Source organism: Nocardia paucivorans NBRC 100373, assembly GCF_000308675.1.
Classification (GTDB): Bacteria; Actinomycetota; Actinomycetes; order Mycobacteriales; family Mycobacteriaceae; genus Nocardia; species Nocardia paucivorans.
Genome location: NZ_BAGE01000053.1, coordinates 1 through 230,686 on the forward strand (window position 1 = coordinate 1; position 230,686 = coordinate 230,686).

202 protein-coding genes, 7 pseudogenes and 1 riboswitch (1 of these 210 cut by a window edge) are annotated in these 230,686 nt (G+C 66.5%); of the genes and pseudogenes, 102 read left to right on the forward strand and 107 right to left on the reverse strand.

The window, feature by feature from the left end; translation table 11 throughout:
• Window positions 1-627: 627 nt before the first annotated feature.
• The 3 genes from ON32_RS19270 (at window position 628) to ON32_RS19280 (ending at window position 3,802) form a co-directional block, all read left to right on the forward strand.
• Window positions 628-1,533, forward strand: a complete 906-nt coding sequence (locus ON32_RS19270) for a Sco1979 family transcriptional regulator (protein WP_051133464.1) — start codon at window positions 628-630, stop codon at window positions 1,531-1,533.
• A gap of 357 nt (window positions 1,534-1,890) precedes the next feature.
• On the forward strand, window positions 1,891-3,252 hold the full coding sequence (locus tag ON32_RS19275) for a M20/M25/M40 family metallo-hydrolase (RefSeq protein WP_051133465.1): 1,362 nt from the start codon (window positions 1,891-1,893) through the stop codon (window positions 3,250-3,252).
• 22 nt (window positions 3,253-3,274) lie between these two features.
• The gene (locus tag ON32_RS19280; protein ID WP_040792386.1) at window positions 3,275-3,802 is read left to right on the forward strand and encodes a YbhB/YbcL family Raf kinase inhibitor-like protein; all 528 of its coding nucleotides are present in this window, start codon (window positions 3,275-3,277) and stop codon (window positions 3,800-3,802) included.
• Between the two features lie 110 nt (window positions 3,803-3,912).
• Here the strand turns inward: ON32_RS19280 and ON32_RS19285 are convergent, their stop codons facing one another.
• Both ON32_RS19285 and ON32_RS19290 read right to left on the reverse strand, forming a co-directional pair.
• Window positions 3,913-4,572, reverse strand: coding sequence for a GTP cyclohydrolase II (locus tag ON32_RS19285; protein ID WP_040792387.1), 660 nt, complete (start codon window positions 4,570-4,572; stop codon window positions 3,913-3,915).
• 83 nt (window positions 4,573-4,655) lie between these two features.
• Entirely contained in the window at window positions 4,656-6,209 is a 1,554-nt protein-coding gene (locus ON32_RS19290) for a PfkB family carbohydrate kinase (protein ID WP_245551154.1), read from the reverse strand.
• 293 nt (window positions 6,210-6,502) lie between these two features.
• On the opposite strand from ON32_RS19290, the gene ON32_RS19295 reads away from it, so the two are divergent.
• Entirely contained in the window at window positions 6,503-6,838 is a 336-nt protein-coding gene (locus ON32_RS19295; RefSeq protein WP_174361653.1) for a hypothetical protein, read from the forward strand.
• A 27-nt stretch (window positions 6,839-6,865) separates the two neighbouring features.
• On the opposite strand, the gene ON32_RS19300 is transcribed toward ON32_RS19295, so the two are convergent.
• Genes ON32_RS19300 through ON32_RS19310 form a run of 3 tightly spaced genes read right to left on the reverse strand, consistent with a single transcriptional unit; the run spans window position 6,866 to window position 9,233 of the window.
• The gene (locus tag ON32_RS19300) at window positions 6,866-7,960 is read right to left on the reverse strand and encodes a quinone-dependent dihydroorotate dehydrogenase (RefSeq protein WP_040792579.1); all 1,095 of its coding nucleotides are present in this window, start codon (window positions 7,958-7,960) and stop codon (window positions 6,866-6,868) included.
• A 2-nt stretch (window positions 7,961-7,962) separates the two neighbouring features.
• Window positions 7,963-8,214, reverse strand: coding sequence for a DUF5703 family protein (locus ON32_RS19305; RefSeq protein WP_040792389.1), 252 nt, complete (start codon window positions 8,212-8,214; stop codon window positions 7,963-7,965).
• A complete protein-coding gene (locus tag ON32_RS19310; protein ID WP_040792580.1) occupies window positions 8,214-9,233 on the reverse strand; it encodes an SMP-30/gluconolactonase/LRE family protein in 1,020 nt (339 codons plus the stop codon). The genes ON32_RS19305 and ON32_RS19310 overlap by 1 nt, the downstream gene beginning before the upstream one ends.
• Before the next feature lie 158 nt (window positions 9,234-9,391).
• On the opposite strand from ON32_RS19310, the gene ON32_RS19315 reads away from it, so the two are divergent.
• Genes ON32_RS19315 through ON32_RS19325 form a run of 3 tightly spaced genes read left to right on the forward strand, consistent with a single transcriptional unit; the run spans window position 9,392 to window position 12,432 of the window.
• A complete protein-coding gene (locus ON32_RS19315) occupies window positions 9,392-9,739 on the forward strand; it encodes a hypothetical protein (protein ID WP_040792390.1) in 348 nt (115 codons plus the stop codon).
• Between the two features lie 15 nt (window positions 9,740-9,754).
• Complete coding sequence (locus ON32_RS19320) at window positions 9,755-10,309, forward strand: WKL family lipoprotein (protein WP_040792391.1); 555 nt, start codon at window positions 9,755-9,757, stop codon at window positions 10,307-10,309.
• Between the two features lie 53 nt (window positions 10,310-10,362).
• Complete coding sequence (locus tag ON32_RS19325; protein ID WP_245551187.1) at window positions 10,363-12,432, forward strand: MMPL family transporter; 2,070 nt, start codon at window positions 10,363-10,365, stop codon at window positions 12,430-12,432.
• 63 nt (window positions 12,433-12,495) lie between these two features.
• Here the strand turns inward: ON32_RS19325 and ON32_RS30875 are convergent.
• Window positions 12,496-12,951, reverse strand: a pseudogene (locus ON32_RS30875) (SDR family oxidoreductase); the annotation flags it as partial.
• A gap of 319 nt (window positions 12,952-13,270) precedes the next feature.
• Here ON32_RS30875 and ON32_RS19335 point away from each other — a divergent pair.
• From ON32_RS19335 to ON32_RS19345, 3 genes are read left to right on the forward strand one after another with little or no spacing between them, the layout of a single operon-like run.
• Complete coding sequence (locus ON32_RS19335) at window positions 13,271-14,395, forward strand: ABC transporter permease (protein WP_040792394.1); 1,125 nt, start codon at window positions 13,271-13,273, stop codon at window positions 14,393-14,395.
• Entirely contained in the window at window positions 14,392-15,090 is a 699-nt protein-coding gene (locus ON32_RS19340) for an ABC transporter ATP-binding protein (protein WP_040792395.1), read from the forward strand. The genes ON32_RS19335 and ON32_RS19340 overlap by 4 nt, the downstream gene beginning before the upstream one ends.
• Before the next feature lie 36 nt (window positions 15,091-15,126).
• Entirely contained in the window at window positions 15,127-15,705 is a 579-nt protein-coding gene (locus tag ON32_RS19345) for a TetR/AcrR family transcriptional regulator (RefSeq protein WP_040792396.1), read from the forward strand.
• 98 nt (window positions 15,706-15,803) lie between these two features.
• On the opposite strand, the gene ON32_RS19350 is transcribed toward ON32_RS19345, so the two are convergent.
• The 4 genes from ON32_RS19350 to ON32_RS19365 are packed head-to-tail and all read right to left on the reverse strand — an operon-like array spanning window position 15,804 to window position 19,848.
• Window positions 15,804-16,721, reverse strand: a complete 918-nt coding sequence (locus ON32_RS19350; protein WP_083874658.1) for a heme ABC transporter ATP-binding protein — start codon at window positions 16,719-16,721, stop codon at window positions 15,804-15,806.
• Window positions 16,718-17,797 carry a FecCD family ABC transporter permease gene (locus tag ON32_RS19355; protein ID WP_040792397.1) on the reverse strand — a complete coding sequence of 360 codons (1,080 nt, stop codon included), beginning with the start codon at window positions 17,795-17,797 and terminating at the stop codon, window positions 16,718-16,720. The genes ON32_RS19350 and ON32_RS19355 overlap by 4 nt, the downstream gene beginning before the upstream one ends.
• Window positions 17,794-18,831, reverse strand: a complete 1,038-nt coding sequence (locus ON32_RS19360; protein ID WP_040792398.1) for a heme/hemin ABC transporter substrate-binding protein — start codon at window positions 18,829-18,831, stop codon at window positions 17,794-17,796. Before ON32_RS19360 ends, ON32_RS19355 begins: the two co-directional genes overlap by 4 nt.
• Before the next feature lie 45 nt (window positions 18,832-18,876).
• Window positions 18,877-19,848: an aldo/keto reductase gene (locus ON32_RS19365; RefSeq protein ID WP_040792582.1), complete on the reverse strand. Its 972-nt coding sequence runs from the start codon at window positions 19,846-19,848 to the stop codon at window positions 18,877-18,879.
• 279 nt (window positions 19,849-20,127) lie between these two features.
• Between ON32_RS19365 and ON32_RS19370 the strand changes: the two genes are divergently transcribed.
• The 7 genes from ON32_RS19370 (at window position 20,128) to ON32_RS19400 (ending at window position 26,608) form a co-directional block, all read left to right on the forward strand.
• On the forward strand, window positions 20,128-21,063 hold the full coding sequence (locus tag ON32_RS19370; RefSeq protein WP_040792399.1) for an undecaprenyl-diphosphate phosphatase: 936 nt from the start codon (window positions 20,128-20,130) through the stop codon (window positions 21,061-21,063).
• A 16-nt stretch (window positions 21,064-21,079) separates the two neighbouring features.
• Complete coding sequence (locus ON32_RS19375; RefSeq protein WP_040792400.1) at window positions 21,080-21,781, forward strand: histidine phosphatase family protein; 702 nt, start codon at window positions 21,080-21,082, stop codon at window positions 21,779-21,781.
• Window positions 21,782-21,934: 153 nt separating this feature from the next.
• Window positions 21,935-22,519 carry a DUF3090 domain-containing protein gene (locus ON32_RS19380; protein WP_040792583.1) on the forward strand — a complete coding sequence of 195 codons (585 nt, stop codon included), beginning with the start codon at window positions 21,935-21,937 and terminating at the stop codon, window positions 22,517-22,519.
• Between the two features lie 3 nt (window positions 22,520-22,522).
• The gene (locus tag ON32_RS19385; RefSeq protein ID WP_040792401.1) at window positions 22,523-23,326 is read left to right on the forward strand and encodes an SCO1664 family protein; all 804 of its coding nucleotides are present in this window, start codon (window positions 22,523-22,525) and stop codon (window positions 23,324-23,326) included.
• Between the two features lie 157 nt (window positions 23,327-23,483).
• A complete protein-coding gene (gene mshC, locus ON32_RS19390; protein WP_040792402.1) occupies window positions 23,484-24,725 on the forward strand; it encodes a cysteine--1-D-myo-inosityl 2-amino-2-deoxy-alpha-D-glucopyranoside ligase in 1,242 nt (413 codons plus the stop codon).
• Window positions 24,726-24,799: 74 nt separating this feature from the next.
• On the forward strand, window positions 24,800-25,888 hold the full coding sequence (locus tag ON32_RS19395) for an MBL fold metallo-hydrolase (RefSeq protein ID WP_051133467.1): 1,089 nt from the start codon (window positions 24,800-24,802) through the stop codon (window positions 25,886-25,888).
• Between the two features lie 165 nt (window positions 25,889-26,053).
• The gene (locus ON32_RS19400; protein ID WP_245551156.1) at window positions 26,054-26,608 is read left to right on the forward strand and encodes a TetR/AcrR family transcriptional regulator; all 555 of its coding nucleotides are present in this window, start codon (window positions 26,054-26,056) and stop codon (window positions 26,606-26,608) included.
• A 61-nt stretch (window positions 26,609-26,669) separates the two neighbouring features.
• On the opposite strand, the gene ON32_RS19405 is transcribed toward ON32_RS19400, so the two are convergent.
• Window positions 26,670-27,248, reverse strand: a complete 579-nt coding sequence (locus ON32_RS19405; RefSeq protein WP_040792403.1) for a TetR/AcrR family transcriptional regulator — start codon at window positions 27,246-27,248, stop codon at window positions 26,670-26,672.
• Between the two features lie 113 nt (window positions 27,249-27,361).
• On the opposite strand from ON32_RS19405, the gene ON32_RS19410 reads away from it, so the two are divergent.
• Window positions 27,362-28,039 carry a class I SAM-dependent methyltransferase gene (locus ON32_RS19410; RefSeq protein ID WP_040792586.1) on the forward strand — a complete coding sequence of 226 codons (678 nt, stop codon included), beginning with the start codon at window positions 27,362-27,364 and terminating at the stop codon, window positions 28,037-28,039.
• Window positions 28,036-28,347: a thioesterase II family protein gene (locus tag ON32_RS19415; protein WP_157224247.1), complete on the forward strand. Its 312-nt coding sequence runs from the start codon at window positions 28,036-28,038 to the stop codon at window positions 28,345-28,347. Before ON32_RS19410 ends, ON32_RS19415 begins: the two co-directional genes overlap by 4 nt.
• Here ON32_RS19415 and ON32_RS19420 read toward each other — a convergent pair.
• The gene (locus ON32_RS19420; protein WP_040792404.1) at window positions 28,341-28,610 is read right to left on the reverse strand and encodes a hypothetical protein; all 270 of its coding nucleotides are present in this window, start codon (window positions 28,608-28,610) and stop codon (window positions 28,341-28,343) included. The genes ON32_RS19415 and ON32_RS19420 overlap by 7 nt on opposite strands.
• A gap of 242 nt (window positions 28,611-28,852) precedes the next feature.
• Window positions 28,853-30,322 carry a carboxylesterase/lipase family protein gene (locus ON32_RS19425; protein ID WP_245551157.1) on the reverse strand — a complete coding sequence of 490 codons (1,470 nt, stop codon included), beginning with the start codon at window positions 30,320-30,322 and terminating at the stop codon, window positions 28,853-28,855.
• 294 nt (window positions 30,323-30,616) lie between these two features.
• Here ON32_RS19425 and ON32_RS19430 point away from each other — a divergent pair, with 294 nt between their 5' ends.
• Window positions 30,617-31,264 carry a TetR/AcrR family transcriptional regulator gene (locus tag ON32_RS19430; protein WP_040792405.1) on the forward strand — a complete coding sequence of 216 codons (648 nt, stop codon included), beginning with the start codon at window positions 30,617-30,619 and terminating at the stop codon, window positions 31,262-31,264.
• 206 nt (window positions 31,265-31,470) lie between these two features.
• On the opposite strand, the gene ON32_RS19435 is transcribed toward ON32_RS19430, so the two are convergent.
• Genes ON32_RS19435 through ON32_RS30880 form a run of 4 tightly spaced genes read right to left on the reverse strand, consistent with a single transcriptional unit; the run spans window position 31,471 to window position 35,533 of the window.
• Window positions 31,471-33,078: an acyl-CoA synthetase gene (locus ON32_RS19435; protein WP_040792406.1), complete on the reverse strand. Its 1,608-nt coding sequence runs from the start codon at window positions 33,076-33,078 to the stop codon at window positions 31,471-31,473.
• A 2-nt stretch (window positions 33,079-33,080) separates the two neighbouring features.
• A complete protein-coding gene (locus ON32_RS19440; RefSeq protein WP_051133505.1) occupies window positions 33,081-34,361 on the reverse strand; it encodes a hypothetical protein in 1,281 nt (426 codons plus the stop codon).
• Window positions 34,362-34,366: 5 nt separating this feature from the next.
• Window positions 34,367-34,918, reverse strand: a complete 552-nt coding sequence (locus ON32_RS19445) for a nuclear transport factor 2-like protein (RefSeq protein ID WP_040792407.1) — start codon at window positions 34,916-34,918, stop codon at window positions 34,367-34,369.
• A 48-nt stretch (window positions 34,919-34,966) separates the two neighbouring features.
• Window positions 34,967-35,533, reverse strand: a complete 567-nt coding sequence (locus tag ON32_RS30880) for a ferredoxin (RefSeq protein WP_373284329.1) — start codon at window positions 35,531-35,533, stop codon at window positions 34,967-34,969.
• Window positions 35,534-35,622: 89 nt separating this feature from the next.
• On the opposite strand from ON32_RS30880, the gene ON32_RS19455 reads away from it, so the two are divergent.
• The 7 genes from ON32_RS19455 to ON32_RS29370 all read left to right on the forward strand — a co-directional run bounded on the left by ON32_RS19455 (window position 35,623) and on the right by ON32_RS29370 (window position 41,075).
• Window positions 35,623-36,033: a carboxymuconolactone decarboxylase family protein gene (locus ON32_RS19455; RefSeq protein WP_040792409.1), complete on the forward strand. Its 411-nt coding sequence runs from the start codon at window positions 35,623-35,625 to the stop codon at window positions 36,031-36,033.
• A 70-nt stretch (window positions 36,034-36,103) separates the two neighbouring features.
• Window positions 36,104-36,979 (forward strand): LLM class F420-dependent oxidoreductase, encoded by an 876-nt coding sequence (locus tag ON32_RS19460; protein WP_040792410.1) that lies wholly within the window; start codon window positions 36,104-36,106, stop codon window positions 36,977-36,979.
• Between the two features lie 2 nt (window positions 36,980-36,981).
• Entirely contained in the window at window positions 36,982-38,268 is a 1,287-nt protein-coding gene (locus tag ON32_RS19465) for a glycosyltransferase family 4 protein (protein WP_051133469.1), read from the forward strand.
• Window positions 38,262-38,993 (forward strand): class I SAM-dependent methyltransferase, encoded by a 732-nt coding sequence (locus ON32_RS19470; protein WP_040792411.1) that lies wholly within the window; start codon window positions 38,262-38,264, stop codon window positions 38,991-38,993. The genes ON32_RS19465 and ON32_RS19470 overlap by 7 nt, the downstream gene beginning before the upstream one ends.
• Complete coding sequence (locus tag ON32_RS19475) at window positions 38,980-40,041, forward strand: glucosidase family protein (protein WP_040792412.1); 1,062 nt, start codon at window positions 38,980-38,982, stop codon at window positions 40,039-40,041. The genes ON32_RS19470 and ON32_RS19475 overlap by 14 nt, the downstream gene beginning before the upstream one ends.
• A 666-nt stretch (window positions 40,042-40,707) precedes the next feature.
• Complete coding sequence (locus ON32_RS28065; RefSeq protein ID WP_306307661.1) at window positions 40,708-40,920, forward strand: MerR family DNA-binding transcriptional regulator; 213 nt, start codon at window positions 40,708-40,710, stop codon at window positions 40,918-40,920.
• On the forward strand, window positions 40,917-41,075 hold the full coding sequence (locus tag ON32_RS29370) for a hypothetical protein (protein ID WP_169331648.1): 159 nt from the start codon (window positions 40,917-40,919) through the stop codon (window positions 41,073-41,075). The genes ON32_RS28065 and ON32_RS29370 overlap by 4 nt, the downstream gene beginning before the upstream one ends.
• A 19-nt stretch (window positions 41,076-41,094) precedes the next feature.
• On the opposite strand, the gene ON32_RS19485 is transcribed toward ON32_RS29370, so the two are convergent.
• The 3 genes from ON32_RS19485 to cyp51 all read right to left on the reverse strand — a co-directional run bounded on the left by ON32_RS19485 (window position 41,095) and on the right by cyp51 (window position 44,746).
• Complete coding sequence (locus ON32_RS19485) at window positions 41,095-41,961, reverse strand: LLM class F420-dependent oxidoreductase (protein WP_040792413.1); 867 nt, start codon at window positions 41,959-41,961, stop codon at window positions 41,095-41,097.
• Window positions 41,962-42,149: 188 nt separating this feature from the next.
• Complete coding sequence (locus tag ON32_RS19490) at window positions 42,150-43,115, reverse strand: GNAT family protein (protein WP_157224248.1); 966 nt, start codon at window positions 43,113-43,115, stop codon at window positions 42,150-42,152.
• Between the two features lie 275 nt (window positions 43,116-43,390).
• Entirely contained in the window at window positions 43,391-44,746 is a 1,356-nt protein-coding gene (gene cyp51 / locus ON32_RS19495) for a lanosterol 14-alpha demethylase (RefSeq protein WP_040792415.1), read from the reverse strand.
• 74 nt (window positions 44,747-44,820) lie between these two features.
• Here cyp51 and ON32_RS19500 point away from each other — a divergent pair, with 74 nt between their 5' ends.
• The 3 genes from ON32_RS19500 to ON32_RS19510 are packed head-to-tail and all read left to right on the forward strand — an operon-like array spanning window position 44,821 to window position 47,251.
• Window positions 44,821-45,126 carry a hypothetical protein gene (locus ON32_RS19500; protein WP_040792416.1) on the forward strand — a complete coding sequence of 102 codons (306 nt, stop codon included), beginning with the start codon at window positions 44,821-44,823 and terminating at the stop codon, window positions 45,124-45,126.
• Complete coding sequence (locus ON32_RS19505; RefSeq protein WP_040792417.1) at window positions 45,123-46,208, forward strand: TIGR03857 family LLM class F420-dependent oxidoreductase; 1,086 nt, start codon at window positions 45,123-45,125, stop codon at window positions 46,206-46,208. Before ON32_RS19500 ends, ON32_RS19505 begins: the two co-directional genes overlap by 4 nt.
• Window positions 46,205-47,251, forward strand: a complete 1,047-nt coding sequence (locus ON32_RS19510) for a phosphotransferase (protein WP_040792418.1) — start codon at window positions 46,205-46,207, stop codon at window positions 47,249-47,251. The genes ON32_RS19505 and ON32_RS19510 overlap by 4 nt, the downstream gene beginning before the upstream one ends.
• 133 nt (window positions 47,252-47,384) lie before the next feature.
• Here ON32_RS19510 and ON32_RS19515 read toward each other — a convergent pair.
• A pseudogene (locus ON32_RS19515) lies at window positions 47,385-48,282 on the reverse strand (sulfurtransferase).
• 289 nt (window positions 48,283-48,571) lie between these two features.
• On the opposite strand from ON32_RS19515, the gene ON32_RS19520 reads away from it, so the two are divergent.
• From ON32_RS19520 to ON32_RS19535, 4 genes are all read left to right on the forward strand, one after another.
• The gene (locus tag ON32_RS19520) at window positions 48,572-49,015 is read left to right on the forward strand and encodes a helix-turn-helix transcriptional regulator (RefSeq protein ID WP_040792419.1); all 444 of its coding nucleotides are present in this window, start codon (window positions 48,572-48,574) and stop codon (window positions 49,013-49,015) included.
• A 10-nt stretch (window positions 49,016-49,025) separates the two neighbouring features.
• Window positions 49,026-49,436, forward strand: coding sequence for a VOC family protein (locus ON32_RS19525; protein WP_083874682.1), 411 nt, complete (start codon window positions 49,026-49,028; stop codon window positions 49,434-49,436).
• Window positions 49,437-49,485: 49 nt separating this feature from the next.
• Complete coding sequence (locus tag ON32_RS19530; RefSeq protein ID WP_040792421.1) at window positions 49,486-51,882, forward strand: ATP-binding cassette domain-containing protein; 2,397 nt, start codon at window positions 49,486-49,488, stop codon at window positions 51,880-51,882.
• A 192-nt stretch (window positions 51,883-52,074) separates the two neighbouring features.
• Entirely contained in the window at window positions 52,075-52,545 is a 471-nt protein-coding gene (locus tag ON32_RS19535) for a DoxX family protein (protein WP_051133470.1), read from the forward strand.
• Between the two features lie 16 nt (window positions 52,546-52,561).
• Here ON32_RS19535 and ON32_RS19540 read toward each other — a convergent pair whose 3' ends face one another.
• From ON32_RS19540 to ON32_RS19565, 5 genes are all read right to left on the reverse strand, one after another.
• Window positions 52,562-54,919, reverse strand: coding sequence for a heavy metal translocating P-type ATPase (locus tag ON32_RS19540; protein ID WP_040792422.1), 2,358 nt, complete (start codon window positions 54,917-54,919; stop codon window positions 52,562-52,564).
• A 794-nt stretch (window positions 54,920-55,713) separates the two neighbouring features.
• A complete protein-coding gene (locus tag ON32_RS19545) occupies window positions 55,714-56,082 on the reverse strand; it encodes an Imm8 family immunity protein (protein ID WP_040792423.1) in 369 nt (122 codons plus the stop codon).
• Window positions 56,079-56,666, reverse strand: a complete 588-nt coding sequence (locus tag ON32_RS19550; protein ID WP_040792424.1) for a hypothetical protein — start codon at window positions 56,664-56,666, stop codon at window positions 56,079-56,081. The genes ON32_RS19545 and ON32_RS19550 overlap by 4 nt, the downstream gene beginning before the upstream one ends.
• Window positions 56,667-56,861: 195 nt before the next feature.
• Window positions 56,862-75,056 (reverse strand): non-ribosomal peptide synthetase, encoded by an 18,195-nt coding sequence (locus ON32_RS19555; RefSeq protein ID WP_040792425.1) that lies wholly within the window; start codon window positions 75,054-75,056, stop codon window positions 56,862-56,864.
• A gap of 1,137 nt (window positions 75,057-76,193) precedes the next feature.
• Complete coding sequence (locus ON32_RS19565; protein WP_040792427.1) at window positions 76,194-77,303, reverse strand: alkene reductase; 1,110 nt, start codon at window positions 77,301-77,303, stop codon at window positions 76,194-76,196.
• Window positions 77,304-77,352: 49 nt separating this feature from the next.
• Between ON32_RS19565 and ON32_RS19570 the strand changes: the two genes are divergently transcribed.
• From ON32_RS19570 to ON32_RS19580, 3 genes are all read left to right on the forward strand, one after another.
• Entirely contained in the window at window positions 77,353-77,733 is a 381-nt protein-coding gene (locus ON32_RS19570; protein ID WP_040792428.1) for a MerR family transcriptional regulator, read from the forward strand.
• Window positions 77,734-78,151: 418 nt separating this feature from the next.
• The gene (locus ON32_RS19575) at window positions 78,152-78,592 is read left to right on the forward strand and encodes a Fur family transcriptional regulator (RefSeq protein ID WP_083874659.1); all 441 of its coding nucleotides are present in this window, start codon (window positions 78,152-78,154) and stop codon (window positions 78,590-78,592) included.
• Between the two features lie 103 nt (window positions 78,593-78,695).
• Window positions 78,696-79,235, forward strand: coding sequence for a hypothetical protein (locus ON32_RS19580; protein WP_040792430.1), 540 nt, complete (start codon window positions 78,696-78,698; stop codon window positions 79,233-79,235).
• Window positions 79,236-79,301: 66 nt separating this feature from the next.
• On the opposite strand, the gene ON32_RS27250 is transcribed toward ON32_RS19580, so the two are convergent.
• Window positions 79,302-79,844, reverse strand: a complete 543-nt coding sequence (locus ON32_RS27250; RefSeq protein WP_051133471.1) for a CAP family protein — start codon at window positions 79,842-79,844, stop codon at window positions 79,302-79,304.
• A gap of 567 nt (window positions 79,845-80,411) precedes the next feature.
• Here ON32_RS27250 and ON32_RS19595 point away from each other — a divergent pair.
• Window positions 80,412-82,205 carry a molybdopterin-dependent oxidoreductase gene (locus ON32_RS19595; RefSeq protein WP_083874660.1) on the forward strand — a complete coding sequence of 598 codons (1,794 nt, stop codon included), beginning with the start codon at window positions 80,412-80,414 and terminating at the stop codon, window positions 82,203-82,205.
• Window positions 82,206-82,686: 481 nt separating this feature from the next.
• Here ON32_RS19595 and ON32_RS19600 read toward each other — a convergent pair whose 3' ends face one another.
• Both ON32_RS19600 and ON32_RS19605 read right to left on the reverse strand, forming a co-directional pair.
• Entirely contained in the window at window positions 82,687-83,166 is a 480-nt protein-coding gene (locus ON32_RS19600) for a hypothetical protein (RefSeq protein ID WP_040792433.1), read from the reverse strand.
• Window positions 83,163-85,306: pseudogene (locus ON32_RS19605) on the reverse strand (molybdopterin-dependent oxidoreductase). Before ON32_RS19605 ends, ON32_RS19600 begins: the two are co-directional and overlap by 4 nt.
• Window positions 85,307-85,675: 369 nt before the next feature.
• Here ON32_RS19605 and ON32_RS29645 point away from each other — a divergent pair.
• The 4 genes from ON32_RS29645 (at window position 85,676) to ON32_RS19625 (ending at window position 88,280) form a co-directional block, all read left to right on the forward strand.
• Complete coding sequence (locus ON32_RS29645) at window positions 85,676-86,086, forward strand: hypothetical protein (protein WP_040792434.1); 411 nt, start codon at window positions 85,676-85,678, stop codon at window positions 86,084-86,086.
• Window positions 86,087-86,479: 393 nt separating this feature from the next.
• Window positions 86,480-87,367, forward strand: a complete 888-nt coding sequence (locus ON32_RS19615) for a LysR family transcriptional regulator (RefSeq protein WP_040792435.1) — start codon at window positions 86,480-86,482, stop codon at window positions 87,365-87,367.
• A gap of 45 nt (window positions 87,368-87,412) precedes the next feature.
• Window positions 87,413-87,904, forward strand: coding sequence for an OsmC family protein (locus tag ON32_RS19620; protein ID WP_051133472.1), 492 nt, complete (start codon window positions 87,413-87,415; stop codon window positions 87,902-87,904).
• A gap of 52 nt (window positions 87,905-87,956) precedes the next feature.
• A complete protein-coding gene (locus ON32_RS19625) occupies window positions 87,957-88,280 on the forward strand; it encodes a hypothetical protein (protein ID WP_040792436.1) in 324 nt (107 codons plus the stop codon).
• Window positions 88,281-88,354: 74 nt separating this feature from the next.
• Here ON32_RS19625 and ON32_RS19630 read toward each other — a convergent pair whose 3' ends face one another.
• The 4 genes from ON32_RS19630 to ON32_RS19645 all read right to left on the reverse strand — a co-directional run bounded on the left by ON32_RS19630 (window position 88,355) and on the right by ON32_RS19645 (window position 92,261).
• The gene (locus ON32_RS19630) at window positions 88,355-89,335 is read right to left on the reverse strand and encodes a site-specific integrase (protein ID WP_040792437.1); all 981 of its coding nucleotides are present in this window, start codon (window positions 89,333-89,335) and stop codon (window positions 88,355-88,357) included.
• Between the two features lie 155 nt (window positions 89,336-89,490).
• The gene (locus tag ON32_RS19635; protein ID WP_040792438.1) at window positions 89,491-90,270 is read right to left on the reverse strand and encodes a DUF72 domain-containing protein; all 780 of its coding nucleotides are present in this window, start codon (window positions 90,268-90,270) and stop codon (window positions 89,491-89,493) included.
• A gap of 150 nt (window positions 90,271-90,420) precedes the next feature.
• Window positions 90,421-91,038, reverse strand: a complete 618-nt coding sequence (locus tag ON32_RS19640; protein ID WP_051133473.1) for an HdeD family acid-resistance protein — start codon at window positions 91,036-91,038, stop codon at window positions 90,421-90,423.
• Between the two features lie 110 nt (window positions 91,039-91,148).
• Window positions 91,149-92,261 carry a coiled-coil domain-containing protein gene (locus ON32_RS19645; RefSeq protein WP_040792439.1) on the reverse strand — a complete coding sequence of 371 codons (1,113 nt, stop codon included), beginning with the start codon at window positions 92,259-92,261 and terminating at the stop codon, window positions 91,149-91,151.
• A 265-nt stretch (window positions 92,262-92,526) separates the two neighbouring features.
• On the opposite strand from ON32_RS19645, the gene ON32_RS19650 reads away from it, so the two are divergent.
• Window positions 92,527-92,835, forward strand: coding sequence for a hypothetical protein (locus tag ON32_RS19650; RefSeq protein ID WP_157224249.1), 309 nt, complete (start codon window positions 92,527-92,529; stop codon window positions 92,833-92,835).
• Between the two features lie 142 nt (window positions 92,836-92,977).
• Here the strand turns inward: ON32_RS19650 and ON32_RS19655 are convergent, their stop codons facing one another.
• Complete coding sequence (locus ON32_RS19655) at window positions 92,978-93,490, reverse strand: GNAT family N-acetyltransferase (RefSeq protein WP_051133474.1); 513 nt, start codon at window positions 93,488-93,490, stop codon at window positions 92,978-92,980.
• A gap of 77 nt (window positions 93,491-93,567) precedes the next feature.
• Here ON32_RS19655 and ON32_RS19660 point away from each other — a divergent pair, with 77 nt between their 5' ends.
• From ON32_RS19660 to ON32_RS30220, 3 genes and pseudogenes are all read left to right on the forward strand, one after another.
• Window positions 93,568-94,167 (forward strand): TetR/AcrR family transcriptional regulator, encoded by a 600-nt coding sequence (locus tag ON32_RS19660; RefSeq protein WP_040792441.1) that lies wholly within the window; start codon window positions 93,568-93,570, stop codon window positions 94,165-94,167.
• 159 nt (window positions 94,168-94,326) lie between these two features.
• Window positions 94,327-94,425, forward strand: a pseudogene (locus tag ON32_RS30885) (hypothetical protein); the annotation flags it as partial.
• Window positions 94,409-95,053, forward strand: coding sequence for a VOC family protein (locus tag ON32_RS30220; protein ID WP_051133475.1), 645 nt, complete (start codon window positions 94,409-94,411; stop codon window positions 95,051-95,053). The pseudogene ON32_RS30885 and the gene ON32_RS30220, both read left to right, overlap by 17 nt.
• Here ON32_RS30220 and ON32_RS19670 read toward each other — a convergent pair.
• Complete coding sequence (locus ON32_RS19670; RefSeq protein WP_040792442.1) at window positions 95,037-95,735, reverse strand: NAD(P)-dependent oxidoreductase; 699 nt, start codon at window positions 95,733-95,735, stop codon at window positions 95,037-95,039. The two genes, ON32_RS30220 and ON32_RS19670, sit on opposite strands and share 17 nt — an antisense overlap.
• Before the next feature lie 97 nt (window positions 95,736-95,832).
• On the opposite strand from ON32_RS19670, the gene ON32_RS19675 reads away from it, so the two are divergent.
• On the forward strand, window positions 95,833-96,567 hold the full coding sequence (locus tag ON32_RS19675) for a TetR/AcrR family transcriptional regulator (RefSeq protein ID WP_040792443.1): 735 nt from the start codon (window positions 95,833-95,835) through the stop codon (window positions 96,565-96,567).
• A 178-nt stretch (window positions 96,568-96,745) separates the two neighbouring features.
• Window positions 96,746-96,889: a hypothetical protein gene (locus ON32_RS28080; protein ID WP_245551159.1), complete on the forward strand. Its 144-nt coding sequence runs from the start codon at window positions 96,746-96,748 to the stop codon at window positions 96,887-96,889.
• Window positions 96,890-97,126: 237 nt separating this feature from the next.
• On the opposite strand, the gene ON32_RS28990 is transcribed toward ON32_RS28080, so the two are convergent.
• A complete protein-coding gene (locus tag ON32_RS28990) occupies window positions 97,127-97,441 on the reverse strand; it encodes a hypothetical protein (protein ID WP_157224250.1) in 315 nt (104 codons plus the stop codon).
• 270 nt (window positions 97,442-97,711) lie between these two features.
• Here ON32_RS28990 and ON32_RS28995 point away from each other — a divergent pair, with 270 nt between their 5' ends.
• Entirely contained in the window at window positions 97,712-97,903 is a 192-nt protein-coding gene (locus ON32_RS28995; protein WP_157224251.1) for a hypothetical protein, read from the forward strand.
• A gap of 437 nt (window positions 97,904-98,340) precedes the next feature.
• Here the strand turns inward: ON32_RS28995 and ON32_RS28085 are convergent, their stop codons facing one another.
• A complete protein-coding gene (locus ON32_RS28085; RefSeq protein WP_083874661.1) occupies window positions 98,341-98,790 on the reverse strand; it encodes a Tn3 family transposase in 450 nt (149 codons plus the stop codon).
• 518 nt (window positions 98,791-99,308) lie between these two features.
• On the opposite strand from ON32_RS28085, the gene ON32_RS19695 reads away from it, so the two are divergent.
• The 3 genes from ON32_RS19695 to ON32_RS19705 all read left to right on the forward strand — a co-directional run bounded on the left by ON32_RS19695 (window position 99,309) and on the right by ON32_RS19705 (window position 102,322).
• Window positions 99,309-100,529: a site-specific integrase gene (locus ON32_RS19695; RefSeq protein WP_373284336.1), complete on the forward strand. Its 1,221-nt coding sequence runs from the start codon at window positions 99,309-99,311 to the stop codon at window positions 100,527-100,529.
• Between the two features lie 366 nt (window positions 100,530-100,895).
• Window positions 100,896-101,123, forward strand: coding sequence for a ferredoxin (locus tag ON32_RS19700; RefSeq protein ID WP_040792447.1), 228 nt, complete (start codon window positions 100,896-100,898; stop codon window positions 101,121-101,123).
• The gene (locus ON32_RS19705; protein ID WP_040792448.1) at window positions 101,123-102,322 is read left to right on the forward strand and encodes a cytochrome P450; all 1,200 of its coding nucleotides are present in this window, start codon (window positions 101,123-101,125) and stop codon (window positions 102,320-102,322) included. The genes ON32_RS19700 and ON32_RS19705 overlap by 1 nt, the downstream gene beginning before the upstream one ends.
• Before the next feature lie 70 nt (window positions 102,323-102,392).
• Here ON32_RS19705 and ON32_RS30225 read toward each other — a convergent pair whose 3' ends face one another.
• From ON32_RS30225 to ON32_RS19720, 4 genes are all read right to left on the reverse strand, one after another.
• The gene (locus ON32_RS30225; RefSeq protein ID WP_245551161.1) at window positions 102,393-103,016 is read right to left on the reverse strand and encodes a DUF6596 domain-containing protein; all 624 of its coding nucleotides are present in this window, start codon (window positions 103,014-103,016) and stop codon (window positions 102,393-102,395) included.
• A 410-nt stretch (window positions 103,017-103,426) separates the two neighbouring features.
• Window positions 103,427-103,567, reverse strand: coding sequence for a YciI family protein (locus tag ON32_RS30230; protein ID WP_245551163.1), 141 nt, complete (start codon window positions 103,565-103,567; stop codon window positions 103,427-103,429).
• 74 nt (window positions 103,568-103,641) lie between these two features.
• Window positions 103,642-103,869 carry a hypothetical protein gene (locus ON32_RS29000; RefSeq protein ID WP_051133477.1) on the reverse strand — a complete coding sequence of 76 codons (228 nt, stop codon included), beginning with the start codon at window positions 103,867-103,869 and terminating at the stop codon, window positions 103,642-103,644.
• 199 nt (window positions 103,870-104,068) lie between these two features.
• The gene (locus tag ON32_RS19720) at window positions 104,069-105,055 is read right to left on the reverse strand and encodes a GlxA family transcriptional regulator (RefSeq protein ID WP_040792449.1); all 987 of its coding nucleotides are present in this window, start codon (window positions 105,053-105,055) and stop codon (window positions 104,069-104,071) included.
• Window positions 105,056-105,129: 74 nt separating this feature from the next.
• Here ON32_RS19720 and ON32_RS19725 point away from each other — a divergent pair, with 74 nt between their 5' ends.
• A complete protein-coding gene (locus tag ON32_RS19725) occupies window positions 105,130-105,957 on the forward strand; it encodes a dienelactone hydrolase family protein (RefSeq protein ID WP_040792450.1) in 828 nt (275 codons plus the stop codon).
• 513 nt (window positions 105,958-106,470) lie between these two features.
• On the opposite strand, the gene ON32_RS19730 is transcribed toward ON32_RS19725, so the two are convergent.
• From ON32_RS19730 to ON32_RS19755, 6 genes and pseudogenes are all read right to left on the reverse strand, one after another.
• A complete protein-coding gene (locus ON32_RS19730) occupies window positions 106,471-107,208 on the reverse strand; it encodes a DUF6796 family protein (RefSeq protein ID WP_040792451.1) in 738 nt (245 codons plus the stop codon).
• A 94-nt stretch (window positions 107,209-107,302) separates the two neighbouring features.
• Window positions 107,303-107,621, reverse strand: a pseudogene (locus ON32_RS19735) (DUF3703 domain-containing protein).
• Between the two features lie 31 nt (window positions 107,622-107,652).
• Window positions 107,653-107,967, reverse strand: a complete 315-nt coding sequence (locus ON32_RS19740; protein WP_157224252.1) for an HXXEE domain-containing protein — start codon at window positions 107,965-107,967, stop codon at window positions 107,653-107,655.
• 555 nt (window positions 107,968-108,522) lie between these two features.
• A complete protein-coding gene (locus ON32_RS30240; protein ID WP_245551165.1) occupies window positions 108,523-109,107 on the reverse strand; it encodes an acyl-CoA-like ligand-binding transcription factor in 585 nt (194 codons plus the stop codon).
• Window positions 109,104-110,078, reverse strand: coding sequence for an amidohydrolase family protein (locus ON32_RS19750; protein ID WP_040792454.1), 975 nt, complete (start codon window positions 110,076-110,078; stop codon window positions 109,104-109,106). Before ON32_RS19750 ends, ON32_RS30240 begins: the two co-directional genes overlap by 4 nt.
• Before the next feature lie 89 nt (window positions 110,079-110,167).
• Window positions 110,168-110,509 carry a TetR/AcrR family transcriptional regulator C-terminal domain-containing protein gene (locus ON32_RS19755; RefSeq protein ID WP_040792455.1) on the reverse strand — a complete coding sequence of 114 codons (342 nt, stop codon included), beginning with the start codon at window positions 110,507-110,509 and terminating at the stop codon, window positions 110,168-110,170.
• Between the two features lie 859 nt (window positions 110,510-111,368).
• Here ON32_RS19755 and ON32_RS28095 point away from each other — a divergent pair.
• A protein-coding gene (locus ON32_RS28095; protein ID WP_245551167.1) for an IS5 family transposase occupies window positions 111,369-112,216 on the forward strand; the annotation gives its coding sequence in 2 pieces (ribosomal slippage) (window positions 111,369-111,704 and window positions 111,707-112,216; 846 coding nt in all).
• Window positions 112,217-112,380: 164 nt separating this feature from the next.
• On the opposite strand, the gene ON32_RS19770 is transcribed toward ON32_RS28095, so the two are convergent.
• The 3 genes from ON32_RS19770 to ON32_RS30250 form a co-directional block, all read right to left on the reverse strand.
• The gene (locus tag ON32_RS19770; RefSeq protein ID WP_040792457.1) at window positions 112,381-112,848 is read right to left on the reverse strand and encodes an NUDIX hydrolase; all 468 of its coding nucleotides are present in this window, start codon (window positions 112,846-112,848) and stop codon (window positions 112,381-112,383) included.
• Between the two features lie 61 nt (window positions 112,849-112,909).
• Entirely contained in the window at window positions 112,910-113,485 is a 576-nt protein-coding gene (locus ON32_RS30245) for an IS5 family transposase (RefSeq protein WP_245551169.1), read from the reverse strand.
• Complete coding sequence (locus tag ON32_RS30250; protein WP_245551196.1) at window positions 113,403-113,669, reverse strand: hypothetical protein; 267 nt, start codon at window positions 113,667-113,669, stop codon at window positions 113,403-113,405. Before ON32_RS30250 ends, ON32_RS30245 begins: the two co-directional genes overlap by 83 nt.
• Window positions 113,670-114,317: 648 nt before the next feature.
• Here ON32_RS30250 and ON32_RS29660 point away from each other — a divergent pair.
• The 3 genes from ON32_RS29660 (at window position 114,318) to ON32_RS29665 (ending at window position 115,846) form a co-directional block, all read left to right on the forward strand.
• Window positions 114,318-114,506 carry a hypothetical protein gene (locus tag ON32_RS29660; protein WP_157224253.1) on the forward strand — a complete coding sequence of 63 codons (189 nt, stop codon included), beginning with the start codon at window positions 114,318-114,320 and terminating at the stop codon, window positions 114,504-114,506.
• An 11-nt stretch (window positions 114,507-114,517) separates the two neighbouring features.
• The gene (locus ON32_RS19785; RefSeq protein WP_157224254.1) at window positions 114,518-115,486 is read left to right on the forward strand and encodes a patatin-like phospholipase family protein; all 969 of its coding nucleotides are present in this window, start codon (window positions 114,518-114,520) and stop codon (window positions 115,484-115,486) included.
• 201 nt (window positions 115,487-115,687) lie between these two features.
• On the forward strand, window positions 115,688-115,846 hold the full coding sequence (locus ON32_RS29665; RefSeq protein WP_157224255.1) for a hypothetical protein: 159 nt from the start codon (window positions 115,688-115,690) through the stop codon (window positions 115,844-115,846).
• A 143-nt stretch (window positions 115,847-115,989) separates the two neighbouring features.
• On the opposite strand, the gene ON32_RS29015 is transcribed toward ON32_RS29665, so the two are convergent.
• A complete protein-coding gene (locus tag ON32_RS29015; RefSeq protein ID WP_157224256.1) occupies window positions 115,990-116,196 on the reverse strand; it encodes a hypothetical protein in 207 nt (68 codons plus the stop codon).
• 313 nt (window positions 116,197-116,509) lie between these two features.
• On the opposite strand from ON32_RS29015, the gene ON32_RS19795 reads away from it, so the two are divergent.
• Together ON32_RS19795 and ON32_RS19800 are read left to right on the forward strand one after the other, a co-directional pair.
• Window positions 116,510-117,835, forward strand: coding sequence for a family 1 glycosylhydrolase (locus ON32_RS19795; protein WP_040792460.1), 1,326 nt, complete (start codon window positions 116,510-116,512; stop codon window positions 117,833-117,835).
• Window positions 117,836-117,967: 132 nt separating this feature from the next.
• Window positions 117,968-119,146: an AI-2E family transporter gene (locus ON32_RS19800; protein ID WP_083874665.1), complete on the forward strand. Its 1,179-nt coding sequence runs from the start codon at window positions 117,968-117,970 to the stop codon at window positions 119,144-119,146.
• On the opposite strand, the gene ON32_RS19805 is transcribed toward ON32_RS19800, so the two are convergent.
• Both ON32_RS19805 and ON32_RS19810 read right to left on the reverse strand, forming a co-directional pair.
• The gene (locus ON32_RS19805) at window positions 119,111-119,812 is read right to left on the reverse strand and encodes a TetR/AcrR family transcriptional regulator (RefSeq protein ID WP_040792461.1); all 702 of its coding nucleotides are present in this window, start codon (window positions 119,810-119,812) and stop codon (window positions 119,111-119,113) included. The two genes, ON32_RS19800 and ON32_RS19805, sit on opposite strands and share 36 nt — an antisense overlap.
• Before the next feature lie 129 nt (window positions 119,813-119,941).
• Entirely contained in the window at window positions 119,942-120,679 is a 738-nt protein-coding gene (locus ON32_RS19810) for a MerR family transcriptional regulator (protein ID WP_051133479.1), read from the reverse strand.
• 103 nt (window positions 120,680-120,782) lie between these two features.
• Here ON32_RS19810 and ON32_RS19815 point away from each other — a divergent pair, with 103 nt between their 5' ends.
• Window positions 120,783-122,519, forward strand: a complete 1,737-nt coding sequence (locus tag ON32_RS19815; RefSeq protein ID WP_040792462.1) for a GMC family oxidoreductase N-terminal domain-containing protein — start codon at window positions 120,783-120,785, stop codon at window positions 122,517-122,519.
• 71 nt (window positions 122,520-122,590) lie between these two features.
• On the opposite strand, the gene ON32_RS19820 is transcribed toward ON32_RS19815, so the two are convergent.
• Entirely contained in the window at window positions 122,591-123,412 is an 822-nt protein-coding gene (locus ON32_RS19820; protein ID WP_040792601.1) for an acyl-CoA thioesterase, read from the reverse strand.
• Between the two features lie 80 nt (window positions 123,413-123,492).
• On the opposite strand from ON32_RS19820, the gene ON32_RS19825 reads away from it, so the two are divergent.
• The gene (locus tag ON32_RS19825; protein WP_040792463.1) at window positions 123,493-124,092 is read left to right on the forward strand and encodes a TetR/AcrR family transcriptional regulator; all 600 of its coding nucleotides are present in this window, start codon (window positions 123,493-123,495) and stop codon (window positions 124,090-124,092) included.
• Between the two features lie 13 nt (window positions 124,093-124,105).
• Here the strand turns inward: ON32_RS19825 and ON32_RS19830 are convergent, their stop codons facing one another.
• Complete coding sequence (locus ON32_RS19830; RefSeq protein WP_040792464.1) at window positions 124,106-124,744, reverse strand: hypothetical protein; 639 nt, start codon at window positions 124,742-124,744, stop codon at window positions 124,106-124,108.
• Window positions 124,745-124,876: 132 nt separating this feature from the next.
• On the opposite strand from ON32_RS19830, the gene ON32_RS19835 reads away from it, so the two are divergent.
• Window positions 124,877-126,460 (forward strand): GMC family oxidoreductase, encoded by a 1,584-nt coding sequence (locus ON32_RS19835; RefSeq protein WP_040792465.1) that lies wholly within the window; start codon window positions 124,877-124,879, stop codon window positions 126,458-126,460.
• 246 nt (window positions 126,461-126,706) lie between these two features.
• Here the strand turns inward: ON32_RS19835 and ON32_RS19840 are convergent, their stop codons facing one another.
• A complete protein-coding gene (locus ON32_RS19840; RefSeq protein ID WP_040792466.1) occupies window positions 126,707-127,717 on the reverse strand; it encodes an alpha/beta hydrolase in 1,011 nt (336 codons plus the stop codon).
• A gap of 330 nt (window positions 127,718-128,047) precedes the next feature.
• The gene (locus ON32_RS19845) at window positions 128,048-129,016 is read right to left on the reverse strand and encodes a Sco1979 family transcriptional regulator (protein WP_505775518.1); all 969 of its coding nucleotides are present in this window, start codon (window positions 129,014-129,016) and stop codon (window positions 128,048-128,050) included.
• 446 nt (window positions 129,017-129,462) lie between these two features.
• Here ON32_RS19845 and ON32_RS19850 point away from each other — a divergent pair, with 446 nt between their 5' ends.
• Entirely contained in the window at window positions 129,463-129,720 is a 258-nt protein-coding gene (locus ON32_RS19850; RefSeq protein ID WP_040792467.1) for a hypothetical protein, read from the forward strand.
• Window positions 129,721-129,726: 6 nt separating this feature from the next.
• Here the strand turns inward: ON32_RS19850 and ON32_RS19855 are convergent, their stop codons facing one another.
• Entirely contained in the window at window positions 129,727-130,845 is a 1,119-nt protein-coding gene (locus ON32_RS19855; RefSeq protein ID WP_051133482.1) for a lipase family protein, read from the reverse strand.
• A 170-nt stretch (window positions 130,846-131,015) separates the two neighbouring features.
• On the opposite strand from ON32_RS19855, the gene ON32_RS19860 reads away from it, so the two are divergent.
• The 3 genes from ON32_RS19860 (at window position 131,016) to ON32_RS30255 (ending at window position 132,704) form a co-directional block, all read left to right on the forward strand.
• Window positions 131,016-131,537 (forward strand): DUF2599 domain-containing protein, encoded by a 522-nt coding sequence (locus tag ON32_RS19860; RefSeq protein ID WP_040792469.1) that lies wholly within the window; start codon window positions 131,016-131,018, stop codon window positions 131,535-131,537.
• Window positions 131,538-131,557: 20 nt separating this feature from the next.
• On the forward strand, window positions 131,558-132,217 hold the full coding sequence (locus ON32_RS19865; protein WP_040792470.1) for an SDR family oxidoreductase: 660 nt from the start codon (window positions 131,558-131,560) through the stop codon (window positions 132,215-132,217).
• 133 nt (window positions 132,218-132,350) lie between these two features.
• On the forward strand, window positions 132,351-132,704 hold the full coding sequence (locus ON32_RS30255) for a hypothetical protein (protein WP_245551170.1): 354 nt from the start codon (window positions 132,351-132,353) through the stop codon (window positions 132,702-132,704).
• 200 nt (window positions 132,705-132,904) lie between these two features.
• Here the strand turns inward: ON32_RS30255 and ON32_RS19875 are convergent, their stop codons facing one another.
• Together ON32_RS19875 and ON32_RS19880 are read right to left on the reverse strand one after the other, a co-directional pair.
• The gene (locus tag ON32_RS19875; protein ID WP_040792471.1) at window positions 132,905-133,792 is read right to left on the reverse strand and encodes a Sco1979 family transcriptional regulator; all 888 of its coding nucleotides are present in this window, start codon (window positions 133,790-133,792) and stop codon (window positions 132,905-132,907) included.
• A gap of 85 nt (window positions 133,793-133,877) precedes the next feature.
• Window positions 133,878-134,099, reverse strand: a complete 222-nt coding sequence (locus tag ON32_RS19880) for a DUF397 domain-containing protein (protein ID WP_040792604.1) — start codon at window positions 134,097-134,099, stop codon at window positions 133,878-133,880.
• Between the two features lie 749 nt (window positions 134,100-134,848).
• Between ON32_RS19880 and ON32_RS19885 the strand changes: the two genes are divergently transcribed.
• A complete protein-coding gene (locus tag ON32_RS19885; RefSeq protein ID WP_040792472.1) occupies window positions 134,849-135,106 on the forward strand; it encodes a hypothetical protein in 258 nt (85 codons plus the stop codon).
• A gap of 109 nt (window positions 135,107-135,215) precedes the next feature.
• A complete protein-coding gene (locus ON32_RS19890; RefSeq protein ID WP_040792473.1) occupies window positions 135,216-135,650 on the forward strand; it encodes a CBS domain-containing protein in 435 nt (144 codons plus the stop codon).
• 24 nt (window positions 135,651-135,674) lie between these two features.
• On the opposite strand, the gene ON32_RS19895 is transcribed toward ON32_RS19890, so the two are convergent.
• On the reverse strand, window positions 135,675-136,106 hold the full coding sequence (locus ON32_RS19895) for a pyridoxamine 5'-phosphate oxidase family protein (protein ID WP_040792605.1): 432 nt from the start codon (window positions 136,104-136,106) through the stop codon (window positions 135,675-135,677).
• A gap of 181 nt (window positions 136,107-136,287) precedes the next feature.
• Between ON32_RS19895 and ON32_RS19900 the strand changes: the two genes are divergently transcribed.
• From ON32_RS19900 to ON32_RS19915, 4 genes are read left to right on the forward strand one after another with little or no spacing between them, the layout of a single operon-like run.
• A complete protein-coding gene (locus ON32_RS19900) occupies window positions 136,288-137,553 on the forward strand; it encodes an aminotransferase class V-fold PLP-dependent enzyme (protein ID WP_083874666.1) in 1,266 nt (421 codons plus the stop codon).
• Entirely contained in the window at window positions 137,550-138,839 is a 1,290-nt protein-coding gene (locus tag ON32_RS27265) for a heavy-metal-associated domain-containing protein (RefSeq protein ID WP_051133483.1), read from the forward strand. The genes ON32_RS19900 and ON32_RS27265 overlap by 4 nt, the downstream gene beginning before the upstream one ends.
• Window positions 138,836-140,353: a type III PLP-dependent enzyme domain-containing protein gene (locus ON32_RS19910; protein WP_245551171.1), complete on the forward strand. Its 1,518-nt coding sequence runs from the start codon at window positions 138,836-138,838 to the stop codon at window positions 140,351-140,353. Before ON32_RS27265 ends, ON32_RS19910 begins: the two co-directional genes overlap by 4 nt.
• Window positions 140,350-141,678 carry a pyridoxal-phosphate dependent enzyme gene (locus tag ON32_RS19915; RefSeq protein WP_245551173.1) on the forward strand — a complete coding sequence of 443 codons (1,329 nt, stop codon included), beginning with the start codon at window positions 140,350-140,352 and terminating at the stop codon, window positions 141,676-141,678. The genes ON32_RS19910 and ON32_RS19915 overlap by 4 nt, the downstream gene beginning before the upstream one ends.
• Before the next feature lie 95 nt (window positions 141,679-141,773).
• On the opposite strand, the gene ON32_RS19920 is transcribed toward ON32_RS19915, so the two are convergent.
• Entirely contained in the window at window positions 141,774-142,463 is a 690-nt protein-coding gene (locus tag ON32_RS19920; RefSeq protein ID WP_051133485.1) for a phosphatase PAP2 family protein, read from the reverse strand.
• 208 nt (window positions 142,464-142,671) lie between these two features.
• Between ON32_RS19920 and ON32_RS19925 the strand changes: the two genes are divergently transcribed.
• From ON32_RS19925 to ligD, 4 genes are all read left to right on the forward strand, one after another.
• On the forward strand, window positions 142,672-143,298 hold the full coding sequence (locus tag ON32_RS19925) for a TetR/AcrR family transcriptional regulator (RefSeq protein ID WP_051133486.1): 627 nt from the start codon (window positions 142,672-142,674) through the stop codon (window positions 143,296-143,298).
• Window positions 143,299-143,451: 153 nt separating this feature from the next.
• Window positions 143,452-143,829 carry a cold-shock protein gene (locus ON32_RS19930; RefSeq protein ID WP_373284338.1) on the forward strand — a complete coding sequence of 126 codons (378 nt, stop codon included), beginning with the start codon at window positions 143,452-143,454 and terminating at the stop codon, window positions 143,827-143,829.
• A gap of 123 nt (window positions 143,830-143,952) precedes the next feature.
• Window positions 143,953-145,038: an ATP-dependent DNA ligase gene (locus tag ON32_RS19935; RefSeq protein WP_217998084.1), complete on the forward strand. Its 1,086-nt coding sequence runs from the start codon at window positions 143,953-143,955 to the stop codon at window positions 145,036-145,038.
• A complete protein-coding gene (ligD, locus tag ON32_RS19940; RefSeq protein ID WP_040792476.1) occupies window positions 145,035-146,045 on the forward strand; it encodes a non-homologous end-joining DNA ligase in 1,011 nt (336 codons plus the stop codon). Before ON32_RS19935 ends, ligD begins: the two co-directional genes overlap by 4 nt.
• 6 nt (window positions 146,046-146,051) lie before the next feature.
• Here the strand turns inward: ligD and ON32_RS19945 are convergent, their stop codons facing one another.
• From ON32_RS19945 to ON32_RS19955, 3 genes are all read right to left on the reverse strand, one after another.
• A complete protein-coding gene (locus ON32_RS19945; RefSeq protein ID WP_040792477.1) occupies window positions 146,052-146,888 on the reverse strand; it encodes a hypothetical protein in 837 nt (278 codons plus the stop codon).
• Between the two features lie 177 nt (window positions 146,889-147,065).
• The gene (locus tag ON32_RS19950) at window positions 147,066-147,767 is read right to left on the reverse strand and encodes a TetR/AcrR family transcriptional regulator (protein WP_083874668.1); all 702 of its coding nucleotides are present in this window, start codon (window positions 147,765-147,767) and stop codon (window positions 147,066-147,068) included.
• Complete coding sequence (locus ON32_RS19955) at window positions 147,751-148,896, reverse strand: acyl-CoA dehydrogenase family protein (RefSeq protein WP_040792479.1); 1,146 nt, start codon at window positions 148,894-148,896, stop codon at window positions 147,751-147,753. Before ON32_RS19955 ends, ON32_RS19950 begins: the two co-directional genes overlap by 17 nt.
• Before the next feature lie 214 nt (window positions 148,897-149,110).
• On the opposite strand from ON32_RS19955, the gene ON32_RS19960 reads away from it, so the two are divergent.
• From ON32_RS19960 to ON32_RS19970, 3 genes are read left to right on the forward strand one after another with little or no spacing between them, the layout of a single operon-like run.
• Window positions 149,111-150,541, forward strand: coding sequence for an SDR family NAD(P)-dependent oxidoreductase (locus ON32_RS19960; RefSeq protein WP_040792480.1), 1,431 nt, complete (start codon window positions 149,111-149,113; stop codon window positions 150,539-150,541).
• Between the two features lie 55 nt (window positions 150,542-150,596).
• A complete protein-coding gene (locus ON32_RS19965) occupies window positions 150,597-150,977 on the forward strand; it encodes a DUF2784 domain-containing protein (RefSeq protein ID WP_040792481.1) in 381 nt (126 codons plus the stop codon).
• Window positions 150,977-152,335: a CoA transferase gene (locus ON32_RS19970; protein WP_083874669.1), complete on the forward strand. Its 1,359-nt coding sequence runs from the start codon at window positions 150,977-150,979 to the stop codon at window positions 152,333-152,335. The genes ON32_RS19965 and ON32_RS19970 overlap by 1 nt, the downstream gene beginning before the upstream one ends.
• Here the strand turns inward: ON32_RS19970 and ON32_RS19975 are convergent.
• The gene (locus ON32_RS19975; RefSeq protein WP_157224257.1) at window positions 152,320-152,991 is read right to left on the reverse strand and encodes an EthD domain-containing protein; all 672 of its coding nucleotides are present in this window, start codon (window positions 152,989-152,991) and stop codon (window positions 152,320-152,322) included. The two genes, ON32_RS19970 and ON32_RS19975, sit on opposite strands and share 16 nt — an antisense overlap.
• Window positions 152,992-153,091: 100 nt before the next feature.
• Complete coding sequence (locus tag ON32_RS19980) at window positions 153,092-153,424, reverse strand: hypothetical protein (protein WP_040792483.1); 333 nt, start codon at window positions 153,422-153,424, stop codon at window positions 153,092-153,094.
• Window positions 153,425-153,957: 533 nt separating this feature from the next.
• Between ON32_RS19980 and ON32_RS19985 the strand changes: the two genes are divergently transcribed.
• The 5 genes from ON32_RS19985 to ON32_RS20010 all read left to right on the forward strand — a co-directional run bounded on the left by ON32_RS19985 (window position 153,958) and on the right by ON32_RS20010 (window position 169,967).
• Window positions 153,958-163,128 carry a non-ribosomal peptide synthetase gene (locus ON32_RS19985; RefSeq protein WP_157224258.1) on the forward strand — a complete coding sequence of 3,057 codons (9,171 nt, stop codon included), beginning with the start codon at window positions 153,958-153,960 and terminating at the stop codon, window positions 163,126-163,128.
• Window positions 163,129-163,382: 254 nt separating this feature from the next.
• Entirely contained in the window at window positions 163,383-166,139 is a 2,757-nt protein-coding gene (locus ON32_RS19990; protein WP_051133488.1) for an amino acid adenylation domain-containing protein, read from the forward strand.
• Window positions 166,140-166,461: 322 nt separating this feature from the next.
• A complete protein-coding gene (locus tag ON32_RS19995; RefSeq protein WP_157224259.1) occupies window positions 166,462-167,091 on the forward strand; it encodes an Rv0361 family membrane protein in 630 nt (209 codons plus the stop codon).
• 288 nt (window positions 167,092-167,379) lie between these two features.
• The gene (locus tag ON32_RS20000) at window positions 167,380-168,063 is read left to right on the forward strand and encodes a hypothetical protein (RefSeq protein WP_040792485.1); all 684 of its coding nucleotides are present in this window, start codon (window positions 167,380-167,382) and stop codon (window positions 168,061-168,063) included.
• A gap of 407 nt (window positions 168,064-168,470) precedes the next feature.
• Entirely contained in the window at window positions 168,471-169,967 is a 1,497-nt protein-coding gene (locus ON32_RS20010) for an amidase (protein WP_040792487.1), read from the forward strand.
• Between the two features lie 28 nt (window positions 169,968-169,995).
• On the opposite strand, the gene ON32_RS20015 is transcribed toward ON32_RS20010, so the two are convergent.
• The 4 genes from ON32_RS20015 to ON32_RS20030 form a co-directional block, all read right to left on the reverse strand.
• The gene (locus ON32_RS20015) at window positions 169,996-170,508 is read right to left on the reverse strand and encodes a flavin reductase family protein (protein WP_040792488.1); all 513 of its coding nucleotides are present in this window, start codon (window positions 170,506-170,508) and stop codon (window positions 169,996-169,998) included.
• Between the two features lie 38 nt (window positions 170,509-170,546).
• The gene (locus ON32_RS20020; protein ID WP_040792489.1) at window positions 170,547-171,758 is read right to left on the reverse strand and encodes an SfnB family sulfur acquisition oxidoreductase; all 1,212 of its coding nucleotides are present in this window, start codon (window positions 171,756-171,758) and stop codon (window positions 170,547-170,549) included.
• Window positions 171,755-172,873 (reverse strand): dimethylsulfone monooxygenase SfnG, encoded by a 1,119-nt coding sequence (sfnG, locus tag ON32_RS20025; RefSeq protein ID WP_040792490.1) that lies wholly within the window; start codon window positions 172,871-172,873, stop codon window positions 171,755-171,757. The genes ON32_RS20020 and sfnG overlap by 4 nt, the downstream gene beginning before the upstream one ends.
• 150 nt (window positions 172,874-173,023) lie before the next feature.
• The gene (locus tag ON32_RS20030) at window positions 173,024-174,403 is read right to left on the reverse strand and encodes a styrene monooxygenase/indole monooxygenase family protein (RefSeq protein WP_040792491.1); all 1,380 of its coding nucleotides are present in this window, start codon (window positions 174,401-174,403) and stop codon (window positions 173,024-173,026) included.
• A gap of 148 nt (window positions 174,404-174,551) precedes the next feature.
• On the opposite strand from ON32_RS20030, the gene msrC reads away from it, so the two are divergent.
• Entirely contained in the window at window positions 174,552-175,043 is a 492-nt protein-coding gene (gene msrC, locus ON32_RS20035; protein ID WP_040792492.1) for a free L-methionine (R)-S-oxide reductase MsrC, read from the forward strand.
• 12 nt (window positions 175,044-175,055) lie between these two features.
• On the opposite strand, the gene ON32_RS20040 is transcribed toward msrC, so the two are convergent.
• Window positions 175,056-176,270 (reverse strand): acyl-CoA dehydrogenase family protein, encoded by a 1,215-nt coding sequence (locus tag ON32_RS20040; protein WP_040792615.1) that lies wholly within the window; start codon window positions 176,268-176,270, stop codon window positions 175,056-175,058.
• 219 nt (window positions 176,271-176,489) lie between these two features.
• On the opposite strand from ON32_RS20040, the gene ON32_RS20045 reads away from it, so the two are divergent.
• Together ON32_RS20045 and ON32_RS20050 are read left to right on the forward strand one after the other, a co-directional pair.
• Window positions 176,490-177,635 (forward strand): LLM class flavin-dependent oxidoreductase, encoded by a 1,146-nt coding sequence (locus ON32_RS20045; protein ID WP_040792616.1) that lies wholly within the window; start codon window positions 176,490-176,492, stop codon window positions 177,633-177,635.
• Between the two features lie 165 nt (window positions 177,636-177,800).
• Window positions 177,801-178,250 (forward strand): ABC transporter permease, encoded by a 450-nt coding sequence (locus ON32_RS20050; RefSeq protein WP_051133489.1) that lies wholly within the window; start codon window positions 177,801-177,803, stop codon window positions 178,248-178,250.
• Between the two features lie 82 nt (window positions 178,251-178,332).
• Here the strand turns inward: ON32_RS20050 and ON32_RS20055 are convergent, their stop codons facing one another.
• The 6 genes from ON32_RS20055 to ON32_RS20080 all read right to left on the reverse strand — a co-directional run bounded on the left by ON32_RS20055 (window position 178,333) and on the right by ON32_RS20080 (window position 184,960).
• A complete protein-coding gene (locus ON32_RS20055; protein ID WP_040792493.1) occupies window positions 178,333-179,529 on the reverse strand; it encodes a GNAT family N-acetyltransferase in 1,197 nt (398 codons plus the stop codon).
• A 111-nt stretch (window positions 179,530-179,640) separates the two neighbouring features.
• Window positions 179,641-180,867 carry an MFS transporter gene (locus tag ON32_RS20060; RefSeq protein WP_040792494.1) on the reverse strand — a complete coding sequence of 409 codons (1,227 nt, stop codon included), beginning with the start codon at window positions 180,865-180,867 and terminating at the stop codon, window positions 179,641-179,643.
• Window positions 180,864-182,201, reverse strand: a complete 1,338-nt coding sequence (locus ON32_RS20065; protein WP_040792495.1) for an LLM class flavin-dependent oxidoreductase — start codon at window positions 182,199-182,201, stop codon at window positions 180,864-180,866. Before ON32_RS20065 ends, ON32_RS20060 begins: the two co-directional genes overlap by 4 nt.
• 11 nt (window positions 182,202-182,212) lie before the next feature.
• Complete coding sequence (locus ON32_RS20070) at window positions 182,213-183,103, reverse strand: ABC transporter permease (protein ID WP_040792496.1); 891 nt, start codon at window positions 183,101-183,103, stop codon at window positions 182,213-182,215.
• Window positions 183,096-183,932 carry an ABC transporter ATP-binding protein gene (locus tag ON32_RS20075; RefSeq protein ID WP_040792497.1) on the reverse strand — a complete coding sequence of 279 codons (837 nt, stop codon included), beginning with the start codon at window positions 183,930-183,932 and terminating at the stop codon, window positions 183,096-183,098. Before ON32_RS20075 ends, ON32_RS20070 begins: the two co-directional genes overlap by 8 nt.
• Window positions 183,929-184,960 (reverse strand): ABC transporter substrate-binding protein, encoded by a 1,032-nt coding sequence (locus tag ON32_RS20080; protein ID WP_051133507.1) that lies wholly within the window; start codon window positions 184,958-184,960, stop codon window positions 183,929-183,931. The genes ON32_RS20075 and ON32_RS20080 overlap by 4 nt, the downstream gene beginning before the upstream one ends.
• Before the next feature lie 844 nt (window positions 184,961-185,804).
• Here ON32_RS20080 and ON32_RS20090 point away from each other — a divergent pair.
• Together ON32_RS20090 and ON32_RS20095 are read left to right on the forward strand one after the other, a co-directional pair.
• Complete coding sequence (locus tag ON32_RS20090) at window positions 185,805-186,143, forward strand: DUF4231 domain-containing protein (RefSeq protein ID WP_040792500.1); 339 nt, start codon at window positions 185,805-185,807, stop codon at window positions 186,141-186,143.
• 251 nt (window positions 186,144-186,394) lie between these two features.
• Window positions 186,395-187,297 (forward strand): AMP-binding protein, encoded by a 903-nt coding sequence (locus tag ON32_RS20095; RefSeq protein ID WP_040792618.1) that lies wholly within the window; start codon window positions 186,395-186,397, stop codon window positions 187,295-187,297.
• 33 nt (window positions 187,298-187,330) lie between these two features.
• Here the strand turns inward: ON32_RS20095 and ON32_RS30260 are convergent, their stop codons facing one another.
• The gene (locus tag ON32_RS30260) at window positions 187,331-187,534 is read right to left on the reverse strand and encodes a helix-turn-helix domain-containing protein (RefSeq protein ID WP_245551175.1); all 204 of its coding nucleotides are present in this window, start codon (window positions 187,532-187,534) and stop codon (window positions 187,331-187,333) included.
• Complete coding sequence (locus tag ON32_RS20100) at window positions 187,459-188,613, reverse strand: RsbRD N-terminal domain-containing protein (protein ID WP_245551177.1); 1,155 nt, start codon at window positions 188,611-188,613, stop codon at window positions 187,459-187,461. The genes ON32_RS30260 and ON32_RS20100 overlap by 76 nt, the downstream gene beginning before the upstream one ends.
• Before the next feature lie 349 nt (window positions 188,614-188,962).
• On the opposite strand from ON32_RS20100, the gene ON32_RS20105 reads away from it, so the two are divergent.
• The 8 genes from ON32_RS20105 (at window position 188,963) to ON32_RS20145 (ending at window position 198,204) form a co-directional block, all read left to right on the forward strand.
• On the forward strand, window positions 188,963-189,745 hold the full coding sequence (locus tag ON32_RS20105; protein WP_051133508.1) for a GntR family transcriptional regulator: 783 nt from the start codon (window positions 188,963-188,965) through the stop codon (window positions 189,743-189,745).
• On the forward strand, window positions 189,746-189,973 hold the full coding sequence (locus tag ON32_RS20110; RefSeq protein ID WP_040792501.1) for a 4Fe-4S dicluster domain-containing protein: 228 nt from the start codon (window positions 189,746-189,748) through the stop codon (window positions 189,971-189,973). It begins immediately after the preceding gene.
• A gap of 7 nt (window positions 189,974-189,980) precedes the next feature.
• The gene (locus tag ON32_RS20115) at window positions 189,981-191,357 is read left to right on the forward strand and encodes an ABC transporter substrate-binding protein (RefSeq protein WP_040792502.1); all 1,377 of its coding nucleotides are present in this window, start codon (window positions 189,981-189,983) and stop codon (window positions 191,355-191,357) included.
• Window positions 191,354-192,217, forward strand: a complete 864-nt coding sequence (locus ON32_RS20120; RefSeq protein ID WP_040792503.1) for an ABC transporter permease — start codon at window positions 191,354-191,356, stop codon at window positions 192,215-192,217. Before ON32_RS20115 ends, ON32_RS20120 begins: the two co-directional genes overlap by 4 nt.
• Complete coding sequence (locus ON32_RS20125; RefSeq protein WP_040792504.1) at window positions 192,214-192,963, forward strand: ABC transporter ATP-binding protein; 750 nt, start codon at window positions 192,214-192,216, stop codon at window positions 192,961-192,963. The genes ON32_RS20120 and ON32_RS20125 overlap by 4 nt, the downstream gene beginning before the upstream one ends.
• Before the next feature lie 11 nt (window positions 192,964-192,974).
• Complete coding sequence (locus ON32_RS20130; RefSeq protein ID WP_040792620.1) at window positions 192,975-195,653, forward strand: fumarate reductase/succinate dehydrogenase flavoprotein subunit; 2,679 nt, start codon at window positions 192,975-192,977, stop codon at window positions 195,651-195,653.
• A gap of 145 nt (window positions 195,654-195,798) precedes the next feature.
• Window positions 195,799-196,818, forward strand: a complete 1,020-nt coding sequence (locus tag ON32_RS20135; RefSeq protein ID WP_083874671.1) for a sulfite exporter TauE/SafE family protein — start codon at window positions 195,799-195,801, stop codon at window positions 196,816-196,818.
• A 342-nt stretch (window positions 196,819-197,160) separates the two neighbouring features.
• Entirely contained in the window at window positions 197,161-198,204 is a 1,044-nt protein-coding gene (locus ON32_RS20145) for an alpha/beta hydrolase (protein WP_157224260.1), read from the forward strand.
• Between the two features lie 63 nt (window positions 198,205-198,267).
• Here the strand turns inward: ON32_RS20145 and ON32_RS20150 are convergent, their stop codons facing one another.
• The 9 genes from ON32_RS20150 to ON32_RS20185 all read right to left on the reverse strand — a co-directional run bounded on the left by ON32_RS20150 (window position 198,268) and on the right by ON32_RS20185 (window position 206,739).
• Window positions 198,268-199,581 carry an aminotransferase class V-fold PLP-dependent enzyme gene (locus ON32_RS20150; RefSeq protein WP_040792507.1) on the reverse strand — a complete coding sequence of 438 codons (1,314 nt, stop codon included), beginning with the start codon at window positions 199,579-199,581 and terminating at the stop codon, window positions 198,268-198,270.
• A gap of 47 nt (window positions 199,582-199,628) precedes the next feature.
• Window positions 199,629-199,742, reverse strand: a riboswitch (SAM riboswitch).
• Between the two features lie 105 nt (window positions 199,743-199,847).
• Window positions 199,848-200,510 carry a methionine ABC transporter permease gene (locus ON32_RS20155; RefSeq protein WP_040792508.1) on the reverse strand — a complete coding sequence of 221 codons (663 nt, stop codon included), beginning with the start codon at window positions 200,508-200,510 and terminating at the stop codon, window positions 199,848-199,850.
• Between the two features lie 9 nt (window positions 200,511-200,519).
• The gene (locus ON32_RS20160) at window positions 200,520-201,524 is read right to left on the reverse strand and encodes a methionine ABC transporter ATP-binding protein (protein WP_040792622.1); all 1,005 of its coding nucleotides are present in this window, start codon (window positions 201,522-201,524) and stop codon (window positions 200,520-200,522) included.
• Window positions 201,525-201,544: 20 nt separating this feature from the next.
• Window positions 201,545-202,369, reverse strand: a complete 825-nt coding sequence (locus ON32_RS20165) for a MetQ/NlpA family ABC transporter substrate-binding protein (protein ID WP_051133510.1) — start codon at window positions 202,367-202,369, stop codon at window positions 201,545-201,547.
• A 175-nt stretch (window positions 202,370-202,544) separates the two neighbouring features.
• Complete coding sequence (locus ON32_RS20170) at window positions 202,545-203,360, reverse strand: energy-coupling factor transporter transmembrane component T family protein (RefSeq protein ID WP_040792510.1); 816 nt, start codon at window positions 203,358-203,360, stop codon at window positions 202,545-202,547.
• Window positions 203,360-203,920 (reverse strand): ECF transporter S component, encoded by a 561-nt coding sequence (locus ON32_RS29020; RefSeq protein WP_051133491.1) that lies wholly within the window; start codon window positions 203,918-203,920, stop codon window positions 203,360-203,362. The genes ON32_RS20170 and ON32_RS29020 overlap by 1 nt, the downstream gene beginning before the upstream one ends.
• On the reverse strand, window positions 203,917-205,617 hold the full coding sequence (locus ON32_RS20180) for an ABC transporter ATP-binding protein (RefSeq protein ID WP_040792511.1): 1,701 nt from the start codon (window positions 205,615-205,617) through the stop codon (window positions 203,917-203,919). The genes ON32_RS29020 and ON32_RS20180 overlap by 4 nt, the downstream gene beginning before the upstream one ends.
• Window positions 205,614-205,784: a hypothetical protein gene (locus ON32_RS29025; RefSeq protein WP_157224261.1), complete on the reverse strand. Its 171-nt coding sequence runs from the start codon at window positions 205,782-205,784 to the stop codon at window positions 205,614-205,616. The genes ON32_RS20180 and ON32_RS29025 overlap by 4 nt, the downstream gene beginning before the upstream one ends.
• A gap of 289 nt (window positions 205,785-206,073) precedes the next feature.
• Window positions 206,074-206,739: a hypothetical protein gene (locus ON32_RS20185; protein ID WP_245551179.1), complete on the reverse strand. Its 666-nt coding sequence runs from the start codon at window positions 206,737-206,739 to the stop codon at window positions 206,074-206,076.
• Between the two features lie 816 nt (window positions 206,740-207,555).
• Between ON32_RS20185 and ON32_RS20195 the strand changes: the two genes are divergently transcribed.
• The 4 genes from ON32_RS20195 to ON32_RS20210 all read left to right on the forward strand — a co-directional run bounded on the left by ON32_RS20195 (window position 207,556) and on the right by ON32_RS20210 (window position 211,795).
• Complete coding sequence (locus ON32_RS20195; protein ID WP_040792513.1) at window positions 207,556-208,548, forward strand: isopenicillin N synthase family dioxygenase; 993 nt, start codon at window positions 207,556-207,558, stop codon at window positions 208,546-208,548.
• 281 nt (window positions 208,549-208,829) lie between these two features.
• On the forward strand, window positions 208,830-210,065 hold the full coding sequence (locus tag ON32_RS20200; RefSeq protein WP_040792514.1) for an acyl-CoA dehydrogenase family protein: 1,236 nt from the start codon (window positions 208,830-208,832) through the stop codon (window positions 210,063-210,065).
• Between the two features lie 10 nt (window positions 210,066-210,075).
• The gene (locus tag ON32_RS20205) at window positions 210,076-211,104 is read left to right on the forward strand and encodes a hypothetical protein (RefSeq protein WP_040792515.1); all 1,029 of its coding nucleotides are present in this window, start codon (window positions 210,076-210,078) and stop codon (window positions 211,102-211,104) included.
• A gap of 76 nt (window positions 211,105-211,180) precedes the next feature.
• On the forward strand, window positions 211,181-211,795 hold the full coding sequence (locus tag ON32_RS20210) for an SDR family NAD(P)-dependent oxidoreductase (RefSeq protein WP_083874673.1): 615 nt from the start codon (window positions 211,181-211,183) through the stop codon (window positions 211,793-211,795).
• 98 nt (window positions 211,796-211,893) lie between these two features.
• Here ON32_RS20210 and ON32_RS20215 read toward each other — a convergent pair whose 3' ends face one another.
• The 13 genes and pseudogenes from ON32_RS20215 to ON32_RS20275 all read right to left on the reverse strand — a co-directional run bounded on the left by ON32_RS20215 (window position 211,894) and on the right by ON32_RS20275 (window position 224,962).
• Window positions 211,894-212,232 (reverse strand): 4Fe-4S dicluster domain-containing protein, encoded by a 339-nt coding sequence (locus tag ON32_RS20215; protein WP_040792516.1) that lies wholly within the window; start codon window positions 212,230-212,232, stop codon window positions 211,894-211,896.
• Window positions 212,232-213,818: an FAD-dependent oxidoreductase gene (locus ON32_RS20220; RefSeq protein WP_040792517.1), complete on the reverse strand. Its 1,587-nt coding sequence runs from the start codon at window positions 213,816-213,818 to the stop codon at window positions 212,232-212,234. Before ON32_RS20220 ends, ON32_RS20215 begins: the two co-directional genes overlap by 1 nt.
• 317 nt (window positions 213,819-214,135) lie before the next feature.
• The gene (locus ON32_RS20225) at window positions 214,136-215,497 is read right to left on the reverse strand and encodes an LLM class flavin-dependent oxidoreductase (RefSeq protein WP_040792518.1); all 1,362 of its coding nucleotides are present in this window, start codon (window positions 215,495-215,497) and stop codon (window positions 214,136-214,138) included.
• A gap of 454 nt (window positions 215,498-215,951) precedes the next feature.
• On the reverse strand, window positions 215,952-216,398 hold the full coding sequence (locus ON32_RS20230) for a GNAT family N-acetyltransferase (protein ID WP_306307662.1): 447 nt from the start codon (window positions 216,396-216,398) through the stop codon (window positions 215,952-215,954).
• A gap of 95 nt (window positions 216,399-216,493) precedes the next feature.
• On the reverse strand, window positions 216,494-217,624 hold the full coding sequence (locus ON32_RS20235; RefSeq protein WP_040792519.1) for an LLM class flavin-dependent oxidoreductase: 1,131 nt from the start codon (window positions 217,622-217,624) through the stop codon (window positions 216,494-216,496).
• Window positions 217,621-218,985 carry an NtaA/DmoA family FMN-dependent monooxygenase gene (locus ON32_RS20240; RefSeq protein ID WP_040792520.1) on the reverse strand — a complete coding sequence of 455 codons (1,365 nt, stop codon included), beginning with the start codon at window positions 218,983-218,985 and terminating at the stop codon, window positions 217,621-217,623. Before ON32_RS20240 ends, ON32_RS20235 begins: the two co-directional genes overlap by 4 nt.
• A 2-nt stretch (window positions 218,986-218,987) precedes the next feature.
• Window positions 218,988-220,076, reverse strand: coding sequence for an LLM class flavin-dependent oxidoreductase (locus ON32_RS20245; protein ID WP_040792521.1), 1,089 nt, complete (start codon window positions 220,074-220,076; stop codon window positions 218,988-218,990).
• 40 nt (window positions 220,077-220,116) lie between these two features.
• Window positions 220,117-220,893: pseudogene (locus tag ON32_RS28110) on the reverse strand (ATP-binding cassette domain-containing protein); the annotation flags it as partial.
• Window positions 220,894-220,910: 17 nt separating this feature from the next.
• Window positions 220,911-221,105 (reverse strand): hypothetical protein, encoded by a 195-nt coding sequence (locus tag ON32_RS20255; RefSeq protein ID WP_040792523.1) that lies wholly within the window; start codon window positions 221,103-221,105, stop codon window positions 220,911-220,913.
• Window positions 221,102-221,759, reverse strand: a pseudogene (locus ON32_RS20260) (ABC transporter permease). The gene ON32_RS20255 and the pseudogene ON32_RS20260 overlap by 4 nt, the downstream one beginning before the upstream one ends.
• 166 nt (window positions 221,760-221,925) lie before the next feature.
• The gene (locus tag ON32_RS20265) at window positions 221,926-222,444 is read right to left on the reverse strand and encodes an NADPH-dependent FMN reductase (RefSeq protein ID WP_040792524.1); all 519 of its coding nucleotides are present in this window, start codon (window positions 222,442-222,444) and stop codon (window positions 221,926-221,928) included.
• A gap of 95 nt (window positions 222,445-222,539) precedes the next feature.
• A complete protein-coding gene (locus ON32_RS20270; protein WP_040792525.1) occupies window positions 222,540-223,976 on the reverse strand; it encodes an LLM class flavin-dependent oxidoreductase in 1,437 nt (478 codons plus the stop codon).
• A 260-nt stretch (window positions 223,977-224,236) separates the two neighbouring features.
• Entirely contained in the window at window positions 224,237-224,962 is a 726-nt protein-coding gene (locus ON32_RS20275; RefSeq protein WP_040792626.1) for a DUF8020 domain-containing protein, read from the reverse strand.
• Between the two features lie 686 nt (window positions 224,963-225,648).
• Between ON32_RS20275 and ON32_RS20280 the strand changes: the two genes are divergently transcribed.
• Window positions 225,649-226,572 (forward strand): TauD/TfdA dioxygenase family protein, encoded by a 924-nt coding sequence (locus ON32_RS20280; RefSeq protein WP_083874674.1) that lies wholly within the window; start codon window positions 225,649-225,651, stop codon window positions 226,570-226,572.
• Window positions 226,573-226,916: 344 nt separating this feature from the next.
• Here the strand turns inward: ON32_RS20280 and ON32_RS20285 are convergent, their stop codons facing one another.
• From ON32_RS20285 to ON32_RS20305, 5 genes are all read right to left on the reverse strand, one after another.
• Window positions 226,917-228,188: an MFS transporter gene (locus ON32_RS20285; protein WP_040792526.1), complete on the reverse strand. Its 1,272-nt coding sequence runs from the start codon at window positions 228,186-228,188 to the stop codon at window positions 226,917-226,919.
• Entirely contained in the window at window positions 228,185-229,303 is a 1,119-nt protein-coding gene (locus ON32_RS20290; RefSeq protein ID WP_040792527.1) for a PLP-dependent cysteine synthase family protein, read from the reverse strand. Before ON32_RS20290 ends, ON32_RS20285 begins: the two co-directional genes overlap by 4 nt.
• A 99-nt stretch (window positions 229,304-229,402) precedes the next feature.
• On the reverse strand, window positions 229,403-229,867 hold the full coding sequence (lpqS, locus tag ON32_RS20295) for a putative copper homeostasis (lipo)protein LpqS (RefSeq protein WP_040792528.1): 465 nt from the start codon (window positions 229,865-229,867) through the stop codon (window positions 229,403-229,405).
• Between the two features lie 172 nt (window positions 229,868-230,039).
• A complete protein-coding gene (locus ON32_RS20300) occupies window positions 230,040-230,549 on the reverse strand; it encodes an SRPBCC family protein (RefSeq protein WP_040792529.1) in 510 nt (169 codons plus the stop codon).
• Window positions 230,550-230,666: 117 nt separating this feature from the next.
• Window positions 230,667-230,686, reverse strand: the end of a protein-coding gene (locus ON32_RS20305; protein ID WP_040792628.1) for an LLM class flavin-dependent oxidoreductase. It continues 1,030 nt past the right edge of the window; 20 of the gene's 1,050 nt are visible here — the last part of the coding sequence; the start codon falls outside the window, past its right edge; the stop codon is at window positions 230,667-230,669.

A 230,686-nucleotide genomic window follows, 5' to 3' on the forward strand; every position in this document is an offset into this window, starting at 1 on the left:
TGCGTTGGATTCTCTACCTGTGCCTTTGTCGCGCGGCTCAGAAGTAGGAACCGGTTCCGGCGACGGGTGAGCTATCCGTTGGGTCACACTGTGTTTCGGTCGGAAAGCCGGAACACGACCGCGGGGTACCCACGCCGACTACCGAATGAACCGGTGTCTTCGCGGATACCCCGATGAAGGTCGTAGCCCGAGGATACTCAGGAGTCGGATATGTGCCGGAGGGTCCGGGCGGTTCCATGGGCCACCGGCCGCCCGGTCGCGGTCGGCGCCGGAGACCATCGGATCCGACCCGCGGCTGCGATGCGCTCGTCCGGGATCGCGCCCGACCGTTTCCGCTGTTCGGCCCCGCCGTCCGCGCCGTGTCCACGGCTCTCGATGCAGGGAAGCTTCCTCCTGAGAGGCAATTCACGCGCGTGAACTGAAAGAGGATGGATATAAGTGGCACTGTATGATTCGGGGCGGATATTCGCGGTGAAGGGGTCTCGCGTACCTCGTGTCCCGATACCCACGAGTCCGGCTTGCCGGTTTTCGTCGGGGTGGACGAGTAGGATCCCAGCCGGCGCAGCGCGGTCCGTCACGAGCGAGCACCGCGCCGTGTAGCACAGCCCGAACTGGCAGAGGCGGTCCATGACCACAGAGCACGACCCCAACAACCCTTCGGACCTGGAGGCGGCCGAACGCGGCCCCACGGTTCTGCGTATCGCTCTCGGTAGCAGGTTGCGGCGGCTCCGGGAGAGCTGCGGTATCACCCGCGAGGCCGCCGGTGAGCATATCCGCGGGTCGCACGCGAAGATCAGTCGTCTCGAACTCGGTCGGACCGGTTTCAAGGAGCGTGATCTGTGCGACCTGTTGGACCTGTACGGGGTCAGGGACGAGGACAAACGCGCGGTCTACCTGGAATTGATGCGGCAGGCCAACGACCCGGGGTGGTGGCAGCCGTTCAACGATCTGCTGCCCTCCTGGTTCGAGACCTATCTCGGTCTCGAACAGGCCGCCACCACGATCCGCACCTACGAGGCGCAGTTCATCCCCGGCCTGCTGCAAACCCGGGAGTACGCCCGATCGGTGATCGAGCTCGGCAACGAGGGCGAAACCGAGCGTCGGGTACAGATGCGTATGCGACGACAGGAAATCCTCACCCGAACCGCGGCGCCCACCCTGTGGGCGGTGGTGGATGAGAACGCCCTGCACCGGCCGGTGGGTGGATGGGATGTCATGGCCGACCAGATCGAGCATCTTCTCCAGGTGTCGGAGCGGCCCAATGTGAAGATTCAGGTGCTGCCGTATGACGTCGGCGGGCATCCCGCCGCCGGTGGTTCGTTCAGCATTCTCCGCTTTCCGGAGCCGGAGTTGTCCGACATGGTCTATATGGAGCAGCTGACCAGCTCGCTGTACCTGGAAAAGAAGCACGAGGTCGAGCTGTACATGACCGTGATGAACAAACTCAGCGTGACGGCTCTGACGCCGGTGGAGAGTCGCGACTTCCTGCGCAGGTGTCTGGCGAGGATACGCAGTGGCGACAGCGGCAACTGAGTGGCCGCAACGGTGTCGGTCCGGGCACCGAACGGGGAGTGATGTGTGAGCGCCGCTTCGCTCGACCGCCCACGAAAGTTCCACCGACCAGGGGAGCGGCCCCAAGGGCGCTGTCCGTGCTCACGGGGTAGGGGAGAGTGCCGGTGGCCCGGTGCCTCATCGGCACAAGGAGAGAGAGTGGGCAGTCGTTTCCGGGGATCATCCGGTCGACATACCAAAACACCGAGATGGCCGAATCGCCACCGTTTAAATGTAACTACGTAGATATGCGAATCTAAATATAAGATCCCCCTCCCAAAAGAACTCACCTCCACAACCAAATCGGCAAAAAACAACAAGGATGGTAGGAAGGGGGGCGTGTCCGATACTGGTGATATTTCCGGCTCGAGTAGACGTTCTCGCGCGGTCTCCGAAGTAGTCGACCTGGTCAGCACGCTGATTCGGTTCGATACCTCCAATACCGGTGAACTGGCCACCACCAAGGGGGAACGAGAGTGTGCCGAATGGGTTGCGCAGCAGTTGGAGGATGCCGGGTACCGCACCGAGTATGTGGAATCGGGTGCTCCGGGACGCGGTAACGTCTTCGCCCGCCTTCCGGGTGCGGATCCCACTCGTGGGGCATTGATGATGCATGGGCACCTGGATGTCGTGCCGGCACAAGCCCAGGACTGGAGTGTGCACCCGTTCTCGGGTGCGGTACGCGACGGTTATGTCTGGGGGCGCGGTGCGATCGATATGAAGGACATGGTGGGGATGATGCTGGCGCTGGCGCGCCAGTTCAAGATCGAGGACACAGTGCCGCCCCGGGACCTGGTGTTCGCGTTTCTGGCCGATGAGGAGAACGGCGGGAAGTGGGGATCGCACTGGTTGGTGGACAATCGGCCGGATCTCTTCGAGGGCGTCGCTGAGGCGGTGGGGGAGGTGGGTGGTTTCTCGCTCACGGTGCCGCGTCGGGATGGCGGGGAGCGGCGGTTGTATCTGGTGGAGACCGCGGAGAAGGGGCTGGGTTGGATGCGGTTGCGGGCCAAGGCCCGCGCGGGGCACGGGTCCTTTCTGCACGAGGACAATGCGGTAACCATTCTGGCGAGTGCGGTGGCTCGTTTGGGGACCCATACCTTCCCGTTGGTGGTGTCGGATTCGGTGGGGGAGTTCTTGGCGGCGGTGGCCGAGGAGACCGGATTGGCGTTCGATCCCGGTGCTCCCGATATCGATGGGGCGTTGGCGAAATTGGGTTCCATCTCCCGGATCGTCGGGGCCACCCTCCGGGATACGGCCAATCCCACCATGTTGAATGCCGGGTACAAGGCGAATGTGATTCCGCAGACCGCGGAGGCGGTGGTGGACTGTCGGATACTTCCGGGGCGGCAGGCGGCGTTCGAGCGGGAGGTGGACGAGCTCATCGGCCCTGATGTGGAGCGGGAGTGGATCACCAAGCTCGATTCGTATGAGACGACGTTCGATGGGCATCTGGTGGATGCGATGAACGAGGCGATTCTGGCCCATGACCCGCAGGGCCGCACGGTGCCCTACATGTTGTCCGGTGGTACGGATGCGAAGGCCTTCGCGCGGTTGGGGATCCGTTGTTTCGGGTTCGCGCCGTTGCGGCTGCCGCCGGATCTGGACTTCGCGGCGCTGTTTCACGGTGTCGATGAGCGGGTGCCGGTGGCGGCGCTCGAATTCGGCACGAATGTCATGGAACATTTCTTGTTGCACAGCTGATCCGATTCGAAACGAGGAGTTCATGAGCTATAACCCGTACGACGCTTTGCCGCAGCTGCCGTCGTTCACCCTCACCTCCGAGGATGTGACCGATGGTCAACCATTGGGTAATGATCAGGTCAGCGGCATTTTCGGGGCGGGTGGTAAGGATATCTCGCCGCAGCTGAGTTGGTCGGGTTTCCCGGCGGAGACGAAGAGCTTCGCGGTGACGGTGTACGACCCGGATGCGCCGACGGCGTCGGGTTTCTGGCATTGGGCGGTGGCCGATATTCCGGTTTCGGTGACGTCGTTGCCGGCGGGTGCGGGTAGCGAGGGTGGCTCGTTGCCGGCAGGTGCGGTGACATTGCGCAATGATGCGGGTCGGACTGGGTACATCGGGGCGGCGCCGCCGGCGGGTCATGGTCCGCATCGGTATTTCTTCGTGGTGCATGCGGTGGATGTGGAGTCGTTGGGTCTTTCCTCCGATGCCACGCCGGCGTTCCTCGGTTTCAACCTGTTCCAGCATGCCGTGGCGCGGGCGACGTTGGTGGGCACCTACGAGCAGAAGTAGCGGTCTTCGTCGGTACGGAGATGGTGTGGCCCCTGGAGTGTGATGGCTTCAGGGGCCACGGCTTTTCGGTCGCTGGGTTCGGTTGGGAGAAAATCGCCTACCGTGCGGTTTCAGTTGTGTTGTCCGGGTTGTGTGGCCGTTTCTGTTCGGTGGGGTGTGTGGTCCATGGTGTCGATGGTGGGGAGGAGGTGGCCGCGGCGTAGGCGTTTGGCGGTGAGGTATTCGGCGGCGCGAACGCTGAGGGGTGGGGTGAGTAGGGGGATTCGGGTGACGGTGAGGCCGGCGTGTTCGAGTTGTGCGATTTTGTCCGGGTTGTTGGTGAGTAGTCGGACGGCGGTGAGGCCGAGGTCGCGCAGGCTGGCGGCGGCGTGTTTGTAGGTGCGGTCGTCGGCGGGGTAGCCGAGGTGTTCGTAGCTGCGGAAGGTGTCGGCGCCGGTGCGTTCGCTTTCGTGGTAGCCCAGTGCTTTGACGAGGAGGCCGGCGCCGCGGCCTTCTTGTTCGAGGTAGACCAGGATTCCGGCGCCGGCGTCCTGGATGAGGTCGAGTGAGGTGGTGAGTTCGGGTCCGCAGTCGCAGTCCTGGGAGCCGAGTGCTTCGCCGTAGAGGCAGCGGGAGTGGACGCGGACCAGGCAGTTGTTTTCGGGTTCGCCGAAGACGAGGACGTGGCCGTATTGGGGGCCGCCGTGGACTTCCAGGACGCGGACCTGGATGTCATGGCCGTTGCGGGTGAGTCGGTGCACGGTGTCGCCATGAGACGCCGGTGTGCTCAATGCTCCTCCGGGGGAGTATGTGATCGGGCTGGGTCACTGGTCTGTGGTGTCCGGTTTCGGATAGCCGGGGGTGAGTGTCGCGTTTATGGGGAGTCTTTCGAGGCGAGCCTGATGATTCGGTCGATGTCGCCGGCCTGTGGCATGGCGCCGGGGACGTCTCCGAAGGATTGTGTCGCGACCATTGCGGCTGTTGCCCAGGCGAAGTCTTTTTCGTCGGCGGGGCGGCGTGATGAGAGGAGACGATACGCCAGGGCGGCGGAGAATGCGGCTCGGGCGCCGGGTGAGTCGGTCAGGACGGCGGGGAAGCGGGGGATGTCGAGGTCGAGTCGGTCGGAGCGGACTGTGCAGGCGAAATCGTCGGTGACGCAGACGGTTTTGACGCCGAGGGTGCGGAGTTGTCGGGCGATGTGTGCGCCGGAGGTGGCAGCGACCTCGGGGACCATGGCGTCAAGTTCCCAGGTGGAGCCGGTGAGGTAGTCGACGGCGCCGAGGTAGCGGTAGAGGGTTTGGGGTGCGGTGATGGGGGGTGCGGGGTGGACGATGAGCAGTGGGGGGTCGGGGAGGGCGCGCACGGTGGCCATGATGTGTTCGATCACGGGTAGGGGGTGTTCGAAGGTGAGGAGTACGGCGTCGGTGTCGGTGATGGCGGAGTGGGCGTCGGGGCCGGTGAGGTCGTGTTCGCCGAGTTGGATGCGGTCGTCGGTGCAGCCGATGGCGCTGGTGACGCCGGTGGGGGTGATCATGAGGGCGGTGATGGGTGTGGTGGCGTGGGGGACGACTTTGACGAGGTCGGTGTCGATGTTTTCGGTGTGGAGGTAGTCGAGGATGCGGTGGCCGGCTTCGTCGTCGCCGACGGCGGTGATGAGGCGGACGTGGAGGCCGAGGCGGGCGGCGGCGACGGCGCGGTTGAGTCCTTTGCCGCCGGGGTGGGCGGTGAAGCCGCCGCGGGTGGAGGTTCCGGGGGTGGGGATGCGGTCGACGCGGTAGATGTGGTCGATGACGGCGTGACCGATGACGGTGAGGGTGCCGGGGGTGGGTGTGGTGTCGGTGGTTGGTGGGGTGCGGGGGTGGGTGTGGTGTTCGTGGGTGTGGTGGGGGGTGTCGGAGGCGAGGAGGGCGGCGAGTGCGGTGAAGGCGCGGCGTTCGGGGGTGGCGCGTAGGGAGCGGACGGTGGGTGCGGGTGGGATGAGTTCGGCGCCGGCGATTTCGTGTAGTCGTCGCCAGTGGGTGGTGAGGTATTCGCGTCGTTCGCCGAGGTCTTGGGCGTAGAGGCGGTTGAGGTCGATGTCGGCGGGGGCGTTGTCGCGGAGGAGTCCGAGGGCGAGTTCGGCGTCGGTGACGATGCGGTGGGTGGTGGGGAGGTGGCGGGCGAGTTGGGTGATGACGGTGGGGACGGCGTCGTGGGGGTCGATGCCGGTGCGGCGGGCGTGGTTGCGGACGGCGGGGAGGTCGAGGAGGGGGCCGATGTCGATTTCGGTGGTGCGGAGGCGTTCGGGGCTGAGGCCGGAGCGTTTGCACAGTCGGGTGAGGATGTTGCGGACGGCGATGGTGGCTGCCGTGTCCTGGTGGGGGGCCATCTCACCTGCTTTCTGCGCGGGTTGGGTGGGAATGTGGTTTACGCCCGGTGGTTTTGGCAATTACCATAGTGTAGTGGCAAATGACATTCGGCATCCCGGCAAATGACACGCGGGATGGCGTTTACCGCTCAGTCGGATGACCGGGAGGGGCCTGTGATGATCTTCGAGTCGATGTTTCGCGGTCACTGTGTCTATGCCTCCGCCGATCGACCCGTAAGTGATCCGGATGCGTCCCGAATGGGGGCGCTGTAGAAGCGCCTTCGAAGCTCCCATTCCGCTCCGCACGAGGGCAGCGATGCCGTGTCGGCCGGTTTCGGCTCGGTCTCGGTGCCGGTGTTCGTCAGGAGGCAGCTGTGACCATCTACATCACCGACTGGTTCATGACCAGCGATATCACCCCCGAAACGGCAGGTCGTTCGTTCACCGATTCGAGTGAGTGGCGGCTGAGTTGGTTGCCGGAGCGAAGCGTGTCGTTCGCGCAGGCCCGCGCCGGTATGGAATTGGACGAGATCGTCAGCGATCCGGCTTCGGTTCACGACCGGGTGGCGTTGGCCCGCGCTGTGCAATGCGCGGATGTCCTCGGCATTCTGTGGGAGCAGGCCGTGGTGCGGCTCTACAAGCGGATGATGGGCCGGAACCCGGTCGAGGCGGGTTCCGGCCGTTCGGTGCCGCCGTATGTGGCGGGTTGAGTGGCGTACGAGCCGAAGCTCGGGGCGTTATGTTCCCGAGCTCGGTTGCCGTTTGGGGTGTGCTGCGCCGACGGCGTCGGCGAGGGTGCGGTAGCCGCCGGCGCGTAGTCGTTCGGCGATGCCGCGGTGGAGACGTTTGGTCCAGAACGGGCCGCCGTAGATGAAGCCGGTGTAGCCCTGGAGCAGGGAAGCGCCGGCCAGGATTCGTTCCCAGGCCTGGTCTGCGGTTTCGATTCCGCCGACGGAGACCAGTGTCAGTCGGTCACCGACTCGGGCGTACAGTCGGCGCAGCACTTCGAGGGATCGTTGGGCGACCGGGGGTCCGGACAGTCCTCCGGCGCCGATCTCGGTGACGGTGGTCGGGTCGGTGCGCAGGCCGTCGCGGCCGATGGTGGTGTTGGTGGCGACGATGCCGGCCAGTCCCATGTCGACGGCGAGGTCGGCGACGGCGTCGATGTCCTCGTCGGACAGGTCGGGTGCGATTTTCACCAGGACGGGCACGTCGACGCTGTCGAGTACGGCCTGCAGGACCGGCCGCAGTGCCTGTACCGCCTGTAGGTCGCGCAGTCCGGGGGTGTTGGGGGAGCTGACGTTGACGACGACGAAATCGGCGAGCGGTCCGAGTTCTCGGGCGCTGGCGGAGTAGTCGTCGGCGGCCGCGGCGGCGTCGACGATCTTGGTTTTGCCGATATTGGCGCCGATGGGGATGGTGTGGGTGCGGCGGGCCCGCAGTCGGTCGGCGGCCGTGGCGGCACCGTCGTTGTTGAAGCCCATCCGGTTGATCAGGGCCCGGTCGGCGGGTAGGCGGAACAATCGTGGGGCCGGGTTGCCGGGTTGGGCCTGTGCGGTGACGGTGCCGATTTCGGCGAATCCGAATCCGAGGGCGCCCCAGGCGTCGACGCCGGCGGCGTTCTTGTCGAATCCGGCGGCCAGGCCGAAGGGGGCGGGGAATTCGACTCCGAAGACGGTGGTGCGCAGGATGTCGTCGTCGGTGGCGAGGATGCGTCGGATCACGGCGCGTAGGGGGGCGACGGCGGTGACGGCGCGGATGAGGGTGAAGATGAGGTGGTGGATGCGTTCCGGTGGGATCGCAAACATTACCCGCAGGAGGAGCCGGTACAGCATCATAGCTCCGTGGCGTGCCCGTTCGGGCTGGTCAAGCTGTTTTTGCGGCGGCGCAGCAGGACTCTGCGGCTGCCGTCGGTGTAGGCGCGGACCCGGGAGAGTTCCCACCCGCCGAATTCGGCCTGGATGGCCAGCCGCATGGAGGCGGTGACCCGGGTGACGTCCGGGGGCAGCCGCAGCGGTATGTATTCGTAGTCGTCGCTACTGGTGTCCCAGCCGGCCGGAAGTGCCGTCCGCGAACTCGCTGCCATCACTGCCCTCTCTTCCGCTCGTCCGCGCGGATCCGTTGCAGGCCGTCTCCGGCCGCGGATCCGACGAACAGATCGCCGGTGGTGTCGTCGACGGTCACCGAGGTCGGTTGTCCGACGGTGGGGAAACGCCCCACTTGTTCCGGTATACCCGTCGACAGGTCGTAGCCGACGACTTCATTGCTCTGCGTGCACGTCACCCACACGGTGTCCGACCGTTGGTCGTAGGCGAGCGCATAAGGCGAAGATCCTACCGGGTATCGCTGACGGAGGACGAGTGGCTCGGTGGTGAAGACCAAGAGTTGGCCGCCGTCGGGGTCGGTGACGACGACCCGGCCGAACGGGTCGTCGAGGATCTGTGCGGCGCCGTCGTCGGCGCGCAGCATCAGCCCGGGGCGTTGTTGGGTGGGATCGATTTCGGTGACGGCGCTCTGGTGGCGGTCGAGTACGGCCAGGGTGTCGCCGGTGACGGCGATGCCGTCGGCGGAGACCAGGCCGCGGATGGTGTGTCGGATCCGGCCGTCGGGTTCGAGGACGTGGACGGTGCCGTCGGCGAGGCCGGTGACGAGGCTTCCGTCGGGGCGGGAGCGCACGGAGCGGAGGTCGCCGTCGACGGGGATCTCGGTGACGGTGTGGGCGGCGGCGTCGATGCGCAGGATTCGTCCGGGGGCGGCGGCGAGGATTTCGCCGGGCTGTCCCGGTGTGATGGAGGCGGCGGGGGCGGGGAGGTGGATCGGATGGTTGGTCGGAGGGTCGGTGGCGGGGTTCAGGAGGGTCAGGGTGGTGCCGGTGGGGTCGAGAGCGGCCAGGGTCGCGGTGCCGGGTTCGCTGATCAATGCGGTGATCGGGGTGGCGGTCGGGGTGATGTGTCCGGCCGGGGGGACGGTAGCGGGGGCGAGTGCGGGTGTGGCCGGTTCCCGGGTGGGTACGTCGGGACCGGTATCGCCGGCGGAGCAGCCGGTGAGTACGACGATGGCGGCGGTGACCGCCAGATGGGCCGCAATCCCGCCCCGTGGCCGCATATGTCGTTCCTTCCGTCGACGACCTCCGTTGTGTTCGTTCATCTGACCATGTCGCCGGTGGCGGGTGGTCGGGGGGTGGTATGGGCGTGGCGGGGTGGCGGTCTCGGGTGAGGGCGTTACGGTACGAATCGGACAGTGTCGAGGGTCAGGAGTTCCGGATGCGCGCAGACCATGGTTCGGGATTTTCCGTCGATGATGTGACCACCGGTCCGTTCGCGCACGGGTTCGGCAGGACCGAGGACGGGTGTTCGTTCGCGTTTCGTACGGTGCGGTCGACGCTGTTGTTGGAGGTTTATCGCGCGGATCTGGGCACCGATGTTCCGGCTCCGGAGGATGTGGTGGCGGTGGCCGAGGCGCGGGTGACCGATATCGATCTCGATGATGCGCGCAGTGTGGTGGCGTTGGTGCGGGATCTGGTGGCGGTCGCGGCGCCGGTGTCGCGGGGTCACAATGTGCCCACGGTGCGGGCTCTGTTGGCCCGGATCGGGTCGGCCTACCGTAAGTGATGGAATGTGGTTGTGATGCGCAACATATCTGTTCTCCGTCCGTCGCGTGGCGGTCGGGTGGTGGCCGCTGTGCTTGCCGCCGTGGTCGGTGCGGCCGTGGCGGGGTGTGGCTCCGGGGTGGACGAGGAGGCGGTGGCCGCGGCTCGTTCGTCGGCGCGGGCGGCGTTGTCGTCGTCGGCGGCGGCGACGTCCAGTGCGTTGGCTGCGCGGGTGGTGCCGTCGGCGGCCGAGTTGGATGCGCAGATCAAACGGGCTCTGGATCCTGCGTTGCCGGATGATGAGCGCACCGCGTTGATCGAGGACGGTGAGGCGTTTCGGGATGCGATCCCGGATATGTACAAGGCGTTGCGGGACAATCCGCGTGCCGTGTACGGGGTGACCGAGCCGGTGTTCGACAATCACGACGGCACGTTGACCGCGACGTTGCGGTTGGACAAGGACGGTACCGGGACGGCGGTGCGTACGACGGTGGTGCATTTCGTGTATGTCGACGGGCGGTGGAAGTTGTCGCGTACGGATCTGTGCGGGATTCTGCGGTCGGCCGACTATCGCACGGCCGCGTGCGGTTAGATCCCGGATAGTCGCTCGTGTTCGCGTCGTTGTCGTATCGGTGGGGTTGTTTGGTGTACCGGCACCGGGTTGCGGTGTTGGTGGTGTTCGTGATCGCGGTGGCCTGTTCGGGGTTGTTCGGTCGCGATCTGTCGGGTCGGATGAGCCAGGAGGGGTGGTTCGACGAGTCGAGTGAGTCGGTGGCGGCGTCGAAGTTGGCCGACGCCACCTTCGGGCGGGACACCGATAGCGATGTGGTGTTGCTCTACACCGCTCCGCCGGGGCGTACCGTCGACGATCCGCAGGTGCGGGAGGCGGTGACCGCGCAGTTGCGGGGGTTGTTGCAGCGGTATCCCGACCGGGTGCTCAAGATCGATAGCTACTGGGACAGTGGGTTGGCCGGGCAGTTCGCCGACGAGTCGCGCACCCATGCGTTCGCCAGTGTGGGGTTGCGCGGTGACGGTGGTGCCATCGTCGAGAACTATCTGGCGATAAAACCGGAGCTCGCCGCGCACGGTCCGGGTAGCGGTCCGGGTGGGACGACGGTGCAGTTGGCGGGATTGCAGCCGGTGGCGGAGGGCATCAACATCGGGATGCAGCAGGATATCCGGCGCGCCGAGATGATCGCGTTGCCGCTGGTGGCGATCCTGTTGTATTTCGTTTTCGGGGGGGTGATCGCGGCGCTGTTGCCGGTGGTGGTCGGTGGGATGACGATCCTGGGCAGTCAGGGCATCATGCGGGTGCTCGCCGACCATATCGAGGTCAATGTGTTCGCCAGTGCCGTGGTGACGTTGGTGAGTTTGGGGTTGGCGATCGATTACGGGTTGTTCACGGTGACCCGGTTCCGGGAGGAGTTGGCGGCGGGTCGTGGGGTGGGGGAGGCGACCGCTCGTACCGTGGCCACGTCCGGGCGGACGGTGTTGTTCTCGGCGGCGATCATCGTGGTCAGTCTCGGTGCGTTGTTGATCTACCCGAACGGGGTGTTGCGGTCGGTGCCCTACGGGGGGATCAGTTCGGTGTTGTTGGCGGCGTTGTTGTCGGTGTCGGCGTTGCCGGCGATGTTGGGGATCGTCGGGGACCGGATCGATCTGTGGGGGTGGCGACGGTTCACCCGGATGAAGACCGTCGCCGAGATCGATCGTGGGTTCTTTTCCCGGTTGGCGGTGCGGGCGATGGCGCGGCCGTGGGTGACGATCGTACCGATCGTGGTGGGGTTGGCGGTGTTGATCGTGCCGTTTCGGCAGATCGAGTTCGGGGGGTTGAGCGAGCGTTATCTGGCGGCGGACAATCCGGCTCGGGTGGCGCAGGAACGGTTCGACGAGCTGTTTCCGGGTTTCCGTACCGAGCCGTTGAAGTTGGTGGTGGTGGGTGCGGATGCGGCGCAGTTGGGGGAGATCCGGTTGCAGGCCAATCATGCGCCCGGTTTGACCGGTCCGTTCGAGGCGGCCGCTCCCACGCGGGACGGGATCAATGTGTTGGCGGCGGGGTTGGTGGACGAGCGGGCGGCCGATACCGCGATCGCGGTGTTGCGGTCGATCGAGGAGCCGGAGGGGGTGCAGATCATGGTGGCGGGGGTGCCGGCGTTGGAGCGGGACAGTATTCACGGTCTCATCGAGGGTTTGCCGGTGTTGGCGGCGATCCTGTTGGCGGCGGCGTTGGGGTTGTTGTATGCGGCGTTTCGGTCGTGGGTGTTGGCGGTGAAGGCGATTGTCATGTCGGTGTTGAGTTTGGCTTCTACGCTCGGCATCCTGACCTGGGTTTTCGTCGAGGGGCACGGGGCGGGGGTGTTCGAGTTCACGCCTGGTCCGTTGATGTTCGCGGTGTTGGTGTTGATCGTGACGGTGTTGTTCGGGCTGTCCACCGACTATGAGGTGTTCTTGTTGTCTCGGGTGGTGGAGGCGCGGGCTGCCGGTGCGGATCCGCCGGAGGCGATCCGATACGGGATCGCGCACACCGGTGGGGTGATCACATCGGCGGCGGCGATTCTGATCGTGGTGACGGGCGCGTTCGGGTTTTCCGATCTGGTGTTGATGAAGTACATCGCCTACGGCATGATCGCGGCGCTGGTGCTGGATGCCACCGTGATCCGGATGTTGCTCACCCCGGCGGTGTTGCGGCTGGTGTGGCGTCCAGTTCGGCGGTGAGGGTTGGCCTGTGATGTGGCGGGCGTGGGGGGCCAGGAATTCGATGAGGCCGGCCACGTCTTCGGGGCGGCCCGGGCGTTTGTCGTGGGTGGTTGCGATCAACTGTGCGCGGCGTTCGTCGGTGAGTGTGCCCTGGAAGAAGTCGGTGTCTTCGATGTAGGCGGGTGAAACGACGTTGACCGTCGTTCCTTTCGGCGCCAGTTCGGCCGAAAGACCCGCCGATCGGGCGGCCAGGGCGGCTTTGGCCGCGCCGTAGGAGGGTGAGGCGTATTCGGCGCCGATCGAGCCGGCATTGATCACCGCACTGCCGGGGCGGAGGCGGTCGCGTAGGGCCGAGGTGATCGGTACCGCGGTGAGCAGATTCGCCGATAGGTTGGTGTTCCATTGCGCCGCGAGGTCTTTCAACGATTTCGGTGGGGCCGGTGAGGTCGGTGTTCGCGCCGGCCATGTTGACCAGGACGTCCGCGCCGTCGCCGAGTTGTGCGGCGAAGGCCTCGACGCTCGCGGGTGCGCTCGCATCGCATTCGATGCCGATGATCCCCAGGTCGGTTGCGGTTTTTCGGACGCGGTTCGAGCGTCCGGTGATCACCATGTGCTCTTCGGCTTCGGCGAAGCGCCGCAGCACCCGATCTGGAGCCTCGCCCGATTGTCGCCGCGGGGTCGCGGACGGCGACACCGGTGGGGTATCGCTGCGTGGATGGTCGAGGACCCCCGCCGGATACCGCATGTTCGTGACAACGGCTCTGCGGACCGTCGAGGTGGTGCGCCCGATTTTGGAAACGCAGCGTTGCTATCATGCGGACATGATGTTTCCAAACTTTTGTGAAGGGCGGTCGGAATGTTCCTAGCCCTTCGGGAACTGCGCTTCGCCTGGGTCAGATTCACCCTGGTCGGCGCGGTGATCTCGTTGATAGCCGTTCTGATGGTCATGCTGTCCGGCTTCTCTCAGGGACTGGTCCGTGACGGCGTGTCCGGACTGCAACAGCTGCCGGTCACCTCCTTCGCGTTCGCGCCGGGAATACACACCGATTCGGCGTTTTCCCGCAGCGTTGTCGACAAGGACGCGGTGGACGAGTGGGCCGCGCAGCCCGGAGTCGAGCACGCCGCACCCTTCGGTAACACGTTGATCAACGCGCACAGTGATGCCGGTGTCGACATCGATCTCGCGCTGTTCGGTGTGCAACCGGATTCATTCCTCGCCCCCGACGTGGCCGTCGGAGAGCGGTTGGGTGCCGCGGACGGCATCGTGGTCAGCGAAACCGCGATCGAGAAGGGACTCGAGATCGGCGACGTCGTCACCGTCGACCGGGTCGGTACGCGACTGACGGTGGTGGGCGCACTCGCCGGCCAACACACCTACGGCCACGTGGACGTCGCCTATGTGCCGCTGCCCATATGGCAGGAGATCCGATCCGGAGTCAAGCCCGGCGATCCCGTGCCCGCACACGTCCACCGCGAGATCACCGCTGTCGCCGTGCAGGCGACGAACCCCGATCTGGACCTCGGCGCCGGTGACGAGGCGGCCGGTACGAAAAGCCTCACACTGGCGAAGTCGTTCGACGCCTCGCCCGGCTACAGCGCGGAAACGCTGACCCTCACCATGATCCAGGTCTTCCTGTACGCCATCTCGGCATTGGTCGTCGGCGCGTTCTTCACGGTGTGGACCATCCAGCGACGGCAAGAACTCGCCGTATTGCGTGCGATGGGCGCACCCACCGGATACCTCCTGCGTGACGGACTCACCCAGGCGCTGATCATCCTGGTGCTCGCGGTGCTGGTGGGGGTGGGGGTGGGCGTCGGTCTGGGCGGCCTGATGGTCTCCGCCGTCCCGTTCGCGCTGACCTTCTCCGCCGTCGGGTCGGCCGCCGCGCTACTCGTCGTCCTCGGCCTGGTCGGGTCGGCCGCCGCCATCATCCGGATCGCCGCCGTCGATCCGCTCATCGCTTTGGGAGGTAGCCGATGACCGGCACAACTGTCGACGACCCCGACCAGGGTGGTCTGGTGATGCGCGAGGTCACCCTGCGGTTCGGTGACGGTGACGAGACCGTGGTGGCACTCGACAATGTTTCGCTGACGGTCGCTCCCGGCGAATTCGTGGCGGTTGTCGGCCCGTCCGGGTCCGGGAAGTCGAGCATGCTGGCCGTGGCCGGCGCGCTGACCCGGCCCGATTCCGGAACGGTCACCGTGGCCGGCCGGGATATGACCGTCCCCTCCCGCAGAGCGCGGGCCCGCCTGCGCCGGGATCTGGTCGGCTTCGTCTTCCAGTCCGGCAACCTCATCCCCGCCCTGACCGCCGTCGACCAGCTGCGACTGCCCACGAGGTTCGGCCCGAAGACGACCGTTCGGGACCCGCACCGGCTACTGGCCGAAGTGGGACTGGAGCAGAAGGCGAACCGGCGACCACACCAGCTTTCCGGCGGTGAGCGGCAACGTGTGGGCATCGCCCGTGCCCTGATCACCGCGCCGACACTGCTTCTGGTGGACGAGCCGACCGCCGCACTGGATCGGACCCGCAGCCAGGAAGTGGTGGAACTGCTCGCGAAGGAGACCCGTACACACAATGCCGCGACCGTCATGGTCACCCACGACCACGACGTGTTGAGTCATTGCGACAGTGTGTACGAGATGATCGACGGGAAGCTGACGCGGATCGACTGACCCGCCACACCGACCGAAAGAGGGGAGTTCTCGTCGATGCCGAAGATTCAGGCGGCCACCGTCGCCGAGCATCGCGCCGCACAGCGCCGGGCCATCCTGGATGCGGCACGGGAACTTCTCGCCGAAGGGGGAACCGAAGCGCCGAGCCTGGCCACCGTAGCGGAGCGGACAGGCCTGGCGCGCCCCAGCGTGTACCGGTACTTCCGTTCCCGCGACGACCTACTGGAGGCCGTGATCGCCGACAGCTTCCCCCGCTGGTCGGCCTCCGTTACCGAGAAGATGGCGGGGCTGGACGATCCCGGAGCGCGCGTACTCGCCTATGTCGACGCGAACCTGCATCTGGTCGCCACGGGCGAGCACGCCGTGGTGCGGGGCCTCGCCGCGGTCGTTCCCGGCGAGCGACTGGCCGAGGACAGTCGAATTCTGCACGAACAACTGCGCGTGCCGCTGACCGAAGCGCTCGCGGCCCATGGAGCCGCCGACCCGGAAGGAATGTCCGATCTGATCCAGTCGATCGTCCTCGCCGCCGGGCGCATGATCGAAAGCGGCGCGCACGAGGCGCACGTCCGCACCCTCACCCACCAACTGCTCGAACCGTATCTGCGGGCCGGATAGACGCAGAACCCCTGCTCTGCGTCCTCGTCGGGACGCGGTATACACCGAGTGGTGGCAATCACATCGTTGTCGTTGCGGTGGCCGGCGGACGGCTGCGCTCACCGTTCACGGGCGGGTAGGACCAGTTGGGCGCCGGTGCGCGGATGGTCGAGAACTTCCACCGGATACCGGTACACCCGCGACAACAGCTCGCCGGTGAGCACGGTGCGCGGGGGGCCGTCCGCGACGAGACGGCCCGCGTCGAGGACGGCGACCCGGTCGGCGTAGGCGGCGGCCAGACCGAGGTCGTGCAGGACGACGACCACGGCGGCACCGGCGGCGGCCCGTTCGGCGGCCAGGCCGAGCACCGCCTCCTGGTGTCCGAGATCGAGGGCGGCGGTGGGTTCGTCCAACAGCAGGGTGGTGGTGTCCTGGGCAAGGACCCGCGCCAACGCCACCCGGGCACGTTCCCCGCCGGACAGGCCGGTGAACGGGCGGTCGGCGAGGTGGGTGACGTCGGTGGCGGTCATGGCGGCGGCGATCAGTTCGGCGTCGCGATCGCGGCGGGGGGTGCGCTGCCAGGGGGCGCGGCCCATGGTGACCACCTCGGCGGCGGTGAACGGGAAGCCGACCGTGTGGTTTTGCGGCAGTACCGCGCGTCGGCGCGCCATATCGACCGGGGTCCATCCGGTGATCGGCCGACCGTCGAGTTCCACGACCCCGGTGGTGGGTTCCAGCTCGCCCGCCAACACCGCCAGCAGGGTCGATTTACCGGCGCCGTTGGGGCCGACCAACGCGACCACGTCACCGGCGCGGATATCGATATCGATGTCGTCGAGGACTCGTCGGGTGCCCGCGCCGCCGCGCCGGTCCAGACTCACCGCCCGGGCCCGCATCGTCACCGTGCCGCGGTCCGGGGTGCCCGGCAGGTCGTGGGCGCGGGCGAGCAGTCCGACGATCCGGTCGCGCACGGTTTTCCCGCGGAACGTGCGCGGGTGGTCGGGCACGGGGAGGGTTTCCGGGTGGGAGAGGTTCATGCCCAGCCTCCGGCGCGGGCGCGGGTGCGGCGCAGCAACCAGAAGAAGAACGGGCCGCCGACGAGGGAGGTGAGCATGCCCAACGGCAGGTCGGCGTTGTCGACGAGGGAGCGGGCGGCGACGTCGGCGGCGAGCAGCACCACCGCGCCGACGACGGCGCTGATCGGGATCAGCACCCGATGCCCGGGGCCGACCAGCATGCGCACCACGTGGGGGACGATCAACCCCACGAACAGGATGATCCCGGTGAACGCCACCCCGGCGGTGGTGAGGATCGCGACGATCACGATGACGGTGCGGCGCAGCCGTTCCACGTCCACCCCCAGATGTCGGGCGGCGGATTCGCCGAGCGCCAGCAGATCCAGACGCGGTGCGACCGCGACGGCGGCGGTGACCGCGCAGACGGTGAGGCCGGCGACCACCGCGACCGCGTCCCAGTTCGCGCCGTTGAGGCTGCCGAGCTGCCAGAACACGATCTGGTCGCGGGCAGCGGGGGTGGCGATGAACAGCAGGAACGCGATCAGTCCGCCGGCGAACGCATTGATCGCGACACCGGTCAACACCAGGGTCACCACTTCGGTGCGGCCGCCGGAGCGGGACAGCAGATACACCAGGGCGGTGGTGGCGAGGCCGGCGACGAACGCGGCCGCGGCAACCGACCAGGCGGCGACGAACGCGCCACCGACCACGATGACGGTGCCCGCGCCGACCGCCGCCCCGGACGACACCCCGATCACACCCGGTTCGGCGAGCGGGTTGGCGAACACCCCTTGTAGGAGGGCGCCCGCGGTGGCGAGGGCGGCGCCGACCAGGATCGCCAGCAGCACCCGCGGGAACCGCACTTCCCACAGGGTGACCTCCCCGGACGGGTGGGCGGGAAGCGGACCCCAGCCCAGCCCGAGGCGGTGGGCGACGCTGCCGGCGACCTCGGCGGGGGTGGTCGGCACCTGTCCGATCGCCGCCGACGCCACCGCCAACGCGATCAGGGCGGTGACCGCGACGGTGAAGGTGATCGTGGCGCGGGAGCGGCGCCGCGACGGCCGGGTGGGGGTGGGTGCGGGTTCGGTGACGGTCATGCGCCGGGGTTGCCGTAGACGGCGTCGGCGAGCGCGGAGATCACCCGGCCGGTGTTGGGGCCGAAGCTGAGCAGGACCGCATCGGACATGTCGACGATGCGGTGGTTCTTCCCGGCGGGGGTCTGGGCGATACCGGGGATGCGGGTGATCCCTTCGACGCCGCCGACGGATTTCAGTCCGTCGGTCATCACCAGCAGCACATCGGGGGCGGCGGAGATCATCGCTTCGCTGGTGATGGCGGTGAACGGTTCGGTGAGTCCGGCGGCGGTGCCGGCGTCGCGGGCGCCGAGCGCGGCGATGAGCGCGTCGGCGCCGGAACCGGGGCCGGCGAGCATGGTGATCGCCGTGGACCGCAGGTAGAGGAACGCGATGGTCGGCGGTGGGTCCTGGGCCGGGACGGCGGCGGAGGCGGCGGTGATCTCGGCGCGGGTGCGGTCGGCGAGTTGTTTGCCGCGGTCGGGGACGCCGAGGGCGGCGGCGACGGCCTCGATCTGCGGGATCACCCCGTCGAGGGTGCGTTCGGGGTCGAAGTAGACGACGGTGATGCCGGTGGCGCGTAATTGTTCCCGGACGGCGGGGGCGGCACTGGTGGTGTCGGTGAGGAACACGGTGGGGCGCAGCGCGAGGATGGATTCCACGTTCAGTGAGCCGTTGCCGCCGGTGACGTTCGGCAGGTCCCGCACAGCGGGGAAGGAGGCGGAGGTGCTGCGACCCACCAGGTTCTCGCCCAGGCCCAGCGCCCACACGGTTTGAGCGAGGGTGCCGTAGCGGTCGGCGGCAATGATGCGGGTGGTGTCGGTGACGGTGACGTCGGTGCCGTCGAAGGACCGCACCGTCGCCGGCAGCGCCGGGGTGGGCGGCGGGACGATCGGGACCGGGTCGAGGTCGGCGATGCGGGCGGTGGTTGGGCCATATCGTCCGGTGGTGGCGGTCGGTTCGCCACCACCGCAGCCGGTGGCGACCAGCAGTACACCGCAGACGAGAGTCACCAGTATCGCCCGTGCCCATCCGGATCGGGCACCGTCACACCTCATGGTGGCAAGGCTAACCAATGATCGGCGGTGGTTTCGGTGGGCGGGTCACAGGGTGGAGCTCACATCGTCGAGGGCGGCGGCGATGGCGCGCGGTAGTTCCAGGGTTTCGGCGGCGAGGATCCCGGTCAGTTGACCCATGTCGCGGGCGCCGACGAACATGCTCGCCACCCCAGGACGGTCCCGCACCCAGGCGAGCGCGACGGCCAGCGGGGAAGTGGCCAGTCCGTCGGCGGCGGTGACGAGCGCGTCGACCACCCGGGCGGCGCGCTCGTCGTGGAGGCGGCCGTGGATTTCGTCGGCGCCGGCGTCGGCGCCGAGGGAGTCGGCGGGCACACCGTCGCGGTATTTGCCGGTGAGGATTCCGCCGGCCAAGGGAGCGGTGGCGATCACCCCGACCCCGTGGTGGGCGGCGGCGGGCACCACATCGTCCTCGGCGCCGCGCACCAGCAGCGAGTAGGGGGTGTGCACGGTGGCGAGGGTGGTGGTGGCGGCGAGGCCGGCCATCTGCCAGGCGGTGTATCCGCGCACCCCGGCGTAGCGGGTGCGGCCGGTGCGTATCGCGTGTTCGAGGGTGGCGGCGATCTCGTCGTCGGGGGTGTGCGGGTCCCAGGCGGCGACATGCCAGATATCGAGGTGGTCGGTGCCCAGCTCCCGCAGGGTGTGGTCCAGTTGCCGTAGCAGGGTGCGGCGGGAGGTGTCCACGGTCGGCCGGGCCCGCGTCGGGCCGAGGGGTTCTGCGGTGCGGCCGAGGAGGGTCTGGTGCGGGATCAGCCCGGCGTTACCGGACAGGACGAGTTCGTCGCGGGAGACGAGGTCGCCGAGGAGGTCGGCGAGGATTTTCTGGGCGGCGCCGTCGCAGTAGGCGGGGGAGGTGTCGACCAGGGTTCCGCCGGCCTCGGCGAACGCCACCAACTGTTCGGCTGCGGATTCGGCGTCGGTGCGGCCGCCCCAGGTATGGGTGGCCAAACCGATCCGCGAGACCCGTAGCCCGCTGCGGCCGACGGTTCGCTGCTCCATCACCGTGTCCCCGTGTTCGGTTCGCTCCACCCGTTCGTCACGGCGACCAGACTAGAACGTGCCGGGGCCGGCGCCGACGCGTTGCGTACCGCGCGCGTCGTGTCTGCGTGTGATGGGCGTTCGGGCGGCCCCTGCCCGGGGCTGCCGAAGCGGGGGCGACACGGTACTGTCGCTGCGATATTCGCGGTGTGCCCGCCGCTGTCCGGTTCCCGGCGCCGGAATCCAAGGCGAAGGCGGGTTTTCGGTGTCCGGTCAGGAGGATGTGTGGTAGGCGAGTCGATGACCTGGGTGCAGGCTCTGGTACTCGGATTGGTGCAGGGGCTCACGGAGTTCTTGCCGGTGTCGTCGTCGGGTCATCTGCGGATCGTGTCGGAGTTGTTCTTCGGCGCCGACGCGGGCGCGTCGTTCACCGCGGTCACCCAGTTGGGCACCGAGGCCGCGGTGCTGGTGTTCTTCGCCAAGGACATCGCCCGGATCGTGCGGGTGTGGTGCACCACGGTGTATCAGCGGGTGTCGGCCCGGTTCCGGGAGCCGGTGCCGATCACCGATCAGGTCACCACCAAATTGCCCGTCGTCACCGGGGATCCCTGGTACGCGGACGGCCCGGATTCGGATGCGGCGCGGGAACTCGACTACCGCATCGGCTGGTATGTGATCATTGCCACAATCCCGATCGGGGTTTTGGGTTTGTTGTTCAAGGATCAGATCCGCACGGGGGCGCGGAATCTGTGGGTGGTGGCGATCGTGTTGATCGTGTTCGCGGTGGTGATCGCCGCCGCGGAGTATTTCGGCCCTCAGCGGCGTCCGCTCGAGCAGCTGACCGGACGGGACGGTCTGATCATGGGCGCGGCGCAGTGTCTGGCGTTGATCCCGGGGGTGTCCCGATCGGGGGCCACGTCCTCGGCGGGGCTGTTCTGTGGTCTGACCAGGGAGGCGGCGGTGCGTTTCTCGTTCCTGCTGGCCATTCCGGCGGTCACCGCGTCGGGGTTGTTCAGTGTGCCGGACGCCTTCGAACCGGCGGGGTCGGGATTGAACGCGTCCGGTCCTCAACTGTTGGTCGCCACGGTGGTGTCGTTCGCCGTCGGGTACGCGTCGGTGGCGTGGCTGCTGCGGTTCGTGGCCCAGCATTCGCTGTACTGGTTCGTCGGCTACCGCATCGTACTGGGTTTCATACTGATCGGTCTTCTTTCCGGCGGGGTCATCAGCGCCACATGATCGCTACGCTGGCGCCATGACGGTCATCCTGCTGCGCCACGGCCTGTCCACGTCGAACACCGCCCGCACCCTGGCCGGCCGCAGTCAAGGGGTGGAACTCACCGACCGCGGCCGGGAACAGGCACAGGCGGTGGCCGACCGGTTGGCGGGGCTGCCGATCATCCGGATCGTGTCGTCGCCGCTGTTGCGCTGCCTGCGCACGGTGTCGCCGCTGGCGGCCGAACTCGGAACGGAGCCGGTGGTCGACGACCGACTCGCCGAGGTCGACTACGGGGACTGGACCGGTCGACCGTTGACGGAACTGGTGAACGAACCGCTGTGGAAGGTGGTGCAGCGACACGCGTCGGGGGCGGTGTTCCCGGGCGGTGAGGGATTGGCGCAGGTGCAGGCGCGGGCGGTGGCCGCGATCCGGGAACACGATCGGGCGTTGGCCGAGTTGCACGAGGGGGACCGGCTGTGGGTGGCGTGCACCCACGGTGATGTCATCAAGGCGGTGCTGGCCGACGCGCTCGGTATCCACCTCGACGGTTTCCAGCGGATCGTGGTCGAACCCGCCTCGCTCAGCGTCGTCCGCTACACCCCGACCACCCCGTATGTGGCGCGGATGAACGACACGGGTGCGGACCTGTCGGCGTTGGTGCCGCCGGAACCGTCCGGGGACGGTTCGGCGGGCCCGGTACCCGGTGGGGAGATCGGGGCGGGAAGGAAAGACGGATAATGGGATCGCCCCATACCGGGAATACTGCGTTACGAATGGTCGGTGGTAGACGCCGGCGCTCGGCGACGTCGAACGAACCGGCATCGGGCTCGGGGTGCGCCCCGCCGGCGCGGATGTTCCGCCGCCGAACAGGTCACGTATCAGGAGGTGCATGTGTCACGAGCAATCCATGTATTCCGCACCCCCGAACGTTTCGTCGCCGGAACCGTCGGTGAGCCGGGCGATCGCGCGTTCTATCTGCAGGCGGTGGAAGAACCCCGGGTGGTGACCGTGTTGTTGGAGAAACAACAGGTCAAGGTGCTCGCCGACCGGATGGGTCTGTTGTTGGACGAGGTGGCGCGCCGATTCGGCGCGCAGGTGCCGCCGCAGGCCGAGCAGGTCAGCGACAACGCGCCGCTGCTCACCCCGATCGATGCCGAGTTCCGGGTCGGCACCATGGGCCTGGGGTGGGACGCCGACGCGGGCGCGGTGGTGGTGGAGCTGTTGGCGATCACCGACACCGAGGTCGACGAATCGGTGGTACTCGACGACACCGAGGAAGGCCCGGACGCGGTGCGGGTGTTCCTCACCCCGACACAGGCGCGGGAGTTCGCGCTGCGTTCGTCGCGGGTGATCGCGGCAGGCCGGCCGCCGTGCCCACTGTGCGGGGAGCCGCTGTCGGCGAAGGGGCACATGTGTGTGCGCACCAACGGCTACAAACGTGGTGAACTGTTCGGCGCCACCGACCTGGAGGAATGATCGGTGGCGGCGGCCGGGGACGCGTTGCGCGCCGGTGAACTGACGGTACTGGGTCGGGTCGGGACGGCCAGCAATCTCACCCTCGTCTGCGATCTGCCGGCACCGGACGGCGACGAGACCACACCGCTGCGGGTGGTGTACAAACCGGTCCGGGGCGAGCAGCCGCTGTGGGATTTCCCGCACGGCACCCTGGCCGGGCGGGAGGTCGCGTCCTACCTGATCTCCGAGGCGTTGGGGTGGTCGGTGATCCCGGAGACGATTCTGCGTGACGGTCCGCTCGGACCGGGGATGGTGCAACGCTGGATCACCACCGTCGAACCACGTCGGGACCGACCGGACCTGGTGGATCTGTGCCCCCCGGACGCGGTGCCCGACGGGTTCCGGGAGGTGCTGCGTGTCGTGGACGGCGCCGGTGACGAGGTGTCGTTGGTGCACGCCGACGACCCCCGACTGCATCGGATGGCGGTGCTGGACGTGCTGCTCAACAACGCCGACCGCAAGGGCGGACACGCCCTGGAAGGAGTGGACGGCGGCGTCTACGGCGTCGACCACGGGATCTGTCTGCACCACGAACACAAACTGCGCACCGTGTTGTGGGGGTGGGCCGGGGAACCGATCCCCGCAGACCTGATCGCCGATATCACCACCTTCACCGACACCCTGCCCGGTGAGTTGGCCGACCGGCTCGCCGAACACGTCACCGACCGAGAAATCGATGCTCTGCTGCGGCGGGCGAAACGTCTGCTCGACGAGCCGGTGATGCCGATGCCCACCGCCGTGCGTCCGATCCCCTGGCCGGCGTTCTGACGGTCCGCGCCCGAGGTCGGGTTCAGCGCGACCGAAACCGTTGACACCCGCTCCGCCGCCGATCCGCCCAGGTCCACACCCCTGCCCGCCGGGTCGGGAGCACACCGACGGCGGGCCGGGAACCGGACACCTCGACCTGCCCTCTACCCTCGAAGGCATGCAGTCCTGGTCCGACACCCCGATCCCCACGATCCCCGGAACAGGGCCCCCGTTGCGGTTGTACGACACCGCCGACAAACAGGTCCGTCCCGTCGCTCCCGCAGCGACGGCCACCATGTACGTGTGCGGGATCACCCCCTACGACGCCACCCATCTCGGTCACGCCGCCACCTATCTGACCTTCGATCTGGTGCATCGGGTGCTGCGCGACACCGGCCACGGCGTCCACTACGTGCAGAACGTCACCGATGTCGACGATCCGCTGTTCGAACGCGCCGCCCGCGACGGCGTCGACTGGCGTGAACTCGGCACCGGAGAGATCGCGCTGTTCCGGGAGGACATGACCGCACTGCGTATCCTGCCGCCCCGCGACTACGTCGGCGCCGTCGAATCCGTGGACGAAGTGGTGGAACTGGTGCGCAAACTGCTCGCCTCCGGAGCCGCCTACACCGTCGACGACCCCGACCATCCCGACATCTATTTCCGCATCGACGCCACCGAGCAATTCGGGTACGAATCCGGTTACGACCGGCCCACCATGGAACGGTTGTTCGCCGAACGCGGCGGCGACCCCGACCGACCCGGTAAACACGATCCGTTGGACGCGTTGCTGTGGCGGGCCGCGCGCCCCGACGAACCGTCCTGGCCGGCGCCGTTCGGGGCGGGCCGCCCCGGCTGGCACATCGAATGCGCGGCCATCGCCATGAACCGTCTCGGCACCGCCATCGATATCCAGGGCGGCGGCAGCGACCTCATCTACCCGCACCACGAATACTCCGCCGCCCACGCCGAAGCGCTCGCCGCGGGTCGCCGGTTCGCCCGACACTACGTGCACACCGGCATGATCGGCCTGGACGGGGAGAAGATGTCGAAATCGCGCGGGAACCTGGTGAAGGTGTCGCAGCTGCGCAGCGCCGGGGTGGACCCCGCCGCCATCCGGCTCGGGCTGCTCGCCGGTCACTACCGCACCGACCGGATGTGGTCCGACACCGTCCTCGACACGGCCCGCGCTCGCCTGGACCGGTGGCGGCGTGCCGCCGCACTGCCGTCGGCGGGTTCGGCCGACGACACCATTGCCCGGCTGCGCCAACACCTCGCCGACGATCTCGACACCCCCAAGGCCCTCGCCGCGCTCGACAACTGGGTCGACGAGGCGCTCACCTACGGCGGGTCCGACACCGACGCCCCCACCCTGATCACCGACGCCGTCGACGCCCTGCTCGGTATCCGGTTGCGGTGACACCGACGGACCGACCGGATAGCGGTCGGGCCGATACCGTTGTCCGCATCGGCCCGATGTGATTCGGTACCACCGTGGGTAACGCGAGGCGGTGGGGCGGACACGGTGTGGTGCGCAAACTGGTGGACGGTCTGTCGGCGGCGGTGACCGTACCGGCGTTGGCCGAGGTCGACGAGCAGCGGACGATCACCGCCCGGCGGCGCTTCTTCGGCGTCGACGCCGTCGACCCCGTCACAGCGGCGGTGCACCCGGACCGGGTGGTGTTGTCGTGGGTCGGATGCACCACCTACGCGCTCGCTTTCGGCGGCACCGTCCTACTGCTCGACGCCTGGGTTCCCCGGCTCACCGTCTCCGGTTACGTCCCCGCCACCGCACAGGACCTGGCGGACCTGAAACCGGCCGCGATCCTGTTGGGGCACACCCATTTCGATCACGCCGGGGACGCGGGCCGAATCGCGGCCGCGAGCGGCGCCGTCGTATACGGGACCGCCGACCACTGCGCCACCGTCCGTGCGCAGGTCCCCGGGTCCCCGTTGCATACGGTCGCGCTCGGCGACGCGGCGACCCCGCCCGGGCACACGCACGAATTCGCCATCGGTGGGGTCGAAGTGACCGCGGTGCGACATATCCACTCCGCGCCGGTGCGGCCGGACCCGTTCACCGGTTCGGCGCCGTTCTTCCCGCGCCCGAATCCGAAAGCGATCGTGGACCATCCACCGACATCGGCGGATCTGCGGGAGGTGCTGCCGCGACTGGCGGACCCGGAAGGTGGCTGCCTGCTCTACCGGCTGCGGATACCGAGTTTCACCCTGGTGTGGCACGATTCGACCGGACCGGTTACCGAGAAGGCGCCGCAGGTGCCGGATGCACTGTCCGGGCTCGGGTCCGTCGATGTGCAGATCGGCGCCATCCAGGGATACAACCAGATCACCAACGGCCTGCGTGATCCCCGCATCTACATCGAGTCGCTGCGGCCGCGTATCTTCGTCCCCACGCACCACGACAACTGGTTACCCGGTCTCACCGCCCCCGCGGCGGCCTACGACCGGGTATGGCACAAGGAGATGGCGCGGATCTCCGCCGCACACCGCCCACAGGTGCGGTCGCTGCACGACCCGGGTGACTATGTCGACCCGACCCGGTTGACCTTCCCGCTCTTCTGACACCGCGGCGCACTGTTGCCTTCCGGCAGTGGCTATTTCGGGTCGTATCCGGTTCCGCGCCGCGGTGTGGTGATATTCGCTACTCCCGGCTGCATCACCGGCATCGGCGCGATACTGTTCCGCCACTTCGTCTCACACCCGACAGAACGGCGCCGTATGTCCCGAATGGTCACCAAGGAACAGTATTTCGACACCGGTCTGGCGGTATTGGCCGAAATAGGCTTCCGCCACATCAATATCGGGGTGCTGTGTCGACGGCTCGGTGTCACCAGCGGTTCCTTCTACCATCATTTCGGCAACTGGCAGAGTTTCGTCGACGCGTTGCTCGAGTACTGGGAGAACCGGCAGGTGCTGATCCTGCGCGGCCACGAATTCGACCGCTGCACACCGGATGAGGCGATCACCACCCTCGTCGATCTCACCCTCGGCCTGCATCACGCCGCCGAGGCCGCCATCCGGGCGTGGGCGGGCAACGACGAAGCGGTGGCGGTGGCGGTGAAACGGGTCGACGAATCCCGTCGCCGCACCGTGCACAAAGCGGTCCGAAGCGTGGTGGGTGACGACGAAACAGCCACCGTGGTCACCGCTGTCGGTATGGCTCTGCTGGTCGGCTACCAGCAGATCGGCGCCGATGGGTCCCCGGCACCGCTGGATCGGTTGCTCGCCGAATACACGCGACTCATCTACTCGCATGCTCCCGAACCCGACGCGCTGCGGTGATACCACAACGGCCACACGCGCGATACCGCGGTGGCGGCCGGACGACGACGCGGTGCGGTCGTTATTGCAACACCAGCAACGCCGATCTCTCCAAACGATCGGCGATATCGGCATACGATTCGTAGCCCATTCCGGCCCGGACGAGCGCCCCCGCATACAGCAGCTCCAGCGATTCCACGATCCCCGCGTCGGGGTCGGGTCCCAGCGCGCGGGTGATCCGTTGCCGGATCTCGACGCCTATTCGCATGCGCAGATGTTGGACATCGGGGTCGCGGCCCAGCAGCGCGCTGGTCACCGCTCCGGACAGTTCGGGTTCGTCGGCCACCAGCAGCGCGATCCCGCGTAGTTCCGCGATCACCCGCACGATGGGATCGGGGTCGTCGCCGGCAGGTGCGGTGCAGGAGCGAAGCCGCCGCCAGAATATCTCCGCGACCAGGTGTTCCTTCGACGAAAAATAGGTGTAGGCGGTGGCCGTGCCCACCCCGGCCGCGGCGGCGACCATCCGGATGGTGAGACCGGTGAATCCTTCGCGGGACAGTACCTCCATCGCCGCCCGGGTGAGCTTGTCGACGGTGTCGGCCTGTTTGCCGGTCAGGCGCCGACGGGTCGCCTCGAGGATTCTGGAATCGCCTTCGGACATTTGTCTGGATACTAGTGCCGGTCAAGTGTCGGATCAACTTTCCGCCCGGTGGTCGGGGGCGGGTAATGTCGGTGTCGTTGTCCGCGTTTCCCGACAGAGAGCCGCCCACCTCCATGACTTCCCTCGACGCCGAGACACCACTCACCGACGAGCAGTTGTTCGACCATGCCCGCCGGGCCACCGGCTTCATGCCCGAGGACGAAGGACGCGCCCTCTACGAGGCGGCGAAACACTACTGCCGCGGCGGCGTCGTCATCGAGATCGGCACCTACTGCGGAAAATCGGCGATCCTGCTCGGCGCGGCCGCCCGCGCCCGCGGCGGCCTGGTCTTCACCGTCGACCACCACCACGGCTCCGAAGAACACCAACCCGGCTGGGAATACCACGACACCACCCTCGTCGACCCGGAAACCGGACGATTCGACACCCTGCCCCGGTTCCGGCGCACCATCGACGACGCCCGCCTGGGAGACACCGTGATCGCCGTGGTGGGCGCCTCGGGCCGGGTGGCCCGGGCCTGGCGCACCCCGATCGAGTTCCTGTTCATCGACGGCGGACACACCGAGGAAGCCGCCCGCCGCGACTACGACGGTTGGGCTCCCTGGGTGGTGGTCGGTGGCGGGCTCGCCATCCACGACGTGTTCCCCGACCCCCGCGACGGCGGACAGGCCCCCTACGGCATCTACCGCAAAGCCCTCGACAGCGGCGAATTCCGCGAGGTATCGGCCACCGCCTCACTACGCGTCCTGGAACGGGTTACCGCGGCGGCGAACCCGAACTCGCGGCAATGATGCCGCCCACCGTGCGCAACGACCACCGGGCCGTGGAAACCTACCGCTATCGCGGCACCGGCACACTCACCTGCGATATCGTCACGCTGCCCGGCCGCGCGGACCCGACGACCACACCGGCGCAGATCCAGGCGTGGCGCGAGCACACGAGCGGCTCTTTCGACGCCCGGTACTTTCCCGGGCGGCATTTCTGTCTCGACGAACATCCCCATGAGGTCGCCGACGCGGTGCGGGAGAAAATCGGTGGCGCCGAGTGGCGGGCGGTCCCACCGTTATGCCGGGGCCGCCCGCCGGAGCCCGATCAGTAGCCGGGAGTGAGATCGGTGGGGCCGCCCGGGGTGAGATCGGCCCCGTCACCAGGCGTCAGGTCGGTCTGGTCGCCGGGGGTCAGATCGGTCTGCGGACCGCACACCAGGTTGGGCCAGGAACAGGTCGGCAGGTCGGGATCCTGCTCGGCCTGGGCCGCGCCGGCCGTCACCAGACCCACGCTCAGCAGGACGGGCGCCGCGGCGATCATCAGGGCGCGGGTGAACCGGTTGGTGGGACGGGTCGAGCGCCGGATGGTGGTCATGGGGGTGCTCCTTCGTGGTCGCGAGGCGGGCCGGTCCCGCTGTCGTGGTGACATCGACCAGCTTTCCCGGCATACGACCACACCGATAGGACACCCAGGGTTGGCGATAACCCACCCTGTCGGTGCTTCGATCCCATCGAGGGGCACACGCCGTCGATCTCGTACACCGGAAACCATCCCCCCGTATCCGCTCGCCCGTCCCGGATGACGGTGGCGATCGCCTGCCGACGGGACGGTCGACGTCAGTACAGGTCGACTCCGTCCCACAGTTCACGGACCGGGTGCGGATCGTCGACCACGCCGGGCTCGAGGTCCAGCCGCATGGTCGCCCTGCGGTCGGGTTCGTAACGCGGCCAGTCCACCCGGCCGGTATGGGCGAACCGCACCCAGATGCCGTGTACGAGGTCGGCCAGCCGTTGCGGCGGGTTCGGGCCGGTGATCCATCGCATCCGCCGGTCGTGGAGTCGGTCGAAGACGAACGGGACCTCCAGGAAGTGACACGCTCCGAGTTGACCGTCGAACTGTGGGGAGCGCCAGGTGAACTCGTACATGTAGGTGGCCGCCGGTGCGGTGGCGCGTGCCTCGGCGAACCTGATGCCGGGAACGGCGTAGAACCAGTCCCCTTGCAGAATCGCCAGCAGGGCCCCGGAATCGGCGTCGGGATAGGCGGCGCGGTAGGCCGGTAACGCCCGATCGACGGGCAACCGGTACAGGCGCATCGCGGTGGTCAGTTGCTCCTCGGTGACCGAGTCGAGGCCGCCGAACGGCACCAGCGACAGCCGTCCTTCCTCGCTGTTGTGGCCGAGCAACACATCCACCTCGGCACCGACCCCGGCGGTCACGGCATCGATGGGTTTGGCGGGTAGGGTGTCGCCGTCGAGCGTGGGCCGCCACATATTGACCCGGCATCCCGGTTCACCACCCCAGCGCTGCGGATCCGGTTGTCGCGCCAGGTCGCTCATGACCGCGGACTGGGCCGCGAGCACTCGCTCGACACCGGCGTCCGCGACCGCGGCCCGGGTGGGCGCCACACCGAGTTTCGCCGTCAGGCGCTGCCCTATCTCGCGGGCGGTATCGGGGGAGTAACACAGATTGCCGGCGCCGCTTTCCATGATGGCGCGGCGGAACAACCCTCGGGCCCGGGGCATCGCGAGCAGTGCGCCGACGGCCATTGCGCCCGCGGACTGGCCGAAGACGGTGACGTTCGCGGGGTCGCCGCCGAAAGCCGCGATATTGTCACGCACCCATTCCAGTGCCGCGATCTGGTCGAGCAGCGCGATATTGGCCACGCCGTCGTCGAGGAACAGGAATCCCTCGGCGCCCAATCGGTAGTTGATCGCGACGAAAACCACCCCGTCGCGGGCGAAAGCGCTGCCGTCGTAGAGGACGCTGCTTCCGGTGTCGAAACCACCTCCGTGGATCCACACCATCACCGGCAGGCGTGTCGAACCCGGTTCGGGGGTCCAGATGTTCAGGTTGAGATACTCCGCGCCGGGCACCGGCGGCGCGAAGGACTCCAACGGTGGTGGGGTCGGCGGCTGCGGTGCCGTCGGACCGAAGGCGAGCGCGTCGCGCAACCCGGTCCAGGGGCGGGCCGGGCGTGGCGGAAGGTATCGGTTCTCCCCCTGAGGGGGTGCGGCGTAGGGCACGCCCTTGAACGCGTGCACGCCTTCGACCACGCTGCCCCGCACCCGGCCCGATCGCGTCGTCACGATCGAGTCGCCGGGCTCGTCGACAACGCACCCGGCCGCGGTGCCGAGGAGCGCGGAAGTCGCTGCGGTGGTACGGAGAAATCTTCTGCGGTTCAACACTTTCGGGCTTTCTCGTTCAATGTGCGTATCGCTGCGGCGGAGCGTCGAGTCACCGACCGTGGGGTGTTTTGTGACGGCGCTTCCGCTGTCGTTCCTCCCGGTCGGACGGTCCCGCCGTTCCGGAAACCTACGATGTAGGTTTCGCGGGAGACGGTATATCCTACGGTGTAGGTTTTGCAAGGGAAGGGAGTATCGGTGGGCAGGCGCGCGCAAGGCACCTCGGCGGGACTCACCCGCGAACGCATCGCGGCCGCCGCCGTCGCGCTCGTCGACCGCGACGGCCTCGAGCGCTTCGGCGTACGGCGGCTCGCCGATGAACTCGGGGTCGACCCGATGTCGATCTACAACCACGTCAAAGGCAAAGCAGCACTGCTGGACGTGATCTCCGAAGCCGTGCTCGCCGAGATCGAGGGCGCCGTGAACGACGCATCCCACGGGTGGGAGGAGACCGCCCGCCGGTTGGCGCACGGCTACCGGGAGACCGCCTATCGACACCCCCATGTCGTCCCGCTGCTGGTCACCCGCCCCCAGACCTCACCGGTGGCCCTGGCCGCCCTGGAACGACTGGTCACCGCCATGCGCGCGGATGGTCTGCCCGATCGGGTGGTCGCGGACGCACCGCAGATACTGTTCGGTTTCCTCAACGGATACCTGTCGGCGGTCCTCGGCAGCGGGTCCGACAAAAACGGCGAGATCCCCGCGATCGATGCCACGCGGTATCCGACGATGGCCGCCCTCACGCCCCTGATGGCCGATTTCGGGTCCGTGGCGGAATTCGATCGGCTGCTCGACTCCGTGCTCGGCGGGATCCGGGATCGGGTCGCCCGGCAGAATCTCCGCTGAACATACCGGTCATCGCGATGCGCGCTTCGCCCGGTGGGGCCGTTGCCGTTCACGGCGCCGGCCGGCCCCCGTACCGGCTCGGGCCGGCGTTCCCGACAAGGACCGGTCGAGATCATCCTCGGGTACGCCCGGCGGCCGGGCCCCGATGGCGATGCGAGTCCGGTGCGCCCACACCGCCGGGGGCCCATTGGATGACCCGCATGCGATCAGTCCATTTTGTGGTCGGGTTCGCGGGCGGCGGCGTATTTCGCGGCCCACGTGTAGTCGGGTTTGCCGCTGGGGGAGCGGGTGATCGTGTCGGCGATCCACACCCTGCGCGGCACCTTGTATCCCGCAAGGTGCCGGCGCACATGATCTTGCAGGTCGGCCGGATCCAGTCCGACGGTGGGAGTGGCGAGACTGATCACGGCGGCGACCTGCCGGCCCCACCGCTTGTGATCCACACCGATCACGGTGGCGTCGTAGACGGCGGGATGGGATTTCACCACCCCCTCCACCTCTTCGGCGAACACCTTCTCCCCGCCGGTGTTGATGACCATATTGCCGCGTCCGATGAGGCTGATGGTGCCGTCGTCTTCGAGGATGGCCCGGTCGTCGGTGAGGACGATCCGATTGCCGTCGACAGTTTTGAACAGTTTCTCCGTTCGCTCCGGGTCCTTGTAGTAGCCGAGCGGGACGGAACCGGTTTTGGCCAGCCACCCCTCGCAACCGGGGCGCACCGGCCGGCCGGCGTCGTCGACGACGATCGCGCCGCGCCCGATCGAAACCCGCGATTTCCGCGCTGGGTTCTCATCTTTCCGGGCGAAACCGATACCACCGAAACCGGTTTCGGACGAGCCGATGGAGTCGGAGACCAACAGATTCGGGATGAGGTCGAGCAGATCGTTCTTCGTCGACTGGGTGAACAGCGCCGCACCGGAAGCGATCATGAACAGTCCGGTGGTGTCGATTGGGTGGGCACGATAGGAATCGATGAGCGGACGAGCCATGGCGTCACCGGTGATCACCAGCACCCCGGGATGTTCGGCGGCGACGGTCCGCCACACCACGTCGGCGTCGAACCGCGGCAGATAGATGACGGCGTTACCGGACCACAGCGCCACGAAACTCGGCATCATCGCCGACAGGTGCATCAGCGGCGGCAGGATCATCCAGGTAATGGGATCGGCCGCGGCGCCGGTGCGGGACTGCTGGTATTCATCGGCGACGGGTTCGTTGCTGTAGAAATCGATCCCGCCGCCGAGTACCCGCCACATGTCCTCCTGTCGCCACATGACGCCCTTCGGCATACCGGTGGTGCCGCCGGTGTACATGAGGAACAGATCGTCGGGTGTGCGCCGCACCTCGGGGCGGGTGCCGTCCGCGGCGGCGGTCACCTCGGTCAGACAGTCCACACCCGGGTCGGCGGGGGTGGTGTCGTCGGCCGCGCACAGCAGGTACTTCGGACGGAGACGCCGCTGCCGCGCCGCACGGACGGCGTCACCGTAACAGGCGTGGTAGACGAGGTGTTCGAGATCGGCGTTGTCGTACAGGTAGGCCAATTCCTCCGGGCCGTACCGATAGTTGATGTTGACCGGTACAGCGGCCAGTTTGAAGCAGGCGAGGAGCGTCTGCACGGTCTCGATACCGTTGTGCATCTGGAACCCGACGTGGGTGCCGCGTCCGACCCCCGTGGACGCGAGGTGATGGGCGAGCCGGTTGGCGCGGTCCTCCAGTTCCCGGTAGGTGACGCGCTGCCCGTCCTGGATGATCGCCACCCGGTCGGGCATGGCGTCGACGGCGTGTTCGAACAGGTCGGCGAAGTTGTTGGCCATGGCTATCCTGCTGTGTGGGTTGGGTGCTCCGGTCGGCGAACGGTGAGGGGCAGCGGTATCCCGCGGTCGGCGAAGGTGAAATCGGCGCCGGTGCTGAACCGGGTGATCTGCACCTCGGGCGCCTCGGGGAACGGTTCGTCGGCGCGCGTGAGCTCGACCGTCCACCCATCGGCGGTGCGATCGACGACCCGGCCGTGGTAGCGGGCGTCGACACCGCGTGCCATGGCGTTCAGGGGGCCGAGATGATCGGGGGCGAGCATCGCCGGCCAGGTGCGGTCGGTGAGCGCGCCGGCGGTGGTGGGGAACCGAACCCGTACCACATCGGTGTCGGACTCGATCTCGACACCGGTGTAGTGGTGCGGGTTCAGCGCCGGATGCGCCCGCAGCACCTGGGCCAGCGCGGCAGCGTCGGTGCCCAGGCCCAGGCGGCGGCGGATCCGTTCGGAGGCGATCCCGGCGACCCCGGTGAACTGTTTGCGTCCGATATCGCAGGCGGTGTCGGTATCGGCGCGGTCGTGGACGGCGATCACGAAGCCGAGGGTGAGCAGATGCTGTTGCAGACACACCTCTTCGGCGATCCGTACCAGCGCCGAATGCGAGAAATCGGAAAACCGTAGCTCGCTGAGCAGCGGACCGCTGTAGTCGGCGGCGCCCGTGTCGTCGCGGTCGATGTCGTTCAGCGGTAGCCGGGCCGCCACCGATCCGGCGACCCGTTCCGCATGGGGTGGAACCGGTGGTGGTGTGTGGGATTCGTCGATGATCACCGTCCATGCGCAGACCGGGGTACGGTCGGCGGGTTCCCGGGGTGGACGGTGGAGGGGCCGCACCCGAGCGTGCGGATTGGTGGCCAGGGCGGTGGCATCGAAGGTGGGATCCTCGATGTCGTGGCACATGGATTTCACATAGTGCACGCCCATCGGTTCGACATCGGCGAGAGCGCCGCAGTGGTCGAGCCAGAACTCGCCGTGATGCGGGTCGTCGACCCGGAAACGGAAATCCATGAACTGCGGTGGGGCGCCGATATCCAGTTGCAGGCCTTTGAAGATGGTGATGACATCGTCGCCGACATAGTTCAGGGCCAGCTGCATGCGTCGGGTGTAGATCGGACTGGCCAGCCGCCATTCCTCGATCGCCACCTGCGTCATACCTTCCCGGCCGAACGCGGAGATGCAGTGCGCCATCCCGGAGCGATCGATCAGCTGTCCACACAGCAGCAGTTCCGGGACCAGGGCGGCCAGGTCCCGGCGGCTCAGGGCGTGAAACCGGCTGACGGGTACGGTCATCGGGATCACCACAGCGGAACCGGTGCGGTGCCGATCTTGTACCGGCCGGGCAGCCGGCCGGAGGTCGCCTTGGCGATCCGTTCGTTCATCCCCTCGGACATGGCGTTGTTCGTGATCATCTCCATGAACAGCGCCGAGACGTTGCCGTAGTCGAAGAAGTCCCGCTGCCACGACCACCGATAGTCGCCGCCGTAACGGAACCAGCTGCCGCCGATCCCGTTCACGGTGTAGTGGCTGCCGTCGGGGCGGGGTGTGGTGCGGTAGATCTGTTTCCAGAAACCGATCACGTCACCGCTGCGTTCGTCGATGACGAAGCGCTGATAGGGGTACACCCAGCCTTCCAGGCCTTCCATTTCCTGGCCGAGGGCCAACTCACGGATCTCGTCGCGCCCGACGGCCATGAATTCCTCGGTGGGTCCGTAGTTCCAACCGTAGGTGGCGTCTTCGGTGTACATCTCGGCGAGCGGTTTCCAGTCGCCGGCCTGCTCGCAGCGTTCGTTCTCCGCCACCCAGCGGCGCACCATCTCGTCGAGTTCGGCGCGGTCGAAACCTGTCATCGGTGTCGTATCCCTTTCGGAGAGGTGAATACCGGTCGGTGCGGTGGATCAGCCGATCGAGTCGTCGGCGACGAGCAGCAGCGCCCGGGTCGGGCAGTATCGGATGGCGTTGTCGACCTCGGCCTTCACGTCCGCCCCCGGATTCGGTCGGAGAATGTGCACCCGGCCGCGTTTCGGCACGGAGAACACGGTCGGCGCCTCGGTCGCGCAGACGGCGTGTCCTTGGCACAGATCCAGATCGGCCACGATTTTCATGGTGTGCTCCCGATACTCACTGGGTGGTCGGATGAGGTGGTGCCCGCGACACGCACCCGGGTGACGTGCTCGGGGCGCGGGTGCCGAACGGGCAGGGCGGAGTGAGTGGTCACAGCGGTGGTTCGGGCGTCGATCGGTCGGGGTGCGATATCGCGCTCCGAGAACGAGTTCTCCCCACGAGAGATCGATACCCCTCCACGGAGAGACACATACCTGGACATGTGTCTGGACGCTACCATTGCTGCTTCGGTCCGACAACGATTCAGCAATTTTTCCCGGAACTCCACCGGGGAGTGGGGGTGAGCGGGCTCGCTTCACGCCGGTGCCACCGTTGTCGTTATAGACCCAAAACAGGAACATGTTCTTGCGCGTCGTCGACCGATCGACCTATATTCCGTACACCTGTCCAGACACTTCGGACGGCCGAGTTCTCCAGACAAGGAGCCCCGATGAGCGACAACCCCACGCCGCAGCCCACCGTGCGCGAGCGCGGGCTGGCCAAAATGTCGGAAGTGTATGGCTGGGAATTCCGGGACGGCCCCGGTGAGCATTTCGCCGTCACCGCCGACCACCTGTTCGCCGATATCTGGTCCCGCCCCGCACTCACCAACCGCGACCGGCGACTGCTGCTGCTGGGTGCGCTCACCGCCCAGGGACTGTTCGACGTCGCCGGAATCCAGATCGGCTCGGCCTTACACAACGAGGAACTGACCGAGGAACAGTTACGCGAGATCGCCCTGTTCCTCTGTCACTATGTGGGCTGGCCCGCCGGCACCACCCTCGACCGGGTGATCGGTACCCAACTGGAGCAACGTCGCAAGAAAACCGTGCAGAAAGAGACCACCGGCAGCGGTCACTGACACCGCGCCCACCGCCATCAGCCGGGACGCCGCGGCGACCCGCCGATCCGACCACAGACAAGGCACAGGTATGCGTTTCGGCATCGTACTGTTCACCAGCGATCGCGGAATCACCCCCGCCGCCGCGGCCCGAGCCGTCGAGGACACCGGATTCCATTCGTTCTACGTCCCCGAACACACCCACATACCCGTCAAACGCGAGGCCGCGCACCCACAGACCGGTGACGCCACCCTGCCCGACGACCGATACATGCGTACCCTCGACCCGTGGGTTGCGCTCGGCACCGCCGCCGCCGTCACCGAACGCATCGAACTGGCCACCGCCGTCGCGCTACCCGTCGAACACGACCCCATCACCCTCGCCAAGACCATCGCCACCCTCGACCACCTCTCCGGCGGCCGGGTGGTCCTCGGCGCCGGATTCGGCTGGAACACCGACGAACTCGCCGATCACCACGTGCCTGCGAACAAACGCCGCACCGTTCTGCGTGAATACCTCGAGGCCATGCGTGCGCTGTGGAGCCGGGACGAGGCCTCCTACGCGGGTACCTACGTCGAGTTCGGTCCCAGCTGGGCCTGGCCGAAACCGGTGAACCGCACCGTTCCCGTCCTCATCGGCGCCGCCGGCACCGAACGCACCTTCGGCTGGATCGCCGCCCACGCCGACGGCTGGATCACCACCCCCGGCGAAACCGACATCACCGATCGGCTCTCGCTGCTGACCAAGATCTGGACCGACGCCGGTCGTGACGGTGCACCCCGCGTGGTTGCCCTCGACATCAAACCCGACGCCGACCGGCTCGCCGAATGGGCCGCGGCCGGGGTCACCGACGTGCTCTACGGGCTGCCGGACAAACCCGAACCGGAGGTGCGTGCCTATCTCGAACGGTTGGCCGGCAAACTGCGGAACATGGAATTGATCACCGCGACGGGCGAGGACGACTAGCCGTGCGTATCGCCTTGTTGTCCTACCGCAGCAAGCCGCACTGCGGTGGGCAGGGGATCTACGTGCGTCGGCTCAGCACCGGACTGGCCGAACTCGGCCACGAGGTGGAAGTGTTCTCCGGCCAGCCCTACCCCATCGACCTCGACCCCCGGGTGAGGCTCACCGAGGTACCCAGCCTGGACCTGTACCGGGAGGACGACCCCTTCCGCACCCCGCACCCCAGCGAGATCCGCGACCACATCGACCTGTTGGAGCTGGCCACCATGTGGACTGCCGGCTTCCCCGAACCACGCACCTTCAGCCTGCGGGTGGCGCGACTGTTACGTGAGCGCGTGGGCGATTTCGACGTCGTCCACGACAACCAGTGCCTCGGCAGCGGACTGCTCGACATCGCCCGACACTTCCCGCTGGTCGCCACCGTGCACCACCCGATCACCAAGGACCGCGAGGTCGACCTGGCGGCCGCGATCTGGCGCCGCAAACCCCTGGTGCGCCGTTGGTACGGCTTCCTCGGAATGCAGCAGCGGGTCGCCCGGCGAATCCCCGACCTGCTGACCGTGTCCTCGTCGTCGGCCACCGATATCGCCGCGGACTTCGGTGTCCGTCCCGACCGGCTGAACGTGGTGCCGCTGGGCGTGGACACCGATCTGTTCGCCCCCCGCGGGCCCCGGGCGCCCGGCCGGATCGTCGCCGTCGCCAGCGCCGACAAGCCCCTCAAGGGCATCGCCCACCTGCTGCGCGCACTGACCACGCTGCGGGCCACCCGCCCGGTGGAACTCCAGCTGGTGGCGAAACTGGAACCCAACGGCCCCACCGAGAAACTGATCGCCGAACTCGGCCTGTCCGATATCGTCACCGTCCGCTCCGGTCTGACCGACATCGAACTGGCCGAGGTGCTGGCCTCCGCGGAGATCGCGTGCATCCCCTCCCTGTACGAGGGATTCTCGCTGCCCGCGGTGGAGGCCATGGCATCCGGAACACCCCTGGTGGTCAGCCGCACCGGCGCGCTACCCGAAGTGGTGGGTGAGCCGGGGGTGTGTGCGGAACTGACCGAACCCGGCGACTCCGCCGAACTCGCCCACACCATCGAACGCCTGCTCGACTCCCCACAGACCCGGCAGCGGATGCAGACCGCCTGCCGGGATCGCGCGGTCTCGGTGTTCTCCTGGGAATCGGTGGCCGCCCAGACCGTGCAGGTGTACGAGCGTGCCATCGCCCGGCACGCCGGTCGGCGCCCTGGCCGGCCAACCCCCGAGGAACTCGCTACCACAGGAGGCGCACAGTGCTGACCGTCGACTTCGACCGCGTCGGGATCCGCCCCGGCATCCGAGTGATCGACGTGGGATGCGGGGCCGGTCGACACGCGTTCGAAGCCTACCGGCGCGGTGCCGACGTCGTCGCGTTGGACCAGAACGCCGCCGACCTCGCCGATGTGGAAACCATGTTCCGGGCCATGGCCGAGGCCGGGGAGGTGCCCCCTGGCGGAACGGCCGTCACGGTACACGGCGACGCGCTCGCCCTGCCCTACGGCGACAACGAATTCGACGTCGTCATCGCCTCGGAAATCCTCGAGCACGTCCCCGCCGACGACACCGCCATCGCCGAACTGGTGCGTGTGCTCAAACCCGGCGGACAACTGGTGGTGACGGTGCCGCGCCGGCTTCCGGAACGGGTGTGCTGGGCGTTGTCGGACGAATACCACGCCAACGAAGGCGGCCACATTCGCATCTACAAGGCCGACGAACTACGGGACAAGATCACCGCCCGCGGGATGCGGTTCATCCACCGCACCCATGTACACGCCCTGCACTCGCCGTACTGGTGGATCAAATGCGCGGTCGGAGTGAACAACGACGACCACCCGCTGGTCCGCGCCTACCACCGGATGCTGGTGTGGGACATGATGCGCCGCCCCCTGCTCACCCGCGCCCTGGAAAAGGCGCTGGACCCGGTGCTCGGCAAAAGCGTCGCCCTGTACTTCGCGAAACCGGCGGTGGACCGTGCCGGCGTGTGAGCTACCGTCGATCCCGACCGTCCTCACCCGCCGCCAATGTCTACATACCGCCGAATCCATCGCCGCCGCCCAGGAACCCTCCGGGGCGATCCCGTGGTTCCCCGGCGGCCACACCGACCCGTGGGACCACATCGAATCGGCCATGGCCCTGACCGTGGCCGGACTGTGGGACGAGGCCGTCGCCGCCTACACCTGGTCGGCGAACACCCAACGCCCCGACGGGTCGTGGCCGATGCAACTGCGCGCCGGTGAGATCGAGAACGCCGCCACCGACGTCAACTTCTGCGCCTATATCGCCACCGGCGTCTGGCACCACCTCGCGGTCACCGGCGACACCGCATTCGCCGCCGACATGTGGCCGGTGGTCGCCGCCGCCATCGACCTGGTGATCGACAGCCAGGGGCCACAGGGACAGATCTTCTGGCTGCGCGACGGCGACAATATCACCGACGAAGCGCTGGTGACCGGCTCGTCCAGCATGTACCACAGCATCGGCTGCGCCCTGAAACTGGCCGAACGGCTCGGAGAACAGCGCCCCGAGTGGGAACGGGCCCGCGCCCGACTCGGGGCAGCGTTGCGGGAACACCCGGAGGTGTTCACGCCCAAGGACCGATACTCGATGGACTGGTACTACCCGGTCCTCGGCGGTGTACTGCGCGGCGCCGAGGGACACGACCGCATCACACAACGCTGGGACACGTTCGTGGTCGGCAATATCGGTATCCGCTGCGTCGCCGACCGGCCGTGGGTGACGGGCGCCGAAACCTGCGAACTGGTGCTGGCGCTGGACGCCCTGGGCGATCACGACCGCGCTCACCGACTGCTGGCCAGTATGCAGCACCTACGGGAAACCGACGGCTCCTACTGGACGGGACTGGTGTACGCGGACGGGAAACGCTGGCCGGTGGAACGCACCACCTGGACCGGCGCCGCCGTCATCCTCGCCGCCGACGCCCTGTCCCGCACCAGCCCCGGCAACGGGATCTTCCGGGACCTCGCCGCCGACGCCGTCGCCGGCGCACCCGTACCGGTACGCGTCTACGGGTGAGGGCCGGTAGCGCGGTCCCGGCAGACCCGCGGGGGAGGAGGGCGCCGATTGGAGGCTGCCCAGAAGTTTCCCCAGGTTCCCGCCGAGCACCAGGTCACGTACCTCGCCGGGGGTGGTGACCCGTTCGATGGTGGCGCGGGCGAGCACGGGATCACCGTAAGGGGCGTCCGAGCCGAACAACGTGCGCTCGGGGATTTCCCGGATCGCCGGTCGCACCGCGAAGACGATGGCAGCCGCGGACAGCTCCGGATACATACTCGACCAGGGTCGCGATCTCCGCACGGGCAGGCCCAGCGGTACCGAACCGAACCCGAGGAACCGGTTCGGGTGCGCGACCAGAGTTCGGTGCAGCTCCGCCCATGCGGTGCGATAGCCTTCGACGCTGTTGGCGCGACCTGCCAACGCATGGTCGAGGATGTTCATCTCGCGGCGCAGTGTTGCCAGGTCGACGGCACGTTCCGGGTGCGGTCGGGTCGCGAAGAGCACCGCGCGATCCACTCCCGCCTCGTCCAGGGCGGTGAGGTGGCTTCTACCGGGTCGTGGACATGGCTGTGGGCATCGATGATCAATGGCTCCTCCCATCGAGAGCGGGCCGCCGGAATGCGGCAGGTCCGTCCACTGTTGCTGCCTGACACTGTTGGAAGGTCAAGCACGAGAGGAAAGACGGTGCTCATCGGGGAACTGGCCGAGCGCACCGGAACCAGCGAACGCCTTCTGCGCTACTACGACCGGGTGGGGCTGCTCCGACCCGAACGCCGACCCAACGGATACCGGTTCTACGACGAAGACCCCCGCGACGGTCCTGCGGATTCGGGCGCTGCTCGCGGCCGGGCTACCGACCCGGATCATCCGTCGGATCTTGCCCTGCACCACCGATGAGGCCGCCGTGCTGCCCTGCCCCGGCCTGCCCCGGTGTCCTGGACGCGCTTCGCACCCGGCTGCATGAACTCGACCGGCGATCCGCCGAGATCGACGCGGCCAGGGACGTTCTGCGGCAGATCATCACCACCACCGAAACCGCCACCACGTCCTGAACTTCGGTGGCGCAACAGATCAGAGTTCGGCGAGCCGGGGGACGACCGGCGCCATACCGTCGATCCAGGCCGCCGGTGACCCGCCGGGCGGCATGACGATGGTGGTGTGCACACCGAGCTCGGCGTAACCGGCCATGTCGCGGACGAATTCGTCGTGTTCGTCGGGGCTCGGGGTGCCGGCGATGATGGTTTTGCGGATCGTATCGTAGTCGCGGCCCACCTCGTCGCAGTGCCGCCGCAACACGTCGAGCTTGTGGGCGATCTCCTCCGTCGAGGAGGCGAACAGATTGCACGCGTCACCGTACTGCGCGACCAGTCGCAGCGTCCGCCGTTCCCCACCACCGCCGATGAGCACCGTGGGACGATGCAGCGGCTGCGGCGAACACAACGTCTCGGCCAACCGGTAATGGGTGCCCTCGAACGGCCCGTTGTCGTCGGGGTCCCACATCTGCGCGCAGATGCGCAGCGTCTCCTCCAACCGTTCGAATCGTTCCCGCACCGGCGGGTACGGCACACCGAGTCCCAGGTGTTCGCGTTCGTGCCATGCGGCCCCGATTCCCAGTGCGGCCCGGCCACCGGACAGCACGTCCAGCGTGGTGACGATCTTGGCCAGCAGACCCGGATGCCGGTAGGTCACGCCGGTCACCAGCAGTCCGAGTTCGATGGTGGAGGTGTGCGCGGCCAGGTAGCCGAGCGTGGTGTAGCCCTCCAGCATGTTCGCCTCCGCGGGAAGCCCGGTCTGCTCGATCTGGAAGAAATGGTCCATGAACGACAGCCATGTCGCACCGACCTGTTCTGCCGAGGCGCCCACCCGGGCCAATTCGCCCGCGATAGCGGTGGTTCCACCATCGATATCGAAAATCGGGACGTGAAAACCGAGCTCCATACAGCTCTCCTTTGTCGTGTCGGCAACCCTGTGACAGCACGCTACGACCTGGAGGACGCTCCAGGTCAAATTTGGTGCGACCGTGTCGGAAAACGGATCGCGCTGGGGCAGTTCCTCACCGACGCGTGCGTCGGAATGCTCGCCGCGCCGTCACCCGCCCCGATGTGGTCGGCCTCTGGACATCGGAGTCACAGCTTCTTCATCCCGTGCCAGTACGATCCCCTCATCAGTTCCTCGCCGAGTTTCGGATTGTCGCCGGCGAGCATGACCAGTTCCCGAGGGGAGGGGAACTCCACGGTGCGCCCACCGAATCGTGCGCGCATCTCCTGGAGAAGTTCGGTATCCCGTCGGCTCAACGGACCGTTGCCGCCGGCGAGGAGATCATCGATACGGGATTTCATATTGTTGACGGACTCGCCCAGTTTCGCGGGTGTGAGGTCCCAGTCGTAGCCGGCCTTGGCCCAGGTGACGCCGCCGTCCTCGAGAGATGCGGTCACCAGCATCCTGTCCACACCCGAGCGGCGGAAGTAGTCCTCGGTCGCCGCGGAGAACGCGGTGGAGAAACCTTTACCGGTGAATCCTTTTCGGAGTTCGGTGTGTTCGTTGGTGACCACCAGCTTTCCGTCATCGTCACGTGTGAAGCTGTAGATGAGTTCCCCGACGTCGGCGCCGTTGTCGTCGCGGATATCGCCGAGGAAGTTCACCTTCGGTGGGCAGATGCTTCCATCGTCGTCGACCCAGGATTGTTCGTACCAGGCGCTGATGTTCTCGACCCGGTAGGGGCCGTATCTCTGTTGCAGCCCTCCCAGTTCCCGGGTCAGTTCGTGGATGTCGAGTTCCTCGCGGCGAGCTCTGTCGTAGAGGTCGCCGAGTGGTGGCATATGCGACAGATCGGTGAACGGTGTCCGTGTGGTGTTCGGGACGGAAGGGGTCGCACTCGGGGGAGCTCCGGCCGGATGTTGTGCGGCCACGACCCGCTCATATCCGCCATTGTCGGCACTGTCATGAACGCGCGGAACCGCCTTGGCCTCGGCGGCCAGATCGCCCAGCGGGGCATTCAGATGGTTACGGGTATAGCGACCGATCAGATCGACCAGGTCCTCCTGCAGGCGCCGCAATAGAGCATCGGGCCCCTCATCGGGCAAATGCCTCATCGGCGAGGTCCGCCATACGGTGGGCTCGCCGGCGGCTCGACAGGGTGTGCTTTGCGATCGACACATCGATCGCCGGTGTCGAGGACCGACACGTCCGGCATCAATACTTCCTCCGTGCGAACCGAGGACTCGCGAAGAAGATGCTAGGACATCCACTCATATGGCAGTACATCCGCCCGGGATCACCGAAAACGCGTGCGTGTCGGAGATGATCCGGGCCCCGGGCGAATCCGCGGGCCGTGCCCGCACCGCGGCGTCGCGTGGTGAGGCGATCCTCAAGGACGCTTGCGTCGGCGGTAGCGCACCGCACACGGCTGTTGCAGCTGCACCACCATCTTCGAATGATCGTTGCGATAGGTGTCCGACGGCTGTGCCATCTCGAACTCCCAGTCCCGCAGCAGGATCGAGAAGATCGCCTTGAGCTGCATGAGAGCGAACGCCGCTCCCACGCAGCGGTGGCGGCCGGCGCCGAACGGGATCCAGGTCCAGCGATTGACGAGGTCGGCCTGGTTGGGGTCGATGTAGCGACCTGGGTCGAAGGTGTTGGGGTCGGGGAAGTCCTCGGGGATCCGGTTGGAAATGGCGGGGGTGGCGGCCACATGGTCACCGGGGGAGATGGTGTGGCCGCACACCTCGAATTCGCCGCGGGCGACCCGCATCAGGATGATCAGCGGCGGATGCAGGCGCAGAGTTTCCTTCAGGACGGCCTCCAGCCGCGGGATCTGTCGCAGCGCGTGGAAACTCACCTCTTGGCCGTCGGCGTAGAGTTCGTCGAGTTCGGCGACCACGTCGGACAGGATCTGCGGATGCCGCAGTAGTTCGATCACCGTCCACGCCGCCGTCCCGGAGGTGGTGTGGTGGCCGGCGAACATCATGGAGATGAAGATGCCGGTGATCTCACCGGCGCTGAACTGGGGGCTGCCGTCGTCCTTGGTGACCGAGACCAGCACATCCAGCAGGTCTCGGTCCTGTTTGCCCTTCGGCGGATTCGCGATTCGCCCGTTCATGATCTGCTGCACCAGTTCCACCAGCGCGGCCCGGGATTCGTCGCGTCGCCGGAAACTGTCGATCGGCAGGTACGGGTCCACATACGCCAGCGCGTCGGTGCCGCGTTCCAGGTCGTGATACAGGCGCGCGAAGCGGCTGTCGAGTTCGTTGCGGAACTTCGCCCCGATCAGACACGCCGAGGACGTGTAGATGGTGAGTTCGGCGAAGAAGTCGAGCAGATCGATCTCGCCCTCGTCGCCCCAGGAGGCCAGCATTCGATTCACCTCGTTCTCGATGGTGCCGGCGTGGCCGCGCATCTGTTCGGCGCGCAAGGCGGAGTTGTGCAGCATCTCCTTACGCCGTTCGGGACCGGCGTCGAAGACCACGCCCTCCCCGAAGATCGGTTTCATGAACGGGTATGCCGCGGCCTGGTCGAGGTCTTCGTCGGGGGCTCGGAAGAAGAATTCGTTCGCCTCGGCGCCCGAGAGCAGGATGACCTGGCGTCCGGCGAGTTCGAACATGCCCACATCACCGCATTCCTGGCGGACCCGGCGCATGAGCGCGATCGGATCGGTGCGGAACTCCTCCAGGTGACCGTGTTCGTGTTCGCCTCCGGACACCCGCGGTGGTTTCACCAGAGTCATGTGGAAATCCTTCCCCAGAGTACTGTCCAGGATCTGTGTCGGACACCTGTCCGGACAGTACTATGGAGTGTTGTGTGCAGGCAACCCGTCGTTTACGTGGTCAACCTCGCGAAGCGCCGACATCACCCGAAGCGGAATGCCATAATTCTTGGACACTTGTATGGAATAGTGCTCGATGCCCCCTCTGCCTGTACCCGGCAGATGCCGCCACCTCGATCACCGGACAGGTCTTCATCGCCGCCGGCGGTTTCGTCGCCCGCTACGACCGCCCCCAACCCACCGTCCTCGGCTTCCGCGACCGCACCACCGCCCCACCGTGGTCCCATACCGACCTGCACCGCATGATCACCGGCACCGACACCGAAACACCCACCCCATGAACGACTTCCCCGAACTCGGCTGCTACGGCCTCCCCGGCCACACCACCGACCCACACACCCTGCTCACCGAGGCCCGCGACGCCGAACGCCTCGGCTTCGGCGCCCTGTTCCTGTCCGAACGCTTCACCACCAAAGAAGCCATCGCCGTCGCCGCCGCCGCGGGCGCCGTCACCACCCGCCTCGGAATCTGCACCGCCGCCACCAACCCCAACACCCGCCACCCCCTGATCACCGCGGGCGCCGCCGTCACCCTGCACCGCCTCACCCGCGGCCGCTACACCCTCGGCCTCGGCCGCGGTTTCGACGCCCTCTTCCACCTCATGGGCCTTCCCCGCATCACCACCGCCCAACTCCGCGACGCCATCGGCCTCTACCGAGCCCTGTGGCGCGGCGACACCGTCCTCGACCACACCGGCCCCACCGGAAACCACCCCCTGCTGCGCCTGGACATCGACCACCCCCAAGACATCCCGATCGCCCTCGTCGCCATCGGCCCCAACACCCTGCGCCTGGCCGGGCAGATCGCCGACTCCGTCGTCCTGCACACCTTCCTCACCGACATCGCCACCCGCCGCGCCGTCGACACCGTCCGCGCCGCTGCCGAAACCGCCGGCCGCGACCCCACCACCATCCGCATCTGGTCGGTCCTGGCCACCGTCGACGACACCCAGGGCGAACCCGCCCGACTCCGCAAACTCGTCGGCCGCCTCGGCACCTACCTGCAGGGATACGGCGATATCCTCGTCGAGGTCAACGGCTGGGACCACACCGTCCTCGACGAATTCCGCGCCCACCCCCTCGTCACCGGCGCAACCGGCGCCCTCGACACCGTCGCCGACCTCCATACCCTCACCGAAGTGGAAGAACTCCTACCCGCCGACTGGCTCGCCGCCTCCGCCACCGGAACCCCCACCGCCTGCGCCGCCCGCATCGCCGACCAGTTCACCGCCGGCGTCGACGGCGTCATCCTGCACGGCAACACCCCCACCGAACTGATCCCCGTCCTCGAGGCATGGCGCACCCACCGCGACCCCGGCCGGTTCACCCACCTACCGGCCAACCCCGGCAGGAGCCACCGATGACCCCCGAACCCGTCACCACCGTCGACGAACTCACCCCCACCTGGCTCACCGCCGCCCTCGGCGCCCCCATCCACGACGTCACCGCCGAACCCATCGGCACCGGCCAGATCGGTTCCGTCCACCGCCTACACCTCACCGGCGACCACAACACCCCCCGCACCCTGCTCGCCAAACTCCCCGCCCCCGACCCCGCCGCCCGCGACATGCTCGCCGGCGCCTACCGACAAGAAATCCGCTTCTACACCGACATAGCCCACACCGTCGCCGTCCGCACCCCCCACTGCCACTATGCCGCCGCCCGCGGCACCGGCAGTGAATTCACCCTCCTGCTGGAAGACCTCGCACCCGCCCGACAAGGCGACCAACTCACCGGATGCACCATCGCCCAAGCCCACGCCGCCGTCGCCAACCTCGCCGGACTCCACGCCCCCCGCTGGTGCGACCCCACCCTGCTCGATATCGACGGCTTCACCCGCAACGGCCCCGCCGAAGCCGAAATACTCGCCGAACTCTACGGCCCCACCACCGAAATCTTCCTCGATCGTCTCGGCGACCGACTCCACCCCGACGACCACGCCACCCTCCGCGCCTGCGTCCCCGCCATCGCCGACTGGCTGGTGGCCCGCCCCGAACGCTTCACCCTCATCCACGGCGACTACCGACTCGACAACCTCCTGTTCACCGACACCCGACCCCCCACCGTCACCGCCGTCGACTGGCAAACCGTCAACCTGGGCCTACCCGCCCGCGACCTCGCCTACTTCATCACCACCGCCCTCGACACCCCCACCCGCCGCACCGGCGAAGACGCACTCATCACCACCTACCATCGGCGACTCACCGAACTCGGCGTCACCGACCACCCCCTCGACGACTGCCGCCAGGACCACCGCTTCGCCGCCCTCCAAGGCCCCCTCATCACCATCCTCGGCGCCGCCTACAGCACTCCCGGCGACCGCGGCGACGCCATGTTCGCCACCATGGCCCGACGCAGCTGCGCAGCCATCCGCGACCACCACTCACTCGAACAAAAACCCGCCTGAACCCCCACCCGAACACCGGCGAAAACGCTGTCCCACCCGGAAATCCCCGACACCGCGACACAGTTGCCGGCACCTGCCCGAAGCCCCGGACAACGAGACGACATCGACGGCGGGCACCCGAGAAACCCACCGCTCAGCGGTCATCACCCGCCTCATCACCGTCCCCGACGGCAACCGGACCCGACGGATGCGCACTCCACTGCGACCACGACCCCGGATACAGTGCCGCATCGACCCCCACCAACTTCAACGCCGCCACCCCCACCGCCGCAGTCACCCCCGACCCGCAATACACCCCCACCGTGGCCGCATCCCCAACCCCGATCTCGGCGAACAACGCGGCCAACTCCGCCGAGGAACGGAAAAACCCCCGCTCGTCGAGCAACGCCGCCCCCGGCACATTACGAGCCCCGGGAATATGCCCCGCCACCGGATCCACCGGCTCCACCTCACCCCGGAAACGCTCCGGCGACCGCATATCGACCAACACCCCCCGCTCGGGCACCGCCGCCGTCTCGATCGTGGTCAACGTCGCCAACGCCCCCTCGTACAGATCGTCGAACACAACCCGGATATCACCGGCAACCGGATGCTCGACACCATCGACGAGCTCATACCCCGCCGCCACCCACGCCCCCAACCCACCATCCAGAATCCGCACATCATGAATCCCCGCCGCCCGCAACACCCACCATGCCCGCGCCGACCCCGCCCGATTCCAGTCGTCGTACACCACGATCGGCACCCCGGCACACGCCCCCCCACCGCCGCGCCGCCGCCTGCACCGCCACCCCCTTCGGCAACGGATGCCGACCATGACCGGTCACCGAACGATCCGACAACTCGGTCTCCAGATCCGCATACACGGCACCCGGAATATGCCCCAACACATAATCGGCGCGCCCATCGGGCCGATCCAACCGCCACCGGACATCGACAACGGTCACCGGGTCGGCGGCCGCGATCCGCTCGGCCAACTCCGCGACCGTGATCAACGTATCGGTGCGGAACGTCTCCGCGCGATAAGCCATATCGCGACCCCTCTCGTCCGAACGACAAGAACCCTCGGCTCGGGCCGCCCCACCGGCCCACGCGAACACCGACCGGCGAAGCGACCACAAAACGTGACGAACCCGCGAACGGGGAAACCCTCGTAGTCAAACAACAGGCCCCGAACGAGAAAAGAGTTGCACCACACCTGATTCGAATACTGGCGCCGCACCGAACAACCACCCACCCGGCGCACCGAACCCACCGACGACGACACCGGCCACCCGCCCACAGTGGGCAACACCCCCACAACATGGCACCATCTGGCAGATGACCGGCACATCCGACGCGACACAACGGCTACGCGACCTCGCACGACTACGTCGCGTCCGCGACCGGATCGACCGCGAATACGCCCAACCCCTCGACGTCGAAGCGCTCGCCCGCGACGCCCACATGTCCGCCGGACACCTCAGCCGCGAATTCCGCCGCGCCTACGGCGAATCACCGTACTCGTACCTGATGACCCGCCGCATCGAACGCGCCATGACCCTCCTGCGCCGCGGCGACCTCAGCGTCACCGAAGTCTGCTTCGCCGTCGGCTGCTCCTCCCTCGGCACCTTCAGCACCCGCTTCACCGAACTGGTCGGAGTACCCCCCAGCGTCTACCGCCGTCAAGCCATGAACGCCACCGCCGGCATGCCACCATGTGTGGCCAAACAGGTCACCAGACCGATCAGGAATCGAGAAGCACCGTCACGCAAGACCACCTAGCGTGACAGCCGTGAACATCACCATCCACCAGACCTACCTCCCACACGACGACGCCGAAGCCGCCCTCACCTTCTACCGCGACACCCTCGGCTTCGAAGTCCGCAACGACGTCGGCTACAACGGGATGCGCTGGATCACCGTCGGACCCACCAACCAACCCGACGTCTCCATCGTCCTACACCCACCGGCCGCCGACCCCGGCATCACCGACGACGAACGCCGCACCATCACCGAAATGATGGCCAAAGGCACCTACGCCGCCATCAACCTGGCCACCACCGACCTCGACGGCACCTTCGAACGACTCCAGGCCGCCGACGCCGAAGTCGTCCAAGAACCGATCGACCAACCCTACGGCGTCCGCGACTGCGCCTTCCGCGACCCCGCCGGCAACCTGATCCGCATCCAAGAACGACGCTGAACACCCACCCCACCCGACGCGGACAGCCCGCCCCACACAGGAAGACACGATGACCACGGCCACCACGACCGACACCCCATCACCCGTCCTGCACCCCGCCGACAGCCACGACCTCATCCGCGTCCACGGCGCACGCGTGAACAACCTCCGCGACATCGACATCGCCATCCCCAAACGCCGACTCACGGTCTTCACCGGCGTCTCCGGCTCCGGCAAGAGCTCCCTGGTATTCGGCACCATCGCCGCCGAATCGCAACGACTGATCAACGAAACCTACAGCGCCTTCGTCCAAGGCTTCATGCCCACCCTCGCCCGCCCCGAGGTCGACGTCCTCGACGGACTCACCACCACCATCATCGTCGACCAACAACGCCTGGGCTCCGACCCCCGCTCCACCGTCGGCACCGTCACCGACGCCAACGCCATGCTGCGCATCCTGTTCAGCCGACTCGGCGACCCCCACATCGGCCCACCCAGCGCCTACTCCTTCAACACCGCCTCGGTCCGCGCCGCCGGCGCCATCACCGTGGAACGCGGCCCCGGCAAAGCCAAACCCGTCAAAGCGACCTTCTCCCGCACCGGCGGCATGTGCACCCGCTGCGAAGGCCGCGGCACCATCAACGATATCGACCTCACCCAGCTCTACGACGACACCAAATCACTGGCCGAAGGCGCATTCACCATCCCCGGCTGGAAATCCGACAGCTTCTGGACCGTCCGCGTCTACGCCGAATCCGGCTTCGTCGACCCCCACAAACCCATCCGCGACTACACCGAAAAAGAACTCCACGATTTCCTCTACAAAGAACCGGTCAAAGTCAAGATCGACGGCGTCAATCTCACCTACGAAGGCCTGATCCCCAAAATCCGCAAATCCTTCCTCGCCAAAAACCCCGAATCGATGCAACCGCACATCCGGGCATTCGTGGAACGAGCGGTCACCTTCACCACCTGCCCCGACTGCGCCGGCACCCGCCTCAGCGAACAGGCCCGCTCCTCCCGCATCCGCGGCATCAATATCGCCGACGCCTGCGCCATGGAAATCACAGACCTCGCCGAATGGGTCCGCGACCTCGACGAACCCACGGTCGCGCCCCTGCTGGCCGCACTACGCCAAACCCTCGACTCGTTCGTGGAAATCGGCCTCGGCTACCTCAGCCTCGACCGTCCCGCCGGCACCCTCTCCGGCGGCGAGGCCCAACGCGTCAAAGTGATTCGCCACCTCGGCTCCGCCCTCACCGACATCACCTACGTCTTCGACGAACCCACCGCCGGCCTGCACCCCCACGACATCCAACGCATGAACAACCTGCTGCTACGGCTACGGGACAAAGGCAACACCGTCCTGGTTGTGGAACACAAACCGGAAACCATCGCCATCGCCGACCACATCGTCGACCTCGGCCCCGGCGCAGGCAGCGCCGGCGGCACCATCTGCTACGAAGGCACCCTCGAAGGACTACGCCGCAGCAACACCATCACCGGCCGCCACTTCGACGACCGCGCCACCCTCAAAACCACCCTCCGCACCCCCACCGGCACCCTGAAAATCCGCGGAGCCACCACCAACAACCTCCGCAACATCGACGTCGACATCCCCCTCGGCGTGCTCTGCGTCGTCACCGGCGTCGCCGGCTCCGGCAAAAGCTCCCTCATCCACGGCTCCATCCCCACTTCCGCCGGCGTGATCACCGTCGACCAAACACCCATCCGCGGCTCACGCCGCAGCAACCCCGCCACCTACACCGGACTACTCGACCCCATCCGCAAGGCCTTCGCCAAAGCCAACAGCGTCAAACCCGCACTGTTCAGCGCCAACTCCGAAGGCGCCTGCCCCACCTGCAACGGCATCGGCGTCATCTACACCGACCTGGCCATGATGGCCGGCGTCGCCACCCCCTGCGAAGAGTGCGAAGGAAAACGCTTCCAACCGGCCGTCCTGGAATACCGCCTCGCCGGCCGCGACATCAGCGAAGTACTCGCCATGTCGGTGACCGAAGCCGAACAGTTCTTCGCCACCGAAGAAGCACGTACACCGGCCGCGCACGCCATCCTGAAACGACTCGACGACGTCGGACTCGGATACCTCACCCTCGGCCAACCCCTCACCACCCTCTCCGGCGGCGAACGGCAACGCCTCAAACTGGCCGGCCACATGGCCGACAAAGGCGGCATCTACGTCCTCGACGAACCCACATCCGGCCTCCACCTCGCCGACGTCGAACACCTCCTCGGCCTCCTCGACCGACTGGTCGACGCCGGGAAATCGGTCATCGTCATCGAACACCACCAAGCGGTCATGGCACACGCCGACTGGATCATCGACCTCGGTCCCGGCGCCGGCCACGACGGCGGACAAATCGTCTTCGAAGGCACCCCCGCCGACCTCGTCGCCGCCCGCTCCACCCTCACCGGCGAACACCTCGCCACCTACATCGGCGCCTGACCCTCACCGCCTACGCTCGACACACCACCATCCGATATCGGACACCGGCGGTGTCGTGACAGCGAAGACCACGCCGACACGACACCGCCGAGCACACCCGAAACAGGCCACCCCGGCGACTCGGGCCGACCGGGCGCACGGCCACCGGCCCGCACCCTCCCGAAAACCCGGCCAACCGGAAAGGAGCCCCGTGTGTCCGACCATCGCACCCGACTCACCGCCACCACCGCGCCGGCCGCCACCATCTGGATCCGCCTCTACGTGGGCGTGGTGTTCCTCTGCGAAGGCATCCAAAAATTCCTCTACCCCGACCACCTCGGCACCGGCAGATTCGACAAGGCCGGAATCCCGGCACCCCAGTTCTTCGCCCCCCTCGACGGAGTATTCGAAATACTCTGCGGCGCCCTGATACTGGCCGGACTGCTCACCCGCGCAGCCGCCATACCCATGATCGTGAACATGCTCGGCGCCCTGCTCATCACGAAACTACCCATCCTGTGGGGAGAAGCGGCCCTGTTCGCCGGCAAATCCGGCTGGTGGGACCTCATCCACGAATCCCGCACCGACCTCGCCCAACTATGCGGCAGCATCTTCCTACTGATCGTCGGAGCCGGAAGATGGTCGATGGACGCCCACCTGTCCCGCACCCACACCCCCACATGAGCCCCGACCGCAACCGTTACCGACGCGCCCCCGACGCCGAAACATCACCGGACTCATCGTCGGCGAGGGCGAAATAATTCTCCTCCTCCTGGAGGAAATGCAATTGCAACAAGGTGTGCAGACCATACAGGCAAGCGAGCAGATCATCGACCTGGTCACCCGCGATGGCGCCCGCGGCATGGGCGCGATCCAGATGAGCACCGATGCGAGTGGTGAGCCGTTGAATCTCCGCATGAGCCCGGCTCATCGTCGCGGTGGCCTCGGCGCTGCCGAGCGGACCCGCCAACGCCGGATAGAGCAGAGCCTCCTCGGCCTGCTCGTGGGGGAGTAGGTCGGTGACGAGAAAACGGTAGGCCTCATCGACCGCGGCCATGGCCGTGGACGCATCGGCGACCAACCGATCGGCGGCGGTGCGCAACAACGCAAGCATCTCACGCAAGGTGTCGTGTTCACCCGCGAAACGATGCAAAAGCTCCTCCGTCACCGGAGCAATCTCGGTCCGAGCGGCCGGATCACCCCGCAGAGCACGCAACGCGTTGAGAATAACGGCCACATCAATACCCTCTTGCAGCAACGCCCCCGCCGCCGGGGGAAGCAACCCGACCGCGGCCACCACCATGGCCGACAACGACAAACCCATCCCGACCACGGCACTTTGCACAGCAATACGCCGCGACCACCGAGCGATATCCATGGCATCGGCGAGTCGATCGAGCCGATCGGTAGTCAACACGACATCGGCGGCCTGTGACGAGGCAGTGGACCCCCGAGCACCCATCGCCACACCAACCGTCGCCGCAGCCAGGGCAGGAGCATCGTTGACACCATCTCCCACCATCACCGTCACCGCATGTTCCCGCTCACCACGGACAGCGGCGACCTTGTCGGCCGGGCTCTGCCCCGCACACACCTCGTCGAGACCGAGCACAACGGCAACCTCACGAGCCGGTTCGAGACGATCACCGGTGAGCATCACCAACCGATTCAACCCCGCCCGCCGCAACCTCCGTATCGTGCGCGGCGCCTGCCGCCGCAGCGGATCACGCAACAAAACCGCCCCCACGAGTTCACCGTCGACAACGATCCACGCGATCGCCGCGGAGTCCAGCCGAGCTCGCTCGGCCACACTCCGCCCCCAACCGGACCCGATCACCTCACCGGGCGGCCTGCCCACCTCGACACGATGCCCGTCGACGACACCGGACACACCGCGACCGGGCCGTTCGACCACCCCCGTGGGCAGCGACAACGCCAACCCACGCGCCAACGCCTCCGTTACGATCGCCTCGGCCAACACATGCGGCGACAACCGGTCCACCGACGCCGCCAACCGCAACACCTCGGCCGCATCACGACCGGGAACGGCGATCACCTCCACCACCGCGGGCCGACCCGCGGTGAGCGTTCCGGTCTTGTCCATCACCAAAGTGGTCGCACGACCCAAATTCTCCAGCGCGCCGCCGCCCCGGACCACCACCCCGTACCGAGAGGCCCGCGACAACCCCGACACAATGGCCACCGGCGCGGCCAACAGTAGCGGACACGGGGTGGCGACCACGAGCACCGCAACCGCCCGCACCGCCGCCCCGCTCCACAACCACGCCGCCCCGGCCACGGCCAAGGCCACCGGCAGAAACCAGGCCGCATACCGATCGGCCAACCGAACCACGGGCGCGTTCTCGGCGCCGGTCTCCTGAGCCAACCGCACAATCCCGGCATAGGTGCTCTCGGCCGCGGTTGCGGTCGCACACATCTGAAACGAGGCGCCCGCGTTGACGACACCGCTGCGCACCGGCTCCCCGATACCGCGTTCGACCTGCACCGGCTCCCCGGTGAGCGCCGACTCGTCCAATACCGCCACCGTATCGGTGATCCGCCCGTCGACCGGCACCACCTCACCCGGTGCCACCACCAGCACATCGCCCACGGCGACCTGCTCCAACGGGACAACGCTCACCTCGGCGCCGACCCGGCGACGAGCCGTGCGCGGCGCATGCTCGAGCAGGACCCGCAGGTCACGAGAAGCACGTCGTGCCGCCGCCGCATCGAGTGCGCGACCGGTCGCCAACATCACCGCGATCAGCGCACCGGCAAGGTATTCGCCCACCCACAACGAACCCACCAGCGACAACACCGCGATCAGATCGACCCCCGCCTTACCCCGTAGCAGTGTGGCCACCATCCACCACACCGCCGGCGCGATCGCCACCACCGTCGCCGCGATCCAGCATGCGTCGGCGGCCTCGCGCAGGTTGAGCAACCACAGCACCGCCCCGAGCGCAGCCGCGGTTACGGTCACCACCGCCAGCCCCGGCGCCACCCACCTGGAGGCTTGCCGCAGCCACCGTCCGATCGTCGAATCCGTTTCGGTCATACTCCGACCCGATCCCTGTCGATGAGCGGCCTCACCACCCCATGAGACCCGAGGAGCGTCATCTCCGACCAGGGCCGCAATTCCCGAACCCAGGTGTCATTGGCCTCGGTGATACGTATTCGTCCGGAGATACGGTAATCCCCCCCCCTCAGCAACCCCGTAAATCGTCACAGTGACGAATCATGATCGAAGGCCGAGGGGAGGGGAGGGAATGCGGCACGGGGGAGTGATGGGCGAAGGTCGGCCACCCGACGATGCGAGCTCGGGTCGCGAGGCGAGGGTATGACGGGAGGTGTGTATGCCGTCATGACCGCGTCTCATGGCAACCCGCCGTGCCGAACCGGCGGCTGCGGTGTGTTGCCGTCACGCCTGGCGAGACCCGATGCTCGGACGATGTCACACTCATGATTGACATAATCCGCAGACGCGATCCGATCGACGCAACCCGACAACGGTCGACCTCGGGATTCCATTCGTTCCGAATGACCAAGGCCGGGTCTTGACCGTTTTGCCCGGAAAGCGTCGAAAGCCGCGCGACGCCCGTCTCGTGCGGCGAGCGCCCGGAGTCCGATCGGCCACTTCCGAAAAATGCCGATAATCTACATTATGTAAAGTAAAGCGCACGGTAGCCTCGGGCGATGCCGAGATGACGACCACCTCGCGCGAAGGCTGGAGAGGGGTTCGCCCAGTCGTTTCGGGAAGGGTTGCTGTGCAACTCCCCTGCCGAGTACGCGGGAATCGGATATGCAGCGTCACCCGTGGCGCTTTGCGCAACCTTCACCCGGGATCGATGACTACGCACTCTCATCCGGATCGGGATGGTAGTCCCGGAATTCCCACCTGCCGATGCGTCCGATCTCCGCAACGAGTTCTTCCCAGGTGGGACGTTCGAGATCCCGTAGGAAGTTCTCGACGTGCCGGCGGATCAGGTCGGTATCGATCCGGTCGAGTACCAGGGTGAATTCGTCGGGTGCGAGCTCGCTCGAGCCGCCGGATCGTGCGCGTCCTTCGGGTGTGCAGACGAGGAGATCGAATGCCTCTGCCTCTGGTGTGTTCTCGGGTCCGATCATCAGCTGCACCAATATGGTGTCCACTGTCTGTTCGGCACCGTTGTCGGTGAGATCGGTATCCGGGCTGTGTATTCCTTTGAGTTCGGCCTTCATCGCCGCTCCTCGATTATCAGATGCGCGTTGGCTTCCCAGTGTCGGCTGGTCTCGGATCGCTGCTCGTAATTGGCCTCCACTCCCCTGCCGGATGGTTTCTGCTGCGGCGGGCGGAATTGACGCAACCCGTCTTTGCTGACCAATCGGTAGGTGTCGCCGTATGGCAGCCTGCGGGCCCCGAGGCCGACCCAGGCCAGGCCGGCGGCCTCTGCTTCGGCGCGATCGGCGCGGCCGATTCCGAAATTTCCGCTTCGTGCGCAAGCGCTGCGCACGATTTCCACGACTTTCCGCCTGTCGGGAAAAATCGACCGTTTTTCCTTGGGTGATCGGGGGGTCGATGTCTCAGGGTGGGTGCACTGCTCCGAGGCGGCCGTATTGCTGGGGGTGGCCCTCCCCTCGGTTTGGAGGGCGTCCCGAATTCGTCGGCCGTTCGTGGCGTCGTTCGTGCTCAGCTCTCGTGTCGTGGCCCGTATTCCGGAATCGACCAGGCCTTCCGCCTCGGCGCGGATTTCTTGGACGTATTTCCGAAGATGGGTGGCCAAACGGTTGGCGAACTCGGCGTACTGGGCGGAAACGTACGACACCGACAGCCCCCTCCGGAAGACGCTCAATAAAATACTGGTCAGTCTATTCATAAGGGGTGGACGCTGCGAACTCGCTCCACATGCCGCAACCACGTGGGGATCGCCACGGCACCGTGCCGCGCTGCCGTGCGCGGCACGACGCCGTCGACAGCGGCGGCCGTCCCGGATCCAGGGCGGATACCGCCGGGTGTCGGGTCACCGCTCGAGGTGTTCATCGAGGACTCGGGCGATCTGGGCGATCGCTGCGGGTTCGGTCATGGCGAGGTGGGTGGTGTCGATATCGAAGTTCGCGATCTGCCCGCGGACGACGGGCGCCCATCCTCGATGTCCTGCCGCATCGGCTCGCCTTTCTCGTGTCGCGGTGAAATACAGCAGGTCACCGTCCAGGACCGGGGGGCGCCATTCGCCGGCGGCCCGGATGGACAGGTTGTAGGCGTCGGTCATGCGTTGGATCCTGGCGGCGTCGATATCGAGGCCGTCGCCCAATCGTTGTCGGATCAGGTCGGCGGCTTCTTCGGCCGTGGCGTCGACGTCCACGAAGTCGATGCCCACGACCGGGCCGAGGTTGCTGATCAGTTCCCCGGCTGTGACCGTGGAGACGCTCGAGGCGTCGACACCATCGGCTTCGGAGTCCAGTAGTGCCAGTAGTGCGACCTGCTCGCCGGCTGCGCGCATCTCGACGGCGACGGCGTGGGCGATCAGCCCGCCCAACGACCAGCCGAGGAGGTGGTACGGTCCGTGCGGTTGGACCGTACGGATCTCGTCGACGTAGCGGCGGGCGATTTCGCCGATCGATGTCGGTCCGGGGTTTTCCCCGCTGATCTGGGGGGCCTGGATGCCGTATATCGGTCGGTCGGCGGACAGGTGTTCGTCGAGGGGGCGGTAGCACCAGGCCAGGCCCGAGGCGGGATGGATGCAGAACAGGGGTTCTCGTTGTCCGCCGGTGCGGATCGGGAGTAGGACGTCGAACCCGAAGGCGGTCGTGTCGGCGGGGGTGTGACCGGCAGGTATCCCGGATTCGATGCGTTTGGCGAGGTCGGCCGGGCGTGGATCCGACAGTATCCAGCCGATCGGGATCTCGTAGTCGAGTTCTTTCTTCAATTCGTTCACCACTTGGACCGAGCGCAGCGAGTTGCCGCCCAGTGCGTAGAAGTCGTCGTCGGCGCCGACTCGTTCCACACCGAGTACGTGTTCGAAGGCGTGGGCGATCTCGGCTTCCAGTGGTGACGAGGGTTTGCGGTACTCCCCTACCGTGAGGGTGGGTTCCGGTAGCCGGTTGCGGTCCAGTTTGCCGGAGGGGGTGAAGGGCGCCGTGTCGAGCACCATCACCGTGGTGGGCACCATGTAGCCGGGTAGTTCGGCGGCGGCGTGGGCCAGAACGGCATCGGTGTCGATGGTGGCGCCGGCGGTGGGAACGAGGTAGCCGACGAGGTGTTCGGTGGTGCCGATGGTGCGCACCGTGACGATTGCGCGGGACACGGTGGGGTGTTCGGCGAGGACCGTCTCGATTTCTCCGAGTTCGATGCGCAGACCACGGAGTTTCACCTGGAAGTCGGTGCGTCCCAGGTATTCCAGGTCACCGGTGCGGTGTCGGCGGGCCAGGTCGCCGGTGCGGTACATGCGGTCGCCGACGGTGTAGGGGTCGGGGATGAACCGTTCCGCGGTCAGGCCCGGTCGCGCCTGGTAGCCGCGTGCGATCTGGGCGCCTGCCAGGTATAGCTCTCCGGCCACGCCGGGCGGTACCGGTTGTAGGCGTGGGTCGAGGATGTAGGCGCGGACGTTCCATACCGGTGCGCCCATGGGGATGTTGCCGGTGTCGGTTTCGTGTACGGGGTGGGCGGTGGCGTGGAGGGTGAATTCGGTCGGCCCGTACAGGTTGTGCAGGTCGATGTCGGGCATGACCTGTCGTGCGGCGGCCACCACGTCGGCGCCGAGGGCTTCACCGCCGACGAGGAGCGCCCGCAGGGATCGCAGGGTGTGTGCGGGGGCGGTGTCGGCGAATGCCGCCAGCATCGATGGGACGAAGGAGGTGATGGTGACCTGGTGGTCGGCGATGGTTCGGGCGAGGTAGGCGGGGTCGGTATGTCCGTCGGGTCGGGCGATCACCATTCGTGCGCCGACCGCCAGGGTCGCGAACAGTTCCCATACCGAGACGTCGAAGGTGGCGGGGGTTTTCTGTAGGACGACGTCGGTGGGTGTCAGGTGGTAGGTGCCGATTATCCAGTGCAGTTGGTTCAGTACCGCTCGATGGGGTACGGCCACGCCTTTGGGGCGGCCGGTGGATCCGGAGGTGAACAGCACGTAGGCGGTGTTGTGGGGTCGTAGTGGTGTGTGTCGGTCGTGGTCGGTGACGGGTGTGTCGTCGAATTCGGACAGGTCCAGGTCGTCGAGGGAGGTCAGGACCACCACGGGGGCGGCGGTTTCCAGCATGTATTCGACGCGTTCGGTGGGGTGGTCCGGGTCGATCGGTACGTATCCGCCGCCGGCGGCGTGGGTGGCGTACATGGCGGTGACCTGGTCCAGGGAGCGCGGCATTCGCAGCGCCACCAGGGTTTCGGGGCCCACGCCGCGGGAGATCAGCCATCGGGCGAGTCGGTTGACGCGGGCGGAGAACTCCGCGTAGGTCAGGGTTCGGTCGCCGAAGGTCACGGCGGGTCGGTGCGCGTGTCGGTGTGCGGCGTGGGTGAATACCGAGGCCAGTGTTTCGTCGGGGGGAAGGGGGTGTTCGGTGGAGTTCCACCGCACCAGGGCGGCCTGTCGTTCGGCGGGGTCGAGCAGGTCCACGTCGTGGACGGATTGGGTCGGGTTGTCCGCGAGTGCGGTGAGTATCCGCAGGAGTCGGTCGACGATGGTGGTTGCGGTGGTGGGGTCGAACAGGTCGGTGGCGTAGGTGAGCTCACCGGTGAGGCCGGCGGGGGCGCCGGTGGGGTCGTAGGAGTCGGATACGGTGACCTGGAGGTCGAACAGTGAGATGCCGGTGTCGGCTTCGACGGCGGATACGGACAGTTCGGGTAGTTCGAAGTCGGTGGTGGTGAGGTTCTGGAAGGCGAGCATCACCTGGAACAGGGGGTGGTGTGCGTGGGTGCGTACGGGGTTGAGTTCCTGCACCAGGCGTTCGAACGGCACGTCGGCGTGTCCGAATGCGGCCAGGTCGGTGTTTCGCACGTGGTCGAGCAGTTGGGTGAACGACATGCCCGGGGTGATGTGGGTGCGTAGGACGAGGGTGTTGACGAACATGCCGATCAGGTCGTCGAGTTCGGGTTCGCCGCGTCCGGCGTAGGGTGTGCCGATCGCGATGTCGTCGGTGTTGGCCAGTCGGGCCAGGGTGGCCGCCAGTGCGGCGTGGAACACCATGAACAGGGTGGTGTTGTGTGCTCGTGCGACCTGTTCCAGTCGGGTGTGGAGTTCGGCGTCGATGGTGATGGGGGTGTTGGCGCCGGCGTAGGACTGGACGGGTGGGCGTGGCCGGTCGGTGGGCAGCTCCAGTCGTGCCGGGAGGTCGGCCAGTTGGTGGGTCCAGTAGTCGATCTGGGTGCGCAGCAGCGAGTGGGGGTTGTCTTCGCTGCCCAGCACGGTGTGTTGCCAGACGGCGTAGTCCGCGTATTGGATCTGTAGCGGCGACCAGGATGGTGGTTCGCCGTGTAGTCGTGCTTCGTAGGCGGTCATCATGTCCCTGGCGAGGGGGGTGAGGGACGATCCGTCGCCGGAGATGTGGTGGATGGCCACGGCCAGAACCCATTTGGTGTGGCCGAGTTCGAACAGTCGTACCCGGAACGGGACTTCGGCGGTCACATCGAACACCGTTGTCATGAATTCGGTGATGGTGGTGTCCAGTTCCGGTTCGTCGATCGAGGTGACGATCATCGGGGGCAGTGTGTCACCGGCGGGCAGGACCACCTGGGTCGGTTCGCCGTCCACCTGGGGGTAGATCGTGCGCAGTATTTCGTGGCGGGCCATGACGTCGCCGATCGCCGTGTACAGCGCGTCGAGGTCGAGGTGTCCGGTCAGGCGGATCACGATGGGGATGGTGTAGGCGGGTGAGTCGGGTTCGAACCGGTTGAGGAACCACATGCGTTGTTGCGCGTACGACAGTGGGATGTGGTCCGGGCGGGGTTGGGGGGTGAGGGCCACTCGACCGGTGTCGGTGTGGGTTTCGACTCGGGCGGCCAGTTTCGCGACGGTGGGTGCCTCGAAGATCATCGGCACCGGGATGGACCGGTCGAGTGCGGCGCCGATGCGGGCGGCCACTCGGGTGGCCATCAGGCTGTTGCCGCCCAGTTCGAAGAAGTCGTCGTCGGCGCCGATGCTGCGGTGGATGTCGAGTACTTCGGCGAATACGCCGGCCACGATCTCTTCCACCGGTGATTGTGGTGCCCGGAATCGTTTGGTTTGGAAGACGGGCGCCGGTAGTGCTGTGCGGTCGAGTTTTCCGTTGGGTGTCAGTGGGATCTCGTCGAGGATCATCACCGCGGCGGGCACCATGTAGGCGGGCAGGACTTCGGCCAGGGCCGCGGTCAGTTCTTCACCGGTGGGGTCGGTGTGTGCTGCCGGTACCACATAGGACACCAGTCGTGTGGGTCCTTCGCCGTCGCGGCGGGGTATCGTCACGGCGAACGATATGTCCGGGCGGGAGCCGAGTACGGTGTCGATTTCGTCGAGTTCGACGCGGAAGCCGCGTATTTTCACCTGGAAGTCGTTGCGGCCGAGGAATTCCAGGTCGCCGTCGGTGTTCCAGCGCACCATGTCGCCGGTGCGGTACATGCGGTGGCCGGGTTTGGTGAACGGGCAGGCGACGAAGCGGGCGGCGTTGGTGGCCGCTCGGTTCTGGTAGCCGCGGGCCAGTGCGGGTCCGGCCAGGTACAGTTCACCGGCCACTCCCACCGGTACGGGTTGGAGTCGGGTGTCCAGTACCAGTGTTTGTATTCCGGGTAGTGGTGTGCCGATGGTGGGGCGGTCGCCGTGGTGGATCGGTGCTGTCGAGGTGGCGACCATGGTGGTTTCGGTCGGCCCGTACAGGATGCGGAATTCGCGGGTTCCGGTGGGGTCGGTGCCGGCCCATCGGGTGATCAGGTCAGGAGGAACCACGTCGCCGCCGGACATCACCACGCGCAGGTCGTCCAGGTTGGTGGGGTCGACCGAGGCCAGTGCGGCCGGGGTGATGAAGGCGTGGGTGACGCGGTGGGTGCGCAGCAATTCGGTCAGTTCGTTTCCGCCGTAGATCCCGGTCGGGGCGACGACCAGGGTGGCGGCCCGACCGACCGCCATGAGGATTTCCAGCAGGGAGGCGTCGAAGGAGGGGGACGCGAAGTGCAGGACGCGGGATGCGGGTCCGAGGTCGTGGTGGGCGCGTTGGGCGGTGAGGAAGTCGGCGATACCGGAGTGGGTGACGGTGACGCCTTTGGGGACACCGGTGGATCCGGAGGTGAAGACCATGTAGGCCGCGTTTGTGGGTCGCAGTGGCCGTGGTCGTTCGTCGTCGCCGATGGGGCCGGCGTCGAGTGTGTCGAGCTGTGTGGTGACGGTGTCGTCGTCGAGCGCGATCCAGTGCACGGACTCGGGTAGTCGGGGTTGCGCCGGTGATACGGTCACCCCCAGGTCGGCGCCCGAGTCGGAGACCATGTGTTCGATTCGGTTCGTGGGATAGGTGGGATCGACCGGTACGTAGATCGCGCCGGTTTTCACCACCGCCCACCATGCGACGATCGATTCCAGTGATCGTGTGATCGCCGTGATCACCGGTTTTTCGGGTTCGGCGCCGTGGTCGATCAACAGTCGCGCCAGTTGGTTGGAGCGTCGGTCCAGTTCGGTGTAGGTCAGCACGGTATCACCTGCCACCACGGCCGGCCCGTCGCCGTTGCGGCGGACGGCGGCGGAGAACGCCTCCGGCAGCAGCTCGGCGGCCGCCGCGGTGCGTGCGCCCACCCGGGAGACCAGGTCGGAGCGTTCGCTCGCGTCCAACCAGTCGATATCCCCGACCGTTACCGACGGGTTGTCGACGACCGTTTCCACTATCCGCACCAGTCGTTGGACGAACCCCGCCACCGTCGCCTCGTCGAACAGGTCTCGTGCATACATCACCATTCCGGATATTCCTTGTGGTTCACCTCCTTGTCCGTAGGTGTCGGAGATCATCAGTTGCAGATCGAACTGGCACATACCGGTGTCCACGTCGGCCTGGGATACCGTGACGTCGGGTAGTTCGATCTGCGTGTTCGGCAGGTTCTGGAATGCCAGTGCCACTTGGAACAGGGGATGTCGGTCGGCCGACCGTTCCGGGTTGAGCTCTTCCACGACCCGTTCGAACGGCACATCCGCGTGTTCGAAGGCCTGCAGGTCGGTTTCGCGGGTGCGGGTCAGCAGGGTGGTGAACGGTTCTGCCGGGTCGATTCGGGTGCGCAGGACCAGGGTGTTGACGAACATGCCGACCAGGTCGTCGAGGCCGGGTTCACCGCGGCCCGCGATGGGGGTGCCGATGACCACGTCCTCGCTGTTGCTCAGTCGGCCCAGGAGGGTCGCCAACGCCGCGTGCAGCACCATGAACAGTGACGATCCGCGGGAGCGCGCCAGTTCCGTGAGCCGGGCGTGCAGGTGCGGGGCGATCTGTATCGGCACGCGACCGCCCGACAGGGAGGCCACCGCCGGGCGTGGCCGGTCCGTGGGCAGGTCGAGCAGGGCCGGCGCTCCGCGCAGGGTGGAGCGCCAGTATTCCAGCTGGGTGGCCATCAGTGAGGTGGGGTCGTCCGCGTCGCCCAACACCTGCCGCTGCCACAGCGCGAAGTCCGCGTATTGCACCGGCAGGGGTTCCCACCTCGGTGCCGTTCCGGTGACCCGCGCCGCGTATGCGGCCATCACGTCGCGGGCCAGCGGCGCCATGGATTGTCCGTCGCCGGCGATGTGGTGGACCACCAGGACCAGGAGGAATTCACCGGTGGGAGTGTCGGTTGCGGAATCGATGCAAAACAGTCCCACACGCATCGGCACCTGGGTGGTCACATCGAATCCGCGGCGCACGAATTCGCCTATGGTGTCGGGGACTGCGTCGACGGGCACCGACACCGGTTCCACCGGGGTGGGGGTGTCGTCCAACACGAGCTGGTGGGGTTCGCCGGCCGTCTCGGGATAGACGGTGCGTAGCACCTCGTGTCGGGCGACCACGTCCTGTAGTGCCGCTTGGAGGGCTGTGACGTTCAAGCGTCCCGACAGTCGCAGCATGACCGGGATGTTGAATGCCGCCGAGTCGGGTTCGAACCGGTTGAGGAACCACATGCGCTGCTGCGCCAGCGACAGCGGAATGGGGTCAGGGCGTTCGACCGCGGTCAGGGGTGGGCGGTGTCGGCCGCCGAGGGATCCGACGAGCCGTGCCAACCCGGCGACGGTGGGCGCTTCGAAGATCGACCGCACCGGTATGTGGATGTCCAGGGTCGATCCGACGCGCGCCGCGACCAGTGACGCGCTGAGCGAGTCACCACCGAGAGTGAAGAAGTCGTCGTCGGCACCGACGCGGCCCACGCCGAGTACCTGTTCGAAGGCCTGTGCGACCACTCCTTCCATCCAGGTCGACGGTGCCCGGAACTCGCGGGCGGCGAACACCGGTTTCGGTAGTCGATCGCGGTCGAGTTTCCCGTTCGTGGTCATCGGCACGTCGTCGAGCACCATCACCGCGGCGGGCACCATGTAGGTGGGCAGTACCTCGGTCAGGGCGGTGCGCAGTTCGTCGCCGGAGATGGTCGCGCCCGTCGCCGGCGTCACATAGGACACCAGCGTCACCGGTCGTTCGTCGTCGCTGTAGGGCACGGTGACCGCGAACGCCACGTCTGCGTGGGCCGCCAGCGCCGCGTCGATTTCGCTCAACTCGATTCGGGTGCCGCGCACTTTGACCTGGAAGTCGTTGCGGCCGAGGAATTCCAGGTCGCCGTCGGTGTTCCACCGCACCATGTCGCCGGTGCGGTACATGCGGTGGCCCGGTTGCCCGAACGGGCAGGCGACGAAGCGTGCCGCGCTCGGTCCGGGGCGGTCGATGTAGCCGTCGGCCAGTCCGGGGCCGAACAGGTACAGTTCACCGGCGATACCGGCCGGTACCGGCCGTAGCCAGGTGTCGAGGACGGCGACCGCGACGGGGCCGACCGGTGTGCCGATCGTGATCGGCGCGCCGGGGGCCAACGCTTTCGCGGTGGCCCAGATGGTGCATTCGGTGGGGCCGTAGAGGTTGATCAGGGCGCGGCCCGGTGCCCAGCGGTCGACGAGTTCGGGGCCGATCGGTTCACCGGCGGTGGCCAGTACCCGCAGTTCGTCGAGACCGGTGTGTGGGATCGTCGCCAACGCCGAGGGGGTCAGGATGGCGTGGGAGATGTGTTCGCGGCGAATGAGTTCGGCCAGTTCGTGGCCGCCGTAGATGTCCGGTGGCGAGATGACCAGCCGGCCCCCTCGGCCGTGCGCCATCAGCAGTTCGAACACCGAGGCGTCGAAGCCGGGTGAGGCGACCTGCAGGGCGGTTGTCGTGTGGTCGACGCCGAGCATGTGGTGTTGCGCCGCCACGATGTCGGTCAGGCCGCGGTGGGTGATCACCACGCCTTTGGGGGTCCCCGTCGATCCGGAGGTGTAGATCACATACGCCGGTCGGTCGGCCCGCAGCGGCGTGCCGCGTTCGCTGTCGGTGATCGGTGTGTCGGGTGCGGTGTCCAGGGTGTGGACGGTGTCCCGGTCGTCGAGGATCAGCAGCCGGTCGACAGTGTCGGGGAGGTGTTCGCGGACGGTGGTGGTGGTGACCGCGAGCCGGGCGTGGGAGTCCGACAGCAGGAATTCGATGCGGTCGGTCGGTAGGTTCGGGTCGATCGGTACGAACGCCAGACCGGCTTTCGCGGCGGCCCACAGGGTGAGCGTCGCGTCCGCGGATCGTGGCAGCGCGACGGCGACGATGTCGCCCGTGCTGTCGGTGTGGCGCAGCAGGAGTCGGGCCAATCGGTTGGATCGTTCGTCGAGCTGTCGGTAGGTGAGGGTGGTGTCGCCGTCTTTCACTGCGATCGTGTCGGGGTGGGCGGCGGCGGTGGCGGTGAGGATATCGGCCAGGGTGTCGGGGTGATGGTGGTCGTCCTCGAGGGCGGGCCTGGCCGGGCCGAGGGTGTCGGCCGGGGTGATGTCGGTGGGTCGGATGTCGGGGTTGTCGGCGATCGCGCCCAATGTTTCGATGAACCGGTCGAGGATCCGGCGGGCGTGGGCGGTGTCGAATTCGGTGTCGAGGAATCGGAGGGTGATCTGCAGTCCCTGTGTGTCGCCGTGGTCGTCGTGTTTCGGGGCGACGATCAGGCTCAGCGGGTAGGGGGTGGCGTCGATGCCGGTGATGTCGTCGACGCGCAGACCCGCCGAGTCGACGAGGTGTTGCAGTGTCGACCGGTCGAGGGGGAACGACTGGTAGGCGATTGCGGTGTCGAACAGTTCGGTCACGCCGATGCTGCGGTGGATTTCGGGCAGGCCGATGTGGTGGTGGTCGAGCAGGTGGGCGTGCCGGTCCTGGATTCGGGTGAGTAGTTGCCGTATCGGGGTTGTGGGATCGAGGTGGACGCGGACGGGGACGGTGTTCAAGAACATGCCGAGTGTCCGGTCCACCATCGGCAGCTCCGGTGGCCGCCCGGAGACGGCGGAGCCGAAGATCACATCGGTTTCACCGGTCAGTACCCGCAGGTTCAGTGCCCATGCCGCGGCGAGGGCGGTGTTGACGGTGACGGCCGTGTCCGAGACCACGCGACGGAGTCGGTCGAAACGGTCTGCGGTCAGTTCCGCGCTCACTTCGGTCGCCGAGGTGTGTCCGTCCGCACCGGCGCCGCGGGCCACCCGGGTGGGTGAGTCGACGTCGGCGAAGGCCTGGGCCCACGCGCGTTTGGCCGTGTCGGTGTCCTGTCGCTGCAACCAGGCCAGGTAGTCGCGGTAGGAGGGGGCGGGTTCGGCGGTGTCGATACGTGTCGGCGACCCGTAGTAGTCGAGCAGTTCACGCATCAGCAGCGGCATCGACCAGCCGTCCAGGATCACATGGTGGTTGGTGACGAGCAGCCGGAAACGGTTCGCGGCGACGCGGATCAGGGTGAAGCGGATCAGCGGCGGCTCCGACAGGTCGAAGCCGGCGGCCGCGTCGGCCGCGGCGATTTCGGCGACGTCGGGTGGGGTTTGCGGGTCGTCGGTGGTGAGATCGATTTCCCGGAACCGGACCTCCACCGGGTTCATCACGATCTGGCACGGACCGGTGTCGGTTTCCACGAATGCGGCGCGCAGGATGTCGTGCCGGTCGATCACGGCCTGCGCGGCGCGCCGCAGCCGGTCGGCGTCGACCGCGCCGGAGAACGCGATCGCCGTCTGGACGGTGTAGGTGTCGTCGGTGTCGGGGTTGTAGATCGAGTGGAAGCGGATACCGGATTGCATCGGGGCCAGCGGCCACACATCGACCAGCCCCGGGTATTGCCGGTGGAGTCGCTCGAGATCCGCCGGCGGCAGTGTGAGGAGCGGCTGGTCGTCGGGGCGCTGTCCCGTGGGTGGCCGGTCGGTGGTTTCGCCGGGCTGTTCGTTGCGGGCCAGGGCGGCCAGGGCGGCGACCGTTTTCCCTTCGAACACGTCTCGCGGGGTGATGGTGAGTCCGGCGTTCTTGGCCGCCGCCACCAGCTTCATCGACACGATGCTGTCGCCGCCGAGGGCGAAGAAGTTGCTGTCGGCCGACACGGTGTCCAGTTGCAGCACTTCGGCGAACAGGTTCGCCATGGTCTGTTCGGCGGGGGTGGACGGTGATCGACCGCCGGTGCCGACGGGTGTGAAACCGCGTTCCCGCAAGGCGTTCCGGTCGATTTTGCCGCCGGGGGTGAGCGGCATCGCGTCCAGTTCCACGATCGCCGCGGGATTCATGTAGGGCGGCAGGGTGTGCTCGATGTCATGGCGCAGCGCGGCCACGTCCACGGTCGCGCCCGGTGCGGGGGCCACATAGGTGACCAGGACCGGTTCCCCGGTGGGGCCGCGCTGGGTGACGGTGGCGACGCTCGCCACCGCGGCGTGCCGCGCCACATGGGCGTCGATCTCGCCCGGTTCGATCCGCAGACCGTGGATTTTGACCTGTTGGTCGGTGCGGCCCAGATACTCCAGGACCGGCCCGGTGTGGCCCTGCACCCACCGGACCGCGTCACCGGTGCGGTAGAGGCGTTCCCCGTGGTCGGACCACGGGTCGGCGACGAAACGAGACGCGGTCAGTCCCGGACGGTCGAAGTATCCGCGGGCCAGTCCGGGCCCGCCGAGGTAGAGCTCACCGGCGACCCCGAGCGGCACCGGTCGCAGCCACATGTCGAGAACGGCCACCGTGACACCGCGGATCGGGCCGCCGATGGTCACCGGCTCGTCGGGGGCGAGCAGGTCCGAACCCGTGGCCCAGATGGTGCATTCGGTGGGGCCGTAGTGGTTCATCAGTCGACGTCCGGGAGCCCACCGGTTCACGATGTCGGGTCCGGTTGCTTCACCGACGACCGCGACCGTTTCCAGCGACGGCAGCCGGGACGGATCCATCGTGCTCAGCGTGGAGGGGGTGATGATCGCGTGGGTGATCTTCTCCGACCTCAGCAGCTCCTCCAGGTCGGGTCCGCCGTACACCTGCGGTGGCGCCACCACGAGGCAGGCGCCGCTGCCGTGTGCCAGCAGCAGTTCCGATACGCAGGCGTCGAACCCGGGGGACGCGACGTGCAGCACCACCGAGGACGTGTCCACCCTGAAGGCTTCGGTTTGGGCGGCGACGACATCGGCGAGACCGCGATGGGTCAGGTGCACCGCTTTCGGTTTGCCGGTCGAGCCGGAGGTGTAGATCACGTAGGCGGCGTTGTCGATCAGGGCGGGGGTGGTGTCGGGTGCGTCGGCCGACAACGGCTGATCGTGGTCGGTGTCGAGGACCAGCCAGTCGACCGTATCGGGCAGGTCGGGGGCGACGGACTCGACCGTCACACCCAGCCTGCTGCGGGAATCCGACAGCAGGTCCGCGAGCCGTTCGGGTGGGTTGGCGGGATCCAACGGGACGAACGCGGCCCCGGTCGCGGCGACGGCCCAGATGGCCACGACCAATTCGATCGATCGGGGGACGGCCAGGGCGACGAACGTTTCGGGGCCGGCGCCGCGAGCGGCCAACAGATGCGCGAGCCTGTTGGCGCGAAGCTCGAGCTCCCGATAGGTCACGGCGGTGTCACCGGATCGCACCGCCACCGCATGAGGATAGGTGCGCGCGGTGGTCGACAGGATCTCGCGCAGGGTGCGTTCGGTGGTGGGCGGTTCGCCGCGAACCGGCAGCGGTTGCGTGTGTTCGGTATCGCCGGTCGCCGATATCGCGGCGACCTTCGCGGTGGGGTCGGTGACGAGCCGACGCAGGATCAGTGCGAACCGTTCGAGCAGTGTGCGGGCCTGTGCCGCGTCGAACCGGTCGGTGGAGAACCGCAGCGCCACCGTGTGGGTGTCGGGTCGGTCGGGGTCCGGTTGTTCGTCGCGGGTCGGTCGCGGCGGGGTCACCTGCAGACTCAACGGATACGGGGTGGCGTCGTGGGCCTGGATGTCGACGAGCCGCAAACCGGCGTCGCCGAGCTCGCGGGTCAGTTCGTCACGGTCGAGCGGATACGACTCGAGCACCGTCACGGTGTCGAACATGTCGGCGATGCCGGTCGCCCGCTGTAGTTCGGCCAAACCGATATGCCGGTGATCCAGCATGGCAGCCTGCTCGGATTGCACCCGCGCGAGCAGATCGGCAACGGTTTCGTGGGGGTCGAGCCGCACCCGCACGGGCAGGGTGTTGATGAACAGGCCGATCATCTGTTCGACCCCGGGGATCTGCGGGGGACGGTGGGACACCGTATTGCCGAACACCACATCCGACCGGCCGGTCAGGGTGGTGAGCAGCAATGCCCACGCCACCTGCACGGCCGTGTTGGCGGTGACTCCGTGGGAGCGGCCGAGGCCGGTGAGCGCGGCGGCGGTGGCAGCGTCCAGGTTCAGGTCGACGTCGTCGCTGTGCGCGGTGACCGTCCGGTCCGGATCACCCGTGACCCGGGTGGGGCTTTCGATCCCGGCCAGCATCCGCTGCCAGGCGGCGGTGGCGGCGTCTCGGTCCTGGGTGTGCGACCACTGCAGATAGTCCCGGTACGAGCGTGGGGGCGCCAGTCGGCTCATGTCACCGTCGGCCGTGTACACCGACAGCAGTTCGTGGACCAGCAACGGCATCGACCACCCGTCGAGCACGATGTGGTGGTTGGTGATGATCAGCCGATGCTCGTCGCTTCCGGTACGCACGAGGTGGAACCGCACCAGCGGCGGGTGCGCCGGGTCGAACGGCGCCGACGCCTCGGCGGCGAGCCGCCGAAGTTCGTGGTCACGGTCGGCGGGATCGGTGATGTCGCCGATATCGGTGTAGCGCCAGTCGACGTCGACGTCGCCGACCACGATCTGGCGTGGCCCCTCGGCGCTTTCGACGAACGCGGTCCGCAGACTGTCGTGCCGGTCGACGAACACCTGCGCGGCCTGCCGCATCCGTTGCGCGTCCACCTGACCGGCGAGTGTCAACACCACCTGCACGGTGTAGCCGTCGGCGCCGTCGTGGTCGTAGAGCGCATGGAACAGCAACCCGGTCTGCAGGGCGGTGAGCGGCCACATATCGGTCATCGCCGGATAGTGCCGCTGCAGGTGGTCGATCTCGTCCTGGGACACCGTGACCAGCGGGAAGTCCGAGGGGGTGTGGCCGCCGGCGGTTTCGGAGCGGATATGGCCGGCGAACGCCCGCAACGCCCGTACCCACAGTCCGGCGAGTTCGTCGACGTCGGCGGCGTCCAATACCAGGGAGGCGAATTCCCAGGTGGTGTCGAGTTCGAGTCCGTGGGGTCCCTGCTCGGCGATCGCGTTGATATCGAGCACGGCGGGCAACGCCATCCGCGGATCGGTCGTGGCGGTCAGCGCACCGAATTCGGTGGTGGGCGCCCAGGCCCCGCTGTGGTCACCGGCCCCCACTCGTCCCAGATAGTTGAAACTGATCTGCGGTTCCGGCAGGTTCGCCAGCGTTTCGGCGCCGCGGGAATCGAGACACCGCAGCATTCCGTAGCCGATGCCGTTGTCCGGCACCGCCCGCAGTTGTTCCTTGACCTGTTTGATCGCCCGTCCCGCGGCCGCTCCACCGGCGAACGCTTCCTCGTGGTCGATATCGCCCAGGTCGATACGGACCGGGAATCGGGTGGTGAACCAGCCGACGGTGGTGTGCAGGTCGGCTCCGGGCACGGCGCGTTCCTCGCGACCGTGACCTTCCAGCGTGATCAGTTCCTCGTCGGCGGGGGCGCCGCGTCTGCGCCGCCATTCCCCCAACGCCAGCACCAGCGCCGCCAGCAGCGGATCATTGGCGTTGCCGTGGAACCGGGCCGGGACGGTCGTGAGCACCGCCTCGGCGACATCCGCCGGGATGCGCAACCGTATGCGGCCCGCCGTGGCCGCGACGTCACGATCGGGGTCCAGCCGCCGCTCCCCGAGCAGCCGATCTCCCCGCTCGAGCGCGTTCTTCCACCGATGCAGCTCCGCCCGTCGGGCCGGTGCCTGCTCGACCAGCCCGTGGACCCAGCGCCGCACCGAGGTGGTGGTGGGGCCGAAGTGCGGGTCGCCGCCCGCTCGGATCTGCTCCCAGGCCTGCGCCAGGTCGGTGAGGATGATCCGCCACGACACCGCGTCGACGGCGAGGTGGTGGATCACCAGCCACATCAGATCGGGACCCGCGCCGCTGCGGTCCTGCATCCAGACGGCCCGAACGAGCTGCCCACTGCGCGGGTCCAACCGGTCCGCGGCCGCCTGCAGGTGCCGATCGATCTCGGGGGCGTCGCGTCGCTCGAGCCGAACCCGGGTGAGCGCCGCGTCGGCGTCGACGGTCCCCCGGTCGAGGACGTCGACGAACCGGTCGACCGATTCGGCGCCGCGCAGCACGGCCCGCAGCATGTCGTGGCGGTCCATCACGGCTTGTAGGGCACGCACCAGCCCCGCCCGATCGACCCCATCGGGGAGTTGCACGAGGGCGGCCTGCGCGAACCGGTCGAAGTGCCCGCGCGCGAGCATGGCGTGCATGATCGGCGACAGCGGCATCGGTCCCACCCCGCCGCCGGGTAGCTCGTCCAACCGGGGACCGCTGTCGGTTTCCGTCGCCACGGCGGCCACCCCGGCGACGGTCTTGTGGTCGAACACGTCCTGGGTGGAGAAGTTCACCCCGGCGGCCTTGGCCCGTGCCACCAACTGAATCGACAGAATGCTGTCACCGCCGAGGGCGAAGAAACTGTCGTCGGCCGCGACCTGCGACACACCCAGCACCTCGGCGAACAGCCTGGCCACCAGGGTCTCCCGCGGGCCGGTGGGGGGTCGACCGTGCGACGCGGTCTCGAAAACGGGCTCGGGCAACGCATTGCGGTCGAGTTTGCCGAACGCGTTCACCGGCAGAGCGTCCAGCGGCATGATCACCGCCGGAACCATATGCGGCGGTAGCGATTCCCGGGCGAAACGCTGCAGGGCGTCCGGGTCGATATGGCGACCGTGGACCGCGACGACATAGGAGGCCAAAACGGTCGCGCCGGCCTTGTTGCGCACCGGCACCGTCACCGACAGGTCCACGTCCTCGTGTCCGGTGAGCGCGGTATCGATTTCACCGGGTTCGATCCGGTAGCCGCGGATCTTGACCTGGAAATCGCTGCGCCCCATCACCTCGAGGGACATATCGGGGCCGTCGCCGATCCAGCGCGCGATATCACCGGTGCGGTACATCCGTTCTCCCGGCCCGCCATAGGGGTCGGCGACGAACCGGGCCGCGGTTTCACCGAGTCGGTGACTGTAGCCGCGGGCCAGTCCCGGCCCGGCCAGGTACAGCTCCCCCGCCGTGCCTTTCGGCACCGGCTGCAGGGCACGGTCCAACACCATGGCCGACACCCCGCGGATGGGGCCGCCGACGGTGAGGTCACGGTCGGGATGGATGGGGGCGCCGGCGGCGGTCACGGTGGTTTCGGTGGGACCGTATTCGTTGTACAGGCACCAGTGCCGGGTCCACCGTTGGACGACGTGCGGTGGGCACACGTCTCCCCCGACCACCACTACCCGCAGATCGGTCAGTGGCTGCGGGTCCACGGTGGCCAGCATCGCGGGGGTGAGCGTCAGGTGGGTGACGTGTTCGTCGGCCAGCAGGTGGGTGAGCCGGTCACCACCGATCACGTCGGGGGGGACGAGCACCAGCGTGGACCCGTTCGCGAAGCAGGTCAGGAACTGTTCCATGGACGCGTCGAAACTGGGTGAAAGCGCGTAGGACACCCGCGAGTCGGCGTCGATACCGTAGGTTTCGCTGCGGTCGGCGATGAGGTTCGCCAGCCCGGTGTGGGTGACCTGCACCCCTTTCGGTAGCCCGGTGGAGCCGGATGTGTAGGTCATGTAGGCCAGGTTGGCCGGCCGCAACGGGCGGATCCGTTCGGTGTCGCAGATCGGTCCACCGGCGGCCTCGCCCCATTCGCGGAGGGTCGTCGGATCGTCGAGGATCACGGGCCGCACCGTGCGGGGAAGCCGTTGTCGATGGGCTTCGACGGTGATCGCCACCTGCGCCCCGCTGTCGTCGATCATGTGCTCGATACGTTTGGGCGGATACTCCGGGTCCACCACGACGATCGCGGCACCGGATTTCGCTACCGCCCATGCCGCGGTGATCGATTCGATCGAGCGGCGCAGCACGATCGCCACCGCGGTGTCCGGCCCGCAGCCCAGTGCGATCAGATGCCGGGCCAGCCGGGAGGACATGGTGTCCAGTTCCCCGTAGGTCACCGTCCGGTCGGGTGCGGTGATCGCGGTGGCGTCCCGGTGGCGGCGGACGCTGTCGGTGAGGATATCGGGCAGCAGTCGGGGTGCGACGCCGTCGGCTCCCCGCACGGGCAGCAGCGCGGCCCGTTCCTGCGGTCGCAGCAGGGGCAGCCGGCTCACCGGCCGGTCCGTGCCCGCGGCGAGGAACTCGTGCAGGAACATGAGGAACCGTTCGTGGTGGTCGGCGAGCTCGGCCGGACTGTAGATGTTCGGGTTCCCCTGGAAGTCGATATGGGTGCTGTCCTTACCCGCTCCGGGGTAGATGTTGACGAACAGGTCGGCGGTGGGGCCGGAGGTCAAAACATTCAGCCGTCCGGTCGTGGTGCCGAATACGACCTCGTTCTCGACCATCATGAGGTTGACGGCCGGGCCGAAGGACGCCGTCTCGTCGCGCGCGATCCCCATATCGTGGAATATGTCCTCTTGCCGGTAGCGCTGGCGGCGCAGGGCGCTGGTCAGTTCGCTCTGGGTGGCGTCGATCAGGTCGCCGACACTGTGGGAGGCGACCGGTATCCGCAGCGGAACCACATTGGCCACCATTCCGCCCGAGCGGCGCAGCACCGCGGAGTGCCGGCCCGACACGGGCAGGCTCAGCAGCACCTCGTCGCTTCCGGTCATCCGCGCCAGATAGGCGGCGAACGCCGCGACGATGATCGGGGTGACACTCGTGCCGTGTTGCCGTACGACGCTGTCCAGCAGGTGCGCGGTGTCCTGCGGGAGGGGTTCGCTGACGAGTGTGGGGTGAATGGTGGGTTTACCCACCCGACCGGCCAGACTGACGACCGGCGGCGCCCCTGCCAGATGCTCCGTCCAGTAGCGGCGGTCGTTTTCGAAACGTTCCGAATCCCGGTACGTCAGGTCCTGTTCGACGATGTCCCGGAGGTTTTTCGCCGTCGCCGGTGGGGGTTCTTCCCCGTTTATCCACGCGTTGTACAGCTCGGTTATTCGACGCACCATCGTTACCGCGGCGAATCCGTCCAGCGCTATATGGTGTGCACGCTGATACCACAGGTAGTGCTCCGGGCCGACCCGGTACACCACGCTTTTCATCAGGTCGTCGTGCAGCAGGTCCAGCGGAGCGGAATAGTCCTCGACCATCAGTCGATGCGCGGTGGCGACGGGGTCGGCATGGCCGCGCAGGTCCACGACCGGGACCGGGGAGACGTGCGTTTCGTCAACGAACTGGCGTGGTTCCCCATCGACCTCGACCAAGCGCACATAGGCCGCCCCGAACTCGCGGTCGACGGTCTTGCACGCCTCGACGAGCAATTCCGTATTCAATTCACCAACGATCTCGACGTATTGGGCCACGGAAATCGGTGACTCACCCGCAAGATGCTGAGCGAACCAAATTCCACGTTGCGCCGCGGTCAACGGAAGAACTTCGGGAACCGGTGGATTTCCCGGCCCTTCGCCGTTGAAATGTGCTATCGAACCGTTACTCGGAACCAGGCCTCCGGAAAATGCGGATCGTCCTGCCTTCGATGAACTCGACCGCTCTCGACCACTCTCGAGGTTGCGCTTGGATTGAGTCATCTGATCTCCGTTTGTTTCGTCATTCAGGAGCCGCTCGGCACGGCGTCTGTCGATACCTCGGGCCGCCCCTGAAATCCCAAGGGTCCGTGCATAACTCCGAAGAACACGCAGTGGGTTCCATGGAATGGCAATACGTGCCGGTCGGGTGGGATATTTCGCCTTTTGCCGCAGTGGGCGGCACAGTGCGATATTCCGCACCGACCCGAAATTTAATCACCTGCGGGAACAACGAGACCCAATGGTGATGAATACCGCTGTTGCGGCCGCCGGAGAATTCGGCGAGCTACGAGCGGGAACCGTCGCGAGATGTCAGGCGTCCTGGTGTCTGCGACGGGACGCGTTGCCCCGCAGCGGCCGTGCGGCGGGTCCGGGACACTGACGCGTATCGAGATAGGCGCCCGCGTCGCCGCCGTCCCCGGGACGAAGGATGCGCAGGTCGCCGAAGCGACCCGGACCCGAGTCGGGTTCGGAGAGCGGGAAGCGAACAAAGGTGGTATTCATCGGCATCGGCTGCATAGGATCGCCTTCTGGACGTGGCGTACCTCTGTACCAGTTTATCCCGTCGCGAATTCGACGACCTCGTTGTGGTCGAATTCGCGCTTCGTATTCCCCACATCCCCGACAAATGGGGGAATTCGTTTGTATGCCGGTCCGGCTCGATGGGTCCGGGCCGACAGCGGGTTACGCGTATTCATGATCTACACCCGCCTGAGAAGGCCATGATAAACGAGTTTCGGTGAGCTGTGCAACGGGGCCTCGAGAGGCGGGATTCCCTTGATGACGCCGAGGTCGCACACCGGATTCCGCGTACCGAAATCGGGGATAATAGGCCATCGATTGTCGTCGATTGATCGAATTTCTATTTCGAAAGGGATTCGGTATGCGGTCGGACATCGTCGAGCGTTCACATCCGACCCCGCGGCCATCGCGTCACCGACGTCTCGACGGACCGACCGTATCCGGGGCGCAGGGGGTCGGTTCCCCGCGCGGAAGTCGACCACCACCGCCCTGTGCGGGAATTCGTCCGTGCGCGGCGGAGTGATCCCGTGGGCCCGACCGAGGGACCGCCCTCTCCGCGCCGGTCGTGTGGTTCGATGCGGAAAACCCGACCCCGCCGGCGTATTCGCCGATGATCGGTTACCCGATCACCTGCTCCCCGGCCGGAACGGAGACCGGGGAACCGTTCCACCGGGGATAGTCGCTGTAGCCCTGGGCGGATCGGCCGTAGAGCAACTCCTCGCGGATCGAGGCCAAGGGTAGGTCGTGCCGGATCCGCTCCACCAGGTCGGGATTCGCGATGAAGGGCCGTCCGAACGATACCAGGTCGGCGTGCCCCTCGGACAGGACGCGTTCGGCCGCGGCCGCCGTTGTCGGCGCGCGGTTTTCACCGATGTTCCCGATCAGTGTGCCGTTCCAGCGTAACCGCAGGTCGGCCAACGCCGGATATCGGTCGTTGTCGGTGAGGTGCAGATACGCCAACCCGCGACGGTCCAGTTCGGTGACGAGCCGCCGATACAGGGGCGCCGGATCGTCTTCGCGCATGGCGAATTGAGGGTTGCCCGGTGACAGTCGGATCGCCGTCCGATCCGCGCCGATGGCGTCGGCCACCGCATCGGTGACCTCCAGGGCGAACCGCATGCGGTTGACGAGGGTGCCGCCGTAGTCGTCGGTACGCAGATTGGTGTTGTCGGCCAGGAACTGGTGGACCAGATAACTGTTGGCGCCGTGTATTTCGACTCCGTCGAAACCGGCGGCCAGTGCGCGGCGGGCGGCGGCCGCGTAGTGCTCGATCGCCGCCGCGATATCGGCGCGGCTCATCTGCCGAGGAATCGGCGACGGCGCCTTGCCGCCATCGAGCAGATGCAGGACATCACCGTCGGATACGGCGGACGGTCCGGCGGGCAGCGATCCGTCGATCCGGGCACGCGGATGTCCCTTGCGGCCGCCGTGCATGAGTTGGGCGAAGATCCGCCCACCCGCGGTATGCACGGCATCGGTAACACGCCCCCAGGCGTTCACATGCGCCTCGGTGTGCAGTCCCGGCACCCATGCTTCGCTCTGCCCGCTCGGATGTGGCCAGATTCCTTCGCTCACGATCAATCCCGCCGAGGCCCGTTGGGCATAGTAGTCGGCGACGTCGGGGGTGGGGGAACCGTCCGGGCGGGAACGCAGTCGGGTCATGGGCGCCATCACCACCCGGTTCGGCAGGCGCAGAGTGCGGTCGTGATATTCACTCAACAGTCTCATGCGGCGTACCGTAAAACCTGACATCAATGTCAGGTGCAAGGATGGTGTCATGCGAATCGGTGAACTGGCCGAACGGGCCGGGGTCAGCGTGCGGTCCCTGCGCTACTACGAGCAGCAGGGCCTGCTCACCTCCACCCGAACCCCCGGTGGGCAGCGGGAATACACCGAATCGGCGGTCGATCGGGTCATTCGCATCCAGGAGATGTTCGCCGCGGGACTTTCCAGCCGCATCATCGCCGAACTGTTGCCCTGCATCCACGACAGCGACGGCACCCCGAACGAGACCGCCACCCCGTGGCTCGCCGAAACCCTGGCCGCCGAACGTGACCGCATCGATGCCTGCATCAAGGACCTGCACCGCACCCGTGAAGTCCTCGACGGTGTCATCCGCGCCGCCACGACCACCCCGAGCCACGATATCGGCGAGTGACGGGACCGGGCGATTCGTGCGTGCGGAGCCGACCGTGTAAGGCTTGCGTATCGTCTTCGGGAAAGGATCGATCGTGACACTCGGTATGGTTCTCGGTGATCACCGCTCCCATGCCTCGACGCGGGAGCGGTAGACCGGACCCTCTCATCTGTCACCCCCGCCCGGCGCCGGTCGGGTGTTTCCGCACGCTCCTCGTCGAAGCGCGCCCATGCCCTCTGCACGTTCGATCACGAGGAGTATCCGGCCCCTGCACCTCGCTCGTATCGGGGAGATCACATCGTTGTGGCGGTTGACCCGGCGGTGAACGGTTGCCCGACCACGAGATTCCGCCTCGCGGCCGGGAACTCGATTTGCCGGAAGTTCACCCCGCTCGACGATGGATATTTGAGCGGTTCCAGAATGCCGGTAGACTGCGATCGTGCCAACAACCTCGGACTACGAGAACATGCTGCGCCGGGCCGCGTTGCGTGTCACGGCGCCGCGGTTGGCGGTGCTGAACGTGGTGCACGACCATCCACACTCCGATACCGACTCGATCATCGGTCGCGTCCGCGAAGCCCTCGGCGGAGTGTCCCATCAGGCCGTGTACGACGTGCTACGAGCACTGACAACCGCGGGTTTGCTGCGGCGTATCCAGCCCACGGGTTCGGTGGCGCGGTACGAGACCCGGGTCGGTGACAACCACCATCATCTCGTCTGCCGCTCGTGCGGTCTCATCGCCGACGTCGACTGCGCCACCGGTTCCGCCCCCTGCCTGACCGCCTCCGACGACCACGGTTTCACCATCGACGAAGCCGAGGTCATCTACTGGGGTCTGTGTCCCGACTGCGCAAAGAGCCGGACCGAGCACAGCCGCTGATCCCGGAAGGATTCCGACGGCCGGCCGCCGCACCGGAAATCATCGGGTCGGAACCATCGAGCCCGCGCGACCGGCGGCCGTGGTGACGTTATCCTTGCCATCCATGGCGATCAGTGCGAGCCTCCGTATCAACCGCCTACGCGCTCTCATCGACCACCCCAACACCGGCGCCGAGGAACGCGCGACCGCCCAGCGGATGCTGGACCGGATCCTCGCCAACGGCGGCCACCGCATCATCGGTGACCGTACCTATGGCAACCGGCACCATCGGGTGGGAAAACACGCCGATCTGAAGGCCGTCGCCGAGATGATCCGCGCCGATATCGCCTTGGCCCGCACCGCATTCGCCGCACCGACCCGTCCGGGTGAACCGGCGCTGCGCGACCCGCTGGGCGATGCGCCGCTCGAGATCGTCATCACCGTCGACATCCCTCACCCCGACTGCATCGACATCACCATCGACAACGTCCCCCACGACTGGGGGTGGACCAATGACGACGGTATCGAGGTCATCAGCCCGGCCCTGCAGGAACTGGCCACCGAACTGGCCGACATCATGAACGGCTACAACCGCGACGGCAGTGATATCGCCAAACGATTCTTCGGCCGCGTCCGCATCCCGAACCTCACCCTCGTCTGGTGACCCGCCCGGTGGGTCACCCCCGAACGAACGAGGGCGACCCACCACCGGGACGAGGCCGTGACACCGTCACCGGAACGCCGCGGGACCGGATACGTTCTCCCGGAACCGGTCCGGGAAGTTACCGGGCGGGGTGTATCGGGCCACGATATAGGTGGCGTTTCCGGAGTAGCCGGGGATAACGGTGTTGGGTGGGCAGGTCATGACGGCCGCCGCGACCTGGGTGGTGGATTTCCACACCAGCTGGGTGAACCGGCCGGTCGCGGGTGAGAAACCGGGGTTGGCGTAGTCGTATCGGCCCATCTCCTGCATCCAGGACGCCACCGCCTCGGCGATACCGGCGCTGGGGTGTCTGGTGGCGAAGAGGTTCTCGCCGTACCGCACCGGCCACTGCGCGTCCGGGAACCGGCAGCTGCGGGCCTGCCGCAGCACCCCGGGGTACAGATCGGAGCTCCAGGTCAGCGGAGCCGCACCGTATTGCGCGCGGACCGCGTTGTGGGCGGCCAGCACCTGCTCGCTCCACGTATCGGCCCGCGTCGGAGCGGCGCCCGCGGTCACCCCGGCGACCACAGCCGCCACGATACCGGCGGTCGCTGCGCAGGAATTCTTCATCGAGTTCCTTCCCGGTAGCGGCCCGGGCTCCTCAGTGCGGTTCCGACCTGCATGAACTCACTCGTGGGAGACGGGCCGGATGGTCACCGGGTCGTATTCTGCTCGATCTCGCGACCGATCGGTCGCCGCCACGCTGAGGTGGCGCCGACCGGACCGAATCTCGATGGACTGCGGTGAGCAGGCGTGTTGCCGGTCATCCGCGCGGCGGCACCGGACACGTTCGTGATCGCCGACGGCATCTCCTGCAAAACCCGGATTCAGGACTCCGACACCGGCGCCACACCACTGCACCTCGCCCGACTGATGCGCAGGGCACGCGAGCACGCCCGCGGCGCGGCACCCTCGGCGGGCACCGGCGGTGCACGACCCCCTGCCCCGCTGACACGTACTGTCCTGCGGACCGGCGCTGACCGGCATGGCCGGCCCGGCCGGGGCAGTGTGGGCGCGCACGGTGGCACGCCGGTAGGGAACAAGCCGCGAAATTAAACTTGACCAGCAGTTTCGGTGATGCCGGTGGCCGATCGTAAATAATGGGACGATTGTGCAACTCGCGAGTAGCCTCGGGGTATGGGGACCGTCGATGGACACGACCCACGGCCGAATTCTCCGGTGAAAGTCGACACCGGTGCCGCCTCGAACCCGGGCTATCGATCGCAGTTGAAGCCCGGCGAGGATGTCCTGAACCCTCGGACCTGGGCGGGCGGATTACCCGATACGGGCGCCATCGCGCCCCGGCTGCGCGTGGGCCGCAGCAAGTGGTTCAACGTCCTGTGGTTGCTTCCCCTCGGCTTCGTCGTGCTGGTCACTTCGGTGGCGGTCGCCAAGGGACTGCACAACATGCCGGCGGTGCAGGACTTCATGTCCCGATATCCGGGAATCCAGGTTTCCGAGGGCATGCGGGCCGACCCCGGTATTCCGGCGTGGGTGGGATGGCAACATTTCTTCAATCTCTTTCTGATGATGTTCATCATCAGATCCGGTCTCCAGATCCTGGTCGACCATCCGCGGCTGTATTTCACCCGTGACTGCACGCCGGGAAAGGAATGGCTGCGGGTTCAGAAGCCGGTGCCGTCGGACCCGATGTGGACCGCCAAGGACGATTCGGTGGGCCTGCCCCGCCACGTCGGCCTCCCGGGTATCCGTCACTCCATCGGACTGGCCCGGTGGTGGCATCTGGGCATGGACATGTTGTGGTTGCTCAACGGCGCCGTCTTCTACGTGCTGTTGTTCACCACCGGTCAGTGGCGGCATCTGGTGCCGACGAGCTGGGAGGTGTTTCCCAATGCCGCGACCGTGCTCATAAAGTATTTATCGCTGGACTGGCCGACCGGCGACAGCTGGGTGGCCTACAACAGCCTGCAGATGCTGGCCTACTTCACGGTGGTGTTCATCGCTGCGCCACTGGCGGTGCTGTCGGGCCTGGGATTGTCACCGGCCCTGTCCAACCGTTTCACCTGGATCGCGCGGCCGCTGAATATCCAGTTCGCGCGGTCGGTCCACTTCCTGGTGATGGTGTTCTTCCTGCTGTTCATCGTCACGCATGTGACCTTCGTGGTGGCCACTGACGCGCTGCGCAACTTCAACCACATGTTCGCCGCCCGCGATGACGACAGCTGGGCCGGTTTCTGGGTGTTCGCGGCCGCGATGACGGTCACGGCGGTGGCGTGGGTGGCGGCCACCCCACTCACCTTCCGGCATCCGCGGCTGGTGCAGCGTGTCGGTTACGCGCTGATCGGCCCCCTGCAGCGGTTGTTCGAATACTCCGATGCGCGCCCGGGCGGCTATCGCGAAAAAGATATCTCCCCGTTCCTGTGGCACAACGGGACCTATCCCGACAGCGCCGAGTACAAGCAGTTGTTCGACAACGATTTCAAGGATTACCGGCTGCGGATCTACGGTCTGGTCGAGCATCCTGTCGAACTATCGCTCGACGACTTGCGTGCGCTGCCGCACCACGAGCAGATCACCCAGCATTTCTGTATTCAGGGCTGGTCCGGTGTGGCGAAATGGGGTGGTGTCTCCATGCGCACGATCACAGACCTCGTCACACCGGTCGCGGACGCGAAATGGGTGGCATTCTACTCCTTCGGTGAGGGAGCCGACGGCGGGACCTATTACGATGTGCATCCGATCGAGCAGATGGGCCATCACCTGACCATGCTCGCTTACGAGATGAACGGCGAACCACTCACCTACGGCCACGGCGCACCCCTGCGGCTCCGCAACGAGCTACAACACGGGTTCAAACATGTGAAGTGGGTCAAGGGCATCGAATTCGTCGCACACTTCAGCGAACTCGGCAGCGGGTACGGTGGCTACAACGAAGATCACGAGTACTACGGGTACCGCCAAACCCTCTGATCCATCCGAAGACCCCGACGGTCGGCGTCACGACGGTGACAGTGGCGATCCGGCGATGGTGCGACGCCCACAGTTGCGCGCTGCACCGGTGGGCACGCTCGTCGCGGTCAGAGGGTGGGAGGCACTGCACAGGTCGTTACGAAGCCGGGTACGGTGATCGCGCTGGTGGACACCGCGCCACCAGGGCGGCGGGTCGCTTCCAGCACCAGCACATCCCAGCCGTGGGGGCCAGTGTGTTCGCGGCTACCAGCCCGTTCGGTCCGGAGCCGATGACCACCGCATCCCCCTCATCGGAGCCAACCACGCGCCGAACCGCCGGCCGCAGCCCGATCACGTTGCGGGCTCCGTTCGGAGGTGCCCACATGTCCTGTCCACAAACCTGCCGTACCCGGTCTTTCCAGCGACAAACAGGCACGCCTCGAAGACGGGCGATGAGCGATCCCCGACTCGATCTTCCGGGTACCCGCAGCCTCCTGTGAGGTCAGCTTGCAAGTATTTGGGGAGCGAGTCTTTTCAGCATGGAGTTGGCCCATCGCATCTGGCGCAGGGTCTCGGGATGGCAGCGTTCGGCGAGTTCGAGCAGGTCGGTGTCCTTGATGGCCTGCGCGCCTTGCGCGAGCAGTTCCCAGTCGAGTGAGACGCCGGCGGCGACTCGGTGCAGGTGACGCAGGTCGATGAGCAGGAGCAGCGCCGGTTCGCTGCGGCCGCCCAACAGGGTGCTGAGGCGTTCCTGGACGTGGGCGATGCGCGGTTCGGTGCGCGGTTCGCTGTCGAGGTCGAGTCCGTAGCGGTGGCCGGCCCGGGCCGGTCGTTGGACGTGCTCGATGGACCAACCGGCGATATCGCGCGCCACGTAATACACCTCGTGGTCGGCTTTGTGGCGGGCGGCCAGGGTGGTGAGATCGAGCGCGAGTTTCCGTTCGGAGCGGTGCAGCTCCCGGATCGCGAGGTCGAGTTTCACGGCTTCTCTTCCAGGGCTTCGACGGTTTCGGTGGCGAAAGCCGTCCGGCCGCCGGTGGTTTCCGGCAGGGAGACGCCGACGGGGCGTGAGGCCGTCGTAGTGGGCGCCGGCGCTGGTTCGCGGGTGCCGGTGGTGAGCACGGTGATGCGGGCGGCCGCGGTTTTGAAGATCGGCTGTTTGGAGACGGGATCCCAGTCGGTGACGGTGAGTTCGTTGGCGGCGCGATCGTGCCCGGTGCTTGCTGTGGTGGCGTCCCAGTAACCGTAATGGAAAGGCACGAACAGCTTGCCGGACGGGTTCATCGCCCGGTATTCGATGGGTTCGACAGGCGCTCCGGTGACCATATCTTTTCCGTAGGTTTCGCAGTAGTCCGGTGCGGCGAAGAACTCGCCACCGGTGTACAGGCGTTCGGTCCCGTCGGGATGCTCACTGTTACAAGGCCATTGGATTCCGCTTCCGCCGCGGAGTTTGCCGTAGTCGATGCCGGTGTAGTCGCACGGGCGTCCGGCGCTGCATTTCTTCCACGCCTCGAACGCGGACTCCGGATCGTGCCACGGAGGCAGCGGGTTGCCGTCGCGGTCGCGGAAGTCCATGCGGCGCGCGTAATCGAGGAAGATGTCGAGATCGGCGCGCGCCTCACCCGGGGGGTCGATCGCCTTGTCGGAGATATGCACGGTGCGGTCGGCGTTGGTGAAGGTCCCGGTCTTCTCACCCCAGGCCGCCGCCGGTAGTACGACATCGGCGAGCGCGGTGGTCTCGGTGTGGAAGATGTCCTGGACGACGACGAACAGGCGTTGCTGGGCCAGGATCGAGCGGATCCGGCCGAGTTCGGGCATGGACACCGCCGGGTTGGTGGCGCTGATCCACAGCATGCGCAGCGATCCCTGTTCGGCATACCGCAGCATCTGCATGGCATGGGTGGGCGGAGCATAGTGCGGGATCTGGTCGATATCGATATTCCACAGTTGTGCCAGCTCGGCGATATGGGCGTTGTTGTTCCAGTTCCGGAAGCCGGCGAGATCGCCGTCGGCGCCGCATTCGCGGGTGTTCTGTGTGGTGGGCTGACCGTTCATCTGCAGCACCCCGCATCCGGGTTCGCCCAGCATCCCGCGGATCAGGTGCAGGTTGTTGACCTGCACCGCCGCCGCGGTGGCCTGGTGTGATTGGTAGAAGCCCTGCAGGACCGTCGACAGCAACGCTTCGGCCGTACCCAGCACCCGAGCGGCGTGCCGGATAGCGTCGGCGGGTACCCCGCACAATTCGGCGGCTTTCTCGGGTGGGTATTCGGCGACGCGGTCACGTAATTCGTCGAAGCCCACGGTGTGCCGGTCGATGTAGTCGTGATCGATCCAGTTGTTGGCGATGATCTCGTGCAGGAGCCCGTTCATCAGCGCGACATTCGTGCCCGGTAGCGGTGCCAGCCGGACGGTGGCGTATTCGGCGACCTTGGTCGATCGGGGATCGACGCAGACGATCTCCGCCGGGCCCACAGCATGGGCTGGGTTTCCGCCATATTGTGCCCGAACAGCGCTATCACATCGGCATGGTCGATATCGGTGTAGGAACCGGGCTGCCCATCGCAGGCGAACGATTCTTTCAACGCTTCGGCCGCGGTCGCGGTGCACAGCCGGGTATTACCGTCGACGTGGTCGGTGCCGATGGCGCCGTGCGCGATCACCCCCAGGGTGTAGTACTCCTCGAGAAACAACTGGCCGCTGGTGTAGAAACCGATGGCGCTCGGCCCCTGCTCGGACAACAGGTGTTTGCTGTGTTCGACAATGCGGTTCATCGCGGTGTCCCAGTCGGTGGCGACCAGTTCACCGTTCTCCCGGATCAGCGGCCGGGTGAGACGTTCCGGGGAGGAGTTCGCCTGCCGGCCGAACAGGTCCTTGGGCCCCAGCCGCCCCCGATTGACCCGGTCCACGTCCCGTCCCCGCACCCCGACCATGCGGCCGTTCTTGACCGCGATATCGAAGGCGTCGCCGTTGGAGTGCAGAACCGAAGCCGTCTGCACCCATTTCTCGACGTCCTCGGCGGCGAGGCCCTCATCCAAGTGCATATCCACCCGCGGCGGCCGCTGTCGGCCCGCCCCGTAGGGGGTACGGATCCCCCAGGGGTCGGCAATTCGATCCTCGGCCACCATGCCCGCCGCGTACCCGCCGTCTCCACCCGGCAAACAGACCGGCACCGGGGAGCAACGACCGGCCCCGTAGTGGCTTGCCGGTGGTTTCTCGTCACGTTGCTCATTCGCTCGGGCCTCGAGGTTTGTCCCCGATACGGACCGGTCGACGACCACCACCTCTCGCATGACACCCTGAGTTTGCTCGGAGCCGGTTCGCTGACCTGGTGTCCTTCGGATGGGCAGCCAGACGTGCGATGCGCGACTCCGGTTCCACCGGATCTCCGCGTGGCCGCCGCGGGTCGCCCCCCGCGACCATTGTCGTCTACCTGCGGTGATAGATACGATCGATCAGATCATCCGGGGGACGAGACAGAACGGAAACGAATCATGAGTTCACGAGCACGTAGCCCGAGCCCCCGACCACTCGGCACGCTCATCGGGGCCCTCGCTCTCTTCTTCGCAGTCGCTGCACCGTCGACCGCGGCCTGGACCGTCTCGCTCGCCGACGGCCCGAACCCCCAGGTAGGGTCGAGCGGTCGCTGCGCAGAGCTCGGCGAGACCGGGTATCTCACCGACAGAACCATCATCAACTGCGCCGCGACCTCGAATTCCAACGCCTTCGCGTACTACTCGGAGCCCCTGACGAACGCTCCCGACACCCCCGACTACAACTGCGACACCACTGGTTGCGAGAATCCGGACGGAACCACCCCGCCGAATGAGGATCGCTGCGGAATACAGTGCACCGCACCCCCTGCTCCCGGCCTCATCGTCCCTCATCTCGCCTCGCGCCTCTGAACCGGTTCGAAGGTTTCGCTCCCTGCCCTATCGAGGGCAGCCCGAAGTCCACCGGCCGCACCACCGATGGAGTGGAACTGCCGATCGGCTTCGATCGGACTGACGGCGTGGCCTGGGGTCCGCCCCGGGTAGCGTTGCTCCACAAGGAACCCGTCCGCGTGGAGCGGGTATTGCGCGCTTCCGGTACGCGGTGACGGATCGGAAGCGGGTTCTTGTCTACCCCCTCGCCGCGGTGGCAGGAAGTGGGCTTCGCCCCACTCCAGGTGGCCGCGCCCCGGTGGCTGGGTACGCCTTCTCTGTGACCGTTTCTCGTATCGACGCCCGCACCCACCCACGCCGACCGGTATCCATCCATACAGCGGATGGGTTCACCGGAAATCATCACCAGTAGTTATGGAAATACATCAGTTGCGTTACCTGGCCGCCGTGGTGGACGAAGGGTCGTTCACCGATGCGGCGGCACGGTTGCACGTCAGCCAATCCGGTGTCAGCACCCAGATCGCCAAACTCGAACGTGAACTCGGGCATCGTCTGCTGCACCGTTCCGGCCGCCGAGTGCGGCTCACCCCTGTCGGTGAGGCCGTGCTGCCGCTCGCGCGGGCAGCCCTCGAATCGCTCGGCGCCATCGCTCATACGGCCGTCGAGTTCGCCGAAGCGGTGCGCGGTAGTGTCCGGCTCGGCATGATCATGGGCTGTTCTCTTCCCGGTTTCCTCGATGCGATAGCCGAAACCGCTCGTACCCATCCCGGGGTCACTGTCGGCCTGACCGAGGACCATTCCTCCGTCCTTCAGGCGCAGGTGTTGTCCCGGTCGCTGGATCTGGCGCTCATCGGCTTCGCCGAAGCCCCCGCGCAGGGTCTGGACGTCACCGTGGTCGGCGACGAACCGCTCGTCGTCGTGGTACCGCACGGGCATCGCCTCGACAGGGCCTCGCTGCTGTTGTCGGACCTGCGTGAGGAGACCGTGCTCTGCCTACCGCGTGGCACCGGGATCAGGACCGCCTACGAGCGGTCCTGCCTACGATCCGGTGTCGAACCGCGGGTCACGCTCGAGGCGAACTCGCCCGAGACCCTGCTCGGTTTGGTCCATCGTGGGGCGGGTGTCGCGGTGCTCACCCATTCCGCCGGGACGACACCGGGGGTGCGGGCGGTGCCCCTCGTCGACGCTCCCGTGCGCGCCTGCCTGGGGGTGGTGCGCCGACCCGACCAACGCTCCCCGGCGGTGCGACTGCTGCTGACCCGCCTCGAAAGGGCGCTGCTGCGAACGGCGAACATCCCATGACACCGGTGTTTCGACAACCACGCACCGGTCCGAGACGATGACCGTATGGTCATCCATCACTACGAATGCTCCACCGAATGGACCGGCGCGCGAGACCACGGCACCATCGACTACCGCTCCTATGACCGCGCCTACGTCTCTCGGGCTCCCGGGCGCCCCGATCTGGTCGGTTCGTCCGATCCCGCGTTCCGCGGCGATCCGAGTCGATGGAATCCGGAACTGCTCCTCGTGGCCGCACTCGCCCAATGCCATCTGCTGTGGTATCTGCACCTGTGTGCGGTCGACGGTGTCACGGTGCTCGGGTATCGGGACGACACCCGAGCGACGATGACGGAGAACGGTGACGATGGTGGACGGTTCACGCAGGTGGAACTGCGCCCGGTCGTCACCGTCGCCTCCGACGAGATGGTCGACCGAGCGCGGGAATTGCACGCCGAGGCAGCGGCCAGGTGTTTCATCGCCGCGTCGGTGAATTTCCCCGTAACCCATACCCCGACCATCGAGGTGGCCGCCGATACCCGGCGAACCGTTCCATAACCGGGCCACCTATGCCGTCGCTCACCCTCTTCCACCGTCGAAACGGCTCGATATGCTCCCATCCGAAGCCCACGCCCACCCCGAGTGGAAACGCACCGGCCATCGACACTTCCCGGTGGCCGCCGAGGTCGACGGAAACTGGTGGGTGCTGCGGTTGAATTCCTTTCCCGCCCACGATATGTGGACCCTGTTCGTCGACGGGGTTGCCCGCTACGACATCACCGACACCCCACCCACCTGGGGCCGCCCGCTCACCGAACCGGCCCCGGCCCTGGACCCGTGCACCGTCCACGCCGTCCTCGCCCCGATCGCGCACCTCACCGCCTACGGCAGCGAGGTCGGCAAACCGTGTGACGACCCGTTCTGCTGTGGATGACCCACCGCCACTGCTCACGACCGTAGGCGTCGGAGACCGGGACGAGGTGGATTTCCCCGTCGAGATGAGGCCGATCAGGGGGCGGCGTCGTCGAACAGGTCGAGTTGTTCGGGGCCGGTCGGCGGCACCCGAACCCGAGGTCGGGGGGTGATGCGGCCGGTGAGCGCGCGGACACGGTCGGGGTCGGAGGCCTGCTGTCCGAGCCGTGCGGCGACGACGGTCGGGGCCAGGCCCTCGCGCAGCATCCGCTGTTCGGCGGTGGCGCGCAATACCCCGGGCGACAGGTTCAGCCCGGCGTCGACACCGATGGTGTGGATCGCGTCGTCGATGGTGCGGGGAGCCGGGCGACGGTAGGGGGTGGTGTCGGTGAGGAACAGGGCCTCGGGATCGGGGGTGTGGTGCGCGCGAAGCCGCTGCCCACGTTCGGCCAGCCACGACACGAGCGCGGCGCGGCTGCCTGGTTGTAGGGGGACGTCGCGGTGGCGGCCGGCGGGGCTGGTGATGGTCAGGGTGCCGGGCCAGGTGGTGAGGTCGAGCGCTTCCAGGTCGAGGGCGGCGAACTCCCATCTTCGGGGTCCGATGTCGAGCCCGAGGGTGATGAGAGCGAATGCGCGGGCTCCGCGGCCGGCGGCCGCACGCAGGAGGCGACGCTGTTCGGGTGGGCTCAGGGGGCGTGGTCCGGCGGGGTCGACGGCGGTGTAGGACGCGGTCGGGGCGCCGAGGCCGAGCCAGTCGTAGAACATGTGCAGGGCAGCGAGGGTGAGGTTCACGGTGCGGTCGGTCATACCGTGTTTTTCCCGAGTGGCCTTCAGGTAGGCGTCGACCGCCCGCTCACGGCCGTCGGCGCTGTGCAGGGCATCGTCGTGTTCGGGATGGGCGGCGAGCCACCGCAGATAGTGCCCGATCCGTTTGCGGTAGGTGTCGCGGGATCGGGGCGCCAGGTCGGTGCGGGCGGCCAGGGCGGCGTCGAAACCGTTCAGCGTCGGATCCGTCGCCGCCTCGAAGGAGAACAGGCCCTGTGTGATGTCCCCGCTGTCCCGGTCTTCGCTGTTCACCCCGCATCACCTCCTGCCCTGCGCTGTTTCCCAGCATCGCAGAGACCACCGACATCCAAGCCGCGCCCTCGGCCTCGGCACCCACCGGAGGGTGTCGTCGGCCGCGGGTTTCTGTGGCCTGTCCGGTGGGTGTGCGCCGGCGCCCGGTCCCGTTCTCATTCCGGTTCGCCGATGGATACGGTCTCCGGTGTTCGGGTGACCGTGATCCCGGACGCCGCCGCGGCCCGCGCGAAGCGGCACGCGTCGTACACCGCGGCGCCACCGGGGTCGTTGTTGAAATAGACGTGGACATCGCAGGTGTCGGGCCAGGCCGTGGCGAGTCGACGCACCCAGGTCAGCAGGGTCGAGGCGTGGTAGCGAGGCCAGGGCTCGGCCGATCCGATGTGCAACCGCAGATACCCCCAGTCGGTGGTCCGCCACAGCGGGGTCACCGGTCGTTCCGCGGAATCGGCCCAGCACAGCGCCGCATCGTTGCGTTCGAGCACGGCGCGGATGTCATCGGCCCACCAGGAGTCGTGACGCGGTTCGACCGCGACCCGCGTCCCGGGTGGGAAACAGCGCAGACAGGTGTCCAACAGGGTGGGGTCGGCGCGCAGCGTCGGCGGTAGTTGCAGGAGAACGGGGCCGAGCCGGTCTTGGAGGTTTACGGCCCGACTCATCAGCCTTTGCACCGGTTCTGCCGGATCGCGGAGGCGTTTGATGTGGGTCAGGAAACGACTGGCCTTCACTGCTATCCGGAAATCCGCGGGTGTTCGGGTGCGCCACGCGGTGAAGGTCTCCGGTTCGGGTAGCCGATAGAAGGCGTTGTCGAGTTCGACCGTGGCGAAGGCCGTCGCGTACTGCTCCAACCACAGCCGTTGCGGCACCCTGCGCGGATACAGCACCCCACGCCAATCCCGGTACTGCCACCCGGAGGTGCCGACGAACAGGGTCACGACCGGCCGTTGTCCCCGCGGCCCGGTGACCGCATTCGCCCGAACCTCGCACCGGGGTGCCGGCGCGGCGGTTCGGGGTGTCGAGGGAAAGCCGTCATGGCGGGCGCATACCCGAAAGTCGGGTGACGATGCGCCCGTCCCACCGGGGTGTCAGGGGCGGATGGCGGCGGTGTCGGATCCGGTCTCGGTGGACTCCGGTTCGGCAGGGATCGCGAACGGTGACCGTGCCGCGGTCCACATCTCCAGTGCGCCGAAGGCGATCATTCCGCAGCCCGCGAGTGTGGCGAGCATGGCGAGGCTGTCGAACGGGGCGACGGCGACGAGGATGCCCGCGACCAGTGTCCACAAACCGAACCATTCCTGCCGGCCGCGTCCGGTGAGTTCGTCGTCCTCCCATACGGCGGCGATGGCGTGCGCGATACCGCGGACCGCCCAGGCCAGGCCGAGCCACATCGCCAGCAACAGCACCCAGTTCCCGCTGCCGAAGCACAGCACCGACGCCACCAACGACACCACACCGGCGACGAACAGCAGTATTCGCGGCACTCGCCCCAGTCGCCCACCGAAGGCCACCGTCCACAGGGTCACCATGCCGAACAGTAGATACATCCCGAACAGGGCGCCGACCGCGGTCAGCGTCTTGCCCGGCCAAACGATGATCGCGGTTCCCAACAGGACCGAACAGATCCCCATGGCCATGACCCCCTGCCGCACACCACGACCGAACACCGGTGCCGGGCCCGTATCCACGTGCTCGTATGTCGACATAGCGACATGATATGACCGGGGTCGGTGAATTGCCGGGAGATTGCCCGAATAGCGCTGTGGCGTTGTGATCTGCGGAGCCGCAGAATCGCTGCCGCGATCAGCGGAACCTGTCAGGACGCCTCTTCACCGCCGGTGGTCAACAGGGTGTCGAGTTGACGTTCGGCGCGTTCGGCACGCACCAGGGTCTGCGCCCGCGCCTGTTCCAACGCCTCGATACGGTGCGCCGCCTCCGCGCGCACCTGTTCCACCTGCTCGGCGGCCTGCGCTCGCGCGGCGGCCAGCTCGGCCGCCGCGGTCTTTCGTAGCTCGTCGAGTTCGGCGCGCACCGCGTCCAATTCGGCTCGGAGTCGGTGCAATTCGGTGCGTGCCTCCCGCGCCGCCTCGGCGCGTTCGGTCGCCGCCTGTTCGGCTCGCTCCGCGGCGCGGTCGGCGTCGGCGGCGCGTTGCACGGCCAGATCCCGTTCGGCCACGGCGGTGGCCACCTGCTGTTCCGCCGTGCGTCGGGCCTGCTCGATCTCGGTGTCCGCGCCGCGCCGTATCCGGTCGATCTCCTCGGCGGCGTGCTGCCGCGCCCGCTGCACTTCTTCGTCGGATTCGTGCCGTATCCGGCGGATCTCGGCCTCGGCGGCGCTGCGGGCGGCGAAGACGTCGTCGGCGGCACGGGTGGTGACCGCCTCCACCTCACGTAGTGCCTCGTCGCGGGCGGTGTAGGCGGCCGCGGTCCGCGATTCCGCTTCGGCGATGCGGGCTTCGGCGGCCTCCGCGGCGGCCGCGGCGTCCTCGGCCGCTTCCTCGGCGGTGATCCGCGCCTGTACCGCTTCCCGGCGGTCCTGTTCGGCTGCGGCCGCGGTCATCTCGGCCTCGGCGATACGTCGGGCGGCGTCGGCCTGTACGGCCTGCACGTGGGCCTCGGCCACCGACGGGTCGGCCAGGGTGGACAGTTCGGCGACAGCGGAATCAAGGGTGGTGCGCACCTGCTCGGCCAGGTCACGGAATCGGATCAACAGTTCGTCGGCGCGTAACCGGGCCGCCACCACCGGCCCCTTATCCGTCACAGTGACGTTATCGGTGGGGGTGGGTGCTTCCTGCTGCAACCGTTGCCGTTCCCGCCACGCCCGCCACCGGGTGTGCTCGGGCAGATCACAGTACTCCGACGGGCGGCCGGGCCCCCCGCCGCGAACGATCGGCCGGGTGCAGCCCGGATAGTTGCAGACATTCGGCACCGCAGAATCGTAATACCCACCCCACCTCCGGCGAAGAACCACCACGGGACGCATCCGACCGGATCGCCGTCCACCACACCGGAACACGCCGAGTACCCTCATCCCTCGGATCGGCGGCATGTGAAAGGGATCCATGGATCTGGAGGCGTACTACGCGGAAAATCGACGGCGTCAAAAGATCGCGAGCCGAGAGTTCGACGCACGTACGCACGGATGGCGGTTTCGGGTCTCACCGATCGCTCAGAGCTGGGCGGCCGGACGATCGGTGTCGGTGCGATCGGTGGTGCAGTTCGTCACCCACGCCGACGCCGACGGAATACTGGTCCCCCCGGAACCGGGACAGATCCGGTGGGCATACAGCACCAGGGACCGGGAGACCGAGATCACCACCGGCATCGGATTCGGATTCTGGCCCGACAACGCCGAATACCTGGTGGTTTTCGCCGCCAAACCCATCGCCTACACCGAGATCGCGTCCATGTCGGGCCCAGAGCTGCTGGCGCGGGTGGCCGACAGTTTCATCGGCGCTCGCCCCCATGTCGAACAGGCGCCGGCGAACTGGATATCGGATTGACCGAACGAACCCCACCGGAAGGGGCACCCCGAAGACGCCGGAAACCTGCCGCCCGGTGAGGAACAGGGCGCGTGGTTCGAGGTCCAGGGACCGGCCACACTCACCAACCGTGGCAGGTTCCCGGCGTATTCGGGTCGACCCCCTACAGATCCCGCGCCCAGTTCTGGCCGACCAGATCACGACCGAAGCTGTGGTGTTCGGCCTGGTCGACCAACTCGAAACCGTGGCCCACATAGATGCGCCGCGCCGCGGTGAGTACATCGTTGGTCCACAATGTGATCCGACGATAGCCGGCGGCGCGGGCGAAATCCAGGCAGGTCGACACCAAACGCTGCCCCACACCCAGCCCTCGAACCTTCGGATGCACCAGCAACAGACGCAGTTGGGCCGTGTCGTCCCCGGCGCGCACGCAGAAAACGCACCCCATCCGCCGCCCGCCCGATTCGGCGATCCAGGCCGCTTCCCGTGACCGCTCGGACCCGGCGGTGTATTCGGCGACAATCCTTGCCACCAGCGCTTCGAAACTCGTATCCCACCCGAATTCCTCGGCATAGATCTCACCGTGGGCCTGCACCACCCAGCCCAGATCCCCCGGTTTGCCGAGCGCGCGGACCGCTACCGTCCCCTCGCCGGCGTCGATATGTGTACCGGTCATGACCGCCCTCCTCACCACACTGTCCCTGCGATACGCTGACACTGAAACAATCGTTTCAGTGAGGAAAGGGTGCACCCGTGACCGAGCCGACCGCAAGCCCTTCCGCCCGCCGAACCGAACTACTCGACGCCGCCTACCGGTACGCGCTCACCCACGGCCTTTCGGATGTGTCACTGCGACCCTTGGCGAAGGCGATCGGCTCCAGCCCACGCGTACTGCTGTATCTGTTCGGCAGCAAAGAAGGATTGATACGCGCGTTGCTCGCACGCGCCCGTTCCGCAGAACTCGAACTGCTCGCCGATCCCGCTCTCGCATCACCGAGCGACATCGCGCCCGACGCCGATCGACTGACGTCGGTCGCCGAGCGACTGTGGACCTGGCTCGCCGCCGACGAGCACCGAGCCCTGCTCCGGCTGTGGCTGGAGGTATACACTCGCTCCCTGGTCGACCCTGACGGTCCCTGGGCGGGTTTCGCGCAACAAACCGTTCAGGACTGGCTCGACATCCTCGCCGCCGCGCAGCCCGAGCACATCAGGAACACCGATGACGGGCGCGCCCGCCGCACCCGGATACTGGCCCTGCTGCGGGGCGCGTTGCTCGACCTACTCGCCACCGGCGACCTCGAGCGCACGAGCGCGGCGATGCGACACCGTCTCGACGATCCGGGGCCGTCCTGAAACCATGGCAACGGATCCACCACATTCGGTGAAGGGATGTCGGAAAACATCATTCGGGCGTCGACGGCTGGAGCGCTTCGCGACGAGGCCACCACCATGAACTCCGTGACCGAACACGACATCGACAGAATCGACCACTCCGTTCTCTACACCACGGATATGGACGCCACCGCGGCGACGTACGAATCGCTCGGCTTCACTCTGACTCCCCTGTCTCTACACAAGGGCTCCGCCCGTCCCGGTGGGGAACGAACCCCGATGGGCGCCGGAAACCGGTGCGCCCTGTTCGGCCGGAACTACCTGGAAATACTGGGACGGTCCGGTCGACCCGTGGAACATCCGCCCGTTGATCGCCCAATACGAAGGCCTGCACGGCTGCTCGTTCGGCTGCGACGATGTCGAGACCGCCGAACAGCGACTGCGCACGGCAGGGTTGTCGTCGAGCGGAATCCTTCCCCTGCAGCGGGAGGTGGAGACCTCCGACGGGGTTGCGACGGCGCGGTTCCAGGCGGTCCACCTCGACCGTGCGCTCACCCCCGAAGGACTGATCCACATCGCGCACCACCTGACGCCGGAACTGATCCACCAGCCCCGATACCCGAACCACGCCAACGGTGTCTCCCACCTGCGCAGTGTGCTGTTGGTGGTGGACGATACCGATCTGGAGGCCACCGTCGACCGCTATGACCGCATACTGTGTTCCGAACCGGTCGCCTGGGGTCCGCTGCGCATCCTGGACCTGCCGGTAGGCCGGATGGAGGTCGTCGCGGTCTCCGCTTTCGGCGCGGTGCTTCCCGGTGAGACGGTACGCGCGTTGCCCTACCTGGCGGGCCGGACCGTGCAGCTCACGGGCCGGGGTCGGTCGCCGGTCAGTATCCGACGGTGAAGCGGCGTTGGACGAATCGGGGGAGTTCCGCTTCGTCGATCAGCGCCACGGCGGCGTCCTCCATGGAGATGCGGCTGCGGCCGGCGGCGTCGACGATCTGCCGGTCGGTGCCGATCCGGAAACGGCCGGTACGTTCGCCCGGTGCGATCTCGGCGGCCGGACTGAAGTAGGTCCAGTGACGGTTGGAGGTGCGCAGCACGTTCAGGGCCTCCCGATGCCCGTGAACGGCGACAGCGTATTCGCGTGGTATGCCGATACGTTCGAGGGAATCCTCGAGATCGGGGGCGTCGGCGGCCACCAGTCCCGGTTCGCGTTCCAGGCTGCCCGCGCCGCCCACGACGATCAGACGGGTGCGCGGGTGGGTGGCGAGAGCGCGCAGCAGTGATCGTGCGGCGGTGGCGTAGACGGTGGGGTCGGCGATCGAGCGGGCGACGGTGTCGTCGAAATCCCTTGCGGCATTGCCGGGTTGGTAGCAGCTGACGAGAACGTCGAGGCCGGGAAGGGCGGCGGCGACCGCGGTGCTGTCGAAGATGTCGAGGGTTTTCCAGGTCAGGTTCGGGTGGGTGGTCTCGGCCCGGTCGAGGTCGCGGGTGAAAGCGATGACGTGGTGGCCGCGGTCGAGGGCTTCGGTGACCACCCGACTGCCGATTCTGCCGGTCGCCCCGACGACTCCGATGAACATGTGTGCTCCTTCACGAATTGGCGCGTCGTGAGAAAACTATACGGCGTGAAGTTTTTATGCAACGCGCAATTTTCTCACGCCTATGTAGGATGTCGTGATGACCACCGTGCCCCCCACCAGGCGTGAGCGCCGCCGGATCGAGACGATCTCCGAGATCAAAGAGGTCGCCCTCCGACTAATGGCCACAGGCGGACCCGGTGCCATCACCCTGCGTTCCATCGCCCGCGAGATGGGAATGACGCCCAACGCCGTCTACAGCTACTTCCCCACCCGGGACGACCTGATCACCGTCCTGATCCGCGAGGTGTACGGCGAACTGGCCGACCGGGTACTCGCCGCCCGGGACGCCTGCCCGCCCGCCGACGTGGCCGGCCGGATCATGGCGTGGGCGTGCGCCTTCCGGGAATGGTCGCTGGCGAACCCGGAAGGGTTCCGACTCGTTTACGGCGACCCGGTACCCGGATATCGACCGCCCGCAGGCGGTGCGGCGCCCGAAGCCGAGCATCGCGTATGCGCCGGCCTGACCGAACTCGCCGCCGCCGCCTGGCCTACCGCCGAACCTCTGTACACGGATTACGGCTTCGAATGGACGGATTTCGACACCGCCCTGGCCGGCCGGTTCCGCGCGGAGTTCCCCGAGCTGCCACCTGCGGTCATAGCAGTCGCGCTGCGCATCTGGGGACATCTCCACGGGCTGGTCGCCCTGGAGATCCGCGGGAACCTGGGCGCGCAGACCAGCAACCCCGAAAAGCTCTACCGCAACGAGGTGAACGCGCTGCTCCGCTCCTTCGGACTGACGCCCCTCAGCACCCCGGCGGAAGTGACGAAGTAGCCTCGACTGACGGTGACGGCCGGTTCGAGTCGCGAGATACCACGTCCGGTCGTGTCGGGAGTCGAGGAGTAAATCCGCCCGATCCGGCACCAAGGAGTTCGGCAGATAGCCGCACACTATCTGCCGTAAAACTGCGGGTCGTGCCGGTACGATGACAATGGCGTGAGGCCCGTTCACGTTGCACCAACTGCGCCACTCCCGGCTCACCCACGCCGCCGAGAGTGGCGCGTCCACATTGATGCCGGTGGCGTTGTCCGGGCACACCTCGGTGCGCAGCCTGACCAAGTACGCGAAGGTGTCGGCAGAGACCTCGGGGCGTTGACAGGCCGAGACCGGTCCCGCTTCCCGCCGAAACGGCCGCTGACGGGGATGTGGCGGCGCCCTCGGTTACGTCGTTCGTCGACGGTGCCGATCGGCTATGAGCGGTCGATCCGGACTACGGCTGCGGTATCGGCGACCGGCGCGCAGTCGGCGCCGATACCGCCCACATCAGGCCGGTGATGTGGCGGCCTGGCCGAGGTGGCGGTTGAAGAACCGTGTCGCGCTGTCGACCTCGAACCTAGGGACCTGGAAATGCCCGCCCGCGTTGGCGTGCAACGTCTTTTCCTTCCTGGTGCCCTGTGCATGATGCCCCAGAAGCCGACCGCCCCTCGGTGCCGATCTGCGGCAGTTCCTGCAGGACGTCCAGGGTCGCTTGCCGTTCCGGCGCGGCGCGTTCGGCCAGGTAGGTATGCAAGCCGGCAATGGTCGGGCCGATCGGCTCGCCTGCCGCCTGCCGAAGGACGGCGATGTGCTGCTCGTACTCTGTTGTTCGGGGCCGGTCACCATATCCGGGCGCGTCGATGGCGGCGACGGCGAAGCCGCAGGTGGTCACGAAGTGATGGCCCGGCCCACGATTTCCGGTGCTCTCTTGTGGTGGCCGCCGCTGTGCGCCATCGGCACCAGGGGCGCGGGATCGGAATGTGATGTCACGAACTCCCGGCACGCTACCCACACACGCGCCGGCGCCGCAACCCCTTTCTTGCCCGGCCATCCGTACGGTGATTCATGCAGGCGAGTTTTCGACATCACTGGGAGGTGCATGGGCTGGGCTTCGCCGCCCGGGCCAGGGGATTGAAACCTGCTTGCAGGCCAGGCTTCCGGTATGAGCACGGCGCAGTCGGACAATCTTCCCGGTCGACAGGAGAAGCGACGACTCCGGTCACGGCTCGCCCGGTACCTGTTGCTCGCCTGCACGGTTGCGTCTTGTCTGGGGGCACTCGTTCGGGCAAGCGCTCCGGGCAGCGCCGAGTCGTTGCTGTGGGGTTTTTCCGGATCAGCGCGTCGTTCGGGTTGATCTGTGTAGTTGTCGGTTACCCGGCCCGGGTAGTCGTCACTCGGCAGCTTCGAGTACCGGAGCTCGGTCCCCTGCCTGCGCCGGCGGCGGTATCCACGGTGGCGGTGTGTGGAGCGCGGACCTACCGATCGCTGTGCGCCGGCAGTTCTCGTCGCATAGTTTCGATGACGCCGCACAGCAGGTGCGCGACGGTGTCGATCCGCAGACCTTCGAAGGCCGCCGGCTCGGGCTCTACCGCATCGACAGTGCGGACCGCTACGTCTGGGGCATCTACTTCAGGACCAGCCCCGCGATGGGCAGCTGCTCGAGCGGGGGCGGAGGGTTTGCCCAGCTTACCGGCGCCTCTCGCACGTCTGACGCATTCCATCACCTGAACAGTGACTGGTATTGGTTCTGCATCACCAGTGCCGGAGGCGGAGTGACAATGCCAGACCGCCCTATCGAGGGCCGGCGCCGGCCAACCAGTTCCAGGACACGGTGACGGTTACAGCCGGCTTTCCGGCCGATCTATCTACGCCGTTTGGTTTGTGCCTCTTCGATTTCGGCATCCCGAGCCGATCCTCTTCGGTCGACGTCGACGACCAGTGTGGTCGCAGCCACTGAGCAACGCCTGCTCGCTCGTCGTCGCGGGCGTCGGGATTGCGTAACGTCCGGTGGGTGCCACCGAGGTCGGGCAGGTGGAAGGCACAGCGGCCTTCGATGCCGATATGGGTGCGGATAAACGCCGACAGCCGCTGCACGTCCTCATCGCGCACTGGATGGCCTTGCGCGCGTATCTGTTCCAGAGCACGGTTGGTGTGGACGCTGTTCCACAGAACCGCGCAGTTGAGCACCGACCCGAGCGCAGAGAGCTGATCTTCCATGCCCTTGTAATGGGTGCGGGTCATCCTGGTTGAAAACGAAGGCCGATGATGTCTTGCGGAGTCCGGAACACCCTGATCACCGATCGGACCGAATCCGGTTCACAACCCGCTGCCTCATACGCGGTGGCCGATGCTGTCGGGTATAAGGCGCGCCGGTAGTGGTTTCCGTTGTGGGTTCATCGTTCGCTGCGCCGTCGCGGGGCGGACTGTCCGCCGAATCGTCGATACCCATGTAGCGCTCGGCGTCTGCTGTTCCAAGGGTGTTCGGCCCGGACACGACCGGGATCGGACCGGTAGCACCCACGGCCGTTCCCGGTTCCTCAACGTTACGTTGGATTTACGTTTGGTTTTTGTGCACCAAACGTAACGAAAAAGGCTAGCGGACGGCAAGGACGAGGGCGCTATTCTAGCCTCCGATAAGTGAACCTTATCGGAGGCTAGGATAGCTAGTGTGCAGTGATGTGTTGCCGCACATCACATTCCGTCTCGGATTACGTTTCGTTTATTGACGAAAAACGGAACCGTGACGTAATTAGTTGTCGATCAGGAAGCAGGTTCGAGTGGAGACCCAGCCCACGGCCATCGCCATACCCGACACCGTCCACGCCGAGTTGCGCCGCGGGGTGCACAGCGTCCTCATCGACACCGCCGCGCTGCGACTGGTCCGCGACCGCTTCGACGACGAGCAATCCGACGCCCTCGCCCGGTACCTCACCGCATCCCAATCCACCAACACCGTCCGCGCCTACCGCAGCGACTGGCTCGCCTGGGCCGCCTGGTGCGCCCACGAAGGCCGCCGCGCCCTACCCGCCGACCCCCTCGACATCGCCGTCTACCTCGCCGCGGCCGCCGACACCCGCCGCGACGACGGCCGCCACGCCTTCGCACCCACCACCCTGGAACGCAAAGCCGCCGCCATCGCCGCCGTCCACGCCGCCAACGGTCTGCCCTCCCCCACCCGCTCCGACGTCGTCCGACTCACCCTCCGCGGTATCCGCCGCACCCGCCGCACCCGCCCCCGCCGCAAACGCCCCATCCTGTTGCACACCCTCGACGAACTCCTCACCGGGCTCCCCGATCCCGGATGGCCCGGCGAACCCGCCCGCCGCCGCGACACCCTCCTGCTGCTCATCGGATTCGCCGGCGCCCTACGCCGCAGCGAACTCGCCGCACTCCGCATCGGCGACATCCACCTCGGCCACGAGCACACCACCGGCGAACCGATGCTGCTCGTCCATCTCCCCACCACCAAAACCGACCCCACCGGTATCCACGAACACCGTGTCGCACTCCCCCGCGGCAAACACCCCCGCACCTGCCCGGTCTGCGCCTACGCCGATTGGATGCACCTTATCGCCGCGCACACCGCCGACCCCCACGCCCTTCGCGCTCGGATCGAGCGGCAACCACACCCCAACCCCCGCATCCACCGCTGCCACGGCCACACCACCGACCCCGACCTTCCTCCGGACCTTCCCTTGTTCCCTGCCATCACCCGCCACGGTGGTATCGGCGACACCCCCATTTCCGGCCGAGCCGTCGCCGAACTCGTCAAACGCTATGCCGCACGCGCCGGACTCGACCCCGCCCTGTTCTCCGGTCATTCCCTCCGCGCCGGTTTCGCCACCCAGGCCGCGCTCGGTGGGGCGGCCGACCGCGAAATCATGCGCCAAGGCCGCTGGTCCAACCCCCGCACCGTCCACGGCTACATCCGCACCGCCGACCCCCTGGCCGACAACGCCGTCACCAAACTCGGACTCTGACAACGGAACCGACCCAGCGATCCGCGGCATTCGCCCACCGACCGAGCCGATTCAGCACCAGTACCCGCCCCCGCCCGGGTGCTCCGGCAACCGGACATCCCCGGAGAACGTCCCGACATGGACACAGCCCGCCCACACCACCGGCAACGACCACGGCCCCTCCGGTCAACGATGTCGTGACGTTCACCGCGCTTCATCGAGTCCGTCGCGCATCCCGCGATCGAACGATCCGGGCGGGCCGGAACATCGGGCCCGGCCCTCGAGTTGCGGCCCGATCGATCGGCGAGCATAGTATCGGCAACTTCCCGAAGCGAAATCCCGGTAACAGATAGCTTCGGGACTCGGCCCGTGGGAAGGATCAGGGCAGTGGCCGACTGGGAAATCACCGTCGATCGCGACGTGTGTCTGGGCTCGGGCCTGTGCGTTGCGGCGGCGAGCACCGCATTCGTCCTGGCGGGAGACCATTCACATCCGGTGGCCTCGCCGTGCGGCGCCGACGAGGCGATCCTCTTGGCCGCAACGAATTGCCCGGCCGAAGCGATCACGATCGTCGACGCTGCCACCGGACAGCCCATATTCCCCGGAGGGAACTGATGTCTCACGTTGTGGATGCCGAACTGGAATTTCCGTTCACCCCGGGGCCCGGCCTGGAGCTCGAACCCGAATACGCCCGCCTTCGAACGCATTCACCGGTCGTACCGGTCCGGTTGCCCGAAGGTACGGCGTGGCTTGTGACCCGCTACGCCGATGTCCGATCGATCATGACCGACAACCGGTTCAGTCGAGCACGCGCCTGTGAACCGGGTATGCCGCGGATCACCACCGTGCCCCCACCGAATGCGATGATCATCAGTATGGATCCGCCGCACCACACCAGGATCCGCAGCATCGTGGCACGAGAGTTCACCGTGCGCCGGGTCGAACGATTGCGTGAGGGTGCGGAGAAAATTCTCGCGGGTCTGCTCGACGGTGTGGAAAGTAGAGGGGCGCCGGCGGATTTCGTCTCCGAGGTGGCCATACGTTTCCCGGCGTTGGTCGTAGGTGACCTGCTCGGCGTGTCGGAATCCGACAGGGACGCCTTCCGGGAGTGGGCCCGAGACCTGCTGAGCGTCACCTCGGTGAAGCCGGAGGAAGGCATGGCCGCGCTGGCGCAGCTGTCCGACTATGTCCGCGGCATGGTGGAAGAGCGAAGGCGATACCCCACCGACGATCTGATCGGCGCGCTGGTTCGCGCCCACGACGATCAGGGCAAACTCACCGACGACGAATTGGTCGTCTTCGGTATCACGCTGCTGGCCGCGGGTTTCGAGACCACGGCCGACCAGATGGTCAATTCGCTCTACGTTCTGCTCACCGGCGACCGGCAATACGACCGGATTCGCGACAACCCCGAACTCGTGCCCACCGCGGTCGAAGAGCTCGTGCGCTACATCCCACTGGGCAGCGGAAGCGGTCTACCGTATGTCGCGACCACCGACGTGGAGGTCGGCGGAGTGACCATCCGCGAGGGTGACAGCGTGGTGCTGTCCGTCATTTCCGCCAACCGGGACCCGGAGGCGTTCGACGACGCCGACCGGCTCGACCTGGCCCGAAACCCGAACCCGCATCTGGGTTTCGCCCACGGGGTGCACCACTGCCTGGGCGCCCAACTGGCCCGCATGCAGCTACAGGTGCTGTTCACCATGTTGCCGCAGCGGTTCCCGAATCTGGACCTCGCCGTGGCGGCCGATGACGTTCCGTGGAAACAGGGCATGCTCACCCGCGGCGCGGAACGACTTCCCATCACTTGGTAACCATCCCGACGAACAACCTTCCACTCGGGCCGCTATTCGAGCGTGCGGCAGGTGGGTTCGGTCACCGGACTCACGTCTGCGGTGCCCTGTTCGGTGTGTTGTCCACGTGGCCGGCTTTGTTGTGCAGGTAGCGTTGCTCGATCCGGTTGTCGGTGAACTCGGCGGCCCGACGGAAGAGCCCGGCGGCGGTGGTGTTGTCACCGAGTTGCTGGAGAAGGTGGGCATGCCGGGTGAGTGGGTTGCTGTGGAGGTTATGGCGGCGGTTGAGGTCGTCGAGCAGGGCCAGGCCACGCGCGGGGCCGTAGGCGTGGGCGACGGCCACCACCCGAGCGAGTTGTACCGGCGGTGTGGGCGTGAGGAATTCGAGCCACAGGTAGAGCATCGCGATTTGAGCCCAGACGCTGTCGATGAGAGCTGTTCCCTCGACGATCATTTCGCGATTCCATCGGGTGGGGTCCTGCTGGTCCAGGGGGATCAGCTCGTCACCGTCGGTGCGAGCCGTGCGGCAGGATTCGGTGAGCAGCATCAATGCGAGCAATCCGGTTACCTCCGCATCGTCGGGCACGGCGGCGTGCAGCATTCTGGTGAGCCGGATGGCTTCGGTGGTGAGGTCGACGCGGGTGAGCGCAGATCCGGCGGTGGCGGTGTAGCCCTCGTTGAAGATGAGGTACAGCACCTGTAGCACCGCAGCCATGCGGCTGTCGCGGTCGATGCCGGTGGGGAGGGTGAAGCGGGCGCCTACCTTCGCGAGCTACTTCTTGGCGCGGCTGATTCGGGTGCCCATGGATTCGGGTGCCCATGGTGGCCTCGGTCGTGCCGTAGACATGCGCGATCTCGGAGGTGGTGAGGCCGCCGACCGCGCGTAAGGTGAGCGCCACCTGTGAGGTGTGGCCGAGTGCGGGGTGACAACACAGCAAGAGCACGGTGAGACTGTCGTCGGTTCCTCCGGGCCGCGCGGCGCGTGTGGGTTCGGCCATGGCGAGTTCGGCCGCACCGGCGTCCAGTTCGCGGCGTCTTCGGAGATATCGAAGCGCCCGAACCTGCGCACCAGGGCACCGAGGGCCTGCGGCGCTTCGGTGCGCAGCAGGTTCTCGATCTCGGGGCTCACGCGGTGAATTCCTCGCCCATGATCGGGCGGATCTCGATCGGCTCGCCGAGCGCTTCGACGATGCGGGCCGTGATCTCCACGGCCCGTTCATGTCCGACGACGTCGATCACGGCGAAGCCGGCCAGCACCTCTTTCATCTCGACGAACGGCCCGTCGGGAGTGCCTGCCGGGAACCCGTTTTCGGGGTCCATGGTGAATACGCCCGATGCGATCATTCCGGCTCCGAAAACGCCGACCAACACCGGTAGCGCCCGTCTCCCCATTCCCTACTGCCGGTCGAGAGCTGACTGATCGGGTGCTCTCGGGTGAGTATCTGAGCCATCGCCGAGACAAAGAACAGTGGGCCGGCGGCGGCACCGGCGAGCAACAATCGCTCGGTGGTTCGGCTGTTCACGTGCACGGGGGTGGAGACGGTCGGGTCGGTGGCGACGAAGGCCATCGTTTTCCTCCTTGACAACCCACCCTTGAACTGCTCGCATCGGACCGCCTTGTCGGCACCTGGAAGGTCGGTGGGGCCTCGACGATGACCCGAATCCGATTCACCGAGACACCGGCCATATCCGGAGCCTCCCCGGAATCGAGCCTGACCAGACCTATCGGTCACAGAACACGGGTGACGCGATCGCCGACGGCGCATATCACGTCGATCCGGCCGCGCGGGCGCGGGTGGCGGTCGGTGTCTCGCCGCTGTGCCGGCGGTAGATGCGCCGGAAGGCCGCCGGGTCGGCGTACCCCACCGCGGCCGCGATCACGTCGACGGGGTCGCGCGTGGTCGTGAGCAGGGTGACCGCCTGCCCCACCCGGAGACGATGCACGTACTGGGTGGGTGAGATACCGAAGTGTTCGCGAATACGCCGGTCGAGGGTGCGCGGAGAAACCGCCGCGACACCGGCCAATTCCCTAAGCGACAGTTGCCGGTGCAGATTGGCGAGCACATGCTGCTGCACGGCGCGCAGCGCCGGGTCGGTGGCTCGCAGATGCTCGAGCACCATGTAACGCGACTGCGACATACGGGCATCGAGCACCAGGTAGTGGGCCACCCGTTCGGCCAATGCGCCACCGCAGAGCCGGGCGACCAGCGTCAGCAGTAGATCCGTATGCGCGAAAGCCGCGCCGGCGGTGAGCACGGCGCCGCTGTCGACCACCATACGATCGGAGCGCACGGTGATATCGGGGAAACGGCGGGCCAACAGCGGCGCCAGCCACCAGGTGGTGGTGGCGACCCGGCCCGACAGCAACCCCGAGGCCGCGAGCACGAAGACAGCCGAGCAGGAGGCGGCCACCGTGGCGCCGGAATCGGCGGCGCGCCGAATGGCCTCGACGACCTGCCCGGTTCGGGGATGGGCCAACAACGCCTCGATACGCGCTGCGTCGAATGCGGACGGACCCGGCAACACCAGAACATCACCGGGCTCGAACTCCACCGCCGCGAGCGTGGTTTCGGGATCGACCCCGATCGGCCGCCCGTTACCGGATCGGACCGGCAGTCCGTCGAGTGAGACGACGCGCTGTCGCAACCGGCCGCCCGCCGTGTCCCCGGCGATCCCGGCCGCGGTATCGACGATGTCGATACCGAGTCCTAGTGCGCCTTCGAGTGCCCCGTCCAGCGCGAGATGGGTAATCATCTGGCGAGATTAAACCGAAAAGTGGCGATCTTGCCAATAGCGGTGGTGTGTCCTGCTACGGCAGAGTTCGAGGAATGCAGCAATCTCTTCCGCAGGATTCTCTCGACGACGACCTCGCCGATTTCACACCCCGCTCCATCACCCTCGAGTCAGCCACCCGCACCGTCTACGTCAGCGGCACCGGGCCTGCGGTCATCATCATGGCGGAAATGCCCGGCATCAGCCCCGATGTGGTCCGCTTCGCTCGCTGGGTACGCGACGCCGGCCTCACCGTCCATCTGCCCTCGCTGTTCGGCCGCGACGGCGCCTACCCGGAAGCGGAGACCGGCGCGAAAGTTCTCCGACGAGCCTGTGTCAGCGCCGAATTCCGCGCCTTCGGTGCGGGTGGATCCAGCCCGGTCGCGGTATGGCTGCGCGCGTTGTCGGCTCTGGTCCATCGCGAATGCGGCGGGCCCGGCGTCGGTGCGGTGGGAATGTGCTTCACCGGCAATTTCGCGCTCACCATGATGCTCGAACCGGCGATGCTGGCACCGGTGTTGTGCCAACCGTCCCTACCGCTGGATGAACCCGACGGACTGGAGATTTCCCCCGATGAGCTCGCGGCCGTACGAGAGCGCCTCGACCGCGAAGATCTCGTGGTCCGCGCCTATCGTTTCGAGGGCGACCGCTTCTGCACCGCACAACGTTTCGCCGCTTACGCCGCAGCGCTGGGCCCACGTTTCGAGCCGCGTGTGCTCCCCGGCGATTCGGCGAACCCTTCGCCACCGCCGTTCTTCTCGCAGATCATCGGCTGCCCACACAGTGTGGTCACCGCTCATCTGATCGATGCGGAGGGAGAGCCGACCGCCGCGGCGCGCGACGAGATCATCGCCTTCCTCGTGAATCGACTGACCACAAAATAAACGTCACTGTGACATATCGTCCATGTCGTTGTCGATCCCGATGGTAATCGTCGAAAATCGGGCGGATATGACGTAACGGACTGACAGAACCGGGTTTTCGCGTTCGGGGTGTGGCCTCGAGTGATCAGCGCTCGGCTTGGCTGCCGATGAGGATGATCGTGTGCTGGAGATCGATTTCACGGCGCGGGTGTTCGTGCAGGCCAGGCCGCGTTTGCCGCGTGATCACGACTATTTGGCGGCGCTGGATTCTTCAACTCACTTATGTTCGGCGGCCGTCCGCCGACGCGGCCACGTGCGAGGCGACACCAGAATGTCGGTGATCCGACCTACGGTTACGACAGCTGTGTCAGTGGCGAGCGACACGGGATGCCGGCGCTCGGCGGGGTTCCGGGCGGCGTGTTGACCTGGGGTTGTGTTCGCGGGCTGTGTGAGCGGTGCGGCTATCGGGCTGGTCGGTCAGGCGGGGCGGTGGGGCCTCGCAGCGAGGCTGCGAGGCCCGCGTGTGTCGGTGGTTCAGGCGGTTCCTGCTTTGTGGTTGCGCCACAGGAGGATGGTGCTGGTGGTGAGGCCGACCAGGGTTCCGAGGTTGACGCCGGCGCCGTGCAGGGCGTAGCGGGCGCGTCCGGGCAGGATCCTGGTTGCGGTGAGGGCCGTAGCTGCCGCGATCGGGATCAGCGGCGCGATGATCGGTGCCGACCAGCGTGGGTAGGCGGTATCGCCGCGGCGGATGGTGTCGAGGATGAGCGCGGACGCTGCTGCTGTGGCGGCGCCGAGTGGAATGTAGGCGCTGACGGTGGCCTGCTCGAATACCTTGGCGGTGGCGAGTAGTCGTTGCCGGACTGCGGGATTGCTGTCGAGGGCTTCGAGGTCTTGGTAAGCCCGCCCGATGTGAAAGAACGAGCCGTGGGCGAACGAGGTCAAGGCCAGTCCGCCGGCCAGTAGCAGGGCGGGCGGTAGCGCGCGACGGGGACCGGCCGGAGCCAGGCCGTAGTGGATGTGCCAGGCGGCGGCGAGGTAGAGCGGTGTGGCGTAAACCCCGAGTAGGGCGCCTGCGGCGAGTCTGCGGGTCGGTGCCGGCACCATCGACAGTAGCGGCATCAGGGGTTTGTCGATTTGTTCCAGCCCGCGCAGCGCGGGGTGCTGTTCGGGATCGGCCCGGCGGCCGAGCAGCAGGCCGTCGCCGACGGCGTAAGCCGCAGCGGCCGCAATTCCTGCGATACCGGTCGCGCGCACAACAGTGCGTTGTTTCATGTTCGTTTCTCTCCTTGTCCTGGGGTGTGCTGTGGGCGATCCGGACCGTGTCCCACCGGCTTTCGGGCCGAGACGCCCTTCGATCTGCGGCGGGTCAGGCGGTGGCCGGGTCCATCAACGCGGCCGGATCCGGCGGTGTCGGCATCGGTTGCCGCAGGCCGACGTGGGCGCGGCCGGTATCGCCTTCGGGGTAGCGGCCGGCCGGCGATGCCGGAGCGGCGACGACAATGCGGAGGAACCGGCCGAGGGCTTCGCGGCGATCGCGTCGCCGGATGGCGAGGGTGAACGTGTCGGGCCGGGACAGGATGTGCGCGCGTTCCAGGTTCATCCACCGTTGTGCAATATCGGTTGGTGTGGGCAGCGCGCATTTCGTCGTGGTAGGTGGTGCGGGCGGGGGCGGTGATGCGGGACATGGATGTGGCCTTTCGTCGAGTCGGGTTGTGTTCATTCGAGGAAGAGAACGCCGATCGCCGCGACCTGCTGGGTGCCGGTGAGCAGGCGTTTGCGCCGGACCCGGGCGAAGCCCCACACGGTGACCGGCAGAGCGACGGTCGCTGCGGTGACCATGTCGGGCGAGTAGTCGCCGAACCATGCCGCGGTGCCGAGATGGAAGATCGCGTTGACGGCGAACTGCCACTGGAACGCGACCGTCATGACCATCCGGCCGGTGTGTGCGTCCGGAGGCGATGCTCGCCAGGAGCGCAACAGCACGATCAGGATCAGCGGGATATGGCTGACCGCGAACTTCTCGGTGGTCATCGGGGCGAAATGCGCGCTCACCCACGCCGCGAAACGGCGCCGGCAGCAGTACCGGTCGCAACAGCGCTGCATCCCATGCCACACCGGTTTCCGGCGAGGTGGTGGTCGGCGACTCGGTCATCACAAAACCTCAAATAAATCAATATATTAGTATGCTACTATACATTGTGGTAGTGGATGGTCACCCTGCTCCTTCGACGGATCGGTCGGTCGCAGCAGTCGCGCCCAGCACCCGGCGCAGGACGGCACGATTCCCCGCGCCAGGCCTCGATACCTTCACAGACAGTGATGCCGGCAATGACCAGGGCAGCGAGTGGATCAGCCCACGACCAACCCGAACAGGTTGTTGAACAGCAACCCGGCCGGCAGCACCGAGAGGTAGGTGCACAGCAAGGTCTGCTTCGAATCCGACCGGGCGGTAACGGTGTTCGATCGGTCCCGGTAGACCCGGAGTGCCTTGCGGTCGGCGGCTGTTACGCTCTCACCGATTATTTCGACTGCGGCCGGTAGTGCCCGGGGAACATCGGTAGGACGATGAAGGTTCAGCCGGTCATATCACCCTGGATCGGCCGTGACGACGGCCAGCCGACCGAGCGTTTCGTCCAGCAGGGCAGTGAAGTCGGCCTGGGGGTTCTCCTGCGCCGCAAGGACGGTAGCGAAACCTGCACCGATGACAGCGCCGACACTCGCGCGGACCATCGGATCATCGACAGTGGTGCCGCTACGCTCGGCCACGAGAGTGGCCATCACACGGCCGGCGTCGATCAGTTGGTCGAGCAACATGGCCCGGAGGGGTGGTACGGACGTCATCAGCGCTATCCGTTCGCGCAAGTATCGCCGTTCGCTGAGGGGCAACTCGGTGAAGATGTCGCGCAGGGCTGTTCGCAAGGCCTCGAAAGAACTGGATGCGGCCGGTTGCGCCCGAAAGTGTGTGGCGAAAGAAAAGTCGAGATCGTCCCAGAGGACAACGTCTTCCTTGGTGGGAAAATACCGGAAGAATGTCCGCTCGGAGACCTCCGCGGCGTCGGCGATCTGCTTGACCGTTGTGTTTTCGTATCCCTGCCGACCGAACAGGCGTAGCGCCTGTTCCTGGATCGCGCGGCGTGTGCGTTGCTTCTTTTTCTCCCGAAGTCCGGTCACGATGGCAGACCCAACAGTAGTTCGGCATTGCGGTAGGCGATTCGCTCTCGATCGGGCTCACCGACCGGGAGTCGATCCAGGAACGATCGTGCATGCTCCATTGAACCGTAAGGATGGTCGGTGGCGAAGAGGATCCGATCGACCCCGACCTGCAGCAGCAGGTTCAGGAATGCGGGGGTCCAGTTGAACGCCGCAAACGTGTAGTGAAGATTGGTTGTGAAGTACTCACCGATCGGGCGCCGCAGTTTCACGACGTGGGACATGATGTGTTCGAATCGCGGCATCATGAATGACAAACCCTCACCCACGTGACCGACCACCATCTGGAGTCCGGGGAAGCGGTCGAAAGCGCCACTGAGCACGAGACGCAGGACGTGGGTCGCGGTCTCGATGTGCCACCCCCACCCGCTGGTCGCGAACACTTCGGCTACCTCGGGAGCGTAGTTGCCGAGATAGGAAGCCTCGATCACAGGCCGCGGCGGTGGTGTCGGGTGGAGGTAGATCGGAACCTGCAGGGCTTCGGCTCTTTCCAGGATCGGCCAGAAGAACTCGTCGTCCAGATAGCGGCCGCGGGTGTGGCCGTTGATCAAAGCCCCGACGAATCCGTGCTCACGCACCACACGTTCGAGTTCATCGGCGGCGCCTTCGGGTGCGGCGGTGGGCAACGCGGCGAATGCGGCGAACCGATCGGGATGTCGCCGCACCACTTCGGCCGCATGGTCGTTCGCCTCCCGAGCCAGAGGCACGGCCTCGGTGGCCTCCAACTGCTCGACCCCGGGCGCCGTCAATGACAACACCTGCATATCGATCCCGGCCCGGTTCATTGCCGCGATCCGCTCATCGCCGATATCCGCGAGCAGGTCGAGAATCCGGCCGCCACCCGCCACGCGTGCCCGCTCGGCCATCGCACGTCCGGGCCCCGACAGGAACGCCGTGGTCGCGAAATGCTCCTCCAGCGCGATGGTCCGCATTACTCTCCAAAGTGTCAGTAAGCCAGCATTTGACAGTACACTGTCATATTATTGGAAGTTGCGCCACCTCGGGACCCTTCGAGTCCGGCTCACCGTGCCGCCTGCCGAGAGTCCGCGATTCCGGCGAGGATGCGACGCAGCCCGTACGAGAACTGTTCGTCGGCGCTTCGGTCGGCGGATGCGATCATGCGGGACACCAGAGGGAACTCACCCTCGGCGAGTTCCCGCATGACCGCACCACGCACGTAACCCCGGATCAGCCCCACGGCCGCTGCCGCGTCGGCGCTATCGGAGATCAGTGGCGCCGCGGCGGCGAGAGCATGTTCCAGACCGCGCAGCAAATTGGGGCCGAGTAGGGGCCGGGTGGTCGGCACCGGACCGAGCCAGGGATGCCGCAACAACAGCCGCCGCCCGCATCCGCGCCGGCTCATACGCCACACCCATCCGGGTACGAACGAACTCGTAAGACCGCCGCAGCGAAGCACTGGCCGCCGGCACGAAAAGGCTCCGACCTCATAAATTCCGATGGGATCAAAATACGATCATCACAATTTCGATCGTGATAATCCAGAACCGCAACAACGCTCAGTGAGCACCCGAATCAGCCGAACCGCTCCCACCGGACAGGCTTAGCGCGACTTTTCGCGCCACTGGACCCCGCAGGCCTGGACGCCCGGCGCGTCGCCTCGGTGCTGATGAACGCGATGACGGACCTGCCGCGGGAAACCCGCGATCGGGGCGACACCGACCGGGCGGTGTTCGAACGAGACTGGCCGTTGCTGTGTCTCCGACCCAGTTCGTCACCACGCCGCAGCCGCCTTGTGTAGACAGTGCAGGGCGATTGCCCGCCCCGCCTGACGGGCGATCATCAAGGCGGTCTCGCGACCGCGCTGGGACTTGCTCTCTTCGGTTCGGTCCATATGAACCTCACCTTTCGCTCGGGCCCGGGGGCCGGTGGATTCCGTGCGGTTGCAACGGACGGAGAAGCACCGAACCGATATGGGTCGGGACACCCCACCCGCCACACGCCTACGGATACCGACACTCCGAGAAAGAGGGAAGCGAGCAAGCAGGCGAAACAACCGCTGCCGCACGGTCGCTCCGCTTGCCGGAGGAGTCTACTTGGCCCCCGCGACGCGAACGTTCCACAGCCGTTTCACGTGAATGAGAAAGCGGGGAAGGGGCGCCGATTGCTACTGTCCCCTTTATGCTGTTCTGAGGAGATATCGAAGCCGCGTGACTAGGCCTTGTCCTGTAATTCACTGTGGTGGTTGGTGTTAGCTGTAGGTCGTGGTTGGTCGTTGTGAGTTGACCGATCGGGCATGGGCTCGGATCGAACCCTTGTTGCCGGTATCGGGTCGTGGCCGGCGGTGGCGTGATCACCGGCAGGTGATCAACGCCATTCTGTGGAAGCTACGCACCGGCGCTCCGTGGCGTGACCTACCCGAACGGTATGGGCCGTGGAAGACCGCGCACGAGCGGTTGCGGACCTGGACTGCCGATGGGACCTGGCAGAAGATCCTCGACGAGGTCATCGTCAAGGACGACTCGATCGGTGAGCTCGAGTGGATCGTCTCGGTCGATTCGAGTGTGGTGCGGGCCCATCAGCATGCTGCCGGGGCCCGGAAAAAGGGGGTGCCATCGGCGTGGCCGGTGAAGCGCTCGGACGGTCCCGGGGTGGGTTGAGCACCAAGATCCACCTCGCCGTCGACGGACGCGGTCTGCCGATGCGGGTCCTGATCACCGGTGGGCAGGCCGGTGACAACCCGCAGGTCCTGCCGCTGCTGGACGGAATCAGTGTGTCCCGTCCCGGACGTGGCCGGCCACGCATGCGGCCCGAGGTGGTGATCGCGGACAAGGGTTACTCGCATCCCTCGACGCGGGCCGCGCTGCGGCGTCGGCGGGTCCGGTTCGTCAGTCCCGAACGTGACGATCAGATCGCCCGCCGTGCTGCCAAGGGGTCGGCCGGTGGCCGGCCACCGGCGTTCGATCCGCAGGTCTACAAGCGACGCAATGTGGTCGAACGCTGCTTCAACCGGCTCAAACAGTTCCGGGGTCTGGCCACCCGCTACGCCAAGCGCGCTGCCTATTACCAGGCCGAACTCACCATCGCCGCGATCATCCTGTGGTTGCGATGAATTACAGGACAGGTCCTAGGGGCCACCGTAACATTCGCCAAGAATCGGGCGGATATGGCGTAGTCGGCTGGTAGGGCCAAGACCTAGAGCGTGTCCGACAAATGCTGAGCGCACTTCGGATATCGATGCGATTGGGGCTCCGAGAACTCTCCGCACCAGGGAGGTCAATGCTGGACCAAGCCACCGACTGGGACAGGAGTGACGTGGCCGGTCATAGGAAGTTCGTGCGCGAGGGCAAGGCCGATGTCGACCAGGGATGATCTGCGCAGACCGGAAACCTCGGAGATCGGGGTCCAGACCGGGTCGACGGTTTCACCGTTCGGTTCGGGTCGGAGACGTCCGCCGGTGATACGAACCTGGTAGAAGATGCCGATGTTCTGGTGCTCGGTTCCTGCACGTGCCTCGGACGCCGGTATCACTCTCGAGTCCACCCCCAGCAGGCGCTCGACAATTCCGCGATAACTGGTTTCTTCGGTGATTTCGCGAGTGACTGCGTCGAAGGGGTCCTCCGTGTGCTCGACCCTGCCGCCGGGAAGAGTCCAGTTGTAGTCGCCGCTGTCCTGGACATGTCGTACGAGCAGGACTTGTTCGTCGTCGATGCATACCGCGTACGTGGCCAGCCGAAAACTCATGGGTGTGAAACTACCTCCGGCAGATCCTCGAGACGGCTCGACCGAAATCGTCAAACATGACCTAGGACATGTTTGACGATCGGCGAGTCCAGGCGATGACGGCGTGCAGGACCACCGCTGCCCGGTAGACGATGGCGAGCTTGTCGTAGCGAGTGGCCAGACCCCGCCACTGCTTGAGGCGGCAGAACCGGCGTTCGACCACGTTGCAGCCGTGGTAGTCGACCGGGTCGAACGCCAGTGGCCGGCCACCGCGTGAGCCGCGTCGACGACGGTGCCCGACCTGATCGGACGGTTCGGCGATGACCGCACCGACACCTCGCCTGCGCAACAACTCCCGGTTGACACGTGAGGAGTACGCCTTGTCGCCGCGCACCTGATCGGGCCGGGTCCGCGGCCGTCCGCTGCGTGGCACTGTCAGGTCGAGCAGATGAGGGAAGGCCGGGCAGTCGCCGGACTGGCCAGGTGAGACGAGCACGACCAGCGGCAGTCCATGGCCGTCGACGAGGTGGTGAATCTTCGTCGACAACCCGCCGCGAGAACGGCCGATCGCATGGTCAGGCGGCTCGACCGAAGGATTCGTGTAATTCGATCCAGCCGCCTGTGGGGCGGGTGACGTTCGTGGCGTGCTGATGGGCACGCGCGACGGTCGAATCCACCGACACAGCCCAGTCGATCATCCCGGTCGCGTCGGCGACAGAGAGCAGTCGCTGCAGGACTCTCTCCCACATCGCGATCGCGTCGCCGGCGAGGCGGCGGTGCCAGGTCCAGATCGTCTGCCATGGTCCGAAAACCTCCGGGATGTCCCCGCCACACGATCCCACAGCGGTACCGGTACACGATTCCTTCGACCACCGCTCTCGCATAGGAGAACGGGCGCCCCGTCGCCCAGTCCGTACTGGCAGCAAATCCGCGATCGAGTCCCACTGCTCATCCGACAACACCTGAAACCGCGTCACTCGAACAGCCTCGCACGCCGAGCGCAGCAACACAGCATCATCAGCGGCACCGCGCCACGGGCATAGCAGTCACGGCACTCACCCTCCCGTATCCTGCCATCACCGCAGGTCAAGGCAACTTCGTTGCTTTTCGCGCGATTACTATCGGAACCCCGAACCAAACCGCACCCGAAAACGGGCTGCCAACTGCGAAAATCCCCGACTTACCGCCCACTTCCTCAGGGGTTGGGGCGCATATCCGTCTACCCGACTTCGGCGGACCCACCGGTCACTACACGACCCCGACACATCCAGCGCAGACCAGGAGTGGATCGTCGCAGGCCGTGTGGAATCGGTAGCCGACGGGGCACCGGCCGTCGAGACGACGGGACAGCACGGCATCGGGGCGCACGTCAGGTCCTTCTCTCCCGTGGTGAATCGTGCCGGCGAGGCCAGGTTTATGCGGTTACATTCGTTCGCACCCGTGCCGGACTACAGCGGTTCGTGAGTTGAAAGCGGGCAGGAGAGAAATCGATGGGTTCGGCAACCGCGACGTTGGCGGTGAAAACGGCAACCGACCCGATCACCGGTACGCGATATGGCTTCGCGCCGCTCTGGCCGCTGTCGATTCATCGAAACAGCAGGCGGATCACTGTCGAGGCCGGTGATTTCAGCGGCGATGGACCGCCTCGATCGCGGCCGGTGCTGCGGGACAGCAGTTGAAAGGACACTCGTTGACGACACAACGGACCGTGGTTCGGATTCTTGCCGGAGTGGCAGGACGCAGCCTAACCCTGATGGTCGGGATGGCGATCGGTGCAATGGACGCACTCACAGCCCGGCGAGACCAGATCATCCAGCAACCCGCCCCCGCGTTGCAGCCGGTCGTCGCGGGCGTGAGCGGAGGCGCGATCGCGGCCGCAGTGATAGCGCTAGGGATGACCCGCGACCAGGCCCGGCAGATCGCGATCGAACACCCCGAACAGAATGTCCTGGGCGAGAGGAGTTTTCGCGCCATGCTGACTCGGCGCACCCTGTACCCGCAGCCACGAATTCGCGAACTCGCCCACGCGATCGTCGGTGACCGCACCTTCGCCGACTTCGCCCTCGACCCAAAAACTTCCGGACAGCAACCACACCAGACCGAGTCGTCTCTGCTCATCCCCGTCTACTCCGCCGAACACGGTACGCTCCTGCTGCCCCGGGACCTCCCGAAGCTGGGCCTGTCCGACCTGCCCGTCGCCGATGCGCTGGTCGCCGCCACCCGCATACCGGGAGCCTTGCCCGCAGCGGCGGGACTCGAGGACATCTTCGATGGCGGCTGCAAGTACCGAGTCCCGCATGACATCTTCGCCCCACACCCTGCCTTGATCCTGGACCTGTACGGGCCGGAACCACATGACAGCCGGGGAGGGCTGATTTTCCCTCTACTACATCCATCGTTGCCCGCAATCGCGCATCGTCCACGCCCTTTCCGCGACGAGACCCTGCGCGAGTCGACGATATTTGCCCATCAGCCCTACGGCGCGGCACTCAAAGCGCCCACACGGGCACCTGCAGAACTGTTCGACACCGGCTACGACATCACCACGACCTGGATCGATTCCCGCACCGACCACGAACTCCTGAATATTCTCGACTCACACGTTCTCGGTCTTCCGACCGAAGCCGCCGCGGCCGATCGAATCCAGCCGATCGCCTGACCGGCCATTCGACAGGAGCCGCGCCGTATACGAACAGATCACGAACCCGGCTCGGTTCGTCGCGGCGGATCCGTGATCGGCGTGTTCTGAGTTCCAGCGAGCCCCTCCCCCATCCCTCTCGACCAGAAGATCTCGGATCGGAGCTCGAGTGGAACCGACTGTTCCACTCCTACGGAAGCCCGCGCGGGATCGGCCACGTAGATGACCTGGCTCGTGAACACTGGTCACTACCCGAGGTACGCACGCTATATCCACGATGTCGACCGTAAGGACGACGAACAGTGGCAGTTCGAGATCGGCCTGGGCTCCGTTCTCGACGGCGTCGTAACTTGCCTGGTGATCCGTGACATCGTCTTGTGATCAGGGGCGGTTCGGCCGCGTCTTCGCTTTTGTTGTGTGTGGTTTGTTGAGGGATATCTATATTTAGATGCGCATATCTACGTATGTGTTTATTTTAAGTTACCTACCGTGTCGGCGACAGCTTCCGAGGGAGCCGAACGGTATCACCGGGTGTCGAGATACTCGATGGAGGAGATCGTCAGCGTCGTTCCAGGCATGGCGATTGTCACCGCATCGGTGGCGGAATCCCATGTGACGCTGGTCTGTTCGGCCGCATAGGGAATTCCGTATACCAATCCCCGGGTAGGTGAAGGCCCGATGAGCACCTCGTAGTCGGCGTGCAGGAACCCCGGTTTCGTGCGATGGTACACACAGTATGTGGCTCCTTGTTTCGGTATGCCACAACCGATCTCGACCTGGTCGAACATCAGCCGTGTTCCCACCCGATATCCGAGGACGATCACCGCCGACACGCCGATACACGCCACGAGAACAACTGCGCCACGGCGTATCACACCTCGACGTTATTACAGCGCCACACCGCTCCCCTCCCCCGGTACATGCATCGCCTGCGATACCACCATCTCCGTGACGGATCGGTCATTACGCTGTGCCCATAGTGGATCCCGTGGACAGCGGCCCGAACTGCGCTCATGGAGAAGCGGAAAGACAGGACAGAACCCGATGCGACCGCCCAACCGCCGCGAATTCTTGACCGCCTGCGCGGCCACCACCTCCGCCTTCCTGTTCGGCACCACACCGGCCCTGGCCCGACCCGCTCCCCCGGCGCGCGTGGCACCGCTCGGACCCGATTTCCTCTGGGGTGTGGCGGCTTCCGGATTTCAGGCAGAGGGTAACGCTCCCGACAGCAACTGGACACGCTACATCGCCGCCGGAAAAACGCCGGATCCGTATCTGAATTCGGTGGACTTCCATTCGCGCTACGGCTCGGATATCGCCCTGGCCGCCCGGCTCGGGGTGCGGGTGTACCGCATCGGGATCGAATGGGCGCGAGTGCAGCCGCGGCCCGGTGAATGGGATGAGACCGGTTTCCGTTTCTACGACGATGTCGTCGCCACCATTCGCGCGGCGGGTATGCGCCCGATGATCACCCTCGACCACTGGGTCTACCCGGGGTGGGAGGTGGACCGGGGTGGCTGGCGCAATCCGGGTATGGTCGACGACTGGCTCGCCAACGCGCGTCGGGTCGTCGATCGGTTCGCCCGCCACGACCCGCTGTGGATCACCTTCAACGAACCGGCCGTCTATATGCTCAACGAAGTGCGCCACGGCGGTATCTCCGCCACCGACCTGCCCACGATGCAGGACCGATTGGCCCGGGCTCATCTGGCCGTCTACGACCATATTCACCGTGTACAACCCGGTGCCATGGTCAGCAGTAACGTGGCCTACATCCCAGCGGTCGAGGACAGCGTAAACAAGGATTTCGTCACTCGGATCGACACCGCGCTCGATTACATCGGTATCGATTACTACTACGGCATAACACCCGAGAACCTGTTCACCGATCCTCCGGATCCCGACAAGCTGTGGACCATGGCATTGCAGCCGGAAGGCATCTACTACGCGCTGGAACACTACGCCCGGACCTATCCCGACAAACCGCTATACATTGCGGAAAACGGGATGCCCACCGAGAACGGACGACCACGCAAGGACGGTTACACCCGCGCCGATCTGCTCCGCGACACCGTGTACTGGCTACAGCGCGCCAAGGCCGATGGCATGAACGTGATCGGCTACAACTACTGGAGCATCACCGACAACTACGAATGGGGTTCCTATACCCCCCGTTTCGGGCTCTACACCGTCGATGTGCTGACCGATCCGACACTGACCCGGCGCCCTACCGACGCGGTCGCCGCCTATACCGCCATCACCCGGGACGGAGGGGTTCGGCCCGATTATCGCCCCACCAGGGCTCCGGCGAACTGTTCGCTCGTCGACGGGATGGTGAGCTGTATCGATCCGGTGGCCGTCCCCGCCTGAGCGGCACCGGCTCGGCGATGGTGACCTATTCGGCACATCGAATGGCCGATAGGGCGCCTACCAGCGAGAACATCGATCTCCACGGAACCTGGACGAATTACACCGAGACCGAGCTTCCCGGCTCCGGTCGGTATGACGTGTAAGACTGACGTCGTGAACGGGGAGAACGAATCGGCCATCGACAGCGAACCGGAAGCCGCCGCTCGTCCCGAGCGGGGGGATGTGATCGGTGCCGGGATCATGTGGTTGGCCAAATGGTCGGTATGCGTGGTCGCGATCGCCGCCGGAGCGTGGGTGATCGGAAAGATCACCGCCATGCTGTGGGTCGTCCTGCTACCGGTCCTGATCGCCACCGTGGTCGCGACCGTGCTGTGGCCTCCGACGCGCACACTGGTTCGGGCCGGGCTGCGGCCGGGTCTGGCGGCCTCGTTGAGCGTGCTGGGGTTCCTGGCCGTACTGGCCGGAGTGATCGCATTGATCGTGCCGTCGGTAGTGGATCAGGTGCCCGCGCTGGCCGACAAGTCCACCGAAGGTATCAACACGGTACGCGACTGGTTGCAGGGTCCACCGCTGAACATCCGCGACGAACAGCTCAATTCGGCGGCCGAGGCGATTGTGTCGCGGCTGCAATCCAGTGCCGACCAGATCGCCTCGGGGGTGTTCACCGGCGTCAGTACCGCCACCTCGGCGTTGATTGCGATATTCCTGGTACTGATCCTCGCGTTCTTCTTCGTCAAGGACGGGCCGCGGTTCCTGCCGTGGCTGCATCAAATCGTCGGTAGCCGGGGCGGTCGGCATCTCGAAGAGGTGCTGGTCCGGGTGTGGTCGGTTCTCGGTGGTTTCATCCGCACCCAGGCGTTGGTCAGTCTGATCGACGCGGTATTGATCGGATTGGGACTGGTTATTCTCGGCGTGCCACTGGCATTGGTGCTGGCGGTGCTCACCTTCCTGGGTGGTTTCATCCCGATGGTCGGCGCGTTCGTGGCCGGAGCGTTGGCAGTATTGGTCGCACTGGTCGGCAATGGTTTCACCACCGCACTGATCGTGCTCGGCATTATCGTGGCGGTGCAGCAGCTGGAGGGCAATGTGCTGCAACCGATCCTGCAGAGCCGCAGTATGAACCTGCACGCGGTGGTCGTTCTGCTGTCCGTGACGGCCGGCGCCTCGCTGTACGGCATCACCGGGGCCTTCCTCGCGGTGCCCGTGGTGGCGGTGGTAGCGGTGGTGATCCGATATATCGGTGAGCAGATCGATCTCGTCACCGCTCCCCCACCCTCACCTCTCGTCGCGGACGCCGATAAGGACGAGTAACGCATCCAGGTGCAGTTCGAAGACCTGATCTCGATCGGTGAAGGTATCGACGCCGTACATATCGAAGACATCGAAGTTCACGGCGCCGAACAAGGCACACCATACGGTGAGCCCGCGGGCGAGCAGCCATTCGGGTAGATCGGGGGCGAATTCGTCACGGATACGAACGAAGTCCTCGGCCAATGGACCGGAGAGGGGGGTGATATCTCGGGGAGGGGTGAGCAGATGGCGTTGGTAGGCCTGTTCGAACAGGCGCAGCAGCGTGGCGATCACCCGGGTTCCGGGAACGACGGTGTGCTCTGCAGGCGCGTGGTAGCCGGGAACCGGGGTGCCGAACAGAAGCCCATACCAGGCGGGTTCGGCCAGGGCCCAGGCGCGTATGGCCCGGCCGGTGGCGCGAAAACGTTCGATCGGGTCGTCAGGGGCGGCGGCCACGGCGGCGTCGACGGCATCACCGAGGGTGTCGTAACCGTCCACGACGAGCATGGTGAGCAGTTCGTCACGGCTGCGGACGTAACGGTAGACGGCCGAGGACACCACGCCGAGTTCCCGGGCGACGGCACGTAACGACAGGGCCGTGGCGCCGTGGGTGGCCAGATGCTCGCGGGCTATGCGCTTGATATCGGCGAGGGTCTGGGCACGGGCACGAGCACGGGGGGTTGTCATGGTGTCAGCGTGGACCACAATAGAGAGCACTGTCAACAGTAGAGATCAGTGCTCTGCCGATACGAGGGGGATGAACCGGCCCGGATCCGAGCGGACCCTGACGCTTTCCGGGGGCGCAGACGACCGAGGCTACAGCGACCCCGAGGAAACGTCTTCCGAATCGTCGGTGGACGATGCCGCGGTACCTGCCTCGAGGTCACGTACCGCACGCTCGATCTCGTCGGCGAGGGTCGCACCCGCCACCTCCCAGGCGGCGGCCCGGAAGCGATCACGGAAACGACTCAGATCGACACCGAGCGCTTCACCTCCGTAGCTGGTACCGATCGCGTCTCGGAAGATGCCCACGATCTCATCGGCCAACCGAGCGATACGGGTACGGATCAGACCGCGCAGAGTTTCACTGAGCGCGACATCGGTGCCGACATCGTAGAGAATGAGGGCGCCATTGAGCATGGCACGGTCGGGGATGTGCCACAGGTCGCCGCGACGTTCGAGATAGCGGGCGGCGATGAGTTCGTCCAGAATCTCCGGACGCCGATCACCGAGCAGTTCGGACAGGGCGGCATCGTCGACGAGTTCCGACGGTTCGGTGGGGCGATCGGGGCGGCGGGGATCGAACACGGCGCGCCAATCGGCATCACCGGAACGGCCCTCGGCGGCGAGGACTTCGGCGATGGCATCCAAACGGAGCCCGCGAGCCTGTAGGGCGGCGATACCGCGTAGGCGCTCGAGATGTTCGTCCCCGTAGACGACGGCCTTTCCGGCACGTTTGGGCTTGGGTAGGAGGCCGAGCGAATGGTAGTAGCGGATGGTGCGCGCCGGAACCCCGCTGTGGTCGGCGAGTTGAGTGCGGCTGTATCGGGGCACGCGACCAGCATAGAGAGCCTGCATCCCCTTCGTTGACAGTTGACACTGTCGTCATTAGCGTAACGCGCGTCACCGTCGACCCGAGCCGAGGAGATGTGTCCGTATGTCCGAATCCCCGCAGGACTTCGATGTCCTCATCATCGGTTCCGGGTTCGGCGGAAGTGTCACGGCATTGCGGCTGGTGGAGAAGGGATACCGAGTGGGTGTCCTCGAGGCCGGTCGCCGCTTCGCCGATGACGAACTGCCGAAAACCAGCTGGAACCTGCGCAAGTTCCTGTGGGCGCCCAAACTGGGCTGCTATGGAATCCAACGGATCCACCCGCTGCGGAATGTGCTGATCCTCGGCGGGGCCGGTGTGGGTGGCGGTTCGTTGAACTACGCCAACACCTTGTACGTGCCGCCGGAACCGTTCTTCCAGGACGCGCAGTGGCGCGATATCACCGACTGGCGCGACGAGCTGAGCCCCTACTACGAGCAGGCGAAGCGAATGCTCGGCGTGGTGCAGAACCCGCATATGACCCCGGCCGACGAGATCTTCAAACAGGTCGCCGAGGACATGGGCGTCGGCGATACCTTCGTGCAGACCCCGGTCGGGGTGTTCTTCGGCGAACCCGGCAAGACCGTGGACGACCCCTATTTCGGCGGCGTGGGTCCATCTCGCACGGGCTGCGTCGAATGCGGTGACTGTATGGTCGGCTGCAAATACGGTGCCAAGAACACTTTGGTGAAGAACTATCTGTACCTCGCGGAACAGGCCGGGGCGCAGGTCATTCCGATGTCCACCGTCACCGAATTGCGTCCCCGCGACAATGGCGGCTGGGAGGTGACGGCGGTGCGCACCGGCGCCTGGTTCCGCAAGAATCCGACCGTTTACCGCGCCGACCAGGTGGTGCTGGCGGCGGGCACCCTGGGCACCCAACGACTGCTCCACGCCATGCGCGATCGCGGAGTGCTACCGGACCTGTCCGATCGGCTGGGCGTACTCACCCGCACCAACTCCGAATCCATCGTCGGCGCGGCCACCAAGAAGGTGGTGCCCGGCACCGATTTCACCAAGGGCGTGGCGATCACCTCGTCGATCCATCCGACCCCGGACACCCATATCGAACCGGTGCGCTACGGCAAGGGATCGAACGCCATGGGGTTGTTGCAGACTCTGATGGTCGACGGTGGGGGGCGGATCCCGCGGTGGCTGCGATTCCTCGGGCTCGTACTGCGGCATCCACTGACGCTGCTGCGTTTTCTGAGCGTGCGGAATTGGAGCGAGCGCACCATCATCTCGCTGGTCATGCAGCATCTGGACAATTCGATCACCACGTACACCAAACGCGGTCTGTTCGGCCGGAAGCTGACCAGCAGGCAGGGACACGGGCAACCGAATCCCACCTGGATTCCGGTCGGCAACGAGGTGACCCGTCGGGTGGCCGACCGAATCGGCGGTGTGGCCGGCGGGACCTGGGGAGAGGTATTCGATATACCGCTCACCGCGCACTTCCTGGGTGGTGCGGTGATCGGCGCCGACCGCGAGTCCGGGGTCATCGACGCCTACCACCGGGTATTCGGGTACCCGACCCTGAGCGTGGTCGACGGGGCGGCGGTCTCGGCGAATCTGGGGGTGAACCCGTCGCTGACCATTACCGCGCAGGCCGAACGGGCCGCCGCGTACTGGCCGAACAAGGGTGAAAAGGACAACCGTCCGCCGCAGGGAGAAGCGTATCGACGTATCGCGCCGGTCGCGCCGATACGTCCGGTGGTGCCGGCGTCGGCGCCCGCCGCGCTGCGGCTGCCGATCGTGCCGGTAGCGGCCCGGGATCGGGACGGAGCCGATACCGCGGGCTGAGTCCCGCGGTGGCGCTTCATCGGCCGGCGATACCGCGCATCCACTGCGCGGTATCGCCGGCCGATGCGGTATCAGTCCTTGAAGTAGACGATCTGGTGGGTGGTGGCGAGCAGGGCGCCGTCACTGCCCCACAAGTGACCGGACTGGTCGAAGTAGCCCCGGTTGAAACGGTGGGAACGGGCACGGGCCAGGACGAAATCGGCCCCTTGGAGGGCCAGTTGGTCGGCGTCGACGTGGAAGTAGACGGTGAGCGATATGGTGCCGGCCGGCATGTACCGACCACGGCGCAGAAAGATCCGCGGATAGAAGATATCCGCCATGGCGGTCAATGCCGGGAAGTCGAGCGGGCGGAGTGGACGATCGCGCACCCACAATGTCGACGTGGAGTCCGGACACTCGGCGGCCTCGGTCTCCGGCACGGCACCGTCCACGAACCGCATCTCGTAGTTGCGCGCCCAGTTGACGAACTCCGGGAAGCCGTGGGCGGGCAGGTCGTCGGGCATGGGGACCTGAGGCATGGGTTGTTCGGTATCCGACCAGGTGTCGCGGCGGATACCGAAGACTGCCGTGGCGGTGGTGGTGACGATACCGTCCTGGGTGAGTTCGAGCCGCCAGTGCTGATTGGTGCGGTTGGTGCGGACCGCGGCGGCATCGATCTCGAATTCCCCGTCGGCGATGGGGCCCGCGAAGTTTACGGTGAGGGCGAGTGGGTCACCGAATCGGTCGGGGTGTTCCTGGACGGCGCGGATCAGGGTCGCGGCGGTGGCGCCACCGAAGGGGCCGACCATATTCGCGTATTCGGCTCGGGTCCGCCCGAATGTCCTGCCGCCTTCGGCCCGAACCGGGGCGGTGGCGGTATCGAACGGATGGGGTGGGGCATCGATCTCGGTCACGAGCACTCCTGTGTGGGGTGATGCGTACAGTTTATAAGTATGACAACATACATAGGAACTACTGGCAACGAGGACAGGTGATGGCACGCCCCAAGAACCCGAGCGGACCCCGAGCCGCCATGATCGACAGCGCGATAGAGCTCATTCGACGACGCGGTGTCACCGCGACGTCGTTCTCCGACATCCTGGCCCATAGCGGCGCACCCCGGGGTTCGGTGTATCACCATTTCCCCGGCGGAAAGGCCCAACTCGTCACCGAGGCCACCCGACATGCCGCCGACCGTCTCGACCGGGCGCTGCGTCGAGCGCTGACGACATCGGACACCGTCGGTGCGCTGCGGGCGATGGCGCCGGTGTGGTGGCGCGGCCTGGAAGACGGTGAATACGCCGTCGGCTGCCCGATCGCGGCCGCCGCCCTGGGCGACGAGGACGATGCCCGAGCCGTCGCCGGTACGACATTCGAGCAGTGGTCGAAGCTGTTCGCCGATCGGCTGATCGCCGACGGCGTGCCGCCCCAGCGCGCGCACTCGCTGGCGGTACTCGTCATCAGCGGTATCGAGGGAGCGTTGGTGCTGGCCCGGGCGCAGCGCAGTCCGGCACCGATCGACACGGCCGTGGAGGAACTGGGGGAACTGTGCCGCAATGCGGTCGAAGCGGCGCGAACGGTGCCAAAGCGCTGAACGGGACGGTGTTTCAGTCCTCGACCGGACGGGTCTTTATGGCGTCATGGGAGATGTAGACGTCGTATTCGCCGGGGGTGGCGATCACGGCATTGCCGTAGGCGGAACGCACGAAGGGTTCGGTGTACCACCGTCCTTCGTTCATATCCGCGAAGAAGTCACGGTCACCACCGTTGAGGAAGATATGGTTCTGTCCGGTCGCGATACCGTCGAGACGCTGCCCGTACAGCCGGGACACCTGGTAACCCGAATGGAAGCCGAGGGCGTTCACCCACGGGTGCAGTTCGACGATCTGCGCCTGTAACACCCATAGATCACCTTCGACCTCGTACTCGCTGCGCTTCGCTTCCCCGTCCTCGTAGAGAGTTAGCTCCACGCGCAGCAGATGCTCTCGATCGTCCACCGGGGTGACGATCACATGGGCGGCCTTGACCTCACCGCTCAATCCGAGATAGGCCTGCAGAAGAGTGGCGATCCACAACAGGACCGCCGCCACCACCAGCAGCACCAGACCACCGGCGCCGCGGGTGAGCAGCGCGCGCATACCGGCCCGACGAATGCCGATTACCGCCCATACGATCAGGGCCACCGCGCCGGCGATCACGAGGATCAGCCCGATCTGCAACAACCCGAAGTCCACCGGGAAACTCATATCCGAGATATACCCGCCCGGCCCCGGTCGAGGCGAGGAAATGGGCGGCTCCCTTCCCTGTTCACTCTTCGAAACCCCACCGCAGAACAAGGCTCGTCTCGTAAGTTGGGCGTAGACAGATCGGAGGGTGAAGTGGGAACAGACGTGGTCGATGCCGACTATGTGATCGTCGGAGCGGGATCGGCGGGCGCGGTGGTGGCGAATCGGCTCAGCGCGGACCCGGCGCGTTCGGTGGTACTGCTGGAAGCGGGTCCTCCGGACAAGGACAAGTTCATCCACATTCCGGCGGGGTTCTCGAAACTGTTCCGCACCCGACACGATTGGGACTATCTGACCGAACCGCAACCGGAACTGAACAATCGGTCGATCTACTGGCCGCGCGGCAAGATGCTCGGCGGTTCGTCGTCGATGAACGCCATGATGTGGGTGCGTGGTTTTCAGGCCGACTACGAGGAATGGGCGCAAGCGGCCGGCCCGGAATGGGGATTCGAGGCCGCGGTCCGACAGTTCCGCCGAATCGAACGCGTCGAGGGCGCACAATATCCCGACCAAGGAACCAACGGACCGCTGCACATCTCCCGACAGCGCAGCCCACGCGCGAGCACCGCGGCATATCTGCGCGCGGTGGCCGAATGCGGCTACACGGTGGAGCCGCCGAACCGTCCACGACCCGAAGGTTTCAGCCAGACCATGGTGACCCAACGTGGCGGGCGCCGGTGGAGCACCGCCGACGGCTACCTGCGGCCGGCCGCCGCACGGGCGAACCTCACGATCCGGTCGGAAACGATCGCGACACGAGTCCTCTTCGACGGCGATCGCGCGATCGGTGTCGAGTACCGCCAGGGCGACACCACCCATACCGTCACGGCCCGCCGGGAAGTGGTGCTGTGTGGTGGAGCGATCAACAGCCCGCAACTGCTCATGCTCTCCGGTATCGGCGACCGGGACGAACTGGCCCGCCACGGTATCGCCGTGGTGCACCACAGCCCCGAGGTCGGGGCGAACCTCCAGGACCACCTCGTGGCGGGACTGGGCTACTCGGTGGAATCCGATTCGCTGTTCGACGCGGAGAAACCCCGGCAACTGCTGAACTATCTGCTGCGTCATCGCGGGATGCTCACCTCGAATGTCGGTGAGGCGTATGGGTTCATCCGCAGCCGAGACGATTTGGAACTGCCCGATCTGGAGTTGGTGTACGCTCCGGCGCCGTTCTATTACGAAGGCCTGCAAGACCCCACCGCACACGGCGTGATCCTGGCGACCGTGCTACTGCGGCCGCACAGCCGCGGACGAATCTCCCTGGCCTCGGCCGACCCACTCGCCAAACCGGTGATCGATCCCCGATACCTGTCCGACCCCGAGGGGAGCGACCGGGCCGCGATGTTGGCCGGGCTGCGGGCCTGCGCGCAACTGGCCGAGGCACCCGCGATGAAGGAGATCCTGGGCCCACTGTGCTATCCGCCGAACGCGCCGGAAGAGCTCGAGGAGACTCTGGCCACCACACTGAACGGATACGCCCACACCCTCTACCATCCGGCGGGTACCTGCCGAATGGGCTCGGACCCCGACAGCGTGGTCGATCCGGAGCTACGGGTTCGCGGTGTGCAGGGATTGCGGGTGGCCGACGCCTCGATCATGCCGGTGCTGGTACGCGGGCACACCCATGCACCAAGCGTATTCATCGGCGAACAGGCCGCCGATTTCCTCACCCGGTAGCAACTTTCTCACCTGCTCTCCGCCGCGCATGTCCGGCAGAGGGAGCAGGTCGCGGCCCGGTACGGCGCGCCGATGCCGTCGGCAGCACAGCGAGCATTGCGTACGAGCCGATCCGCGACTACGGAGGACGTCGGCGATCGGCCGCGGAGCAGCGGGCCATACTCGTCGAAACCGAGCCCCGCTCCGCCGGCGTCCATATCCTCGGACCGACCTCTCGAGTCGCTGCGGCGAGTTCGCCCGAGCGGCTCATACATCGAGTGTGTCGGCCAGCGTCGGCCAGGCGCGTCGTAGTTGTTCCTCGAAATCGGGCCAGGCGTGGATACCTTCGGGCAGATACTCGACGGTGGCCGGTATACCCAGTTCGGCCAGGCGGGCGGCGAACAGGTCGGTACACAACTTGGCGCCTGCCTCCAGAACGGTTCCCGCGCCGAGGATGGGCGCCAGCATCTCCGGGTGTTCGCCCACCGCGAGTAGATCCGCACGGCCGACCGCCCCACTGGCCACCGATACGTAGATTCGGGTGCCGCGCAGGGCTTCCGCCCCCAATACACTGTCGTGGGCAGCCCACTCCGGTGACGAGGGCGGCCCCCAGAGATTCAGCGGGTTCCCGCCTCGGGAGGCAACGGTCATACCGATAACCGCCTGCCCCAACCGGTCCACGGTGGAGTAACAACCACTCAAACCGACAACTCCCCGGTAGAAACCCGGGTGACGCTGCGTCAGCATCATCGCGGCCTGGGCCCCCATGGACACTCCCGCGATGGCACGACGGCCGGTGGATTGCAGATAGGACTCCACGATGGGCGGGAGTTCCTCGGTGAGGAAGGTTTCCCAACGGTTCAACCCCAGTACAGCATCGACATGGACCCAGTCGGTGTACATACTGGCGGTGCCGCCGGTGGTGAGGACCACGTCGACCGGTTTGTCGGCGAAGAATTCGGCGGCGTCACCCCTGGTCAGCCATCCGGAGGTCTCTCCCCCGTCCACTCCGTCCAACAGGTACAGCGTCGGTCGCGGCGCCGAACCGGTGCCGATGAGGGTATCGACGGCGATAACCCGCTGCATGGCCGCCGAGGCGATGTGCAGCCGGATGCGTCGGGGGCCGAGTACTTCGATTCGGGTCGGAGACATCCCCGGTTGCGGTGTCTGCGTCACCGGGAATCCGGGTGTTCTCGACGGTTCCGCACTCGCGGGGGCCCGCCATCCCGGTTGCGCTGTCACCACTGCCACCATGGCCACCAACGCGGACAGGGTCACCGACCATCGTCGCCGTGGTTTCCTCGAACCGGTTTTCACGCCCTTCATGACTACCGGACGGTAATAACGCCGCGGCCGCAATACTGTCGATCCGCGAGACCTCCGGGGAGATCATCAGCCCATCCACATCCCGTTGGGGTGCATCACAATCCGATAACGACGATGGGATATCGATTACTTTCTTTCCAGCACCGTCTGCACACCACTACGACGCTCACATCTCGAGTGAATCCGAGAAGAACAACTCGATCCGCTCGTCGGGTTCGAGCAGATCGTTTACCGTCGCACCCCGGCGGACAGGCCCCTACCGACATGCAGGTGGGCATATCCTCAGGAACGGGGTTCGACCCCGAAAGGCCGATCCAGCACCCGCGGCTGCCTGCGCCGCAGCGCCGTCAGCAGGCCCACCGTGTGCTCGGGCGGAGCGGCGTGCACCGACAGCTGATTGGCGACCGCGCGATAGGCGTCGAGGTCGGCGCGTTTGTCCAGATACAACGCGCCCGTGAGTTGTTGCAGATAGACGATATCGGGCAGATCGGGTTCGGCGAACCGCAGATAGGTGAACGCACCGTCGGCCACGGCCGGCCCGCCGACATGATCCGCCAGGACCTGTACGGTGATGTGCGGCTCGCGCGCGGCCGTCAACAGCGCATCGATCTGCTCGCCCCATACCCGAGATCCACCGATCCGTCGGGCCAGGGCCGTCTCCTCCACGATCAGCCACACATGCGGCGGGTCCGGTCGGGTCAGGATGTGCTGCCGCCGCATCCGCAGGGCGACACGCCGTTCGATCGCCTCCTCCGATTCGTTCGGATGCGCCAGGGTGAGCAGCGCCCGTGCGTATTCGGCGGTCTGTAGCAGCTCGGGCACGGCACGCGGTTCGTAACAGCGGATCATCTGCGCCGCCTGCTCCAGCCCCAGATACATATCGAACCATTTGGGTAGCCAGTCATTGTCGCGATGCCACCACCCCGAGGTGTTCGCCTGCTTCGCGAGTTCGACAAATGCCTCGAGCTCGTCCTCGTCGGTCACACCGTACAGCCGAAGCAGATCCAGCAGATCACGCTCCCGAATACTGGTGCGCCCCAATTCCAACCGACTGATCTTGGAATCCGAGCCACGAATATGCGCGCCCGCATCCTCCCGACTGATCCCGCACGCCTCTCGCAATCGCCGCAACCGGCCACCGAGCACCATACGCAGGACCGTGGGCCCGCCATCCACCGCGGCGCGTGCGCCGGTCGACCTACCTGCCGACGCATCCACTTCCGACACCACCCGCATTCTCGAAGCGCCCATTATTCGAGTTTCGCATGGCACGCATACCGAAAGTCAAACGAAACCGGTTTACTTCCAACGGCATTCGCGCCGAGCGGAGATAAAAGGTCCGCGATCCCGAGCAACCACACCCACTTCCGCAACCCTACAGCGACCCGCCATTCGAGGGGCGGCATCGGACGGATCGGCACGGGTGGACGACCACATCATCCGCCGCTCATACCGACGGCCGCAGCACCGGAAGATCTCGAGCGACCATGTGAAACAACCGCTTTTGGTATACCACAGACGACCTGGCCGGATACCGTATCCGGCGCGCGTCGCGCTGGTGATCGACACCCACGCAATCGGCAGCGGACCTGTGACTTGTCCAGGGAGCGGACGGGAGCATGTTCCCCCCAGTGGCGGGACTCTACCGTTACGAATACCGGTGTCCATGCGGACACCGCGGGAAGGGAGACGGGGCCATGGACGCCGCATCGAGCATCGCCCACAACCGTGGGGTCGGTGCCGTCGACACCGACAACGACATCCCCACCCGGCGCGTATGCGTCTACTTCGAGGGCACGACCCCCGAGGACGCCCTGGTTCTCGAATACGCGGCCACCGATACCGAGGCCTGGGAGTTCACCTCCGCCGCACTACATGCCGGACTCGCCGTCACCGTCGACGGGCAGGTACGGCCGGGATTGCGACGTCTGCCATGCCATACGCTGTGGCGCTGACACGGCTCAGGCGCGGGAGAAGATCCGGTTCAGGAATGCGAGCACATCCGGCAGGGCGTCGCGCGCCGTGGCGATGTGATCTCCCGGATACAACCGCACCGTGAAATCCGCACCCGAGCGATACAGGTCGGCGATCAGCGGCGCACTCAGCGGAGCCGGCACCTCCCGGTCCGCCAACCCTTGTCCGAGGAACAGCGGCGCCGTGTATCCCGAGGTCGGGATATGCAACATTTCCCTGGCCTTGGCCACCATCGCCGGATCGTCGAGTTGTCGGCGCAGCATGGAGCCGATGGAGATATTGCGCACCCGCTCGTCGGCGGCGGCCACGCACTCCGTCTCCACGATATGCAGCACGTCCAGTCCGATGGGGGTCAGATAACTGTCGATATCGAGTTCCGGGGCAGCGGCCCGCATCCCGGCGAGCAGCATGGCGAAATAGGTGGTGGTGCGCCGCAATGGCAGCGGTGGCACCAACGGCCCCGCCACCGGCAAGAACAGATCCAGGGTGGCGGGTGCCCCGGTCGAGGCGGAACCCCGGAAATCGAGATCGGGTGCATCGTCCGCGGCGATATGGGCCGCAACCAGTGCCGTCTGCCCTCCTTGGGACTGTCCCAGCACCGCCCACCGAGTGCCGAGCCCCGCCACTACCGCCCGCGCCGCCCGCACCCCGTCGATAACACTGCGCGCCTGGGCCGGACCGTCCAGATATGGATGCACACCGGGAGTGCCGAGCCCGACATAGTCGGACACCACCACGGCATACCCCGATGCCAGTAAACGGGAGAACACCGGTTCCACCCGATAGTCGTGCGGGGACAGGGTCAGAGCGCAGTGGTCGGCGATCCCCACGGTGCCGTGCGCATAGGCCAGAATGGGCCATCCCTCCGCCGGCGGAGAGCCCGGCGGGACATACACCGACGCCGCGCTCTGCATGGGCCCCCGAGGTCCACGCGACCAGTAGATCAGCCGTTGCTGTTCGTCTCCGGCCGCGGCCATCCGCGCCGAATCCGGAAGTGGCATCACCTCGGCCACCGCACCCGGCTTCTGCGGAGCGGACCGAGCGACCCCGGGCGCACCCAGGGTTACGGCCAGGACACTCACGACCTGCACCACCACCGTTGCCATCCGCCTCCGACGCATGGCCCGACTATGGTCATCGAGAGGTTTACCCGGCAAGACACCATTATCTGTGGCGTATCGATCGGCGATTCCGCAGCCGATACCGAGGGACGGATACCGGCATCCTAGGCTCTGATCCGGCGGCGCCGGCCGCCCCACGCTCTCGAGAGGATCCCATGCGACGTATCGCAGCCTTCGGTACCCGACCGGTATCGATCGTCGCGCTCACACTGCTGATCGGTGCGATGACAACGAGCTGCGGCACGCAGGAGGCGGTCACCACGCCCACCGTGCCGTCGTCCACCACGACGAGATCGACGACGACCACCACGGGAACTCGCGTGATGTCCCGACCGGTCACCACAACCCCGACCGTGGATCCGTTCGCGGGTGTTCCTCTGATCGACCACGTCGAATGGGTGCAGGCGGTGGACGGCCCCCGCCTGCTGGTCCATCCGTCGCAGGCCGGCCGTCAAACGACGTTCCCCGGGTCCGATGAACGCGCCTGGCAGGAGATCCTGGCCGCCTCTCCTGAGGCCGACACACCGGGCATGCGGGATCAGTTCCTCTGCCACTGGGCATGGGCACGGCTCGTCGCTCCGGACAAACCCACCTGGAATCTGGAACCATGGCGTCCGGACGTCGGATATGACGCCACCGTCGAGGCGGCGTGCAATCCCGGCGGCCCCGAGCGTTGACACGAACCGAGGAGGCCAGGATGCGCATCGTCATTGCGGGCGGACACGGTCGGATCGGGCTGCTGCTCGCCGAGATGCTCACCGGGCGTGGGCACAGCGTCGCCGCCCTTACCCGCAATCCCGAGCACGCTCCCGAGATCTACGCCACCGGGGCGGAACCTGTGGTGTTGGATCTCGAACGCGCCGAGGTTGCGGATCTCGCGGCGACCGTACACGGTTCGGACGCAGTGATATTCGCCGCGGGCGCAGGTCCGGGCAGCGGTGCCGCACGCAAGTACACCGTCGATCGCGACGGATCGGTTCTTCTGGCCGAAGCCGCCGAACGAACCGGGCCCCGCCGTTTTCTGCAGATCTCGGCCATGGGTACCGGCCTGCCGCCGGACCCCGAACGGGATGAGGTGTGGGCGGCCTATATCGATGCGAAAACTCAGGCCGAAGAGGATTTACGCGGCCGTGATCTGGACTGGACCATCCTGCGCCCGGGACGGCTTGTCGACACCCCCGGGACCGGCCGGGTCACCCTGGCCCCACCGCGTCTGCCGCGGGGCGATATTCCGCGCGCCGATGTTGCCGCGGTGCTGATGGAACTCCTCGACGCCGGGCATACCGCCCGCACCACGCTGGAACTCGTCACAGGCCCTACACCGATCGCCGAGGCGGTTGCCGCCCTCGCTCACTGATTCTCGGAGAAACCCCGCCGGGAAAGAACAATCGATCGTGCAGATGTACTTGCATTTGAAAGCACCACCGCCCTAGACTCATTCGCACACCGCCATACAGGGGACAACGTGGGGAGGCCGCGTGAGTGAGCCGATGGTCGAGTCCGCCAATGATCCACTGCCATATCGGCACGGAGTTCGTGCGGGTCGGGCCCGGTTCGGCGGTCGTTCGGCAGCAGCCGATCCCCTCCCGATCAGCCACTCGGCGAACGGTACTGATATGAATACAATTACGGGCCGTAACGGCCATTCCATCAAGCCCTCATCTCGGGAAACCGCGGTCGAGTTCGTTATCGACGCGATCGAATCCACCGGCGCGGCCACGCGGGACGATTTCGATATCGATCGGATCGTGTCGACCATCCACGCACTTGCCGACGACTGGGATTTCAACACTCTGCAGCCGGCCACGTTCTGGCGCGTTGCTTCGAGTTGCATAAAGGCCTGAGCGGAGGCCGGTAACAATCTCCGACCCGGTGACCGACCGCCGGGTCGGAACTTTCGCTCCGCCAAATACTTTCGCGATGTTATAGACCGCGATCGGACAAATCGCCATGCAGTACACAGACCACGATCGAGCACGGTGCCTCGCTCGTGGTCATTTTCTTGCCCGAATCACGGGCGATTGAGGAGAGAGGCGGTTTTCGGTCAGAGACCTTTCGTGTAGTCGGCGATGATCTCGCGGGAGCGATCCGGCGGGGCCGCCTGCACACTCAGACGGTCCATCACCGAAAGATACAGTGCCAAGTCCTCGCGGCGATCCAGGTAGAGCGCGCTGGTCAGCTGCTCCAGATAGACGATATCCGGCAGCTCGGCCTCGGCGAATCGCAGAATGGTGAACGAACTTCCCGCTGCCGCATGCGCTCCCGCAGAGAACGGCACCACCTGGATGGTCACGTTCGGCAGGCGGGTGAGGTCGAGCAGATGTTCCATCTGCTCACGATGGACCCGCGGACCACCCACCGGGCGCAACAGAGCGGCCTCGTCGATGATCGCCCAGATCACGGGCGGATCTGCACGGTGCAGGATTTCCTGCCTACGCTGGCGGAAGGCAACCCGTCGATCGGTATCGCCGTCCTCGTATCCGAGGGTGACCACCGCCCGGGCGTAATCCGGGGTCTGCAACAGTCCCGGCACCAGATGTGCCTCGTACGTACGGATTTTGGTGGCGGCCTGTTCCAGACCGAGGTAGGTGCCGAACCAGGATGGCAGCAGATCGCTGTACCGATGCCACCAACCCGGTTCGTTCGCCCGGCGGGCCAGATCGAGAAAAGCTTCGCGTTCCTCCGGGTCCGTGACGCCGTACAGGGTCAGCAGGTCGCGGATATCCCGCTCCTTGAAACCGGTGCGGCCGAGTTCGAGACGGCTGATCTTCGCATGCGAACCGCGGATCGCTTCACCCGCGGCATCCCGAGTGATGTTCTTACTTTCACGCAACTTGCGTAATTGGCCGCCCAGGGCGATACGCAACACGGTAGGTCCGCGATCCGCATCGACCTGTTTTACGCGACCACTACCATCGGGATCTGCGATCATGGAGTCGTCTCCGATACTTGGTTCAACCCACAGTGCGCCGCCCACACGCCCACGGCCGCACCGCGCCGACGGCCCATGTTACATCTCAACCGACCAAATCGTCGAACTCTCCGGCCTTCGCTCCGCGCAGGAACGCATCGATCTCAGGGCGCGTGTAGAAGAGCACCCCACCTTCCGGATCGCGTGAATTACGCACGGCCACCATGTTGTTGCTGGCCACGGCGAACTCCACACAGTTTCCGCTCGGGTTGCTGAACGTGCTCTTCCGCCAAGGACCGACGACCCGGTTCACGGTTTCTTCCGACATGGACACTCCTTGCTCGCACAGTTGCTATGTCACTTGCGTCGAATAGCCAGTTCTTACAGATGCACGCTCAAACGTTCTTGCATCTGCATCGACATCTGGACGATAGCACGAAGTTCGCCACGGCGTGACAACAGATTCCATCCACCCGCCACAAGCGCATATCCATCCGCGCCGGGATTCGCCACGGCCCCGAATCCGGGGTCTACCTACGGTTACGACGTCTCCGGTCCGCTCCACTCGGTTGCCGGGAATCGATCACGGAACCCGCAGGTACTCGGCACCCCTGGCGGCATGGCGCCAGGTCGAACGTTCCCGGGAGACCCTGGGCCGTACATCTCGAATCCTCCGTGTTTCCTGTGGAATACGCGGCACATGCGACCGCCGGTCGCGACGCAACCCGAAGGTTGCACGGTGGACCCGACCCCCGCCCGCGGGCGCGCCTCGAGGCCACCGCGACGGCCACGATGCGCTCAGGTGACCGACCCGATATTTCGACGCGGCGCGAGTGATGACACGGCACGAACGACGCTGTGCCGTAACCACATCGACACCGATGCAGGGTCACGATCCCAAGGCCGTCACCCCGGCCGATCCACGGCGATGTTTTCTCGAACGTTCCTTGCAGATGTTCTTGCATCTGTAAGAGACGTCTGTAAGATTCAACGAAATAACCCGGGGAGGTAGCCGGGGAATTGTCCCCGCCTGACGCAACACCTCCCCCCTACACGTCAGACGCGAGGGGCAGTCGAATGATCCAGCCATTCCGAAGTCCCCACCGAATCGCCTTCGGTGGCACCTCCGGTGTCGAGAATCTGAGCCACCATTGTGAGTCACTGCGCCACTATCCGGCGCCCGAACTCGCCATGGCCGATTGCAGCAGTGAGCCGCCTATGCTCACCTATCGGCAGGCTCGCGAAATACTGCACGTGCACGATGTGCACGGTCCGCAATGTCGACAGTGGCTCGCCGCGGCGGCCTATTTGTCGGCCGGGCTGGACGACGAGTAACCCTCCACGGGATCGCAGCGCACCATCCGATACCTGATGCCGATTCGTGCTGGCCAACGGCCGAACAATGAGGGATTCTGAAACCCCGTCATCTTTTGGATGGTGCACAATGCGTATCGCCGAAATCTTGCGTACCAAGGGCGACGACGTCACGACGGTCCCACCCGAAACCCGCATCCACTCACTTCTGACCGTACTGGCCGATCGCAATATCGGCGCCGTCGTGGTCTCCCCCGACGGCGATCACATCGCCGGAATCGTGTCCGAGCGCGATATCGTCCGCGCACTACACCGCCGCGGCGCCGAACTCCTCAACTCCCCCGTATCCCGCATCATGACCGCGCAGGTGCGCACCTGCGCACCCGATGACCGCGTCGACAGCCTGCGACACATCATGACCGAGCACCGGATCCGTCATCTGCCGGTGGTCGCGAACGGGCGGCTGGTCGGGATCGTCAGTATCGGCGATGTGGTCAAAAGCGCCCTGTCCGAGCTGGTCATCGAACACGAGCATCTCGTCGACTATCTCCAGGGCAGTTACTGACGCATCCGACGCACGGCCGGCGCACTACAGATCGCTCATATCGCCGAGGTCGGCGGACAACCACCGCTGCGGCCGCACGGACACCACGACCTGCTCACCGAATGAGGCGGCATGGGCCAGATACGGCTCGACCTTCTCCGGAGGCAGATACCGGGCCGTCATCTCCCGATGCTGCGCCTCGGTCATCGGCTCGACCGAGATCACCGGGCCTTCCACGCTCACATAGCGGATGGTGGGCTCGAGGCGTTCCACCATGAGGCTCACCCTGCCCGCCGCACGGATACGACGAAGCTTCTCCGATTCGGCCCCGGTGAGGAACCAAATCAGACCGCCCGGTGTGTACCGATACCAGATGGGTAGGGTCAGCGGACCTCGATCCGGGCCCGCCTCCACCGACAGCGCGGCAATATGCGGCTCGGCGAGAAACTGTTCACGTTCATCGATGGTCAGCGGCACGGATCCCACCCTAGTGCGCCCCGCCGACAGATCCGTGCTCGCCGGCGTGAGTGCGCCGGCGGCGGTCGACCCGAATCGGGTCGAAGCGGTCCCGAACCCCAAAGACCTTGCGAGGCCGCCGCTTCGAGATACGGAGTGCGTATGGTTATTGGTGTCGAGCAGGTCCGGCGAAGGGAGCGTCATGGTGGGGTCACCGACGCGCGACCCGCGCCTCGCCCCGTTCGGGGACATCGGAGCGGATGTGCGGGCGCTGTTCCCCGCACTGGTCGAATCCGACGAGGTGTACCTGGACAGCGCCGCCACGACCCAGAAACCTCTGCCGGTCATCGAGACGATTCGTGACTATCACGCCTCACGGACGGCGAACGCCGACCGCGGGACCTACCCGTGGGCAACCGTCCTCACCGAACGGATCGCCGCGATCCGCGCCCGCGTCGCCGCGTTCATCGGCGCCGAACACCCCGACGAGGTGGTCTTCACCGGCGGCGCCACTGCCGCGCTCAATGCCGTCGCGCTCTCCTGGGGGCTCGCCGAACTCCGCGACGGGGACCAGATCCTCTACAGTCCACGCGACCATGCCGCCAATATCTACCCGTGGTATCACCTGCGCGATATTCTCGCCCGCTTCGGTCGTCACATCGAGCTGGTGCCCTATCGGGTCACCGAGTCGGGAGAGGCCGATATCACCGATATCGCGGACAAACTCGGTCCACGGACCAGATTGGTGACCGTGAGCCACCTCCACCATGTCTTCGGTGGACTGACCACATTGGAGGAGCTCCGCGGCAGCCTACCGCCGGAGGTGCTGATCTGCTTCGACTGTAGTCAGAGCGGTGGCCATCTACCCGTGGACGTCACCGCCCTGGGGGCGGATTTCGCAGTGTTCGCGGCGCACAAGATGTTCGGCGCGCCGGGCACCGGGATCCTGTACTGCCATCGACGGGTACACGGACGACTCCGCCCGTTCCTTCCGGGCGGCACCTCCGCCGTGCGACCCACCGAAACCGGGCTCGAGGCCGGGGCGATGCCCGGGCTGTTGGAGGGCGGCACTCCCAATATTCCGGGTATCCTCGCGCTCGGCAGCGCTTTGGAGGTCCTGGAGTCCTTCGATATGCGGACCGTCGCCGCGCACAATCGGGAACTGACCCTGCGCGCGGTCGCCGGTCTACGGGAGGTACCGGGCGTGGAACTGCTGCCCGGTCCCGGACATGCGCCCTGCGCCACCGGCTACGGCATCGTCTCCTTCACCCTCGAGGGGATATCCGCGGCCGACCTCGGGTTCGTACTCGGCGAGCACGGTTTCCTGGTCCGCGCCGGGGCGCACTGTGTACCGGGCGGCGGCCCGGACCCGGAGTCGGTGCGGGTGAGCACCCAGATCTACAACACCCCCGACGAGATCGAGCGTTTCACCGAGTGTGTACGGACCATCGCCGAGGAGGTCATGTGAACGCCGAGAGCGCCACCCCCGCCACCGAGACGGCCGCCCGGTACGATCGCCGCGCCGCTTCCCGCATCCTGGCCGAACTCGCCCGCCCCGGACTGTTCGGACCGTACGAACCCGGACCGGCCCGCCGGATCGAGTACACGAGCACTCCGATCCGCCCCGAGACGGGCAGTCACCTGACCGTATCCCAACGGCTGTATCTGCAGCGGTTCATGCGACCGTGCCGGGCCGACGAGGTCACCTGCGCCACTCATCGGTTGACCTGGATCGATAGCGACGGGGTGCCGAATACCGGCCATTATCGTGCCGACGGACTCGGCCCCATCGTGCCGATCGTGACGCGCGAGGCGGTGCTCGCGCTCTGGCATGCCCTGAGTGCCGATACCGAACTGGCGGAGCGGATCGCCGGCCTCGATCCGGACGCCCGCGCGATACTGGTGGGCACCACCACCGACCACGAGCCGATGGATATCTTCCGGGTGGGAGTGGAATCGACGGGACGGGCCCTGGCCCAGCACGCCCTGGTCGCCCGCCAGACGCCCTACCGAACTCCTATCGAATTCGCCTGGGGGATATACGATTCGGGGATATTCGCCGCGGTCGCCACCCGCTGGTACTGGGAGTTGCAGGCCTCAACCTACCGCCGGGGGATGATCCCGGTGACCTTGCTGGCCCAGGCCGACGGAACGGTGCGGTATTCGGCGCAAACCGTAGCGACCCTGCGAGCGATGAAGGATGCCACCATCGCCGACGCACATGCGGTGATGCGTCGCGCCACCACCGAAGAGGGGTTGAGTGTGGACGCGGCGATCGCGAAATACCACGACGACCTGGATCTGATCTCTCGCCAGTACGCGCTGCTGCCGCCCGGCACCCGGCCGTCCTGCCTGGCGGCCATGCCACATCGACTCGACGGTGAGCACTACAGCATCCTGCCGGTGGTGGCACGCCGGTTCGTCGAGGTGTTCACCGAACTGGTCGAACGGTGCGAGGTGGTGGAGGTACCGCCGCCGGCGGAGGCGTTCGACGACGGTCCGGCGGCGGAGGAGGACCGGATCTTCTACGTACCGGACATGACCTGTAAGCATTGTGTGCGCACGATCGGCGGAGTATTGGAGTCGATGGGCATCACCGTGGTCGATATCGATCTCGACAGCAAACGTGTGGTGGCGGAGTTCCGGAGTCCACGCAACCGCGCGCGCGCCTTCGAGGCCCTCCGCGACGGCGGGTACAACCCGGTCGGCGAACGTCCGGACACCGACCGCGAGACGCCGGGTGCGCCACGGTGAGCGATCCTGGTGCGCAACCGGCGTCTCCCTCACCGCCCGGACTACCCGCGCTGTGGCATCCGATGATCCGCAGGTTCCTGGACGATCCCGAGGCTCTCGCGAGGGTGTCGGCGCAATACGGATCGCCGGTGCATCTGCTGTTTCCTCAGGTGATGGCGGAGAACATCGAACGACTGCGCGGTGTGCTCGACTCGGCGGCGGCCGGTTGGCGGATGTATTACGCGCACAAGGTGAACCGGTCGCGGGCCTTCGCGCGGACGGCCGCGGAGGCAGGAATCGGTATCGATATCTCCTCGGCGGGGGAGCTGGCGTCGGCGCGGGCGGCCGGTTTCACCGCGGACCGCATCGAGGCCACCGGCCCGAAGGGGGCGGCATTCCTGCGCACGCTGGTCGAGTCCGGAGTGACGGTGAACGTCGACAACCTCTGGGAACTGGACACGCTCGCGCGGCTGGCCGATCCGGACGCCCCACTACCGGTATTGGTGCGGGTCGCGGGGTTCGAAGGGTCCCAGCCGAGCCGGTTCGGGGTTCCGGTGCATCGAGTCGACACGGCGTTGGCCACGCTGACCCGATATCGGGATCGACTCGATTTTCTGGGTTTCGCCTTCCACCTGGACACCGGGGAAACCGCGGAACGGGTGCGCGCCGCCGATACCTGTTTCTCTCTGATCGAACGCGCCTACGAACACGGCCTCGCCCCGTCGGCATTGAATATCGGCGGCGGTCTGCGGCAGGTGTTCACCGCCGACGTCGAACGGTTCGATCACTACACCCGGGCCCTACGCGATGCGCTCGCCGGACGCGGAGAGGCGATGAGTTGGGGGCACAACACTTTCGGTCATCAGGTGGAAGGCGGCGTGGTGCGCGGGATACCCGTTTTCCACAAGTACGGGAATACCGTTTCCGCCGACCGTATGTTGGCGGATCTGTTGGCCGCACCGCTGGAGCGGCAGGGCGGACGCGGTATGGCGCGGGTGGCGGGCGACAATCTGCTCGATCTGTGGTTGGAACCGGGTAAGGCGCTGGTCGACCACGCCGGGGCGACGGTGGCGCGGGTCGAGTTCATCAAGGAGGCCACCGACGGCAGTCTGCTCGTGCACGTGGATCTCAGCCGGGATCAGGTGACCCCGGCCGATCAGGAGGTGATGGTGGATCCGCTGGTGTTGCCGGGCCCGGGCCGGGCGCCGGCGCCCGGGGGACGAGCGGTCGGGGTCTACTTCGCCGGGCGGTTGTGTCTGGAGCGGGATCTGATCACCGCACACAAGGTGTGGCTGCCGTGGCTACCCCGAACGGGTGATGTGGTGGTGTTCCCGAATACCGCCGCGTATCACATGGACCTGTCGGCCGCGACAGCGGCAATGCATCCACCGCCGGAGAAGGTGGCGGTGGTTTGTCGGGACCGGACCTTCGTCACATGTCCGGATGCCGAGTACGTACCGGCCGGAACCACCCCTGCCCGCGCCGAGAACATCCCGCTTCCACCCGAACGACACATCACCACCGAGGTCCCGTGACGATCTACCACCACATCACCGAGCTGATCGGCAATACTCCCCTCCTCCGCCTGGATCCCGGCGTCCACGGTCTCGCCGGGGTCGAGCTGTACGCCAAGCTCGAATCACACAACCCCTTCGGATCGGTCAAGGACCGTATCGCCTGGGGGATGTTGCGCGACGAACTGGACACCGTGATCGAAAACGACCAGACGCTGATCGAGGCCTCCAGCGGCAATACCGCCAAGGCACTGCGGATCCTCGGCGCCGTGCACGGCATCGGACTGCGAGCGGTGACCAATCGGATCAAGGTGGCCGAGGTGCGGGATCTGTTGCGACTACTCGGCACGGACATCGTGGAGCTGCCGGGATTGTCCGAATGTCCCGATCCCACCACACCCAACGACGTCTACTCGGCGATCGACGCGACCATGGCAGCGGAGCCGGGGCGGTTCCGCCATCTGTCGCAGTACACCAACGAGAAGAATGTGCAGACCCACTACGAGGGCACCGGTCGGGAGATCCACGAGGATCTCACCGCCGCGGGGGTGAATCGGGTGGATTATCTGTTCGCCGGTCTCGGTACCACCGGCTCGAGTCGCGGTACGGGCACCTATCTGCGTAAACATCACCCCGAACTGCGGACGGTCGCGGTGGTGTCCGAGCGCACCGATTTCATCCCGGGGATCCGTTCGGAACGGGAGATGTGGGATGTGGGTCTGTTCCAACCGGAGTTCTACGACGAGATCGTCACCGTGGAATCGGGCCGCGCGGTCGACGCAACCATGGAACTCGTCACCGGGTACGGCGTACTCGCCGGCCCCACCAGTGGGGCCGCCTATGCCGCTGCGGTGCGGACCCTCGCAACCGCCCGCGAGACCGTGGCCACCGAGGAGCCGATCGTGGGGGTTGTCATCGTCTGCGACCGGCTCGAGCCCTATTTGTCGTACATCAAACAGCGCCGACCGGAACTGTTCGGCCGCAACTCTCGCCGCTACACGCCATCTCCGCAGGAGGTGGCCGCCGTCCCCGGCCTGTCCCCCGCCGAACTGGCAGAGCTCGACCACGCCGAGCGGGTGATGATCGTGGATACCCGCGGCGCCATGGCCTATCGCATAGCGCACATCCCCGGTGCCCTGAACATCCCCGACGACCGGCTCGACGAACTACTCGTCCACGGCACTCCCTTCTCGCGGGAATACCCGGTGGTATTCGTCTGCCCCACCGGTGAGCTGTCTCGGCGGTTCGCCGCGACGGTACGGCATACCGGGCACACCGCATACAGTCTCGACGGTGGAATCGCGGCGTGGCGGGCGGCAGGACTGGCCATGGAACGCGGACGCTGAAGTTCGCTCGGCGAGGCCCGTGCCGTCGCAACCGGTCGATCCTGCGGCGAACCCGTATACGGGCCCGGACACTGAGCAATCCACGCCGAGACTGCTCAGCATGTGCGGCGCGGGTCCGAATCCGTCTTCCCCGCCGAATCGTCCCCACGTGTCGATTGCCGTGCCGCCGCGGAGGACACGGTTGTGGCGAAACGCCGATACACGGCCACGCCGAGTACTACCCACAGGACGCCCACCGTCCATCCGGCCAGCACATCGGTCGGCCAGTGCACGCCCAGATAGACCCGGGACAGACCCACCAGTCCGACGAAAACCACCGCGCCCGCCACCACCGTCACGACGATCGAACGCCGGCGCACCCGCCATGCCACCAGGGTGGCGAGGATCCCCACCACCGCCGCGGAGCCGAGGCTGTGGCCGGACGGATACGCCGGATCCGCGACGGAGACCAATTGTCCTTCTACGGGTGGGCGCTCACGCCCGACGAGATACTTGAGCACGCGCACCGAGATCGCCGCCCCCAGTCCGACGCCCGCGATCAGGGCGAATTCCGCCCACTGTGCGCGCCGGGCAAACCAGCCGCAGGAAAGAAGCGCGAGCGTCCACATGGCGGCCCCGCCACCGAGGTGGGTGACGACCGTGGCGGCCTCGGTGAGACCGGCACCATGCCAGGACGCCACCCGATCCAGCAGCGGCACGTCCAGATCGTTGCGCGCATCACCGCCGACCACGTAGCCGGTCAACAGCACCACCACCGCGATCAGCGCGAGCGCGAACGTGAGCATTCCGCCAGCCTAGCCACTCGGCGTGGCCGCAGGCGGGTGCTACAGGCCGCCTGCCAGACCCTGGTTTCCCTGCCGGTTTCTCGTTCCGGATCCGCGAACCGGCCGGACCGATGAGTGACCGCCGGATTCCGGCGGGCGGCGGCCCGAGGCCCGGAGACGGCACCCTCCACGAGGGGTGAGTCGGGCACGACGGCACTACTGTGTACGGGTGCATTCAGATCAGCGATCGGACGAGGCCGGACCCCGGATATGGGGTGGAACCACGCTTTCGGAGCGCAAGCAGGCGCGTCGGGCAGCGCTGCTGGAGGCCGCGCTGGACCTGATCGGCGATGCCGGTGCGAGCGGGGTGACCATGCGTGCGGTATGTCGACGGGCCAATCTCACCGACCGTTATTTCTACGAGAGCTTCGGCAGCCGCGACGAACTGCTGGACGTGTTGTACCGGCAGGTGGCCGAGGAATTCCTGGAACCGATGACGGCCTTCGCGGTGGCCGACGACCCTTCGCGAGATCGGGCGCTGTCGGAGATCCTGGTGGACAAGGTGCTCGAGGATCCCCGCAAGTCGCGCCTGTTCCTGGTGGAACCGTATTCGAGTACCGGACTCGGGCAGACCACGATCGCGGTGATGCCGGCGTTCACCCGGCTGATCCAGGATCATCTGTTCACCGAGATCGACGATCCGGTGCGACGTCGACTCGCCGCGGTCACCATGGCCAGTGGTAATGCGGGGATGTTCTCGGCCTGGCTCAACGGTTCCCTGCGCGCCACCCGGGAACAGATCATCGATCACCTGGTCGCCATGCTCACCGCCTATCGAAGCCTGTATCGGGACTGAACCGGACCGGCGGCGATTCGCACTCCGCGGTCGATGCCGGACCGGTGGTTTCCCACCCGGTACAAGTCCGTTCCCTCGATGACGGACGCGGTCGGGGCTAGAGTGGCCATAGCGTCGGCGCGAGGAGCGGGTGTGGTGTCCATCGGGAAATTGGTGTCGTTCGACGGATCGCGGGGATTCGGATTCATTCGCCCCGAGGACGGCGGTCCCGACGTCTTCGTCCATGTCAACGATATCGGCCTCGACGAGGACGAACTGAGACAAGGGCGGATGTTCGAATTCGAGGTCACCGAAGGTGACCGGGGACCGAAGGCGATCAATCTCAGTGCGGTGAGCGGTCCGCACACCGGTACCGGAGGCCGAGCGCGGAGCCGAGACCGCGGTGAGGGTCGACTCACGGCGGCCGAGCACACCCGGTTGGTGACCGAACTGCTGCTGGAGGCCTCACCCGCGCTCACGGCGGGTGAGATCGTCACCATCCGGGAGCGCCTCACCGAATTCGCCGACGCCCAGGGCTGGATCGAACGCTGAGCCGGCGCCTCGGTCGGTTCGGCGCGCCTCGAGTGTCGACGGGTACACATACGATCCCGGCACCGATGAATCGGCGACGGCGACGACGTCGTTATCGGTGAGAACCCGACCGAGGAGGATCGTGTGGACCTACCGGTAATGCCGCCCGTGCGTCCGATGCTGGCGAAATCCGTGTCGTCGATTCCCCGGGGCCCCGGCCTCGGTTATGAACCCAAATGGGACGGATTCCGCTGCGTGGTGTTCCGCGACGGTGACGAGGTGGAGCTCGGCTCCCGTAACGACCGTCCACTGACCCGGTATTTCCCCGAGGTCGCCGCCCTGGTGCGGCAGGCGTTACCGCAGCGATGTGTGGTCGACGGCGAGATCGTCGTCGTCACCGATACCGGACTGGATTTCGACGCCCTCCAACTGCGCCTGCATCCGGCGGCCTCCCGGGTGCGGAAACTGGCCGTCGAGACACCGGCGAGTTTTGTCGCGTTCGATCTACTCGCCCTGGACGATCGAGATCTCACCGGCCTCCCGTTCCTCGAACGCCGACGGCTGTTGGAATCCATCCTGGATACCGCATTCGCCCGCATCCACCTCACCCCGCTCACCCGAGATCCCGATATCGCTCAGGACTGGTTCACCCGATTCGAGGGCGCCGGATTCGACGGGGTGGTGGTGAAGGCCACCGATCTACCGTACGAGCAGGACCGACGGGTGATGCTCAAGGTCAAACACGAACGCACCGCCGACTGTGTGGTCGCCGGTTTCCGGTGGCACAAGGACGGCAAGGGGGTGGGGTCACTGCTGCTGGGCCTCTACGACGAGACGGGCAACCTGCACCACGTAGGGGTGGCCAGTAGTTTCACTGCCGCGCGGCGCGCGGAGCTGGTGGCGGAGTTGGCTCCGTATCGGGAGAACGCCCTGGACGGCCATCCCTGGCGGGATTGGGCGGATGCGGCCGCGCAGGCGCGGGCCGAGGCGAAGATGCCGGGTGGGATCAGCCGCTGGAGCGGTGGTAAGGATCTGTCCTGGGAGGCACTGCGCCCGGAGCTGGTGGCCGAGGTGCGCTACGAGCATCTGCAGTCGGGGCGGTTGCGCCACGGTGGCCGGCTGGTTCGATTTCGGACCGACCGCATCCCATCATCCTGTACCTATGCCCAGCTCGAGGAGGTCGCACCGGTCGAACTGGCCGAGTTCTTCGGCATCGAGGTGGCACAGTGAGCGAATCGATCGAGATCGAGGTCTGCGGCCGCTCGCTGACCATCGGCAATCCGTCGAAGGTGTATTTTCCCCGCCGCGGCGAAACCAAATTGGACCTGGTGCGCTATTACCAGGCCGTGGCGAAGCCGCTGATGCGGGCTCTCCGCGACCGGCCGTTGATGCTGGAGCGCTATCCCGACGGTGTGTCCGGGAAATCGTGGTTCCAGAAACGGGTACCCGAATCGGCACCGGATTGGCTGCACACCGTAGCGGTCTCCACCCCCAACGGCACCACGGGTGAGGCGCTGGTGGCTCATGATCTCGCCCATATCCTGTGGGCTGTGAACCAGGGCTGCCTCGGTTTCCACGTCTGGCCCAATCGGGTCCCGGATATGCGTATCGCCGACGAACTGCGCATCGATCTGGATCCCGCCCCGGGAGTCGGTTTCGACGAACTGCGCACGGCCGCGATGCGTACCCGGGATCTGTGTGCCGAACTCGGCATCACCACCTGGGTGAAAACCTCCGGATCACGTGGTCTGCACATCTTCGCCACAGTGGAACCGCGCTGGGACGGCTATCGGGTCCGCGCTGCGGCGGTGGCGCTGGCCCGCGAACTGGAACGCCGCTATCCGGATGAGATCACCGCTCGGTGGTGGAAAGAGGAACGAGGGCGGCGGGTTTTCGTCGATTACAACCAGAATGCCCCGCACAAAACCGTGTTCGGCGCATGGTGCGTACGACCCCGGGTGGGCGCCCAGGTGTCGACGCCGATCGACTGGACGGACCTGGCCGCCGTGGTTCCCGAGGACTTCACCCTCGCCACCGTGCCGACATGGCTCGCCGAACACGGCGATCCCTGGGCGAACCGATCACCGCAGTCCATCGAACCGTTGCTGGAGATGTCCGAGCGCGATATGGCGGCCGGGCTCATGGACGCACCGTGGCCGCCGCAGTATCCGAAGATGCCGAACGAGCCACCACGGGTCCGGCCCAGTCGGGCCCGGCGAGGGGCGGAAACAGGGTAGCGCCGATTATCTGCTGGTCCACAATGTCCAGATACCGCCACTGTCCGTTTTCTCGCACACCAGGGCGCGGCCGTCGGCGGTACGCGCGGTGACCGTGTTGCCATCGCAGTCGGTACCGGCCTCCGCGATCTCCTCGGCAACCCGATAGGGGCCGGCCCAGCGATAATCGGTACTCGACGACGAGTCGCTCAGACAGAGCAGGGTCGTCCCGCTGTCGGTGGTGCCGATGAGCCCCGCCCGCGCGCACGTGGCTCCGGATTCCGCGATGGCGGGCTGCTCCGGCCCGGTCGTGGTGGTGGCGGGCGGTGCGACGGGAATGGTCACGGTGGGGGCCGGCGGCTCGGTGCTCGAAGACGCCGACGGCTCGTACACGATGGTCTCGGTTCGCTGCGCGAGATGGTTCCCGGCTCGCGACACCATCTCCGCGACCGGATTACCGGGTAGGACGATAATCGCGATCACCGCCGCGACCTCGGCCACACCGAGTAACACCGCCGTGGTGGCCATGAGCTTGCCCCGGGGATGACCGAAAGCGAGCAGACCGAAGACAACGGCCACGGGGAACATCAGTAGTAGCGCCGCGGCCAGGGCGACGATCGCGTAGGGGTTGGCCACAGGATACCGCTCCCGCTCCCCGTCGTACCGGTCCCCGTCGTCGGTCTCGTCGAGCCACTCGACGGACTCCGCGTGGACATCGTCCTCGTAGGCGGAATCCTCGTAGTAGGCCACCTCATCGGTTACCGGTTCTCGGGCGGCCCGGCGGCCGACGGCGGCCCGAGGTGGCCGTTCACCCGGTTCGAGTTCCGGCCAGCGCTCACGTGCCCAGCGCTGTCTTGCTGCCATTCGAGGTCCCTTCACCATCCGTCGAGGGGCCTCGAAAACACCCGGGCCCGCTCGACACCGAGAAGGATAGAGCCGATCGAACCGGCGGTGCCGGCGAACCCGGCCGCCGTTTCTGAGACATGCGCAACACGGCACATACGGTCGGCGCGAACCGGAAAACCGGAAATCGGCGGCAGGTCAACCGGTTTCGGATCGATCCGCGCCGGTCTTCGGCAACGACTCGGTGACCAGGGTCATCAGCATGTCCACCAGCAGGACGTGCACCTGGTCCCGAGTCAGGGTGCCGCGGGTGATCCATTCGCGGCCGGCGGCCTTCACCAGTCCCCCGTAGGCGCGGGCCAGGGCCCGCATCGATGCCCACTGCTGCGGGTCCGCCGCCTCGGGCGACAGGCCGATCATCAGTAGCAATCGATCGGCGGCGGCATCGTCGGCCTGGTCGAGGATCTGCTGTACCTCCGGGTCGTCGCCGACACCTTCGTGGCTGGTCACCTTCACCCAGGTGCTGCCGTGTTGGGAAATGGTGTCCAACAGCCACCGCACACCCGCCTCCACCCGCTCCCGGGGAGAGCCGGTGGGGATCGGCACCTCTTCGAGGCGGGGCAGGGTCACCATCCGGCGCACCACCGCGAGGTACAGATCGCGTTTGTTGCCGAAGTAATGGTTGATCAGCCCACGGGCCACCCCTGCCCGCCGACCCAGTTCGGCCGTGGACACGGCCGCGTACGGTCGTTCCCCGAACATCTGGATCGCCTGGGCGAGAATTTCGGCGCGGCGGGCGTCGGGTTCGAGCCGACGCCGGCGCGTCACAGCGCCCGAATGCCCACCGGCCGCGGAACCGGTGGGCGTGGGCTCGGAATCGGTGTCAGAGCGAGCGGGCAATGAGATCCTTCATCACCTCGTTGCTGCCCGCGAGGATGCGCAGTACGCGGGCGCCGGTGTAGAGCTGGGAAATCGGGTACTCCGTCATATAGCCGTATCCGCCGAACAGTTGCAAACAGCGATCGACAACGATACCCAGTTGATCGGTCAACCAGTACTTTGCCATTGCAGCAGTGGGAATATCGAGTTCGCCACGCAGGTGCCGGGTGATGCAATCGTCCAGGAAGGTACGGCTCACCTTGGCGATCGTGGCGCATTCGGCGAGTTCGAACTTGGTGTTCTGCATCGCGAACAGCGGCCGACCGAAGGCCTCGCGTCCCTTGGTGTACTCGATGGTCAACTCCACCGCGCGCTCGGCCATTGCCACCGCCATGATCGCGGTGACCAGACGTTCCTGGGCCAGCATCTGCATCATCTGGTAGAAACCCTGGCCTTCGGCGCCGCCGAGGAGATTCGCCGCGGGGACCCGCAGGCCGTCGAAGAACAGTTCCGCCGTGTCCTGTCCCTTACCGCCGATCTTGGACAGGATGCGCCCGCGGGTGAAGCCGGGGGTGTCGTCGCTCACCTCGGCGAACAGCAGCGAAACACCGGCCGCGCCCTTCTCCGGGTCAGTTTTGGCGGCGATGACGATTCCATCGCAGAGCCAACCGTTGGAGATGAAGATCTTCGAACCGGTGATCACGTACTCGTCACCCTCGCGGACGGCGCGGGTCTTGATGTTCTGCAGGTCCGAGCCGGTCCCGGGTTCGGTCATACCGATGGACAGCACCATCTCGCCACTGGCCACCTTGGGCAGCACCCGCTGTTTGAGCTCGTCGGATCCGAACTCGACGAGATAGGGGGCGATGATCGAGTTGTGCACCGGGATACCCAGGGCACTGTCGCCCGCGCGAACCTGTTCCTCGATGATCGCGGCCTCGTGGGCGAAGGTGCCGCCGCCCCCGCCGAACTCCTCCGGAACCGCAGGGCACAGCAGACCGAGCTCACCCGCCCGGCGGTACAGATCACGGTCGGGGTGGCCCTGCTCGACGAACTTCTCCTCGTGCGGGACGACTTCCTTGTCGAAGAATCCCCGGGCCAGTTCTCGTACCGCTTCGACCTCGTCGTCACTCCATGCGGGGCGTGCCATATCCGTCCTCTTGCTCTGTGTCCGGCTGCCCGGCGTCCCTGTGGCCGGGTTGTTCGGCATCGACTCTCCCCGACTATTGGCGTTAAGTCAACAAGCTGGGTGAGGTCCTGGGGCGCCGGATCGCGGCGGTGGGCCCGAGCGCGGGACCGCGCTGTCGGGTTTGACAGAATGAGCACTTCGCCCGCCCAGCTCGAGAAGGACCTCACCACCCCCGATGACCGATAGCAGGATCGATCCCGACGACCTCGCCACCTGTCTGCGGGTCCTCGACCAGGCCAGCCGATTGGACAAGGACCACCCCGATTCGGTGACGGTGCAGCACGCGGTCGGCCGGATGTACAAACACCTGAAACGCGCTCGCCGTACGGCCGCCCGGCAGGCCGTGGCCGCCGCCGACCGCGCGGTGATCGCCGCCACCGCCACCGGGTCCCCGAGCCGGGTCGACGACGAGACCGCGGGCATTCCCCTCACCTCGACCGCAACCGGCGCCACCGCGGGCACACTGTTACGGGCACGTCCCTGCTATATCTGCAAGGAGAAATACACCAGGGTCGACGCCTTCTACCATCAACTGTGTCCGGACTGCGCCGCCATGAGCCACGCACGTCGGGACGCGCGCACCGATCTCACCGGCCGGCGCGCCCTGCTCACCGGCGGTCGCGCGAAGATCGGCATGTACATCGCGCTGCGTCTGCTGCGCGACGGCGCGCACACCACCATCACCACCCGCTTCCCCAACGACGCCATCCGTCGCTTCACCGCCCAACCCGACAGCGCCGACTGGTTGCATCGCCTACGAATCGTCGGCATCGACCTACGAGACCCATCGCAGGTCATGGCCCTCGCCGACGACACCGCCGCGCAGGGACCGCTCGATATCCTGATCAACAATGCCGCACAGACGGTGCGTCGCTCCCCCGGCGCCTACCGCGCTCTGGTGGAGGCCGAATCGGCACCGCTACCCGCGGGACCGCTCCCGGAGACGGTGTCCTTCGGCCAGACCATGCAGGCGCACCCCAGCGCACTCACCGCCTCGTTGGAGCCGGCCTTGTCCGGGGCCGAGGTGGCCGAATTGGCTCTGGTCGCGGGGTCGGCGACTCCGGAGCGGATCTCCCGCGGGGTGGCCATCGACGCGGGCGGTTTGGTCCCGGATCTGGCACACACCAACAGTTGGGTGCAGACGGTCGGTGAGGTCGACCCCACCGAGTTGCTGGAAGTGCACCTGTGCAACGCCGTCGCGCCCTTCATTCTGGTGTCCCGGTTGCGGCCGGCGATGGCGGCGTCCCCGGCGCGCCGCAAGTACGTGGTGAACGTATCCGCGATGGAAGGCCAGTTCGCCCGAGGATACAAAGGCCCCGGCCATCCCCACACCAACATGGCCAAGGCGGCGTTGAACATGCTCACCCGCACCAGTGCCCGGGAGATGTTCGAAACCGACCGCATCCTCATGACCGCCGTGGATACCGGGTGGATCACCGACGAGCGACCGCACTACACGAAGATGCGACTCGCCGAGGAGGGTTTCCATGCACCCCTGGACCTGGTCGACGGGGCGGCGCGGGTCTACGACCCGATCGTCCGCGGCGAACAGGGAGAGGACCTGTTCGGATGTTTCCTGAAGGATTACCGCCCTTCCCCGTGGTGACGGGGGAAACGGAAAGCGCTGTCCCACCGACACCCGCGCGGCTTATCCTGGAAGAGTGCTGTACCGGTTCCTGGCCGACCTCACCGCCGTCACCCACCTGATCTTCATCGGGTACGTGGTGGTCGGCGGTTTCCTCGCCTGGTGTCTGCCGCGCACTCTCTGGGCGCATATCGCGGCGGTCGCATGGGGTTTCGGCACCATCGTGGTCGGCTACGACTGCCCGCTCACCCATGCCGAGAACTGGGCTCGGAAACAGGCCGGGCAAGAGGGGCTGCCGCCCGAGGGGTTCATCGCCCATTATCTGACCGGTGTCATCTATCCGGAGAGCGCCCTCGGTCTGGTCCGATTGCTGGTCGCCGCCTGTGTCGTGGCGTCGTGGGCGGGATTCGTATGGCGGGCACGACACAACACCGGCACCGCACACGTGACCGGGTGATGAGCCGCGGCTTTCATACCGTGAATGCGGGCGCACGGCTGGTACGCGAGTACGAAAACGGGATCGGGATCGACGAATCACCTGCGGTGCACTGGCCCGATCCGAGCGCACATCTCGCGGCCACACTGCCGGTCTGGGGGTTGGCCGCCGGATCGGTCCAGGCCTTTCTCTCGGCGGCCAATAGATTCCGACGTCTCCACGGCATCGCCGCGGTCGCGCATCGACTCGATCCGGAGCGTATCGCCGCGTCCTTCGCCAGTGATCGATTGCTCCGCATCGATGGCGCCCCGGTATCCGGATTCGCCGAACTCTCCGGTTTCTTTCCCACCCTCGACGGGTGGATCCGCACCCACGCCAACTACCCGCATCACCGCGCCCGACTACTGAAGGCGCTGGAGTTACCTGCCGACGTCTCAGTGGATTCGGTGCGGGCCCGGACAGCCGGGATGCGCGGCAGTGTGGTGGAGGAGTTGGCCGCCGCCGAGGGCGCAATAGCGGTCCGTGTCCGCACCGAGGCGGAGTGGCGAACAACTCCGCAGGCGCATGCGGCCGCGGCCGGCCCGCTGGTCGCGCTGTCCGAACGGGCCGACCGTGGAAATCACCGACCGACGGCCGGAACCCCGCTACAACCGCTGCGGGGCGTGCGGGTGGTGGACCTCACCCGGGTGATCGCGGGGCCGGTGGCAACCAGGGCGTTATCCCTGCTGGGCGCCGAAGTCCTGCGGATCGATCCACCGGGCCTGCCGGAGATCCCCTGGCAATTCGTCGATACCGGGCAGGGCAAGCGTTCGACCTTGCTGGATCTGCGCACCGACCGCTCCCACATCGACGCCCTACTGGATACCGCGGACGTGCTGGTCACCGGATATCGACCGGGCGCACTCGAAAACCTCGGTCTCACCGGCCGGGCCGGTTTGGTACACGGGCGGGTGAGCGCATGGGGCGAGACCGGGCCATGGGGCGGGCGTCGGGGTTTCGACAGTATCGTCCAGGCGGCGTCGGGGATTTCCCTGGCGGAGGGGTCCTCCGCCGCACCGGGTGCGCTTCCCGCGCAGGCACTCGACCATGCCTCGGGGTATCTACTGGCCGCCGGCATCATCGACGCGCTTGCCGCCCGTACCACCGATGGGATCGGCCGGGATGTGCGCGTATCACTGGCCCGCACGGCCTCCTGGTTGGCGGCCGCACCCGAACGCACACCGACGCATCCCGCACCGACGCCGCCGAGTACGGCTGCCACGGTCACCCATGGTCGGATCCGCACCGCCGCGCCCGCACCGGCCGAGTATCCCGACTATCCGTGCCCCGCACCCGACTACGGCCGCGACAAACCCATATGGACCTACCGCAGTATGTAGCGGCTGGTCGGGACGACATCGATATCGCGGTCGGCGCCGAATGCCGCCACGCTCCGCATCATCGTCTCGATCCGGCGACCGAGTTCCGCGGCGTCCCCACCGCTGCCGTAGAAGGCATGCGGGTCGGTGAGCGCCTCGATCGGGAACAGCTCCTCGACCACGGCGGCCACGTCCGGTGCGGTGGCGGTGACCGGGCCGATCACCCGGTGCTGCACATAACCGAACGTGGCCTGGACGGCGATCGCGATCTCGGTGTGCCGGTTCCGCCAGTGATCCAGCCATTCCTCGTATGGCTGGTCGACGGGACGGCGTAAGAAGGCCATATTGGCCAGGCCCGGTGTTCGTTCGCGCACACCCACGGACGGAGGCGGCAGCGGCGTGAACGTCTCCACCCGCCACCCCTCCACGCGTTGCGCAACCGGTTTCAGAGCCGATATCACCGCCGGTATGTCCATACCGGTCCGTGCGGTGAGCACGAGGACCGCCTGGATCGGGATATCGAAAGTGGTGAGGCGCAACATGGCATCGGCCACCTCGGCATCGGCGATATTGGCCTGAACGGAGACGGCCCCGGCCTCGGTCAGACGGTCGATCAATTCGGTGGCGAACAGGTCACCGACACCCCACAGCGCGAAGATCACTGTCTCTGGTTCCACCGCGCACCACCTTTTGAAACAGGTTCTACTTTCTGGGCGAGTGTACGGCGCCGCCCGGGTATGAAAAAGGTTTCCGGACAATCCCGAGCGCGACGACCGGTCAGAGACCGGTGGCGATCTCGACCACGACCTGCTCTGGAGTGACCTCCCGCACGGTGAGGTTCATCCCCTCCGCCTGCCGACTCTCCCCCACCGGCACGGCGACCTGTCGGCCTGCCACGGTCAGCGTCACCGTATTGCCCTCCACGGCGGTGAGTTCGGCATTCACGCCGAGCACGCTGATCTCGGCTTCCACCCCACGATCGAAGGTGATCGTGCAGCCGCCGAGATCACATTCACTCTTCGTACCGGGTCCGGTGGTACTACAGGCGACTACGCCGAGTGATACCGAACAGATGAGAAAGGATGCAGCGATCAGCCGCCGAACGAGCATACGACCAGTGTATGGGGCGGGCGACAACATAACCGGAACATCGCACGATCCCCCACGTGGACGGTTCTCCGCACGCCCGAAGAGGACCGAACGAATCCCGCGGCGAGCACCGGAGTCTCCAGGCGCATCACCGCACCGAAAGCCACACCGGATCGACGCTCCGGCGGCCCAGCTCAGATACCTATTACCGCCGGTAGTGAACCATCCCACCGATATCACGCGACTCGTAACGGTAGAGGAATCAGTTATAGCAAACTACGCAAAACTATGAATTAGATCTCATCGAATGTGTGTGTCCGACGCCATTCCGAAGCGGAAATTGCCCGAGATCTGCGGACGACGCCGTTCCACATTCCTCCGAGGACTTCGACCGGCCGCGCAGGCCCCTGGTTCGGGGGGCACGCCCGCCAATCGAACCGCCCCGGATTCGATAAGGTCTCACCCACGCTCTCCGTGCGGGCCACGGGCGTTCGAAACGCCCGGTGACCATACGGAAGCGGACCGTGATCGACCAGAGAGTGATACCGCACCGAATGGCCCCAACCCGTCGCTCCACCCGCCGCGTCCAACACGTTCGATCACGGCACCTGCTGTTCGGCCAACTGTTGACCGCTGCCGTGGACACGGCGTTCGACACGGTGGCGGTCCGCTTCGACCCGACCGGCAACCCCACCGATCGGCGCGAGCTCACCTACCGGGAACTCGACGAGGAGTCCGCGCGACTGGCGCGTCATCTCATCGATTACGGCGTGGGCCCGGGGGACTTCGTCGCGGTGGCCCTGCCCCGTTCGGTGGAATTGATCCTGGCGGTGTGGGCGGTGGCGAAAACGGGTGCGGCCTATGTGCCGATCGACCCCACCTACCCGCCCAACCGAATCGCGCATATGATCGCCGATTCGGGTGTGACGCTCGGTATCACGGTCACCGAACATCGCAGCGTCCGGACCGCCCCCGAAGTCGAGTGGATCGAACTGGACGATCCCGTCCAGCGGGATCGGATCGCCGACCGCCCCGCGCATCCGGTGTCCTACGCCGATCGTTTGCGACCGGTGGCGGCGCAGCACATCGCGTATGTCATCTTCACCTCCGGTTCGACCGGGCGCCCCAAAGGGGTGGCGGTAACCCACACAGGTCTGGCGGGGCTCGTCGAATCCGAGATATCCCGACGCGGGGTGACCCGGGCATCCCGGATAGCCCAACTGTGCTCGCCCAGCTTCGACGTCTCGCTGATCGAAATGCTGGTGGCATTCTCCGTCGGAGCCACTCTGGTGATCGTGCCCCCGACGGTCTTCGGCGGCCCCGAACTCGGCGAACTGTTGCGCCGGCAACGGATCACGCATCTGTTCGTCACCCCGAGCGTATTGGAATCGCTGGATCCCGATCACCCGAACGAACTGCGCACGATCGTCTGCGCCGGGGAACGACTGGGGCCGGAACCGGTAGCGCGCTGGACGCGCCCCGGACGTCGGGTGCACAACGGGTACGGACCGACCGAGACCACGATCTTCGCGGTCTGCTCCGACGGGCTGAAGCCGGGCGAACAGGTCCATATCGGTACCGCCGTCCCCGCCATGGGCACCTATGTCCTCGACTCCTATCTGCGGCCGGTACCGGAGGGAGTGATCGGCGAACTGTATCTGACCGGTCCAGCCCTCGCCCTCGGCTATCTCGCCCGACCGGCAGCGACCGCGGAACGTTTCGTCGCCAACCCGTTCGAGACCACGAGCGGCCGCATGTATCGCACCGGCGACCTGGTACGTCGCACCTCGACAGGAACGTTGGAATACCACGGTCGGGTCGACTTCCAGGTCAAGATCCGCGGGCTGCGCATCGAACTCGACGAAATCGACAACATCCTCACCACCCACCCCGATATCGACTACGCCGCCACCGTGGGCGCCATGCTGCCCTCCGGCGCGCAGGCCCTGGTGTCGTATGTGCTGCCCCGCGTCACCACCGAAGGCGGTCGGGTACGACCGGACACCGCCGAGCTCACCGAGTTCCTCGCCCGGACCCTCCCGGCTCCCATGATCCCCGCCGCGATCATGGTGCTCGATGAACTACCGCTGACCCCCGTCGGGAAACTGGACCGTGCCGCGCTACCGGAACCCATGCTGGGCACGCGCCGGTTCCGGGCGGCGACGACCTCCACCGAACAGTTGGTGGCCGATACCTTCGCCGCGCTGCTGCACCCGGCGGGTGACCGGCCGGTGGGCGCCGACGACGACTTCTTCGACCTCGGCGGCAATTCCCTTCTCGCCACCCAGGCCGTGGCTCGGATCGGGACCATACTGGGACGCCGGGTCCCGGTGACCTGGTTGTTCGGCGCATCGACGGTGGCGAAACTCGCCGCTCGGCTGGACGAGCAGACCGACCGGCCGACCGGGAACGTCGCCGCACCGCGCCCGATGCCGCGGCCGGAGCGTATCCCGCTGTCGTACGCCCAACGGCGGATGTGGTTCCTCAACCGATACGACCCGACGGCCGCGAACAACAATATCCCGCTCGCGGTCCGCCTGACCGGGCGACTGGATGTATCGGCGTTGCGGGCCGCGATCATCGATCTCGTCACGCGACACGAGGTGTTGCGCACCAGTTACCCGGAATACGACGGGGTCGGCTACCAGCGTGTTCACGATCCGGCCGAGCCAGGGGTGGTTCCCGACCTGCCGGTGCACACCATCGCCGATTCGGACCTGGTCGACCACCTGGTGGCGGTGGTGCTCCAGGGCTTCGATGTCACGGCGGCACCGCCGATCCGGGTGCATCTGCTGCGGACCGGCGATACCGAGCATGTGTTGATCTGCGTGATCCACCATATCGCCGGCGACGGATCGTCCCTGCTGCCCCTGGCCCGCGATCTGATGACCGCCTATTCGGCCCGCCGCGCCGGTACGGCCCCCACATGGGACCCGCCGGCCCTGCAGTACGCGGACTACACCCTGTGGCAACGCGAACTGCTCGGCGCCGAGGATGATCCCGATTCGCTGCTGAGCAGGCAGCTCGAATTCTGGCGAGACCGCCTCGCGGGCCTACCGGAAACCCTGGATCTGCCCGCCGACCGGCCCCGTCCCGCGGTGTTCTCCGGCCGGGGCGCCACCTACGAATTCTCCATCGACGTCTCACTGCACGCGGCGCTGCAACGGTTGGCGCAGCAACACGACTCGACCCTGTTCATGGTGATGCACACGGCATTCGCGCTGCTGCTGGGTCGTCTGTCGACCGCCCGCGACATCACCGTCGGCACCGCGACCGCGGGCCGCGATCACGCCGCGCTCGGTGATCTTATCGGTATGTTCGTCAACACCCTCCCGGTGCGCACCGAGATCGATTCCGATCTCACCTTCGCCGAACTGCTACATCAGGTACGCGCCCGCAATATCGAGGCGCTCACCAATGCCGACGTGCCGTTCGAACGGCTGGTGGAGCTACTCGCCCCGACCCGGTCCAATGCGCATCACCCGCTGTTCCAGGTGGTGTTCAACTTCCACAACTTCACCTATCCGACATTGGAACTGCCGGAGCTGACCGCCACCGCCCTCGATCCCGCCGTACCGTTGGCGAAATTCGATCTCGAATTGACCGTGCTCCCCCACGAGCAGGATCGGGTCCCGCTCGGGATGTCGGCGGCCTTCACCTACGCCACCGATCTGTTCGACGAGACCACCGTCGCCGGATTCGCGCGCCGACTCGTCACGATCCTGACCGCCGTCACTCGATCGGTGGACCGGCCGGTGGGTGATATCGATCTACTAGACCCCGCCGAACGCGCCGGTGTTCTGCACGACTGGAACACCAATCGGCGTCCGCTGTCCCCGGCACCGGTACTCGAGGCCTATCGACGTGCGGTACAACGGTATCCGGACGCCCCGGCCGTTGCCGACCCGACGGTCGAGCTCACCTACCGAGAGTTCGACGCTCGGGTCAACCGCCTGGCCCGCGTCCTGATCGACCGAGGTGTGGGACCGGAGTCCCTGGTGGCGCTGACGATACGCCGCTCGGTGGACCATCTGGTCGGCATGTACGCGATACTCACCGCGGGCGGCGCCTACCTGCCGGTGGATCCCGATCATCCGGCCGAGCGGATCGCCCATGTGCTCGACACGGCCCAACCGATGTGCGTTGTCACCCGGGCCGGCGATATGGTGCCGACTCCCCCGAACCTCCCGGTCCTCGATCTGGAGACATCCGTCCCGGACCATATTTCCGGTGCTCCGGTTCGCTCCGCCGAACTGCTCCGGCCGCTCGTGCCGGACCATCCGGCGTACGCGATCTTCACGTCCGGGTCGACCGGGCGTCCCAAAGGCGTCCTGATCACGCATCGCGCCATCCACAACCACATCACCTGGATGGCGGCACGCCACCCCATGGGGCCCGGGGACGTGTATCTGCAGAAATCGCCGACAGCGTTCGATATCTCGTTCTGGGGCAATCTCATGCCACTGGCGTCGGGGGCGAAAGTCGTCGTCGCCGCCCGGGACGGACATCGCGATCCGGCCTATCTCGTCGCGGCGATGGCCGAACACGGGGTGACCACAATCGATTTCGTGCCCGCGATGGCGGAGGTGGTCGCGGCGCACATCGAACCCGGATCGCTGCCGAAACTGCGGGATCTGTTCATCGGCGGGGAGGCGCTGCCACGCGATACGGTGCGGGCCATCCACGCCGTCACCGACGCCCACGTCCACAATATGTACGGCCCCACCGAGACGACGGTCACGGTGACCACCTGGACGGCCGGCCCGGACGAGAGCGCGACGGTGACGATCGGGTGCCCGGGCTGGAACACCCGCGTGTACGTCCTGGATTCGCGGCTGCGACCGGTGCCGGTGGGGGTTCCGGGCGAGCTGTATCTGGGAGGCGTGCAGCTGGCACGCGGCTATATGGGGCAGCCGGGAACGACAGCGCAGCGCTTCGTCGCAGACCCGTTCGGTACCGGAACCCGGCTGTACCGCACCGGTGATCTGGTCGTCTGGCGAGCGCCGGCCGCGGATCGACCGGCCGTGCTGGATTACCTGGGCCGCACCGATTTCCAGGTGCAGATTCGCGGTCAGCGCATCGAGCTCGGTGAGATCGAGAGCGTCCTGCGGGCACAGCCCACGGTCGATCGGGCGGTGGCGGCTGTGCGGTCGTCGTCCATGGGCGATCGGCTGGTGGCCTATGTGGTTCCCCACCCGGACGAGATCGTGGATCGCCGGCGGCTGCGGGACGCGCTCGCCGAAGCGCTGCCCGACTATATGGTGCCCTCCGCGGTGGTCGTTCTCTCGGAACTTCCGGTGAACGCCAGCGGCAAAGTGGATCGGCGCGCCCTACCGGAACCGGTGGTGGAGACCGCGGAATACCGCGCGGCCCGAACGCCCGCCGAGCGGTCGGTTGCCGAGGTGTTCGCCGAACTGATCGGTGTGGAACGGGTGGGAATCGACGACGATTTCTTCGCTCTCGGCGGTAATTCGCTGCTCGCGACACGCGCGGTGGCCCGTCTGAACGAGGCGCTCGACACCCGGATCGGGGTACGCGACCTGTTCGAGGCGCCCGGTGTTGCCGCGCTCGCCGCCCGGTTGCACCCCGGCACCGGAACCGCCCGTCCACCGCTGGCGCAGACGACCCGACCCGAGCATGTTCCGTTGTCGCTCGCCCAGCAGCGGATGTGGGTGCTCAACCGCATGGATCCGGATTCGGCCGCCTACAATCTGCCGTTCGCCATCCGACTCTCGGGTGCCCTCGATCCGACGGCCCTGGAACGCGCGGTCGGCGATGTGCTGGAACGCCACGAGGCACTGCGCACCCGATTCCCCGTCGACGCCGACGGTCGGCCGTATCAGCAGACCCTGCCGGTGGACGCGGTGCTGCCGAACGGACTGCCGGTCGAATCCGGCGGAACCGAGGAGATCACCGAGACGGTCGCCCGAGTGCTGTCCACCGGTTTCGACATAACCACCACGGCGCCGGTACGACTGCGGCTCTTCGGCTCCGGCGCAGAACACCTGCTGGTCATCGTGGTGCACCATATCTGCGCCGACGGGGCCTCACTGGCGCCCCTGGCCCGTGACCTGATGACCGCCTATACCGCCCGGGTCGGCGGCACCGCACCGGCGTGGACCCCGCTACCGGTGCAGTACACCGACTACACGCTCTGGCAGCATCGGATCGTCGGCGACTTCGACGATCCGGAATCCGTTGCCGCCCGGCAGCTGTCCTATTGGCGTACACGTCTCGCCGGTTACGTGGGACAGTTGGAGCTGCCGCTGGACCGTCCACGCCCGCAGGTGACGTCGTCCCGTGGCGGTTCGACCGTGCTCACCGTCCCCGCACCACTGCACGAACGGCTGGCCGGGATCGCCCGCGAGCACAACGCCTCGTTGTTCATGGTGTTCCACGCGGCATTGGCGGTGCTGGTGGGGCGGGTGTCCGGCAGCGACGATATCGTCATCGGCACACCGGTCGCCGGTCGTGGTGATCGCGCCCTCGACGATCTGGTCGGAATGTTCGTCAACACCCTCGCCCTGCGCACCGAGCTCCATCCGGGATCCACCTTCCACGACCTGATCGATCAGGTCCGCGCTGGTGATCTGTCGGCCCTCGACCACACCGATGTTCCGTTCGAACGGGTGGTGGAGGAGATCGCCCCGGACCGCTCGGGCACCCATCCCCTCGTCCAGGTGGTGTTGTCGTTCCAGAACATCGAGCAGCCGACACTCGAACTGCCGGGACTGACGGTGGCCCCGGTGGACACCGGGATGGTGACGGCGAAATTCGATCTGCAGGTGATCGTGGACCCCCGATCCACCGCCGACGGTTCTCCCGCCGAGGTGGAGGTGGTGTTCGTCCACGCCACCGACCTTTTCGACACCGCGACCGTCGAGGCGCTCACACGCCGGTTCGAACGGATCCTCACCGCGGTGGCCACCGATCCCGCGACCGTGGTCGGAGAGATCGATATCCTCGATCCCGACGAAGGCCGGCCGCTGCGCACGGCCGCTCTCTGCCACACCCCGGCACATCGGTTCGAACCGGCCACCCTGCCCGAACTCGTCGGCGCGCGGGCTCGATTCCATCCGGAGGCCACGGCGGTCCGCTTCGGCACCACCTCGGTGTCCTTCGACGCCCTGCAGCGGTATGCGAACCGGATCGCGCGGGCGCTCATCGCCACGGGCGCGGGACCGGAGTCCCTGGTCGCCGTGGCGGTACCGCGAACCGAGCTGCTGCCGATCGCGCTACTCGGCGTGCTCACCGCCGGTGCCGCCTATCTCCCGATCGATCTCACCTATCCGGCCGAGCGGCTGGAATTCGTCCTCACCGACGCGAAGCCGGTCTGTGTCCTCACCACATCCGAGCATCGGTCACAGCTACCGGAGACCGGACTGCCGGTGATTCCGATCGATGGACCACTCGCCGAGGAAACCGATTACGACGACGAACCGGTCACCGACACCGACCGCACCGCGCCGCTACGTCCGGACAACCTCGCATACGTCATCTACACCTCCGGTTCCACGGGTGTGCCCAAAGGGGTGGGGGTGACCCACCGCAATGCGGCCGAACTCATCGCGAACACCCGACCGCTGTTCGGTTTCGACACCACGGATGTGTGGACGTTGTTCCATTCCTTCGCCTTCGATTTCTCGGTATGGGAACTGTGGGGCGCGCTCACCACCGGAGGCAGTGTCGTCGTGGTCGACCACGCCACCTCTCGATCGCCGGAACTGTTCCGCCGATTACTGGTTCGAGAACGAGTGACGGTGCTGAACCAGACCCCGTCGGCGTTCTATCAGCTCGCCGACGCCGATATCGATGCCGACCCGGCGGACGGAGATCTCTCGCTGCGGTATGTGATCTTCGGCGGCGAGGCACTGGATCCGCGGAAACTGCGACGTTGGTACGACCACTGCTCCGGTGGCCCGGCTCCACGGCTGGTCAATATGTACGGCATCACCGAGACCACCGTGCACGTCTCGTTCCTGCCGCTGGACGAGTCCGCGGCGGACACCCCCGGCAGTCCGATCGGCGGACCGCTGCCCGGTCTGTCCACCCCGGTACTCGACAACCGGCTCCGCCTCACGCCGTTCGGCGCTCCCGGGGAAATCCATGTCACCGGACAGCAGCTGTCCCGCGGCTACCTGGGCCGTCCCGGGCTCACCGCGACACGTTTCGTCGCGAACCCGTTCGGGCCGCCCGGTTCCCGGATGTATCGCTCGGGCGATATCGCCCGATTGGTACGCGGCGGCACCACCGAACTTCCCGCCGCCGACGAGCCCGGATGTATCGATATCGGACTCGCTTACCTTCGACGTGGTGATCAGCAGGTCCAGTTGCGTGGTTTCCGGATCGAACTCGGTGAGATCGAAGCGGCGCTGCTGCGTTGTCCCGGGGTACGGCAGGCCGTCGCCACAGTGCACTCCGATACCACCGTCGGGGATCGGATCGTCGCCTATGTCGTTCCCACCGCGGGCACGGACCTTGATCCGATGGCCCTTCGGATTCGGATATCGGAACGACTCGCCGACTATATGGTGCCGGCGGTGGTCATGCCCCTCGACGAGCTGCCGTTGACCCCCAACGGCAAGCTCGACCGGCGTGCCCTGCCTGCTCCGCGGTTCCGGGCCCGCGCCTACCGCGAGCCCACCACCACGATCGAACGGACCGTCACCGGTATCTTCGCCGAGGTACTCGGGGTCGACCGCTACGGTATGGACGACAATTTCTTCGAGCACGGCGGAAATTCGCTGATAGCGGTGAAGCTGACCGCCCGATTGTCGGAGGCGCTGGGCACGCGGATCCCGGTGATGCGGGTGTTCTCCGCCCCCACCCCCGCGGACCTGCTCGCCCATACGCATCAGGGATCGCTCGACACCGAGGCGGCCTTCGACCCCCTGCTCCCCCTGCGGCCGGCCGGTTCGACCGCACCGCTGTTCTGTATTCATCCCGTCTCGGGTATCTCCTGGTCGTATGCGGGGCTGGCCGCGTATCTGCCGTCCGACCGCCCGCTCTACGGCCTACAGACCCCGGCGCTGGCGGCGGACGCGGAGCTACCGGACTCCATCGAGACCTGGGCGTCCCACTATCTCGGGCTGATCCGCTCGGTACAGCCCACGGGCCCGTACCATCTGCTCGCCTGGTCCTTCGGTGGTGTCATCGCCCACGAGATGGCGGTGCAGTTGCAGAACGCCGGGGAACACGTGGCGCTGCTGGCGGTCATGGACGCCTATATGCACGATCCGTCCGGGACGCTGACGAGCACGGTCGCCGGGAACGCCGCGCAGGTGCCGGTGGCGGAGCTGCTGGGCGGTCTGCTGGGGGAGCAGGCCGGTGACCTCGGCAATCTCGCGGAATTGGATTGGACCACGCTACCTCGGCTGGTCGCCGAACTCCCGGAGCCGTTCGCGTCGTTCGGCGCCGACCGGGTCACCCGCATTCTCGACGCGGCGGCGCATTCGGTGCAGTTGCGCAGTGACTATCGACCGGCGGTGTATCGCGGCGACGTCGTGTATTTCACCGCCGCGGTCGACGACCCGACCGGACGGGTCGGCGCCTCGCTGTGGGCGAAGATCGTCGACGGCACCGTCCACAATGTCGCGGTCCCGACCACTCACTGGCGGATGACCTCGGCTGCCGGGCTCGCTCGGATCGCCCGGGCCTTGACGGCTCTGTGGGACACCGGGGATATCGACGGCGAGAAGGTAATAGCAGAAGAAGGAGATGAATGATTTACATCACATAGCGGATTGCTATGTTCAATATAAATAGCATGAAATTCCGTTAAATAGCTTGGCATTTGCGATTCCGAACGACGGGCGCACACCGATCGCGCCCATCTGCCCTCAACTCATATCCCACCCCGATGGGACATTCGTTCGCTAATGTCCGATTCGCCCCTCGGCCATGGCCATACGCGGGCGATATCTCCGCGTACCCAGGGACGATGCGGGCATCGAGCCATTCGAGAGTGATAGGGCACCGCATGACCGCCACCCGTCGTCCCGCACGTCGCGCCCCCCATTCTCGTTGCCGGTATCCCCTGCTCCCCCAGTTGCTGGGAGCCGCGGTGGATACCGCAGCCGATGCCATGGCGGTCCGATGCCCCACCACCGCGACTCCTACCCGCCGGACCGAACTCACCTACCGGGAACTCGACGAGGAATCGTCACGACTGGCGCGGTATCTCATCGCCCACGGCGCCGGGCCCGGCGATTTCATCGCGGTGGCGATCACCCGCTCGGTGGAATCGGTTCTCGCCGTATGGGCGGTGGCGAAAACGGGCGCCGCCTATGTCCCGATCGATCCCACATACCCCCCGCACCGGATCGCGTTCATGCTCGCCAACTCCGGTGTCACACTCGGGATCACCGTCTCCGCTCATCGCGCCGCGCTCGGCGGTACCGGCACCGTGTGGATCGAACTGGACGATCCCATCCAGCGGAACCGGATCACCGCGCAGCCCGCGCACCCGGTATGTTACCTGGACCGGCTGCGTCCGCTGACCTCCGGCCATATCGCCTATGTGATCTTCACATCCGGCTCGACCGGCCGTCCCAAAGGGGTGGCGGTGACCCACGAAGGGCTCGCCGGCCTCGTCGAACACGAAGTGTCCCGGCACAAGGTGACCCGTGAATCACGGATCGCCCACCTGTGCTCCCCCAGCTTCGACGTCTCGGTTCTGGAAATGCTGCTCGCCTTCTCCACCGGCGCCACACTGGTGGTGGTGCCACCGACCGTCTTCGGCGGCGCAAGCCTCACCGACCTGCTGGAACGCGAACAGGTCACCCATCTGTGCGTCACACCGAGCGTGCTGGAATCCCTGGATCCCGCCGGCCCGAACGCCCTGAAATCCGTTATCTGCGCGGGCGAACGGCTGGGCTCGGAGGCGGTGACGCGCTGGGCCCGCGCGGATCGGTCCGTCCACAACCTGTACGGACCGACCGAGGCCACGATCATCGCCACCGGCAGCGACGCACTGGGGCCGGGAGACCCGGTGCATATCGGCACCGCCGTCCCCGCCATGGGCACCTACGTCCTCGACCCTCACCTGCGACCCGTCCCCGAGGGGGTGATCGGCGAGCTCTACCTCACCGGTCCCGCCCTCGCCCTCGGATACCTACACCGTCCCGCGCTCACCGCGGAGCGTTTCCTCGCCAACCCCTTCCCCACCGACAACACCGGTGCCCGTATGTATCGCACCGGCGACCTCGTCCGCCGCACTCCCGCCGGCGCCCTCGAATACCACGGTCGAGCCGATTCCCAGGTCAAAATTCGCGGCCTTCGTATCGAACTCGACGAAATCGACAACACCCTCGCCGCGCATCCCGATATCGACTACGCCATCACCGTCGGCACCACACTCCCCTCCGGCACACCGGCACTCGTCTCCTACGTCCTGCCCCGGCCGACACACTCCGAGCGAACCGACGACCACGCGTTGTCGCCGCACACCCCGACGAACCGAGAAAGCACACGAGTGCAACCGGACATCGCCGCACTCACGGAATTCCTGGCCGAAACCCTGCCCGCATCCATGCTGCCGACCACGATCACGGTTCTCGACGAACTGCCGCTCACCCCCGTCGGCAAACTGGATCGCGCGGCCCTGCCCGAGCCGGTATTGCACACCCGACCGTTTCGCACACCCGACACACCGATCGCCCTGCTGATCGCCGAGACGTTCGCGGCGGTGCTGTCGCCGTCCGAGAGTTCCGCGACACGACCGGTGGGCGCGGACGACAATTTCTTCGACCTCGGCGGCAACTCTCTGCTCGCCGCCAAAGCCGCGGCCCGTATCGCCGATGCCCTGGGACTCCCGGTACCGGTGAGTCTGCTGTTCGACACCCCCGTGGTCACGGACCTGGCCGAACGGCTGGTCGAGCCGACCCTGTCACCGACGGCCCGACTGTTCGGACCCGTCGAGGCGATATGCGCCGAAACGGCATTCGACATGGTGCTGCCCATACGCACCACCGGGTCGACCGCACCGCTGTTCTGCGTCCACCCCGTCTCCGGGATGTCCTGGCCCTTCGCGGGCCTGTCCACCCATCTGTCCCCACGCCATCCGATCTACGGTCTGCAATCGCCCGTACTCGCCACGGATACGCCGCTGCCGGACAGTATCGAGGAATGGGCAGCGCACTATGTGCGGCTGATCCGCGCGACGCAGCCCCGAGGGCCCTACCATGTGCTCGGCTGGTCGTTCGGGGGTGTGCTCGCCCACGAGATCGCGGTACAACTGCAAGGCGCCGGGGAACGAATCGACCTTCTCGCGATCATGGACGGCCGGATGGCGGTCGGCTCCGCCGGCGCCGGCGTCGGTGCGGTCTGGAGAACGCAGGTGCTCGAACTACTCGGGGAATTCACCGGTACCACCGGGGACTGGACCGAACTGCCTCGACTGGTGGCGGAACTCCCCGAACCGTTCGCCTCGCTCGGCCCCGACCGGATCGTTCGGCTGCTGAACGCGGCGGCGCGTTCGATGGACATGCGTGACACCTACCACCCCTCGACCTATCACGGCGACGTCGTCTACTTCACCCCTGCGCTCGACGATCCCACCGGTGAGTGCGGCGCGGCGCGCTGGGCGGAGATCGTCGCCGGCACGGTTCATGATCACGCGATACCGACCACACACGACAATATGGCATCCACCACCGGATTCGCCCGGATCGCCGAGATTCTGATGGCGTCGTGGAACGGCGACCGAGCCGACGTCCGCTACTCGCGTTCCGCCTGAGCCTCTCCCGAACCACCACCCAACTGCGCCGTAACCCCATATACGGCAAGTGTTTTCGCGACGAGAACTGGCGATCACCGGCGCACGAACCCCGCTGTGTCACGGATACGAGGGGCGATATTCGAGATTTTCGCCCTCGAAATCGGAGCGGGACTGCGGTATCCCGATATCGGAACACCTGTTACGGTGACGACACCGAATGGTCGCCCATGGTCCGTTGCCGGTAGGTCGAACATCGGGATTCACCCACCGGCCTTCTCACCGTCGACCCGGCGCCACCGGGTATCGGTACACGGACACCCGAGATAGGAAATAACTCGATATGGTTCACCCCCAGCCACCCAACCCGCAGAACCCGCACTACCCGCCCGGAGCCTGGCAGCCCGGGCCATCACCACAGCAGGTGGGACCCTATGGCGGTGCGCCCCAACAGTATCCGAAATACGGTATGCAGCCTCCGGGGCCCGGACCGCAGCCCTATCCGCCGCAGGGTGGATACCCGCCACAACGTTCCGGAGGCGGCGGGAGCAAGGTGCTGTTCGCAGTTCTGGGTGTGGTGGTGGTCCTCGTCGTCGCCGCCGGGGTCGGTATTTTTCTCCTGGTCTCCGATAACGGCACCGGGGGCACCGATCAGGATGATCCGCGCGCGGTGGCGCAGGCCTTCGTGAACAGCAACGGAAACCAGGAAGATCTGCTGTGCAAGGCGGATCTGGACAAGATCAAGGACGCGCAAGAGTCTCTCGGACCGCAGCCGACCGGTATTCCTGATATGGATATGTCGGCGAAGTCCACCCTGAAAAGCGTCAACGTTCCCGAGGGCAGCAACTCGGGGACGTTCACCGTCGCGATATCGATGAATATCGCGGGCGAGAGCCTGAACCAGACGGTCACTTACGATCTCGTCAAGGAAGACGGGGAATGGAAGGTGTGCGGCCTGCTCGACTTGCCGTGACAGGGTGGATCCCTCGGCCGTTCCACCGTGCCGGCCGGGCGCACGGCCGGCACGGTCCTCGAAACCCCATGCGCCGTATGACCGTTCCATCCGAACGACCGGCATTCCCGACAGCCTGCTCGGATACTCACGCAACCGGGGCGTCACGAACGTCGATGCGCGAGATTGCCATCGGTTCGCGGACCGTTCGGAGAGAGCCCGTCCGCACCGTAATATGATCGCGCGAAAGATAAAGAACCACTTCCTGTGCAGACAGGAATGCACACCGACAGCGGGAGAGTGAATCAGATGGCAGGCCGTTATTCTGCGGCGATCAAGAAGAAAGCACTCAAACGAGTGGAAAAGCTGCTCGCCGAAGGGAAATCGGTCAATGCCGCCTGCACGGTGGTTGTCGAGCAGTTGGGGCAACCGTCGGTCGCCACATTGGCCGGCTGGGCCAAGGACGCCGGCCTGGTCGCCGGCGCGCCCGCGGCAGCGCCGGCCGAACCGGCACCGCGGCGTCGCCGCGCCTCCACACGCCGTAACGGTGCGAGCGCAGCGGAAACCGTTCGGGCCGAAGCACAGACCGAGACCGATACCGCTTCGACGGAGAGCACCGAAACCGACACCACCGTGCCGGCCGAGACCGTGACGCCCACCGAGTCCGAGGCCACGGCCGAGACCGTGACGCCGGTCGAGACCGAGGCCGTGGCGGAACCGACGGCGGACACCTCCGACGAGGTGACCACGGATGACAAGGGCGCGCAGAGCAGCGATCTTTCCGAATCCACCGATCACAACGGGGCGGCCGAGGCCGCCGAAGAAACCGGAACGTTGGTGCGTATCTCCAACTCGGAGCCGGTGACGTTGGACTCGCATATCACCATCGAGGATCTGGTCGGCGAGATCCGCAGCCTGCGTGCGGCCCTGAACGCGGCGAACGAGGAGAACCGCGCCCTGCGCAATCTCGTCAGCGTCTACGTGAGTCGCTAGGATTCGGTTTTCTCGGCGCCGAAACGGTTTCCGCGCCGTGCGGGATCGGCGGAATCCCATAGCGGCGCCGAATCGGTCGAAACGCATTCACCAGGTACCGGACTCCAGGTGGACCGGGCGGAACTTATACCGCCCGGTTCATGTATTCCGTTTCGCAACGACATACCGGACCGCTCGCGCCGAGTGTGCTCATTCGTGACCTGTGCAATGTGTCCGACGCCCTGTGTTTGCCGCACACGGTTCACCGACCGCCATACCGTGCTCGTTCGAAAGAACCCGATCCGTCGCCCGAATGTCGAAGTTTGTCTATCCGAGACCGGGGCAATCCGTCCCCACCGTTTCCACTGCGGGCTCCGACAGCGATTACCCAGTGGATAGGCGGCATGGTCCCGGTGGTAAGGAGCGTGATGAGGTACGACGAGTACCGTACGTGCGACGCGGTGGGACTGGCTCGGCTGGTCGCCCGCGACGAGGTGCGCCCCATCGAGTTGCTCGAAGTGGCGCTGGCGCGCTATCGGCAGGTCGAACCGGTCGTCAATGCGATAACCCTGCTCCTCGAGGACGAGGGTCGGGCAACGGCCGCCCACCCCGTCGACGGACCGTTCTCCGGTGTTCCGTTCCTGATCAAGGACCTCATGCAGGACTACGCGGGATACCCCACATCCGCGGGTACCACACCGCTGCGTTCCGTTCCGGCCTCGCGACACAGCCTGGTGGTGCAGCGCTGGCTCGACGCGGGACTGGTGGTCTTCGGAAAGACCACCACCTCCGAATTCGGCAGTAAAGGGGTTACCGAAACCCGCACTTTCGGTGCCACCCGCAATCCCTGGGATCCGCACCGCAGCCCCGGCGGATCGTCCGGGGGATCGGCGGCCGCGGTGGCCGCGGGGGTCGTTCCGATGGCCGGCGCCAGTGACGGGGGTGGTTCGATCCGCATACCGGCGGCCTGTACCGGCCTGTTCGGGCTGAAGGCCGGCCGCGGGCTGATCCCGGCCGGCCCGGCGACCGGCGAAGCCATCTACGGAGCCGCCACCGAAGGCGTGCTGTCCCGCAGTGTCCGGGACAGCGCCGTCATGCTGGACGTGCTCAGCGTGCCCGATCCCGGCGCCCCGTATGTCGCGGCCCGCGCCGACCGACCCTATGCCGAGGCCGTGGACACACCCCCGCCGCGGTTGCGTATCGGATTCACCGTCGAATCCCCCCTGCGCACCCCGGTGCACCGCGAGGCCGTGGCCGCCGTCGAGGACGCGGCCCGACTGTTGGAATCCCTCGGCCACGATATCGAGCCCGCAGCCCCGGTTTTCGACGGCGAACAGCTGGCGCAGGATTTCATGACGGTGTGGACCGCCCAATTGGCCGCTGCGGTCGACAACGCCTGCCGAATCACCGGTGCCCGCCTCGGTGATTTCGATATCGACACCCAGGTCATGGCCGCGGTCGGCCGCGCCCTGGGTGCGCCCGCGCTGGTGCGCGCGCACGAACGTTGGAACGACTACACCCGGGCTCTGGCCGAGTTCCACGACACCTACGATCTGCTGCTCACCCCGACCTTGGCCGAGCCACCGCTGCCGATCGGCCGGGACCGCACCCCTGCCTCGTTGGCCGCCCTGCTGCCGCCGCTGTTACGGGCGGGGGCGGGACGATTCGTAGCGCGCACCGGCTTCTATCACGATCAGGTGTTCGCCAATCTCGGTGCGGTCCCGTTCACCCAACTGGCCAATGTCACCGGTCGGCCCGCCATGAGTGTGCCCACCTATCGCACCGCCGCCGGCCTACCCCTGGGCACCCAGTTCGTGGCACCACCCGGTGGGGAATATCTGTTACTACAGCTCGCGAGCCATATCGAACAGGTCCGCCCGTGGGCGCACCACCAACCACCGTTGGACGATGCCGGCCCGTCGTAACCGGCTCGGGCCGCCGCCATCCACCCGGTCAGTTCCGGACGGGTTCCTCGACGAGCAGGCGCCGGAAGCGGCTGCCGTGGAAAACCAGGGGCTCCACCTCGGCCGAAGTGGCCAGCCGGTCGATACGCAGGATGACCACCTTGTGGTCCCCGGCGGGTATCTGTGTTTCGACCGTGGCCTCGAACCATACCGAGGCGCCGTCGATGAACACCGCCCCGCGATGCCCACGATGGGTTTCCAGGCCCTGGAAGCGGTCGATACCACGAGTGCTGAGTGCCCGAGCGGCGTCCTGATGATCCGTGCCGAGAATGCTCAGACCGAGGCGTCCGGCCGGGGCGAGCCGAGCCCAGGTCTCCGAACTGTTCTGCACACAGAACGAGACCAATGGCGGATCCAGGGATACGGGAACGAAGGTACTCACGGCCAGCCCGTGCCGCACACCGTCGACCTCTGCGCAGACGGCGACCACTCCGCTGGGAAAGTGGGCGAAAGCGCGCCGAAGTCCGAGACCATCGGTGGGAACGTCGTTCAGATCGGTCATGGTTCGTTGATCCTCTTCTCGTCCCGGTGCTTCGCCGATCAGATGACGCCGTGCAGCGGCGGCGGGGTGCCGTGCAACAGGGATCGGCCGATGTGCTGGTATTTCCAGCGCACCGGATCGTGCAGGGTGTGGGTGCGGGCATTGCGCCAGAAGTGGTGCAGGTTGAGCTCGGCCGCGGCGCTGCGGGTGCCGCTCACCTCGAACAGGGCACTCGATACCTCCATGGCGGCGCGATCGGCGAGCACCTTCGCGGTCGCCACCGCGATCGAGGCCTCCCCCACCTCCGCGGGGGTGTCCCGGGCGCTGTCGACGGCCGCTCCGGCCCGATCCAGGGCGGCCTCGGCGGCGGTGACGGTGACCGCGAGCTCGCCGAACCGCTGCACGACCAGCGGGTCGTCGATCGCCCGCTCGACACCGGCCTCGAACCAGGGACGGCTCTTGTTCCGTACGAAGTCGACGGCCGCGGTGAGCGCACCGCGCGCAATCCCGGTGTCGATGGCGGTGTGCAACAGCTGTGCGAACGCTCCATAGGCGGTGGGAGCGTCCACCGCGGGCGAGCGGTGCACCAGCTGATCGTGGTCGACCAGCACTCCGTCGAAGACAACGGTGCCGCTTCCGGTGGTGCGTTGCCCTATACCGTTCCAGTCGTCGACTATCTCGACCCCCGGGGTATCGGCCGGAAGATAGACGATGTACTGGCCGGGCGGTAGATCGGAACGGTCGTCCGGGTCGTCGAGGCGGGTGAGTACCGCCAGCAGATCTGCGAACAGCGAGCCGGTGCAGTAGTACTTGACCCCGTCCACGCGGAACTTTCCATCGTCCACGGGACGGACCGTGGTGGAGATCTCGGCGACGGTGGCGCCGCCGCGCTCGGACTGCGCATTGGCGATCCGCGCGCCCTCCAGGACCTGGCCCAGATACCGGCGCTGTTGCTCCTCGGAACCGGCCAGCCGCAACAGGTTCACGTAGACGAAGTGACTGTGCGGGATCTGGGCGATATTCGGGTCCGCGACCGCCAGCAGACGCACTACCTCGGCGAGATCGCTCGGCGCCAGATCCGCCCCGCCGAGCGTGGCGGGCACGGTGGTGGCCAGCAGACCGCTGGCCGCCAGCCGATCCATCTCCGCGTACGGGAGTTCCCGGTCGCGGTCACGCCGGGCGGCGCCGGGCGCGAACTCCGCCGCCAACCGTGCGGCAACGGAGCGGGCCTGCTCTGCCGAGGTGATGCGCTCGGCGCCGACGGCGGTCATCCGCCCGCGACCGCGACAGGCTTGCGCGCGGCCTCCAGTTCCCGAACCAGCGGCAGCACCTTGGCACCGAAGTACTCGATCTCTTCCTGGAAGTGCAGGAAACCACCCAGGATGAGATCGACGCCCAGGTCGCGGTAGGCGACGATCCGCTCGGCCACCTGCTCCGGGGTACCGATCAGCTTGGTGCGGAAACCATCGTTGTACTGAACCAGATCCTCGAACGTGGAGTCGGCCCACATGCCCTTACCGTCCCGGGTGGAGGCACCGGCCTGCTGAACGGCGTCGCGGAAACCTTCGACGGCGGGCTTGTTCGCCTTCTCGATGATCTCGCGGAGGGTGTCGTGGGCTTCCTTCTCGCTGTCGCGGGCGATGATGAAACCGTTCAGGCCGAATTTGACCTCGCGGTTGTGCTGCCGGGCGATGGTGCGCAGATCGTCGAGCTGTTCGGTGACGCCGTCGAAGTCCTTGCCGTTGGAGAAGTACCAATCGGCGTAGCGTCCGCCGTTCCGGCGCGCCGCCGTGGAGTTACCGCCCTGGAACAGCTCGGGATTCGGTCGCTCGGGGGTGTTGAGGGGTTTGGGTTTGAGGGTGAAATCGCGAATCCGGTAGAAGTCACCGGCGTAGTTCACATTGTCCTCGGTCCAGATCTTGCGAATGACCTCGAGGAATTCCGCGCTGCGCCGGTATCGTTCATCGTGTTCGAGCCAGGGTTCGCCCAAGGCCTTGAATTCCCCGGCGAACCAACCGGATACGACATTGATGGCGAAACGCCCACCGGACAGATGGTCGGCGGTGGCGCCGAATTTTGCGAGTACCGCCGGATGCCACAGGCCCGGGTGGACGGCGGCGATCACCTTGAGCCGTTCGGTGGCGCCCAACAGTGCAAGGCTGAACGAGGTGGATTCGTGCTGGTATTCCGCACCGTAGGAGGCGGTGTAGCGCACCTGGGACAACGCATAGTCGAAACCGTTGCGCTCGGCGGTCTGCGCCAGTTTCTTGTTGTAGTCGAAATCCCAGCTCGTCCGCTGCTCGATATCGCTGGTGACCAGTCCGCCGCTGACATTGGGCACCCAGTAGGCGAACTGGATGTTATCGGTGATCTTCTCGGTGGTCATCCCTGCTCCCGCTGCCGTGAATCCCTCGAACGGGCGCCGAGCGTGGCAACAACCGCTCGGTGCCCTTTCAGTTCACCAGCGCCGCGAACATCGGACGAGGGTTTGAATCCGACAGATCCGATTGCCCGGCCATACGGGACCACGACCAGGTCAGGACACCGTTGCGCTCGATATCGGATAGGTCGACCGAGCGAAGCGGCCCGCCGGACGGAACTTCTCCAGCAATGCGCCCGCATCCTCTCCGGTGATCTCGGAGATATAGGCCTGCGCGTCCTCGGTCGAGTTCACATTCCGGAAAGACTGCGGCCGGTGCAACAGGCCGACGAGCGCGGACGCGAATCGCGGATCGACCGCGGCGGCTGCGAAGAACTGGTTGCCGATCTCCCCGAACTCGGGATCGCTGAGGAACAGGCGCGTGGCCTTGGCGGCGGCCTCCGCACGCGCCGCCAGGAACGATTCGTACTGAGCGGTGAGCCACGCGGCGTCGAACGGGCCCTCGTGCGCCTTGGCCGCCGCCACCAACCGCTGCGCCTGGATCAACCCGCTCTGCGCGCCCTGACCGGCGATCGGATCGTAGGCCACGGAGGTATCGCCCAGTGAGGCCACCGTGTGACCACCGGCCGTGGTGCCGACACCGGCACGTATCACAGGTCGGACCGCACCCTTCAACCAGGAATGCGGATCGGATTCGATGACCTTGGTTGCGAGTACCTCGGGCAGGTCCCAGTCGAGGTATTCGCGGTAGATGCCCTGCACGATACGGTGCGCCGAGTGGGCGGAATCGGCGGTGGCGAACCGCTTCTCCCATTCGCTGCCCGGGCGGGCCCAACCGATGAAGGCCCAGCTCGGTCCCGCGTCCTTGTGCAGGTACGGCCCCCACCACGCCTCACCCTGTTCGGCCAGGATGGAGAACCCGCTGCGTCCACCACCGGCCGGGCTGCGATGGGCGAAAACCGATTCGTCGTGGCCCAGACCGGTGACGAACACCGTCAACAGGCTGCGCTGCGGCCGATCGTAGACGGTGCGGGTGGTGTCGACCGGGAACAGTTCGGACAGTCCACCGCGTCCGGTCGCGACCAGGGTCAGATCGTTGGCGGCGGCAATGGCGTCCAGTTTCTCCGGGGTGACGTCGTCGACGACGAAGGAGCCGCCGCGCTCGACGAAGGCGTCGAGTCGTTCCCCGGCCTTCAAACGGGTGTCCACGGCCACGCCGACGTATCCGTCGAATTCACCGTCGAAGGCGATGAGTTCTTCCCCGCCGCCGGCGATCCGGACGGTCAATCCGCTGTGTAGCGGGGCCCGGTCCCGGTAGGTGGACAGGCCCAGCGCCTCCTCGGCGGCCTGCGCCTCGCCGAAGACCAGGGCGGTTCCGGTGGCGGGGACGTCGTTACGCAATGCGTCCCGGTCCAGGTTGCTGTAGACGGTGACGTCGAAACCGGCGTCGAGCAGACCGAGCGCGGCGGTGGCACCGGCCTGTCCCGCGCCGATTACGGCGGCCTTACGAGTGGTGGAAGTGTTCGGTGATGTCATGGCACTATCGTTGTGCCGCCGGGCGCCGCGCCCGAGAGTTGCGATCACAGAGAAATCAATAGCGAAAAACCTGAAACGGCAGTGTTTTTCGCGCAGTCTATATCGGCGGATATATCGACGCGTCGGCATATCGTTCTACGATCCCGCCATGTCGTTCCGCATCGAATCGCTCACCGGGGATCGCATCGACCAGTACCGACAACTCGCCGAGCAGGCCGCCGCATTGGTCGCCGGCGAACCCGACCGAATCGCCAATGCGGCCAATCTGGCTGCTCTGGTGTATCACTCCCTACCGGATGTGAATTGGGTTGGTTTCTATTTCTTCGACGGCAACGAACTCGTCGTCGGCCCCTTCCAGGGAAAACCGGCGTGCGTGCGAATCGCCCTCGGCAAAGGTGTCTGCGGAACCGCGGCTGCCACTCGGGAAACCCAGGTCGTTCCGGATGTGCACCTGTTCCCGGGGCATATCGCCTGCGACGCCGATTCCCGCTCCGAGATCGTGGTTCCCCTGGTCCACGGCGATGAACTCGTCGGTGTCTTCGATCTCGACAGCCCGCGACCCGCGCGATTCGACGACACCGACCGTCAGGGCCTGGAGAGGGTGGCCGAGACCTTCGTCCGGTCCCTCCCCACCACCTGACCCGCCGCGGTATCAGTCCTCTGTCGGTTTACGCTCGCCCGCGCTCCACGCGAACGGCAGATTCGCGCCGTTGAGCAGGTGGTCACCGATTGCGCGAGCCTTCTGAATCGCCGGATTGTGCACCGAGATGGTTCGGGCGTTACGCCAGTGCCGGTCCAAACGCAGCCGTTCCGAGGTGATGGACGCCCCACCCACCTCGAACAGTTCACTCGTGGCCGGAAGAACCGTATCGATCACCGCGAGCTGCGCGCGGGCCGCCGCCAGCTCTACTTCCACCAGCGCCTTCTCGTCCTTCGCGCCGGCGGCCAGGACTTCGTCGAGCAGTTCGGCCACGGCCAGAACGGTGGCGCGGGCGCTGAACGCGGCCGCCGACAGCCGCCCGATGACCTGCTGCACCAACGGATCGTGCCGCGGCAGATCGGCAGCGGAATGGGTGTAGCCGCGGGTGCGCTGGGCCACCCATTCCCGAACATCGCGTTCGGCCCGCTGGGCTATCCCGGCGAGCACCGCCAACTGGATCAGCTGCAGGTAGGCCGTGGAATAGGTCGGTCCCGCGGCACCGTAGCCGGGACCGAGGATCTGTTCCTCCCGCACCACGACATCGGTGAATTCGGTGGTGCCGCTGGCGGTGAGGCGCTGCCCGAAACCGTCCCAGTCGTCGTGCTGACGCACGCCGTCGGCATGCGCATCGACCAGCAGCCCGACCCGTTCCCCGTCCCGGTCGGCCGCCACCAGAATGTGATCGGCGTACAGCGACCCGGTGCTGTAGTACTTGACGCCGTTGAGCACCCAGCCGTCCCCCTTGGGAGTCAACCGGGTCCGATACCGGTCCACCGCTCCCACCCCGGGTTCGGTGATGGCATTGCCGACCAGCGTGCCCTCGGCGACGGCGCGCAACCACCGCTCTCGGCGCGGACCGTCCTCGGCGAGCAGCTGGTCCTCCACGAACGCCCAGTGCACCCGCAAGGCCTGCGGCAGGTTGGACTCGGCGGCGGCCAGTTCGATCAGCTGCCGGAACAACTGCCGCACCCCGGCGCCGAACCCCCCGTATTCGACGGGCACGCGCAGCGCGCCGAAACGCGCCTCACGCAGCCACCCCACCTCCCCGTAGGCGAGCCTGCGGTCGGTTTCCCGCGCGACCGCACCGGCGGCGATGCGCTCGTAGATCGGGGTGAAGATCTCGTCGAGTTCGGCATCGGAGATGGAACGTGCAGTGGTGGAAGTCATCCTTTCACGATGGCCGGGGGCGCCCGTGGCCTCACCGGTTACGCGCACCACGATCGAAATATCCACCGGGCGGCCGGCGCATATCGATAAGAATCGGACCGATTCGAACCGGTGACACGCAGCGTTCACGGCACCACAATCAAGGGTCGGTCGGGCTCGGAGCCGGCCCACGGACACATATCCCCCGGCATATCCACGCCCTTGAAGGAGATTTTGAGGATGAGCCTGTCGTTCCACTGGTTCCTGCCCACCTACGGTGACTCGCGCAATCTGGTCGCCGGTGGACACGGAACCGCCATGTCCGGAGATCGGCCGGCGTCGCTGCGTTATCTGAACCAGATCGCGGGCGCCGCGGAGGAGAACGGCTTCGAGGCCGTCCTCACGCCGACCGGGGCGTGGTGCGAGGACGCCTGGCTCACCACCGCCATGCTGGTGGAAACCACCGAAACCCTGAAGTTCCTGGTCGCCTTCCGCCCGGGACTGGTGAGCCCTACTCTGGCCGCGCAGATGGCCGGCACCTTCCAACGCCATTCCCGCGGCCGACTCTTACTCAATGTGGTGACCGGCGGCGAACCCCATGAGCAGCGCGCCTACGGTGATTTCCTGGACAAGGAGCAGCGTTACGAACGCTGCGGCGAGTTCCTGCACATCGTGCGCGAGCTGTGGCGCTCCCACGAACCGTTCACCTTCGAGGGCAAACACCTGCAGGTGCGCGACGCATTGTTGAACAACCGCCCCGATCCGACACCGCCGCTCTTCTTCGGCGGCTCCTCCGCCCCGGCCGGGCCGGTCGCCGCACAATACGCCGACACCTACCTCACCTGGGGTGAGCCGCTGTTCGCGGTCAGCAAGAAATTGGAGTGGATTCGCCGCCTCGCCGTCGACCACGGCCGGCAGCTGAGCTACGGTCTGCGTATCCACGTGATCACCCGCGATACCTCCGAAGCCGCCTGGGCCGAGGCCGATCGGCTGCTCGCGGCCATCGACCCCGCCGATGTGAAACGGGTTCAGGAGAATCTGGCCCGCAGCGAATCCGAAGGTCAGCGACGCATGATGGAGCTGCACGGCGGTAGCACCGAACGCCTGGAGATTGCGCCCAACCTGTGGGCAGGTGTGGGGTTGGTGCGTGGCGGGGCGGGCACCGCCCTCGTCGGCTCGCACGAAGAGGTGGCCGAACGCCTCATCGAATACTCGCGCCTGGGTATCACGCATTTCATCCTGTCCGGCTACCCCCATGTGGAGGAGGCCTACTGGTTCGGAGAGGGCGTCCTGCCGATCCTGGAGCGGCGTGGTCTGTGGCGTCCCGCCGTGCGCCGGTCCACCCGCCCCGCCGCCACCCCGTTCGCGACGGCGTCCACCAGCTGAGCCTGCGGGATCCCGACGATAACCGACCTCTCGGCGGATACTCCGCCTTCGGCGCCGGTTCCGTCCCATCCGAGCTCGGCGGCCGCGACAACGGACACCGTTCCGACGTCGCCGGTCGCCGCGGCCCCGCGACGTCGGCGGCATACGACCGCCGCGCCGTGGGCGGTGCTCGGCCTCGTCCTGTTCCTGGCTGCCTGGTATCTGTGCGTCGATGTTCTGGCGCTGCCGCGGTTCCGCGCCCTGCCCGGGCCGACCGAGGTGCTGCGCGAATGGGTGAGCACCGACCCTGCCTACGGGACGTCCCTGTTCACCGCCTCGTACTACGAACACATTCGGGCGAGCGTGCGCCGGGTCGTTCTCGCGTTCACCGCCGCGCTCGTGACAGGTGTTCCGCTCGGTCTGCTGCTGGGGTGGTCCATGCGTTTTCGCCAGTACGTGTTCCCCGTGTTCGAGATGATTCGACCGATTCCCATCCTGGCATGGGTGCCCTTGGCCATTCTCATGTTCAGCAGTCAGGAGGGTTCGGTCGTCTTCCTCCCGCAACTCGCGACGGAGGTGCTCGACGAAGCCGGTCTCGACCCGGCGGACGGTGTGGGTGTCGTACACGCCGCATGACGCCACCACCACGGTGGATGGACGAACAGCGCCGGTCGGAAAGACGAGATCGGTCAGAACGAGATCGATCAGAAAGGATCGGTCAGAAATACGTGCCGCTGAACGGATGGTCGGCCACCGCGAACAGGGCGTCGGCGGCCGCCGCGGCCCCGGGCCGGTGCTCGGTGACGCGGCCCGCGAGAAGCAGATGCCGCCAGGAGGTGCCGCCGAGATAGCAGGCGGCGAGCGCGGATACGTCGGTGGTGAGATCGACGGCTGCGTCCACCCTGGTGGCGCCGTCCTCCGCGATCCGATATGTCCCGGTATCGGCCGTCAGGATCGGGTCGGTGACGCCGACGACCACCGGCGGGCCCGGCCGATAGGCGCGCCGCGCCAACGCATCCGGTACATCCACCAGCCGCAACCACGTCTCGTCCCGGATATCGGTCACCCGCACGGCCCGTTCGTCGATCAGCAGGTGCCGCAGCGGCGTATCCGGGGCGATCGCCGTGAAGACCACCATGTCCACGATATCTATATCGAACAGATGTCGAACCAGGCCCACATAGGACCGGGGGGTGGTGGTGACCAGATCGTCCACCAGCACGGTTCGGTGTGCGCTGCGGGACCAGTCCACGGTATCGACCGCGCGGTATCGGACGAAACCGTCCTCGGCCCCAGGACTGCCGTGAACCGCGACATGCCCGTGTCCCCGGAACAGTCGCTGGATCCGCCACCAATACGGTGACCGATGTATCTCCCCGACCCGGGAAACTCCGGCGATCGCATGGATTCTCTCCGGAAGCTCCCATATCACCTCGGGTGCGAGCAGCCGCACCGGTCCCGCGGCGGGCACGGTGTCCCGGAACCGGGCCTGCCGCCGATCCACCTCGAGCCGGGCCGACGAACCGGCCACCCCATATCCGAACCGTTGGTAGATCCCTCCCTGGGTGGCCCGCAACGTGGCGACGATCTCCCCGCGGGCGGCGATCTCGGCGAGTTGTCGGCGCATCAGGGCGGTCGCAACCCCCCGGCGTGCATGTGTCGACAACACTCCCACATGAGTGACGGCGGCATGGGGCACCCGTTCCCCGCCAGGCACCACCAGCCAACCGGAGTAGGAATTGGCCGTCCCGACCAGTTCCCCACCGTCCCGTACCCCGAGCACCCGGCCCGGTTCAACCAGGTCGTGGGCGGAATCGGCGGCGAGCGGAGGGATTCCGACCATTGCGGTCCGGAAGACCTGATGCGCGGCGCGCAGGTCCGCCGCCTCGGTCAGAACTTCCACATCGAAGGACATCCGGGAAACCTCACGTCTCGAGTGAAATCGGCACGCCGGCGGCCGGCACCCGGGCGTCCCGATGGTATCGGACCTATCGCCGAATCCCGTTGCCGCAGGCGTCGACCGGGTTCACGTGCGCGACTTCAGGCTCTCCTCGGGGGCCGAGGCGTCGGAGCGGTCCGGCGGCCATGGCACGAACCGGGGAATGTACCGGTACATCACCGCACCGCCGGTGGTGGAGACACAACCCAGCACGGCCACCGCGAGACCGAGCGGCACGACGGTCGCGGCCGCGCCGGCGGTCAAGGGTCCCAGGAACATACCCGCATCGTGGGTGAGCCGCCAGGCGGCGAGGAACTCCGCACGGGCGGCGGGCGGCGCCACATCGGCCCCGAGCGTCATGATGATCCCGTTACCGCAGCCGTTACCGATCCCCATGATCACCGCGACCACCCCGAGCGACCACAGGTCGTGCGCGAGCGGCAACGTGAAATACGAGATCGCAATGACGAGCAGTGACGGCACCGCGACGGCCCGTCGGCCGTAGCGGTCCATCAGCTGCCCGGCGGGATAGGAAAAGGCCAGGTCGAAGGCGGCACCGACGCCGAAGACGACCGAGGCCGAGGCCGCGTCGAGCCCGATATGGTCGGCCCACAGGGGCAATACGGCCTCCCGGGAGGCACGGGCGGCGCCCATCAGCAGCGCACCGGCACCCAGGGTTATCAGCAGACTCCGATGCCGACGCACGATGGCGCCGAGCGACGCCCCGCCCGGGGGCGCTTCCGCCGCGCGAGGTGGATCCGGTACCCGGGCCATCAGATAACCGGAAACGACGACCGCGACCAATTGCACGGCGAAGCCACCGCGGGGACCCACCCCGAGTATCGCCAACGCACCCAGAAACGGGCCGATGAGGAAACCGAGCCGCCACATCAGTGCGAAGGTCGCCATGGCCCGCGCTCGCATCTGCGGGGGCACGACCTCTGCGAGATAGCTCTGCCGGGCCAATCCCCACACCGCATTGGACAACCCCGTCAGAACCGCACCGGCCGCGAGCACCGGTGGGGTCCACGCCACCAGCGACAGTCCCACGCCCAATGCCCCCAGCGTGCTTCCGGCGACAATGGCGCGGCGTTCCCCGAACCGGGCCACGACCCGCCCCGCCGGAAGGTCACCGAGTACGGCGCCGAGCCCGACGAGGGCGACGATCGCCCCGGCGACACCGACCGAGGCGCCGAGATCACGCGCGATGAGCGCGATCACCGGCGCCCCGGCGCCCTGCCCGATACCGAAAACGGCCGAGGGAACGAAAACCGTGAGGACAAGCGGTCTCAGCGTGGCGGCGGTCGCCTTCATGCGCTCGCTTCGCGGGCGGCGGGCGCATATCTGCTCGCCGGATGCTCGAGACCATAGTGGCCGCGCAGCGTCGAGGCGGTGTATTCGGCGCGGAACAGACCACGCTCCCGCAGAATCGGCACCACCTGGTCGACGAAGTCCTCGAGTCCCCCGGGCAGATAGGGTGGCATCACATTGAAGCCGTCCGCCGCGCCACCCTCGAACCAGGCCTGCAGATCGTCGGCGATCTGTTGCGGGGTGCCCGCGATGGTGCGGTGACCACGGCCGCCGCCGAGTTTCGCGATCAACTGCCGCACGGTCAGCGACTCCCCGGCCGCCAGATCCTTCACCAACTGGTAGCGACTCTTGTTGCCCTGGATCTGTTCGATCGGGGGCAACGGTGGCAGCGGGGCGTCCAGGGCATGCGCGGTGAGGTCGACACCGAGCATCTGCGACAGCTGCCGCAGCGAGTATTCCGGCGAGATCAGATCGGTGAATTCCTGTTCCAGCTCTCGGGCAGCTTCCTCGGTATCGGCGATATACGGGACGACCCCGGGCAGGATCTTCACCTCGTCCGGATCACGGCCGAACTTGACCGCGCGGGCCTTCACATCCCGGTAGAACGCCTGCCCGTCCTCGATCGAGCGTTGCGCGGTGAAGATCGCCTCGGCGTAGCGAGCCGCGAAGTCCTTACCGCTCTCCGAGGATCCGGCCTGCACCAACAACGGTCGGCCCTGCGGCGACCGGGGCACGTTCAGCGGTCCGCGGACCTTGAACCGCTCACCGACGTGGTCGATGGTGTGCACCTTGTCCGGATCGGCGAACCGTCCCGTTTCGGCGTCGAGAACGAGCGCGTCGTCCTCCCAGCTGTCCCACAGCGCCGTCGCCACGTCGACGAATTCGGCGGCACGGACATAACGTCCGGCGTGATCGGGAATCGCATCGAATCCGTAGTTGGCAGCCTCGTCGACACCGCCGGAAGTGACGATGTTCCACCCGGCCCGGCCACCACTGATGTGGTCGAGCGAGGCGAATTTCCGAGCCAGCGTGTAGGGCTCGTTGTACCCGGTGGACGCGGTCGCGATGAGCCCGATGCGCTCGGTGACCACGGCCATCGCCGACAACAGGGTGATCGGCTCGAACACGGCCTGGGTGTTGTGGGCGACCCGAGGGCCGACGGCGAGTCCGTCGGCGAAGAACACCGAATCCAGTTTTCCGCGCTCGGCGATCCGTGCCAACTCCTGGAAGTGGGTGACCTCCAGGATGCGACGCGCATCGGTGCGGGAGTGGCGCCATGCGGCCTCATGGTGTCCGACGCCCATGAGGAAGGCGTTCAGATGGAATTGTCGAGACATCCGTTTCCGTTTCAGTGTGTCGGACGCCAGCGCGACAGCCGGCGCTCCAGGGTGACGATGAGAGCGTTGAAGGCCAGACCGACCAGCGCGATGGTGATGATGCCCGCGTACATGTTCGGAATCTGGAAGTTCAGTTGGGAAGCCGTGATCAGATAACCGAGCCCCGCCTTGGCACCCACCATCTCCGCGGCGATCAGCACCAGGATGGAAGATGCGGCGGCCATGCGCAGACCGGTGAAGATGGTCGGCACCGCGGCCGGCAGGATCACCTTCCGGAACAGCCCGATCGACGAGATCCCCAGGGAACGTGCGGATTTGACGAGCAAAGGATCAACAGTGCGTACCCCGGAGATGGTGTTCAGCAGGATGGGGAAAGCACACGCGTAGATCACCAGCGCGACCTTGGAGGTTTCCCCGATACCGAGGATCAACACGAACACCGGCAGCAGCGCCAAGGCCGCGGTATTGCGGAAAAGTTCCAGGATGGGGTTCAGGAATTCCGCGACCGGCCGATACCAGGCGATCGCGACACCCAGCGGGATCGCGACCGCGACCGCGATCACGAATCCGGCGAGGGCCCGGGACAGACTGGTCGACACGTGCTCCCAGAGCTGCCCGTTTCCGGCGAGGGCGAAGAAGGCATCGATGACCTCGCTGAACGGCGGCAGGAAAACCTTGTCCACCAGTCCGGCACGTGGGGCCGCTTCCCAGACGGCGAGAAAGGCGAGAATCGCTATCACCGATTTGAAGACCCGCCATCCCAGGCCACCCGCCCACCGACCGACGGCGCGGAACAGTACCGAACCGGAGGGCGCCGGCGCGACGTCGTTCTCCCGAGTGGCGGGGCTCGGCTCCGAGACGGGCGGGGCACCGGCGGTGGGGGTGACAACGGCGCTAGACATGATGTACCTCTTCGCTTGTCGTGATCTCGGCGAGCTCCTGCGAGCGCGCCCGCTCCACCTCGTCCTGCAACAGCGCCCAGATCCGATGGCGCAGCGCGCGGAATCCGGCGTCGGAACGGACATCGTCGACATTCCGATCGATATCGATATCGACGATGTGCTTGATCCGACCGGGCCGCGACGTGAGCACCGCGACCCGTTGGCCGAGGTAGACCGCTTCGTCGATACCGTGGGTGATGAACAGGATGGTCTTACCGGTGGCCTTCCAGATGCGCAGCAGCTCGTCCTGCAATGATTCCCGGGTCTGCGCGTCCAAGGCGGCGAAGGGCTCGTCCATCAACAGCACCTCGGGGTCGAACGCGAGGCTGCGCGCAATGGCGACCCGCTGTTTCATACCGCCGGACAGCTCGTGCGGATACCGGTCGCCGAACCCTTGCAGCCCGACCAGTTCGAGATGATGCTCGGCCAGTTCTCGGCGCTCGGCGGCCGGAAGACCTTTGACCTCCAGACCGAACTCGATGTTCTTGCGCGCCGTACGCCACGGCAGCAGCGCGTACTGCTGGAATACGATGCCGCGATCCAGGCCGGGGCCGGTGAGCGGTTTACCGTCCAACAGGATACGACCGGAGGTCGGTGTGCTGAGCCCGCCCAACAGATCGAGCAGGGTCGATTTCCCGCAGCCGCTCGGCCCGACGAGGACCAGAAATTCCCCCGGGGCCACATCGATGGTGATATCGCGTATGGCGGTGAAATCCGTTTTCTGCCCTCGAATCGGAAACTGTTTGGTCACCTGTTCCAATCGGAGCTTCGGTGTGGTTTCGGTGCTCATTTCTCACTCGCCAATGGTTGTCCGTCGGGTCCGCTGCCCTCGGTGTAGGTGCCGTTGGCGTACGGGTTGTATTCATTGGTGTACAGGTCTTTCGCCACCAATTTCCCTTCTTCCAGCTCACCGTTGCGCACGAGCCAGTCGATCCAGGTCTGCAGCTCACGTTCGGCGATCACCGCCCCCGGAACGGGAATACCGGAACTGCGCCAGTACTCGATCTTCTCGGTGTCCTCGTTGCGATTGCGTTTCTGGATTATTTCCCGGAATTTGGCGACCACCTGGTCGCGCGGGGTCACTTGCGCCCAGCGGATGGCACGAGCGGTGCCCTGCACGAAATCCTCTACCGCTTCCGGGTTCTTCGCGATGAAACCGTCGCGCATCACATACGTTCCGTAGCCGAACGCCCCGAACAGATCACGGTCGGTGAACAGGGCACGGATTCCGCCACGTTCCAACGCCTTTTCCCGATGGATCGTTCCCAGGGTCGCGACATCGATCTGCTTCTCGCGCAATGCCTGCTCGGTGTTCACCGGCGGCACCACGACCAACTGAACCGTTTTGATCTCGTCCGGGTTCAGCCCTTCCTTCGCAAGCCATTCCCGAACCAGGAATTCGTGATGCGCGCCGAGCGTGTTCATACCGACCTTCTTGCCGATCAGGTCGCGCGCGGTGCGAATCGGGCTGTTCTCCAGCACGTAGTAGCCGTTATATTCGCCTTGGTCGGCGCCATAGGAGCTGAGCACCGAGGTAATGGGGGCGCCGGCGGCATTGAGTTTCACGACCGCACCGTTGAAGGCGGATCCGAAATCGATATCGCCGGTGGCGGTCGACTGGATATCCTGCGGGCCGCTCGTGGTGTCCCCAACCCACTGGAGCTTCACGTTCCGGTAGTAGCCGAGTTCCTCGGCCAGTTCGTGGAACTCCACCTCACCGGGCCAACCCTGGTAGCGCAGAATGATTTTCCCGTCCGCGGTCTTCGCCGCTTCCCCGGAACCACAGGCCGTAAGGCACAGCATGAGCGCGACCAGCATCGCGGCGAACACCGGTAACGGTGATCGTCTCGTCCCTGTGGGTTTCGATTGTCGGGTCATGACTCGTCCTTGCGATCTAGGTCGTCGGACTTGTCATGGTGGCATCGGAGAGCACCTCGCTGAATGGTTTATCTCGACCCGAGTAGAACTCTTCGATATGGATTGTCCGACCGAGCGGAATACCTGTTCACCACACCCGTCACGGCGTGACAGGCCATCGTTCACGGGCGGATGATGGCCCGATACGGCATTCTCATCGATCTGAAAACAATCGGTAAATTCGGGCACAGGTGAATGTAGGACCGGTCGGGTCTTCGGACCCGACCGGGACAGGCGCCGACCATCGGGACCGAACACCACGGCGCCGACCGTACCGGTGTGGCCGACCACGGCATGCCGATCGGCCGACCGACGTCGGCGTCCCATGGTCGAATCGTCTTGTCCGGACTGTCGATTGCCATGCGCCCACCGTCGCGGCCGTACACCGCGGAATCCACTCCGGCGGTGTGGCCATCGATAAGGTACCGATGAGTGCAGGGGGTGGAAATCCCACGACCGAAGCGCCTGGCCTTCGGTGCTCGAGCAGATCCGTCCGATATCGAACCGAAACGCGATATCCGGATCGTGGAGTCCGGTTCGGTGCGGTTTTCGGTCCGATCGCCGGCGACCGTGGTCTGCCGGAATCCGGCACCGACCAGGAGGGCGTCGATACCGATCGTGCACGATCCGACCGATTCCGCCGACAATGGTGCAAAGCTCCAGGGCGAGAACACCCTCTCCGGCAGACTCGTCGTAGAGCTTCGAAAGAGCCGACGCCGACCGACAGGGGCGGGGAGTCGGCACCGTGGTCTCCGTCGCTGCGGTGCTGTCGGCAACTGCGGTGATCGCCACAGTACCGGCCGTCATGGTCCTGATCGCCGAAGGATCGCAGCAGCTGTTCCGATGGCCCACCAACCGGCTTACCTATCGGTCCACCGCGGAAGCCCTCGAACACGAAAAATTCCTCTATCTCGCCCACACCGGGATCGGTCGTGGCGACGACCGACGCATGATACTCGCCGAACGGATCGAAACATCGTCTCGGAGGAAAGCGCCACGTGGGTCGCCGGCCACGAAAACCGGTGATCGCGCAACCGCCGAACGTCCGACGGAGCCAGCGCAGAAGGAGAAGCAGGAAAAATAACAGCAGTCGCGGAGTTGCTGGAGAGCTCTATCACGGTGGTGACGCCCTCGGCGGGCGAACAATACCGATTTGCGGCAGCGAGACGGGAATAAATCCCTCCAAATCGGGAACACCGATACAGATGGTCCCGATTCTGTTTCACAACGATAAAGCGAACGCCGGTTTTGGTAGCCGCGGGACAATGCCAAGCCGGGGAATCGCCCCCTACCGTGGTTCCTGCTCATTACCGAATCTTCCCGAGGATTTTTCGTATGCTCCTTTCGGCTCTCCCGGATCGACGTGCCGCTACCGCACCGCACGCCTCGGCTGTGGCCGACGACAGCATCGATCTGGACAATAGTCAGTTCCTGGCCGCAGTCCGACGGGCCGCGGCGTCCCTGCGCATGGTGGGCGTCTCCCCCGGTGATGTGGTGGCGGTCATACTTCCCGATACGGCCACCCTCGTGGTGTCGATGTTCGCCGCTTGGCGGTTGGGCGCCGCGGTGACCTTGGTCGACCCCTCGACGGATACCGGCTCTCGGCAGTACGAGGTGGACGCGAAGGTTCTCATTACCGCGCAACCATCGACGACCACTCCGCCGACCCAGCTCGTGATATCCGCCCACGATCTCACCGCGGCGGAGCCCGACACCGACGGCCCACGGCCGAGCGGTGGGGCACCGGTGCTGGTCACCCGCACCGACAGCGGCCGGGACATACTGCTCGGCGCCGTCCACCTCGATGCCCTGTCCCGATTCCTGGTCGAGGTCTTCGCCCTGACCGATACCGACCGCAATCTGGTGGCCATGTCGTCGGCCCGGGTCAACGGCATCGTGGTGGGCGTCCTGTCACCGCTCCTCGCCGGTGGCAGCGTCACCCTGGCCGGGGCGATCGGATCCACGACGATCTTCGACCGGATTCGGCGCAGCCGGGCCACCTGGTTCTCCGCGGAACCGGATACATATGCGGAACTGGCCGCTCTGCCCGACCACACGCGGCCGGAGGTTCCCTCGCTGCGGTTCGCCGTCTGCTGCGACGCCCGAATCGACACAGAACTGCGCAGCATGTTCGAGCACCGCTACGGAATACCGATTATCAACGGTTATGGATTGAAAGAGGTGTACGAGCGGGCCCATGCGGCCTTTTCTCCCGCATCCGCGACGCGCGTACCGTGAACCGGGATTCCGATATCGCGCCGAATCCGTCCCTTATGCGGTATCGGGTCGCAGCACCGTCGAGCCGTACCAGTAACAGATGAGCAACGCGAGTTCGACATCGAGTCGGTCGTCGGAAATGGCCTTACCGCGTCGTGACACGGCCCGTTCGACCCGATATTTCACCGTGTTGAAGTGCAGATCGAGGTCCGCGGCAGCCGCTTTGTAACCGGCCTGGTTGCGGAGAAAAATCCGCAACGTCTCGCGTAACCGCGCATTGTTGTCGTTGTCGACGGCCAGGTCACCGAGCACCTCGCCGACCCACTGGCCGACCTCGGCGAGCTCGTCTCCGAACAGAGCCACCGCCGATACGCCCGGATCATCGGCGGCGATAACACTCGGCCCGGTGTCGCCTCGAAGCAGCGCGACGGACCGCGCACGCCGGGCGAGCCGATGTGATCGGCGGAAACCCGGCACCCCGGGGGCCGGTGTACCGATCGTGACCCGCGGCGCATCGGGGCATCGGCCGCGAAATCACGAACCCTGGTAACGGCCGGGGACGGCGGCGACCGAAACGGCAACCACGCCCAGACACACGATCGATCGTCGGCGACGACCAGGGGACTCAGATCGACTCCGGACGCTTGTGCTGCCCCTTGGACGAATCGCTGCAACCTGGCCAGTTCGTCGCCGAGGGCGCGCGCCTCCGTATACCAGGCGATCAGCGCCAGGTGATACCAGTGCAGCGGGTAGCGAAGCGTTGCGGTGGCCTCGTCGATATCGACATCCCGCTCCTCGTCCAGTACCTCGCGGACCCGAACCGCGCGGAGGCTGTGCCCGGTCTCCAACCACAGCTCACGCTCGTGTTCATAAGTCATGATGACCTGTTGGATGAACTGATCCAGATAGGCGAACAGCCTGGTGGTGAGCACTTCCGCGAGGAAGGTCCGATCCGCCGGGGCGATATCGACGGCCTCCAGTTCCGTGAAGAACAACTCGGTCAACCGCCACTGGCCGACGTGGTAGGCACGAACCAGGGCGGTGACCGGAACATCACGCTGAGCCAGACGCCTGGTGTACTCGACGGCCGCGCTGGGAAGGTGGACCCGCTCCGGCGGAATATCGTGTTGCAGGGCATGCAGCAGGGTGGCGACGTTTTCCCGTACGCTGGCGGCGAGAAGTTCGATGGCGGGCCCGATGGTACGCAACTCGGGTATCTCGTCCTCGAGTCGTTGATAGATGCTCGTGTCGATATCCGCCGCCCGCTCATGCATGCGGGTGACGATCCGTGTGACCCACCGGGTCACCTCGGCATCATCGCGACGAAAAACCGTCACACTCAAATAGTAGTTACCCATGGTCTCCGTCGCGGCGCAGCGCAGGGCCGTCCTCTGGTGTCAGGTCACGCGGCCATATCGCAGATCACATCATCGATCACCGAGTCGTCGACCGGGGCGGCCCGGTACCCCGGAGCACCGACCTGCGTCCGGCGACTCTGCCGGCACTCGTATTCGAATCGGCGTGATTCGAACCACCGGCGCGACGCCCGAGATGGCGTAATACCCCGATTTCGGGGCATCCACCCAGGTCGCACCGGGTGGATGGCCGGCGCAATGACATCCCTCGCGTCACGGCATCGCCAACGAGGTGAAGAACCGGCCCGCAATCTCATTATCGTCAGTGTTCATGCAGGTCAGGGAGCAAAATGCGGAGCGGGCGGCCGAGGGTGCGCCGGTTCGGCTGCTGCGCGCCGATCAGGCGCGCCGCATTGCCGATATCGTGCGCCACCAGATCCATGCCGGAGCGATCGAACAAACCCTGCCCACCGAGCAGGAACTGGCGGACGAGCATCAGGTCTCCCGCAACACCATTCGTGATGCGCTGGCCTTGTTGAAGGACGAAGGACTCATCGCGCGGGCGCCGCGTGTCGGTACCCGAGTGGCGTCGCGGAAATACGATCACGGACTCGATGCTCTGCTCGGACTGCAAGAGACGTTCATCGGACACGGCACCGTCCACAACGAGGTGCGGGCGGCCATGTGGATCAGCGCCCCACCCGCGGTCGCGCGCCGGCTCGGTCTGGAACCGGGCGAGCGCGTGGTGTACGTGGAACGGTTGCGGTTCCTGGACGAGCAGCCGTTGAGTCTGGACCTCACCTACCTGTCCCCCGAGATCGGCGCCCGGGTGCTCGAGCACAACCTGGCCGACACCGATATCTTCGTCCTGTTGGAGCGGCTGAGCGGGCGGTCGCTCGGTTCGGCCGATCTGGCGGTGGAAGCGGTTCCCGCCGACCGGCACACCGCCGCCACCCTCGACATTCCTCCGTCGTCGGCGCTGCTGATGCTCGAACGACTCACCCGACTCGACGACGGCACCCCAGTGGATCTCGAGTACATCCATATGCGCGGGGATCGAATTACCTTGCGCGGCAATCTTGTTCGTTCCGTCCCCGAATGGAAGGTGCTGTAGATGGCTCTCGCCGACCAGCGCGCCGATATCCCGGTCACCATCGACGAATCACTGTGTATCGAGGGCTGCACCCTGTGCGTGGAGATCTGCCCTCTCGACTCGCTCGCCATCAATCCCGATAACGGCAAGGCCTACATGTTCACGGACGAGTGCTGGTACTGCGGGCCCTGTGCCGCCCGCTGCCCGACCGGGGCCGTCACCGTCAATATGCCGTATCTCCTGAGGTAGTCCCAGTATGCGTATCAGACGTTTCCTCGCCCTCGCCGTGGCCGGCGTACTCGCCCTCACCGGGTGTTCGCTGGAGGGGGCGACGTCCGGCGACACCGTACAGGTGGTCGTCGGGTATCAGTCCAAGACCATCAACACCGTCACCGCCGGCACCCTGCTGCGGGCGCAGGGGTACCTGGAACACCGACTCCAGGAGATCACCGACAACGGCGGTGCGAAATATCAGGTGGAGTGGCAGGACTACGACACCGGCGCTCCGATCACCGCGCAGATGGTGGCGGAGAAGATCGATATCGGCTCGATGGGCGACTATCCGCTGCTCATCAACGGTTCTCGCACCCGGGGCAACGAGCGATCGCGCACCGAATTCGTCTCGGTGACCGGGTACAACGCCAAAGGCGCGCTCAATATGGTTGTGGTGCCACCGAACTCGTCGGCGAACGACCTGACGGATCTGCGCGGGAAGAAGGTGTCGGCGAGTGTCGGATCCGCCGGTCACGGCACGCTGGTGCAGGCGCTGAGTCGTGCCGGTATCGACCCGAACACAGGCGTGGAGGTGCTCAACCAGCAACCCCAGGTGGGAGCCTCGGCGCTGGAGTCCGGGCAGGTGTCGGCGCTGTCGCAGTTCGTGGCCTGGCCGGGGCTGCTGGTCTTCCAGGACAAGGCGAAACTGCTGTACGACGGCGCGGAGCTGAACGTGCCCACCTTCCACGGCGTGGTGGTCCGCGCCGACTACCGCCAACGGCACCCGGAGGTGGTGGACGCATTCCTGCAGGCACAGCTGGATGCCACGGAATTCCTGCGGAGCGAACCTCTCGACGCCGCCCGAATCGTGGCCGAGGAATCGGGGCTCCCCCAGGAAGTGGTGTACCTCTACAACGGTCCCGGGGGCACCTCCTTCGATGCCACCCTGAAGCCGAATCTGCTCGCGGCGTTCGCCGACGATGTGCGTTATCTGAAATCGATCGGTGATTTCGCCGACCTGGATATCGACGCGTTCGTCGACGATACGGCCATCCGAAAGGCGTTCGCCGAGCGCGGTGACGACTACGAGGCCGTCCTGGCCGATACGAGCAACCGCACCACCGGCTCCGGTAACGAACTGTGGCTCGCCGGGGAGACCGCCACCCAACCGGCCGACAATCCGAATGCCTTGTTGCGTGCGGTGAAAAACGCACGCGCCGAAGGGAAAACGATTCGCCAGGCCTATGTGCTGGATGCCGAACTGGGCACCCGTTGGTTCGCCGACAAGGCCGTGTGGTTACGCGATGGCGACACCTTCCTGCCCTTCACCACGGCGGCCGCGGCCGGACGATACCGGAAGACCCATCCAACGGCCGCCCCGGTGAGCTATGAACAGGCCGTGACGGAGGTCCGCTCATGAGCACGACGGTCACCACCGTCCCGGCCGATACGGTCCCGATCTCCGGGACCGCCGTCCGCGCCGGCGGCCGGTCCGGCGACTCCCCCTGGTCGGCCCGGGCCGCGCGCATCGGCTCGATACTGGCGGCGCTGCTGCTGTGGCAGCTGCTCACCGCAGCCGACGTTCGGCTCTGGCTGCGGTTCGACACACTGCCCACGGTGACCGAGATCCTCTCGGCCCTGTGGCGGCAACTCGGCACCGAGATCTACTACCTGGACCTGGCCCAGTCGCTGATCCGCATCCTCAGCGGTTTCGGCCTGGCCACGATCATCGGGGTCGGTACCGGTATCGCCCTGGGCCGCTCCCGGTGGTTCGCCACCCTGTTCGGACCGTTGACCGAACTGGCCCGCCCGGTACCCGCCATCGCGGTGGTGCCGATCGCGATCCTGCTGTTCCCCGACGACGAGGCCGGCATCGTCTTCATCACCTTCCTGGCCGCCTACTTCCCGATCATGGTCAGCACTCGGCATGCCGTGCGGGCCCTGCCCACCCTGTGGGAGGACTCCGTGCGCACCCTCGGCGGCAGCCGGTGGGACGTGCTGGTTCGGGTGGTGTTCCCCGGCGCGTTGCCGGGGGTGTTCGGCGGGCTGTCGGTCGGGATCGGGGTGGCGTGGATCTGCGTCATCTCCGCCGAGATGATCTCCGGTCGGCTCGGCGTGGGCTATCGCACCTGGCAGGCGTACACGATCGTCGACTACCCCGGCGTCTTCGTCGGCATCATCACGATCGGCGTCCTGGGGTTCGCCACCTCGGCCGCCGTCGAACTCGTGGGCCGCCGCATCACGCGCTGGCTGCCCCGGGGAGAGGAGAACGCGCGGTGACCAGCGCTCCCGACACCACCGCAACGACCGGGCTGCGGTTGCGGTTGGACAATGTCTTCCTGTCCTATACGGGCGAACCGGTGATCGCCGGACTGAGCTTCGAGGTGCGGCCCGGCGAGATCCTGGTGCTGACCGGACCGTCCGGGTGCGGTAAATCCACGGTGCTGCGGGCGCTGGCCGGGCTGCTGCGCCCGGACGCCGGGAGGATTCTCGCCGACGACGAACCGGTGACCTCCACCTGCCGCGATCGCGCGGTCGTCTTCCAGGACAATGCCCTGCTCCCGTGGCGCACGGTCCGCTCGAATATCGAACTGGCGCTGAAACTCCGCGGCGAACCCAAGGAGGGCCGGCGCGCAGCCGCCGACCGGTGGATCGAGGAGGTCGGCCTCACCGGTTTCGGTGACCATCTGCCCAAGAGTCTGTCCGGCGGGATGCGTCAGCGGGTGCAGTTGGCGCGTGGGCTGGCCGGGGCGCCCCGCGCGGTGATGATGGACGAGCCGTTCGGCGCCCTCGATACCCAGACCCGCACCACTATGCAGCGCCTACTCGTCGAGACATGGCGTACCCACCCGACCACGGTCGTCTTCGTCACGCACGACATCGACGAAGCCCTGCTCCTCGGCGACCGGATCGTGGTGTTGGGCCGCACCGGCGAACCGCTGCGCACGATCGTCGACGTACCGAATCCGCGCACATCCGGCGAACGCCGCGCCGAACGCGCCGAAATCCTGGAGGCCCTGATATGACCGCGCCGACCATCTCGATTCCCGATCTCGCCGATACCATCCGGTTGGACTGCGATGTATTGGTGATCGGCGGTGGTACCGCGGGCACCATGGCCGCGCTCACTGCCGCCGAACACGGTGCCGATGTGCTGCTGTTGGAAAAAGCGCACGTTCGACACTCCGGCGCCCTGGCCATGGGTATGGACGGGGTGAACAATGCCGTCATTCCCGGCAAGGCCGAACCGGAGGACTATGTCGCCGAGATCACCCGCGCCAACGACGGTATCGTCGACCAGCGCACCATCTACCAGACCGCCACCCGCGGGTTTGCCATGGTGCAGCGACTCGAACGCTACGGGGTGAAGTTCGAGAAGGACGCCTACGGCGACTACGCGGTGCGCCGGGTGCACCGCTCGGGTTCGTATGTGCTGCCGATGCCCGAGGGCAAGGATGTCAAGAAGGTCCTCTACCGGGTGTTGCGACAGCGCAAGATGCGGGAACGCATCCGCATCGAGAACCGGCTCATGCCGGTCCGCGTCCTCACCTCCGGCGGCCGGGCCGTCGGGGCCGCCGCCCTGCACACCCGCACCGGCGAGTTCTACGCGGTGAGCGCCAAGGCCGTGATCCTGGCGACCGGGCCCTGCGGTCGACTGGGTCTGCCCGCCTCGGGCTACCTGTACGGCACCTACGAGAACCCCACCAATGCCGGCGACGGTTATTCCATGGCATATCATGCCGGGGCCGAGCTCAGCGGTATCGAATGCTTCCAGATCAATCCGCTGATCAAGGACTACAACGGGCCGGCCTGCGCCTATGTCGCCAACCCATTCGGCGGCTACCAGGTGAACGCCCGAGGTGAACGATTCGTCGACTCCGACTACTGGTCGGGGCAGATGATGGCGGAGGTGAAACGCGAGATCGAGTCCGCGCGTGGACCGATCTATCTGAAGGTGTCGCATCTGCCGGAGGAGACCATCTCCACTCTGGAAGGCATCCTGCACACCACCGAACGCCCCACCCGCGGCACTTTCCACGCCAACCGCGGCCATGACTACCGTACGCACGATATCGAGATGCACATCTCCGAAATCGGTTTGTGCAGTGGACATTCCGCATCCGGCGTATGGGTGGACGAGAACGCCCGCACCACCGTGCCCGGGCTGTACGCCGCCGGTGACCTGGCCTGCGTCCCGCACAACTACATGATCGGCGCATTCGTCTTCGGCGAGCTCGCCGGCTCCCACGCGGCGGGCACCCTGGCCGACCTCGCGGCCCCCACCGATCTTCCCACCGACCAGCTCGAGGCCGCGCACGAACTCGTCTACCGCCCGCTGCGTCACCCGGACGGGCCGCCGCAACCCCAGGTCGAGTACAAACTGCGCCGATTCGTCAACGACTATGTGGCACCACCGAAGACGGCCACCAAACTTTCGATCGCGGTGGAGACCTTCGAGCGAATGCGCACCGAGATCGCCGAGATGGGCGCCCGGACCCCGCACGAGCTCATGCGGGCGGTGGAGGTGTCGTTCATCCGCGATTGCGCGGAGATGGCGGCCCGCAGCTCCCTGACTCGCACCGAATCCCGGTGGGGTCTGTACCATGACCGTGCCGACCTGCCCGAACGCGACGATCAGGCGTGGCGGTACCACCTGAACCTGCGCAAGGGTGCGGACGGGTCGATGGAGTTCCTCAAACGTCCGGTGGCGCCATATCTGGTGCCGGTGGCCGGATTGGACGATCTGCCGTCGGTGGCCGAGCCGGAGATCATCTCGCAACCCGAACTCGTCGGCCATCGTCCCCCGGCGGCCGTCGAGCGGCGGGAGGACCGGACTCCGACGCCGACCACCCCGGCCTCGCCGCGAATCCTCGCGCTACTCGCCCTGGACTCACCGAGCGCACAGGATATCGCGGACTATCTCACCGACGAGGAGGCCATCGTTCGGGTCGCGGCGGTCACCGCGCTCACCGAACACACCCCGGACGGTTTCGCGCCCCTGCTCGTCGGCGCCCTCGACGATCCGGCGTCCTCGGTGCGCCGGGCCGCCGCGGCGGCGCTGCGCGAACTCGTGGAGGTGCTGCCCTCGGCCGAGGGGCTCGCGGAACGGCTCTCCTCCCCCGACCCGGTCGTTCGGGCCGCGGTGATCGACCTGCTCCGCGCCCTGCGGGCGGGAACCGCGGCGCAGTTCACCGCCGGCTCGACCGACTCGGACCACCGGGTGCGCATCGAAGCGATCCGGGCGTTGGTATCGCTGGATCGGTACCCCGCGGTGGCCGCCGCGGCCGGTGACCCGAACCGGGAGGTCCGCATCGCCGTCGCCCAGGGGTTGGCCACCATCGGCACCGGTGGTATCGATGTCGTCCGCACCCTGGCCGCAGACCCCGACCCACTCGTCCGCGCCGCCGCGCTCGCCGCGTTCGCCGATTTCGGAGCAACACTCGACGATGTCACCACAATCCACACCGCACTGCGCGATACGGCTTGGCAGGTCCGGGTGGGCGCCGCCCGCGGCCTGGCCACGGTCGACCCCGCTATCGCCGTCCCGATCCTGTCCGAGGCGCTCACCGACCCCCACCTGGATGTGCGCAAGGCGGCGGTCCTGAGCCTGGCCGGCCGATCCGAACATCCGGCCGTCCGCACCGCCTTGGAACGAGCCGTCGACGATCCGGACGCGGACGTCCGGGCCTACGCCCGCCGCGCACTGGTCTCCTGATCGCGCAGGTCCAAAAGCGATACCGGACCGAAAACGAACCCGATACCCGTCGAGGAGAGTTCTGTTCACGGTGATCACAACCCGTGCCCCGAACATGACATACCCGTACATTACGACCTCTCTGTAGAGGTTGGAGAGCACCAGCATGGCCAAATTGATCATCTTCGTCTTCGTCGGCCTCGGCGCGCAGCTCGTCGACGGCACGCTCGGGATGGCATTCGGCGTCACCGCCACGACCCTGCTGGTGCTCACTGGCACCGGGGCTGCCCACGCGAGTGCCGCGGTGCATTTCGCGGAGGTTTTCACCACTCTCGTTTCCGGGGCATCGCACTGGCGGTTCGGAAATGTCGACTGGAAGGTCGTGCTGCGGCTCGGTGTGCCGGGCGGTGTCGGTGCCTTCCTCGGCGCCACCGTGCTGTCCCAGATCTCCACCGAGTCGGCGGCGCCGGTGACCTCGGGCATCCTGCTGGCGATCGGGGTGTTCCTGGTCTACCGTTTCTCGGCCCGTCCCCCGGCCTTCACCACGGCCCGCCGGTCCCCGCACACCGCCAAATTCCTCACCCCGCTGGGCCTGTTCGGTGGGTTCATCGACGCCAGCGGGGGCGGCGGCTGGGGGCCGGTCACCACCAGCACCCTGCTCACCACGGCGAAGACCACCCCGCGAACGGTGATCGGGTCGGTGAGCGCGTCGGAGTTCATCGTCTCCGCGGCGGCCAGCGCCGGTTTCCTGCTCGGGCTGGGCTCGGATTTCTTCGACAACCTGCTGATCATCGCGGGTCTGGCCATCGGCGGTGTGCTCGCCGCACCGCTCGCGGCCTGGCTGGTGAGTCGGGTGGCACCGACGGTGCTCGGGACCGGGGTCGGTGGCCTGCTCGTCCTGACGAACGCCCGCACCCTGTTCAAGTTCTTCGATATCGAGGGAGCGCCACGCACCGCGGCCTATGCGGTGATCATCACAACGACGGTCGCGCTGACCGCGTATGCCTGGTTGCGGTCCCGACGGGAGGCGGCGGACGACGCCGTGGGCGCGGGGGAGACCGAAACCGCGGCGGACGCGGATGCCGAACTCGAATCCCTCCTCGAGGAGAGCGACGCGAAATCCGCTGCGAACACCGATTTGGGGCCCGACGAGTTGTCGGACGTCACGGGTGCCCCCGTCCGATAACACCCGGCCCGATAACGACGGGGCAAGCTCCAAGGCGGATACGATGCCCGGGCCGGCCGGATCACACCGGCCGGCCCGGGCATCGTGGTATCACCGGTCGGCGAGCATCGGTTCGTCGCGGGATCGTCCGCGACAAAATATTTCGGCCGAGTCGAACGTCGGCGTCGATACCGCTACCGTTTTCGGCGAGGAGACGCGCAACCGACGCCGAGAGTAGGAATTTCCCTCGTACCACGTCCGCACGGACAACCGGCACGGTGAGGTCTCGAGCTGTTGGTGAGGAAGGACTCGACACCTGTGATGCCGGTTCGTGGTCGTGAGACGAGAAATACCGAGAAAACCATGCGCGATATCGGATCCGGGCGGCGATGGCTCGCGGCGCGTATCACACGATTGTCGGCGGTGTTGTGCATCGCCGCGGCCGCGGTCACCATGGTCGAAACGGCGCCTGCGGCGGCGGAACCGATATGCACCGATCATCGAGTCGCGGTTACCGTCTCCGAACCTGTGGAACTCGCCGGTTCACTCTGCACACCCGCGGGTGGGGCGAAAACCGTCCAACTGCTGGTCGCGGGCGGTACCTACAATCGCTCCTACTGGATGTGGCCGGGGCGTTCCTATGCCGCCGCGGCCACCGATGCCGGATTCGCCACCTTCGCGATAGACCGTCTCAACACCGGGACCTCGTCACATATCGATCCCACCGCGGCGAACCTCACGGCGAACGCGGAGGGTCTACACCAGACGATCGACTGGCTGCGAACCCGACACGGGTTCACCACGGTGGTGTTGGCCGGTCATTCGCTCGGCTCCTATACGGTGCTGCGGCACATCGACCTGTACCCCCGGGATGCCGATGCGGTGATCGTGTCCGGCATCTCCTCCTGGGCGCAATCGGGCGCGGTCGACGTGTCCCTCGACGGTGGATCGGTTCTGCCGGCCACTCTGTCGGGAATCGAGACCCTGCGCCATCGCTCACCGGGGGATCTGGTGATCCGGCCCGAGCTGCGCACGAAAGTGTTCCACGCCCCGGACACCGACGCGGCGGTCGTCGCCGCGGACAACGCATCGATGGATTCCTTCCCTGTGGGCGAAATAACCGAAGCGGCCGCGAACTTCACCGCACCCACGAAGACCCCACACAGGGTCACCGTCCCGGTACTGCTGGCTATCGGCGGCGCGGAGGCCCTGTTCCATTGCGCGCCGGGGGTGCCCTGCCAGGATGCCGGCGCATGGGCGGCGAACGAACGACCACTGTTCCCGGACGCACCGGTACTCGAGGGCTATATCCTTCCGAACGCCGGCCACTGCATCAACTTGGCGAACAACGCGAATGCGTGGTTCGCCGCCGCTCAGCGGTGGGTGGCGGCGAACACCGGCAACTGACCGGCCCCGGCCGGTGGTGGGCGAGAGGCTGGGCATCGGCGGCGGGCGCGCTCCCGGGTCGACTCATACGACGCAGGGCGTGCCGCCCGCCACGTTTCCCGCGGAAAGCCCCGGCCGGGTTTCCGGCACCGGATTCCACTGCCCCGCGGTGTGCGCGTAATTCCACCGCGGACCCTGTGCGACCAGGGCGGCAACCGCGTGGATCAGTCGGTCGACGTCGTCGGCCGTGGTGCCCAGGCCGATACTCGCACGCAGGGCGGCATCCACACCCAATCGGGTCAGGAGCGGATGTGCGCAGAACCGACCGTCCCGCACGCCGATCCCGTGTTCGGCCGACAGGTACGCCGCGACCCGACCGGCCTCGAATCCGTCCACGGTGAACGCGACGATCCCGACGTCCTCGCCACTGTCCGACCAGATCCGCAGCAACCGCACACTCGGGATCTCTCGAAGACCGGAACGCAACCGCTCGGTGAGATACCGCTCGTGATCGACTACTCGCTCACCGAGGTCCGTCAGGGCCGCACAGGCCGCGGCCACCGCCGCGGCGCCGAGAACATTCGGAGAGCCGGCCTCGTGCCGCTGCGGCGCCAGAGCCCATATCGCGTCTTCCGCGGTGACCCGGGTGACCGCCCCACCGCCCATGAGATAGGGTTCGGCGGCGTCGAACCAGTCCCGCCGCCCGACCAGAACCCCCGCGCCGAACGGCGCGTACAGCTTGTGTCCGGAAAACGCCAGATAGTCGATACCCGTTGCGCGCAGATCGATTCGGCGATGCGGTGCCAATTGGGCGGCGTCCACCAGGATCCGGGCACCGTGGCGGTGGGCGAGGGCGGCCAGGCGCTCCACGGGCAGCACCTCCCCGGTCACATTGGAGGCACCCGTGACGGCGAGCAATGCGGCGGGTTTCGCGCCCAGTTCGGCTGCCAGACGACCGATGGTCTCCTCGACGGTGTCGGCAACCGGCACCACGCGCCGGCCCCGCCGAATCCAGGGCAGGAAATTCGCGTGGTGTTCGATATCGAGGACCACGGTATCGCCGGGGACACAACCGGCCAGCAGGTTCAACGCGTCGGTGGTATTGCGGGTGAACACCACCACTTGGTCGTCGGCCCGATTCAGGAAGCGACCGACCGTCTCCCGGGCGTTCTCGTAACAATCGGTGGAAATTCGGGAGGCATAGCCGGCGCCCCGATGGACGCTGGCGTAGTACGGCAGCAGTTCGGTCACCCGTTCGGTGACCTGCGCCAGGGCGGGCGCGCTGGCAGCGTAATCGAAATTGGCGTACGTGCGGGTACCACCCTGCACCAAGGGAACTCGCAGATCACATCCGGACACGCGGGCGGTGGCACAGGTTCGGTCGAGCACAGCGGTCATTACGCAATCCCTTCGCTTCAGGGACTCCGTGGTGATCGGATGAACGGAGTCCGCGCTTGCCGCGCTCGGTTGAGCCGCGGCCCGGTCGTCACCCGGGGCACCCCACCGCGGAGGAGGGTTGCCGGCCAGCAAGCCGGGGCTTGACGCTGGCACTCATGACCTGGGGGAAAGGTTGGCAGAAGGGCGGCGGGCTTGTCAACTCGCGCCGTGCCGGGCCGCGCCGATCGATCGCCCGACTCGGCCATCGATCGATCACGGGTGGGATCTCAACGGCGCAAGACTTTTCGGGCGAGCCGGTTGCCCAGGAATTGGATCGCCTGTACTCCGGCGATGATCAGCAGCGTGGCCACCAGCGTGGCCTCCCAGTCGAAACGCTGGTACCCGTAGACGAGGGCGAAATCCCCCAGTCCCCCGCCACCCACCGTGCCCGCCATGGCGGACATGTCGACGATCGCGATGACCACGAAGGTGTAGCCGAGCACCAGCGGTCCCAGCGCCTCGGGGATCAGCACGGTGAGGATGATGCGCAGCGGCCCCGCCCCCATGGCACGTGCCGCCTCGATCACCCCGGGCTCCACGGTGACGAGGTTCTGCTCGACGATACGGGCGATACCGAAGGAGGCCGCAACGATCATCACGAACAGCGCGGCCTCGGTGCCGATGGTGGTGCCGACCACTTCCAAGGTGATCGGTCCCAGCGCCGCGAGCAGGATGATGAACGGGATGGGCCGGACGATATTGACCACCACATTGAGCAGGAGGTGAATCGGCGCATTGGCCAACAGCCCGCCCTTGCGGGTGGTGTAGAGAGCGGTTCCGAGAAACAGGCCGATCAGACCCGCCACCACGAAGGTTGCCGCCACCAGGTAGATCGTCGTACCGATCGATTCCAGCAGAACCGGCCGAAGCCTGTCCCAGTCCGTCTGCATCGGTTCTCCTCACCGCCGCCGAAGTTCGGTGACCACGGCCTCGACGGCGTCCGAGGGGCCGTCGAGCGCGAGCGTGATACTGCCGAAGGTTTTGTCCTGAAGGGTGCTCACTCCGCCGTAGACGACCTCGAACCGCACTCCGGCGTGCGCGGCGGCGGTCAGCGCGGGGCCGAGACCACGTTTGTCGTCGATATCGACGGTGACGAGCCGCCCCGGATGCAGTTCGCCGAGTCGGCGCAGTTCCTCGGGGGTGGGACGATTGTGCAGCACGGTCTCGACAAACGACCGGGTCGGCGTCGAGTTCGGGGCGGCGAACACGTCGAATGTGCTCGCCAGCTCGACGATCCGACCTTCCGCCAGCACTGCCACCCGATCGGCGACCGCGCGGATGACGTCCATTTCGTGCGTGATGACCACAATGGTGACGCCGAGTTCCCGATTGATCTTGCGCAGCAGGCGCAATACCTCGCCGGTGGTCTCCGGGTCGAGTGCGGAGGTCGCCTCGTCCGCGAGTAGCAACGACGGTGAGGTGGCCAATGCCCGGGCGATACCCACGCGCTGTTTCTGGCCGCCGGAGAGCTGATCCGGATAGTTATCGGCCTTATCGGACAGACCGACGAATTCCAGCAGTTCGGCCACTCGGGCCTTGCGTTCGGCCCGTGGCCGACCCGCCACCCTCAGGGCGTATTCGATATTGCCGGCGGCGGTGCGGGAGCGCAGCAGGTTGAACTGTTGGAAGACCATGCCGATATCCCGCCGCAGGCGGCGGACCTGTTTCTCCGGTACCCCCGTGATGGGGGTACCGCCGACCAGCACGGTACCGCTGGTCGGCCGCTCCAGCGCGTTGATCAGCCGCACCAGGGTGCTCTTACCGGCACCCGAGTAACCGATCACCCCGAAGATCTCACCCCGTTCGATCCGCAGATCGATATCGGTCAGCGCGACGTGTTTTTCCTTGCCATTGTGGAAAACCTTCTCGACGGAACGGAATTCGACAGCGGGCACGGCATCCACCTGCCCGGTACGCGGCGGGGTCACCGCCCGTCACGGATGGTCTGCTGGACCCGCTGCAGAATCTGCTCGAGCTCGGGACCGCTCCGACGCACCTCGACCGAGGTGCCTTTCGAGGATTCGGCGACCGCCCGTTGCACTTCCGGGTCGTGCCAGATCTCCACCAGTTTCAGATACACCGGGTTGTTCTTGTCCTCGGCTCGGGTGACGAACACGTTGATGTACGGTTCGGCCCCCGGACTCGACGGATCGTCCTTGTACAACACCGACTGCGGATCGATCCCGGAACGCTCCAGGAAGGTGTTGTTGATGACCGCACCGTCGACCGAATTCAACGACAGCGCCGTCTGGGTTGCGTCGACGGTGACAACCTTCACCTTCGACGCGCCCTTGTCGATATCCGCGGGCGAGGGCGCTCGGGTATCCGACGACAGTTTCACCAGGCCGGCCGACTGAAGCACGAACAGTGCCCGCGCCTGGTTGCTGGGATCGTTGGGAATCGCGATCTCACCGCCGGGCGGGATATCCGACACCGCCGAGTGCTTCTTCGAATAGAGGCCGAGCGGAACGATCTGAGTGGCGCCGATGGGCGTCAGATCGGCCTCGTCGGCCACGTTGTACTGCCCGAGAAACTGTAGGTGCTGAAACAGATTCACATCGATCTGCCGCTGTGACAGCGCGATATTCGGCTGGGAGTAGTCGGAGTAGTTCGTGATTCGCAGGGTGATGCCCTGCTCGGCGGCCTTGTCCTCGAAAACCTCCCATGAGCGGTCGCTTTCGGTCGTGCCGATGCGCACCACCGTCCCGGAGTCCGTGGTGCCACCGCAGCCGGCCGATCCCAGCGCCATGGCGGCCACCAGAACCGAGATGGCCACTACCCGATGAAAACCCACTCGTGCTCCCGATGATCGTCGCGATATGCCCCGATCATCCAATCGGGACGCCGCGACCCGAACAATGGTTCCGATTCCCGTGAACGAAACCCCGACCGTCCTTTTCGGCGGTCGGGGGTTTCGAAGCCGATCACCACAGCCACAGCCCCGGCATGTGCCCGCTCGCATTCGCCGCGGTGACAATCGTCGCCACCACAGCGAACAGAGCCAGCACGGCCCGGTCGGCGGAATCGAAACGCAGCGTGCGCAACCAGGTCCGACGCCCGGTGCCGAACCCGCGGAGATCGAGCGCGTCGGCGATGTCCTCGGCTTCCACGAATGCGCCCACGGTCACCGGCACGATCAGTGGTTGCAACTGCCGGACCCGGCGCACGGGATTGCGGGTGGGGGGCGGTTCATACCCGCGCAACCGTTGGGCGGCGATGGTCTCACGCACATCGGCCGCGATGGTCGGCAGGAAACGGAACGTCAGATCGATGGCGTACGCGAATCGGGCGGGCACCCCCAGCCGCGCGAAAGCGACCGAGAGATCACCGGGCCGGACCGCGAATGCCAGGGGAAACCCGGTCAGGGCGATTGCCAGAAAACGCAGCGCCAACATCCCGGTGTACGACACCGATGCCGTCGACACGGGGATATCGATCAGCGGCACTGTGAGCAATTCCGCTGCCGTTTCACCGTATCGTCGCGCGCCGACGATAAGACCGTTGATGCCCGCCAGCAGGAACACGAAGGCTCCGACGAACAACCAGTTGGTCCGGACGGCATGGAATGGGATCCGGGCGGACGCATAGAACGCGAAGGCGAGCGCGACGGCGATGGCCATCAACCGCAGATCCCGGATCTGCGTCACGATCACCACCGTCAGGGCGGGGACGAGGATCGGGATCCGGGGATCCCGGCGGCCGAGGAACGAGTCACCCGCCAGATACCGTGGGGCCTCCATCAGCGCCCCGCGTGTCGGGCCAGCGGTTGCCAGGCTCTGTCCAGCACCGGCACCAGGAGCAACGACACCAGACCGGTGGTGAGCACCGCGGGCAGGTACCCACCGGTGAACCAGTACACGACCGTCTGACCGAAGAGAACCTCGGTAACGGTGAACACCAGACCGGCGACGACCGCGACGGCCGTCAAGGCCACCAATCGGACGGCCTTACCGGATCGGCCGGACGGTTCGGGCAGATAGTGGGCGAGCAGGGCGGCGAACAGACCTATGAGCCCGTTGGCCAGGCCCCAGTTCCAGAAGGTGAGGAAGCCGAAGCCCTGGATCTGGTCCACCACCGCATTACCCACCAGACCGGTGAACAGACCGGCGATCGGTCCGAACCGGATACCGACGAAGGGGACGATGGCCAATGCGGGTCGGACCGCAACATTGGAGGTACCGGGGATGATGAAGCTGAACACCCCCAGCGCACCGTAGAGCGCCGCGCCGATGGCGCCGAACACCACGGTGCGTGAGTTCACGCTCCACGGACTGCCGACCGCGGCCTTGCTGGATGTCACGTGTTCTGCTCCACTTCGGGTTCGAAAAAGTTCCGGATCGATGGGGTGTCGTCGAGTGTGGACGACCGGCCGAGGCGACGCGCGAGTTCGTGTGGTGGGGGAATCGGTCCCGGTGTGGTCGTGGCGGCTCGGGCCGCACGCACGTAGTCGGTTTCGCGCAGCACCGCCCGCCCGTTCGGGCGGTCCGCCCCGGTGTGCCACAGAGACTCGTCGTGAACGATGTCGTAGGGGGTTCCGTCGGCACGCAGCGTCCCGTCCGCGACGACCAGCACCCGGTCCGAACGCCACAGGGCCAGATCGACCTCGTGCGTGATGAGGTAGACGCTGTCGATATCGGGCAGGGCCGAAATCGCGTCGAGGAAGTGGGTCGACGAACGCTGGTCCTGACCGGCGGTGGGTTCGTCGAGAATCAACGTCCGCGGTCGCAGGGTCAGTGCCAACGCCAGCGCCAGTCGGCGTTGCTGACCGAAGGACAATGTCCGGGGCGGCCGGTTCAGGATGTCCGGCTCGTCGGACAATCCCACCGCGGCCAGGGCCCGCGCCGAGATGCCTTCGATCTCGTCGGCGTCGACACCGAAGTTGCGTGGGCCGAAGGCGAGTTCCTCGGCGACCGTGGCGGCGAAGAACGCCTGGGCCGGGTTCTGGAACAGGTAGCCGATCAGTGCGGCGATCTCCTCGGCCCGGTGCTCGGCGGCCGGTCGTCCCTCGAGCTCGACCCGACCGGCCAGGACGTCCACCAGGCCCACCGCGGCGCGTAACAGGGTCGACTTGCCCGCCCCGTTGCGGCCCAGCACCGCAATGCGTTGCCCGGCGCGGAATTCCGTGTCCACCTCACGGATAATCGGGGTCGTCCCGTACCCCAATCGGGCGTCGGAGTACCGCAGTCGGATCTCGCCCGGATCACGTGGGGGCGGGAGCTGCCGAACCGGCAGCGTATCGGCGCGGGAGATCAATGTGTCGAACGGTAGCCGCACCGTGGTGGGGTCTGCGACACGCAGGAAACCGGTCATATCGCCGGAGTAGGTGATCTGCCCCTGCTCGAGGTAGACCACCTGGTCCGGAGCGATGGGAACGACCTCGTCGACCCGGTGTTCGATCACGATGCCGGCACCACCGCCGTCCACATGTTCCCGTAGCGCGCCCAGCACGCCAACGGCCGCGTCGGGGTCCAGATTGGCCAACGGCTCGTCGACCACGATCACCCGGGGGCGTAGCACCAGTACTCCGGCGAATGCCACGAGTTGCAGCTGTCCACCGGACAGTTCGTGGGTGGCCGCATGCAGCAGCTCGTCCGGAATACCGAGTTCTTCGACCACACCGCGCACCCGGGACTCGATGTGCTCCGGTGCTACGCCGCGGTTCTCCAATCCGAATGCCAGATCGGCCAGCACCGAATGCCCGACGACCTGTTTGGCCGGGTCCTGCAGCAGGGTTCCCACCGTCTCCGAGATCTTGCGGATGCTCAGCTCTTCGGCGGGAACACCGGCCACGGTGACATCGCCGGTGACCTCCGCGCGGTAGGCGTGCGGAACCAGGCCGTTCACCACCCGCATCAGGGTGCTCTTCCCGCAACCGGACGGCCCGGTCACCAGCACCAGCTCCCCCGGTTCGACCCGGAGGTCGGCGCCGCGGAGGGCGGGGCGAGCGCCGGCAGCGTAGGTGACCGTGACGTCGTCGAGGGTGATCAACGCGCTCATCGGGCCCGCCTTTCGATATCGACGCGGACCCCGAGGCCGGTGCGTTTCGTGCGGGCGGCTCGTGTGTCGACCGGCTCCGGCAGCGCGTAACCGCCGAGGGGCGGATACCCGCCCCGGCCGGCGAGGTGATCGACGTCGAGTAATCGGACGTCGAACGACAGATCCATGTTTTCGATCGGACTTCCTTCTCCCGCTGCGGAATTGACGTATCCCCGTTGTCGAGCACCGGGATCGCGCCCGTCGACGGCCCGAATCCCTCGGCTCGGTCGGTGTCGGCGTCTCCGGTGACGCCACGGTATGCGCTGCCTTCAGCGCCTGCACCGCGTCGACGTCCACTCCGCCGCCGCGGCGATACCGGGCGCACGGAATCGCAACTCGAACACAAGGGTTCGTTATATCCGGACGCGGATATGTGGGACGACAGTTAACTTCATGATGACCACAACCCCCGCGGGGTCATTCGGCCGCTTCGCGGGCGGCCGCGATCCCGGCGTCGTAGCTGTCGACGATGCGCCCGCTACCCGGCTCGTATCGCGAGCCCAGAGCATCGGGGGCGTAGGTCATGAAGACGACGTCGGGACGCCCGTCGTTGTACTTGCGGTAGGTGTCGTAGTCCCATCCCTCCGGGGCGAAGCGGTCGTCCCAGGGCAGGCGGGCGACGGGTTTGAATCCGCAGAATGCGTACAGGTCGGGCAGAACGGTGTCGAAACAGTTGAGGATGCGGCCGCCCAGTGACACCCGGACTCCCAGCAGCGCACTGGAGACGTGCGGGTAGCGACCGTCCTTGTGGGCCCATAGCGACAGGAGCTCGTCGCCGCGCAGGGCGCCGCCGGCCTTGCCGTCGTCGGTGACGAACAACCGCATCTTCCGGTACTCCTCCAGACTGTGCACGTTCACCGAGGCGGAGTATCGGCTGCTGTCCTTCAACGCTTGCATCTGTGCTTGGAAGTAATCGGCGTCGGCCGGGTCCAGTTCGTAGATATCCGGGGTGCTGCGACCATGTTTCCGCAGGAAGGCGGCGTACTCCTTCGGCAGGGTGTGTTTGGCGACGGGACGAATTTCACGATCGCCGAACTTCAGAACCCGAATGTCTTCGCCATGTGAATTGCCTCGTCCGTCCACCTCTCCTCGATGGGACGTCGTTCCTTTTCCGGGAGTTCGGGACTCCACCCCAGCGTTTTCCAGAACCGTTCCCGTTCGCTTCGGGTCAGTTCCGGTATCGGATCGACCATTTCGCACCTCCTTGCTCAGTTCGCGGTCGATACCACCCTGGACCTTGCCGACGTCTTCCAACGTCCCGCTGGTCTGCCGCAGTGGCCGCTCGGCGACTTCGGCAGTTTTCCGTATGACCGTCTTCAACCCTTCGACGACCGCTTTCATGCCGCATCGCCAATTACTCAAGAAACCCCTCTCACCCACCTGTCGCAACCGGCCCACCACACACGGCACCGAGGCGCAGGCCGTCCGAACGAGGAATTCCAGAGGCGGGTCTCAGATCGTCCACCGCCGTGTGACAGGCGCGCCGAATCCACTTCGGATCGCGGAGACGACCGTAGTGGAGTATCGGAGCACCGTCGCCGATCAAGATCATCTCGAGTGCAATTCGGAACCGGATCGCTCCGCGAGCATCGGGAACCACTCCGCTCGCGGCCGGTATTCGAATCATCCTCGTGATAACCATTCCTCCGGGTGAACCGGGCTGCTTCAATTCGCGCGGTCGGCGACGTCGCCGTCCACCGACTCTTCGGTCGGCCGGACCGACCACGTCGTCACACCGGTATCGGTCGTGACGGCGCCCCGGCCCGGTCGAGGAGAACGACAACCAGGACCGAACCGCACCGGCCGAGTCTCCCGGGACCGCGCGATCCGCTGCGGCGAGCCCCGCCGACGGACCGGAGGACCCCTCGCCTCGTGCCGGTGGCAGGATAGGAGGACCGTATGCTTCCCGTTCTCGATCTGCGTGACGCCGAGACCGACCCGGACGGGTTCCGGGAGCGGCTGTTGGCCGCCACTCACGAGGTGGGGTTCTTCTACCTCACCGGACATGGGATCGCCCCCCGGCGGTTCGACGAGGTGCTGGGTCTGGCCCGGCGGTTCTTCGCGTTGCCCGCCGAGGCCAAGGAGGAGATCGCCCAGTTGAAGAGCCCGCAGTTCCGTGGGTATTCCCGACTGGGTGGCGAACTCACCAACGGGCAGGTGGACTGGCGGGAACAGATCGATATCGGCCCGGACCGGGAGGTGATCCCCGGCGCGCAGGGGTACTGGCGACTCCAAGGCCCCAATCTGTGGCCCTCGGCACTACCGGAGTTGCGACCGGCGTTCGAGGCGTGGAGTGCCGACCTGTCGGAGGTGGGTTTGCGGCTGCTGCGACATTGGGCGGTGGCGCTCGGCGCGGTGGAGGACATCTTCGACCCGGCCTTCGCCGATCGGCCCGCCACCCTGATCAAGGTGGTGCGCTACCCGGGCAGCGCGGACACCACGCAGGGGGTGGGAGCGCACAAGGATTCCGGAGTATTGACCCTGCTGCTGGTCGAACCGGATTCCCACGGTTTGCAGGTGGAATTGCCGGACGGCGAGTGGATCGATGCCCCACCGTTGCCGGGGGCGTTCATCGTCAATATCGGCGAACTGCTCGAGGTCGCCACCGGCGGATATCTGCGGGCGACCAGGCATCGTGTCCTCGCTCCCGCACCGGGCACCGACCGTGTCTCCATCCCCTACTTCCTCAACCCCGCGCTCGACGCGCGGATCCCCATCATCGACCTCCCCCCGGAGTTGGCGGCCCGATCGCGGGGTGTGGAGGCCGATCCGGCGAACCCCATCTTCGACACCTACGGAGAGAACGCGTGGAAATCGCGTACCCGCGCCCACCCGGATGTCGCCGAACTGCACCACGGCATAGTGCCCACCGGTCCGGCGCGCGCCTACTGAAAGCCGTGCGGCGGGAATTACGTTTGCGCTGATCGCAATTGTTCGGCGGGGCACACCGCCGATCTACGGTGGCGGGGTGTTCGACGTCCGTCGCCGGTCGGTCCGCGCAGAGATCGTGGTCCCCGGTGCGGTCACCACATCTCCGACACTCTACGAAAACCACTCTGGCCGAAAGGTTTTCGAACCAGAGTTTCGTCAACCGGCAGAATCCGAGGAGTCTCGATGACCACCACCCTGTTACCTCCCGACCGTTCGACCGCTTCGTCCGAGAGGGATGCCCAGTGACCGCCACCGACTCTCCCACCGTTCCACTGCTCACCTCGACGGAGGAGGCGCTCGCCGTGGCCGAGGAGGTGGCCGCCGAGATCGCCGCGGGCGCGGTGCAACGTGAACTGGACGGGGTGCTGCCCGAAGAGCAGCTGCGTCTGGTGGCCCGCTCCGGTCTGCTCGGTATCGCCGTCCCCGCCGCACACGGCGGTCCGGACCTGCCCCGTGCCGTGGTGGTGGAGGTCCTGCGCCGGTTGGCGCGAGCCGATGCCTCGGTCGGGCAGCTGCTGCTCTCGCATTTCGTGCTCGGTCAGGCGATCACCGGGCTCGGCGACGCGGCTCCCGCCCCGCGTCTCTATGCCGATATCCTCGCCGGCGCCCAACTGGGCAATGCCACCGTCGAGCGGGGCACGCGCACATCTGTGGAACGACGCACCACGGTGCGCCGCCGACCGGGCGGAGGGTGGGTACTCAACGGCCGGAAGTTCTACGCCACCGGCGCGCTGGGTGCGAGCTGGATCGGGGTCGCCGCCCGAATCGAGGACTCCGATCCACCGTCGGGGGCCACGGTCTTCGTCAAACCCACCGATCCCGGTGTCACCCTGAACCTGGACCGCTGGACATCGTTCGGTCAACGGGGCACGGCCAGCGGCGAGGTGGTGCTCGACAATGTGGAGGTCGCCGACGACCTGGTCATCGAGGAGGGACCCGACCCCGACCCGGTGACCGCGCCACCGTCGGTGCTAGGCGCTTTCGACCAGGCCCTGCACACCGCCGTGGATGTGGGGATCGCGCGCGCCGCCCTCGAGGACGGCGCCGAGTTCATCCGCACCCGCAGCCGGCCCTGGTTCGAGGCCGGAGTCGACAATGCCGCCGACGAACCCCATGTGGTGCGTCGGATCGGGGAACTCACCGCGCGCCTGTACGCGTTGGAGGCGCTGCTCGCCACAGGAGCCGGCCTGGTCGACACGGCCTTGGCCGAACCGGAGTTGTCCCGTGATTCGGCCGCGCGGACCTCGCTGACGGTGGCGGCGGCCAAGGCGTTGGCGCAGGAGTTCGCGGTGGAGATCGCCTCCGGAGTGCTCGAGCTGACCGGTGCGTCGGCCACCGATCGGGCCTATGCGCTGGACCGGCACTGGCGCAATGTGCGGGTGCACTCTCTGCATGATCCGGCCCGATGGAAGTACGTCCACCTGGGTAACCACACCCTTCACGGCACCAGGCCGCCGCGCCTGGGCGTGCTGCTGTGAGGAGCATGTCATGAGTGGGTTCTATCTGACCGGAAGTATCAATGTCACCACGGTTGCCGACGCGTTCGACCTCGTCGGCACCCGGCTCCAACCCGGTGTGACCCGGGTGCCCGACGGCGAACCCGGTGAACGCGCCAATTGGGTGCTGACCCAGGCCGATCTGTTCCTGAACAACCCGACCCTCGACGTCGTGGACGGCACGGCCCGGGTGCGCCCCGGGGTGTCGGTGGCATTCGACGAGATCGACTACCACACCGTGGCGGCCGAGTCGTACCGGATTTTCCTCGATGCGCGGCGACGTGGGGTATTGGCCCCGGATTCTCGGTTCCTGGTGTCCATTCCGACGCCCCTCAACGCCGTCAATTCGTTCGTCGAATTCGATTCCCGGGTGGAGGTCGCCCGCGCCTACGAGGAGGCGCTTCGGCCCAGTGTCACGGCTCTCCAGGAGGCGATCCCACCCCAGGATCTGGCCATCCAATGGGATCTGCCCACCGAACTGGCGACGGTGGAGGGATGGTTTCCCAACCCGTACCCCGATGCGGAGGCGATCTACGCCGCTACCGCGCGACTCGCCGAATGGGTGGACGAGGACGCGGAGCTGACCTTCCATCTGTGCTACGGCGACTCCAAATTCGGTGCGTCACCGTTCATGGGCGAACCACCCGACGCCGAGGCCGCGGCCCGCGGCGGCCGCCACGTCCTGCCCCGCGACGCGCGCGCCATCGTCGCCGTCGCCAATGGATTGTCCCGGCATATCACCCGCCGTATCGATGCCGTCCATGCGGCGACCGTGGCGACCTGGACGAAACGGGCGCATTGGCAGCCGTTGTCCGATCTGGCCCTGGAACCGGAGACGGAGGTGTACCTCGGGCTGCTGCACGCCGAGGACGGCGCCGGCGGCGCCCGGGCCCGCGCCGCGCTCGCCGCGCAGTTCTTGTCGACCTTCGGCCTCTCCACCGAGTGCGGGTTGGGGCGGCACTCCCCGAAACAACTCGCCGCGGTGCTGGACGGCTGGAGCGAGCTGAACTCCGGTAAGTAGCCGCCCTTGGTCGACCTACTTTCGAGAAGTCGTTTCATGGACCATTTTTCGAAGTATGGATGACAATCCATAACGCATCACCCTCGTCACCGGAGCCGGCCGTGGTATCGGCGCGGCCACTTCGGTGGCATCGGGGCGTTGCGGCTTTCATGTGATCGTGAACTACCGTCGGGACACCGACGCGGCCGAGGACGTGTGCGGGGGCAGCGCCCGAACCGCCCGCGCCGATATTCGGGATCCGGAACAGGTCACCGAGAGGGTCGCGGCCGCCGAACTCGTCGACGCCCTGGTCTGCAACGTCGATGTCGATCCGCCGTTCGCCGCGTTCGAGTCGATGCCGTGGGAGACGTTCATCGGGAAGGTGGAGGGGGATCGGCCGCCGCCTTCCACATCACCCGTGCCGTCTGCCGGGAATGCGCGAGCGCCGCGGCGGGCGCATCGTCTACGTGTCCGGACCGAGCGCCGATATCGCCCGCCCCGGCACCATTGCCCACGCAACCGCCAAGGTGGCCTCAACACCTTCGCCTGCTTCGTGGCCGCCGAGGCCGGACCGCACGGAATCACCGCCGATGACATGGCATCGCCGCGGTTCGCATCGAAGACTCCGCTCCCGCCCGCACCCCGGACCTTCAACGGTCCATCGTCCACCGGTCGATGCTGGGCCGCATGGTGGACGCTGAGGCCGCGGTGATCGTCTCGCTGATGAGCACCCCACGTTCGAAAGCCCATATACCCGTGGACGCCGGTTTCCGCGTATCGACCCCGTCCTGATCGGTCGGCACGCCGAATTCAGCGATCGACCAGGCGCGGCGGCGGAGCTCCCGCCAGTTCGGGGCCGACGGCCACCCGGCTGCCGGGAGTCCGACCACGGCCCCATCCCAGCTCCTTGCGATAACGGCCGATGTGCTCGGATCGAATGGCCTCGGCATCGGACAGCGGCGTCACCTGGGGCGCCACGTACAGAGCGTCCGTGGGACAGTACGCCTCGCACATGAAGCAGGTCTGGCAATCGGATTGCCGCGCGATCACAGGGATGTCATCGGCCACCCGGTCGAAAACATTGGTGGGGCAGACGTCCACGCATTTATCGCAAGCGATGCAATCCCCGGCGCGGATCAGCTCGATCATCAGGCCACCGCCCGTACCGGCTCAACCGCGGGCGCGGCCCAGACCTCGTCGGCTCCCCCGGACAGGATGTGATGATGCTGTCCGGGATCCAGGTCGGGGAAGTCGGCGCGTTTGCTCATACCCCGGGTCTCCGTGCGTTGCAGCGTCGAGCGGTACATCAACCGCCCCACGGCGGTGATCGCCGCCGCCTGCCGGGCGCGGACCCGATCCTCCCCACGCTCACCGCCCAGACTGTCGACGGCCGTGTCCCACAGTGCGTCCAACGCGGCCAACGCGGGCCGGATCCGGTCGCCGTGCCGCAGGTAGTTCTTCTCGAACGGGATCAGCTCCCGCTGCGCGGCCGCGAGCACCTCGGTGGCGCCGATCGAGGCGTACCCTTCCGGCCGCAGCCCGGTCCGTCCGGCGCCCCGCAGCGCCGAGAACGTGGGCCGGCCCGACCGCCGAGCGAAACCGGCGGCACCCGTCCCCGCCCAACTGCCCGACGACATCGCCCACGCCGCATTGTGGCTCCCACCACCGGTGAATCCGCCGCAGATCCGTTCCCGAGTTGCGGCGTCTCCCGCGGCGTACAGGCCCGGGACGGTGGTGGAGCAGTCGTCGGCGACCACATCGATACCGCCGGTGCCGCGCACGGTACCCTCGGCCAGCAGATCGATCTCGAACCGGTCGGTGAACGGGTTGATCCCACGCCGGTCGAACTGGAGGAAGAAGTTCGGCTGCCCCAACCGCATTCGGGCCCGCGTCGTGGCATCGGCCCGGTCCAATTGTGCGAACACCTTCTCCGACAGCAGGGTTCGGGCGATGACCGAACGGCCCTTGGTCGAACCCGCGCCCTCGAGTACCCGGCCGTCCTCGTGGAAGAAGGTCGCATAACGGTAATAGGCGGTTTTGGTGATGGTCGAGCCCTTGGGCGCGATCGCGTAGGCGTTGGAGAACTCCATGCCGGAGAAGGTTGCGCCCACCTCGGCGGCCATGAGTGCCCCATCGCCGGTGTCGACATCGGTGCCCAGCGCATGGGAGAGGAAAGCGCAACCGCCGGTGGCCAGTACCACTGCCCCGGCAGCGATACGGTAGTCGCGGTCGAGTCGACGTCGATACCCCGCGGCGCCGCGCACGACCCCGTCGGCGTCGACCAGTAGTTCGAGCGCGGGGGAATGATCGAGGATCCGCACACCCAGGCGTTTCACCCAGGCCCGCATCCGCCGCATGTACTCCGGCCCCTGCACCCCGGTGCGGATCTGCCGGCCGGTATCGGCGTCCACCGGGAAGGGATACCGTCCCTCGACGGCCAGACGGTTCATATTGCGGTAGGTCTGGTCGAGAACGCGATCCATCCAGTAATGGTCCGCGAGATATCCGCCGAGCTCCTCCCGGGATGCCTTCGCCTTCGCGCGGGCCTCCGCTTCGGGCTCGACGTACCAAACACCGGTACCGGCGGGGGCAGTAGCGCCGCTGGTACCGCAATATCCCTTGTCGACCAGAATCACCTCGGCACCCGCCTCCCGGGCGTGAATGGCGGCCCAGCAGGCTGCCGGTCCCCCGCCGATCACCAGCACATCGGTATCGGTCTGCCACGGTTCCTTCATGGGTCCGCTCCTGTCGCGCGTCGAGACTCCCACCGACTGCGCGGCAATCGGCGGTGGGTGCGGGGAATCGGGAATCGAACTCCCGTCACGGGGTTCACCGGCCGACGGGCAACGGTCGAATCGCACTGTCACCGGAGGGTCTTCCGCGATCCGCACTGTCCCGAACAATAGGCGGCGCACCTTCCATCCAGGAGGTTTGCGTTCACCGTGATCCTGAACCAGGGTTCCCGGTACGAAAGCGCGGATCGGTCCGGACCTGCGGCACATACCCCCACCGCCCACGGACACACTCGCCCCGAAGCGGCGACATCGCGATATCAGTACGCCGAGAACGCACCACGGTAGGCGGCCGCCGGATGGGTGTCGGGGAGTCGGTCACGGCCGGTCGCCTTACGGCGCGCGGTGCCCTCGACATAGTCGTGCCGCGCCAGACCACGGCGGCGCAGCACGGGCAGGACCTCATCGATGAACTCGACATAACTGCCGGGAATGGTCGCGTTGACCACGTTCACCCCGTCGATTCCCGCGTCACGCCAGCGGTGCAGCTCATCCGCGATCTGCTCCGGGGTGCCGGTGATACGACCGTACCGGCTGCGCAACCGGGCCAGATCCCGCACCGTGGGTTCCCGGTCCGGCACGGCTTCCCGCAACCAGGCGAGCGTACTTCTGGTGCCTTCGGTCTCGATTTCACCGATCGGCGTATCGAGTTCGTAGAACCCGAGGTCATAGCCGAGACCGCCGGCCGCGTGGGCGATGATCGCACTCGGATCGATCACCTCGTCCAGTTCCGCGGCCTTACGCCGCGCCTCCTCCTCGGTGCTGCCGACGACGAACGACAGTCCCTGGAAGAACCGCAGATCTTCGGGAGCGCGACCGGCCCGGACCACCAGCCGGCGGGTATCGGTGATCAATGCCCGCGCGGCCTCGGGAGTAGGCGAAACGATGAACTGGGCCTCGGCGTTGCGAGCGGCGAAACGGCGACCCGCCGATGACGAACCGGCCTGAAACAGGACCGGGGTGCGCTGCGGTGAGGGCGCGACCAGGTGCGGACCCTCCACACGGTACCGCCTCCCGTCGTGGTGGATCTTGTGCACCTTGTCGAAATCGGCGTGGATACCGGAGGTTTTGTCCTGGATCAGGGCGTCGTCGTCCCAGGAACCTTCCCACAGTTTGTAGACGACCTCGACGTATTCCTGGGCCCACTCGTAGCGTTCGTCGTGGGGGGTGATGGTGTCGTAGCCGAAGTTGCGCCAGGCGTTGTTCGACAGGCCGGTGACGATATTCCACGCGATCCGCCCGTTGGAGGCGTGGTCGAGGGTGGAGATCTTACGGGCGAAATCGAACGGATGCTCCTGCAGGATGGAACTCGTGACGGCGATGCCGAGATGTTCGGTGTGAGAGGCCAGGGCGGAGGCCAACACCAGGGGGTCGTTGCTCGGGATCTGGAGTCCTGTTTCCACGAATTTGCGCCACGATCCGCGATAGTCGTCGTAGAGGCCCACGACATCGGCGAAGAAGATGTAGTCGAATTTTCCCCGTTCCAGGGTTTTTGCCAGGGATATCCAGTGATCCAACGAGTTGAAATTCGATTGCTGCGCTTCGGGTAGACGCCATGCGCCGTGCAGAATATGCGACGTGGTGTTCATAACGAACGCGGAGAAACTCAACGGCGCGGTCATGGAAACACCTTCCGATAATCGTTGTTCGCCCCTGTTGGGTTACGCGACAATACGAAGCGGCACCGGGATGAGGCACGCGATAAAAACGTGATGATCGCAACCGGTGCCTCTCGCACACCGGGTCGCCGATATCTTTGGCGATGAGGAGGATACGGGCGAGAAGACGAGCAGTGCGCGCGCTCGGGGCCGTGTACCGGTGACGGTCGATCCCCCCTATGTCTCTCCGGCGGCACTCGCCGATTCCGGCGCTCGATATCCCCGACCCGGCGATGAGCGTGCGGTCCGGGGACAGCATCGGCGCGTGACGATCGCACGAGCGCCGACCGGACGATGCGCGGGCACTATGGCCCGGACCGTCCCGAGAGTCGGTATCGCACCTCGGAGCAGCGCACGATCGCGGTCGGCGAGCACCCTGCGCGGGGCGAAGAGCGGGTGTCGAGCGCTCGACGGGCCGTCACGACAGGTTCTTGGCGAAACGATTCGACAGCGGCAGCGTGTGGTACGGCGCAAAGATCGGAATGCGGTGATAACCACTGCGTTCGTAGAAACGGACCGCGACCGGTTGCAGATGCCCGATCTGCAGGATCACCCGGGGCAACCCGGCCGCACGCACCGCCTCCTCGGCGGCGGTGAGCAACAGTTCGGCCACCCCCGTGCCGCGGAACTCGGGTCGGACGAACATGCGTTTCACCTCCAGTTCGCCCGCGTTCCACCGCACGGCGACATGCCCGGCGGGACCGGTGGCGTAGGCGACGAAGGTGCACAGCACAGTGGTCGGATCGACGGCGTTCGCCGTCCTGCGCAGCTGCGGGTCCATATGAGCGTAACGCGGCCCGACCTCCGCGGCCATCTCCGCACGGAGCAGCACCGCATCCGGATGATCCCACGCGACCGACCGCACGGTGTGAGGTGGCCGATGCGGTGCCACACCGGCGGCCGGCATCGGACTCGTTTCGAGCGAAATAGGCCACGAACCCCCGACGACACCCACCTCGATCATGCGGCGCGCACCTGCGGTAGACCCCATTCCCGGGCGAGCAGACGGTGCGAGGTCAGCCGGTCCTCGTGTCGATGGGTGACGCTGGTGACGACGAGCTCATCGGCCCCGGTCAACCGTTGCAGAGCGTCGAGTCGGGCGGCGACGGACGCCGGTGTGCCGACGAATTGGGTGATGACGCGGTCGTGTACGAGACGTCGCTGCTGTTCGGTCAATGGCGGGGCGGTATCGGGGTCCAGGTATTCGGCGGCGCCCGCACCGCTGCGGATGCTGTACACCCAGTGCCCATAGGTGGAGGCCAGATGCCGGGCGGTCTCGTCGTCCTCGGCGACCACGACATCCGCCGAGACCACCAGGTATGGCTCAGGATAGTGCTCCGACGGACGGAACGCGGCTCGGTAGGCGTCCACCGTTTCCAGGATCGTGCCGGGTGAGACGTGGTAGTTGGCGGCGAACGGCAGGCCGAGCCGTCCCGCCAACTGTGCGCTCTCCCCGCCGCTGCTGCCGAACAACCACAACTGGACCTGCGCCCCCTCCCCCGGTACGGCATGAAGGTCGATACCGTCGGGGGTGGTATGGGTTCCGGCGAGCAGGGCCCGGATCTCCTCGACCTGCCGGGTGTAGTCCAGGGGTTCGGCGCCCGGCAGTTGCAGCGCCGCCATGGTGGCCACGAGTCTGCTGGTGTCCTGGATCTGCGCCGGAGTGAACGGAGGCGGAACGACCACCCCATCCCGCACCACGGTCGGACGGTCCGGCCCCGCCACCGGCGATGTCCCGGTGCGGATCTCGGAGAACCGGTGCGCCGAGCGGCCCAGTCCCAGATCCAACCGACCCGGGTAGAGGGCGTCGATGGTGCCGAACGCCTCCACCACCGACGCGGAGGTGTGATGGCCGGCCTGCACGGCGGCCGAGCCCACCCGGATCGTCTCGGTGGCGGCTGCGATCAGCGCGATCAGTTCGGTCGGTGCCGAGGACGCCACCGCGGCGAAATGATGTTCGGCCACCCAGTACCGTCGATAGCCCCAGGCCTCGGCGTGGCGGGCCAGGTCGATGGTGTTGCGGATCGCCTGCCGCGCATCCGAACCGGCGCTGATCGGGGACAGATCCAGAATCGACAGCGGTACCGTCATGATGCCCGCACCCTTTCGCTCGAGTGATGGGGGTGGCGCAGGCCCAGGTGTTCGCGCAGGGTCGTGCCGGTGTATTCGGTGCGGAAACTGCCGCGGTCCTGAAGTTCCGGAACCACCAGATCGACGAACTCGTCCAATCCCGTCGGGGTCAGGTGCGGGACGAGGATGAACCCGTCGGCGGCATCTTCCTGGATGTAACGATCTATTTCGGCGGCGACCTGGGCGGGGGTGCCGACGAACTGCCGGCGCGCGGTGACCTCGATGATGAGCTCACGAATGCTCAGTTTCTCCGCCTCGGCCTTGGTCCGCCACTGTTTCGCCACCGCCGAGGGGTCCTTGGTGTGCCGCACCCGCCCTCGGGTGATGGTCGCGTCGTCGACGGGGTCGATATCGGGCAACGGACCGTCGGGGTCGTAGGCGGACAGGTCGCGTCCCCAGACCTGTTCGAGGAAGGCGATCGCGGTTTGCGGACCGACCTGCTGCAATCGGATGTGCCGCGCGCGTTCCTCCGCGTCGGCGCGGCTGTCGCCGAGGACGAAGGTTGCGGCCGGCAGGATCAGGAGATCGTCGCGATCGCGACCGTATTTGGCCAGCCGGTTCTTCATATCGGTGTAGAAGCGTTTACCGGACTCCAGTTCCCCGTGCCGGCTGAAGATGGCGTCCGCCTTGGCGGCGCCGAATTCGCGGCCCTCGTCGGAGTCACCGGCCTGCAACTGCACCGGATAACCCTGCGGGCTACGCGGCAACACGAAGGTGCCCTCGATATCGAACTGGTCGCCGACGTGTCGGAAGGTCGGCAGCGGCGGAGTGAAAACACCGCGTTCCCGGTCCACGACGAGCGCGTCGGCGGGCCAGCTGTCCCAGAGTTCACGAACGGTGTCGACCATCTCGGCGGCCCGGGTGTAGCGCCGGGAATGATCGAGATAGCCGCCCCGGCGGAAGTTCTCCCCCGTGAACGCGTCCGAGGAGGTGACCGCGTTCCACGCGGCGCGCCCGCCGGACAGGTGATCCAGGGTGGCGAATTGCTTGGCCAGTTCGAACGGTTCGTTGAAGGTGGTGTTGATGGTTCCGGCCAGTCCCAACCGGCTCGTGACACCGGCGAGCGCGTTGAGCACGGTGAAGGTGTCGGGGCGGCCCACCACATCCAGGTCGTGGATCAGACCGCGATGTTCACGCAACCGCAACCCTTCGGCCAGGAAGAAGAAGTCGAACAGGCCGCGTTCGGCCGTGCGGGCCAGGTGCACGAAAGAGTCGAATGCGATCTGGCTGCCGGATTCCGGATCGCTCCAGACCGTGGTGTTGTTGACCCCCGGGAAATGAGCGGCCAGATGAATCTGTTTGCGTACCTTCGGTTTCGACATGCTCATGCCTTCTCGGTCGCGTAACGGTTGGCGGGGCGCGGCAGGCCCAGACGGGCGCGCAAGGTGTCGAACGGGGTCGGTATCCGATGTAGGAAAGCAGCGAGGGCCAACGGTTGGAGCACCACACCGTCGGCGGCGCATTCTCGATCCACCTGCACCAGCAGGTCCCGCAGGGTGTCCGCGGTGCCGATATGGCGCACGGTGTTCGGACCCGAGGTCGCCGTCCATCGCTCCAGGGCGTCGACCTCGTCCGTCGCGGCGCGCACGGTTTCGGCGAGATGGACCTCGATATCGAGCAGCACGCGCACCTGCCGCGGGTCGCGCCCTGCGGCCGCCACCGCGGATCGCAGCATCGAGCGGGCTTCGGCGGCCGCGGCGAGATCACCGGAAGCGATACGGATCAGGTCGGCGCGGTGTACGGCGACCCGAGTGGCATGCGCGCCATCCGCCCGCACCGCGATCAGGGGCTGCCCCTGGGGCGGTCGGGGGGTGATGGACGGGCCTTTGACCGAAAAGTTCTCGCCGACGAAATCGATGTAGTGCAGTTTGTCGCGATCGATGAACCGGCCGGTGGTCACGTCCCGGATCTCCGCGTCGTCCTCCCAGCTGTCCCAGAGTCGGGTCACCACCTCGATCGCTTCGTCCGCTTCCTGCCACAGGGATGGTTCGGACTGTTGCGGCTTGCGGCCGAACAGTTTCGCCTGCCGAGCTCCGGCCGATACGGTTACCTCCCAGCCCGCGCGGCCGAAGGTGGCGTAGTCGAGACTCGCTATCGCCTTGGAGATGTGGAACGGCTCGGTGTGCGTGACCGGCGCCTGCGGGATCAGGCCGATACGGCGGCCGGCCGCGGCCACCCGGGCGGCGGTGCCGATCGCCTCGAGCCGACCGCGGGCCCCCTCGGCCTGCAGCGCGAACGAGTCCGGGAAAAAGGCCAGGTCGAGACCGGCCCGGTCGACGGCACCCACCACATCCACCCAGTACTGTCCGGTGAACAGGTCCTCCGCCCGGGAGTCGGCGCGGCGCCAGGACGCGGGGTGGGCTCCCGTACCGGCCAATTCGATGGCGAGCAGCGGCGGATACCTGTGCGACATCACGCGGTCCTTTCTCTCGATCGCCGCCGGTCGGCGGCGCCGGTATGGCCGGCAACAGTTCTCGCGTGTACTCGTGTCGGGGCGTATCGAAGATCTCGGCCACCGGGCCGGTTTCGACGATGCGCCCCGCACGCATGACGGCGACCCGGTCGCGCACGCGGCGGACCACGGCCAGGTCGTGGGAGATGAACAGATGGCTCGGATCCAGTTCCGCCTGCAGATTCTCGAGCAGCTCCAGGATCTGCGCCTGCACCGGGACATCCAGAGCCGAAACCGGTTCGTCGAGGGTCACCAGATCCGGACGCAGGACCGGCGCCCGGGCGATCGTCACCCACTGTCGCCGGCCGCCGGACAGCTCCGCGGGGCGGCGAGCCGCGTAATCACGCGGCAACGTCACCTGCTCCAACAGATCGGCGACCCGCTCCCGACGGATTGCGCGGTCACCGATACCGAAGGCCCGCAGCGGTTCGGCCACGATACATCCGATGGTGAGCTTCGGGTTCAGGGACGCGTACGGGTTCTGATACACCACCTGCACCTGTCGCCGCAGTTCCCGCAATCGGGCACCGCGCAGTCCCTCGATATCGGTGCCGCCGAATTCGATGGTGCCCCGATCGGGTGTTTCGAGTCGGGCGATGAGCCGAGCGGTGGTGGACTTACCGGAACCGGGTTCCCCGACGACGGCGAGGGTTTCCCCCCGATCGACGGTGAGTGGGACATCGTCGACCGCTGTGGTCGCGGTGGGGCCCGAACGGTATTCGGCGGTGAGCCCTTCGATCCGAAGCAGCGCCGACGCCGCGGGCGACCCGCTATCCGCGCGTCCACCGGTCGCGCTCACAGCGACCACCCGGACAGGTAGGCCCGTGGCACCTGTTCGGCCAATCGGGTGGTGAAGCGCCAACCGTGACCGATGAAGGCGCGGATCCGACATGCGGTGGCCATCAACGGATCACCGTCCGGTCGAGGCTCGGCGGTGTCGCGCGGCAGCGAAACGATGTGTCGATATGGCTCCGGATCGGCAGATGTCACCGCAGTCCCTCCTGCGCCAGGGCCCGACCGATGCGCTGGGTGGCGAGCACCATCACCACGATGACCGGGCCGGACAGGGCGGTCAGCCACCAGGCGGTGGCGAGATAGTTGCGTCCCTCGGAGATCAGCAAGCCCCATTCGGGAGTCGGCGGGGCGGCCCCGTATCCCAGAAAGCTCAGCGAGGAAACGGCGAGCACCGCGATACCGAACTCGACGGCGGCCAAGGCAGCGACGGGTGCATGGGCATTGCGCAGGACATGTCGGACGAGCACGGTGTACCAGCACACCCCGCACGAGAACGCGGCCTCCACATACGGTGCCCACCGCACCGGACACCAACCCCAGCAGCGAGCCGACGATCAGCCCGATCAGCACCGCGAGTACCGTCGCGGTCAGTGACAGCGCGGCCACGTGAACGACTCTGGTGTACAGGTCGCGGCCCAGATTTTCGGTGCCGAACCAGTGCTCCGCGCCGGGGACCCGGAATTTCTCGGCGGGCACCCCGGTCAGCGGGTCACCGCTCGCGAACAGTGACGGCGCCACCGCCCAGCCGAGCACGAGCACCACGACACCGCCCTGAATTCCCACCCCGCCGCAGGCCGCGCGGGCGGGGGTGGCGACGATGGCACCGAACAGGGCCACAGGTCTTTTCATGCGTTTCTCCGGAACGGACAGCGCCGAAAGGCACGCGAAAGGCGATGCCGCAGTCCCGGGGCCGACGGGCCTCGGGTGATGGAAACGACCCTAGGTACCCGTCGGGCCCACGTCGCCGGTCTGGATCACACTGAATCCAACCCCTCGTCGCAGGAGACCGGCCGGCTCAGCCGTGGTTCACCGAGCCGGTGCGCAGACTCGCCGCCGCCCGCACCACTGGCGCCCACCGGTCGGCGTAGGCCGCGATGGTCCCGTCTTCGGCGAAAGTCTTGTCCGACAGGTACAGACCCGGCGCCGGGCAGGTGGCGCCGAGTTCCACCAGCACCGGTTTGAGCAGCAGATCCGGTGCCAGGGCGTGCGCCGGACCGGCGCCCAACATCACGGGTACGGCGACCACACCCTCCAGTCCGGTACCGCCGTCGAACTGTTCCAGGAACAGTTTCAGCAACCCGGTGTAGGTGGCCTTGAACGTCGGGCTGGCGAAAACCGCGACCTCGGACGACGCGACGGCACGCACTTTCTCCTCGACGGCGGGATCCCCCCAGTTCAGCAACGCCGGTCCCAGCGTGACCAGATCGATCACCCGGGGTTCCACATCCTGCCGCAGGCGCCGTGCGACCAAGGTGGCCGCCGCCAGGGTCCGCGACGCCGCCTTCGGATTACCCACCACAACGGAGACAGTCATCGTTCCTCTTTTCGCTCGCGTAGTCGGTTGCAAACCCCGTCGGCCGGCGATGGGATTCGCCGACCGCCCCGCCCGGAGGGTGAACTTCCGACATATCACCCGGTTGCTCCGACCTTCGGTCGTGTGCCGCGCGCCACCTCGTCGGAGAGCACGGTCGAGCCGGGGCCACCCGGTCGGTAACGGGCGCCCCGATGCTCGGCGGGGAGCCGGTCGCCCGCCCCGAACAGCGAGTTGCGCAGGGTACCCGGCTCGTATTCGGTGCGATACACCCCGCGGTCGGTCAGAACCGGCACCACATATCGGACGATGTCCTCGAAGGTGCCCGGGGTGATGGCGTAGGCGAGGTTGAAACCGTCCACATCGGTCTCGGCGACCCACTCCTGCAAGTGGTCGGCGATGGTCTCACCCGAGCCCACGAAAACCGGTCCGACACCGCCGATGGCGGCGAAACGGCCGATATCGCGCACGGTCCATTCCCGGCCCTCGTCGTCGGCTTCCTGGAAGGCGGCCACAATCGATCGGATGGCATTGCTGTCCACCTCGCCGATCGGATCGTCCAGGTCGTAGCGGGACAGATCGACCCCCATCCAGCCGGACATGAACACCAGCCCGCCCTCGACACTGGCGTAGGACAGATACTCCTCGTGTTTACGCTGCGCGGCTTCGTCGGTGGCGTCGGGTATGAGGGTGGCCAAAGCGTAGATCCGGGCGGCGTATCGGTCGCGACCTGCGGCCTCCAGCGCGTCGCGCACATTGCGAACGGTCTGCTTCAGCACCCGTTTGGAGGGGGCGGCCACGAAAATCGCCTCCGCGTTCTCGGCGGCGAACCGCACCCCCCGTGGGGAGGCGCCGGCCTGGTAGATCACGGGAGTGCGTTGCGGTGAGGGTTCGGACAGATGGATCCCGGGCACCGTGAAATGCTTTCCGCGGTGCCCGATGTGGTGCACCTTGGCCGGGTCGACATAGACGCCGGCTTCGGCGTCGCGCACCACCGCATCGTCCTCCCAAGACCCCTCCCACAGCTTGTACAGCACCTCGAGGTACTCGTCGGCCTGGTCGTAGCGTTCGTCGTGGTCGAGCTGGTCGTCGGCGCCGAAGTTGCGGGCCGCGGAAGGCAGGTAGCCGGTGACCACATTCCACCCCAACCTCCCCCGGGTCAGATGGTCCAGGGTGGACAACCGTCGGGCGAACGGATACGGGTGTTCGAATCCGGTGCCGGTGGTGATCCCGAAGCCCAGATGCTCGGTCACCGCCGCCATCGCCGAGACCAGCAGCAACGGATCGGCCACCGGGATCTGCGCGCCCTCGCGCAATGCGGCGATATCGTTGCCACCGTATACGTCGTAGGTGCCCAGCACATCGGCGATGAAGATTCCGTCGAAACGCCCGCGTTCCAATAATTGCGCCAGGTCGGTCCAGTAACTCAGTTCCTTGTACCGATGCGATCGGTCGTCCGGGTGCCGCCACAATCCAGGTGACTGATGCGCCACGCAGTTCATATCGAAGGCATTGAAACGGATGCGACGAGTCACCGAAAATCCCCTTCCGGTGATATGGGCATGGACATCATGGGTCCACCCTCACCGACGCGGGCGTCCCGTTCACCGGTTGCGCGCACCGTGATCGAAACACGCGGCGAGGGCGGTTCCGGCTCCCCCTCACAATGGGCCGGACCCACCCTCGAAACCTCCGCAATGGTACGACCGGTGGAATGTCGCGGCGAACGCCGCCCCGGACTCACCCGGACAGCATGCGGGGTCCCGAGAATCGGCAGAGTACGCCGTTCGCGTATCTATTTCGCCGGTGCCGGTGCGGGCGCCCGATTCGGGGGCGGCGCGGTGATGGTGGTGAAGTACTGCACCGCGGAGAGCACCGCCACCGGCGCTGTGACCAGCAGCTGGCCCGCCAGGGTGCCCAGCGCACCGACCGCTACGATGCCGCCGAGGCATCCGATGATCGCCGCCGGAATGAACGGGCCGAACAACCCGATGATGGTCGCCGAGGCGACGGTCGCACCAGCGATACCGCCCAGCAGACAGCCCACCGCACCACCGCTGATACCGCCGATGAGGGTGCCCACGGTGGCGCCCGCACCGAGGGTGGTGGTCAACCGGCTCCAGGCGTCCTTCTCCCGCTCGTAGGAGTTCTTCCACGGCGCCTCGTTCTCGAACGGTAGGGACACCGGCGAGTACGTCGCGTGCGCGAGATCGAACTGCGGGGTGAGCGTGGCCTTGCGGCCGGCGATATCGGCGGCGATGGGAAATACGAAATCGTCGACACGGAAGGACAGTTCGGCGCCTGCGAGCACCGTGCCGTCATCTGCTCTGATGGTGAAGACACCGTTGTCGGCGTTCAGCGCCCCGCCGTCGGTTTCGATGATCGTCGACCGCTCGTTCACCGATGCGGTGTAGTTGACCGCTTCTGTAGCGGCAGACGGTGCGGCGTGCGCGGTGCCGGACGCAACCGTGAGCACCGCCGTCGCCACCGCCGTGGCCACAGCGAGTTGTTTACTTTTCATCGACTGCATCCCTCATCTCTCATTTGCAGTACGAATTGAAGGTTCCGATGAATTCCCGCTGGGGAAAAGACCAAGAATCATGATGATTCGTAGAATCATTGCGATTAGAAATCGTGACACAACATTACGGGCGATGAAGTATGGAACCATTCGCACCGCGGCGGGGTACCGAGAATTTCACTCGCTGTGTACCCGGTCGAGTTTCTTCTCGGCACGCCGCACGCGAATACCGATCGGTACCGTCAGCCGAGTGTGGCCGGATAGGGCACGCATCGGAGGATTGCATCGGTAGACCCACCATCTGCAGCCGGAATCCGAGTGCCTGCGCGTAGGCGTAGATCCCAAGGCGAGCGTCACGGCTCCTGCACGCCCGCCGGACCGCAGCGCCCCCGCAATCCGGGCCCGCCTGTCCGAACTGGCCGGCGGACAGCAACTCGTGGTCGATGCCGCGATGTTCCTGGTGTGGGTCTCGGATTGGTCCCGCGATATCGCCATCGCCCGCCGAGGCATCGGCACTATAGTCCGCAACCAGGTTTCGAGCTTCGACGACACCCGCCCCGCACCGTCCCCACCCGCGTGAACAGCGGCGGTTGAGATCAGCCCGACCACAAACCTGTCGTTCGTACCGGTGCGGTGATGTGCTCGAGCACGTATCTCGAACCGATCTCGAATTGTGAAGGTGCACCATGACCGTCGACAACGCCAACGCCACCGTGGTGAAACTCGGCTCCCGTATCGGAGCCCGGATCGACAATGTACGGCTCGGCGCCGACCTCGACCCGGCCACCGTCGACACCATCCACCGAGCGCTGCTCGAGCACAAGGTGATCTTCTTCCGGGGTCAGCACCACCTGGACGAAGACGGGCAGTACGAATTCGCCCGCCTGCTCGGCACCCCGACCACTCCGCACCCCACCGTCACGTCCAAAGGGGAGAAAACCCTCGCCATCGATTCGGAGTACGGGCGGGCCAACAGTTGGCATTCCGATGTCACCTTCGTGGACCGCATCCCCAAGGCGTCCATTCTGCGGGCGGTGCACCTGCCTCCCTACGGCGGATCCACGACATGGGCGTCGACCGTCGCCGGCTACGAATCGTTACCTGAACCGTTGCGGGTGCTCGCCGAGAACCTGCGCGCGGTGCACACCAACACCTACGACTACGCGGCCCGGCACGGGCAGCAACCCGACGAAAAGGCCCGCGAATACCGCGCCGAGTTCGAATCCACCCTCTACGAGACCGAACACCCCGTCGTCCGGGTCCACCCGGAGACCGGCGAACGCGCCCTGTTGCTCGGCCACTTCGTAAAAGAATTCATCGGTCTCAACTCGACCGAATCGCAGGCCCTGTTCCGGCTCCTACAGGATCGGGTGATCCGGCTGGAGAACACCGTCCGCTGGAACTGGTCCGACGGTGACGTGGCGATCTGGGACAACCGCGCCACCCAGCACTACGCTATCGACGACTACGACGGTCAACCCCGCCGACTCACCCGCATCACCCTCGCCGGTGATATCCCGGTGGGCGTGAACGGCGAAACCAGCCGAGTCATCAGCGGCGACGCCGATCACTACTCGGTTATCGATGAACCACAGCTCATCGCCTCCTGACGAGAAACGGCCGGGTCCGATTGCGATCCCGACGAGAACGAACCTCGTCGGCCGCCGGGCCCGGCCGCAGATTCCCGTACGGTCCCGAGGAGGGGCGGAGAATCGCATCCACCTCGATGCTTTTGCCATGTCCTGAATTGGGCATCAATCCCGAACCCAAGGTATAGATCAGTTTGATGCGAATATCTTTATACCTAAATCTGTAAAATTGCTCCTGCCGGATCACCGAACCGTGAGCAATGGGGCCGGGAGACCGCTCACCGCGCTCTGTCGTCCTGCGCCGATACAGGGCGCGGTGATCACCGCCCGGTTCACGGGGAATATCGCCGATGGTCGAACCTCACTCAGCGAGCAAGCGTCCGCGCCGATCCATGTCGGGCAGGTACGGTGGAACCCTTTCGAGGGAATCGATCCACACGGTGGAGCGCAAACGCCCCCACCGCACCGACAGCGATCAACCCGACCCAGACCGCCCGGTCGAGACCGGCGTCGCGGGCCGCATCGACAATCGCGCCCGTGGCCAGATTGCCCATCAGGATCCCGATGCCGACCACGGTGTTGTAGCACCCGTAGTGCGTGGCCACCAGCCGATTCCCCGCCAGCGACACAACGGTGTCCATCTCGAACGGGAAAACCGCCGCCGTACCGATCGCGAGCAAGGCGGCCGCCATGAGCAGCGCGCCGATGGCCATGATCACCCCGAATCGTTGCGCGTCCGGAACGATCACCAATGGCAGGAACGCCACCGCCAGCACTCCCATACCGACAACCAGGGCGCGGCCACTCCCCCACCGGGACCGGAACCACGCGGTGATCCGCAGCTGACCGGCCACGGCGACGACTCCCGACACCACGAATACCGCGGAGGTCACCGCCTGCGCACGATCGCCCGCGATGTACTCCGCCTGCAACGGCAGCGCGAGATACACCTGGAACGACAGCACGTACGAACCGATCATGGCCGCCGCGAACGCCATGAACTTCCGATTGCCGACCACGGTGCGCCAGTCCTCGAGAACCGACTTCCGTTCGACCGGTTCCGCGCCGCGCCGTGCGGGCAGAGCGAACAGTTGCGCCACGGTCAGCACCGCGAACACCGTGGCCGCCGCAAGGGCCGTGATCCGGAAGTCCACGGCGAGCAGGGCCAGCCCGACCAACGGCCCGATCAGAATGCCGGCCTGATAGAAGATGTTGAACACGGCGAACGCCTCCACGCGACGTTCCCCCGCGTCGGCTGCCAGATACGCCCGCACGGCGGGGTTGAACAACGCGCCCGCGAAGCCCGTGGCCGCCGAGGCGATCAACAGACCGGGCAGGGAGGTGGCGAAGACGAGCAGTGCGAAACCGGCGGTGCGCAGCAGGCATCCGGCGACGATCAGCGGCTTGTAGCCGAACCGATCGGCCAGGGTGCCGCCCACCAGAAACATCCCCTGCTGGGAGAAGTTGCGTATGCCCAGCACCAGCCCGACCGCCCAGGCCGCCAACCCGAGCGGTCCGGCGAGGTATCCGGCCAGATACGGCATCAGCATGTAGAAGCCGAGGTTGATACCGAACTGGTTGATCATCAGCAGACGCGCCGGTGTGTCGAACGCGCGGAACCTGTCGAGCACCGTCATACCCCCCGGCTCCCCCCGAGAGCATGGGCCCGCGGATCCACCACGGTGGTGCAGCGGGTCCACGATGTCACCACCGTGTCGGTGGGATGTGCGATGGTGTCCGGTTCGACAGGCGGATCGATACCGAGCAGGCCATGTTCTTCGCAGTAGGCATCGTTGTAGACCGTGTCGAAGTAGCGGTGCGGACCGTCCGGGAACACCGCTGCGATATGGGTGTCGGGGTCGTGTACCCGAGCCGCCCACCCCGCCACCAATGCCACGGCGCCGACGCTCCATCCACCGCCGGCGTGATAGCGCCCCATCAGGGTGCGGCTCGCCCACACCGCTTCCGCGGGCGCGACCCAGTGCACTTCGTCGAAGGCGGCGTAGTCCACATTGCGCGGATGGATGCTCGAGCCCAGGCCGCGCATGAGCCGTGGACCGGCCGGCTGACCGAAAATGGTGGACGAAACCGTGTCCACCCCGATCAGTTGGAGATCGGGATTGAAGCGCCGCAGCACTCGCGCGATCCCTGCCGAATGGCCGCCGGTGCCGACCGCGCACACCAGGACATCGACACCACCGAGCTGTTCGACGAGTTCGAGGGCGAGGGGTTCGTAGCCGGCCACATTGTCCGGGTTGTTGTACTGGTCGGGGCACCAGGCGTCGGGGTCGGCGGCCGACAACTCGGCCACCCGATCGCGGCGCGCCTGTTGCCAGCCACCCACCGGATGCGGTTCGGTCACCATCTCCACATTCGCCCCGTACGCGGTGAGCATTCGCGCGACGATCGGTTCCAGTTCGACATCGGTCACCACGGTCACCGGGTGCCGGTACACCAGACCGGCCAGCGCCAGACCCAGGCCCAGGGTACCGCTGGTGGATTCGATGATTCGGGCTCCGGGAGCGAGATCACCGCGCCGTTCGGCCGAACGCACCATGTGCAGGGCGGGGCGGTCCTTCATACCGCCGGGATTGTGTCCTTCCAGTTTGGCCCAGAATCCTCGACCGGCGGGGGCCAGCGGCTCGCCCACCCACAGGACGGGGGTGTTGCCGACCAATCCGGGCAGGTGCCGTACCGGGTCGGGTAGGGAAACAGCGGGGGTGGTGGCCGGGTCGACCACTGCCTTGTTCATCGATATCGCTTTCGGTGTCGCCACCACGTGCGCGCGGTGTACATGACATATGCGGGCAGCGGGCACCGGCCGACGACAGGTCGGCCTGACGCTGACCGATCAGCGTCGTGCGATACAGAAACGTGTCAGTATGCCGCGGCCACTCACCGCGGGCCCCGGCGTATCCGGCGGGGCCCGTACGGCACCGGACATACCGCCGAGGGCCGCCGACGCGATCACGGCGACGACGAGGAAGAACAACATCGACAGGTGCGGCGACGGCGCACTCGCAACGGTTTCCGGAAGCGTGGACTCGACGAGGCAGTGCAAGATATGCGAGCCGCAGGGGTGGATACCTTCGTGGTCGAACAGGCCATCGATCCGGGCGACCGATCCGGATATCGCCCGGACCGCCGCGCCCTCGTGGGAATGCTCGACCACCATCGACGGTTCGGGCCCGTCGGCCATCACGTGGGTCTGCTCCTCGCCGCAGAGCCCGCAGTTCACCGTCAGCACCATGAGCAGAACGACCACGAGCCCGGCAAGGACCGAGCCCCGCCGTCGTAGCCGATCGATATGTGTCATGGCCGTCCGATCCACCGTGTCTCCGGGCCCGTCCCCGTGAGCGTATCCCGCAGGGACGCGGCGCAATATCGTTGTCGACAGCGCCGACCCGAAGTTCACAATATACCCCTCCCGGGTATGAACACAATGCGCCGGCGGGAGGAGAAGCGCACGGAATCCCGGCCGGCCCGGCTCAGCCGCGTTCGAGCTCGATTTTCATTCGTTCCAGGGTGCGACGAATATTGCCGCGTTGATACTCGTCGAATCCCCGTTTACCGGTGGCCACCCGGTCGAACCACAGCGCCGGCGTATCCGGCCACCCGGTGCGGTCGTCGTACCACGTTTCGGTGATCCGCGTACCCCCTTCGACCGGCTCGAACCGGTACTCCCAGGTGGCGACGGCCACCGGCAGTACCGGTCGGACCACACCGAATCGTCGCACCTCGAAGGCGAACCGAACACCCCGCTCGGCGGCGGTAACGGTGCATTCGGTTTTCCAGCGCATGGGGCCGCGTCGGTTCGAGCCGATGAATATCATCCCGACGTAGGCGGGTTGCCCGGGACGAGGAACGACGGCACCGGTGTTCTCGGGACTCCAACGCGGCATCTGCGTCACATCGCTCACTGCATCGTAGGCGGTCACCGGGTCGACGGCGACAACAATGCTGTCGGATACCTGCATCGTCCGGGTTGTCTTCGGCATACCTCGCTCCTCACGATCCCGTCCGATCAGATCCTAGGCAGCGTCCACACCGGATGCCGGGCGGTTTCGGGACCGGGCCCGAACGCGACCTCCGACCGACGGAACCCATTATCGGTTCTACTCGCCGGCGAGCAGTC

Excerpts from the sequence above, each read along its gene's own strand:
- ON32_RS19580 (WP_040792430.1), top strand. The coding sequence starts at position 78,696 with ATGGCGATCAGTGCGAGCCTCCGTATCAACCGCCTACGCGCTCTCATC.
- ON32_RS20080 (WP_051133507.1), bottom strand. The coding sequence starts at position 184,960 with ATGCTGGTCGCGCTCATGCTGTGCCTTACGGCCTGTGGTTCCGGGGAA.
- ON32_RS19655 (WP_051133474.1), bottom strand. The coding sequence starts at position 93,490 with ATGACCGGTACACATATCGACGCCGGCGAGGGGACGGTAGCGGTCCGC.
- ON32_RS19850 (WP_040792467.1), top strand. The coding sequence starts at position 129,463 with ATGGACGCCGCATCGAGCATCGCCCACAACCGTGGGGTCGGTGCCGTC.
- ON32_RS19640 (WP_051133473.1), bottom strand. The coding sequence starts at position 91,038 with ATGTCGACATACGAGCACGTGGATACGGGCCCGGCACCGGTGTTCGGT.
- ON32_RS19960 (WP_040792480.1), top strand. The coding sequence starts at position 149,111 with ATGACCGATAGCAGGATCGATCCCGACGACCTCGCCACCTGTCTGCGG.
- ON32_RS27250 (WP_051133471.1), bottom strand. The coding sequence starts at position 79,844 with ATGAAGAATTCCTGCGCAGCGACCGCCGGTATCGTGGCGGCTGTGGTC.
- ON32_RS19770 (WP_040792457.1), bottom strand. The coding sequence starts at position 112,848 with ATGAGTTTTCGGCTGGCCACGTACGCGGTATGCATCGACGACGAACAA.
- ON32_RS20145 (WP_157224260.1), top strand. The coding sequence starts at position 197,161 with ATGCGCGATATCGGATCCGGGCGGCGATGGCTCGCGGCGCGTATCACA.
- ON32_RS19435 (WP_040792406.1), bottom strand. The coding sequence starts at position 33,078 with ATGGCCAACAACTTCGCCGACCTGTTCGAACACGCCGTCGACGCCATG.
- ON32_RS29665 (WP_157224255.1), top strand. The coding sequence starts at position 115,688 with ATGACCTGGCTCGTGAACACTGGTCACTACCCGAGGTACGCACGCTAT.
- ON32_RS20095 (WP_040792618.1), top strand. The coding sequence starts at position 186,395 with ATGCTCCTTTCGGCTCTCCCGGATCGACGTGCCGCTACCGCACCGCAC.
- ON32_RS29025 (WP_157224261.1), bottom strand. The coding sequence starts at position 205,784 with ATGGATCTGTCGTTCGACGTCCGATTACTCGACGTCGATCACCTCGCC.
- ON32_RS20280 (WP_083874674.1), top strand. The coding sequence starts at position 225,649 with ATGACCGTCGACAACGCCAACGCCACCGTGGTGAAACTCGGCTCCCGT.
- ON32_RS19270 (WP_051133464.1), top strand. The coding sequence starts at position 628 with ATGACCACAGAGCACGACCCCAACAACCCTTCGGACCTGGAGGCGGCC.
- ON32_RS19890 (WP_040792473.1), top strand. The coding sequence starts at position 135,216 with ATGCGTATCGCCGAAATCTTGCGTACCAAGGGCGACGACGTCACGACG.
- ON32_RS19315 (WP_040792390.1), top strand. The coding sequence starts at position 9,392 with ATGCGCGCAGACCATGGTTCGGGATTTTCCGTCGATGATGTGACCACC.
- ON32_RS19505 (WP_040792417.1), top strand. The coding sequence starts at position 45,123 with ATGAACGACTTCCCCGAACTCGGCTGCTACGGCCTCCCCGGCCACACC.
- msrC (WP_040792492.1), top strand. The coding sequence starts at position 174,552 with ATGTCGTTCCGCATCGAATCGCTCACCGGGGATCGCATCGACCAGTAC.
- ON32_RS20265 (WP_040792524.1), bottom strand. The coding sequence starts at position 222,444 with ATGACTGTCTCCGTTGTGGTGGGTAATCCGAAGGCGGCGTCGCGGACC.
- ON32_RS19405 (WP_040792403.1), bottom strand. The coding sequence starts at position 27,248 with ATGTCCGAAGGCGATTCCAGAATCCTCGAGGCGACCCGTCGGCGCCTG.
- ON32_RS19675 (WP_040792443.1), top strand. The coding sequence starts at position 95,833 with ATGACCACCGTGCCCCCCACCAGGCGTGAGCGCCGCCGGATCGAGACG.
- ON32_RS20205 (WP_040792515.1), top strand. The coding sequence starts at position 210,076 with ATGAGTGGGTTCTATCTGACCGGAAGTATCAATGTCACCACGGTTGCC.
- ON32_RS30880 (WP_373284329.1), bottom strand. The coding sequence starts at position 35,533 with ATGTTCCTGTTTTGGGTCTATAACGACAACGGTGGCACCGGCGTGAAG.
- ON32_RS20275 (WP_040792626.1), bottom strand. The coding sequence starts at position 224,962 with ATGAAAAGTAAACAACTCGCTGTGGCCACGGCGGTGGCGACGGCGGTG.
- ON32_RS19520 (WP_040792419.1), top strand. The coding sequence starts at position 48,572 with ATGACCGGCACATCCGACGCGACACAACGGCTACGCGACCTCGCACGA.
- ON32_RS30225 (WP_245551161.1), bottom strand. The coding sequence starts at position 103,016 with ATGGCTGCGGTGCTACAGGTGCTGTACCTCATCTTCAACGAGGGCTAC.
- ON32_RS19945 (WP_040792477.1), bottom strand. The coding sequence starts at position 146,888 with ATGGCAGCAAGACAGCGCTGGGCACGTGAGCGCTGGCCGGAACTCGAA.
- ON32_RS19530 (WP_040792421.1), top strand. The coding sequence starts at position 49,486 with ATGACCACGGCCACCACGACCGACACCCCATCACCCGTCCTGCACCCC.
- ON32_RS19860 (WP_040792469.1), top strand. The coding sequence starts at position 131,016 with ATGCGACGTATCGCAGCCTTCGGTACCCGACCGGTATCGATCGTCGCG.
- ON32_RS29645 (WP_040792434.1), top strand. The coding sequence starts at position 85,676 with ATGAGTTCACGAGCACGTAGCCCGAGCCCCCGACCACTCGGCACGCTC.
- ON32_RS29370 (WP_169331648.1), top strand. The coding sequence starts at position 40,917 with ATGAGGCCGCCGTGCTGCCCTGCCCCGGCCTGCCCCGGTGTCCTGGAC.
- ON32_RS20075 (WP_040792497.1), bottom strand. The coding sequence starts at position 183,932 with ATGAGCACCGAAACCACACCGAAGCTCCGATTGGAACAGGTGACCAAA.
- ON32_RS19845 (WP_505775518.1), bottom strand. The coding sequence starts at position 129,016 with ATGGGCGCTTCGAGAATGCGGGTGGTGTCGGAAGTGGATGCGTCGGCA.
- ON32_RS20195 (WP_040792513.1), top strand. The coding sequence starts at position 207,556 with ATGCTTCCCGTTCTCGATCTGCGTGACGCCGAGACCGACCCGGACGGG.
- ON32_RS19280 (WP_040792386.1), top strand. The coding sequence starts at position 3,275 with ATGAGCTATAACCCGTACGACGCTTTGCCGCAGCTGCCGTCGTTCACC.
- ON32_RS19705 (WP_040792448.1), top strand. The coding sequence starts at position 101,123 with ATGTCTCACGTTGTGGATGCCGAACTGGAATTTCCGTTCACCCCGGGG.
- ON32_RS19740 (WP_157224252.1), bottom strand. The coding sequence starts at position 107,967 with ATGACCACCGAGAAGTTCGCGGTCAGCCATATCCCGCTGATCCTGATC.
- ON32_RS19750 (WP_040792454.1), bottom strand. The coding sequence starts at position 110,078 with ATGCGGACCATCGCGCTGGAGGAGCATTTCGCGACCACGGCGTTCCTG.
- ON32_RS19730 (WP_040792451.1), bottom strand. The coding sequence starts at position 107,208 with ATGAAACAACGCACTGTTGTGCGCGCGACCGGTATCGCAGGAATTGCG.
- ON32_RS19555 (WP_040792425.1), bottom strand. The coding sequence starts at position 75,056 with ATGACTCAATCCAAGCGCAACCTCGAGAGTGGTCGAGAGCGGTCGAGT.
- ON32_RS19375 (WP_040792400.1), top strand. The coding sequence starts at position 21,080 with ATGACGGTCATCCTGCTGCGCCACGGCCTGTCCACGTCGAACACCGCC.
- ON32_RS28085 (WP_083874661.1), bottom strand. The coding sequence starts at position 98,790 with ATGACCCGCACCCATTACAAGGGCATGGAAGATCAGCTCTCTGCGCTC.
- ON32_RS19955 (WP_040792479.1), bottom strand. The coding sequence starts at position 148,896 with ATGGCACGCCCCGCATGGAGTGACGACGAGGTCGAAGCGGTACGAGAA.
- ON32_RS20285 (WP_040792526.1), bottom strand. The coding sequence starts at position 228,188 with ATGACGGTGCTCGACAGGTTCCGCGCGTTCGACACACCGGCGCGTCTG.
- ON32_RS19725 (WP_040792450.1), top strand. The coding sequence starts at position 105,130 with ATGCAGCAATCTCTTCCGCAGGATTCTCTCGACGACGACCTCGCCGAT.
- ON32_RS19545 (WP_040792423.1), bottom strand. The coding sequence starts at position 56,082 with ATGAAGGCCGAACTCAAAGGAATACACAGCCCGGATACCGATCTCACC.
- ON32_RS19335 (WP_040792394.1), top strand. The coding sequence starts at position 13,271 with ATGTTCCTAGCCCTTCGGGAACTGCGCTTCGCCTGGGTCAGATTCACC.
- ON32_RS20120 (WP_040792503.1), top strand. The coding sequence starts at position 191,354 with ATGAGCACGACGGTCACCACCGTCCCGGCCGATACGGTCCCGATCTCC.
- ON32_RS19625 (WP_040792436.1), top strand. The coding sequence starts at position 87,957 with ATGCTCCCATCCGAAGCCCACGCCCACCCCGAGTGGAAACGCACCGGC.
- ON32_RS20015 (WP_040792488.1), bottom strand. The coding sequence starts at position 170,508 with ATGACCGATCTGAACGACGTTCCCACCGATGGTCTCGGACTTCGGCGC.
- ON32_RS19350 (WP_083874658.1), bottom strand. The coding sequence starts at position 16,721 with ATGAACCTCTCCCACCCGGAAACCCTCCCCGTGCCCGACCACCCGCGC.
- ON32_RS30255 (WP_245551170.1), top strand. The coding sequence starts at position 132,351 with ATGGTCGAGTCCGCCAATGATCCACTGCCATATCGGCACGGAGTTCGT.
- mshC (WP_040792402.1), top strand. The coding sequence starts at position 23,484 with ATGCAGTCCTGGTCCGACACCCCGATCCCCACGATCCCCGGAACAGGG.
- ON32_RS19825 (WP_040792463.1), top strand. The coding sequence starts at position 123,493 with ATGGCACGCCCCAAGAACCCGAGCGGACCCCGAGCCGCCATGATCGAC.
- ON32_RS19455 (WP_040792409.1), top strand. The coding sequence starts at position 35,623 with ATGAGCGACAACCCCACGCCGCAGCCCACCGTGCGCGAGCGCGGGCTG.
- ON32_RS19900 (WP_083874666.1), top strand. The coding sequence starts at position 136,288 with ATGGTGGGGTCACCGACGCGCGACCCGCGCCTCGCCCCGTTCGGGGAC.
- ON32_RS19420 (WP_040792404.1), bottom strand. The coding sequence starts at position 28,610 with ATGACCACCATCCGGCGCTCGACCCGTCCCACCAACCGGTTCACCCGC.
- sfnG (WP_040792490.1), bottom strand. The coding sequence starts at position 172,873 with ATGACCACCGAGAAGATCACCGATAACATCCAGTTCGCCTACTGGGTG.
- ON32_RS19720 (WP_040792449.1), bottom strand. The coding sequence starts at position 105,055 with ATGATTACCCATCTCGCGCTGGACGGGGCACTCGAAGGCGCACTAGGA.
- ON32_RS19920 (WP_051133485.1), bottom strand. The coding sequence starts at position 142,463 with ATGCTCACGTTCGCGCTCGCGCTGATCGCGGTGGTGGTGCTGTTGACC.
- ON32_RS20030 (WP_040792491.1), bottom strand. The coding sequence starts at position 174,403 with ATGACATCACCGAACACTTCCACCACTCGTAAGGCCGCCGTAATCGGC.
- ON32_RS20040 (WP_040792615.1), bottom strand. The coding sequence starts at position 176,270 with ATGACTTCCACCACTGCACGTTCCATCTCCGATGCCGAACTCGACGAG.
- ON32_RS19485 (WP_040792413.1), bottom strand. The coding sequence starts at position 41,961 with ATGGAGCTCGGTTTTCACGTCCCGATTTTCGATATCGATGGTGGAACC.
- ON32_RS19320 (WP_040792391.1), top strand. The coding sequence starts at position 9,755 with ATGCGCAACATATCTGTTCTCCGTCCGTCGCGTGGCGGTCGGGTGGTG.
- ON32_RS19815 (WP_040792462.1), top strand. The coding sequence starts at position 120,783 with ATGTCCGAATCCCCGCAGGACTTCGATGTCCTCATCATCGGTTCCGGG.
- ON32_RS20000 (WP_040792485.1), top strand. The coding sequence starts at position 167,380 with ATGGCAGGCCGTTATTCTGCGGCGATCAAGAAGAAAGCACTCAAACGA.
- ON32_RS20055 (WP_040792493.1), bottom strand. The coding sequence starts at position 179,529 with ATGTCCTTCGATGTGGAAGTTCTGACCGAGGCGGCGGACCTGCGCGCC.
- ON32_RS19410 (WP_040792586.1), top strand. The coding sequence starts at position 27,362 with ATGACTTCCCTCGACGCCGAGACACCACTCACCGACGAGCAGTTGTTC.
- ON32_RS19620 (WP_051133472.1), top strand. The coding sequence starts at position 87,413 with ATGGTCATCCATCACTACGAATGCTCCACCGAATGGACCGGCGCGCGA.
- ON32_RS20135 (WP_083874671.1), top strand. The coding sequence starts at position 195,799 with ATGGCCAAATTGATCATCTTCGTCTTCGTCGGCCTCGGCGCGCAGCTC.
- ON32_RS19970 (WP_083874669.1), top strand. The coding sequence starts at position 150,977 with ATGAGCCGCGGCTTTCATACCGTGAATGCGGGCGCACGGCTGGTACGC.
- ON32_RS19510 (WP_040792418.1), top strand. The coding sequence starts at position 46,205 with ATGACCCCCGAACCCGTCACCACCGTCGACGAACTCACCCCCACCTGG.
- ON32_RS19985 (WP_157224258.1), top strand. The coding sequence starts at position 153,958 with ATGGCCCCAACCCGTCGCTCCACCCGCCGCGTCCAACACGTTCGATCA.
- ON32_RS20115 (WP_040792502.1), top strand. The coding sequence starts at position 189,981 with ATGCGTATCAGACGTTTCCTCGCCCTCGCCGTGGCCGGCGTACTCGCC.
- ON32_RS19440 (WP_051133505.1), bottom strand. The coding sequence starts at position 34,361 with ATGACCGTACCCGTCAGCCGGTTTCACGCCCTGAGCCGCCGGGACCTG.
- ON32_RS19345 (WP_040792396.1), top strand. The coding sequence starts at position 15,127 with ATGCCGAAGATTCAGGCGGCCACCGTCGCCGAGCATCGCGCCGCACAG.
- ON32_RS19805 (WP_040792461.1), bottom strand. The coding sequence starts at position 119,812 with ATGACAACCCCCCGTGCTCGTGCCCGTGCCCAGACCCTCGCCGATATC.
- ON32_RS19885 (WP_040792472.1), top strand. The coding sequence starts at position 134,849 with ATGATCCAGCCATTCCGAAGTCCCCACCGAATCGCCTTCGGTGGCACC.
- ON32_RS19795 (WP_040792460.1), top strand. The coding sequence starts at position 116,510 with ATGCGACCGCCCAACCGCCGCGAATTCTTGACCGCCTGCGCGGCCACC.
- lpqS (WP_040792528.1), bottom strand. The coding sequence starts at position 229,867 with ATGACACATATCGATCGGCTACGACGGCGGGGCTCGGTCCTTGCCGGG.
- ON32_RS20290 (WP_040792527.1), bottom strand. The coding sequence starts at position 229,303 with ATGAACAAGGCAGTGGTCGACCCGGCCACCACCCCCGCTGTTTCCCTA.
- ON32_RS19980 (WP_040792483.1), bottom strand. The coding sequence starts at position 153,424 with ATGCTCGTTCGGCGGCTGATCGCTGCATCCTTTCTCATCTGTTCGGTA.
- ON32_RS20110 (WP_040792501.1), top strand. The coding sequence starts at position 189,746 with ATGGCTCTCGCCGACCAGCGCGCCGATATCCCGGTCACCATCGACGAA.
- ON32_RS19830 (WP_040792464.1), bottom strand. The coding sequence starts at position 124,744 with ATGAGTTTCCCGGTGGACTTCGGGTTGTTGCAGATCGGGCTGATCCTC.
- ON32_RS30230 (WP_245551163.1), bottom strand. The coding sequence starts at position 103,567 with ATGAAAGAGGTGCTGGCCGGCTTCGCCGTGATCGACGTCGTCGGACAT.
- ON32_RS19540 (WP_040792422.1), bottom strand. The coding sequence starts at position 54,919 with ATGACCGAAACGGATTCGACGATCGGACGGTGGCTGCGGCAAGCCTCC.
- ON32_RS20225 (WP_040792518.1), bottom strand. The coding sequence starts at position 215,497 with ATGACCGCGCCGTTGAGTTTCTCCGCGTTCGTTATGAACACCACGTCG.
- ON32_RS20235 (WP_040792519.1), bottom strand. The coding sequence starts at position 217,624 with ATGACGGTACCGCTGTCGATTCTGGATCTGTCCCCGATCAGCGCCGGT.
- ON32_RS20150 (WP_040792507.1), bottom strand. The coding sequence starts at position 199,581 with ATGACCGCTGTGCTCGACCGAACCTGTGCCACCGCCCGCGTGTCCGGA.
- ON32_RS19340 (WP_040792395.1), top strand. The coding sequence starts at position 14,392 with ATGACCGGCACAACTGTCGACGACCCCGACCAGGGTGGTCTGGTGATG.
- ON32_RS20060 (WP_040792494.1), bottom strand. The coding sequence starts at position 180,867 with ATGAAGGCGACCGCCGCCACGCTGAGACCGCTTGTCCTCACGGTTTTC.
- ON32_RS20300 (WP_040792529.1), bottom strand. The coding sequence starts at position 230,549 with ATGCCGAAGACAACCCGGACGATGCAGGTATCCGACAGCATTGTTGTC.
- ON32_RS19460 (WP_040792410.1), top strand. The coding sequence starts at position 36,104 with ATGCGTTTCGGCATCGTACTGTTCACCAGCGATCGCGGAATCACCCCC.
- ON32_RS20045 (WP_040792616.1), top strand. The coding sequence starts at position 176,490 with ATGAGCCTGTCGTTCCACTGGTTCCTGCCCACCTACGGTGACTCGCGC.
- ON32_RS19990 (WP_051133488.1), top strand. The coding sequence starts at position 163,383 with ATGACCGCCACCCGTCGTCCCGCACGTCGCGCCCCCCATTCTCGTTGC.
- ON32_RS28995 (WP_157224251.1), top strand. The coding sequence starts at position 97,712 with ATGAGCACGGCGCAGTCGGACAATCTTCCCGGTCGACAGGAGAAGCGA.
- ON32_RS20070 (WP_040792496.1), bottom strand. The coding sequence starts at position 183,103 with ATGTCTAGCGCCGTTGTCACCCCCACCGCCGGTGCCCCGCCCGTCTCG.
- ON32_RS19570 (WP_040792428.1), top strand. The coding sequence starts at position 77,353 with ATGCGAATCGGTGAACTGGCCGAACGGGCCGGGGTCAGCGTGCGGTCC.
- ON32_RS20180 (WP_040792511.1), bottom strand. The coding sequence starts at position 205,617 with ATGAGCGCGTTGATCACCCTCGACGACGTCACGGTCACCTACGCTGCC.
- ON32_RS20220 (WP_040792517.1), bottom strand. The coding sequence starts at position 213,818 with ATGAAGGAACCGTGGCAGACCGATACCGATGTGCTGGTGATCGGCGGG.
- ON32_RS19370 (WP_040792399.1), top strand. The coding sequence starts at position 20,128 with ATGACCTGGGTGCAGGCTCTGGTACTCGGATTGGTGCAGGGGCTCACG.
- ON32_RS19365 (WP_040792582.1), bottom strand. The coding sequence starts at position 19,848 with ATGGAGCAGCGAACCGTCGGCCGCAGCGGGCTACGGGTCTCGCGGATC.
- ON32_RS19595 (WP_083874660.1), top strand. The coding sequence starts at position 80,412 with ATGGGGACCGTCGATGGACACGACCCACGGCCGAATTCTCCGGTGAAA.
- ON32_RS19355 (WP_040792397.1), bottom strand. The coding sequence starts at position 17,797 with ATGACCGTCACCGAACCCGCACCCACCCCCACCCGGCCGTCGCGGCGC.
- ON32_RS19855 (WP_051133482.1), bottom strand. The coding sequence starts at position 130,845 with ATGGCAACGGTGGTGGTGCAGGTCGTGAGTGTCCTGGCCGTAACCCTG.
- ON32_RS20245 (WP_040792521.1), bottom strand. The coding sequence starts at position 220,076 with ATGTCGCACAGGTATCCGCCGCTGCTCGCCATCGAATTGGCCGGTACG.
- ON32_RS19670 (WP_040792442.1), bottom strand. The coding sequence starts at position 95,735 with ATGTTCATCGGAGTCGTCGGGGCGACCGGCAGAATCGGCAGTCGGGTG.
- ON32_RS20010 (WP_040792487.1), top strand. The coding sequence starts at position 168,471 with ATGAGGTACGACGAGTACCGTACGTGCGACGCGGTGGGACTGGCTCGG.
- ON32_RS19880 (WP_040792604.1), bottom strand. The coding sequence starts at position 134,099 with ATGTCGGAAGAAACCGTGAACCGGGTCGTCGGTCCTTGGCGGAAGAGC.
- ON32_RS19800 (WP_083874665.1), top strand. The coding sequence starts at position 117,968 with ATGACGTGTAAGACTGACGTCGTGAACGGGGAGAACGAATCGGCCATC.
- ON32_RS19415 (WP_157224247.1), top strand. The coding sequence starts at position 28,036 with ATGATGCCGCCCACCGTGCGCAACGACCACCGGGCCGTGGAAACCTAC.
- ON32_RS19310 (WP_040792580.1), bottom strand. The coding sequence starts at position 9,233 with ATGCGGCCACGGGGCGGGATTGCGGCCCATCTGGCGGTCACCGCCGCC.
- ON32_RS20065 (WP_040792495.1), bottom strand. The coding sequence starts at position 182,201 with ATGTCTCGACAATTCCATCTGAACGCCTTCCTCATGGGCGTCGGACAC.
- ON32_RS19360 (WP_040792398.1), bottom strand. The coding sequence starts at position 18,831 with ATGAGGTGTGACGGTGCCCGATCCGGATGGGCACGGGCGATACTGGTG.
- ON32_RS20105 (WP_051133508.1), top strand. The coding sequence starts at position 188,963 with ATGCAGGTCAGGGAGCAAAATGCGGAGCGGGCGGCCGAGGGTGCGCCG.
- ON32_RS20020 (WP_040792489.1), bottom strand. The coding sequence starts at position 171,758 with ATGACCGCCGTCGGCGCCGAGCGCATCACCTCGGCAGAGCAGGCCCGC.
- ON32_RS20215 (WP_040792516.1), bottom strand. The coding sequence starts at position 212,232 with ATGATCGAGCTGATCCGCGCCGGGGATTGCATCGCTTGCGATAAATGC.
- ON32_RS20155 (WP_040792508.1), bottom strand. The coding sequence starts at position 200,510 with ATGCAGACGGACTGGGACAGGCTTCGGCCGGTTCTGCTGGAATCGATC.
- ON32_RS19400 (WP_245551156.1), top strand. The coding sequence starts at position 26,054 with ATGGTCACCAAGGAACAGTATTTCGACACCGGTCTGGCGGTATTGGCC.
- ON32_RS19755 (WP_040792455.1), bottom strand. The coding sequence starts at position 110,509 with ATGAGCCGGCGCGGATGCGGGCGGCGGCTGTTGTTGCGGCATCCCTGG.
- ON32_RS19875 (WP_040792471.1), bottom strand. The coding sequence starts at position 133,792 with ATGATCGCAGATCCCGATGGTAGTGGTCGCGTAAAACAGGTCGATGCG.
- ON32_RS19565 (WP_040792427.1), bottom strand. The coding sequence starts at position 77,303 with ATGAGACTGTTGAGTGAATATCACGACCGCACTCTGCGCCTGCCGAAC.
- ON32_RS29000 (WP_051133477.1), bottom strand. The coding sequence starts at position 103,869 with ATGGCCTTCGTCGCCACCGACCCGACCGTCTCCACCCCCGTGCACGTG.
- ON32_RS20240 (WP_040792520.1), bottom strand. The coding sequence starts at position 218,985 with ATGTCGAAACCGAAGGTACGCAAACAGATTCATCTGGCCGCTCATTTC.
- ON32_RS19995 (WP_157224259.1), top strand. The coding sequence starts at position 166,462 with ATGGTTCACCCCCAGCCACCCAACCCGCAGAACCCGCACTACCCGCCC.
- ON32_RS29660 (WP_157224253.1), top strand. The coding sequence starts at position 114,318 with ATGGGTTCGGCAACCGCGACGTTGGCGGTGAAAACGGCAACCGACCCG.
- ON32_RS20170 (WP_040792510.1), bottom strand. The coding sequence starts at position 203,360 with ATGGAGGCCCCACGGTATCTGGCGGGTGACTCGTTCCTCGGCCGCCGG.
- ON32_RS19865 (WP_040792470.1), top strand. The coding sequence starts at position 131,558 with ATGCGCATCGTCATTGCGGGCGGACACGGTCGGATCGGGCTGCTGCTC.
- ON32_RS19490 (WP_157224248.1), bottom strand. The coding sequence starts at position 43,115 with ATGAGGCATTTGCCCGATGAGGGGCCCGATGCTCTATTGCGGCGCCTG.
- ON32_RS19445 (WP_040792407.1), bottom strand. The coding sequence starts at position 34,918 with ATGACAGGTTTCGACCGCGCCGAACTCGACGAGATGGTGCGCCGCTGG.
- ON32_RS19305 (WP_040792389.1), bottom strand. The coding sequence starts at position 8,214 with ATGGCAGCGAGTTCGCGGACGGCACTTCCGGCCGGCTGGGACACCAGT.
- cyp51 (WP_040792415.1), bottom strand. The coding sequence starts at position 44,746 with ATGACTCTGGTGAAACCACCGCGGGTGTCCGGAGGCGAACACGAACAC.
- ON32_RS19615 (WP_040792435.1), top strand. The coding sequence starts at position 86,480 with ATGGAAATACATCAGTTGCGTTACCTGGCCGCCGTGGTGGACGAAGGG.
- ON32_RS20165 (WP_051133510.1), bottom strand. The coding sequence starts at position 202,369 with ATGGCGCTGGGATCGGCCGGCTGCGGTGGCACCACGGACTCCGGGACG.